Source organism: Neptunomonas sp. ABH4_499, from assembly GCF_056160565.1.
Map to the genome: position 1 here is coordinate 57,672 of NZ_JBSWXK010000007.1, position 169,212 is coordinate 226,883.

Genomic DNA, 169,212 nt, shown 5'->3' on the forward strand with positions numbered 1-169,212 from the left:
TTCTGGGAAGGTAGTTTTGTACAGGTTGATCATGGCGTCATCCAGCTGATCCACCTGTTTTTGCAGGGCGAGGTTTGATGTGATCAACAACCCAAAGCCCAACACCATCAGGGCCGCGGCGGCCCAGAGCGGTTTTTTGTAGGGCTGTAACCACTGCTGCCACAGCGTTTGATGTTCGTAAGGGCCGGTCAATAAGTTTAACGGCGGACGTTTGGGCGAGAGCGACTTCGCCAAGCGATTCAGCAGCGCCGTATCATCAAGAGCCTCGACCGTAAGCGTGTCCAACAAGGAGGCCTCTTGCTCCGGGTCGGCGGCGGTAAGCCTCGTTTTAATCAAGGGATAAAGCGACTGATGAACTCGTCCAGACCAGATGGGCGTACGCACGATGATATGATCACGGTGCTTAATGGCCGTACCCGTCTCGCTCTCATTCAGAAGTAAATAGTCGGCACTCACAAGGTTGATATTAATCGAGTGCTGATTGAAGGCATCAAGCAAGGTGGCAAGTTGTGTGTGCTCAATGGCAATGGCGGTATGCGTGCCGTTTTTAAAGTGCCCCGGCACCACGTGCATCTGCTCGATGGGGGTTGAGATCTGATCTTCAATTTGGAACGGTAAACTGGAAATCAACGCACGCTGTTTGCTGGGCATTGCAACGGAAAACCAGCGTACTTGCTCGCCCGGTAAAATAACGGCGGTAAAGGTGTCCTGAGCGCGTTTGGCAAGCTCCGCCATAGCATCGCTGTCGTGCAGCGACACTTGCCCTTGTTGTGCGGTTACGCCTTCACCAAGGTGGTGCCATAGCAGATCCCCTTGCTCTAACTGGGGGGCGTAAATTAACAGTGTTCCGTTCACGGGTTAACTCCTAAGCGTCGGCTCAAAACAGCGGTTTTTCCGTTGGAATCCACATGCAGTAAGGACTGGATTCGAAACGGTGCTTGGCCAACTAAAACCTGAGTATCGAGTGTAAAGTAATGTCGCTCCAGCGTGAATGCTGAACGAAACGCTTCACCGGCTTCAGCCAGTGCCGGCAAGCTGTAAAAATCATCGATGGCTTCATAACCGTCATCAGGACGCGATTCGATCACGCTGAGTGCGGATGACTCATCCAAAAGCCCCTCCGACAACACCACCAACAAAGGGGCGTCCTGTTTGGTCAGGTCGTTGGGGTTCACGCCAAGCTCGGTGTCATTAGGGCGCACGCATAAATAGGGCTTAATCGCTTGCCACTCCTCATCGTTAAGCGCATTGAGTTGCTTCGCTTCACCCAACGACACCATTGGTTGGTTGGTGGGTTGATAGGGCGGCGTTTGATCGGTGTAAAAGAGGGTTTCTGCCCCATAGGGGCTTTGCGGCTCGCTGTTGTCATCCATCCAGTCGCTGGCTCGCTGGATAAACATCGCCGCAGTGGTGTTATCCACACCGGCAAGTTGATCCAGCGCGTAGTTCCACACCGCCTTGATCGCTTTAGTGTTGGCATCGGTGGCGTTGTAATCAATCACCAGCGAGTTCACGTTTAAACAGGTGTGAGAAGGTGAGAGCTTATAGCTGACAAAGCCGGTTTGCCCATCGCCCGAAATCGGGAAATTCGCGGCGGTATCTTCGGTTTCCAGTAAAGCCTTGGTAACTAAGTCTTCCAAGGTGGTTTGCGCGTAGGTTTCTCCTGCGCGGGCGTACCAGCGTGCTTGATCCAAATCCCGAAGGGTCACCGCCTGATCCAAATGATGATCGACTTTCTCGGTCAATTGCGTGGCTAAGATGGCGATCACCGCCATCAAACCCAGCACCAGAATAAGCGCGACGCCTTGCTGGTGGCGATGCAAGCGGCCAGTCTTTTTAAGCGTCATGACTCGCCCCCATCAAAGTCCAGCAGGGTGATCAGTTCCACTGTGTCCCATTGGGTGGACTGGATCGAGATACGCATACCTTTGGGTGCGGTTTCAGAAGGGGGGTCGCTCCAGCGATTGTCCTGCCAATAGGCCAGCTCGATGGATTCGACCTGATCCAACAATAGGGTTTCTGACCAATGATCTTCATCCACGGTGGCTGGGACCGCGCTGCTGTAGCGAATCAGTCGGGTACCATCTAAAAGATAGCGCACGCGCTCTTGCTGGCTGATCTCCCCGCCGTTGATCGGTTGGGTGTCTAGGTGGCTAAACTCGAGGATCAGCCCCGGAATGCTGCTCTCTTGAGGATTCACCAAAGGTCGATTTGGGATGAGTGTCTCAAGGTCAGCGTTTATTAGTCGTAGCGCTCTGTCGAGTCGTGCGGAGTCCGTTTGGTGTTCGGTGATGAGCGTATCGTTGGTCAGCATACTGGTGAGTAGCTGTGCGCTGATCAAGCCCACCACCGCTGTGAGTGCGATGGCAATCACCAGCTCGATCATGGTCATGCCCGCTTGATGGCGCGTCGTCGAGCTCATGGTTCCATGAATCCCGTCAGGGTCGCCAAGGTGTACTCTTTGTTGGACGCTTCGGCCACGCTGATCACAATGCGCTCAAAGTCGGTGAGCTGTGCTGTGGAGCGAGCGGCCTTCCAGTGAAAGGTTTGGTGGGCAAAGGTGACCTCTCCGTCTAAATCGTCCTCGGCACCCAGCATTAACAGAGACAGCTGGTTATGCGCGACCCACTGTGCTTTTTGGCGAAGCTCCAGTTGCGAGGTCGTGTCGGTGGATTGGCTGACCACACGACTGAGTGCGGCCGCAGCGACCGCTAAAATAAACAAGGCGACCATCACTTCAAGCAATGTGAACCCGCGCATGCGAGGCCAGCAACGTACGCAATGGCTCATGAGGCATCCCCTTGGTGAGGATCAAACCAATACGGGTCCGTTAGGGTGCTCAGTGTGTCGCCATCATCGACTTCCAGTTCGAAGGCGTTGATTCGTCCGTCGGGGGCGATCAGGATCATAGGCTCAGCCGGAACCTCGTCCGGCAGGCTGGCTTCCACACCGTTTTGAACCAAACGATGCGTAAAGGCATTGGGTATGGTGAAGTCTTGCTCGGTGGCGATGCGCTGCCACTGGGATTCTTGATAAGCCCAGAGCTGATATGCCTCGTGGGTAAAGCTGATGCCCATCCAGCGCTGTGACGCGGTAGCGCGCTGGCTAAGCGCAATCATCTGCTCGCGAAGCTCTAAGGTGAGGTCGGTAGAGGTTATCGGGCGTTCGGTGGGGCGCAGGGTCAGCAGCACCGCTGTACTGACCAAACCAATGAGGGCGACGACCACCATCAGCTCGATCAGCGTAAAACCGCGGTGTTGACCGCGGTTTAGGTTAGGGTGCTGGGCCCAACGCATGGTGTTACCAGTTACCGATGTCAGCGGCTAAACCTTCGCCACCGTTATCGCCGTCAGCGCCCAGTGAATAAAGGTCAAAGGCGCCGTGTTCGCCCGGTTGTACAAACTGGTACGGGTTACCCCAAGGGTCCGTTGGTAGGCGCTTGATGTAACCGCCGCTGCGGTAGTTTTTAGGCTCTGGTGCGATCGATGGCCGCTCAACGAGGGCTTCCAATCCTTGGTCAGTGCTTGGGTAGGTAAAGTTATCCAGCTTGTACATATCCAAAGCTTGTTCAAGTGCCGAGATGTCTGCACGGGCTTTTTCGACCATGGCTTTATCTTGGTTTTCTAACACGTTTGGCGCAACGATCGCGACCAATAAACCGAGGATAACCACCACCACCATGATCTCAAGTAAGGTGAAGCCGCGTTGGCGTGAAAGACGGTGTTGCATGTTTGCTCTCCTTAGTGCGCACTCATCGCGCGCATAAACATCGTATATTCGTTAGTAAGCGGTTAGGTTATTGAGCTGTAAAATGGGCAGTAAAATCGCTAATACGATCCCCAATACCAAGACGCCAAAAACGATGATCAGCAAGGGCTCTAAAAGCTTGGTGGCAATGCCGATCATCCCTGTTAATAAGTTTTCCTGTTGCCTTGCCGCATGATCGAGCGCATGGCCAAGCTCGCCACTGTGTTCGCCGTTGGCGATCATATAGACCGAAATGGGCGGGAACACGCCGCTGTCGTGCAGAGTTTTACTCAGTAACTGGCCTTCACGAACTTTGTCGGTGCTCTCGCTGACCGCTTGGCGAATCACACGGTTATTGAGCGTGTCCTGGCTGATGCTAAGTGCATCCATCAAGGGGGAGCCGCTGTTGATCATGATGCTGAGCGTATTAAGAAGCCGGGCCGTTTCAAGCTGGGTGATCAATTTTCCTAGTGCAGGAAGTCGAAGTAAAAAGGCATGGAACCGGGTACGAAACGTAGGACGCTTGATCAGTTGCTTCCAAATGAGAGCGGCCACAACCGCGCCCACCACGACCATCCAGCCTTGATGCACAATGAAATCAGAAATGCTGATCATGATGCGGGTCAGCAAAGGCAGTGTTTGGCCGCGTCCATCAAACTGCTCGACCACCTTCGGCACCACATAGGCCATCAATAAGGTGATTACGCTGATCGCCACGACGGTCAGCACAATGGGGTAGATCGCCGCTTGGGACACCGTATTTTTAAGCTGTTGATTGCGCTCGGTGTAATCGGCAAGACGCATCAGTACTTTGCCAAGATCCCCCGAATGTTCACCGGCCGATACCAAGGCGCTGTATACCGGTGGAAAAACCTTGGGGTGCTCTTTTAAGCTGTCCGCTAACGAGTGGCCTTCCAAAATCTTGCTTCGCACTGCTTGCAAGGTGCGTTTCAGTGTTCGGTTATTGGTTTGCTGAACACACACCTGAATCGCCTCTTCAAGCGGCGTACCGGCTTGGATCAGCGCGGCAAACTGCTGAGTAAAAAGCGATAGGTCGCGGGTCGAGACACGACCACCCGTGCGCTTGGTGTGTGAGTGACGCGCGCTGGTTTGCTGCACCGCAATCGGCGCCAGAGATTGATCCCTTAGTAGCTGCCGAGCGTGACGCTCGGAGTCGGCATCCACAAACCCTTTGCGTTTTTTCCCCTGTGGGGTAACGGCTTGATACTCAAACGACGGCATACTCGGTGGTTTCCTTAACCATGCGCAACACCTCGGATGGGGAGGTGACGCCTGTGAGTACTAAATCCCGCCCTTGATCCAACATGGTCACCAGTCGGCTTTGGGCGTAATCCGCCATTTTATGTTCGCCCGCTTTATCGTGAATCAAACGCGACAGCGGCGTATCGATCACCAGCAGCTCGTAAATCCCTTTTCGGCCGGTATAGCCGGTATGGTGGCACGCAGTGCAGCCACGCGGCTCAAACACGGTACGCCCCGTGACGGCGGTATCGCCTAAGGCCAGCGCATCATCTTCGGTCAGGGTATACGGGCTTTTGCATTCAGGGCACAAGGTACGCACCAAACGCTGTGCCAGCACCCCTTTTAAAGAGGAGGCGATCAAATAAGGTTCGACCCCGATGTCCATCAAGCGGGTGATGGCACCAATGGAGTCGTTGGTGTGTAGAGTCGATAACACTAAGTGGCCGGTTAAACTGGCTTGAACCGCGATTTGTGCGGTTTCTGGGTCACGAATTTCACCCACCATCACAACATCTGGGTCTTGACGCAAAATAGCTCTTAAACCTTTGGCAAAGGTCATCCCTGTTTTGGTGTTGACCGGTGTTTGGCCAACCCCTTCCAGAGCGTATTCGACTGGGTCTTCCACCGTTAAGATGTTGCGGCTTCGGTCGTTGATCATGGTAAGACCGGCGTACAAGGTAGTGGTCTTACCCGAGCCTGTCGGGCCTGTTACCAACAAAATACCGTTGGGTTGTGCTAACAAATCGCTGAACGTTTTTAAGGTGTGCGCCGGCATCCCAAGGTGTGTGAGATCCATTCGCGAGGCTTGCTTATCCAGCAAACGCATAACGACCCGCTCTCCATGGATTGAGGGCATGGTCGACACACGGACATCCAACGCTTTACCCGCCATTTTCAGCGACACACGGCCATCTTGCGGGATACGTCGTTCGGCAATGTCGAGCTTGGCCATGACCTTAATGCGGGAGATCAAGAGTGGCGATAATGCACGACTCGGTTGCAGAACCTCTTTTAGCACACCGTCCACACGCAAACGCACCGACATGGTTTTCTCGAACGTTTCGATGTGGATATCGGAGGCTTTTTGGCGAAGTGCTTCGGCAAAAAGGGCGTTGATCAGTCGAATCACTGGCGCATCGTCTTGCGCTTCGAGTAAGTCCTCGGACTCCGGGATGCTGGAGGCCAGCGCATCTAAGTCGATGACCTCGTTAATATCGGAGATCGCCTCAAGAGAGTTGTCCGCCGCCTGGTACGCCAAGCTGATTGCATCGTGTAGGGCTGCGGCATCCATCGAGGACCAGGTGACACGTCCACCAAACAAACGCTCGGCTTCCAGTAAACCATCCAGTGATGAGTCGCTGGAGTAGCTAACCGAAACCTGGCTCTCATCTTCTTGCACCAGCACCTGATGCTTGCGAGCGAAGCCGTAGCTGAACGAAGGCGCCTTGGCCATTAAAGATCACCGTCTAAACGATTGAACAGATCTTCGGTGCGTTGCTCTTGGCGGCTGGCTTTGCTCGGTTGCACGGGCGCTTGCTCCTGCTCTGGAACCAATGGCGCATCGGTTTGGCTTGGTGGTGCGCTTTGCGACGCTTCCCACTTAGGCAGAACCGGTTTGGCATCGGAGGGGAACAACGGCGAAGACTGCTCTTTTAACAGCTGTCGTGCGTGAATGTAGTTGTACTTCTCGCGGCTAAGGCCTGTGGCAACGGTTTGATCGCGAATGATGGTTGGTCGGATAAACACCATTAAGGTACGCTTCTCGCGGGAGCTGCTGTCAGTACGAAACGCTCGACCAAGCACCGGTACATCGCCCAATACTGGGACTTTGTAGGCCGAATCCTGAACGTCTTCGTTGATCAATCCACCCAGCACCAGTGTTGCGCCGTCATCCACCAATACGGTTGTGGAGATCACGCGCTTGTTGGTAATGATGTCGGAAGCTTGAAGGCCGGACAGGGAGCTGACCTCTTGCTCTAGGGTGAGGCGAATTGCATCGCCTTCGTTGATTTGCGGAGTCACCTTGAGCATCACACCAATGTCTTTACGCTCAATGGTCTGAAACGGGTTGCTGTTATCTGAGCTTGCCGTCGAACCTGTGATGACCGGAACCTCTTGACCCACCTGAATATACGCCTCTTCGTTATCCATGGTCACAAGGCTTGGTGTGGATAACACATTGGAGTCGGTGTCTTGTTGAAGTGCGTTAATAAAAGCACCAAAACTGAAACCGCTGCTGGAAAACTTACCCAAGCCTAGTGATAAACCATTACCCACAAGTGAGCTGTCGACCTCATCCGATACGGCGGAGGAGAGCAAATTAACAATGCCGGTTGAGCTGTCGGTGGAGTAATTTACCCCGCCAATCGGGGTGGTTGAGTTCTCGCTTTTATCAAAGAACAACCACTGAACGCCCAGCTCTCGCGAGGCGTCTTCGGATACTTCGGCAATGACGGCTTCAACCAGGACTTGTGCACGGCGAATGTCGAGCTTTTCGATCACATCTTCCAGCGTTTTAATGATGTGCGGCGAGCCCGACATCACCACCGTGTTGGTTTGTTCGTGAGAGTCGATGTGCAGTGTGCTTTGGCTGGTGGCCGCACCACCGGCTTGTTGCTGGGTGGTTTCCTCTTTGATGATGGTGTCGCTGATGCCTTGTAGCACCGGAACCAGATCAGCGGCTTTCGCGTACTTGAGGTACACCACGCGGGTGTTGGAGTTGGTTTCGACTTCGCCATCCAGATCACGGACGATGCGGCGGATTTTACCGCGGGTTGTAGCATCTGCACGGACGATCAAGGTGTTGGTGCGCTTATCCGATGAGATCATCGGCGACGGCCCGCTCTTGTCTTTTTGCGTCTCGTTCAAAAGCGCCGATAAGATCCGCTCCATCTCGCTTGCGGAGGCGTTCACCAATGGGATCATCTCCAACGATTGAGAGTCGGATTGATCCACTTGGCCGATGATCTGAGCAATACGGCGCACGTTAGAAGCGCGATCGGTCACCAAGATCACGTTAGATGTATCGTACGCGGCAATGATGCCTAAGCGGTTATCAATCAGCGGTCGCAATGTGGCGGCTAACTGATTAGCGTTGACGTTTTTCACCTCGACCACGCGGGTGATGATCTCTTCGCTGGCGCGATTCGGGATCTCAGTAGACACTTCTGAGCCTTCAAGCTTCGCGCCTTGCGCTGGAATCACTTTCAGGATGTTGCTGCCGGCATCCACCACCGAGTAGCCGTTGATACCCAATTGTACCAAAAAGACTTCGTACAGCTCATCTTCGGTTAACGGTGTCGGGCTCTGGATGTCGATTTTGCCGCGCACCTTGTCATCGGTGATGATGGTTTTGTTGGTCATCTTCGAGATGGTGTGGATAAACTCACGAATATCGACACCGCGCATGTCCAACGTAAACTCTTCTGCGCGAAGCTCCAGTGGTGCCAATACCAAGCATAAGCTCAGTGATGAGGTCAGCAGGGCTTTGGTAATCAGGTTTTTCATTACAGGGTTATATCCATATTGATCGGCTGACCGTTGCGCTCAACCGTCAGTGAAAGAGAGTTGGCCGACTGCAGTATTTGATACAGCGAAGGCAGGTCGAGGCTGCTGATCGGAGTGTTATCCACATGGGTGATCAGATCGCCATTGCGAATCCCCGTGATGGCCATTAAGCGTTTATCCGGGCCAGGCGTAATCCGATAGCCTTTGAGGGCCCCTTGTTCATTCTGCGGACTGAGCATCATGTATTTGCTCAGCGACAGTGGGTTGTTCATCAGTGTGTTTTTAGGATCATTCCCAATGAGGCGGGTAATCCGGCTCGATGACAGGCTGATGTTAATGGCCTCTTCACTGGCAGAAGGCGAGCTTGCACGGGCAACGCTGCTGCGCTGCTCGGTCGCTTTGGGTAACAGCAGTTTTTCTGGGACGCCATTATTGTAAATGATGACGTGATCTTGCTCGACCGAAGCCAGCGACACATCGCGACCTCCCTCTTTACCGAGGGGCTCACCGATGCGATAAGCACCTTCTTTACCTTCAAAGCTGATAACCGCGACACTGGGCTCGCCATAAATGAGGCCAAGTAGTTGGATGTTTAAGCGAGTTTGTCGAATGTCCTGCTCATTGATCACAGGTTTGGCGACGGCCGTGCTTTGCACATTGGCTTTACCAAAGAGCGGATTCGCTTTTAAGGTGTTGATCGCTTGTTGAAGGGGGGCGTTTTCGGCGGAGGTAGCCGCGTGGGAAACCCCTGTCGTTTGTGTCGTCAGCGGTGCCGTTGGGGATGATAACTCAATGATCGCCCATGCCAGATGCGCGAACCCTACCGCAATTAGGGTCGACAACAGGAAAAACAACGCTGAACTAATCCGTTTGGCTGGCATGAAAGTACTGAAATCCGTTTATAAACATCCGGTATGATAAGGCAGACGGGCGATTCTTGCTAATTCTTATGACAAGTATGTGACAGCGGCGAATTTTCTCAGCTAACACCCTGAATGTAAAAGCCCCCGCACAGGGCGAGGGCTTGGCTGGTGGAACCTAACAGAGGGCTTAGCTTAGCTTTGCTTTTCTGGGCGAGGTGGACGCTCGTCACCTTTACTGTGGCGCTCTTTCTCGGTTTCCCACTTCTCAAGCTGTTCTGGCGTGAGTATAGCTGCCACTTTTTGACGCAGCTCGGCACCCTCATCAATGCGTTCTACCGCCAGTCGAGCGGCGGTTTTCTTCGCCTCTTCCAGTTGCTCCGCGAAGCCATCCGCTTTCGGGTCTAAGTGGCGAAGTGCTTCGTGCAGATCACGTGATTTCTCTTTAAGCGCATCGCGCTGCTTAGATTGCGTTTCGAAAACGGCTTTCAACGACGATTGTTGCTCTTCTGTCAGTTCAAGGCGCTTAGTCATGCGCTTTAATATGCGCTCGCCTGACTGGCCGTCACGCATGCCGTGTTCTTTTTTACCGTGTGATTGACGGTTGTGTTTGCCATCGCATGAATCACGGTGTTTACCACCATCGGCATACGCCATTGTGCCCAGAACCAGTGTTGGAATTGCAATCAGAGTCAGTAGTGTCTTTTTCATGACGATCTCCTTTGTAAGTGATGGAACCATTGTGGTCGAACACACTGCTAAGTTGGTAAATCAAGATGTAAAGTTTGGTTAATGCCTGTAAACCCAACACTTTTCCCTTTGTCTGTAGGTACAATGGCATCAACGAAGCGCACTGATGGCGCACAACTCTTTAAGGAGCCCTTGTTATGGAAGAGCACAACATTCTTTTTGTGGACGATGATCAAGAGCTGACCGAACTGCTGTCGGATTATTTAGAAGCCGAAGGGTTGCAGGTGTCGATCGCCAACAGCGCTGAAGACGCATTGACCTTTTTTAAATCGAAAACCCCTGTAGATTTGGCAGTGTTCGATATCATGATGCCGGGCATGTCCGGCCTAGAGTTATTACAACAGCTAAGGCCCTCCCTTGAGGTGCCGGTGATTATGCTGACCGGTAAAGGGGGTGATATTGATCGCATTCTTGGGTTGGAGATGGGCGCGGATGATTACCTATCCAAGCCTTGTAATCCGCGTGAACTGCTGGCTCGGATTCGAGCGGTATTGCGCCGCTCCCGTCAGGTCGAGAAAAACGTATCTCAAGAAACTCTAAAATACAGTGGTATTGAGTTAGACCCGGCTCGTCGATTAGTGACCTTTGGGGCGCAAACGCTTGAGCTGACCAGTGCCGAATTTAACGTGTTGCACCAGTTTTTGATGCACCCAGGCGAAATTTTAAGCCGTAATTATTTGACCGAACGCGTCTTGCATCGGGAGTTAACCCCTTACGACCGTGCGATTGATGTCCATGTTAGTCGTGTGCGCCAGAAAATAGGCAGTGTGCTCACCGACCAAGAGTTCATCAAAACCGTACGCGGAGAGGGCTATCTGCTGGTCAAGGAGGCTGCGTGATCCCATTTTTGCGATCCATTCGCTTCAATCGCCTCTTTTGGAAAATTTTCCTCGCGTTTTGGGTAACCAGCCTTGCGGTGATCATTCTTACCGCGATGATGATTGGGGAGTTGGCCGAACGGGATAACTCGCGCCGGTTTAATCAGTTTCGGGCAACCGAACAGGCGCAATCGATCATTGATCATTTAGAGGAAAGCCAAAGCTTTCGTGAGCGTGCCCCTGTAACAGCGGTACCAATTGAGTTGCTAAAGCGTTTGCCTGCGCCGCCGTCGTTTGATTCGCCAAACGATGGGAAAGAGCACAAACGCGATCGAGATCGGGATGAGCACTCCCGCGAGGGCAAAGGCCCCAGTGTGATCCCGCTATTGATCTACCGGAATGACAATGGGAATCTCTTATTCGGTCGAGAAAGCCGACGAGAGTTTGCGAATGGGGTTGAGTTTACGCTTACAGGGAAAAGCGGCGCAGAGTATCGGGTCATTACCCCGGCAGATCGCGTTAATGGTGCGTTAGTGCGTTTGCAGCGTTTTCTGTTTTCGTTTCAAGCCACGTTGATTTTGATCGGTTCTGTTCTGGTCAGCTTGTTACTGACTTGGATTGTGGTAAGGCCGGTGAATCGTCTAAAAGACTATGTGCATCAGCTGCACAAAGGGGAGCACTCTGTGCAGGTGGAGCCTCGGCTGTTAAAACGAGGGGATGAAATCGGCGAGCTAGCGCGCGAATTTAACATCATGGCGCGCTATGTAGAGCGAACCTTACACGGCCAACAGCGCCTGTTTGAAGATGTCTCTCACGAGTTACGTGCACCTTTGGCCCGCTTGCAGGCGGCCACTGGCCTCGCGGAGCAGAAACTCGGGGATGACAACAAGATCGCGGCCCGGATGAATCTGGAGTGCGAGCGTTTAAGCCGATTGATCGATGAGATGCTCTCTTTGGCACGACTGGATCACCTAGAGGCCAGCGAGGGTGACTATTCAGTGCTGGATACGGTTGATCAGGAGGTCGAGGATATGTCCTTTACCCAGCCAGCTCGCACCGTAACCCAACACGGCCGAGAGGAGGTCCGCTTACCGGGGGCGGGTAATCGTGAGTTGTTTGCCAGAGCGCTCAGCAATGTCTTTGGTAACATCTTAAAACACACCCCTGAAAACACACAGGTGGATGTGGTGTACTCGATGATCGGACAGGGCCGCTTGCGCATCGTTATTACCGATCATGGCACTGGTGTTGATGAGGCGGCGTTAACCTCTTTGTTTGAGCCGTTTTATCGACAGAACCAACAGGCGAAAGGCTACGGTTTGGGGCTCAGCATTGCCAAGCGCGCCTTAGAGCGCCTGGGTGGGCGTATTCGGGCGTTTAACTCGAAAGAAGCGGGCTTAAGTGTGGAGTTTGAATTACCACTTCGTGCACGAGCAAAAGGCCGCAGCTAGTCAGCCGGCCTTCGCTGCGTCGTCTTGTGCGAAAACCCCTTTGTTGTGCTTGAGGGCTTTCATAAGAGCGCTCAATGCCAAAGGCGGGGCGTACAGATAGCCTTGGCCCAGCAGGCAGCCGCGACTTAAATAGAATCGGCGCTGCTCTTCGGTTTCGATCCCCTCGGCGATGGGCGTCATGTTCAAGTGGCGCACCATCGAGATCATGGTCTCTGTGATGGCGTGCGAAGCTTCGTCCTTCATCAGATGTTGCGTAAACCCACGGCTGATTTTAATGCTGGATAACGGCTTACGTTTAAGGTGAATCAGCGAAGAAAACCCGATGCCAAAATCATCGATGCTAAGGCCAATGCCCAGTTGCTTTAAGGCGTTTAACAAGGTTTGAATCGGTTGGTCTTCTTCCAGAACCGAGGCTTCCGAAAGCTCCAGCGTGATCCACTCTGGACGGCACTGGGTGTCCATCAAAGCGCCTTGAATGTGTTCAAACAGCTGAGGGTGGTGCAGTTGTTTAGGGGAGATGTTAACGGAGACGTGAATGTCTAAACCCAGTGTTCGCAGCTGGCAGGCTGTGATACAGGCTTGCTGAATCACCCATTCCCCTAAAGGTACGATGATGCCTGTGGTTTCTGCATTATCAATGAATTCGGACGGAGGAATATGCCCCTCGGTTGGGTGGCGCCAACGGCACAAGGCCTCCACGCTTCGAATACGACCATTTTCCATATCCACAACCGGCTGATAGTACAGCTCTAATTGCTGGCGGCTGAGCGCATGGCGTAGATCTTGCTCCAGCGTCATGGCGCGTTTAATTGCCAAGTCCATCGTCGGCAAATAATGGGAAAAGGTGTTGCGTCCCATCCGTTTAGCGGCGTACATCGCAAGGTCGGCATGCTTTAAGATGGCGCTGGAGTCTTTACCGTCGCTGTTGATCATCGCATAGCCGATACTGACGGTGATGGTGATCTCGTGCTGATCGATGTGGATCGGTTGGGCAATGGTATCAATGATGGTTTGTGCAAGCGCTTCTACTGTGTCCTCAGAGGTGTCTTTCAGCAGGATGGTAAACTCATCACCTCCCAGCCGATAAACGCTCCCTGAGCTTGGCATGCAGCTTAATAGGCGTTTGGCGAAGCAGGTGAGTAGGTCATCCCCCACATCGTGCCCTAAGGTATCGTTTACTTGCTTGAAATGGTCCATGTCCAGCAGCAATACCGCACTGTTACAGCGGTCGCTTAGGTGAACCAAATTATCCAGCGTCTCTCGAAAGTGACGGCGATTGCCAAGGCCCGTTAAAGGGTCAAAGTACGCCAGTTGCAGCATGTGCTGCTCCTGCTCTTTAAACGAGCTGATGTCTTCGCTGACCATCACTATGCTGGCTAAGGAGCCTGTCTCATCCAAAATAGGGGAGAGCGATTGATAGCTCCAGTATTTGGTGTTGTCTTTACGGTGGATTTGCAGGGCGCCGCGCCATGTTTCCCCAGCCAACAGAGAACGCCAAAGCGCATCGCTCAGGTTTGGGTCATCCGCGTCTGGCATCAGTGTGCTTAAGTGCCGCCCCATCAAGTCATCTAACGCGTAGCCGCTGACTGAACAAAAATGTGGGTTGCAGTACTCGATGACACCGAGTGAATCGACGAGTAGCACGGCGCTGCCGCTATTTTTAACCGCCAAAGACAGCTTTTTAAGCTCGTTTTGCGGTGAGCTTGCCTCCGGCATTACTTCGGTCATGACGATCAAAGCTGCAATGTTGCGACCATGATGACTGACAGGGGAGACGGACAAAGTAGCGGTTAAGGTGGAGCCATCTAACCGATTTAGCTCGCGTTTAATGTGGTAACTTTTGATGTGGCCACGAAACAGAGAACGAATTCGTTGAATGGTGCCATCTAAATGTTCTTTTGCGCAGATGCCAGCTAACGAAGCCCCAATAACGGAGTTCAGATCACTTCGTAGAATTCGACAAAAATGGGCATTAGCAATCACACAATGGCCGCTCATATCCAAACACGCAACACCAATGTGGGCGTTTTCGAACGGCGCAAAAATGGTCTCGATGTGATCCCTCTCAAGATCAGACAGTACTGTCCCTAGCGTGTCATGGCTCATTGTTTTGCTTTTGTGTCTCTTGTTGATGACATCTTTTTAGGTGGGGCGAAAAAAAAGTACCCTTGGGTACTTTTTGATCAGTTCTATAGTTATAGAAAGCAAAACAAAGGGTGTCAATAAAACACCCTAAAAAAAGTGATTACAGAGCGTCGGTGCCGGTCTCGCCAGTACGGATACGGATCACTTGCTCAAGTGAGGTTACAAAAATCTTACCGTCACCAATTTTGCCAGTGTTGGCGGTCTTGGTGATCGCTTCGATGGCTTGGTCGACCATGTTGTCGTCCAGTGCAACCTCGATTTTGACTTTCGGTAGGAAGTCGACAACGTATTCGGCACCGCGGTAAAGCTCAGTGTGGCCTTTCTGACGACCAAAGCCTTTTACCTCAGTCACCGTCACACCCTGGATACCAATATCGGACAGTGCTTCACGGACATCATCCAGTTTGAACGGCTTAATAATGGCGCTGACCAGTTTCATAATCGTCTCCTTATTGCGTCGATGAAGCTAATCGACTGTCAACAAATGCAATGGGTTTTAAAATCAGTATACCTAGATTACGGCAAATGTCATAAACAGGTTTGTTTTTATAGGACTTATTCTTGCCTTGCACGAAAAAAGCGCCCGAAGGCGCTTCTCGTAAGATTCAGATCGCTTATTTAGCCGATTTGAATTCTGGGTACGCTTCCATGCCACACTCGGACAGGTCGACACCTTCGTACTCTTCTTCTTCAGAGACACGAACACCCATTACCGCTTTGATCACGAACCAAGCGACTAGGCTTGTTGCGAAGACCCATACGAAGATGGTCAGTGCGCCGATGATCTGGCCAGAGAAAGAAGAGCCGTCGTTGGTTACCGGTACCAGTAACAGACCCAGCAGACCTACAACACCGTGAACAGAGATCGCACCTACAGGATCGTCAATGCGCATTTTGTCCAGAGTCAGGATGCTGAAGACAACCAGAACGCCACCGATCGCACCGAAGATGGTCGCTTGCAGCGCTGTTGGCGTTGAAGGTTCAGCGGTGATTGCTACAAGACCTGCCAGTGCGCCGTTCAGGGCCATGGTCAGATCCGCTTTACCGAACAGTAGGCGAGCGACGATCAGGGCTGCAACTGCACCGCCTGCCGCTGCTGCATTTGTGTTCATGAACACAACCGCTACCGCATTAGAGTTTTCAACATCAGAGGTCGCCAGAACCGAACCACCGTTGAAGCCGAACCAGCCCAACCACAGGATGAACGTACCCAGTGTTGCCAGTGGCAGGTTTGAACCAGGGATCGCGTTGATAGAACCGTCTTTACCGTACTTGCCTTTACGTGGGCCAAGTACCAAGACACCTGCGATTGCAGCGGCAGCACCTGCCATGTGTACGATGCCGGAACCTGCGAAGTCAGAGAAGCCCAGATCGCCCAGTGTGTACATACCAAAGACCGCGTTGTCGCCCCAAGTCCATGAACCTTCCATTGGGTAGATGAAACCTGTCATTACCACAGCGAAAGCCAGGAATGCCCACAGCTTCATACGCTCTGCAACGGCGCCTGAGACGATCGACATAGCGGTCGCAACGAAGACAACTTGGAAGAAGAAATCAGCAGATGGCGCGTACGTCGCTGGCTCATCACCGCTGAAACCGTCACCTGTGATACCAGATAGGAAGTAGTCGCCGCCGTACATGATGGCGTAACCGCAGACCATGTACATGATGCACGCGATGGCGTACAGCGCGATGTTCTTAGTCAGAATTTCAGTGGTGTTTTTAGCACGTACAAGACCGGCTTCCAGCATGGCAAAGCCTGCTGCCATCCACATAACTAACGCACCGCATACTAAGAAGTAGAAAGTATCCAGTGCATACTTCAGCTGGGTTACATCACCCGCTGTGGTGTTTAAGAGTTCTTCCATCTCGTCCGCCCTCCGTCAGGCTCGATATCTATTCTTAAAATAATCGTTCTTTACAGTGCGTCGTTGCCGGTCTCGCCGGTACGGATTCGCACAACTTGTTCCAGAGGCATTACAAAGATCTTGCCGTCACCGATTTTTCCGGTTTGAGCGGCTTGGCTGATGGCATCAACCACTTGATCTGCAATGTCGTCTGCAACGGCTGCGTCGATGCGCACTTTTGGTAGGAAGTCCACAACGTACTCAGCGCCGCGGTACAGTTCAGTGTGACCTTTCTGACGACCGAAGCCTTTTACCTCAGTTACAGTGATACCTTGAACACCGATCTCTGAAAGCGCTTCACGCACATCATCCAATTTGAATGGCTTGATAATTGCCGAAATGAGTTTCATGGGGCTTCTCCCTTCTATAAACTGTTTTCAAACATCACCGTCCGTTTCTGTCCGGTGACTCGAAACGGTTGAACACTTCATTGCAAACGGCGTACCTAAAATGGAAAAAGCTTATTTTTCATATATTTATAAAGGTGTCGCTATTTGGGTGCATGTTTTTGGGTCGTTTTTCGGGGCTTTACAGTGCTCAATTGTGGGACGTGCACTGAAATTGGGCGTCGTTTTGGTGCGACATGAGTTATGCGTTAAAAACGGGCGTGATCGCCGCAAAACGGGTTGGCTAGGCGCTTCATTTAGTTAAAGAAAACAGAGGTACACATGAGCGATAAAATCTTTGAAGGCATTTCGGCACAGATTAATAATGTCATGAACACGTTCAATAATGGTGCAGACTTGCCTGGCCAAGCTCAGTTTCGTGCGGCGTTGCAATCCGTGCTTGGCAAAATGGATTTAGTCACACGTGAAGAGTTTGATGCGCAAGCCGCTGTCTTGGCTCGCACACGCGAAAAAGTTGAAGCTTTGGAAAAAGTGGTTCAGTCTCTGGTAGAGCAGGCCGATCAATCAAAAGAACACGAAGAAGAATCCCCAAAGGCATAAGGTACTCCCTGCCACCGATCGGTTAAGAGCAGGCGGTGCCTCTCGACGGAGAACCGGTAGTTTTATGGCACAGTACTTTGCTTGGCTCACACGCAGCGGACAGTACGTTCGTGTATCCCAAGAATACGCGGATCTGCTGAATCGATCCGTTGATCAGATAGAAGGCACCTATTTTGGTGCCTTGCACCCACATCAAGACGATGCCTTTCAAGCGGCAGTAGCCCGATTAGCCAAAGAGCCTTCATTACAGTGGATGCTAAAAGGCAGCTCGGATTGGCCATGTCACTTACTGGCGGTGCCGGATTCGGATCTGTGTCTGCTGACCTTAGATGACCTGCCATCCGTGCCTGATCTCTTGATGGCCGACTCGGACGAAGACCCGGTACCGCGGTTAAAATCGGTATTGAACCGGCGCCTTGCTAAAGCTAAATCCAAGCAGGAACACCTTGCTTTGATAAAGATTTCGTTGGATCGCTTTGATTGGCTCAGTGAAACCCTAGGTGAGCAGGCGGCTGAAGCCCTTGTGGCTGATGTTGGCGAGCGACTGACCTCAGCTTTGCGTCGTCACGATACCCTCTTTCGTATACGCGAAGATCGCTTCTTGATTTTGGTGGAGTCCATTGACCAAGAGGAAGAGGTGCTTAAGATCGCGCATCGCCTAAATGATCTCCTCAGTTTTGGGGTTCGAGTGGATCGCCGCGAGGTGCATCTAAACATCGCGATGGGGGTTGCACTTGCACCCAGCCAGGCGAACGATGCCGCTGAGTTGATCGGTGCTGCCAGTCAAGCATTGAAAGCCGCTCAGCGAAACACCTCGGATCGTGTGCGTTTATACGACCCTACCCGACAGCGAAAAGCCTTGAATCTAGAAGCACTCACCCATATTGTTGCGCCAGATTATAACGACTTAAGCCTCTCCTTCAGACCCATCTATGGGGTGACAAGCCACCGTATAGAGGCGGCGCATTTAGTCCCGGTATTTAAAGGTGTGGCCTGTGAAGCTGGTGATGAGCACACTCTGATCCATTTTTTTGATCACGAAGGCGGGTGGCAAATGTATCTGGGCTGGTTATTAAATGCACTAGAGCTGCCGCTTTCTAAGCTCAGTGAACAAAAATCGTTTCAAGGCTTGGTGATCCGCATTGATCCTCAAGTGCTGGAGCTGCCAGGGTTTATTGATTTTCTCTCTGACACTTGTCGTATCAAAGATGAGTACAAGCCTTACCTCATGTGGGAGGTGGATGCGATTGAAACCCGCGATCACGAAGGGGCGCTGTTTGATCTTGAAGCGCTTGGCTATCGCGTGGTTGTCAGTGGATTGGGCGAGTACAGCCCACCGCTACAGCAGTTAAAAGAGTTGGAGCCACATTGGTTAAAACTGGATCAGGCATGGGTGCAATCCGCATCGGCGGATTCTCAAAAGCGTCGAACGCTTGAGCAGCTGGCCGATATGGCGGCGGACTTAGAGATCCCTATGGTCGCGGATGGCGTTCGTACCGGCGGGATTCGTCTGCAACTATCGCAGCAGGGCGTAAAATACATGCAAGGCGATTATTTTGGAGGTCTGCTGAGCTTAGAGATGCTCAACGAGCAATTGATTCTTGAGAGCATTATCTAAACTTCAATGAGTTATCTGGTGTTCAGCCAAGCGGTTGTACACTAGCACTCCTCTTCAAATTCCATCAGATACCAAGGAAGGTTCTCTGAATGCTATCGGTGATCAATACCCGTGCTCAATTGGGCGTGGCAGCCCCATCTGTAACCGTCGAAATCCATCTGTCAGCGGGTTTACCTGCGCTTAACCTTGTCGGCCTTCCTGAGGCGGCGGTTCGCGAAAGCCGCGAGCGTGTCAGAAGCGCTATTTTAAATGCGGGCTATGAGTTTCCTCAGCGTCGAATCACCATCAATCTAGCTCCTGCAGATTTGCCCAAAGAGGGTGGGCGCTACGATTTAGCGATTGCTGTGGGTATCTTGGTGGCTTCGGGTCAACTGCCCGATGAGAACTTAAACAAGGTGGAATTGCTGGGTGAGTTGGCGCTTTCGGGGGAGCTTCGACCGATTACCGGTGTGCTGCCGGCGGCTTTGGCGTGCAAAAAATCCGGCCGAGCGCTGCTGATCCCTTCTGGTAACCGAGAAGAAGCAGGTCTCGTTCAAGGTTTGAAAGTCCGACTGGCTGGGCACCTACTTGATGTCTGTGCCGCGTTAAAAGGTGAGCAAAAGCTCGAAGCGATTGAAGCAGAGCCTTTGGAAGCCATCCCTGAGATGCTGGAGAAGGACTTAGCCGATGTGAAAGGCCAAGTGCAGGCCAAGCGCGCACTGGAGATTGCCGCTGCAGGCGGCCATAACCTGCTGATGAGCGGGGTGCCTGGTAGTGGTAAAAGTATGCTGGCTGCAAGATTACCTGGGTTGCTGCCGCCGCTTAATGATGAAGAACGTTTAGAAACAGCAGCGATCTATTCCGTTGCCGGATTAGCGGTTCAATCCATTTGCAAAGGGGTAAGGCCCTTTCGCGCGCCGCACCATACCGCATCGGCCGCCGCTTTGGTGGGTGGCGGAAGCCATCCTCGGCCTGGGGAGATCTCACTTGCCCATCAAGGCGTATTGTTTTTGGATGAGATGCCCGAGTTTTCACGCAAGGTGCTAGAGGTCATGCGTGAGCCGCTGGAAACGGGGCAAATACTGATCTCCCGAGCCTCTCGGCAGACGGATTACCCCGCACGATTCCAATTGATTGGTGCGATGAACCCATGCCCATGTGGCTACGCAGGTGACCCTTCTGGTAAATGCCGTTGCACACCCGATCAGATTCGGCGTTATCAAGACAAGCTGTCTGGCCCTTTGTTGGATCGGATCGATCTGTTTATACACGTGGCGGCGTTACCGGCTGAAACTTTGCTCAAACTGGATAACCACACGCCCGAGAGCAGTAAGACGGTCGCAGAGCGCGTCTCTAGGGCGCTTGTGAAACAGTATGAGCGTCAAGGGTGTCGAAACAGTGCGCTGGATGCAAAGCACTTGGATGATATTTGCGATATCGACGATCAAACACGGGGCTTGTTGGCCGGTGCGGCCAGTCGGTTTGGTTTATCGGCGCGTGCGTGTCACCGTGTGCTGAAAGTCGCGCGAACACTTGCCGATTTGAATGATCATCAGCGCGTGGAATCTCAAGATGTGATGGAAGCCCTTGGGTTTAGAGAAGGGCTGACACGGGCGAGTCAAGTAAACTGATAATGCGCGGCAAGCTCACCGGGGGGCTGTAGTAGAAGCCTTGGGCTTGATCGCAACCGTTTTCGATTAAGAAATCCCGTTGCTCTTGGGTTTCGACCCCTTCGGCAATCACCGCCATATTGAGGTTGTGCGCTAGGTGGATGACCGCTTTTACAATTTCACAAGCATCACTGTTACCCGGAAGGTCTGTAATGAAGGATCGGTCAATTTTAAGGGTGTTAACGGGGAGTTTTTTCAGCAGTGAAAACGAGGAGTAGCCGGTCCCAAAGTCGTCCAACGAGAACGCAATCCCTGTTTGACTCAGCGCATCGATGCTGTGTTTAACGTGCTCGTCGTTGCTGAACAGTGAGGATTCGGTCAGTTCGAACTCGATTTGCGCGGTATCGATCTGATCCCGAGTGAGAATACGCTGAATCGTTTTCGCTAAATAGTCGTTTTGAAATTGGCGAAACGAGAGGTTTACCCCCACTTTGCCAAGGCTCAACCCTTCAGCGTTCAGGGTATGAATGTCCCGGCCAACTTGCTGAAGCGCCCAGAATCCCATCGGGACGATTAAACCTGTGCGTTCTGAAAGAGGAATAAAATCATCCGGCATGATGAGGCCATGCTCTGGATGATTCCAGCGCATCAGAGCTTCAACACCGACGATGTCGCCCGTTTTTAGGCAAATTCGTGGTTGGTAGTGCAGCGCAAGCTGATCAAACTTCAATGCAGACCAGAGGTCGGATTCCTGAAGGTTATCCAGAATAGGGTTAGGACGAAGCGTAGGCGCATAAACAGAGTAGGTGCAACCGTGTTGGCCTTTGGCTTTTTGTCGTGCTTGATTAACTTGGTTTAATAGCTCGTCGGGGTTGCGGGTAAAGTGCGGAGCGACCGCAACGCCGATACTGGTGCTTAAGATATGGTCCTCGCCGTTCACATGAAACGGCGTATTGAGCGATCGCGTCATCCCTGTGATCAACTTGTGCAACTCCGTTTTCATTGACTCGGAGTTTGGCTGCACAACGATGATGGCAAATTCGTCGGCGTTGAGTCGATAAACAGGGTGATCCAACACATTCATCATGATTCGATGGCAGGTAAGGCGAATCACCTGATCCCCAAGGGTTGAACCTAATCGCTGATTGAAATGGCGAAAGTGATCGACATCCACGCTGACTAGGGCTAAAACGCCGCCACGGCGCTGGATATCGCCCAGCTTTTCATTGAGATCTCGCTGAAATGCAATGCGATTAAAGCAGCGGGTCAGAGGGTCGGCGTCGCGCAAGAACTGAATTTCTTGGTTCTTGTGCTGCATCTGAAGCAACATACGAAGGCAGCGAATAAACCCTTCTTGGTTGGCGCCTTCAAGCGAGAAAAAGTCAGAAAACCCTGCTTCTAACAGCGGCAAGCCTTGAAGTAATGCGATTTGATGCCACAGTAAGATGGTTGGGTAGGGTTGATCCAAAAAGACACGATAGGCATCGGTGTCAGGCATCAATGCGTGCTCTGGTGAGTCTAAAATCGCAAACAGATCGATGGATTCATCGCTCAGCTTGGTTAAAGCGTCGGTCTCGGAGTCGGCAAATTGAATCGACAAGTGAGGATGCTTGGCGTAAGCGCTTAACAAATATCGTGACTCGGCTGAAGCACAGTACACCAGTAGTTTTATCGGATACGATAAAGAGTAACGCATGAAAAAAAGAGGCCTTGTTTAACTGTCGGTTAGGACGCCGAAATGCCAAATCGTATATACTTGTCGGACTGCCAATCTAACCACTCTACTCACGAACAGTGGTGTCGTCAAACTTGTGTTTTAACTGCGTTTTTTCTGGTTTTAGTGAATGAGTCAACTTAATCCCCGTCAAAAAGAGGCGGTACAGTACATCAGCGGTCCTTTATTGGTCTTAGCGGGCGCAGGCTCGGGTAAAACCAGTGTGATCACGCGAAAGATCGCCTATCTGGTCAACACCTGTGGGATTGAAGCACGCCATATTGCGGCGGTGACCTTTACCAATAAAGCCGCGCGCGAGATGAAAGAGCGTGTCACCTCGCTGCTGAACGGTAAATCACAAGGGCTTACGGTCTCGACCTTCCATAACTTAGGGATGAACATCATCCGTCGTGAGCACAAAAAGCTGGGCTACAAGCCCGGTTTTTCAATCTTCGATGATCTCGATAGCAAAGCCGTCATCAAAGATTTGCTGATGCACCACGACGAGGATACCGAGCAGGTGGATTTTATCCGGTATCGAATCTCGCATTGGAAAAACGAGATGATCACGCCCAAACAGGCGGAGCAAACCGCCGAAGGGCCTGAAGATATCCTCGCCTCGCGCGCTTACAAAGCTTATAACGACCTCCTTAAGGCGTACAACGCAGTGGATTTTGATGATCTGATCTGGACGCCGGTGCGCTTATTTGAAGAGCACCCTGATGTGCTGGAGCGCTGGCAAAATCGGATTCGCTACCTGCTGGTGGATGAGTATCAAGATACCAACCTGAGTCAGTACAAGCTGGTGCGACAATTGGTCGGGCATCGCGGAGCGCTGACCGTCGTAGGTGACGATGATCAGTCCATTTACGCATGGCGAGGGGCGCGTCCGGAAAACCTGGAGCAGCTTCAGGTGGATTTTCCAAGCTTGAAGGTGGTTAAGCTTGAGCAAAACTACCGCTCCACGAGTCGCATCCTTAAGGCTGCGAACACCTTGATTGCGAACAACCCTCACGTGTTTGAAAAAACGCTGTGGAGTGAGATGGGCCTTGGCGATGAGCTGCGCGTGGTACACACCCGCAACGAAGACGCCGAGTGTGAGCGGATCGCGACTGAAATACTCGATCTTCACCTGCGTAATCGCATTCCGTTTAAGGACTTTGCCATTTTATACCGAGGCAATTTCCAGTCGAGGCTCTTGGAGGTCAAGCTTCAAGCGTATCAGGTGCCTTATAAACTCTCGGGCGGCACCTCTTTCTTCTCGCGGGCCGAGATCAAAGATTTGATGTGCTACCTGAAGGTTTTGGTTAACCGCGATGACGACAATGCCTTTTTGCGGATCATCAACTTGCCACGCCGCGAAATAGGGCCGACAACCCTTCAAGCACTTGGGGAATACGCGACCGAACGGAACGTCAGTTTGTTTGATGCCTGTAACGAGGTCGGTATAGAACAAGCGTTGAAGCCTGCCGCGGTGGAAAAGCTGAGACGCTTCACCCATTGGCTGCACCAAAAATACCGCCTGTGTTACGAAGGTGATCCGATCCAAGCGATCAAAGAATTGATCCAAGACATCGACTATGAAGGCTGGATCTATCAAAACAGCTCCAGCGAGGCGATGGGCGAAAAACGGATTCAAAACGTTTACTTCTTGATCGATTCTCTGCGAAGCACTCTGGAGCGCCTTCAAGAGGACGACCCTGATGCGGGCATTGAAGAGGCGATCGCACGTTTGATCTTGATCGATATGCTCGACCGTCAGGAAGAGGAAGATGACTCCAATCGCGTTCAGTTGATGACATTGCACGCTTCAAAAGGGTTGGAGTTCCCGCATGTGTACCTGATGGGCATGGAGGAGGAGCTTCTGCCGCACCGCAACAGCATAGAGAGCGGTGATATCGAAGAGGAGCGTCGTCTCGCCTATGTGGGCATCACGCGTGCGAAAAAAACTTTAACCATGACGCTGGCTCGTCAGCGTAAGCAGTTTGGTGAGTTGCTTGATTGTACACCGAGTCGCTTTTTGGATGAGCTTCCGCCCGAGGATTTATCGATTGAGGGCGGCGCCGAAAAAGACCCAGAACTGAACAAAGCCCGTGGTCGCGCGACACTGAACAGCTTAAGGAATATGTTCGACGATCTTTAATGAACAGGGCACCTTAAAGTGCCCCTTGTTAACGCATTATTGAGCGCTGTTGACCATAAACTCGATGGCCGCTTGAAGCTCATCGTCCGAGCAGTTCGCGCAAGTGCCGCGTGGTGGCATAGCGTTGATGCCCGAGATAGCGGTTGCAAGCAAACTATCCAGCCCTTTGGTGCCTCGTTCTGCCCACTCTTGTGTGCCAAATTTTGGCGCGCCGGCAACGCCTGTGCTGTGACACGCTGCACACGAGGCGTTATACACATCTTCACCTGAGCGAGCACCGCCTGCAGCAACGCTTGGCGCAGCGGCCGCACCGCAGGTCTCGTCCCCTTCAAGGCACACCTTTCCTGCCGGTTGAATGCGTTCAATGATACGTTCTTCCGCCGTCGATGCTGCACCAACATTCAACGCTGTACACAACCCTAAAACGCCCACAATGGATGCGATGGATGCAAATAGCTTCACAATAGACCTCACCACGGTTAATTCACGGTCCGCGCTTCTCGCACGGTTATTGTTAGATGCAGTCAGTATCGAGGAAGAAGCCCTACAAAAGAAGAGGGTTTGATGCTTGGGCTTTGATTAATCACAGGAACCTTGTCTTAGCGCAAAAAATCGTCAGTTATCAACGTAATGTCGGTAAAGAGGCTGGCTTTGCTTATGAGATGTGTTGGTGATTTCGACTTGGCAAACGAGGGTAAGCTACGTATGATTAGCGCCCTGAAAACGCTCGTTTAGCGCCTGTAGCTCAGCTGGATAGAGTAGCAGGTTCCGATCCTGTTGGTCGGGGGTTCGAATCCCTCCAGGCGCGCCACTCCTTTAAGTCTTTTATTTGTAATCCTTTTTTGCGATCTTCGTATAAGTGGACTAGCTTATAGTCAACAGACCGTGCGTGTTCGTTCGCTTGGTCTTGCGAACTTTGAATGATTGGGTCAGACGTTGTGTTCAGTTTGAGTTCACCTTTGTGTAAAATTCATACGTCTGGGCGATAGCGTGCGGCACTGATGATGCAGATCAGGTGGAAAATCGCGCCAATGATGGCTGGAACGATCAGTATGTAGAAGAAATAGCATACGCCAACGATCACAAAGTAGAAGATCGCCCTCAGAAAACGGCCCTGAATCAAATGGCCTAAACCAGGAAAGAAAACATTGCACAAAGCGGCGATAACATTGCCGGTGCTGCCTTGTTGAGTCATGGAATCTCCTTGTGAGTGACGCTTAAAAAAGACAGTAGTTGATGGTTGCGTGAATCCACTGTACCTCAGCTTAATCTTTTAATCATGCAGTCGATATCTACTGTGTACACTACAAAAGGGGATTCGTGTGAAAGCGTTATCTGACATTCTCAGTGACGAGAGCCCATTGGATGTGTTGATGGCTCGTCAGCCAATCTACTCCAAGAACCAGGACATCGTTGCCTTTGCTTTGCTGTTTCGTGGACAGAATTTGTCCAATATTACCGACGAAATGGCAACGCTGGATGTCGTTACGAACAGCTATGCCAGCCTTACTGTGGGCGCTGAAACACGTCGGTTACCGTGCTATCTAAAGGTGACTGATAAAATTCTGCTGACTGACCAGTTACCCCCTTTGCCCCCGAACCACTTTACTCTTGAGTTGCTGGGGCGATCGGTTATTAGTAATGAGTTGGTTGAAAAAGTATCTGAGCTGGTTCGTCGAGGCTATCGTATCGTGTTATCCGATTATGACCCGGATGACTCGCGATTTCGCCCGCTTCTGAACTTGGTGAATATCGTTAAACTGGATATCCAAGCGTTAGGTATGGATCGTTTGCCCTCGATCATTCAGGTGCTAAAGCCTTTCCAGTTGGACCTTCAAGCCGATAAAGTCGAAACCAAAGAGCAGTTCCGACAATGTTTGGAGCTCGGCTTTCAGTTCTATCAAGGTTACTTTTTAAGTCACCCAGAGCCTGTGAAAGGGCGAAAGGTACGCGGTAATAAGATTGTCTTGATGCAGCTTTTGACAGAGCTCAACCGTGAGGAGGCCACTGGGGCTTCTCTTGAACAAGTGGCGATCAACGACCCTGCGCTGACTTATAAAATCCTTAAGGTGGTGAATTCTGCAGCGATGGGGCCTGGGCGTAAGATCTCTTCGCTGTCCCATGCGATTACCCTGTTGGGGATCGATCAAATGCGTCGTTGGGTCATGCTGTTTTTGGTCACAGCCAACGATGGTAAACCTAACTCGATGACGCGCAGCCTATTGATTCGAGGGCGTATGTGCGAGTTGATGGCGTCCATTTTGGATTACCAAGACCCTATGAACTACTTTATTGTGGGCTTGCTGTCGCAAATAGATGCGTTGCTGGATCAGCCATTGGCCGAACTGCTCCAAGATATCTCGTTGGAAGATGAGATTAAAAACGCCTTGTTAACCCATGAAGGCAACATGGGACAAATCCTGAAAGATGTGATCGCGTACGAGCGTGGTCAGTTTGATGCGCTGTCAGGAATGTTACCTAAGTCACATTACGAAGTGGCTTATCGCCACAGTCTCAACTGGTCTGATAGCGTGTATGCGTCATTGCAGGGAGGCTGAAAAACGTTATGATCAGCATGATCAGATCCTGTTGTCACCGAATTATTAGGTTGTAGGACTCGCATGAAACGGGTAGTTCCCTCGCTTATTGTCACACTGTCGCTGTTGAGCGTTTTGTTTTTGGCGGCTATAGAGTGGCTATGGCTGCCAAACGCCGTGCAAAAGCAGATGAACGCGAACGAGAAGTCGATCACCTTGTTGATGCAAGATCTGGTCAAGTTTCTAGACGCTGAACAGGTCAAAAAGTTGATCGGTGAGGAGGTGTTGGTGGTGGATGATCCACAACATCAAACACAGATTCACGTCGAGTGGGCGCCTGTCTCAGGGTCTGAATTGGTTCACCGGCGTGAGTTGGATGATCGCTTAATTCTGTTCGAACCCATCCCCGAAACCCGCTTTCGATTACGAGCCACCTTATGGCTTGCGGATGTCCGCCAACAAGTGTTGCCATCGATTCGTGTGATGGAAGTGGCGGTGATTTTGGCCATGCTGTTTGTGGTCGCCGTGGTGTTGATTGGTGTAAAGCGGTGGGTGTTAAAGCCCATGTCGATGTCCTTTCGACAGCTATCGGATTCGCTTGGCTTTCAGCGTCAGCAGCTCGAAGAGCAAAACGAGCGCTACCGCCGGGTTGAGGAGCGTCTTGAAGAGTCGCATGAGATTGCCCGCTTAGGTTGCTGGGAGTGGCAAGCGGATAACGAGAGCTTTTGGTGCTCGCGCAGTCTAAAAAGCATTTTGGAGCCCCTAGGCGATGAACCACAGTCGGTCGAGGCGTTTTTCCATCGAGTATCCCCTGCGGATAAGCCGAACCTTGTTGCGCAATTTAAGCGTGTGCTGATCAGCAAACGTCCTTTGGATATTGATTTTCGTATCAGTTCGGATGATGGCACGCGCCATGTCCATCTGATGTGTTACCCCTATTTTGATGATCATGGCAAAGTCGTTCGGGTGACCGGAACCTGCCAAGACATTACTGAGCGCAAGTTGATTCAATCCTCCTTGCAGCAGTTATCGAGTGCCATTACCTACAGTGGTTCCAGCGTAATGATCATCAACTCGGTTGGGGCGATTGAGTATGTTAACCCTAAGTTTACCGACTCAACGGGCTACCGTTTGGATGAGGTGATCGGTAAACAGCCTGAGCTTTTAAGTCGAAAATTCTTGCCAGCCGAGCGTCACGAAGCGCTGTGGCGACGCATCCTAGATGGCCAGCACTGGCGTGGCGAGCTTCAAAGTGGCTGTAAAGAGGGGGATAGCTTCTGGTCCTTGGTGTCGATTTCGCCAATCCATAACGAATACGATGAGTTAACCCACTTTGTGATCGTATCGGAGGATGTCAGCGAGCTCAAAGATGCGCATGCTAAGATGGAGCGATTGGCGCTGTACGATGAGTTAACGGGTCTTCCGAATCGTCGATTCTTCTTTAGGCATTTGTCCGAGCTGATCGATATCGCGCGTCCTGATGACCCAGCGGTCGTGATGCTATTGGATTTGGATCACTTTAAAACGATTAACGATACCCAAGGCCACAACGTCGGTGATCAGCTATTGATTCAGGTGGCGCAGCGTCTAATGGATGTACTGCGTGACGATGATGTTGCGGCCCGGTTAGGCGGCGATGAGTTTGCGATCTTGATGCACCCCATCGAGAGTTTCGAGCGTGTTCAGGAGGTGGCCAATAACATCCTGCAGGCGATATCTCGACCGTACATGATTAAGGATCACGAGCTGCAAATCAGTACCAGTTTGGGGATGGCGTGTTTGCCAAAAGATGGGACCAGCTCCGAAATTCTTCTTAAACACGCGGACCTTGCGATGTACCAAGCGAAAGAGCTGGGTCGCAACCAATTCCATCAGTTTACCGAAAACCTGCACGAGCAATTACAAACCTATCTACGTTACTCGCGTGAGATGCCTAAAGCGCTCGATAGCCAGCAATTTAAAATGGTCTATCAGCCGCAGATTGATCTTAAAACCGGTGACATCATCAGTGTTGAAGCTTTGCTTCGTTGGGAGCACCCAGAACTGGGTACCATTGCACCGAGTCACTTTATCTCCGTTGCGGAAGAGACCGGCTTTATCATCACGCTGGGGCGTTGGGTCTTTGCCGAGGCCTGTTATGCGCTTCGGGCGCTGAATCACGAGATGGGGTATAACCTTCGTGTCGCCGTTAACCTCTCTTCGCGTCAGTTCCGTGACCCCGACCTTTTACATATGATACAAGGCTTTATTGAAGAGTATGATATTAAGTCAGGTTGGTTAGAGGTTGAGATTACCGAATCCTTATTGATGCAAGATATTTCTGCTGCCATCACGACGCTTAAGGAGCTCCAGTCGATGGGCGTCAGTATTGCGATTGATGACTTTGGTATCGGTTATTCCTCGTTTAACTACCTGAAAACACTGCCGATTAACGTACTCAAAGTCGATCGGGAATTCATTAAAGACATACCCGATCATTTGGATGATATGGAGATCACCGCGGCCATCATCTCGATGGCGCATCGTCTGAGCTTGAGTGTGGTTGCTGAAGGGATCGAGACCGAGGTTCAGCGCTCCTTCCTTGAAGAGCACCAGTGCGATGTGGGTCAGGGTTATCTGTTCAGCAAGCCAGTCGGTTTTGACCAGTTGATCGAGGTGATCAAGGAGGATTTCGCGCTTGAGCCTAAGTTTACTTCCATCGAGTCTGTCGAGTCTTGATGCTGCGTTTCTGATTCTGCTAAGTGGTTTTACGTCCATGCTCACCGCCGCGGTGGGCATTGGTGGTGGGCTTTTACTCTTAGCCTTTATGGCTCAGATTGTTCCGCTTTCGGCACTGATTCCGATACATGGTTTGGTGCAGCTGGGGTCCAACTTTAATCGCGCTTATATGACCCGCGAGCACATTCAGTGGTCTGTGGCACGTCGCTTTATGTTCGGTGCTGTAATAGGCGCTGTAGTGGCTGCCTTCTTTGTGGTGCAACTGCCGTTGGATCTTCTCAAGCTCACTGTCGGTGGGTTTATTCTCTTTCTTGTGTGGGGGCCCTCCCCGGGTGGTTTGAAACTCTCGGCGTTCGGTTTGAATGCCGCTGGCGCGATCACAACTTTTGTATCGGCTTTTGTTGGTGCGACGGGGCCGCTGGTGGCGTCGATCATTCGTCAACAAGGGCTTGAGAAAACCAATATTGTTGCGACATTCTCATCGTGCATGGTGCTGCAACATTTACTCAAAGTTGGCGTGTTTTTAGCGCTTGGCATCTCTTTTTGGGAATGGTGGTTCGTGGTCAGTGCGATGATTGTCAGTGGCGCGTTAGGCACTTGGCTTGGGTTGAAAGTGCTGAACCGCTTATCAAGCGAGCGCTTTGATCTTTTATTTAAAGCCGTACTGACGGTGCTTGCAATACGCTTGATCTCTCAAGTACTGACTCCCTAGTCCGGGTGCAAAAAAACGCGCTAAGGGTCACCTAGCGCGTTTTCTATGAGCATCAATGCGCTTTATGAGCACACCATGATCAATCGAGTTTGCTTAGGTCGCGAACCGCGCCTTTATCCGCCGAAGTGGCCAAAAGCGCATACGCTTTTAAGGCGGCGGACACTTTACGTGGACGATCTTCCACCGGCTTCCAAGCATCTTTGCCCTTGGCTTCCATCGTAGCGCGACGGTGCGCAAGCTCTTCATCTGTTATAAGCAGGTTGATGGTTCGGTTTGGGATGTCGATACGGATCTTATCGCCATTTTGAACCAAGCCAATCGCTCCGCCTGCAGCGGCCTCTGGCGAAACGTGACCGATCGACAAACCGGAAGTACCACCAGAGAAACGACCGTCAGTCAGCAGGGCGCAATCTTTACCTAGGCCTTTGGATTTGATGTAAGAGGTCGGGTAAAGCATCTCTTGCATACCAGGGCCGCCTTTCGGGCCTTCATAACGAACGATAACGATGTCACCGGCTTTGACTTTATCAGCCAAAATGTTTGCAACCGCTTCATCTTGGGATTCGGTTACGTGAGCGTTACCTTCAAAGACCAGAATGGAGTCATCCACGCCTGCGGTCTTAACCACACAGCCATCCAGTGCAATGTTGCCATACAGCACGGCCAGACCGCCTTCAAGCGAGAAAGCATGCTCAAGTGAGCGGATGCAGCCGTTTTCACGGTCGCCATCCAGTGTCGGCCAGCGAGTGGATTGGCTGAACGCGGTTTGCGTTGGGATGCCTGCAGGGCCTGCGCGATAAAACTCGGCGACCTCTTCAGCGTTGTTACGCATGATGTCCCACTTATCCAGCGCTTCTGCCATAGTGGCACTGTGGACAGTTGGCACGTCGGTGTGCAGTTTACCGGCGCGATCCAGCTCGCCCAAGATACCAAAGATACCACCGGCACGGTGCACATCTTCGATGTGGTATTTCGGTGAGTTTGGCGCCACTTTACACAGCTGAGGTGCCGTGTGCGATAAGCGGTCGATGTCCTTCATGGTGAAGTCCACTTCGGCTTCTCGGGCAATCGCCAGTAAGTGCAGAATGGTGTTGGTCGAACCACCCATTGAGATATCCAGAGTCATCGCGTTCTCAAACGCTTTAAAGCCACCAATGACGCGCGGCAGCATGTTCTGGTTGTCGTTCTCGTAGTAGTCCTTGGCCATTTCAACAATACGGCTACCCGCTTCTTCGAACAGACGACGGCGGTCGCTGTGCGTTGCTAAGGTTGTGCCGTTACCCGGTAAGGATAAGCCAAGGGCTTCGGTTAGGCAGTTCATGGAGTTTGCGGTGAACATACCAGAGCAAGAGCCGCAGGTTGGGCACGCAGAGCGTTCGTATTCTGCTACTTTCTCGTCGGAAGCGGTATCGTCGGCTGCGATTACCATCGCATCAACGAGGTCGAGCTTGTGCTCAGACAACTTGGTTTTACCCGCTTCCATAGGGCCGCCAGATACAAAGATAACAGGAATGTTCAGGCGCATTGCAGCCATCAGCATCCCCGGTGTGATTTTGTCACAGTTGGAGATGCACACTAACGCGTCCGCGCAGTGGGCGTTGACCATGTATTCAACAGAGTCAGCAATGATATCGCGGGATGGCAAGGAGTAGAGCATCCCGTCGTGGCCCATCGCGATGCCGTCATCGACCGCAATGGTATTAAATTCTTTCGCAACGCCGCCGGCTTTTTCAATTTCACGGGCGACCAGTTGTCCCATGTCCTTTAAATGAACATGGCCAGGCACGAACTGAGTGAAGGAGTTCGCAACTGCGATGATCGGTTTATGAAAGTCCTCATCTTTCATTCCAGTAGCACGCCAAAGCGCACGAGCCCCAGCCATATTACGGCCGGCTGTAGAGGTTTTAGAACGATAAACGGGCATCGACAGTGATCCTCGGTGCGTTAAAAGAGCCGAAAAGTATATCAGATCCTTAGGATAGGCATCTAATGCAAAGGGCTATTTCATGAGCAATCATTCCTGTATAACGTAGAACACTGCATTTCGTTTTTGAACGGCGCTTGCGTATAATGCATTACCTGTTTAGATCAAACATTGCGCGGCTTTGACCGCTAAACGGTTGATCTTTCTGTGATTTAAGGTATAAGTGAAAACCAGTATCTAGGTGCCTAAAACCTCGTAACAAACTGGCTTAATAATAGGAGCGAAAATGAAGCTGTTGGTCGTTGAGGATGATGCGGATTTGCGTCGTCAACTGGTCAGTGGACTGGAGTCACGAGGTTACACCGTAGAAGAAACCGCGGACGGCCAAGAGGCGCTCTACCTAGGGTCTGAATTTTCCTATGATGTGGCGATTGTCGATTTAGGGTTACCCTCGTTATCCGGTGTTGAGCTGATTCGTCGCTGGCGCTCGGAAGATCGCAACTTCCCGATTTTGATCCTGACGGCGCGAAGCGACTGGCAGGACAAGGTTGAAGGCCTAGAAGCCGGTGCTGATGATTATCTGGTTAAGCCTTTTCACATCGAAGAGATGTCTGCACGTCTTAACGCGCTGTTGCGTCGTGCGGCCGGTCATGCCAAGCCTGTACTGGAGTTTGGCCCACTGAGCTTAGACACCATTGGTCGTGTTGTGGCGTTCGATAATAAGCCGATCAAACTCACCAGCTATGAGTACCGTACACTTGAGTATCTGATGCTCAATGCCGGTAAAACCGTCTCTAAAGCCGAACTCACCGAGCACTTGTACCACCAAGACTTTGACCGCGATTCTAACGTACTGGAAGTCTTTATTCGTCGTCTGCGTCAGAAATTGGACCCAGAACAGACCTTAAACCCCATCACCACGGTACGTGGTTTGGGTTATCGCTTTGATATGCCTTCGTCGTAACGACGAAGGCCGCGGGGCAGCAGTAGATGAAAATAGCAGGACGCTATCGCCCACGATCCCTTAAATCCCGTTTATTAATCGCTTCGTTTTGTTTGTTGCCGGTCATTATTGGTATTGCTGGCTACGCGTTGCAAAACGCGTACGCCTACAGTTTGCGCACCTCGTTGGAAGATCGTATGCGCCTACAGGTGTACATCATGATTGGCGAAGTCCGCTACCGGGATAATAAGATTGATGTGCCACAATATTTGTCGATGCCAAGTGATGGCTACGGCTATGCGTTTATTCACACCCAATTAGGCCAACTCCAGTGGCAGTCACCCTCGGCAAAATATTTAAGTGATCATATACGCGATCAGCTTTTTGCGAAGGCGGTCAAAACCGGACAAACACGCTTTGAATACTTAGAAGAAGATAACTTCTACCTGTACCAATACCCGGTTCAATGGGAAACCGATGGTGTGGTGCGGCGTTATCTTTTCTCGCTCTTAGAGCCCAGCGGTACACTCAAAAATCAGCTGAATAACTACCGCACGCACCTGTGGGGCTGGTTATTTGCCGTGACGATTTTGGCATTGATCCTCCAGATGTTTGTGACCCGCTGGGGGCTTAAACCGTTGGGTCGCTTAGTCGAGGATTTGCACTCCATCGAGCAGGGCGAGGCCGCTCGGTTGGCTGGTCAGTACCCGGATGAGGTGCAAGGCGTCACCGACAGTCTGAATCATCTGCTGCACAGCGAGCGAAACCAGCGTGAGCGCTATCGCAACACCTTGGGGGATTTGGCCCACAGCCTTAAAACGCCTTTGGCTGTGATCCGTGGGGCGGGCAGTGAGCACCTTAGCTACGATGGCTATCGCGCCGTAGTGGATGAGCAGATCCGTCGGATGGATCAAATTGTGCAGTATCAGCTGGCACGCGCAGTGCGCAGTCAAACAGCCGCCATTGCCCATGCGAATCCGCTAGCGCCTATGATTCAACGCATCACCAGTGCCTTGTCCAAGGTATACCGAGAGAAAAACGTCGACTGCATCCTTCTGTTGGACGAAAGTGCCCTGTTTGGTGCCGATGAGCGGGACATGATGGAGATGCTGGGTAATCTGTTGGAAAATGCGTTTAAGTACTGTCACTCCAAAGTCCGCGTTTCTGTGGTCAAAGAGGAGGAGTGCGTCATCATGGATCTGGAAGACGATGGCCCTGGGGTTTCACCTGAGATGCGTCATGTGATTCTTCAGCGGGGCGCACGTGCTGATACCTCATCGGCGCCGGGGCAGGGTATTGGTCTGGCTGTGGCTGTGGATATCTTAAGTAGCTATGATGGACAGTTAGAAGTAAGCGAGTCCTCACTCGGTGGTGCCCGCTTTAAGATCAGCTTACCGCTGAATTGATCAGCGGTAAGCCTTGAATAGGCCATTAAAGCGGTTTGGCAAAGACTTTCGAGTTGCGTTGGAAGTTGTACAAGGCTTGTTTCTTACTCGGTAAGCGATCCACAGGGATTTCGCTAAAGCCGTGCTCAATGAACCAGTGCGCCGTACGCGTGGTTAAGACAAACAACGACTTAATCCCGATCTCTTTGGCTTGATCCTCAATCGCTTTCAACAGCATCTCGGCTCGATCACCCCCTTGGTAGGCTTTAGCAATCGCAACGCAGGCAAGCTCGGCCATGTTGCTCTCTTCGTAGGCGTAAAGCGCGGCACAACCAATGATGGCGCCATCGCGTTCAACCACAAAGAACTGCTCGATCTCTGCCTCCAAAAGCTCGCGGGAGCGACGCACAAGAATGCCTTTCTCTTCGAGGGGCTTGATCAGCTCAATGATACCGCCCACATCGGCGATGGAAGCCTGACGGACCTGCTCGTAGGACTCTTTTATCACCATGGTGCCAGAGCCATCGCGTGAATAGAGCTCGGCAAGCAGAGCGCCATCCTCTTTGTAGCTGATCAGATGACAGCGAGGCACGCCGCCGCTGCAGGCTAAGGTGGCCATGTACAGCAGTTTGGAGATCTCGGAATGCGCTTCCTCTGGGTCATCTTGATGCAGCATGTGTTGGTTTAAGAATCGTTCAGCGGTTTTGGCCAGAAGCTCAGAGCGCACTTCGCCACGGCTGTCCATGATCCCTTTCTCACCACCAAAAAGGATCAGTTTATCAGCGCCCAAAGCAATGGCCGTTTGTGAGGCAACCTCTTCGACCGATAGGTTAAAGACCTCTCCGGTGGGTGAAAAACCTAGGTTCGATAACAGAACGATATTGCCTTGATTGAGCTGTTGGCGAATGCCGGTGTGGTCGATGCGGCGCACTTCACCGGTGTGGCACAAATCCACTCCTTCATAGATGCCCACTGGGCGGCCTGTAATGTAGTTGCCCGAGATGACATGAATCTCGGCACCGTGCATCGGCGTGTTAATCAACCCCATGGAAAGCTTTGATTCAAACAGGGTGCGAATACTGCCGATTGATTCAATGACGCACTGCAAAGAGTCACTGTCGGTAATGCGCATATCATGGTGTAAGCGGGTTTCGAGGCCGCGTTCGGCCAAACGCTCTTCAATTTGAGGGCGTGCACCATGCACCAAGACCAAACGTATCCCTAAGCTGTTCATTAGGGCGATGTCATGAATGATGTTGACAAAATTAGGGTCGGCAATGGCCTCACCGCCTATCATCACTACAAAGGTCTTACCACGGTGGGCATTGATGTAAGGTGATGAGTGGCGAAACCAGTTTACATAATCAGTGGCCGAGTCGGTCACGGTGTTTCCTCTTGTCGTCTCAGTGATCAGGCCTTTGCGCGGACGCAGTAGCGCTCAATCAATTGAGATAATAATTCTACAGTGGGTTTAATCTGATCCAGCGCTAAATATTCATCCGGCTGGTGGGCTTGATCAATGCTGCCAGGGCCCATCACTAAGGTTTCAATACCCATGCCAGATAAAAACGGCGCTTCGGTAGCAAAGGCGACAGCTTGGGATGGATGGCCAGTGAGTCGCTCGGCGGTTTGAACAAGCTCGGCTTCCGCTGGGGTTTCAAAGGATGGGACGCCGGTAAAAATCGGCCCGCATTCAATATCAACGCCAAGCTCTAAAGCAATCGGTTTCATGCGCGCTTGGATATCTTCACGAAGGGCGTCCATATCCATGCCAGGCAGTGGGCGCAAATCGTATTCAAGCTCACATTGCCCGCAGATGCGGTTAGGGTTATCGCCTCCATGAATGCAGCCAAGGTTCAGGGTTGGGACGCTGACCGCAAACGATGCGTTTTGATAGCGGTTTTGCAGCTCACCACGGTATTGGATCAATTCACTTAACACACGATGCATCCCTTCCATGGCGTTAACACCAAGTGCTGGGTTGGAGGAGTGGCCTGCTTTGCCTGTGACTTTAATCCCCTCCATCATGATCCCTTTGTGCATGCGAATTGGCTTAAGGCCTGTCGGCTCACCAATCACGGCGTATCGCGCTTTGGGTTTGCCCGCGGCCGCTAAGGCTTGAGCGCCTGACATCGAGCTCTCTTCATCGGCGGTCGCCAATAAAATAAGCGGGGCTTTTAGCGGGGTTTGCAAATAGGCGCGTGAGGCTTCGATGGCGAGTGCAAAAAACGCCTTCATATCACAGGTGCCAAGGCCGTATAGCTTGTCGTTCCGTTCTGTGATTTTGAACGGGTCACTCTGCCATTTCTCGACATTATAGGGCACGGTATCGGTATGACCGGACAAGATTAGTCCGCCCGAGCCGCTACCGAGCGTTGCGATCAAGTTATATTTACCGGCGTAACCGGGTACCGGCAGCACTTCGACTTCAAAGCCGAGCTCGTTAAGCCAGTTGGCGAGTAAGTCGATGACCGGACGGTTGCTCATATCCCAGTCGTCCAGCGTACAGCTGACAGAGGGTGTTGCAACCAGTTGGTGGATCATCTCCAGTAAAGACGGCACTGTGTTTGACATACAAAAAAGCCCGCACAAAGTTTTCTCTATTGTGCAGGCTTTCGAATAGGCCGTCGAGCGCTGTTTGATTAAGAGAACATGCCTTTAAACATAAAGAAGAACATGATCGCTAATAAGGCACCTGCAGGCAGGGTAACAATCCAAGAAACAAAGATTGTACCCACAACACGAAGGTTAAGTGCTGCAAGGCCGCGGGCAATCCCCACACCTAATACCGCACCCACCAAGGTGTGAGTGGTGGAGATCGGTAAGCCTGTACCGGATGCAACCACAACAGTGCTGGCGGCAGCTAGTGTTGCTGCAAAACCACGGCTTGGCGTAAGTTCAGTGATGTTGTTACCGACGGTGGCGATGACTTTATGACCGTACATGATCAAGCCTGCTACGATACCGGCACCGCCTAAAAGCAGAATCCAAGAGGGCATGGCAGATTTCTGAACCACTTCACCGCCGGAAGCAACAACACCGACAATGGCCGCCAGAGGACCAACCGCGTTGGCTACGTCGTTAGAGCCGTGAGCAAAGGCCATGGCGCACGCTGTGAACATCATCAGGACGCCGAACACTTTCTCTACGCTGGCAAAGTGGTAATCCTTATCGGCTTCTTTATCCACCTTGATCTTACGCAGCATCAAGATGCCTAAGCTCATGATAATGGCACCAATCAATACAGAGATCATCGCGCTTTGGGCAAAGCTTAAGTGCAGGCCAATGTGTTTTAAGCCTTTAGTGAAGGTCACCATCGAGATGATGAAGCCCACCATAAAGATGTACACAGGCACGTACTTTTTGGAGTTTGCAAACGGATCTTGCGTATCCAATATGAGCTTTTGAACGCTTCGGAATATAAAGAAAGCGATTATGCCGGCCGTGACGGGCGATACGACCCAGCTGGCGACGATACTGGAGACTTTACCCCAGTTAACCGCGTCCGCTGAAATGCCTACCGCTGCAAAGCCAACAATCGCACCGACGATTGAGTGAGTCGTTGATACTGGCCAGCCAAAGTGCGTTGCCACCAGCAACCAAATACCCGCGGCCAATAATGAGGCCATCATGCCGAAGACGAGTAGGTCAGGTGAACCCGAAAGAATACCTGGGTCGATGATGCCTTTACGAATGGTAGAGGTCACCGCGCCACCGGCTAAATAAGCACCAGCGAATTCAAAAAGAATAGCGATGATGATCGCTTGTTTTAGGGTCAGCGCTTTTGAACCAACGGATGTTCCCATCGCGTTTGCTACATCGTTTGCGCCCACACCCCAGGCCATGAAGAAACCAAAAATACACGCAAGTATGACGATGATGTCGCCGTACTGGGCCACAATATCCATGATAATGCCTTTAGATCAGAGTTGATTAACGAGCCAGAAGCAGTTGTAGGCGGCTGCCTACCTGTTGAGCACGGTCGGCTAAGTCGCCGATCCCGCTGATGACTTGATATAAGAACATCGCATCGATCGGGTACATATCCCGTTCGATCGCAAACAGCGCAGCACGAATGGTGCGTTCGTATTCGTCGTTTTTGTGTTCCAAGCGATCCAGTTCGATCAGCATTTTTTCGACCACTTCAACTTCGCGGCCTCGGAATCCAGTACTGACCAACTCGTCGAGTTCTTGAAGCGCTTCGACCGCTTGGCGGGAGGTCGCCAGTGCCGATTCTACGAATTTCAGCATAATGCTCTGGACTTGTGCCGGGATTGGCATCTTACGGCCTAACATTACCCCCGCAATGTCTTTGGCGCGGTTGGCAATTTTGTCCTGCATGCGCAGCAGTTCGAGTAGATCTGTACGCGGAACAGGAAGAAAGATACTGTTAGGTAGGTTTTGGCGAACATCCTTTTTCAATCGATCGGCTTCACCTTCCAGCACAGCGATATCATGTTGGATGGTTTCGGCCTTTGCCCAATCATCCGCCATTACGGCATTGAAGAAAGGGGTCAGTTGCTCAGCGCATGCTTGTGCTTTCTCGATGTGTTCCTGCATCGGTTTAAAAGGAGAGCGTGCAAACATTTGCATGATCGGATTGTTGGTAATCATAACCTAAGCCCGTTTAGGATTGAGTTGCGCGCAAGTATAAAGAGCGTAGCCGCTCCTGAGTAGTCAAAATATCACCAAAATGTCATGTTTTTGCCAAAATTTTGAAACTTTTTTATTTAACATTTTTGTTGGAATGTATAAATGGCTTTGGAAACCGAACTTAAGCTTTTGATCAACGAACGCGATGCGGTCGCCCTAGCTACGCTTAACTGTTTGAAAGGCAGTGAGTTTGTGGGTAAGCAAACGCTTTTAAATGTGTACTTCGACACCCCTGATTTGCAGCTGACTCAGCACAAAGTCGCTTTACGCATCCGAAAGCAGGGAAACCGCTGGATTCAGACGGTCAAAACCCGAGGTAAAAGTGTCAATGGTTTGCATCAGCGCGGTGAGTGGGAGTGGGATTTACCCGAAAACGCACTGGATTTCTCAAAATTAAACGAAGCTCAGTGGCCAGAGGCGCTAAAACCCGAGGTACTGGCGGATGAGATTATGCCCATTTTTACCACTGATTTTGAACGTTCCACTTGGAATGTTGAAAAGGGTGATGCGCTGATCGAGTTGGTTTTGGATCAGGGAGAGGTCTCTTATGAGGATAAACATTCCATTGAAAATGTTTATAAAGACCCGATTCTTGAGTTGGAATTGGAGTTAAAAAAAGGATCTGTTGAGGCGCTTTTGGATTTGAAATCACAGTTGATGCAAGCGCTAAGCAGTCTTAGCCCGTCAGATGTCTCGAAAGCGGAGCGCGGTTATCGGCTATTTGATCAGGCGCAGGCGACGCGCGGTTAAGCGGTGCTACACTTGACGGTAAGTGTTTGTTTGCTTTGAGAGCATGTAAGGAGAATAAGGATGAGCCTTCAATTAACCCCCGTACCGAATACATTATCAGCGTTGGCTGAACGTGTTTGGGAGCGGATGGAGCCTATATGGCTCACCTTAGACGATGCTTCTATGCAATCGGCGCTTCTGTCTAAAGACGCGATCATCCAAGTAGGCCTTGGCAGTGACTTTGTGGTTGAACAGTGCGAGCGACATCCCGACTGGCTACAAACGATCGTTACTGAGCATGCATTTGAGGTCGACTGGCAAGAAGCGGATGTACATCAGTCGGTGGCTAAGGCGCTAGAAGGGATCAAAGAGGAAGCGCCTTTAATGACGGCACTCCGCACGCTGCGTAATCAGTGGATGATCCGCATTATATGGCGAGATCTTTTGCGTGTGGGCTCCATGGAACAAACCGTTCGGGAGCTTAGCTGGATGGCGGATGCGCTGATCGATGGCGCATTAAACAATCTTTACGACCAGCTGACCGAGCGCTTTGGGACCCCGATGGGAGAGGACCCCATTACCGGTGAGAAAACCGCTCAACGCATGGTGGTTATCGGTATGGGGAAATTGGGCGCCTACGAGTTGAACCTCTCATCCGACATTGATTTGATGTTTACCTTTCAAGAGAAAGGTAAAACAGAGGGCGCGCGCCGCTCTTTGGATAACCAAGAATTCTTTATTCGGCTTGGGCAGCGTTTGATTCATGCGCTGGATACACTCAACAGTGATGGCTTTGTCTTTAGGGTGGATATGCGATTGCGCCCGTTTGGCTCGGCCAGCCCGCTGGCGATCAGCTTTGCTGCGATGGAAATGTATTACCAAGATCAAGGCCGAGAATGGGAGCGCTATGCCATGATCAAAGCCCGAATTGTCGCGGGCGACAAAGAGGCCGGTCAGTCGCTGCTTCAAGAACTGCGCCCCTTTGTGTATCGAAAATACCTAGATTACAGCGCGTTTGAATCGCTGCGCGAAATGAAGGAGATGATCAATCGCGAGGTTCGACGCAAGGGCATGGAAGCGAACGTTAAGCTAGGTCCAGGTGGTATTCGTGAGGTTGAGTTCATCGCGCAAGCGTTTCAATTGATTCGAGGCGGACGTGACACACGTCTTCAACAGCGCAGCTTACAAACGATTTTGCCCCTTTTGCCTGATTGCTCCGATATGACCGAGGAGGACGTCGCCGAGTTAAACGATGCGTACGTCTTTTTGCGGAATGCGGAGCACGCCATTCAGGCCATTGCGGATAAACAAACCCAAATGTTGCCAAGCGATGAGCTGAATCAGGCGCGCATCGCTTTCAGTATGGGATTTGTGGATTGGAGTGGCTTTACCTCGGCTCTGACCCAACATCGGAATAATGTGCGAGCACAGTTTGAGCAAGTGATTGAGCCTGCTAAGCAGGAGACACAAGATCACTCCAACGATCAAGAGTGGCTTATGCTCTGGAGCGAGGCGCTGAGCGAAGAGGAAGCACACAACTGGCTTCATGAGTGCGGGTATGATGATCCTGAGCTTGCGTATCGCCAAATCCGCGATCTGCATCAATCCAGAACCGTTCAGATGATGCAGGCCAGCGGTTTAGATCGCCTTAAACGCTTGCTTCCAAGCTTACTTGAGGAGGTCGGTAAGGTCAGTAATGCGACCCAAACCTTGGAGCGTGTTTTTCAGCTCATCCAAGCAGTTCTTCGACGCTCTGCTTACTTGGTGCTGCTCAATGAAAACCCAGGTGCGCTTCAGCAGCTGGTGAAGCTGTGTTCAAGCAGTGCTTGGTTTGCTGAGCAGTTGGCAACTAAACCGGTTCTGTTGGATGAGCTGATTGACCCTCGTACTTTATACAGCCCACCGGACAAACAAGCCCTGCAAGATGATCTTCGTCAGCAACTCCTTCGCATCCCTGAAGAGGACATTGAGCAAATCATGGAGGCGCTACGGTATTTCAAAAGTGCTCACCTTTTGAAAGTGGCTGCGGCCGACATCACAGGCGTCTTACCTTTGATGAAGGTATCGGATTACCTAACATGGTTGGCCGAGGTGATTCTGGACAGCGTCTTGGATGTAGCATGGCGCATAATGGTGGAGAAAAACGGTTATCCACAGTACCAAGAAGGGGTGTTAGCGAACCCTAATTTTATCGTGGTCGGATACGGTAAGCTCGGTGGTATTGAGCTGTCTTACGGGTCTGATTTGGATCTGGTGTTCATCCACAATTGCGAACCCGATCGCGTGACGCAAGGCGAGAAATCGATACCGAATTCGGTCTTCTTTACCCGTTTAGGTCAGCGTATGATCCACATCCTGAATACCTTTACCTCCGGTGGGCAGCTTTACGAAGTTGACATGAGATTGCGTCCATCAGGGAACTCCGGTTTGCTGGTCAGCTCTTTGTCTGCGTTTAAAGAGTATCAACAAAAAGATGCCTGGACCTGGGAGCATCAAGCCTTGGTGCGTGCTCGTGTGGTCGCTGGGGATACTGAACTTACGCAAGCCTTTAATGAGTTGCGTGCTGATATTTTGATGACGCACCGTGATCATGACACCCTTCGTAAAGAGGTGATCGAGATGCGCGAAAAAATGCGCAATCATCTAGGCTCATCTTCAAAAGATGCCGAAGAAGGTGTCTTCGATATCAAGCAGGACGCAGGCGGCATCGTCGATATTGAGTTTATGGTGCAGTACATGGTGTTGGCTTACGCGCACGGGCATGAGTCCTTGGTCACCTACTCCGATAACATCCGGATTTTGGATGCGCTTGAGGCGGAGTGCATCATCGAACCCGGCATTGCAGATACGCTGCGCGAAACCTATAAGCATTACCGTGCGATGGGGCATCGCTCCAGCATGCAAGCGCAAACCACCTTACTGGCCGATGCCGAAGTGCAGGAGGTCCGAGCCGAGATTCAGCACATTTGGCAGGATTTGATGGCACTGAATACTGACGAGGATTAAGCACAAAAAAGCCAGCGATGATGCGCTGGCTTTTTTAATATCGAAGGCTGCGTTGTTAAACGTTGGTCAGCCAGCCGAAAGAGTCTTCTGTGCGACCCCACTGGATGTCGTTTAGCGCTTTACGAAGCTTCAGTGTGGTTTCACCAACACCGCCGTTACCGATGGCGATCTCTTTGCCTTGATAGATAAAGGTGCCCACCGGTGTCAGTACCGCTGCGGTACCGGACAGCGCCGCTTCGCAGTTGGGTTTAGCGGCCCGCTCAAGCAGTTCGTCCACAGTGATATCACGCTCAGATACGGTCATGCCCATGGATTTTGCCAGTGTAAGAATGGAGTCACGTGTGACACCGTGTAGGAAGCTCTCGTCCAAGCCTTTGGTGATGATCTCATCGCCATCGATCAGCAAGAAGTTAGCCGCGCCCGTTTCTTGTACATCACCGCCTGGGCAGAACAAGATTTGGTCGGCTTGGAACTCTGCACGTGCTTTCATGATGGGCAGCAAAGCGCTGGCGTAGTTACCGCCGCTTTTGATCATACCCATGTGCGGAGCACAACGTGCGCCATCGTCTTCGATCAATACGCGAAGCGCTGATACGCCGCCGGCAAAGTAATCACCCACCGGTGATACCAGAACGTACTGACAAGCCGTTTGAGACGGAGCCGCCGCTTTACCGATGGCAGGCTCTGTACCGAACAGGGTAGGACGAATGTATAAAGAGCCCGGCGCTTCTGGAACGTCTTTCTCAAAACGCTTAACCGTATCGATGATCATCTGGCGGGTTTGATCCTGATCGATGTCAGGCAGCGCCAGTAAGCGAGCACTTTGCGCCAAACGCGCTAAGTTTTTATCCATACGGAAGATTTTGACGCTGCCGTCTTCGTGACGAAACGCTTTTAAACCTTCAAAACAGGTGCTTGAGTAGTGTAAGACGTGCGCACCTGGGTGCAGAGTAATGCTGTCGCTTGGCACCATCTCAGCTGGACTCCAGCTTGAACCATCAAACCACGAAATTGCCATTTCAGGCATAAAAACTGTACCAAACGCAGCCATGCGAAAACCCTCTGACATTCAAAATGACGAATAAGATGAGCCGTTCAGTCGCGGACCCCAGACTCAAAGATAAAGACGGGTAAGAAACACAGGAAGGACTCAGACGCTTAAATTGTAATCAGCCTGACCGAAAATGTGAATTGCCCTTACGTGCTAGGTTGGAAAAATATCGTTTCTTTTTTTGACCCATACGTTTGGTGCTATGAGAAGATCACGTATTATCCATACCTTGATTGAACGACCTAGGGTTGCTGATATGCCACATCCTAATGCTCGAAAGCGCATCCTGATCATCAGTGACGGTAAGCCTGGGCATCAAAACCAAAGCTTGGGCTTGGTTGAAGCCCTGCAGCGATTGGACCCCAGTATTGAGTTTGATATCGAAGCCCCCTTAGCTTTTTCCGATGTGATGGCATTGCTGTGTAAACTGAAAAAGCCAAGCGAATCCGCGCTCACTTACGCGATAGTGATCGGTGCTGGGCACAGAACCCACCTAACGGTATGGCTTAGAGGTCGGCAACAAAGGGCCAAAACCCTGATCTGCATGAAGCCATCATTACCGATGGGGTTGTTCGATCTGTGTGTCGTTCCACAGCACGACCACCCGGTTGAAAAGTCAAATGTTATGGCAACGCAGGGCGTTATGAACCGCATTCAGCCAGGTCTTAAACAGCCTGATTTTGGACTGATTTTGATCGGTGGCCCTTCTAAGCACCATCAATGGGACGATATAAGCGTAGTGAATCAGTTGAAGCAGATGGTTCAGGATGACTCGATGAGCGATCAGCCGCATCACTGGGTTTTGACGACCTCGCGCCGAACGCCAGATACGTTTTTGACTACGCTCGCTCAAGCGAACCTAAACATCTCGGTGATTCCGCACACACAAACGGATGCTGGGTGGTTGCCCGAGCAGTTAGGGAAAGCTGATCAATGTTGGGTATCAGAGGACAGCGTTTCCATGATTTATGAAGCCTTGACGGCGGGCTGTCAGGTCGGGTTATTAGCGTTGGCGAACCAAGGTGGCGGGCGTGTGGTTGACGGTGTTCAACAGCTAAAAGCTGAGGGGCGGGTATTCACCCTAGCATCAAAAAACACTCAGGCGAACTCGCTGGGTGGGCTTGCCGAAGCAGACCGAGTGGCGGCCTATGTGCGTTCACTCGGTTGGGTGTAAGGCCAATCGATTGATCAGCGTGCAATGCGCTGATAAAAATCCACGTACTGTTCGGTGACGGTTTGTTTCGAGTAGTGGCTTTGATAAAGCGCAAAGGCCTGTTCGGTCAAATGGGCTTTCAAATCATCACTGGCTAATACGTCGTTAACCGCTTTTGCTAGCGCGCTGGCATCATCAATGGGTGTGATGATGCCGGTTTCACCGCTGGTGATCAGCTCTCCTGGCCCCTGAGAGTTGGTAGCAACGATCGGGCATTGGTGCGCCCACGATTCCATCACGATGGAGCCTAAGCCTTCGTGGCGTGAAGGGCAGACAAACAGATCTGCTGTGCGCATTAACGTGGTCACATCATCCCGCCATCCTAGAAAACGCACACGATGATCCAACCCCAATGTGTTACACAGTTTTTTCAGGTTTTGCTCTTCAGGACCTGAGCCTGCCAGCCACAGCGTTGCTTTAGGGATCTTCACCAAGGCGTGTAGTAAGGTATCGAAGGCTTTATTAACGTGCAAACGCCCTGCCGCCAGAATCAATGGCGCATCGGTTGGGGTGCCAAAGCTGTCACGTGGGAGTGGTTCGACCGGTGTTTCGTCAGCAAAATTGGGAATGTGCACAATGCGGTCTTTCGGAAAACCGCCATCGATCATGTGCTGGCAAATCCCTTTACTGATCCCCACCCAGTAGTCGGAGTGGTTGTAGTATTTGAGTTTGTAATAGTGACCAAGGCGATTGACCAAGATGTATTTTTTGGAGTTAGACGTGCTGCCACTGGCACGGCTCATCCATGTCATCACGATCTCTGGTTCGAAAGCCTTTAATGCGCGTCGGTATTGGTAAGCGCCTAATAAGTCGATAGGGCCGCCAAAGGTGAACCCTTGCGTTTCGACTCCATTGCCCCGCAGTGTATTGACCCGGTGCTCGTGGTTTCGGATAAAGGCTTTAACGGCCAACGCGTCTTGTTCGTTTAAACTAGAAACTAACCGAACAAAGAAGTTCTCAGCGCCGCCTTGAGCGGCTCCGGCCAAAATCTGAGCAACGCGAATCGGTGCGGTCATTATGTCTTGCCTTGTGTATCCAAACCGTCGTGTAACAACAGTCCATGGTAACCAGGAAAGGTATCGGAGCCTCGAAGGGCTAGAAGATCCTGAATACGAGTGTGTAAGTTATCGATGCGCTTTTGCGCCTTTTTTCGCTGTGTGGATTTAGGGAGCCACCAGTATGGGAAGAAATTAGGGCTGCCTAATCCATCTATAATAAATAAGCCGACAATCGCCCCTTGCTCATCCAACTGCACCACAATGTTGTGCAGCAGCAAATCCCGAGAGGGGAGGGCCAGCTCAACCCAGTGCTTGGCAAATTGACTGACGGCCTGTTGGCATTCATCGGTGTACCCGTGATCCCAAAGATACTGTTTTAACGTGTGGGACACATTGCCCTGTGCGTCACGTATCAGTTTAGAAACCAAACCTTTGCCAAGGTCGGTTTCAATAAACCCGAAGCATTCGCTCACCACTGAAAAGGCAGCTTCGCCTCGGTGGGTGTGAAACTCGCTTAACACACGATGCTCTTCAAGGTTGTCATCAAAGCTGCTTAACGGCTTTAAGGTCTTTGGAAAGCCTTTTTTCTTACGCAGTTGCTCCAGTGTAAAGTCGGGGCGGCGAACTTTGATGCAGCGGTCTGGGTATTCCGGATGAATAAAGCACAGCCGATTCCCACCACGCGCAAAAGGGGCTTCTTTGGACAGCGCTAGGCTCATTTTAAGCGGCCATCCAAGTGGATATCTTGGGCCCAAACATAGTCATGCGAGAACGCTGTTTGGGTTGACGCTTCGACGATGTACTGCGCGTACAGCTTAGAGTTCATCTCTTGATGGAAGAATTGGCGAGCCCTTTGCGCCCAGTAGCGACGTTTAGAATCATCACGGTGGAAATCTAAAATCTTGCTTTGAAGGTCCTCTTCATCCTTAAAATACACCACGCTTTCATCGGGTAATAAGGTATCAAAGCGAGGAGATTCGTGGGTGAATTGCAATATGCCGCTGCCCGCCAGCTGGGCCATACGGGCAGATGAGTACCAATACATACCCTCTTGGCGATTAAGATTTAACCCCATCTTTGTGCGCGCTAATGCGTTATCGTAATCGCGTCCCCATACAGGGGCTTCGCCAAAGCTGCCAAAGGTTTTGAAATTCACCTCGGGGGTGATCGCTTCTTTGATCCGGCCAACCATGGCTAAGCGCTCAGTAAAGTCATTGCTGTTGCTGCAGAACAGAAGGTCAATGTCCAAGTCGGTTTTGATGGAGTTGTCCAAGGTTTCGATGGATGGATCAACGGGGTTAGGCATGTGGTACAAACGGGCGCCTAAACCTTCAAAAATGGACAGCTCACGGCGACCTGTGGATACAAAAATAGCATCGCACACATCCGCTCGGTGCTTAATGCGCTCAACATTGGAGGGCACAAACAAAGGGTCATTATTGCAGTGGGCGATAACGAGGTTTGGGTTGCTGCGCTTGATCTGGGCCAGTGTTTCGTTGGTGATCATATCGCAGTGGCCTGCAATGATCAGGTCCGGATCAAAGGCTTCAACCGTATCGATCAGATGCTTATTGGCCGCTTTCTTGCCCAGATCTCGAATCTTGAGGAAGGCTTCGTTGGAGGCAACGTCACGATCACTGTAGTTCTTCACATAATGATCATTTTTGATCAGACCAAACGTCAGTTTTTCTGCCCAGCTAACACGGGTTTTTCCGTAACGTTTAAGCTGTTGGTACGCAACGTGAAGTACTCTCATAGATCATCCATTCATCAATGTGTGGTAGACCTCAAGGGTTTTGCTCACTTGATGGTCTATATAAAAAGCTTCGGGTAATTGTAATTCAGGTTGGTGGTCGAGTGTATCGCAAACCCGTTCGACAAAGGCATCCAGATTGTCGGATTCGACTAAACCTTGTGGATAACAATAATTCAGAGACTCGCTGGCACCGCCGCGATCAAAGGCGATCACAGGGCTTCCGCAGGCGATGGCTTCAGGGACGGTGCGACCAAAAGGTTCTTCTTTGTTGGACATATGGCAGGTGACATCAGCTAAGCCATAAAAGGCCTGAATATCATTGCGGTGACCCACAAAGGTTACTTTATCTTTGAGCCCTAATGTGTCTCTTTGTTCGATCAGCTCTTCAAAATAATGCGCTTTTTGAGGCTCAGCATCCCCAACGACTACGCCGTGTGCTTGTGGGCGTAGCTTAACGAGCATGGCCATCATCTTGAGAAATGCCTCTTGTCCTTTCCAGCGTGTAAGGCGTCCTGGCATGACAATGATCTGCTTATTCTCAAGTTCTGGGTAATCCACAAACAGCTGCTGTTTCCATTCATCTGTACAGGCGTTCAGGTTAAACGCGTGCGGGTCTAACCCCCGATAAATGCGGGTTATGCGCTGAGAGGGGACGCCGTAGTTCTTCTCAATGTAAGCCTGAACACAATCCGACACAGCAATGCAGTGCTCAGCTTTCGCCATAATGGCGCTGTAGCGATTGACCGAATACAAACCATGAAAGGTGCTGACGAGGTGCGGACGTCGTACTGCTGGGATTTTTCGAAGGGCGAGCCAAACCAGCCAAGCAGGCAATCGGGAGCGCACGTGCACAATATCGGGTTGAAGCGTTTCGATCGCACGCCGAACGGCTTTTACGTGTCGCAAAGAAAACAGTGACTTTTTGTGCACCGGCAGTTGAAGATGCTCAGAGCCTTCTCGAACTAAGCGCTCAACCAGTTGTCCCCCATTGGACATAACGGTAGAGCGATGACCTTGCTTAACCAACTCCCGTGCAAATTCAATGGTGCCCCGTTCTACCCCGCCAGAGTGAAGAGCCGGTAGTACCTGTAATACATTCAATTGTTGAGAGTTTTGCATAGATCCTGCTCGTTACCGTTAGGGCTCGGATTATTACAGGAGTCCCTCAAATTGTCTAAACAAGCCGAGCCAGTCATGGTACCTTTCCGGTGACATGAAACCCAACCCTTGGCGGTTGATAGCGAGATTTTCAATCAATCGGTGTTTGAACAACTGTCACCCAAAGCCGATGATATTTGGCTTAAAGCGATGAGCCTTAAAAAAGGCACTAAAGTAAAGGTAGTGCCTGACTCTCGTGATTGGGGGATGCGTTTTGTTACCATTGAAGGGTCACAGAGGTTTAAATTGAAAAGCGGGAATAAGTGCATCAATACGGGTAACGATGTGCAATTGCAAAAAGTGATGGATCATTACCAGTTAAGCCATCGCGCTTGATTAGGACAAAAAGATGAGCATGAAAGGTATAAAAAAATTCTTGTTACGACGGTTTGGGCAGTTGGTTACCGCTTTTTGCTTTAACAAAGAGAAGAAACAACGTGCACGTGATTATTTTGATGATCAGATCATTGATCTTTATCGGGATGAGATCCAAGGCTTTATTGATGCTTACCCTAAGGTCAATGATGAAGAGGTGACCATTGATAACATCATCCAAAATAAGCTAAGTATCAGTCGATTCGGTGACGGTGAGTTTAAGCTGATCGTTGGAGAGGTTCATAAGTCTTTCCAAGATGTAGATCAAGAGCTTAACTCGCGCATGCTTGAGGTGCTCAACAGCAAAGATCCTAGGGTATTGGTCGGAATCAATAATGTTCTGGATGCTCAAAAGATAGGCCGTGTTTGGAGTAAATTTATCATTCGAATCGGACCAGAAGTATTGGGGCTACTCGATCGTAGTCGAGTGTATGACTCTTCTGAAATTTTTCGAAAGTTTCCAGAGCACAGTGAAGAAGCTTTTCTTTCCCGAGTTAAGAAAATTAAGTCGATCTGGTTAGATCGAAAAATTGTTTTTGTGGTGGGTAAGAACAGTCGGTTTTTCCTAGAAGAAGAGCTTTTTGATAACGTTCAATCCATCGATTATGTGTATGCACCGGCGCGAAATGCTTTTCACGAATACGCCTCGATTCTTGCGCAAGCCAAAGAGTTCGACCCTAAAGAGTATTTGATCTTCGTTGTGCTAGGGCCTACCGCAACAGTGATGTCATATGACCTTGCTTTATCCGGTTATCAAGCGATCGATTTTGGGCAGATGCCAAGTGTCTATCGCCGTGCTAAACAGCGAGTATTTGGTCAACCGGACATTGATCTGACAGAGCGTTTAGGTTGATGGAAAAGACAGAGAAGTTTCGCGTAAATATCGGCATTTGCACCTATAAACGACAGGCGCTGCTAGAGCAATGTCTACTGAGTCTGTCGAAGGTGTTGATTCCCGAAACTTGTCAGGTTTTTTTGACGGTAATTGATAATGATGAGCACGCTTCGGCTAAGAAGTGTGTCGAAACCGTATGTGATCAACTGAGTTTCGAATACGCCTACCTCGTGGAGCCGAAGCAGGGGATACCTTGTGCGCGAAATAAAGCGGTGAATGTCAGTCTCGAACGTGGGTTTGATTATCTGATCTTTATTGATGATGATGAAACCATCGAACCTCGTTGGTTACTTGAGCTGTTGGCCTTTTCTCAGTCAACTAATCCAGATGCCGTCATACATGGTCAAGTCATCCCACAGTTGCCGCAAAACACGGATGAGAGTATCAAGTCACTTTTTAAGGTGGGTAAGCGTTACACGGGAGAGTCGCTAACGGCTTGTGCCACGGATAACGTGCTGATTCCTATGTATCTGTTTACTGATCTAGGGCTTAGGTTCGATGAGTCTCGTCCGCTGGCCGGTGGTACAGATACTATTTTCTTTACGCAGGCTTCTCAGCAGGGCGTCGCGATCATTCAATGCAATGAAGCCATTGTTTATGAAACGATCCCCCCCATTAGAACCACTCTCAAATGGTTGATGAAGCGAAAGTATCGAGCTGGCTTGACGGACGCTTGGCGTAAACACCAAAAAGGCAAATCTAAGGTCCGCATCGCTATTTCGGCTGCTGTGCAGATGTTGATGTCGTGTTTCGCTTTATCCCTTTTTGCTCTGGTGTTGAACAAAAAAAAACGGAACCGCTCGCTGCTAAAAATAGCGAAGGCTTATGGTGTGTTTAATGGCGTTTTTGGTGCTGAGGTTGATAGTTATTAATTTATGAATCTGCATGTTGGTAAGTTGAATAAATTTATACCCAGCTTTATGGGGTTTTATGAGCAGAGGTTGCCTGAGCTGTATCGAGATGATAGTTTTTTCTTTACAGGTGATCGAGAGAAATACACGGTCAATGATCTTAGCTTAAAGCATTTCCCTAAAGGGCTACTGAATTCGATCATCTTTTACGTTTTTTTTTCTATTAAAGCGTATCAAGCGGACAAAATTGTCTTGCATGGTCTGTTTGAGAAGAAAGTCTTGTATGCGCTTTTCTTGCAGCCGTGGCTGCTTAAAAAGTGCGCATGGATGATTTGGGGTAATGATCTCTATGTGTATAGAAAAAACCGAGGCAATAAGAAGAAACGTAAGTTAGAGCGTATCAGACGCTTTGTCATAAAGCGATTCGGCTATTTAGTCACCTATGTGAAAGGTGATGTTGCGTTAGCACGTGAATGGTATGGCGCTACTGGAAAGCACGTACACTGCATCTTATATACGTCGAATGTATTCGAGGAACGTGATCTGCAAAGAGAAGACTCACCGACCATCAACGTTCAAGTTGGTAACTCAGCCGATCCTAGCAATGCACATGAGCCCGTATTGGAAGGCTTAAGTCGAATCCATTCTGATGTTGATTTTCATGTTTACGCCCCTTTATCTTACGGGAATCAAAAGCATGCTGATTGCATAGAGCAGAAGGGAAAAGACCTGCTGGGCAAGCGATTTACCGCCATGCGTAATTTTATGCCGATCGATGAGTATTACTCTTTTTTAGCGAATATTGATGTCGCCATTTTTAATCACGATCGACAACAAGGTATGGGTAATATTATTAACTTACTTGGGCTGCGCAAAAAAGTTTTTATGCGTAGCGATGTTACGTCGTGGACTATTTTAAAAGAGCTTGGGCTGCATGTGTATGATGTTGCGTCGCTTGACCTTACAACGTTTAACTCAGCTGAGTTGAATGAAAATTACCGCATTATTACCAAAAATTTCTCCAAAGATGCGTTGGCTGAGCAGCTCAATGTGCTTCTTGGAACAAACAATAAGTGAGAAACGAGATGATCCCATTCAATAAGCCGCCTAAATTCGGTAATGAACTCGGCTACATCAGTGAGGCTCTTGAAAGTGGGAAAATTTCAGGTGATGGCCCTTTCTCCCTTAAGTGTCACCAGTGGTTTGAATCTAAGCTGAGCTGTGCAAAAGCACTACTGACACCCTCTTGTACACACGCGCTTGAGATGGCCGCTATTTTGATTGATATCCAGCCAGGTGATGAAGTGATTATGCCAAGCTTCACGTTTGTCAGTACGGCCAACGCGTTTGTGCTGCGCGGGGCCGTGATTAAATTTGTGGATATCCGACCTGATACGAAAAATATGAATGAGGTACTTATTGAGGCGGCGGTGACCGAGCGAACTAAAGCCATAGTACCGGTTCATTATGCAGGTGTGTCCTGCGAAATGGATAGCATCATGTCCATTGCTAATAAATACAGCCTCTATGTTATCGAGGATGCCGCTCAAGGCATGTGTTCAACATACCAAGGCAAAGCGTTGGGGACTCTTGGTCATATGGCGGCTTACAGCTTTCATGAAACCAAAAATTATACCAGCGCTGGTGAAGGTGGATTATTGATCATTAATGATCAGAAATTCGTTGAAAAAGCTGAAGTAATCCGCGAAAAAGGAACGAATCGCAGCCAGTTTTTCAGAGGTATGGTCGATAAGTACAGCTGGGTAGATGTCGGTAGTAGCTATCTTCCCTCCGATGTTCAGGCGGCGTACTTATGGGGTCAGTTAGAGAAAGCGGATGAGATTAATCAGGCGAGGCTGAAAGTTTGGAATCGTTATTACCAAGGTTTCTCAGGGCTTGTTGATAAAGTTTCACTGCCATCCATTCCTGATGATTGCACCCATAATGCCCATATGTTTTATATGGTATTGGAGTCGCAAGAGATAAGAGCGCAATTGATAGAGCATCTAAAAGCGGATTCCATAATGGCCGTATTCCATTACGTTCCTTTGCACACCTCTAGAGCTGGTCAACGATTTGGTGAGTTCGTTGGTTGTGATGCCGAAACCTTAAGAATCAGTGATTGCCTTTTAAGGTTACCCATCTGGTACGGCATGGCGGAATCCGATGTTGATCGTGTCATTGACTCCGTAAATCGCTTTTTTGATCACCATTCTAGCTAGGTAAACAACTGCATTGCGACACCGCTTTCCTCAAGCCCGCAGCGTTCATAGAAGCCGGTGTTGTGTGGTTTGCATTGAAGAGCAACTTTGTAACACTGTTGCTCTTTTGCAAATGCACATAAATGTTCAATCAACTGCTTTCCTAACCCTTGCCCTCTGTAGCTTGAATGGGTCACGATATCTTCGATGTGTCCCATCTTTCCGCCCCTAATCTTTGTCTCGATGATAATCGAGCCGTAACCAATGACGTGTTCATCATCAAGTAATACAAACGAGTGTACGTTGTTTTGGCTAGAGAATGATTCCCAAACCGAGTCCAAGCTATTTTCTTCAGGTTTGAAAGTAGAAATGTCTTGTAAAAGATCAATGACTGAATGAAGGTGGCTCTTGTTCAGAGGGGTGATTTTACCCATCACACTTTCCCCATCTTTCTATACAAATACCCCTTCCCTTCAGGGTGGCTCTTAAACCGTCGATGAACCCACATATACTGAGCGGGCGACTTCCGAATCATTCCCTCAACCACCTCGTTAACGCGGGTGGCATCAGCAACATCGTCGCCAGTTGGGAAGTCCTCAAGCGGTGGCTGCATCTCGATGATGTAGCGACCTTCATCTGATCGGCGCATGGATAATGGGATTACAGCACAGCCCGACATTTTGGCAATCCGTGCTGTCGCGGTGATGGTCGCAGCTTGAACGCCGAAAAAGGGGGCGTAAACCGATAGTTTCATACCTAGGTCTTGATCGGGGGCATACCAAACGGCTTTGCCCTCACGAAGGCGTTTGACTAGCTTTCGAATATCACGTTTTTCGATCAGCTCTTCGAAAAACTGCTCGCGGCCCTGTTTGGAGAGTTTCTCAATCACAGGGTTGTTGTTCTTACGGTACATACCGTCGTATTTCATGTGCTGCGCCAGTATGCCACCTGTGATATCGAGTGACGTGAAATGGGCACTCAAGAAAAGAATCCCTTTACCTTCCTGTTGGGCTTTTTGCACATGTTCAAAGCCAATCACCTCACCCAGGGGTATTAAACGTTCGGGTTGGGGCCACCACGCCATACCCGATTCGATAAGCGCGATGCCTTGCTCTTTAAAAATGGTCTTCACCAACGTCGCTTGCTCGGCGGCGCTGAGTTCTGGGAAGCACATTCTAATGTTGGTTTTTGCAACGTGACGACGATCCGGAGCTACGTAATAGAGCACTCGACCAAACAAGGTGCCGAGGGAGCGTTGGAGCGATAGCGGCAGTTTGTTGATCAACCAGACAAAAAACAGACCCAAATGGGTTGGCCAATAAACCGGATGCCAAAGTTGTGTGGGGCGTTGTTTCTTCATTAACGTGTGATCGTGGTGTATTTGCTGGCTAGTGTAACGCTTTTAAACCGAGATGAAACCCTCACCATTTTGAGGATAATCATAGGTTTGCTGTGGATATTGCCGCTGGCTGGTAACAGCCGATGGTGTACAATGCCCCTTTTTCCTAATGTGTCGAGAGTATGAAGGAAAGATCGGAACACCCTTCAGAAGAAGGTAACGGCCTGCGCTTGTATCTGCGCTTGCTGTCCTACGTGAAACGCCAATGGCCGCTTTTTTTGATCAGTGTAGCGGGCTTTGCCTTGTATGCCAGTACTCAAGCTGGGTTCGCAAAATGGATGGAAACCGTCGTTCAGGCCATCGAGCAAGGTGGGCTTGAGAATCGTGGTTGGCTGGCTCTCAGTGTATTGGGCCTGTTTGTTGTTCGCGGTACGGGCACCTTCTTAGGTAACTATTTTATTACTCGAATTGCTCGCACGTTAGTGCACGAGCTGCGTTTGGAGCTGTTTCAAAAACTGCAGCGTCTACCGAGTGCCTTTTACCATAAGCACAGCTCCGGCACTTTGCTGGCCAAGCTCACTTACAACGTAGAGCAGGTAACCGGTGCGGCGACCAATGCGGTCAAAGTTGTGATTCAAGAAGGCCTTACGGTGATAGGCCTCTTTATCTATATGGTTTACCTCAACTGGAAGCTGACCCTGATCTTCTTGGTGGTCGGGCCTTTGATTGGCCTTTTAGTCTCGTACGTATCCAAGCGGTTTCGTCGCTTAAGTAAGCAGCTACAAGACTCGATGGGCAGTGTGACCAATTCGGCCTCCGAGGCGATTAAGGGCTATCAAGTGGTGCGTACCTTTGGTGGTGAGTCGTTTGAGATCGACCGTTTTAATCGTGTCAGCCTTAAAAACCGTGATCAATTCATGAAACTGATGATCACGCAGGCGCTATCAACCCCGGTGGTTCAATTTTTGGTGGCGTGTGCGTTGGCGGCTTTGATGTATTTCGCCATGGAGCCCGAAATCATGGCGACCATGAACACCGGTGAGTTCATCGCATTTATTACGGCCGCGGGCATGCTGACCAAACCGCTTCGCCAACTAACCGATGTGAACAGCGTGATTCAAAAAGGGATCGCGGCGGCACAGAGCGTGTTTGAAACCATGGACGAACCTGCCGAGCAAGATACTGGGTCGCGTACCCTATCGCGTGCTAACGGGGCGCTTGAGTTAAACAACTTAACTTTCCGGTACCCTGGCACCGATCGAGATGTGTTAAAGCAGATCGAACTCACCATAGAGCCGGGCCAACATGTCGCGCTGGTAGGGCGCTCTGGCAGTGGTAAATCTACATTAGCGGGGCTTTTACCGCGCTTTTTTGATACGGAAAAGCCGGAGCAAATTTTACTCGATGGGCACCCGCTTCAAGAGTATAAGCTGAATGACCTTCGTGATCAGATTGCTTTGGTGAATCAGCAGGTGATTCTCTTTAACGGAACCATCGCCGAGAACATTGCCTACGGAGCCTTGGCTTCGCGTTCAAAAGCCGAAATCGAGGCGGCTGCCAAAGCGGCTCATGTCATGGAGTTTGTAGAGCAATACCCCAAAGGCTTGGATACCATGGTCGGGGAGAACGGCGTGCTTCTGTCCGGTGGTCAGCGTCAGCGCATTGCGATTGCTAGGGCGATCTTAAAAGATGCGCCGATCCTGATTATGGATGAGGCGACATCGGCCTTGGACACCGAGTCTGAACGCCACATCCAATCAGCCATGGAGCGCGTGATGGAAGGGCGAACCACCTTGGTGATCGCTCACAGGCTTTCGACCATTGAACATGCCGATCTGATTGTTGTGATGGATCAAGGTCGAATCGTCGAGCAAGGCTCGCATAAAGCCTTGATGGATAAAGGCGGCGCTTACGCCCAACTGCACAACTTGCAATTCGATGATGAGGCCTAACGATGTCCCGTTTGGTGCACGCTTTGTACACCTTGCTGTTTACCGTGTTGCTGCCGGTTATTGTTTTACGGCTTTGGTGGCGTGGGCGCAAAGCGCCAGGTTACCGAGAGGGGATTGCTGAACGCTTTGGGCGTGTGCAAACCTCTCATGCTAGGCCTTTGTGGGTACATGCGGTGTCGCTTGGGGAGTCGATTGCGATCTCCCCAATGATTGAGCGCTGGTTGGCGGATCACCCCGACATCCCCGTGTATGTCACCAACATGACGCCGACTGGGCGCGATCATATCCGCAAGCAGTTTGGCCAACGGGTGACCCAAAGCTACTGCCCTTATGATGTCCCAAGTTTTTTGAACGTTTTTTTAAATCGTTTAAACCCCATCGCATGCGTTGTGGTCGAAACCGAGCTTTGGCCAAATCTTGTCCGCGCCTGTTTTAAAAAGCAGGTGCCGCTGCTGGTGGCCAATGCGCGTTTGTCGGAGCGCTCAGCTAAAGGGTATCGCAAGTTTCACGTCTTAAGCGCCCCCATGCTTTCACGTATCACCCACATCGTAGCGCAAAGCCAAGCCGATGCCGATCGCTTTATTGGGCTCGGCGTCCCCAAAAGTGGCGTCACAGTCTCTGGCAGCATCAAATTTGATATTCATTTGGATGCGGATAAAACTGAGTTAGGTCAGTCATTAAGATCACAATGGTTGGGCGATAACCCCGAAGCGTTTGTGTTGATGCTGGCCAGCAGTCATGCCGATGAAGAAGCTCAGTTTTTAGCAGCGTTTCAGCCGTTGCTCGCGACCTATCCTAAGCTTCGGTTGTTGATCGTGCCACGCCATCCGGAGCGCTTTGCACCTGTGTGGCAGCTCATATCCGAATCAGGCAGCTCAGCCTCACGACGCAGTGATATCTCTGAAGGGGCTATTCTACTGGGGGACTCGCTGGGTGAGATGATGGCGTATTACTCGATGTCTGATGCGGTCATCATGGGCGGTAGCTTTGTGGATGTGGGTGGTCATAACCCCATTGAGCCTGCGATCTTATCGGTGCCTGTGGTGATGGGGCCGCACTTTCATAACTTTAAGGTCATTACCGAGGCGATGGTCGAGCGTGGTGCCATGTGGCAAGTTGCTTCGATGTCGCAGGCGAAATCGGTCGTGGTTGACGCGCTGGAAAAGCCTGTCCTATGTCGTTCAGTAGGGGAGGCGGCAAGCGTCTATGCTCGTGAGCAGCAGGGAGCACTGGGGCGCTTGTTGCAGCAGGTGGAGTCGATCGCGGGCATCGATCCGTAAGCATCCATGCCCTGAATGCGAGATTAGATCTCGAACGTCAGTGTTTCACCGGCTTGTTCTTGAAAGGCTTCGTTGAAGACATCGGCGATTTTGGCCTGGTCGGAATCACGAATCCACGTGTTTTGCTCTGCATCCCAATCAAAATGAAAGCCGCCACTGCGGGTGGCTAACCACAGCTGGCGAACGGGCGTCTGTCGGGTAAAGATCAGCTGAGAGCCATTCTCACATTTGATGGTCAAAACACCGCCGCTGATGAGGTAATCCAAATCCGTTTCGGCATCATCTAAGCGCTCTTCGACGGTATTCAGTGTGTCGTCTACCAGTGCGTAAAATTCTGTTTCAGTCATCATTATGCGGCTACCTTTTAAGGTGAGTAATACGGTTCGGGCCAAGTATATCAGTAATCCCTACCGGATCGCTTCATGTTGGTCGTGCTTCGTGGGTATAATGCCATCATTCATTTTCATTTTTAGATCAGGTAGAGAACGTGCGCTGGATCACCCTGTTAGTCTTGGCTGGAGTATTAGCTGGATGCGGCCAAAAAGGCCCTTTATTCCTTGAATCCAATAAAGCTGAGTCCTTAAAAACCGACCCGTCACAAACGCCGTCGCAAGACGCCTCCCAAGGGCGTGATCAAAACACCACCGCGCAATAATCATTGCCTAACCTGATGAGTTTAGTGAGTAGCCATGGACAACTTTGAATACCGTAACGGCCGCCTTTTTTGCGAAGAAGTGGCGTTAACTGAGATCGCCAATCAATTTGGTACCCCAACGTACGTTTACTCCCGTGACGCCCTAGAGCGCGCTTATCTTGAATACGCCAACGCGCTTGAAGGTCGTGATGCCTTGGTCTGCTTTGCCGTTAAAGCCAACAGCAACCTAGGTGTGCTGAATGTTTTGGCTCGTTTAGGTGCCGGGTTTGATATCGTGTCTTTGGGTGAACTTGAGCGTGTGCTTAAAGCGGGCGGTGACCCTGCTAAGATCGTATTCTCAGGCGTTGGCAAGCAGCCACACGAGATCGTTCGCGCGCTAGAGGTAGGTATTCACTGCTTTAACATCGAGTCCGAAGCGGAGCTTGAGCGCATCAGTGCCGTGGCCGGTGAGTGCGGCAAAGTGGCTGATATCTCTTTCCGTGTGAATCCCGATGTCGATGCAGGTACACACCCCTACATCTCGACAGGCCTTAAAGAGAATAAATTCGGTATCGCGATTGATGATGCGCTTCGCATCTATCAAAAAGCCGCGGCGCTGCCGAACCTGAACATCGTGGGTATGGATTGCCATATTGGTAGCCAACTGACCGAAATCGCGCCGTTTATGGATGCGATGGATCGATTGTTGGATCTGGTGGATCGTTTGGCCGAGCAAGACATCAAGATTCGTCACCTTGATATGGGTGGTGGATTAGGGGTGAACTACACCGATGAGACGCCACCAACGGCCACCGCTTACATCGAGTCGGTGTTGAACAAACTGGAAGGTCGCGATCTTGGATTGATCTTCGAGCCGGGTCGCTCCATTGCCGCCAACGCGGGTGTTTTGCTGACGCGTGTCGAGTTCTTGAAAGAAACCGAGCACAAAAACTTTGCCATCATAGATGCGGCGATGAATGACCTTATCCGCCCCTCTTTGTACAGCGCTTATCAAGAGATTATCCCGACAGAAGAGCGAGAAACCGGTGAAGCCAAAGAGTTTGATCTGGTAGGACCTGTCTGTGAAACCGGTGATTTCTTGGGTAAAAACCGTTTGCTGAACTTGGAAGCTGGCGACCTGTTGGCCGTTTGCTCGGCCGGCGCTTATGGCTTTGTGATGAGCTCAAACTACAACACCCGGACCCGCGCGGCCGAGGTGATGGTGGACGATAATCAAGTATTCGAAGTGCGTGCTCGCGAAACATTAGAGGACTTACTGCGCGGTGAGTCGGTAGTACCAGAGCGTCAGTAAGCTTACAGAGATCGGTTATGTTAGTTCGTTTTACAAAAATGCATGGGTTAGGCAACGACTTTATGGTCGTCGACTTGATCACACAGCGCGTCAAACTCAGTGAAGAGCGCGTTCGTGAATTGGCCAATCGTCACACAGGGATTGGCTTTGATCAGTTATTGATTGTAGAGCCGCCGACCGACCCCGACGCGGATTTTAAATACCGTATCTACAATGCCGATGGCTCTGAAGTGGAGCACTGTGGCAACGGTGCGCGCTGCTTTGCTCGGTTTGTTTTGGATAAGCGTTTAACCACGAAGCGTAAAATCGCCGTGCAAACCGCCAAAGGCCGTGCGCTGTTGAGTGTACGCGATGATGAGTTGGTGGAAGTTAACATGGGGCCGCCTGAGTTATCCCCAAGTGCGGTGCCTTTTGATGCGCCTGCAAAAGCGTCTGAGTACGAGGTCGACGCCAATGGCCAAACAGTACTGCTATCGGCGATTTCGATGGGGAATCCACACGGCGTGATGCTGGTGGATAACGTTAAAACCGCGCCGGTTGAAACCTTTGGCCCGGTACTTGAAGCGCACCCGCGTTTTCCCAATAAAGCCAACATAGGCTTTATGCAGGTGATTTCGGGCAACGAGATTAACCTTCGCGTGTACGAACGGGGCGCGGGCGAGACGCAAGCCTGTGGTACCGGTGCGTGTGCAGCGGTCGTCTCTGGCCGCCTGCGTGGTATTTTATCGAACACTGTGACGGTTCACTTACCTGGTGGGGATTTAGAGATCTCCTGGGCAGGCGGTGAAACGGACCCTGTCATCATGACTGGACCTGCAACGACTGTATTTGAAGGGCAGATCATCTTATGAGCCAAGAGCAAACGCCGACCCCGACAACGCCATTGGATTCCGATCTAGTGGCCGATTTTTTGGCGGAGAACAGCGATTTCTTCAATAACTACCCCGCGTTACTCGAAGTGATGAGCGTACCGCATAATGCTGGGAAGGCGGTGTCGCTGGTTGAGCGCCAAACCTCCTTGCTGCGTGAGCGTAACCGACAGTTAACGCTGCACATGAGTGATTTGATCGACATCGCGCGCCATAACGATTCTCAGTTTGAGAAGACCAAACGTATGGTGTTGGCGTTGCTGGATGCGGCCACCTTAGATGATGTCGCCGTTGCCCTTGAAGAGAGTCTGTGCCGTGATTTTTACGGCGATGCGACCTCCTTAGTCTTGTTTGCCGATCAGCCTTTGAACGTTAACAACCTGACCATGATTCCACGCGCCACCGCCGGGGTTGTGGAAAACTTGCTGCGCTCTAACCTTCCGGTGTGCGGACAGCTGAAAGCCGTGGAAAACCGCTTCCTATTTGGTGAAGATGGCACCTTGGTACAGTCGGCGGCGGTTGTGCCTTTGGTGAAAGGCGATACCATCGGTTTATTAGCCATTGGCAGTCACGACCCGTTCTACTTCCAAAGCAGCCAAGGGACCCTGTTCTTAAGCTATGTGGGTGAAGTGCTTAGCCGAGTGGTCAGCCGCATCCTCCATGAGGAGCCGGTGTAAACCGGATGATCCTGTGTCGATGCTGAACCAGTCGTACTACGACGCCCTGCATCCACACACCGAGGCGTTCCTACGCTTTTTAAAAGTGGAACGCCAATACTCCCCCCATACCTGCCTTAATTACCAGCGCGATCTGGATCAGTTCGTTGGGTTCATGGCCGATTGTCGAGTGGATGATTGGAATGCGGTGAGCGAAGCACAAGTGCGTGCCTTCATTGCTGAACGCCATCGCGAAGGCATCATTGCCAAATCCCTGCAACGACAGCTGTCGGCGATTCGAAGCTTTTATAAGTTTCTCGTCAGGGAGCGTCTGGCAACCCACAACCCTGCCGCTGGGGTTAAAGCGCCGAAAGCCAGTCGACATCTGCCTGAAACCTTGGATGTGGATCAGATCAACCATCTTTTATCCTTCCCCGTTGAGGATGCGCATTCGGCGCGGGATAAAGCGATGTTGGAGTTGGTGTATTCATCGGGGCTGCGTGTTTCTGAGTTAGTTTCACTAAACTTGTACGATCTTGATCTCTCCTCCGGTGAAGTGAGTGTCACGGGTAAAGGGCGAAAGATGCGGCGTTTGCCGGTGGGCTCGGTGGCAGTATCGGCCCTTAGGCATTGGCTTAAGTACCGCATCATGTGGGATCAGCACGGTGAGGATGCACTGTTTTTGTCACAGCACGGTCAGCGTTTAAGCGTACGTGCGGTTCAACAGCGTTTTGATCATTGGGCAAAAAAAATGCACACTCAGGGCAAGGTGTACCCGCACAGGCTGCGTCACAGTTTTGCCAGTCATGTGCTGGAATCCAGTCAAGATTTACGGGCCGTGCAGGAACTGCTAGGCCACGAAGACATCTCAACCACACAGATCTACACCCATTTAGACTTCCAGCATTTAATGGATGTCTATGAAAAAGCACATCCAAGAGCACGGAAGAAAGATGATTAAATGCATAACCTTTGACCTTGATGACACCCTTTGGGCAGTAGACCCCGTGGTATCGGCGGCCAACCAAACCTTGTACGATTGGTTAGCGCAGAATGCGCCCTTGTTTGTCAGTGCGTATCAGGTATCCGACTTTATGGGGCAGCTCAAGGAGCGCGTGCTTAAAGTACAACCTGAGATCGCCCACAGTGTGACCCAGATTCGCCTAGCAGTATTGGAAGAGGGCTTAACCTCGGTAGGCTACTCACAAGCCGATGCCAAAGCGCTTGCTGAAAGTGGTTTTCAGGTGTTTTTAGAAGCACGCCAGCAAGTGACGTTTTTTGAACATGCGTTGGCCATGCTTGATGAGCTAAAAGCCAAAGGGTATCAATTAGGGGCGATCAGTAACGGTAACGCTAAGATTGAGTTCACAGGCCTGTCCCATTGCATGGACTTTCAGTTAAACGCCGATGAGGCGGGTGTTGAAAAGCCGCATCCGGACATCTTCTATCAAGTGCTGGAGAGCCAAAAACTGCGTCCTGAACAAGTGATCCACATTGGTGATAACCCAGTAGCGGATGTTCAGGGTGCGAACGATGCAGGCCTTTGGAGCATCTGGGTGAATTTAAAAGGCGAGGAGTGGACTCACGGTCATAAGCCCTCTCAGGAAGTGCGCTGTTTAACTGAAATCCCATCTGCCATAGAGCTGATTGAGCAGCAAAAGCGCGCTCAGCTTTAAGTTACACATCCCACTCTAGAAACGCTTCCAGCACATCGTTTAGGAAGCGTTGACCTAAGGGCGTGGTTTGAAGGCGATCTTCAACCATCAGCCCTTTCGCGTGTAATTGATTGAGCAAAGGCTGGATCGTATTCATATCCAGTCCCGTCCGAGCGGTGTATAAATCGCGCTCAACACCGTCTATTAGCCGTAGCGCGTTCATCATAAACTCAAACGGACGATCCTCGTGCTCAATGTTGTTTTGACCGCCAATAGGGTCGATGGCATTGAGGTAGGCTTTTGGGGAGCGTTGTTTCCAGCGGCGTATAATTTGACCATCGTCCATGGTGATCTTCCCGTGCGCGCCTGCACCCACGCCGATGTAATCGCCAAAACGCCAATAGTTAATATTGTGCTTAGCCCGGCTTGCTGAGCGTTTCGCATAAGCCGAGACTTCGTATTGAGTAAAGCCCGCGATGTTTAAGCGATCATGTCCTGCTTGTTGAATGGCCCATAAAGACTCATCTTCCGGAATCACAGGTGGCTTTGCAAAGAACTCCGTATTGGGCTCGATGGTCAGTTGGTACCAAGAAAGATGATCGGGGCCTAGCGCCAGCGCAATCTCTAAATCGGATAACGCTTGTTCAGGTGTTTGGTTGGGTAAGCCATGCATCAAATCGATGTTTAATCGATCAAACCCTAACGCTTTAGCGCACTCAATGGCGGTTTGTGCTTCTTCTCCTGAGTGGATGCGCCCAAGCTTTTCCAAATGCGTTTTATCAAAGCTCTGTACGCCAACCGATAAGCGATTCACACCTGCCGCCCGAAAACCTGCAAATTTTGCTTGCTCAAACGTGCCGGGGTTGGCTTCCATTGTAATCTCGATATCATCCACGAAGGGGATCAATCGATTCGCACCCTCCAAAACTTCTCCAATGGCGTTTGGGGAAAATAAACTGGGAGTGCCGCCGCCAATAAAGATCGTCTCTAGAGGGCGGCCGTGTGCGGCCAATGCTTCACATTCAAGGTCACGAAGCACGGCTTTGACGTACGCCTCCTCCGGAATCTCATCGCGCACGGCGTGCGAGTTAAAGTCACAATAAGGGCACTTTTTAACACACCACGGAATGTGGACGTACAGCGAGAGCGGCGGAAGTGAGTTCATGGATGCGTTTTAACCAAGGTAGTTTTTGATCTGTTCCATGAACTGTTTTACCGCCTGTCCTCGGTGGCTAATAGCGTGCTTATCTTGAGGTGATAGCTCTGCGGCCGAACATGCCTTCTCTTCGATATAGAAAAGAGGGTCGTAGCCAAAGCCCTGTTCACCACGAGGTTCCGTAAGGATACGGCCTTCAAGTGTGCCTTGGCAGATCAGAGGCATCGGATCTTTTGCATGGCGCATGTAAACCAATACGCAGCGGTAACGTGCCGTGCGTTGTGCGTCTGGCACCGCTTTCAGGGCATCCAATAACTTTGCGTTATTGGCTTGATCCCCCTTGCCGCCAGAATAGCGCGCCGAATAGATACCGGGTGCGCCATCTAAAGCGTCCACTTCTAGTCCTGAATCATCAGACAGCGCTGGTAATCCGGTTACATCGCACGCATGGCGGGCTTTTAAAATAGCGTTCTCGACAAAGGTGAGACCCGTTTCCTCGGCATCGCTGACGTTGAGCTGCGCCTGTGGGATCACGCTGATCTGCATCGGCGCGAAGATCTCACTAAACTCTTTTAACTTACCAGCATTGCCGCTGGCTAATACAATTTTATCCGTCATGGTCATGCCTAGTCGGTGAAAAAGGTTTGCTTAAAACGAAGCGGAATCGCTGCTTTATTTGGATCGGGCTGCACCGTCAAATCAAACGAGAGCTCTTCCTCGTTAGCAAAAGTAAATTCGCTTAGGTAATACTGAGCGCTGCCCTCTTTAATCGAGGTAAAGCGCAGTGCCTGAACCTGACCTAGCCGGTTGCGCGCCTCGCCTTGAATCAAGGCAGTAGAGGGCGTTGTTGGCTTTCCGCTTTCGTTGTTAAACACAGCTATGTTCAAAAGCGCCGAGTATTTACTGCGCACAATGCCATTTTCCTGAGCCGATTGTGGGGCAATGGCGGTGCTATTAAAGGCATTGTAATGCACGGTGTAGTGTTCGGTTTCAATGGTTTGCTCGGCATACGCTGTGTTCGCCAATGCCCAAGCGTTTGCTGCCAACACCAAAAGTCCGCTTAAAAACGTCCGTCGATTCATTGCTCCATCCCTAGTGATTTAACGAGTAATCCGGTAAATAGCGATCTCGCCCAGCATGTTGGGCCAAAGGTGATTCCACCAACGGTCCCTGTGCTCGTTATCCACAACCGTACGATTCAAAATTCGGATGTTGCGCTCGTAGCACAGGTTTTCAAAATCCTTAAAGGTACAAAAGTGGATGTTCGGCGTGTTGTACCAGGTGTAGGGCAAAAACTTAGAGACCGGCATTTGACCACGAAACGCGAGATAAAAGCGCGCGCGCCAGTGACCAAAGTTAGGGAAGGTAACAATGCCCTCTTTACCGATGCGCAGCATCTCTTCAACGATCAGATCCGGATGGGTCATGATCTGGAGTGCTTGGGTCATCACCACCGAATCAAAGCTGTTGTCTTTGATGCTGGCCAAGCCTTCATCAATGTCTTTTTCAATCACGTTTACACCCCGACTAATGCACTGTGTGATGTTGTTGTGATCGATCTCAAGCCCATAGCCTTGTACCTGATTTTGATGAATCAGGTGCTCTAGTAATTCACCATCGCCACAGCCTAAGTCCAGCACGCGGGTATTGGGTTTAATCCACTCACGGATGATGTCCAGATCAGCTCGCATGGTGTGTCTCCTTGGAGGTCGGTGCCGGAATATCAAGTGCCACACGGCTCATATAGGCTTTGAAGATTTCCATATAACGAGGGATTGGCAATAAAAACGCATCGTGTCCTTGAGGCGCATCGACCTCGGCATAGCTGACCTCTTTACCGGCTTCGACCAAGGCGTCCAGAATCTCTCGTGAGCGCTCCGGCGAGAAACGCCAGTCGGTTGTAAACGACACCAGCAAAAAACGGGACTGAGCCTTCGATAAAGCTTTGGCCAAATCGTGTTGATGATCGGCTGCAGGGTCAAAGTAATCCAAAGCCTTGGTCATCAACAGATAGGTATTGGCATCAAAGGCGGTGGAAAAACGCTCGCCTTGGTACTGCAAGTAAGACTCCACCTCAAACTGGGGGTTAAAGTCGAACATCAGCTTACCGGTCTTCATTTCACGGCCAAACTTTTCACGCATGCCATCATCGGACAGATAGGTGATGTGGCCCACCATACGTGCCAGCATCAAGCCTGTGCGCGGCAGGTCATTGTGATCGGTATACCGGCCTTGATGAAACCCCGGGTCTTTAGAGATGGCTTGGCGCGCTACCTCGTTAAAGGCGATGTTTTGTGCAGAGAGCTTGGCCGCCGAAGCGATCACGATGCAGTGGCGTAAGCGCTCAGGGTAGGAGATCGACCATTGCAGCGCTTGCATGCCACCAAGGCTACCGCCAATGATGGCGGCCCATTGTTGAATCCCTAAACGATCCGCCAAGCGGGCTTGGCTTTCCACCCAATCGGGTACCGTCATTAACGGAAAATCAGGCCCAAACGGTTTGCCAGTGTTGGGGTCGATCTGATTGGGGCCGCTGGAACCATGACAGCCGCCAAGGTTATTTAGGGCAACAACAAAGAACCGATCTGTATCGATCGCTTTGCCAGGGCCGATGGCACTGTCCCACCAACCAGGCTTACTCTCACCTTCATGAAAGCCTGCCGCATGGTGATGGCCAGATAGGGCGTGGCAAATCAAAATCGCATTGGAGGCATCCGAATTTAAGGTGCCGTAGGTTTCGACCATCAAGCGGTATTGGTTCAACGTGCGGCCGCACGCAAGCTCTAATGGGTCGTCAAAATCAAAAGCCTGTGGCGTTACTAAGCCAACAGAATCGTCTGGGTAAGTGTGTGACATCTCACGCTCCTAAAAAGAAAAAAGAACAACGGAGTTAAACGTGAGCGTCACATCTCGTAGAACAGGAGTTCGCACCGATGCAAAAGTAGATCAAGCTGCAGTCGATTAAGTGCGTTCAAGGTTGAATGGCTCCGAAAACTAAGCGGTTTGTATCGTATTTATCCTGCGCTATTCAATCAAAGAAGCAGCGTTTGTGGAAGCACGTATACTTCAATTAACTGAATGCTCAAGAAAATAAAGATCGGCGACAGATCCAAACCGGCAATGGGCGGGATAATGCGCTGGAAAAGCCCAAATACGGGAGCGGTCAGTTGCTGAATCAACTGTGGCGCAGGGTGATAGCTGCCTGGGGCCACCCAGCTGATGATCACAGAACCAATCACGGCAAAAAAGTAGATCTGCAGAATGATCTTAACCAAAATGACGACGCTTTGGATCAAGATTAAGCCGATGGCTTGCTGCAAAGGGTATCCGCTGATCGCAATCAGAGCGGTGAGCAGTAGGGCGGTTAAAATCCAACCCAGCACCAAAGGGGATATATCCAAACGGCCGACTTTAGGCAGCATCTTTTGAAAGGGCGTTAACAGCGGCTGAGAGATTTTAACCACACTTTGCGAGATAGGGTTGTAGTAATCAGCACCGGACAGTTGCAGTAAAAAGCGCAGCACAACCACGCTGATGTACATAAGGCCAAGGGTACTGATAAGAAACAAAATAGGGTTCGCACTCATAGGAAATCAGCTCTTTGTGATGATTGAACGCAGTATAGAATCTTTAAAAACGCGAGTGAACCGACTTGCCTTACGGATAAGCCGGTTTCGCGGTGGCTTACTTGCCCAATAGCTCAGACAACTCAACGGAGCGATCGGCACACGCTTTCATCGCTTTTTCGACCAAACCTTCTAACTGATTGGCTTGGAAAGACAAGATCGCTTGTTCGGTGGTGCCTTTTGGCGAGGTCACACGACGGCGCAGCTCGTCCGGCTCGACATCACTTTGCATGGCCATCTCGGCGGCACCGCGCGCTGTTTGCAAGGTCAGCTGCTTCGCGACATCGGCCGGTAAGCCTTGCTCAATGCCCGCTTTGATCATCGATTCCATAAACAGGAAGTAGTAAGCAGGACCAGAGCCCGATACCGCTGTGATGGCGTGAAGTAACTCTTCCTCTTCAACCCACATCGCAAGGCCAACGGCCGCCAGTGCGGCTTCAGCGCTCTCTTTTTGCGCCGCCGATACGTTTGCGTTGGCGTACAGGCCGCTCGCACCCATGCCCACTAAAGCTGGCGTGTTAGGCATGCAGCGTACGATGGCCTGATCACCACCGGCCCACGTATCGATGCTTTCGGAGCTGATGCCCGCTGCGACTGAGACAATCAGCTTATCGCGATTGGTAAAGCTTGGGGCCAAAGGTTGTACTACGTCTTTCAGAATTTGAGGCTTAACCGCCAGAATGATCACATCACAGGCGTTGATCGCGGCTTCGTTGTTGTCGGTAACGTTCACCCCTTGGGCTTTTAGGTCATCTAAACGGCTGATTTCAGGTTCAGAGGCCCAAATATTGGAAGCGGGAACCCCTTTTTGCAGCAGGCCACCTAAAATAGCGCGGGCCATGTTACCGGCACCGATGAAGGCAATCTTGGTTGAACTCACGTTTACTCCTTATCAATCGACATCGCAATAGCGATCAAAAACAGTTATGGGGCATCCGGTTTCGGCGGTCGAGGGCCAAACAGTGCAGTACCAATGCGCACCATGGTAGCACCTTCTTGAATTGCGATCTCCATATCATCGGACATCCCCATCGATAGAGTGTCTATAGAAGGGTGCAGCGCTTTGCAGCGGGTAAACAGCTGAGCCATCTCATGAAGTGCGAGATGTTGTTCGGACGTATCCTGAGTGGCTTTGGGGATTGCCATTAAGCCGCGCAGCGTGATTTTGGGCAGCGTGGCGATCTGATTCAGCAGCTCTTCAGCTTCTTCGGGTAAACATCCTGACTTGGTTTCTTCGCGGCTGATGTTGACCTGCACACAGATGTTTAACGCCTCATGCTCATCTGGGCGTTGATCATTTAAGCGCTTAGCAATTTTGAAGCGATCGACACTGTGTACCCAGTCGAATTGCTCGGCAATAGGGCGGGTCTTATTGGATTGAATCGGGCCGATGAAGTGCCACCCAATGGCCAAATGTCCCAGCGCGTCCTGTTTATCGAGCGCCTCTTGAAGGTAGTTTTCGCCGAAGGCGCGCTGCCCTAGCTGGTAGAGGGTTTCGAGTTCATCGCTTTTGCGGGTTTTACTCACCGCCAATAAGTGAACTGATGATGGTGTGCGTCCGGCGGCTTTTTCAGCATTTTGGATCTGCTGGGTAATGCGTTGGTAGTTCTCTGCTATGCTTGTTGTCATATGCTCATGTAGTCACGGGAACTTTCTGGTTTAATAACCCATTCGCATGGGCCGCTCTTTATTGTGAAGTAACCCAAGAGAATTAGTAAGCCCCTATTTAGGTACAGTATGGATATCACGGAACTCCTTTCGTTTACGGTTCAGCAAGGCGCGTCGGATCTACACATCACAGCCGGTATGCCTCCTCTTATTCGAGTCGATGGTGATGTGCGTCGTATTAAGCTCCCTGAGCTTGAGCACAAGCAAGTTCAATCCTTGATTTACGACATCATGAACGATAAAACCCGCAAACAGTATGAAGATACGTTTGAGGCGGACTTCTCGTTCGAGGTGCCAGGGCTTGCCCGTTTTCGTGTGAACGCCTTTAACCAAAACCGCGGTGCGGCCGCTGTGTTTCGTACCATCCCAAGTAAAGTCCTAACCATGGATGACTTGGGCATGGGCAAGGTGTTTCAAGACCTGTCCATGCAAGCGCGTGGCTTAGTGCTGGTCACCGGCCCAACAGGTTCGGGTAAAAGTACCACGCTTGCCGCGATGATCGACTATGTGAACGATCAGCGCGCTGACCATATCCTCACCATCGAAGACCCGATCGAATTTGTTCACGAGAGCAAAAAGTCGCTGGTCAACCAGCGTGAAGTGCACCGTGATACGCAAAGCTTCTCGAACGCGCTGCGCTCGGCGCTGCGTGAAGACCCGGATGTGATATTGGTCGGTGAGATGCGTGACCTTGAAACCATCCGTTTGGCGCTGACCGCGGCCGAAACGGGTCACTTAGTGTTTGGTACCTTGCACACCACCTCGGCAGCCAAAACCATCGACCGTATCATCGACGTATTTCCTGCCGCGGAAAAAGATATGGTACGCTCCATGCTTTCCGAATCGTTACAAGGGGTTATCTCGCAAACCCTGCTTAAGAAAGCCAGCGGCGGCCGCGTAGCGGCACACGAAATCATGGTGGGTACACCGGCCATTCGTAACTTGATTCGTGAAGACAAAGTAGCGCAGATGTATTCATCCATTCAAACGGGCGCTGCATTTGGTATGAAAACCTTGGATCAGTCCCTGACGGAGCTGGTCCAGAAAGGGCTTATTTCGCGTGAGACCGCGCGTGAAAAAGCCAAGAACCCGCAAGCGTTTTAATTTTGCAGTCGGCGGCTCCAAGGGTGTGAGCCGCTTTTAAAGATCAATATCAGGAGTGTTTCAGAGTGGAGTTTACTCAGCTGTTGAAAGTGATGATTGAGCGTGGCGCGTCAGACTTGTTTGTCTCCGCCGGTGCTCGTCCCAGTATTAAGGTAGATGGTGCTGTTAAGCCACTGACCAAGGAACCACTGAAACCCTCTCAAGCGCGTTCGCTCGTGTATGCGACCATGAACGATAAGCAGATCTCAGAGTACGAGTCGACGCACGAATGTAACTTTGCGATCAGTGCACCGGGCCTTGGGCGCTTTCGTGTATCCGCGTTTGTGCAGCGTAATACCCCTGGCATGGTGTTACGTCGAATCAACACCTACATCCCAAGCTTCGAAGAGTTAAACTTGCCGTCGGTCATGAAAGATCTGTCCATGACCAAGCGCGGTTTGATTCTGTTTGTCGGTGGTACCTCGACCGGTAAATCGACCTCGTTGGCGTCGATGATTGACTACCGTAACCGCCACAGTCGTGGTCACATTATCACCATTGAAGACCCGATTGAGTACATCCACGAGCACAAAGAGAGCATCGTTACTCAGCGTGAAGTGGGGCTTGATACAGATTCGTTCGAGATCGCCTTGCGTAATACGCTTCGCCAAGCGCCGGATGTGATTTTGATGGGTGAGATTCGTACTCGCGAGTTGATGAAGTACGGTTTGTCATTCGCCGAAACCGGTCACTTGTGTATGGCGACGCTTCACGCCAACAACGCCAACCAAGCGTTGGACCGTATCATCAGCTTCTTCCCGCCAGAGCATCACGATCAGGTGTGGATGGAGTTGTCGCTGAACTTAAAAGCGATTGTGGCTCAGCAGCTGTTGCCAACCAAAGATGGCAAAGGCCGTCGTGCGGCGATCGAGGTGATGATTTGTACACCATTGATCCAAGACTTGATCCGTAAGGGTGAAGTACACGAGATCAAAGATGTGATGAAAAAATCCAATAACCTTGGGATGCAGACCTTCGACCAAGCTCTGTTCGAACTCTACAAAGAGGGCGCGATCAGCTACGACAACGCCTTGGCGCACGCGGATTCGGCCAACGACCTTCGCTTGATGATCAAGTTGAACGCCGATACCAACCCAGACTTGACCACATTGTCCGAGGCGGAAAACGATTCGTTATTCCTGCAAGAAGACGGCGATTATCTGAACCTGTCGGACGATTTTGAAAATCGTAAATTCTGATCAGGACGATACGCAATAAAAAAAGCGCACTGTTGAGTGCGCTTTTTTTTATGGGCCAAGAAAGCCCAAAGTGTTCAATCACACCGCTTGGTAAACCAGCTCACCCTTCACTAAGGTGTGGGTTACTTTGCCTTTAAGTGTCATGTTCATGAACGGAGTGTTTTTACCGGCGCTGACGCAATTTTCTTCGGTCAGCTCCCAAGTTTGTTTCGGATCAAACACGCAGACATCGGCAATCGCACCGACCTCTAGCGACCCACGGTTGATGTCCAAGATGGACGCCGGCGCGGCGGTCAGCTTCTCGATCAATTGGTTCAGGGAGAGTAACTCCTGATCCACAAGCATTAATCCAAGTGGCAGCAAGGTCTCAAGGCCCGAAATACCTGGCTCAGTCGAGGCAAACGGTGCTTGTTTTGCGGCCGGGTCGTGCGGCTGGTGGTCTGAACAGATTGCTTGAATACCATCAGTCACCAGTGCGTGACGAAGGCCAGCACGGTCCAGTTGGCTGCGAAGTGGTGGCATAACGTGGAACAAGCTGTTAAAGCCGTTCACGTTCTCATCTGTTAGGAAGAGATGATGGATCGCTACGTCGGCGGTCACGTTTAAGCCGCGCTTACGCGCCTCAATCACCATGCGAGCCGATTGCTCACACGAAAGCTGACCAAAGTGCGCTCGCACGCCGGTTTGCTCAACCAGCAGTAAGCAGCGGGACACTTCAATCGTTTCAGCGGTTTCGGGAATACCGTTTAAGCCAAGGCGAGTGCAGGTTGTGTCATCGTGCATACAGCCATTAGCGGTCAGAGCGCGATCCTGTGGATTAAAGACCACCAGGAAGTCATAGGTAGCGGCGTACTCTAAGCAGCGAAGCAGTACCAGAGAGTTATCCACTTGCTCGCGTGCATTACTGAACGCCACACAACCTGAGCGGTTCAGCGTGTGCATTGGCGAGAGCTGTTCACCGCGGAGTCCCTGTGTCAAAGCCCCAACCGGCAGAATATTCGCAAGTCCTGCTTTTTCAGCGCGGTCTATGATCAGCTCGGTCACGGCGGCCGAATCGATGACTGGGCTTGTGTTCGGTGGGCACACTAGGGTGGTGATGCCACTGGCCACTGCTGCAGCGGATTCTGAGGCGATAGTAGCTTTGTGGGTTTTGCCAGGCTCACGAAGGTGAGCGCTCATGTCGATCATACCCGGCATCACTACTTGGCCTTGCGCATTGATGGTGCGCTTGGCTTCAAAGCCTTCCGGGGCTGAGTCGATGCCGACCACGGTGCCTTGGTTGATGTACAGATCGCAGACTTGATCGATCTCGTTTTTTGGGTCAATCAGGCGGCCTTGAGAAATTACTAACATGATGAATTACGCCTCCTGCTGACGATTTTTTTCAGCGGTTTGACCGCTCATGGACATCGACATAACGGCCATACGGACCGCTAAACCATTGGTTACCTGATTCAGAATCAAGGAGCGCGGGCCATCGGCTACGACCGACTCAATCTCAACCCCGCGGTTGATCGGCCCCGGGTGCATCACAACCGCATCGGGTTTTGCGATGGCCAGCTTATCGGTGGTTAAGCCGTACAGACGGTAAAATTCCGACTCGCTCGGCAAAAGGGCGCTTTGCATACGCTCTTTTTGCAGACGCAGCATGATCACGACATCCACATCTTTTAGGCCTTGCTTCATATCGGTAAAGACACGTACGCCCAGCATCTCGATGTGTTTTGGTAACAGCGTTGTTGGGGCAATCACGCGCACTTCGGTGACCCCGAGTGTTTGCAACGCATGGATCTGGGAACGGGCCACACGTGAGTGCAAAATATCGCCAACGATAGCCACCGTTAAAGGCTCAAACGCGCCTTTTTGACGGCGAATGGTCAGCATGTCGAGCATCGCTTGCGTTGGGTGCGCGTGACGACCATCGCCTGCGTTAATCACGGCCACATTCGGTGTGACGTGCTCGGCGATAAAATGCGCTGCACCACTGTCGGAGTGACGCACAACAAACATATCCGCCTGCATCGCTTCGAGCGTTTGTAAGGTGTCTTTAAGGGTTTCACCTTTGGAGGTGGACGATGTGCTGATGTTTAGGTTCAACACATCCGCCGATAGGCGCTTAGCGGCCAGCTCGAACGTACTGAGCGTGCGAGTACTGGCTTCAAAGAACAGGTTAGCCACCGTTTTACCGCGCAGCAGTGGGACTTTCTTAACCTGTTGCTCGCTCATATCAACGAAGGAATCAGCCGTATCGAGAATCTCTGTGAGCAGGGCTTTGCTCATGCCTTCTACGGTGATGAAGTGTTTCAGTTGGCCCTCTTGGGTCAGCTGAACACTGTAGGAATCTTTTAACTCAAACATGGGGGAGATCCGCCTTAGCTCAACGGTTTTTGTCGGATTTCAAGTTCTAATGGCTCTGGGCCGGTCAGCTTAACCTGCTGGTTGGGGCCTAACGACAGCGTCCCACCACAAACGTCCGCTTGGATGGGTAACTCGCGACGTTGCAGATCCAACAAGTTGACCAAAATCACCGAGGATGGACGACCGTAGTCAAACAGCTCGTTTAATGCCGCGCGAATGGTTCGACCGCTCATGATCACATCATCGACCAAAATGATATCGCGTCCCTCTGTCGATACGGGCAGCTGAGAGGCCTGTACCGATGGGTTTAAACCGATTTGGGAGAAGTCATCGCGGTAAAAGGAGATATCCAATGTACCCATTTGCGCTTCGATGCCCAGCGCTGTTTTTAAGCGCTCTGCAATCCAGACGCCGCCGGTGCGGATACCGATGATATAAGGATCTTGAATTTCACGATGGGTCAGTAATGCGCTGAGCTCTTTGCTCATCTTTTCGAGAAGCGAATCAACGTTGAGGGTGCCCGAGATCATACAGATCCTCCAAACGGGTATGGCTGGGAATACGCTCTTCGCTGTGGATGAATCGATCAAAAATGATCTGGGCCGCTAAACCATCGACAGACTCTTTGCGGAAGTTGCTGCTGCCGCCTCGGTCAAAGTGAATCTCTTTGGCTTCGGAGGTGGATAAACGTTCATCCACCAGATAACAGGGTTTTTGAAAGCGGTCCTGCAAGCGGTTGGCAAACTTGCGGGCGCGCCGCGACATCTCACTGACGGTGCCGTCCATATTCAGAGGGACACCCACCACCAGAAGGTCGGGTTGCCATTCGGCAATCAGGGAATCAAAGAATGACCAATCCGGTTTGCCGTCTTTGGCGGGGATCGGCTCTAGGGCCGTCGAAGTTCCGATAAAGGTCTGGCCAATCGCAACCCCGATTCTACGGGTACCAAAGTCGATGGCCAACACAGATTGGCTGGTAGAGGTCATTCTGTTTCAATTTATGCATGGCCGCTGTGCGCGGTCAGCTGGTTAAGTTTGATGCCCAAAAGGCCTGCCGCTGCCTGCATGCGCTCATCCACAGGCATGTCGAACAGTATATCGGAATTTGCCGGGCAGCTTAACCAAACGTTATCACTAATTTCCTTTTCCAGTTGACCTGGGCCCCATCCAGCGTACCCCAGAGCAATCATGCCTTGGAAATCATCGTGATGGGTAATCGACTCTAGAATATCCAGAGAGGTGGTCAGTTGGATCTCTTCGGTGATTTTATAGGTTTGCACCCAAGGGTCGTTGCGGTAAGGGCGATGGAGAACAAAGCCTCGATCATCCTGCACAGGACCGCCTGCGAAGATAGAGGTATCTAATGCTTTCTGACCCGAATCCAGTTCCAGGTGGTTCAGCATCTGACCGAGCTTCATCCCGATCGGTTTATTAATCACCAATCCCATGGCGCCGTAATCGCTGTGATCACATAAATAGATGATGGTTTTTGCAAAATCATCACTATCCATGTGAGGCATCGAGATCAAAAAATGATCTCTCAAAAAGTGTTTGGATTGGCTCATAATTTTCTCTGTACAAACAAACAATTGACTTAAGTAGGTTTAGTACAGGCGTGTGTTTTTCTCAAACTTCCACGTGCGAATAATTTCTAAAACGTCTGTTTTACGGCGCATTTCTGGTGTGAAGGGTTGGAAGGGGGCAGCTAATCGAACGATCCGGATCGCAGCATCATCGAGCACTTTGTGCCCCGATGATTGCAAGATCTCGACACTTTGTAGTCGTCCGTCCGGTAAAATCATCACCGCTAAACGAAGTGTCCCAAAAACGCCACGCTTTCTGGCTTCCTCTGGGTAGTTCATATTACCGATCTGCTCGATGCGGTTTCGCCAGTTATTCAAGTACACCGCATCGTCGTAGGCCGTGGTCGAGGCCGATGTCAAAGTGCGAACTTTGGGGCGCTTTGCGACGGCTTGTTGCTCTAGGCGGATCTCGGCTTGTAAGTTGGCTAAATCCAACGAGCGCGCTAACAGTGAAGTCGACTGCCCCGAGGTGCTGGCGGCTTTTGGTTCCGGTTTTGGCGTCTGCTTTTGAGCGGTTTTTGTCTCATTTTTTGCGTTGGAGGCCACCATCGGCTTTTGCTCGATCGCTTTTTTCGTATTGTTAGCGGGCTTGTCAGAGGTTTGTTCGGTGCTCGGGGTTGGGTTTACCTCTGGCGTCACTTGAGGCGGTGCCGGCGTTTTAAGAGCCGACTGCTCGCGGATGCGATCGTCCTCGAACGTGGATTGCTGATTAGTAGACACCACATGGGCCTCATCAGCGCTGCCGCTGCCGGCTTGGTTCGCTTGAGCGAGAAAGTCCGCATCCGGGTTGGGCTTTGAAATCGGGTGTTGGGCGAGCGTGATCTCCATGGTGATGTCGGGCGAGCGCTTGGGCAGATCAACAAAGGTGATGCCTAAGATAATCGCCGCATGCAGCGCAGTGGCCAAAAACAGCACAAAGCTAAATCGATCTAACGTCGAAACGGCAGAGTTTTGGGACTCTTCGACAAACACGCTCACATCAATCTTCCTATGCGCTTTTCACTCGGGCGTAGGTTGCCTCGATGGCTTCCATCAATTGCATACCGATGTCCAGACCAAACTGGTTGTCGAGCTCGCGCACGCAGGTTGGGCTGGTAACGTTGATTTCGGTTAGGTAGTCACCAATGACATCCAACCCAACAAACAAGAGGCCCTTTTCGCGCAGAGTAGGGGCCACTTGCTCAACAATCCAACGATCACGGTCGGTTAATGGGCGGCCTTCACCGCGTCCGCCAGCGGCTAGGTTGCCGCGGGTTTCACCGCCGGTTGGAATGCGCGCTAAGGCATAATCCACAGGTGTACCGTCAATCACTAAAATGCGTTTGTCGCCATCGGTAATCTCGGGGATAAACTTCTGCACCATCACGGTTTCTTGGCCAAAGCGCGTTACCGTCTCGATGATCACCCCAAGGTTAAGGCCATCTTCTTTTACGCGAAAAATGGAGCTGCCGCCCATGCCATCCAAGGGTTTAATGATGATGTCGCCGTGTTCTTTATGGAATTCTCGGATGCGCGTCGCATCGCGCGTGACCAGCACCGGCGGACAACACTCTGGAAAATGCGTTGCAAAGAGTTTTTCGTTGCAGTCACGCAAGCTTTGCGGCTTGTTCACCACCAAAACACCGGCATCTTCGGCTTGTTGGAGTAGGTGCGTGGTGTAGATAAATTCGTTATCAAATGGCGGGTCTTTGCGCATCAAGATCACATCGAGATCCGTGATCGGGCAGACGGAATAATCACCGCGTTCAAACCACTTCTCTGGATTCATATCAACGCTAAGCGGTGCCATATTGGCGTGTACAACGCCGTCGCGACTGAAGAGGTCGGTTTGTTCCATGTACCAGAGCGACCAGCCTTTTCGCTGTGCGGCCCACAGCATGGCCAGGGAGCTGTCTTTTTTGAAGTTGATCTCATCAATTGGGTCCATGATGATGCCGACTTTAAGACTCATAATTGTTCCTCTTCGCTCTGGATGGCAAGGTCATATTGCCAGAATGGGTGCGCGGATTGCGCTGCAAAGTGTAATGGATTCAGACGTTTTGGCCTAGCAGCTTGGCTTAGGCAAAGTCACCCCACAGGTATTGAAGGATGGATAAGGCCGCAACTGGTGCGGTTTCGGTACGAAACACTCGAGGGCCGAACGCCACGGGTTGAAAACCCTGTTGCTGCGCCAGTTCAACTTCGGCCTCGGTCAGCCCGCCTTCTGGACCTATCAACAACGCCACGGACTTGGGTTGATCAAAATCCGCCAATGGCTTGGCACTGTGGTGGTGAAGCACCAGTTTAAGATCCGCCTCAACGCTTGTGATCCATTCCTCCAAGGAGGAGACCGGATGAATGACCGGAAGTTCGTTTCTGAGGGATTGCTCACACGCGCTGATGGCCACCTGTTGCCAATGGCGAAGACGCTTATCTTGACGATCTTCCTTTAAACGGACTTCGGAGCGCTCGGTGGTTAACGGCGTCATCTCGGACATACCCGTTTCGGTGGCTTTTTGCACCGCGTAATCCATACGCTCGCCGCGGGACAGCGCTTGGCCGATGTGCACCTGCAAAGGGCTTGCGCGGCTAATGTCGGTTTGTGACTTGACCGTTACCGTGGCACTGCGCTTTTCGACTTGGGTGAGCTCGCACTCAAACTCGCTACCGGAGCCGTTAAACAAAATCAAGGTATCGCCAACGCGCATCCGAAGCACTCGGGCAACGTGTTGAGTGACCTCATCGCTGAGACCCCATGATTGGTTGGGGATCAGTTCGGCTGATTCAAAAAAACGAGGAATGCGCATCCGTTAAAGCTCTGTGTCGCTGACTATAATCAGCGGACATTATGCCATTGGATGCTAAAGAGAGTAAGCAGTGGATGAGGACTCACCCACTGCAATCGAAAGCTGGGTATTAGATGCCCGCGTCCGCTTTGAGCGCTTCGATTTTATCGGTGCGCTCCCATGTGAAGGTCGTGAAGGTGTCATCACCCACGGTGATCTCTTCTGGGGTACGACCAAAGTGGCCGTAGGCTGCTGTACGACGGTACATTGGGTGCAGCAGGTCCAGCATGCGAGTGATCGCATTTGGACGCAGATCAAAGTGACGACGTACCAGCTCAACGATCTTCTCGTCGGAGATTTTGCCTGTACCGAACGTGTTGATCGACACCGAAGTCGGTTCCGCTACACCAATCGCGTAAGACACTTGGATCTCACAACGATCCGCAAGGCCCGCAGCAACGATGTTCTTCGCAACGTAACGACCAGCGTACGCAGCAGAACGGTCTACTTTGGATGGGTCTTTACCCGAGAAAGCACCGCCACCGTGACGAGCCATGCCGCCGTAAGTATCAACGATGATCTTACGACCGGTCAGACCGCAGTCACCCACAGGGCCACCGATCACGAAGTTGCCGGTTGGGTTGATGTGGAACTTGGTGTCTTTGGTCAGCCACTCCGCCGGGATCACTTGCTTGATGATCAACTCCATAACCGCTTCGCGAAGATCGACCTGAGTGACATCTGGGTTGTGCTGAGTCGACAGAACGATGGCATCAACACCAACAGGCTTGCCGTTTTCGTAACGGAACGTCACCTGGGATTTCGCGTCTGGGCGCAACCATGGCAGTAAGCCGTTTTTACGGACTTCGGCTTGGCGCTCAACCAAACGGTGCGAGTAAGTGATCGGTGCTGGCATCAGAACGTCTGTTTCGTTGGATGCGTAACCAAACATCAGGCCTTGGTCGCCTGCGCCTTGATCTTCAGGCTTAGAGCGATCAACGCCTTGAGCGATGTCGACAGACTGTTTACCGATGATGTTGATCACACCACAGGTTTCGCCGTCGTAACCCACTTCAGACGAGGTGTAACCGATGTCACAGATAACGTTACGAACCAGATCTTCCAGGTCAATCCATGCAGAGGTTGAGATCTCACCCGAAACAATCGCAACACCGGTTTTAACCAATGTTTCACACGCTACACGCGCGTATTTGTCTTCGCTGATGATCGCATCCAGTACGGCATCGGAAATCTGATCGGCGATTTTATCCGGATGGCCTTCAGATACGGACTCGGACGTGAAAATGCTGTATTCGCTCATCGACTGTGTGTTTCCTCATGTTACAAAAGGGGCAGAGGCTGGGCTCTGGCAACGAGATAAAGGCCGTATTTTAACCATCAACGAACAGTGATGCCTCTTTTTTACAGTCTTTTTTAATGAAAATTTCACGAAAGGCTATGAAATTCTCTCACTTTTTCGAGATTTCTGGTTTTTTCGTTGAAGCTCGCCGTCATCTGGGCGAAAATTACGCCCACTTTTTTGCTTCTCACTCGTCAAAAACCGGGACAATCCCAGGAGTTTATTGAATGTCTTCTCGCAGAGAACTGGCTAATGCAATTCGTGCACTGAGCATGGATGCCGTTCAAAAGGCTAAATCAGGTCACCCAGGCGCCCCAATGGGCATGGCGGACATCGCGGAAGTGCTATGGAATGATTTCATGAAGCACAACCCGACGAATCCGCAATGGTTCGACCGCGACCGTTTCATCTTGTCTAACGGCCACGGCTCAATGCTGATCTACTCTCTGCTGCATTTGACCGGTTACGATGTGTCCATCGACGATCTGAAAAGCTTCCGTCAGTTGCACGCAAAAACCGCAGGTCACCCTGAATACGGCTACTGCCCGGGTGTTGAAACCACCACGGGTCCTTTGGGTCAAGGTATCACCAACGCGGTTGGCTTTGCGGCGGCTGAAAAAGCCTTGGCGGCGCAGTTTAACCGCGATGGTCACGAGATCGTTGATCACCACACCTATGCGTTCATGGGCGATGGCTGCATGATGGAAGGCGTTTCTCACGAAGCGTGTTCACTGGCGGGTACATTGGGTCTTGGCAAGCTGATCGTATTCTGGGATGACAACGGCATCTCCATCGATGGCGAAGTGGAAGGCTGGTACACCGACGATAACGTGAAGCGTTTCGAGTCTTACAACTGGCAAGTGATCCCGGGTGTGGATGGTCACAACCCTGATCAAATTCGTGCAGCGATTGAACAAGCGCAAGCAAACACTGAGCAGCCGACGCTGATCTGCTGCAAAACCATCATCGGTTTTGGTTCTCCTAATAAAGAAGGTAAAGAAGACTGCCACGGCGCTCCTCTGGGCGATGACGAGATCGCACTGACGCGTGAGCGCTTAGGTTGGTCTCACCCTGCATTCGAAGTACCTGAAGACATTTACGCGGATTGGGATGCGAAAGAATCCGGCGTACGCGCTGAAAACGAGTGGAACGAGCGCTTTGCAGCGTACCGTGCCGCTTACCCAGAATTAGCAGATGAGTTGCTGCGTCGTATCTCTGGCGAGCTGCCAAGCGACTTCGAAGCGAAAGCGGATGCGTTTATCGCGGGCGTTGTTGAAAAAGAGGAAACCATCGCAACGCGTAAAGCGTCTCAAAATGCGCTGAACGGCTTTGGCCCGTTGCTGCCGGAATTGATGGGCGGTTCTGCCGACTTGGCAGGCTCCAACCTGACTTTGTGGTCGGGTGCTAAGGGCATCTCTAAAGATGACGCTTCTGGCAATTACATCTTCTACGGTGTGCGCGAGTTTGGTATGTCGGCGATCATGAACGGCATCGCTCTGCACGGCGGTTTCATCCCTTACGGTGCGACTTTCCTCGTCTTCATGGAATACGCACGCAATGCACTGCGCATGGCGGCTCTGATGAAGCAACGTGCGATTCATGTGTACACGCACGATTCGATTGGTCTGGGCGAAGATGGTCCAACTCACCAACCGATCGAGCAAGTGGCTAACCTGCGTACTACGCCAAACATGAGCTGCTGGCGTCCTGCCGATGCGGTTGAATCCGCTGTAGCGTGGAAACTGGCTCTGATGCGTAACGATGGCCCAACCTCGTTGATCTTCTCTCGTCAAAACTTGGCTCACCAAGCGCGTACTGCTGAGCAGATTGCGAACATTGAGCGCGGTGGTTACATTCTGCGTGATACCGATGGTCAGCCTGATGTGATCCTGATCGCGACTGGTTCCGAGTTAGACTTGGCGGTGAAATCCGCTGAAGCACTGGCGCAAGAGAACATCAAAGCGCGTGTCGTATCCATGCCAGAAACCAATCTGTTTATGGCGCAAGATGCGGATTACCGTGAATCGGTTCTGCCATCTTCTGTACGCGCTCGTGTGGCGGTTGAAGCCTTGCACGCTGACTACTGGTACAAGTTTGTTGGTCTAGACGGCGCGGTTGTGGGTATGACTACTTTTGGTGAGTCTGCACCCGCTCCGCAACTGTTTGAACACTTCGGTTTCACCGTTGAAAACGTTGTGAACACAGCGAAGTCAGTTCTGTAAGACGATGTCAGGCCTGGTTTCGGCTGGGCCTGAGTTTTACTCTCTTTAAGGCTTAGGCCTCTTTTCTGCTCAAGGTGCTTGTGCGTCAATGAGTTACAGAATTGCCATCAATGGCTATGGACGGATCGGTCAGTGCGTGTTGCGCGCTTTGTATCAAAGCGACAAGCGTTCTGAATTTCAGGTAGTGGCGATTAACGAGCTCTCTGATATTGATACCGTTACCTATCTTACCCGTTACGACACAACGCACGGGCGATTCCCGCTATCCGTAGAACACGATGCCGATCATCTGATCATCGATGGCGATCGAATCCGTGTGCTTAACGAACCGGACCCCGACAAGCTGCCTTGGCAGTCGTTGAACATAGATCTGGTGATTGAGTGCTCGGGCTCGTTCAGTGATCGTGCCACCGCCGAGCGGCACCTCAAGGCAGGCGCTAAGCGTTTACTGTTTTCCCAACCGGCTCAAGCAGATGTGGATGCAACCATTGTGTATGGATTGAACCACGAGCTGCTGCAAGCGGACATGACCGTCGTGTCGGCGGCATCGTGCACAACCAACTGCGTGATCCCGGTACTGCATCTCTTAAATGATACCTTTGGTATTACCCAAGGGGTGACAACGACGATTCACTCGGCGATGAACGATCAGCCGGTGATCGACAGTTATCATCAAACTGATCTTCGGTTAACCCGCAGTGCTATGCAGTCGATCATTCCAGTCGATACGGGTTTAAGTCGTGGCATCGATCGCTTGTTACCGACCTTATCCGGACGCTTTGAGTGTCTGCACTTACGAGTGCCGACCATCAACGTATCGGTGATGGATATGAGTATCAACACCGAAACCGATACCGATGCCAAAGCGGTGAATGACCTGCTAAAGACGGCCTCTCTGTCACGTTTCAAAGGACTATTGGGTTATACCGAAGAGCCCCACGCTTCGGTAGACTTCAACCATGACCCGCGCTCGGCCATTGTCGATGGCACGCAGACTCGCGTCAGTGGAGGACGCCTGATTAAGCTCTTGTGTTGGTTTGATAACGAGTGGGGATTTGCCAATCGAATGCTGGATGTAGCCAGCGATTGGCTTAAGAAAGAATAACAACGACAGACGCTGATATATCGGCGCTGAACCTTTTTTAAAACGTACAACGATTAACGAGATTAGGACACGCTCATGAGTGTATTGAAGATGACCGATCTGGATCTGCGCGGCAAACGCGTATTGATCCGTGAAGACCTAAACGTACCCGTCAAGGATGGCCAGGTCACGTCGGATGCTCGCATCCGTGCGTCTTTGCCAACGATTGAACACGCATTAAAAGCGGGCGCTAAAGTGATGGTAATGTCTCACTTAGGCCGCCCAACCGAAGGTGAATACGAGGAGCAATACTCCTTGGCACCGGTAGCTCAATACATCTCTAAACTGCTCGCGCGTGATGTTCCGCTGATTAAAGATTGGTTGGATGGCGGCTTTGATTTGAACGAAGGTGATCTGGTACTGCTGGAAAACGTTCGCTTCAACAAAGGCGAGAAAAAAGACGACGAAGCACTGTCACAAAAAATGGCAGCACTGTGCGATGTCTACGTAATGGATGCATTTGGTACGGCTCACCGTGCTCAAGCCTCTACCCATGGCGTTGCTAAGTTTGCTGAAGTGGCCTGCGCGGGCCCGCTGCTGGCAAACGAGTTGGATGCGCTGGGTAAAGCACTGGATAACCCAGCACGCCCAATGGCGGCAATTGTCGGTGGCTCCAAAGTATCGACAAAACTGGAAGTCCTGAACTCCCTGTCGAACAAAGTCGATCAGCTGATTGTGGGTGGCGGTATCGCCAATACCTTCCTCGCGGCGGCGGGTAAGCCTGTGGGTAAATCACTGTGCGAACACGATTTGATCCCGGTTGCGAAAGAGCTGATGACCAAAGTAAACATCCCACTACCTGTGGATGTGGTCGTAGCCAAAGAGTTCAGCGAAAGCGCAACGGCGACTGTGAAGTCCGCAGATGATGTCGCTGAAGACGATATGATTCTGGACATCGGCCCTGAGTCTGCCAAAGCCTTGGCGGCCTTGCTGAAAGATGCAGGCACCATCATTTGGAATGGCCCGGTTGGCGTATTCGAATTTGACCAATTTGGCGAAGGCACAAAAGCATTGTCGCTGGCGATTGCTGAAAGCAACGGCTTCTCGATTGCAGGCGGTGGCGATACGCTAGCGGCTGTGGATAAGTACGAGATTGCCGATAAAGTCTCTTACATCTCCACAGGTGGCGGCGCGTTCCTAGAGTTCGTGGAAGGCAAGCAACTGCCAGCGGTTGTCGCGTTAGAGGCGAAAAACGCGTAATTTGGATTGATCGATCCATGAAAAAGCCGGGCATTGCCCGGCTTTTTAGTATCAAACTGACGGTGCGCTTACGTCGCAGACGCCTGACAGATCGACTCGATGGTCGCATCGATCGTTTTTGTGAATTCCTCTTCACTTTGTTTTGCAGACAGACCTTCTGTCAGCGCACGTGAGAAGCTTGCGATCATGCCGTTGTTTTCGCTAAGGCGTTGGTTTGACTCATCACGGCTGTAGCCACCAGAGAGTGCAACCACTTTAATGACTTGTGGATGGGCAATCAGCTCCGCATAGAAGTTTGCTTCTTCGGGCAGTGTGAGTTTTAGCATAACGGATTGATCTGCTGGCAATGCGATTAGCGCCTCCAGCAGCTCGGCTTTCAACAAGGCTTCGGCTTTTGATTTTTCAGGGCAGTGGATGTCCACTTCTGGCTCGATGATCGGGACAAGACCTGCCGCCAAAATTTGTTGGCCTACTTCAAACTGCTGTGCCACAACGGCTTTGATCCCTTCTTGATTGGCTTGTTTAACCACAGAGCGCATCTTGGTACCGAACACATCTTGAGCGTTGGCTTTTGCCAGCAGGGCATCGAGTTCTGGCATTGGCTTCATCAGTTGTACGCCGTTTGCTTCCTCTTCTAAGCCTTTATCGACTTTCAAGAAAGGCACCACCTGCTTTTCTTGCCACAGGTAGTGAGCTGAGGTTTTACCTTTAATCTCACGGTCCAATGTGTTTTCAAAAAGAATCGCGCCCAATACACGCTCGCCAGTGAACGCTGGGTTGGTGATGATGCGGGTGCGCATCTCGTGGACTTTGGCAAACATCGCTTCGTCGCCGTCGTATTCGCTTTCTTCAACACCGTACAAACGGAGCGCTTTAGGGGTGCTGCCACCGCTTTGATCTAGGGCTGCGATAAAGCCGTTGTGGGATTTTACGCTCTCGAGCATTGCAAGTTGGGCTTGGGACGCCATGGTAATGTTCCTTTTAACCGTCTGTGAACTTAGGACTGAGAATCATTATCCTTTTCTATGCAGCATGTTTCCAGTATTTCGGGGCTGAATATCAAAGGCAGAGTGATATAATGCGCGAATCCTTTGTGCGAGCAAATTACAATCATAACTTATAGATATAGGTGAGAAGATGGCCTTGATTTCCATGCGTCAGTTGCTGGACCATGCAGCTGAATATGGCTACGGTATCCCGGCGTTTAACGTTAACAATCTTGAGCAGATGCGTGCAATCATGGAAGCGGCTTCAAAAACCGACTCTCCCGTGATCGTTCAGGCATCAGCAGGCGCCCGTAAATACGCAGGTTCTAACTTTCTGCGACATATGATTCTGGCGGCGATTGATGAGTTTCCAGATGTGCCAGTGTGTATGCACCAAGACCACGGTACGTCCCCTGCCATCTGTCAGCGCTCCATCGCGATGGGTTTCTCATCCGTGATGATGGACGGCTCCTTGATGGATGATGGTAAAACCCCATCCAGCTACGAATACAACATCGATGTTACCCGTCGCACTGTTGAGATGGCGCATGCGTGTGGTGTGTCTGTAGAGGGCGAACTGGGCTGTTTGGGCTCATTGGAAACCGGACAAGCGGGCGAAGAAGACGGCATCGGTGCGGATTGCACGCTGTCTCACGATCAAATGCTGACCGACCCTGATGAAGCGGCCGACTTTGTATCGAAAACCAACGTTGATGCCTTGGCTATCGCGTGCGGTACGTCCCACGGTGCTTACAAATTTACCCGTCCACCGACAGGCGATATTCTGGCGATCGATCGCATTAAAGCGATCCACGACCGTATCCCCGGCACTCACTTGGTGATGCACGGTTCTTCATCGGTGCCGCAAGAGTGGCTGAAAGTGATCAATGAGTTTGGCGGTGAGATCCCTGAAACGTACGGCGTTCCGGTTGAGCAGATCGTTGAAGGCATCAAGTACGGTGTGCGTAAAGTGAACATCGATACTGACCTTCGCTTGGCGTCTACCGGTGCGATTCGTCGCTTCTTGGCCGAAAACCCAGCGGAATTTGACCCACGTAAATACCTGAAAAAGTCGATCGAAGCGATGAGCGAGATCTGTATTGCACGTTATGAAGCGTTCGGTACGGCAGGTCACGCCTCTAAAATCAAAGCGATTGCACTGGAAGATATGGCAACTCGTTACGACAACGGCGAGCTGGATGCGAAGATCAACTGATCGATCTGAGTCAAAAAAACCACCGATAACGGTGGTTTTTTTTGGCCTGTAAGTGCCTGATGTGGCGAGAATTCATCAACTCGACTAGGATTATCGAGTCTTATGTCAGTCGGGGTGAACCCAGTAAGCGAAAGGGGAGTGATGTGAATATCGCTTCGAGCGATGGCAATCGACTTTGGGGTTATCACCATTGAGGGGCAAGGCGCTGAGCCTGTTCAGATCACGATGGAGCAGATTCAGGCCATGCCTTCGACCGAGTTTGAGAGCTATACGCCTTGGACAGAGAGAAAAACGCATTTCAAAGGGATTCGCTTACAAACCTTAATGGAGCATCTGGGGGTAACAGGGGATGTGATTCGCGTGAAGGCGCTGAATCAGTATCATGCCGACATTGCTTGGAAAGAGCTGGCCGAATACCCCGTCATCTTCGCGTATGAGATGGACGGCGAGCCGATGTCGATTCGTGAGAAAGGCCCCTATTGGTTAATGTTTCCGATGACCGATTATCCCGAACTGAATGTCCCCAAATACCATATCTTAATGGTTTGGCAGGTCGCTGCCATTGAGGTGCTGTAAATCATGACAAGGCGAGTATGGCGGTTTGTGATGATGATCGCGCTGGTGGTGTTTTTGGCCGCCAGCTTGTTCGTCAGTTTTAAGCGCCAAGCCGCAACGGCCAAAATACTCGCGGTGGATGTGAAAACCTCCTCTTGGGCGGCTGCCCAGCTGGAAGTCGATTTTTTGCAGCTTCAAAATGCACTTGAGGTGTACCAGAGTGCCCCTGTAACTTGAAATGCCTTGTGGCTTCGTTTTGAGTTGTTGTGGTCTCGATTGAACGTGCTTGAAGTGGGAAGCGAAACGGAAAAGTTTCGTGAACTTGAAGAGAGCCGTAAAGTGCTAAAGCGCTTAAAAGCGCTGCTGACCAATATGGACGCTGATTTTCAAGGTGCCGAGCAAGGTGGTCGGGCTCTTCTGATGTCCCGCATGTCTGATATTAAAACTCAGATGGCGGATCTGTACCCTGCGATCCGATCTTTGCACATGGCCAGTTACACCAACCAAACCCGTCTTGAGCACCTTGAGAACATCGGTCAGTTGGAGCGTTTAACGCTTTGGCTAACCGAATCTATTTTAACGTATGGCTTAAGCGCTTAGCCGAAACAGCCGAAGCCAATAACAACCAAGTGGCGTTACACGTCATTGATCTTAACGGCTTTAAAGCGATCAATGATGCGTACGGTCACGCCATTGGTGATGAGTTCTTGCTCGCGATGGCAGGCCGCTTAAAACACTTTGAGCATTACGATCAAAAAGTGGCTCGCTTGGGTGGTGATGAGTTTGCTGTCATTCAAGGGGCGGTCACCGACTTAACCAAGGTAGAAGGCTTAGCGATGGCGATCTACGAAACGCTCTCGCAACCACTCACGATCAAAGGGATTCGTTTTAACCCCAAAGCCAGTGTCGGGGTCTGTCTGTACCCGCGCGATGCCGAAACCACGCACTACAATGCACTGCGCAGTTTAGGTTGCGATTATGGCCAAGGGTATTTTTTCTCGCGGCCGGTTCGGGCCTCGGTATTTGATCAACTGTTAATTGCTTCAGAGCAAGGCGGCTTGATTCCTTCACTGGTCAAGACGCCATAAGCGTGTTTTGATAGTAATCTAACCTTGATTCATGGCTGATTCATTCGAAATCAGTATGGTCGCATTTCTTACACATGCTTACTGAGGAACGCATAATGGATCTGATCAAAACAGCCGCGGGCATCTTTCTGAACAAACTGGGCACATCCGCCGGTGGTTTGGACCCAGATATGGTCGCAAGTGCTTTATCATCTTTGCTGGGCAGTGGTGACGGAGAACTCAACCTAAGCGATCTGATCTCTAAGTTTTCGAACTCTGGCCTTGCGTCCGTTGCAATGTCTTGGTTGGGCGATGGTTCCAACGAAGGTATTGATGTCAGCCAGATCCTGTCTGTGTTGGGTGAGTCCAACGTTCAGTCATTTGCGTCACAGCTGGGTCTTCAAGAGCCAGATGCCGCCAATGCGCTGTCGGATATGATTCCTGAATTGATCGATCAAAACAGCTCGGCAGGTAGCCTGATGGAGTCGGTCGGCGGTGTGTCCGGCATTGCGGGTTTGGCGTCTAAATTCTTCAACTAAGCCCGTCTTAGTACATGGCAGCACAGGTTTAATGCACGTGTGCTGCCAATAGCCTTTTTTTGGGGCCATTTCTGCTTATCTTTACCAGATTTGAGTCGATAAAAAGAAGCATGGTTTTTGCTTAAGGTTAAGAGTAGCCTTAGCAGGCTTAGGCGATTGTGACGCTTCAAAAGAGCGGACCAGTCACGATTCAGAGGGTGTGCAGCCAAAAGCCGCGCATCACTAGGGTTGAGGCCTTACCATGTACACAACACACTGTTGGCTTTCCATCTTGGAAGGCTGTCTTCTGGTTGCGCTTGGCATCCATATACTGAACGCAAACGAATTGATGATCAGCGGCACCGCCGGTGCTGGTTTGATTGTTAAATACCTGACCGATCTCTCTTTTGGGGTGATCTTTTTCACATTGAACCTGCCGTTTTATTGGCTGGCCTTTCGCTATATGGGGTCCCAGTTTACTCTGCGTACCTTTTGTAGCATTACGCTCCTATCGGTCTTAACCGAACTGATGCAGCGCTATTTGAGCGTCACTGTGGAGCCGGTGTTTGCCGCTGTGCTGGGGGGATTATTGATCGGCTTTGGGCTGATTATTTTGTTTCGCCATCACGCCTCTTTGGGCGGCTTAAACATTTTAGCCATGTATCTTGAGCGACGTTTTAACATTCACCCAGGGCGTACGACCTTTATCGGGGATTTGATCATCGCAAGCGTGGGGTTTTGTGTGTTACCTGTGGATACCGTTGCGGTGTCGATGATTGCGTTTGTGGTGATGAGCTCTGTGGTGGGCCGCTATCACAAACCGCCACAGTGGACGCGAGAGCAAGGCTTAGGCTTGGTAAAAGCGCCTATGTAACGGGCACTTAGCGCTGAAAGGCTTGGATTAGAATATGGCAAGAGGGAAGTAGGGGCCGTATATGGACGTTTCATCATATACGGTCCCCCAAAATAAAAGCAGGCTCAATTGAGCCTGCTTTCTGGAATCATGCAGACTCGCTATTACAGCGGAGTTACTTGATCAGCCTGAGGGCCTTTTTGTCCTTGAACTTCGATGAAGCTCACAGACTGACCTTCGGTCAGGGTGCGACGACCTTGACCAATGATTGAACGGAAATGAACGAACAGATCCGAACCACCGTCACGCGCGATAAAGCCGTAACCCTTTTCATCGTTGAACCACTTAACGGTTCCAGTTTGTGTATCAGACACGATAAACGTACTCGTATAGAAATTAACATTAGCCACAGGATGATACATCCTTGTAACTCGGTCACTGTGTCTAGGGGGACAAGAAAGCGAGGCTGGAGCAGGTAGAGCGTTGACACTGGTCGCTACTTCAAACGCGGCATACTTGATCTCTAAGCACAGATCAGTCTTGAGTTTATAACCAAGAACTGGCGAAAACAAACCCCTTTTCGAGAAAAGATGAAAATTTTCTGCCTAAATTGATCTGAAACAGCGCTATTTTCAGTGAAAACGCGCCATAACAGGGGTTAAAACCGAAGAAATGTCTGAATTTAGCTTTAGTGTCGCTAAAGAATCAGCCCGTGTTATACCTTCGTTTAATAATGTAATGGGTTTACCGGCTTGATGGGCTTGTTTGCACAGTCGAAAACCTGAATAGACCATCAAGGATGATCCGATCACCCAAAGGGCGTCTGCGTTATCCACAGCCGCTTTGGCGGCCTCTACTCGGTCTTTGGGGATGTGATCTCCGTAAAACACGACATCCGGTTTCAGGATACCTTGGCAAAAAGGGCAGGGCGGTACATAAAAGGTCGAGAAGTCGATGCCCTCTAAGTCAGCATCGCCATCTGGCGCGGCGACTGCTTTAAAGTGAGTAAACAGGGGGTTAAGGCGGGCCATCCAGTCGTGGGTGTCATCCCGGGAGAGTGTATAACGGCAGAGCGTGCAGATGACACGGTCGGAGCGCCCATGAAGATCAATGGTACTCGGGTGCCCTGCTTTCTCGTGAAGCCCATCGACGTTTTGGGTCACCAGTGCACTGATTTTCCCGTGCTGTCCCAGTAAGGCCAGCGCACGATGCGAGGCATTGGGCTCTGCGTCACGCATGATGGGCCAGCCCACAAGGCTCCGTGCCCAAAAGCGTTGGCGCGTGGCGTGGCTGGCCATAAAGTCTGGATGCTGAACAGGCGCTTTGCGCTTCCAGTTGGCTTTTTTGTCTCGGTAATCGGGGATACCCGAGTCGGTCGAAATGCCAGCCCCTGTCATGACACAGATGCGCTGATGTTTCTCTAAAAATTGGGTCAGTTGCTCGCTTAATGTCATGGTATGTTATGGCTTGTCACAGGTTTTAGTAAGATCGATCCATGTCGTATTCGGCTTTATCACCGTCCATGCCTACGTTGGGCAACCGCTCTGGCGTGCATCTGTATTTGAATCACATGCCCGATCTCTCGTTAGGACGCTCTGTCCCCGAGATGATCCAAGCCAATGGAAATCATTGGCGCAAAATTTTCAGTCTTTATGCCAAAGTGCTGTGCAAAGAGGGGCGCTGGCAAACCTATCGGGATCAGCAATTATTACATGAGCATGCGTTGATTTTCGATGCATCGATTGTATCGGAACCGACTCAATTCATTTGGGTGCCGGGGCTCGAAAATGCGAAGCGTTTAGGGCTGAACCCGATGGAGGCTGAGACGATTTTGGATGATGCCAAATGGGCCGAGAATGTGCGGTGGAAAAACGGGGTGCTGATGACCCCGTATTTGGATTACCGACAATTCCCGAATCGGCTGGTGGATGCGTTGCGATGTTGGTTATCCGAGCAGGGATACCTTGATCGCAACGCACCTTGATTAGGCGGGTGTCGGAGCCGGTTCGTCCCCCGCTGGCGTGGCTGGTTTTTCGGTTTTTGGCCCAGAGGTGTCAACCGAGATCACTGTCCAGCCCGCTTTAATAGGTGGGGCTTCCTCAGGGGAGATCATACGCAACCAACCTTCTGGCGAGATCGCCATCAACAACGAGCGTGCCGATTGATGCTCGGTTCGCCAGTGCTCTAAGGTGAAGTCAGCACTCATGGTGGTTGCACGGATTTGTGCCCCTTGGCTGATCAAGCTAGAAAGCTTTTTAAAGGTGAAGGCATCCTCACCAAAGCAGTGTGGTTGGAAACGGCTTTTCACATCGTGACGTGCTGCGCTTTTGTTTTTCGGCGGTTCGGCTTTCACAGTAAACACAAAGCGGTCTTCAAACTCTTCACGAAAGTGCATGGCGCTCAGCATATTGATGTCCCGTTGTGGGGTCAGCGCCAACACTTGACCAAAGCCGCCAAGCTCAAGCTTTTTATCCACACTGCTGGAAAGTGGATTGCCGTGCAGCGTGGTCAGTCCCATCATGCGCGCTTCGCTGATGTTCTCCCAGCTGGGGTCGATCAAGATGCTGGGGACGTTCTGTTTTTTAAGCGCTTCGGCCACCGCACGCGCCAGCTTATTAGCCCCAATTAAGACTAACCCGCGAGATTCTGGCTCGGTAACGCCTAAGCGTTTCGCCACCCACTTGCTGGTGGCGCTTTGGAAGACCACCGTACCGATAATGACCGAGAAGGTCAGTGCAACCAGAACACTTGCGTTCTCGTAACCGGCTTCTTCAAGACGTAGGGCAAACAGCGCCGACACCGCCGCCGCAACGATGCCGCGCGGGCCAACCCAGGCAATCAATGAGCGTTCCTGCCAGGTTAAATCCGTACCAATGGCGCATAAAAACACCGAGATTGGGCGCACAATGAATTGGATGATGGCCAGAAGGATCAGGGCTGGGATGCCAAGTGAGATGAGTTGATCCAGATCCAGACGCGCTGCCAATAGGATGAACAAACCGGAGATCAAGAGTACGGTCAGTTCCTCTTTAAAGGCCAGTACATCCTCCATGTTCAAACCACGGATGTTCGCGAGCACCATCCCCATCACCGTGACGGCCAAAAGGCCGGATTCGTGTGCAAAGTGGTTGGATACGGTAAAGGTGACCACCACCAACGACAGGGTTGCGAAGGTATGGAGGTATTCGGGTAGCCAGTGGCGCTTCATAACAAACGCGAGCAGCGCTGCGGCTAAACCACCCAACAAGGTGCCTGCTAGGGTCACCTCGAAAAACAGAACCACGGTCTGCATGATCTGACCGTTAAACTGCTGGGAAGAGATCAGCCATTGATACACCAAAACGGCCAGCAACGCGCCAATGGGGTCGATCAAAATGCCTTCCCAGCGAAGCACATTGGTGATGCGGCTGGTGGCGCGCAGAGAGCGCAGCATCGGGACGATCACCGTGGGGCCTGTCACCACTACTAAGGCTCCGGCCAGTGCGGACAGCTCTGCATCCAGGCCTATCACCCAATGAACGGCTAGGGAGATCAACATCCAAGTGACTAAAGCGCCCCAGGTTACTAAGCGGTTCACCATGGAGCTGATCTCTTTTATCTGGCTAAGATGCAGCGTTAAGCTGCCCTCAAACAGGATGATCGCAACCGATAAGGACACAAACGGGAACAGCAGATCGCCAAACAAATCGTCCGGGTCAAGCGTGCCGCTTAATGGACCCAGTGCGATGCCGGTCATCAGCAAAAATAAGATCGCGGGAAGTCGAAAGCGCCAAGCAATCCATTGGCAGCCCAAACTTAAAAAAGAGATCAGCGCAAGAATCTCTGCGTCTGTCATTTCCATGTAGGTTCTCGTCGTTGTTTCAGTATATTTTTGCAGCTAAATCTATACACTTAGAGTGGCAGATCAGATTTGCGGCCATTATATAAAAGCTCAATTGAGTGTATCGGCAAATGCCAGAGGGTCAATATGCGGGATGATTTCGAACTAGCCGGTCAGCGAGTCAAAGCAGGTCAACGGCAGGTGGCTCACCTGCCTTTGCCGCACCTGAACAACCACTCCCAGATGGTGATGCCGGTACACATTGTTCATGGTCGAAGACCTGGGCCTGTGGTGTTTTTAACCGCCGCTGTGCATGGGGATGAATTAAACGGTATCGAGATCATTCGTCGTGTCCTGAAAAAACGGGGCTTATCACGCTTAGCGGGAACCTTAGTGGCGATTCCTGTGGTGAATACATACGGCTTGATTCAAACCAGTCGTTACTTGCCCGGATCGTCGCGATTTGAATCGATCCTTCCCTGGCTCTGAAAAAGGCTCGTTAGCCGGTCGGTTGGCTAAGTTGCTCAGCACCGAAGTGCTGGCCAAGTGCACCCACGGGATTGATCTTCACACCGGGGCCATTCATCGCAGTAATTTGCCGCAGATTCGGGCCGACCTAGATGACCCCGTTACCCTAGCCATGGCTGAAGCCTTTGGTGTACCGGTATTGCTCAATGCCTCCTTGCGAGATGGTTCGATGCGCGCCGAGTGCAAAGAGAAGGGTATTCCGGTGCTGTTATACGAAGCGGGCGAAGCGCTGCGTTATGATGAGATCGCGATTCGAGCCGGAGTGACCGGTGTGATGAACTTGCTGCGTCACCTCGATATGCTGCCTGAAAGCCGCCGCAAGCCCGTTGCCTACGAGCCTTACATTGCTCGCAAAAGTGTGTGGATGCGCGCCCCCGAGAGCGGCATGATGCGCTTAACCGCAAAACAGGGCGCGTATGTAAAAAAAGGGTCGGTGTTGGGCTTTATTGATGATCCGTATTCGGGGAACGAGATGGTCATTACCTCAAGCGTTGAAGGGGTTGTGATCGGACGGTTAGAGATGCCCACAGTGCACGCAGGTGATGCGATTGTTCATATCGCCTGCTTTGAAGAGAGCTTAAGCGATGTCGTCGAGGAGGTCGAAAGCTTCCAGAGCGATTACATCGATGACCTTGAGTAAAGCATAAAAAAGGCCACCGCATTGGGTGGCCTTCTTGTTATTGGGCGTTACCGATCAGGTTAGGCGCCAAAGGTGTCTTTCGCTTCGATGCGGCGACGGTGCAGAACCGGCTCCGTGTAGCCGTTTGGCTGCTTAGTGCCTTCAAACACCAGCTCACATGCGGCTGCAAACGCCACGCTGCCATCAAAATCAGCGGCCATCGCGCGATAGCTTGGGTCAGATGCGTTTTGCGCGTCCACCACTTTCGCCATGCGTTTTAGCGTTTCCATTACCTGAGCTTCTGAGCAGATACCATGGTGTAACCAGTTCGCAATGTGCTGGCTGGAAATACGCAACGTAGCACGGTCTTCCATTAGGCCAACGTTGTTGATGTCCGGCACTTTGGAGCAACCCACACCGCTGTCGACCCAGCGAACCACGTAACCGAGCAAACCTTGTGCGTTGTTGTCGAGTTCCTGTTGGATCTCTTCTGCGCTCCAGTTCGGGTTGCTGGCAACAGGGATGGTCAGGATATCGTCAAGGCTGGCACGCTCACGCTTAGCGATCGAATTTTGCAGCTCAAACACATCCACTTGGTGGTAGTGCAGGGCGTGCAAGGTCGCCGCGGTTGGTGACGGTACCCAAGCGGTGTTGGCACCGGATTTTGGGTGACCAATTTTAGCGCTCAACATGTTCGCCATCTGATCAGGAATGGCCCACATCCCTTTACCGATTTGCGCACGGCCGCTTAGGCCGCACATCAAGCCGGTATCAACGTTCCAGTCCTCGTACGCACTGATCCACTTAGCGCCTTTCATGTCGCCTTTGCGAATCATTGGGCCCGCTTCCATTGAGGTGTGAATCTCATCACCGGTGCGGTCTAAGAAGCCTGTGTTGATAAAGACCACACGCTCTTTCGCCATACGGATACACTCTTTGAGGTTCACCGTGGTGCGGCGCTCCTCATCCATGATCCCCATTTTCATGGTGTAGCGATCAAGGCCAAACGCATCTTCGATGCGGCCGAACAGCTCGTCGGCAAACGCTACTTCTTCTGGCCCGTGCATCTTCGGTTTTACGATGTACATGGAGCCTGTGGTGGTGTTGCGGAATTGACCGAGTTCTTTGACATCGTGCAGCGAGATCAAGGTGGTGCACAGACCATCTAAGATCCCCTCTGGTATTTCAAAGCCATCTTTGTCGATCACTGCGCTGTTGGTCATCAGGTGGCCAACGTTACGCACGAACATCAAGCTTCGGCCTTTCAATGCCAAGGTAGAACCATCCAGCGCGGTGTATTCGCGGTCTGGGTTCATGACACGGGTAAAGGTCTTGCCGCCTTTGGTCACCTCTTCGGAAAGATCACCCTTCATCAGGCCCAACCAGTTACGGTACACCACGGTTTTATCGTCAGCATCCACCGCGGCCACGGAATCTTCACAGTCCATGATGGTGGTCAGGGCGGATTCCATGATGATGTCTTTCACACCGGCCGCATCGCTTTTACCGATTTGGTGATCGCGATCGATCTGGATTTCAAAGTGCAGGCCGTTGTTCTTCAACAAGATGCCTGTTGGGTTGGAAGCATCCCCTGTGTAGGCGATCAGCTTCTCAGGCTCAGCCAAGGTGGTTTGTGTGCCATCGCGCAGTACAACCGACAGCTGACCTTTTTCGATGGAGTAACCCGCCGAATCCTTATGGGAGCCGTTTGCCAACGGCGCGGATTGATCTAAAAAGTCGCGGGCAAAGGCGATGGTTTTCGCACCGCGAACCGGGTTGTAGCTTTTACCGGCTTCGGCGCCATCGTCGTTGGAGATCGCATCGGTGCCGTAGAGCGCATCGTACAAGCTGCCCCAGCGCGCATTGGCTGCGTTCAGCGCGAAACGCGCATTCATCACAGGGACCACCAACTGAGGTCCGGCCATGGTGGCCATCTCTGGGTCGACATTAGTGGTTTGTGCTTGGAAGTCGTCCCCTTCTGGCAGGAGATAGCCGATCTCGGTCAAAAATGCCTTATAAGCATCAAGATCAAATGCCTGACCTTTACGGTCAAGGTGCCACTGATCGATTTGCGCCTGAATGTGGTCGCGTTTGGCCAGAAGCTCGCGGTTACGAGGGGCCAGATCGTGGACAATCGAATCCACCGCAGACCAGAACTGATCAGCCGATAGGCCGGTTCCGGGGATGGCTTCGTTGTTAATAAAGTTATACAGACATTCGGCAACCGATAGGTTTCCGATCGTTACCCTTTGGCTCATAGTGGTAATGCCTCAATTGTCGTTGTGTGTCCGGCTTGGAGCGAGGCAGCCAAAACCGGTCGTTGTGTGTAAAAGTGCACTTTTGTAGGCAGTCATTGTGCATTGCAAAATTAACCTAACTATGGGGCATCTGTCCCCCCTGTCAAGCCTAAAGTATGAAGTGATTTCGGCTAAAAGAGGGACGGTCGAGCACAGGTGCTAGGCTTTGTGATTGATCTGTTTAGACTTTCGTCGACAGCGCTGTGCTGTGTGCTGCGACAAAAGTTGAAGAGGGTATCTCGACACCAAGATACCCCTCTGATGACTCCTCTTTTACTCGCCTTTCTTCTTAGGCGAGCGGTGCAGATGCACATCCAATTGCGGGAAGGCGATCTCGATGCCGTTTTGCTTGAAGGATTCGTCGATCTGCTGGTTCAGCTCATGCGACACTTCTAAGCGGTCGGCCAAGCTGTTTACAAAGAAGCGCAGTTCGAAATCCAGGGTGCTTGCGCCAAAGACGGTGAAGAAACACTGAGGCGCAGGGTCTTCGAGTACACGTGGGTGATTTTTCGCCACATTCAGAAGAATTTCGTGCGCTTTTTTCGTGTCCGATCCGTACGCGACGCCAACGGTAATCACCACGCGGGTGATCGGGTCGGTCAACGACCAGTTGATGAGCTGATCGGTCACGAAAGTCTTGTTCGGGATGATCACCTCTTTACGGTCCCAATCGGTGATGGTCGTTGCCCGGATCTGAATCCGGCTAACGTTACCCGATACCCCGCCGATGGTGATCGTATCGCCAATCCGGATCGGTTTTTCAAACAGGATGATGATACCGGAGATAAAGTTGGCAACGATCTCTTGAAGACCAAAACCCAAACCCACACCCAGTGCGGCAATTAACCATTGCAGTTTTGACCACTCAAGCCCCAATTGGGAGGCCCCCACCAACACACTGACCACAATCAGGGCGTACTTGGTAACGCTGGTGATGGCGTAGGAGGTACCTGGTGCCAGTGTGATATGGCGCAGTACTAAAAGCTCTAAAAGGCCCGGTAAGTTATAGGCTGCCAGCACACACAAACTGATCAAAACCAAACTGAACAGCAGGTTTTTCAGTGTAATGGCTTGGGAGACGATGCTGCCCTCGGCATCGACACTGCCGCCCCAAAGCACGATCTGATCCAGCACATCCAGCGTCGGGAGTACGCTTTTCACGAGCATCCACAACAAGGAAGCAAAGGCGATGATGGTGACGGTTTTAAGAAGGACGCGTGCTTGATCCGAGAGAGTTTGAACATCAATGAAGTTCTCCTCAAGTGGAGGAATCTCTTCGTTTTTCTCGCGCGCTTCAAGAATCTCATTACGGCGCTGTTTAGCCCGCTCAAACGCCAGATGGCGCTCCTCGATCAAGAGCCAGCGGTTACCCAGTTTGAACAGGATAAAGGTGGAAGCCACGATACCGGCCATCACTAACAGGATCAGCATCACAATGGTGCCGGTAAACACATAGCCAACCAGCGCAATGCCGACGGCGACGATGTGAATCGCGACCAGTGCCCAGATCCAGAAACGCGCTTTTTGCCACCAATGTTGACCCGAGGTCATCTTATCGATCAGCGCCGAGGAACTCATCAAGGCCAACCAGAACAGGGTGACCAGCGAAGCTAAAATGATAAAGGTTAAACGGCCAATACCGGACTGCAACTCGCTGGAGCTGGATTGGTCGGTGATCAATAAGATAATGATCAGAGGCATACCCAACCAGAACAGCGGGTGGAGCAAACGACGGTTGCGCACACAGAGTTTTTCGGGCATGCCGAAGTGACCGTGCAGTACTGCGTTCGGGGTCTTCATCCACGCTTGGACCACCATGTAGATCCAGATCCCGACGGAGATCACCTTGGTCAGCAAGGTCAGCGCATCGGTCGGCCAAGCTTCGGCGTTCAGGATAAAGCGGCCGATCAAGATTACAAACGTGGGTGCGGGCAGGGTGTAGATCAGGGGCATCCACAAAAGGTTAAAGGTGTGGATAAATCGATCCTGCTTTACATGCCCGATCTGAGAGGCCCATAAAGGCGCTTTAACCCGATACGCACGGCGTACCAGAATCGCCGCAAGACAGACCAGTAACCAGAGCGCAAACGGCGGAATCCACTGTGAAACCGGCTTATGGATCGGGATGTTATCGTATGGTTTAACGTTATCGTACAAGGCGCCCATGCCGTTTAGGATCTGAACCGGCCAATTGGAGCTGACAGGTTGAATGCTGGGGATCCACAGCATGTGCTGGGAGATCAAATCACGGCCTAAACGGATCTGGGTGTTGATCTGCTCTTGGATGGTCAGTAACTGGGATAGCTCGTTGATCGCCTCGTTACTGGCATCACGAATCTGAGTCAGTAAGGTCTCTTTGGAACTCAGCAGTTGGCGCGCTTGCTCAGCCAGCCCTTGTGCTAAGTTGGGCAGTTGCTCACCACGCTCCATCTGGAACAGCTCGCGGCTGATCTCTAAGTTGGATAAACGAAGATCATTAATTGCGTCTTTGGTATCGCCCGTCGAGATAGGTTGGGATAAACGCTTCGTGAAGTTACGAAGCTCTACACCCAAAGGCTGGGAGCTCAGTTCCAGCTGCTGTTGGATGGTGTTATAGCTTTGCGTAACGATGGTTAATTCAGACTCCAAACGTTGGCGCTGATCCTGAGCGTTCAGCGTTTTGGATTGGATGGTTTCAAGTCGGTCGCTAAGCGCTTGTGTCTCATTAATCAGCTGCTTAAGGACGGGCGAGCGCTGGTTGGAGCCTGAGTTTTCGCTTAAGGCTTCAAGGGCGGCTTGGGCTTCCTGCTTACGTTTATCCAGCACCGTGTTTTGCATCACACCGATCTTTTGGTTGATGGCTTCCAGCTGTTGGCTCAGCTGTTCTAGGCGCAGGCGATCTTGATCGGTTTGCTCGGGTTGAAACAGAATCTCAAGTTCTATGGCCTGAGTGTGCGCGGTTTTCCGAGCAAACTCCGCTTGGGCCAAATCCGATGTGCTGTCTTGGGCGTTGATGCTGTTTTGCTTAAGGTTCGTCAGTTGATTTCGAAGATCGATCAAGCGCTGATCGCTTTGGGCGATCTGGTTTTGTAGGCGCTCACGGTTTTGAATCAGCTCCAGTTGATTGGCCTTGGTGAGGGTCAGCTGTTGTTCCAGTTGGCTGGCCGACAGGTTATCAAACGCGTTGGCGTGCACCTTAGTGCTTTTTTCGTTCAGTTGGCGACGCAGTTGATTTTCGACTTGGCCGCTTTTCTCGATCTGCTCACGAAGGTTCGCCGCTTGTGCATCGTAGGTTTTGGCTTCTTGGTAGGCCGCCACGATTTTTTGCAGCCGCTCCCGCTGTTGCTTGATGTCTGGCGAGGTGTCATCAGGGGAGAGTTGCTCCAAACGTTGTTGGAAACGATCAATGTTTGCTTGGTAATCAGCCGCAAAGACGTGGGTGGTTAACAGCAGGAAGGCCAACATCAGGCCGCGGGAGAACAGTCTCATACGATCCTTTTCAATAAGACGGATTTGTTAAAACGAGTATATCTGTACGATACTGACTAAGACACAGTTCAGAGTAAATAGTGCAGTCGACGATGAAGCAGCCGTTTTCAGTCCGTCAGTTACGTGCGCTCTTGCCAAGGTTCGATCCGTTCTGTGCATGGCACCCAGAAGGGGAGTGGGAGCGTTATCACGCGCTCTACGGCTTTGATGCCTTGGCATCGTGTCAGCATTACAGCGCGGGTGTGTTTCAAGCCGATGACACCGAACTGGCCGTGCACTTTTTCGCGCCCTCCAAAGCGCCGTTGCGCTCGCGTGGCACGGTGGTACTCCTGCACGGCTACATGGATCATGTCGGGTTATACACCCGTCTGATCGATTGGGTGTTGCAGCAAGATTTCTGTTTAGTCGCCTATGACTTACCTGGTCATGGTGTTTCTTCTGGGCCTGAACATGCTATTCAAACCTTCTCGGATTATGCGCTGCAGTTGGATGCTTTACTGGATGCTTATCCCGAAGTACCGGGGCCTCGGGTTTTAATGGGGCAAAGCACCGGCGGTGCCATCGCTTTGGAGCATCATCGACTCTGCGACCAACAGACCCCAAAAATTGCCAGTCGTATTTTGCTGGCCCCACTGATTCGACCCAGCCAGTACCGAAGCATTCAGCTTCGCTATTTGATTTGTCACTACTTTCTGGAGCGGGTGAAACGCTTTTACACCCCAAACTCGCACGACGAGCGTTTTGTCCACTTTGTTCGTGAGGAAGATCCGCTGCAAAAGCGCTGGGTATCGGTTGATTGGATCGGCGCCATGCTGAACTGGGTCACCGAAATCGAGGCATGGCGACCTAAGCACTCCGATGCCATGGTGATCCAAGGGGATTGTGATGAAACTGTGGATTGGGCTCACAACCTTGGGGTGCTAAAAGAGGTGTATCCTGACATCGAGGTGCACATCATCGAGTCGGCGTTGCATAACTTAGCCAACGAAGAGACCGCGTGGCGGGAGCCGGTGTTCGATTTGATTGCGAAGGGGCTGTTGCGCATCCATAAAAAGGGGACGTTGTAATGCAGTAGCGCCCCCTTGATCTATTCCTATAGAGCAACGCCTACTTTTAAAATTGCGGTAAAGCCATCGTTTACATTACCTGTCACAGTTGCAAGTTGATACTCAGTACCATCGGAGAAAATATTGTCCTCAGCAAAGCTACCTACAGAGCTGTTTTGTCCATGTGACGTATATAAGTCAGTGTTGTAGACAGCTTCAGTAATGGATTGAGGGAAGGCAATTTGTGAGGTGGCCTCCAACGTGTCTACACCGTTGTTAGTTACATAGACTCTAAAATGCATGTGTGTGATACGCCCCGAATACCAACCAGGGTATATTGTATTAAAAGTGACTTGGCCGTCATTATTGGTCAGGTAAACACCCCTCAGGAAGGTATCGTCTGCAAAGGATCCGTTTTGATTCGATGAATACCCAGAATAAGCTCCGTCCTTATCGCAATGCCATAAATACACATAAGCATTTTCTATGGGAGCGCAATCATTATTAATGTCTACCAAGTGAATCACAACATCCATAGGAATGCCGGTACGGTCTTCGGTGATATCTTGTCGGTAAATTTGGTTAAGTGCTTCGCCCAAAGAGCTATATAAGGGATAAGGCCCAGCCGTTTCCTCTGGGATAAGCGCGCAGCTGCCAGTGTTTGTTGTGGTACTTGTTGTTTGAGTGTTTGTCGAAGTGCTGGTCGTTGTAGTCGAAGTGCCAGACGTTGTTGAAGTGGTTGTTGATGAGCTAGAACTGTCGTCATTATTGGAAGAACCGCCACCGCAAGCGCTCAATAAGCTGCCTACCCCTAAGGCGCTTAATGAAACGAGGGTCTTGCGTCGGTGGACATTGACCTTAGGTAATGACGGAGACTTGTTGTGCTGGTCCATAAAACGATTTTCCTTGCTCGCAATCTTGATCTTTAATTGGTTTTTTAAAGAGTTCGGTTTGAACACTCCAAATGAAAGTGTTCGCTTCACGAAAAAAGACGCTGTGTTCTAAGTGAACACAGCGCATAAAAATGATGCACTGAGCATGGAGTACACAGTGCGATCCCTACTTGCTTCAACCAGAAAAGAATACGGTTGAGCCTCATTATAGGAACATAATTTAAAAGGCTTTTCCGTTAAGAAAGGTAAAGGTATGTAAATAGAGTAGAAATAAAAAAACAGCTCATTGAGCTGCTTTTTCGTTGGTGCGTGGCCTAGCTTAGAACAAGCGACGGCAGCGAATGGTGCCAGCAACTTCTTTTAGCTTTTCAAGCGCGACTTCAGAGCAGTCTACATCAACATCGATGACCACATAACCGACTTTCTCGTTGGTTTGCAGGTACTGACCCGAGATGTTGATATCGTTCTCGGAGATGATGTTGTTGATCTTTGATAGAACGCCAGGGATGTTCTCGTGAACGTGCAGCAGACGGTGAACATTTGGGTGCTCTGGAAGTGCCACTTCTGGGAAGTTAACAGAAGTGATGGACGAGCCATTGTCACTGTATTTCACCAGTTTTTCGGCCACTTCGTAACCGATGTTTTCTTGCGCTTCCATGGTGGATCCACCCACGTGAGGTGTCAGGATCACATTGTCGAATTCGCGAAGCGGAGAGACAAACTCTTCGTTGTTTGAGCGAGGCTCAACCGGGAATACGTCAACCGCTGCACCCAGAAGTTTGCCTGATGCCAGTGCTTCGCAAAGATCATCGATCACAACAACCGTACCGCGAGCCGCGTTGATGAAGATAGAACCGTCCTTCATCTGGTCAAACTGCGCTTTGCCCATCATATCTTTGGTGGATTTGGTTTCCGGAACGTGCAAAGAGATGATGTCACAGGTGCGTAACAAGTCATTCAGGTCAGCGGCTTGTTTCGCGTTACCCAGTGGTAGCTTGTTGATCACATCGTGGAAGTACACATCCATACCCAGTGCTTCAGCCAGGACGCTCAACTGGGAGCCGATGCTACCGTAACCCACGATACCCAGCTTTTTACCACGGATTTCGTAGGAGTTTTTCGCCGACTTTTGCCACTCGCCACGGTGGGCTTTGGCGTTTTTCTCGGCAACACCGCGCAGCAGGATAATGGCTTCAGCCAGAACCAGCTCAGCGACGGAGCGAGTGTTCGAGTAAGGAGCGTTGAAGACCGCAACGCCAGCGCGCGATGCAGCTTCCAGATCAACTTGGTTGGTACCGATGCAGAAACAGCCAACCGCAACCAGCTTTTCAGCGGCGTCGAAGACTTTTTCTGTTAATTGAGTACGCGAGCGGATACCAACGAAGTGGGCATCAGCGATGCGCTCTAGCAGTTCTTCTTCTGGTAAGGAGCCCGTGTGAAATTCCACGTTGGTGTAGCCGTTTGCATTCAGCGTATCGATGGCGGATTGGTGAACGCCTTCCAACAACAGAATTTTAATTTTGCTCTTATCCAGAGAGGTAGCTTTGCTCATGATCTGCAACTCTTTACTTGGTTCAGGAACAGGTTTTCAAGCGGCCAATCGGCCACGGAAGAGGCGCCTATAGTAGCACAGGCGAAAATGAAAAGGATTGATCAAAGGTTGGCTTTTGCTGGAAAAATATTCAACAGAAGTTGAACAATCTTGCATGAACCTGAAAAGAGTGATGCTATTATGCGGTTAAACACGGAGGATGGCGTGTTCTTTAAACGACGCATCTGTGCTTAGATGCGCCGCCTTTGGCCTAGCCCTGTGGGATTAGCCGTAGAAGCACAAGTAAGCCGTTGTTTGCTCGACTTTGACTTGGAACTTCTGGTTCGCTTCCACAGTAAATTCGGTTCCTGTTGGGAAGCTTTGGAAGCTGTCAGACCCTGGAAGCTTGATGATCAGCTCGCCTGATACGACTTTCATCAGCTCTTTTTCGCTGGTGCCGAACTCGTATTCACCTACGGCCATTACGCCCGAGGTCACTTTTCCTTCGCTGTTTTCCAGAGCGATGGATTTTACCTTGCCATCAAAATATTCGTTTACGTTTAACATAGTTTTCTCCGATTTAACGCTAGCCGCATCATAGAGGCTGTTCTGCGTTTTGGCTACTGCAATACTCCATCAGAAAATCAACAAAGACTTGATTGGCCTTTGAGAGGTACCGCTCTTTGGGCCAAGCAATCGCAAGATCCAGAAAAATCGGCTCCGCAAAAGGTAAAGCCACCAGCTCCGAATCATCAGCAACGGCCATGCCTAACAGGGTGGATACGCCATAGCCCTGCTTGATGATGGCCTTGATCAGGGGTACCAAATTCGTTTCAAAGCCGATGTTGGGAGTGGCACCAATCTGCGAGGCTAAACGGTCGATGACATTTCGGTGGAAATAGCCAGCTTTAAACATGACCAGCTCTTCTTTGAAGAACTCCTCGTAGGTGATCGCGCTTTTTTTCGCTAACGGGTGCTGATGGTTCAAGGTGACCAGCATTGGTTCGCGCAAAAAGATGGATCGCTGCAGATGTGGGCTGATAAACGCATCCACCACCACACCCATGTCCAACTCACCGGACTCGATCATCTGTTGAAGCTGCCACGTCCCGCCCTCGATCACCTCAAGGTTCAGTTTTGGGTAGCGCTTTTTGAACGCCATCAAAATGGGCGGAAAATAATAAGACCCCAACATGCTCGAGATCCCGATGCGCACCGTACCGCGCTCAAGGCCATGCAGCTCACGCATCTCAAGTTCGGCATCCGCAAAGCTTTGTAAGATGGTGTTGGCATGAATGAGCAATCTCTCGCCCTCGTCGGTGAGGCGAATGGTGCGATCAGCACGGTGAAAGAGCGTCAGGTTCAGGTGTTCCTCGAGCTTTTTGATCGACATGCTGATGGCCGGTTGAGCGATGTGCAGATGCTCAGCCGCTTTGGAGAAGCTGCGATGCAGAGCCACGGCTTGAAAGTAACGAAACTGTTTTAAATCCATATCAATATTTATTATAGATTTGATAATAACTATATATTTTACTGATTTTAGATCAGGGCGTATCGTTACACCATCCCACCGCACAGGTTGATTTGTGCATCGAGTATTAGCGTGATCCATCCGGAGATAACACCATTATGATTGAAGCGGGCTCATCGGCCTTCTGGCGCGCGACGTTTGCGCTGTGTCTAGGCTCATTTATGATTTTTGCCAACGTGTACGTGACGCAGCCGTTATTACCAACCATTGCCGCGCATTTCTCAATCTCTGAACTTGAAGCCAATTGGAGCTTTACGATCACTACGCTGATGCTGGGGTTATCGCTGTTGGTCTATGGCCCTTTGTCTGACGCGCTGGGGCGTAAAAACATCATGACCGTCACCATGGTGGCTGTGGTCATGACCACGTTTCTACTATCACAGGTCGAAAGTTACCAACATGTCCTGATACTGCGTGGCTTACAGGGCTTTTTCTTAGGCGGGCTCCCGGCGATTGCGGTAGCCTATATGGGTGATGAGTTTCGTCGCGACGCGATGGTGATGGCGGTCGGTTTTTACATCAGCGGCAACAGCCTAGGGGGCATCGGCGGGCGCTTGATCGGTGGATTTGTCGGCGAATGGCTTGGTTGGTCGGAAGCCTTCTTGGTGATGACGCTACTGAGTTTCATCTTGTTGGCTGCGTTCTTATTTCTGTTACCAAGTTCTAAGTACTTTGAGCCAAAGCCGGTCCACGTAAAATCCATGTTGACTGGCATGGGGGCGCATTTACGGACACCGGTGTTGATCACAGCCTATCTGATCGGTGGTTTAAATTTCTTTATATTCATCAACCAGTACAGCTTCATCACCTTTGTGCTGGCGTATGAGCCGTTTAACTTATCCCCATCATGGCTGGGCTTATTGTTCTTAACCTACTTAAGTGGCACGGTCGGGTCGGCGTTATCGGGGCGCGTTGCTCAGCGTATACCACAGCCTCTTTGCATGGCGATCGGTATTTTATTAATGGTGTGCGGCTCTCTGACCACGCTAATTCCATCGGTGATCACCATTATTCTTGGCTTCTTGATCAGTGCATTTGGTTTCTTCTTTTGCCACTCGACGGCCAGCAGTTGGGTAAGCCGCAATGCCACTGAAAACAAAGCCAGTGCTTCGTCGTTATACTTGCTGTTTTACTACATTGGGGCCAGTACCGGCGGGTTCTATCTACAACCCTATTGGCAGTGGATGGCATGGGATGGGGTCATCATCGGGTCGCTTGTGGTTTTAAGCGTAACCTTAGTATTGGCGATCGGTTTACAGCGTAAAACACACAGTGTGCCTTTGCGCATGGCGGTGTAAACGGGGTAGCGAGAAAGCAGGGGCGGGAGAAGACGGCGATGCACAGTGCATCGCCTGACATCGAATTAACGACGGCTAGTAACTTCCAGCAGGTGGTAGCCAAACTGAGTTTTGATTGGGCCTTGAACCACGTTTACGTCGCCGTTGAAAACCGCTTCGTCAAACTCTTTAACCATTTGGCCGCGACCAAACTCACCCAAGTCACCGCCGTTGCGGCCTGATGGGCAGCCAGAGTGCTTGCTGGCAAGTTCAGCAAAGTCTGTGCCGTTTTCGATCTGTTGTTTTAGGTCCTGACACTCAGCTTCAGTGTTGACCAAGATGTGGCGTGCAGTTGCTCGAGACATGATGATTCCTTACGTTTTGGCAATGAAAGTGCCCAAGAATACCCGGTTTGCCGAGGGATACAAGGCGTTTTGTCATCGCGGTAACACTCTGTTTTCATCACTTTGCTCAGTTTTGATTGCCATTATTTTGCGGGGCGTTTTACCATGATCATCAGTGCATAAGCCCACTGTGGGTAATCAACAATAAAACTAATAGGGAAGAATATGGCCTTTCAACCTCGTTTTACCGATCAAACTCCATGGGATAAACCACTGGGCAAAATCGTTTGTGTGGGCCGAAACTACGCCGATCACGCCAAAGAGTTAAACAACCCGATCCCCACCGAACCGCTGCTGTTTATGAAGCCTGCAACCTCGGCATCATACATGGCTGATGGCGTTGTCTTACCGGCGGACCTTGGCGATGTGCACTACGAAACAGAGATGGCGGTGCTGATTGGGCAGACGCTCACTAAAGCCTGCGTGGAAGAAGCTGCAAAGGCCATTGTGGGTGTAGGGGCGGCCTTGGATTTAACGCTGCGTGATCTGCAAAGTCGATTGAAAGAGAAAGGTCACCCTTGGGAGCGAGCGAAAGGTTTTGATGGCAGCTGTCCATTATCGGACTTTGTGCCGGCTCAAGCCGTAAGTGATCTTCAAAATGTGCAGATCAAACTCACCATCAACGGTGATGTTCGCCAAGATGGGAATACCGAGATGATGCTCTACAAGGTGGTGGATCTGCTCAGTCACATCAGCCAATGGTGCACGCTGGAAGCGGGCGATGTTGTCATCACAGGGACACCGGCGGGCGTTGGTAAACTCAACCAAGGCGATCAGTTGTCCGTTGAGCTAGGTGGTTTGATTCAGGTAACCACCGAGGTACGTTAATGCGAGTTGGGTGGCTGTCGCGATGGGCTGTAAGTGCACTGTGTTACGGTGTGCTGAGTGCTTCGGTTTGGGCTGCCCCTCATTGGCAGTCGCCGGCGTTTATTGAGGAAAGCTTCCTGAACGTGGCACTTGGCAGCGAGTTTACGAGTCAAAAAGGGGTGTTGCATAAGTGGGTAAAGCCAATTCGGATCTTTATCCAGCACGATGTGCCCGAACAAGACCTGCACGAGTCCTTGCTTGAGCAGCACCTAGCGCACCTTAGGCGCATTACTGGGCAGGATATTCGCATTACGCGCCAGTCCCGAAAAGCCAATGTTAAGTTCTTTTTCACGCGCGAATCTCATCTGATCCCTTTGCTTAAACAACACGCAGGCCCCAACACCGCTCAGCGTGAGCGCGGTGCGGTGTGCATTGCCTCTTATCGAATCGATGCAAAAGGTAACATTGCCGAAGGACGGGTGTTTATTCCGGTGGATCGGGCCCGAATGCACGGTAAATTGTTGGCCTGTATCGTCGAAGAGATCACTCAGCTGATGGGGCTGCCGCGCGATTCTGATGCGGTTTACCCCTCCATCTTTAATGATAAAACCCCCGATGTACTTTTAACCGGTTTAGACGATTTGCTACTGAGAATCTTATACAGCGGACAGTTGTGCTCTGGCATGACAGAAGCGCAATTACGCACGGTCTTGCCCAGAGTCATACAATCGCTGTCAGAAAAGGGTATGATCCGTAACGCTGATCATCGCGTACGCGAGCAAAGCGCGTTGTATCAGCTTTTCTAAGATAAGGAACCGAGTATGCTGTGGGTAAAAACGTTTCACATACTGGCAATGACCAGTTGGATGGCGGGCATCTTCTATCTGCCACGTATCTTTGTGCATTATTCCGAAGGCCGAGTTGCAGGTCAGGACGTCAGTCGCCTTAAGATCATGGCGCGAAAGCTCTATGGCTTTATGACGGTGATGGCGGTCTTTACGTTAGGCTTAGGCCTGTGGTTATGGCTTGGGTACGGCTTTACCGGTGGTTGGCTGCACGCCAAACTCACCTTTGTGCTTTTCTTAATCGGGTATCACATCTGGTGCCGACAAACGACGATTAAGATGCAAAGCGATGATCTGTCCAAAAGCGGTCGCTATTTTCGTGTGATGAACGAGCTGCCGTTGCTGATCTTTATCCCTATTCTGATCTTTGTCACGGTGAAACCGTTTTAATCAGGGGTAATAAAAACGCGCAAAGCTTAGGATTTTGCGCGTTTTAACTGATCCACACGCGCCATCAAGCGGTCGGTTCGCTGACGAAGTGTATCGACCTCATCCATAAAATGCGTCACTTCCGAACGGGACGGCAGTAACCCCGATTCTTCCACAAGGTATTCCATGGAGCTGGCTTTCATGCTGGCGTGGGCTTGTTTGGCAAAGCGATTCTTAAACCCCATCCACTGTGCGACTTGATGTGCGGGCAGATCCCCAACCACATTGGCCAAGAGGCCTTCCCAATCGATGTTTAAGTCAGCGAGCAAGGTTTGGATGGCTTGAGCCAGTCCCAGTTGACCTGTTACCTCAATGCCATTGCCAAAGAAGTGGGCTTTGGGGTCGTCACTGGTGATTAAGCTTATAAAAGTCGTGGACTTGCCACTGAGCTTAACATCCGGCTCGCCATCAAACAGGGTTTGTAGCTGAACGCCTGCCGTGGTGGGGATGAGGTAGATGCAGGTGTTGAGATCGAGCACCTCGAAGGCGGCCACTTGACCGGCCATCGAGGCGAGGCGCTCACGCGCAATGGGATCGGATAGGATCAAGGGGTTGATCACGCTTTCCGCTGAGACCAACGCGGCACTGACGATCATCTCAAAAGCCATGGCTGCCTCTGTTCGTGTTTAAGGTTTGATGCCTGTGTGCAAAGCGACAATACCGCCGGTCATGTTTTGGTATTTGCAGTTCACAAGCCCTGCGTTTTCCATCATGCCTTTGAGCGTTTCTTGATCGGGGTGCATACGGATCGATTCGGCTAGGTAACGATAACTTTCGCTGTCGTTGGCGATCACTTTGCCCATCATCGGCAGCAAGCTGAACGAGTACACGTCGTACATTTTGGTCAGTGCTGGGTTATTGGTTTTGGAAAACTCAAGCACCATCACTTTACCGCCAGGTTTCAGGACACGTGCCATGGAGGCCAGGGCCGCATCCTTGTCTGTGACATTACGAAGACCAAACGCGATGGTGATGATGTCAAAGGTGTTATCCGGGAAGGGCAGGCACTCGGCATTGGCTTGCACAAATTCCACGTTACCGGCGACACCGTTATCCATCAAACGGTCGCGGCCGACTTTCAACATGGAGTCGTTGATGTCCGCCAACACAACTTTACCGGTTGGGCCAACAATGCGAGAGAACTTCTTGGTTAAATCGCCTGTGCCGCCTGCGATGTCCAAGATAGTAAATCCGCGACGGGCGCCACTTTGATCGATGGTCAGTTTTTTCCAGATGCGGTGTACGCCTCCAGACATCAGGTCGTTCATCAGGTCATATTTGCTGGCGACCGAGTGGAACACATCGGCTACGTGTTTCACTTTTTCCTCGACCGGAACCTCTTTAAAGCCGAAGTCGGTGGTGGTTTTGTTCGGTTGTTCGCTCATAGTATCCTGCCTGCCGCTGCCAAAAATAACGAGGATGGTATCAACACGGTTCCATCATTCAATGAGGGGCATTGTACCCACGCATCTTACATTTGTCCCACAATTACGGCGGATTACCCGATACCGATCAATCCATTATCGCGAGATTGTCCTGCCGCTTGCAGTTGATCTAAATAGCTTTGCCAATAGGTGTCGTGGTTTTCGGCCAGATCACGAAGGTAAGCCCAAGTGAATAAGCCGCTGTCGTGCCCATCATCAAACGTGATTTTAAGAGCGTATCGCCCCGAGGGCTCAACGGATGAGATCCCAACAAACTTTTTGCCCGTTTGTAAAATGCCGTTGCCCACACCATGACCACGCACCTCGGCCGATGGCGAGTGCACCCGCAGGTATTCAGCGGTCAGTTCAAAGCTTTTTTCGCCGTAGGTTAGCTCCAGGGTTTTGGATTTCTTATGCAGTTTGATGCCGTTGGGCGGTGTGTTGGGGTAATTGGCTGAGAGTGTCATATGTGTTTGTCCTGCACAAAAAAGCCGGCGATGGCCGGCTTTAGTTGAGTCTGTGAGCGTATTACAGGATGTAGTGGCTCAGATCTTCGTTCTGGCTCAATTCATCCAGTTGGCTGTTCACATAAGCCGCATCGATTTTGATCAGTTTACCGGCTTCGTCCGCAGCGTTAAATGACAGATCTTCGAGTAAGCGCTCCATCATGGTGTGCAAACGGCGTGCGCCGATGTTTTCGGTGCTTTCGTTTACCTGGTACGCCAGTTCTGCGATGCGCTCGATGCCATCGTCCGTGAACTCGATGTCGACCCCTTCGGTTTTCAAAAGGGCAACGTATTGCTTGGTCAACGAGGCGGTCGGCTCGGTCAAAATACGACGGAAATCTTCAGGGGTTAAGGCGCTTAGCTCAACACGGATTGGCAAACGACCCTGTAGCTCAGGGATCAGATCCGATGGGCGAGCTAAATGGAATGCACCGGAGGCGATGAAGAGAATGTGGTCTGTTTTAACCATGCCGTATTTGGTGTTCACGGTGCAGCCTTCGATCAGGGGTAGCAAGTCACGTTGTACACCTTCACGTGATACATCGCCACCGCTGGAATCCGCACGTTTACAGACTTTATCGATCTCATCCAAGAAGACGATGCCGTTTTGCTCAACGCGCTCAACCGCCAGCTGTTTCAGATCTTCATCTTTAACCAGCTTTTGGGCTTCTTCGTCGGTTACCTGCTTCAGCGCTTCTTTCACGGTCATGCGACGGCTTTGTTTGCGCTCATTGTTCATGTTGGAGAACAAGTTTTGCAGCTGGCTGGTCATCTCTTCCATGCCAGGCGGCGTCATGATCTCGACACCCATGCTGGATGGGGTTACTTCGATGTCGATCTCTTTATCATCCAGTTGGCCTTCGCGCAGTTTTTTACGGAAGATTTGACGGGTCGCGCTGTCGGTTTTCTCGGCGGGCGCATCGCCAAAATCATTAGGACGAGCCGATGGCAGCAGGGCGTCCAGAATGCGCTCTTCGGCGGCGTCTTCGGCGCGGAAGCGAACTTTTTCGGTTTCTTGCTCGCGTACCAGCTTAACGGACATCTCAACCAGATCACGGATGATGGTTTCGACATCGCGGCCCACATAGCCGACTTCGGTAAATTTGGTGGCTTCTACTTTGATGAAAGGCGCGTTAGCCAGCTTTGCCAGACGACGAGCGATCTCGGTTTTACCCACACCGGTTGGGCCGATCATCAAAATGTTTTTCGGGGTCACTTCTGGACGCAGCTCATCATCGAGCTGCATACGACGCCAGCGGTTACGCAGAGCGTTAGCAACCGAACGCTTCGCGTCATGTTGGCCTACGATGTGGCGATCCAGTTCATGAACAATTTCGCGTGGGGTCATGTTAGACATAAATACTCCGGATCGGGTTTACGCAGACTTAGGCGCAGTGATGGATTCGATGGTGAGGTTGTGGTTGGTAAACACGCAGATATCGGCGGCAATGTTCAGGCTTTTTTCAACCACTTCTTTGGCGCTCATCTCGGTGTTTTCAACCAAGGCTTTGGCCGCTGCCAGTGCATAGTTACCACCCGAACCAATGGCAATGACGCCATCTTCCGGCTCGATCACATCACCAGAACCAGAGATCAGATAGGTCTTTTCTTCGTTGGCAACCAGCATTAAGGCCTCAAGACGGCGCAGTACGCGGTCGCTTCGCCATTCGCGGGCTAAATGGATAACGGCATTAACGATGTTGCCTTGGTGTTTATCCAGCTGTTGTTCAAATAAGTCGCGAAGCGTGATGGCATCGGCTGTGCTGCCTGCAAAACCTGTGATGACTTTGTGCTTAGGGAGGGTGTTAACTTTACGTGCAGTGCCCTTCATTACGGTGTTACCCAGGGAAACCTGCCCATCACCTCCAACGACGACTTCGTCGCCACGGCGCACAGATACAATCGTTGTCATGAGTCTAACCTTAATTGTCGGTTTGATAATTAAGGTCAGATATGGATGCCAAATTCAGGAATTCAAGGGGGCGCTTTAAATTAGACGGTTCGCGTTGGCGCAAACCGGCTTATTTAACCGGGATTTCCATCGGGCTGATGCGCATGCGCGTCAGCTTATCGTGCGCTTTGTTCATCACCGAACGATTCTCAAAAGGCCCAACTCGAACGCGGAACCACACACCGTTGCTGCCTTCGGATCGGCTGGTATGCACATTTGGAAGGCCTGCCAAAATTAGCTGGGCACGCAGTTTTTCTGCATCACTTTCGGTTTTGAAAGAGGCTGCTTGCAGCACGTATTTGGTGTCGAGCTTCTCGGTTTTAGGCGTCGATTTGTACGCGGCCACTTCCGGTACGGCCACTTCGGTATTGGGCAGCAAGTCATAAAACTCATAATGACTTTGCGCAGGTGTGGATTGCTCCTCAACCACAGGCTCGGCCTTTGGTGGCGTTGTCTGAACGGGTTTTGGTGCCGGTTCCGGTTTCTTCACCGCCACCGGTTCGGGTTTGGGCTGAACTGGTGCCGGTTTGGGTTTGATCGGTTCAGGTTTTGGCTTAGGTGCCGCTTCTTGAACCGTCTGGGTTTGCACTTCTGAAGGGTTCACGTTCAACAGCTGGTTGAGTAAATAAACCAAACCGGCCAAACCGACTAAACTCAACAGCGCAAGCTTCCAAGAGCGGCGCTTTGGTTCAGGCGGTGGCGGTGCGGATGCACGCGGTTTCGGTTTTGGGGCCGCTTTAGGCTTGTTGCGACTGGCGGACGAGCCGCTGCGCTTTTTTTGAACAAAGTCTTTACGTGAAGCCATGCACACCACTCCTTTTTGAATGCGACCCCAAACCTATTCTTACATCTGCTCTGGTGCGCTAACGCCCAGTAACTCAAGGCCGTTGGCCAGTACGTGTCGAATCGCAACCGCAAGCGTTAAGCGAGCATTACGGATGTCGGCATCGTCTACCAAGGTCTTTTCCGAGTTGTAGTAGGTATGGAACTCACTGGCCAAATCGTACAAATAGTTAGCGATCTGGTGTGGCTCACGTGATGTAGCGGCACGCTTAACCACCTCTGGGTATCGACCCAAGGCGATGGTCAGGTTCTTCTCGCTTTCCAGTGTCAGTGCATCCAGAGCCGCCAGGCCTGTTTCTACATCCCAAGAGAGTGTTTGCTCATCCAAACGGCGGAACAAAGAACACACGCGCGCATGCGCGTATTGGATGTAATACACAGGGTTATCGGCGGATTCGGAGCGCGCTAAATCGATATCAAACGTCAGATGGCTGTCGGATTTGCGTGCTGCCAAAAAGTAACGTGTTGCATCGCGACCCACTTCGTCGATCAAATCACGCAGTGTCACGTAGCTGCCGGCACGCTTAGAGATTTTCACCTCTTCACCACCGCGCATTACGGTTACCATCTGGTGCAGCACATAGTCAGGCCAGCCTTTTGGAATGCCGGTGTTTAGGGCTTGCAGGCCTGCACGAACACGCGTGATGGTGCTGTGGTGATCTGCACCTTGTTCGTTAATGACGGTGTTAAAGCCACGCTGCCATTTGTTCAAGTGGTAGGCGACATCCGGTACGAAGTAGGTGTAACCACCGTCTTTTTTGCGCATTACGCGGTCTTTGTCATCACCAAAGTCGGTGGTGCGGAGCCACAAAGCGCCTTCTTGCTCGTAGGTATAGCCGTTATCAATCAGCGTTTTTACTGTCTCTTCGACTTTACCCTCGGTGTACAGGGAGGATTCCAAGAAGAACACATCAAAATCGACACCAAAAGCTTTTAAGTCTAAATCTTGCTCATGACGCAGGTAAGCCACCGCAAAGTGGCGGATGGCGTCTAGGTCGTCTGCGTTTTGGGTGCCTGTAAAGCTCTGGTCTTCGGAGTGCACGGTATCGCTGCGCATGAAGCTGTCGGCCAACTCAACAATGTAGTCACCGCGGTAGCCATCTTCTGGCCAGCTTGGGTCTTCTGGGGTGAGCCCTTTACAGCGAGCTTGAACCGACAAGGCCAGATTGTTGATCTGTTGACCTGCATCGTTGTAATAAAACTCACGAGTGACATCCCAACCGTTGGCTTCCATCAAGCGGCATAGGCAGTCGCCGACCGCCGCACCACGTCCGTGACCAATGTGCAAAGGACCTGTTGGGTTGGCGGATACAAATTCAACCTGAACTTTCTTGCCTTCGCCGTCGTTGTTGCGGCCGTATTGATCGCCTTGGCTTAGAATGCCCTCGATCAAGGTGCGCGTTGACTCGTTACTGGCAAAGAAGTTAATGAAACCAGGGCCTGCGATTTCGGTTTTCTCAACTACCGTGTTGTCCGGCAGGGCATCGCAGATCAGTTGTGCTAACTCGCGTGGGTTACGTCGTGCCGGTTTAGCCAGAGTCAGAGCAATGTTACTGGCGAAGTCACCGTGAGATTTGTCACGGGTGTTTTCAACCATAATATTGGGAGTAAGGTCGCTGGCCAGAACGCCATCGGCCATCAGTCGCTCAAGTGCTGCGCTGATTAAATCTGCTATCTGCTGTTTCATGAACTGTAATTCACCGGTCGGTTCGTAGATATGATCTTTAAAGAACCGGCTATTATCCTAGGTTGGTTTCCATAAGTTAACCCCCTTAGGCGGTTATCTGTGCTTTTTTTGCTCGTTTGCTAAGGGTTTGTTGTTTGATCATAAAAAGCGATGCTCATCCCTCACACACCAGTGGTGTGAGGGATGAGGTGTAGGTGGGATTAAAGCTTAAAGCGCTGGATCAATCGGGTTTGATCTTCCGCGACTTTCAGAAGGTCAGAGCTTCGAGAGGCGGCCGCTTGCGCACCACGAGCGGTTTCTGTCGAAGCGTGGTTGATGTTTTCAAGGGTTTGGCTGACCTCTTGAACAGCCGCGTTTTGCTGATAGGAGGCCGTGGCGATCTGGGTGTTCATATCGCGAATCGCTTCGATGGCGCTTAGCATGTTGTTCAACGCATCGTTTGAGCCGGTCGCATAATCCACACATTGCGTCGCTTGTCTGTGGCTGTCTTCCATACTGTTAACCACGTTCTTGATCCGTTGCTGCATGCTGCTGACCATCGCTTGGATCTCTTCGGTGGAGTTCTGGGTGCGACTGGCGAGCTGGCGAACCTCATCGGCCACCACGGCAAAACCTCGACCATGATCCCCCGCACGTGCCGCCTCAATGGCTGCATTCAAAGCCAGTAGATTGGTTTGTTCGGCAATCTGGTTGATGGTCTCAAGGATGGTATCGATCTTTTTACTGTCTACAGCAAGCTCGGAGGAGGCCGTAACCGCCGATTCGATCACGCTTGACTGCGATAGGATGCTCTCTCGCGTTTGGCTCATGCGTTGGCGAGCATCAGTACCGAGTTGATCGCAGTTTTGTACGCTAACCAGCGTCTCTTGTGCGTGGTTGGCGACATCTTGTACCGAGTTTTCAAGCTCGGTAGCGGCAGCCGAAGTTTGTGCCAGTTGATTGCTTTGTTGCTCCATCGCGCTGTTCGCATTCAAACTGGTTTTTTGGTTTTCTAGAGCGACTTTACCCAGTTCAACGGAGTTACTCAGGATGCGTTTAAGGAGCTCCTGAAGGTTGGATGTTACTTGGTTGAGGTTACGGCTTAACAGACCAAACTCGTCGTTCCGTTGGTCGTTGAAGCGCACGGTCATATCGCCTTCGCTCAGCGACGATAACTGCTTTTGAATGTTTGTTAAAGGCACGCGAATCGCACGGAGTACTGCGTAGCCAACCGCAATGGCGATCAATAAACCCACAATGCTTAGCCCGATGATCAGCGAGCGGCTGGTGTTGATGGTGGTTTCAGCATCCGCTTCGGCTATGTGGGTGTGGTCGAGGCTCTGTTGTAAAACGCCTTGCAAGTGGCTTTCTGTTTGCTGTTGAAGTTCACCCGCCGCTGCAAGTTTCTCAGTCATTTGGGTGTGCAAGGCGTCTTGTTTAATGTAGGCACCCACGAGGCCTGTCTCTTCAGCCAATGAGGCTTGAAGTCCCTGAATCACCCCCTCAATACGAGCGGCTTTTTCATCGTATTTCACAAAGTCGTTGAACGCGTTTTGAATCTTAGGGCGAAGGTCGGCCATCGAATCTTTGAGCTGTTGCAGGAAATAGGTCTTCTCAAAAACACGTAGATTCAGCTTAGCGTTGTTAACCGCTTTGCTCAGGCTTTGGTATGCGCCAACGGCCGCAGGGGACGCGCTTGGCGAGGTAATGTAGCGTTGTCCCCAGCGGCTCAGAGAGTCTATTTGAGACTGCAAAAGCTGTGATTCGGTCGTGACGTTGGTGTTGATTAGGAGTATCTCGGCATGCAGGACGCGCAACTCTTCGGCTGCACTTTTATAAGCCATCGCCGAGGTTTCGGCCTGATTCACCATCTCGTGCATTGAGTCTTCAGGCTTTAAATGTTCGTTGAGGGTTTTTGCATGCAATTGAAACGCTTCGAAGCTTTGTTCAAAGGCATCAATGTGTTCTTGAAACTGGGCAGGCTCGCTGCTCAGAAACTTAAGTAGGGCCGCATTGGCACTTTGAAGTGCGATGATCTGTTGATAACTTGCGGAGAGCTCAGGAATGGTCTCGTGCGAGACAACACTCATCTGATCTTTTATGTTGCTAATTCCTTTGAGCCCACCAAAACCAATCACAATGATGGTTACTGCCAAGACACCGAATCCAAGAGAAATTTTTTTTGCTGTATTCATGTATCTGAACCGTTACTAAATTGTTGTTCTTTATCCAGAGTCAGTATCGGCTAAATGTCTTACATCCTTAGTAGGAATTACGACAGATCATAAGGGTCGACATCAACCGACCAGCGTACCTTGCGCTGACTTGGATGTTCTGATGTCATTAAGCATAGATGAAATAACGAATTTTGCAGGGCCGGTCTTGAATGGGCGCTCAAAATAAGTTGCGCCCGAAACACGCCGGCCTTCTTCTCCATGGGGGAAGGGAAGGGGCCGAGCCACTCGATGCCAGCAAACTGAGGCTCCAAAGTATCGCGTAATGACCGAAGAAAGCTCTCGGCGGTGCCTTTTCGATTGGTTTCGGCGCGGCACACCGCCATGTGTCTAAAGGGTGGTTGCTGATACGACTGACGTAGCGCCAGCTCTTGACGGGCGAAGGCCGCATAGCCTTCGGTGGTCAGTTGCATTAGCTGTGGGTGCTCGGCATGGTGAGTCTGAATGATCACCTCACCTGCATCTTCAGCACGCCCTGCACGTCCTGCCACTTGCGTGATCAACTGGGCGGTGCGCTCCATGCCTCGAAAATCAGTACTGAAAAGACCGGCATCAGCCTCCAAAATAACCACTAAGGTGACTTTGGGAAAGTGATGTCCCTTGGCCAACATTTGTGTACCCACCAAGATGCACGGTTTGCCGGTGTGGATCTGATCCATCATCGCATTCAGTGACCCCTTTCGCGCGGTGCTGTCGCGATCCACCCGCAGTACCTCAACATCAGGGAAGTACTCTTCCAACAGGAGCTGAGTGCGTTCGGTACCCGCCCCTTGAGGTTTGATCTGATCCGAGCCGCATTGGTCGCAACGCAAAGGGATCGGTCGTTGGCTGTCGCAGTGGTGGCAATGCAGGTGGGCTGGTTGATAGTGCAGGGTCATTTTTGCATCGCAACGACGGCACTCGGCAATCCATCCGCAATCATGGCAGCTAAGACTTGGGGCAAAGCCCCTGCGATTCAAAAACACCAGTACCTGAGTACCTTGATCAAGGTGGGCGCGAATCCGCTCAAAGGTGGCTTGGCTGATGCCGTTCTGCAGGTGAGCGCCCCGAATGTCCAATAAACGAATGCTGGGCGCTTTGGCATTGCCGGCGCGTTCGGTCAGTCGCAGGTGTTGGTAGCGGCCCTGTAAAGCATTATTGAGAGTTTCGAGCGATGGGGTGGCTGACCCTAAAATAACGGGGACCTCCTCGGCATGAGCACGAACGATGGCTAAATCACGTGCGCAGTAGCGAAACCCCTCTTGCTGTTTAAAGGAGGTATCGTGTTCTTCATCAATGATCAAGATGCCGGGGTGTTTAAGCGGAGTAAATATGGAGGAGCGCGTGCCAATGATGATGCCAGCGCGTCCTGATTTGGCATCCAGCCACGCCTCGTAACGCTGTTTATCCGTTAAATTCGAGTGCATGGCCACAACGGGGACTGAAAACCGGGCTTTAAAACGCGATACCGTTTGAGGCGTAAGGCCAATCTCTGGTACCAGTACCAGTGCTTGTTTACCCTGCTCTAGCACCTGCTGGATCGCCTGCAGATACACTTCGGTTTTGCCGGACCCTGTTATCCCTTCCAGCAGCATGGGGCTGAACCCTTGTGCTTGATGGATGCGCTTAAGCACCTCGGTTTGTTCTTGGTTGGTGGGCAGGGGAAGCTCGCGTGTGACGATCTTTGGCCAGTGTGCCTTCGCGATAACCTCTTCGATAAGATCTTTTTTGTACAGGGCGTTGAGTGCGTTGGTATCGCCACCTTCGATTTTATAGGCGTCTCGGCTTATGCCAAGCGGATGCTCGAGGATCAGCGATAACGCCGCACGTTGTTTATGCGCGTTAGCGGCGATGGCCTCCAGCGAAGTCGATTCTTTCGCTTTTAAGACAGTATGGTGGCTCTCAATTTGCTGAGCGCCTTTTCGTAAGTGGCCAGGGAGTGCTTGATACAGCGCATCGCCCACAGGGTGCTGATAGTAATCCGCGGCCCACAGGACTAAATCCAATAGGTAGTCGGGTAAGGGCGGTTCTTGATCTAAAATCTCGATCGCAGGTTTGAGTTTCGTCTCAGGTAAGTCGGTTTGCTCGGGGTGTTCTAGACAGATGCCGATTAGCTCTCGGCGGCCAAAAGGGACTTTTACGCGGCAGCCCCGCTTTGGGGGCATGTTATCAGTACTTTGATAATCAAATAAGCGACGCAGGGGCGAGGGGACAGCAATGCGCAAAAGAGCCATGATCTACCTAAGGTTTTTGGTTCAATCGCCCATGGTAATACAATGTCAGGCACACGAATACCGCGGGGTTGGTTGCTAAGGGGTAGGTGAATTAGTATAATCCGCGACCTACTCTAATTGGGCTGTTTGCGAATGGCTCTTAATTAATCTTTGTACGGTGCTCAGCAGGCTGGTCTTAGACCGCTTTTCTGACTGGGTGGCGGTGCAGAAAAAACCTCGAGGTTAATATGAAAGCGGATATCCATCCTAAGTACGACGACATCAAAATCTCTTGTTCTTGCGGTAACACCATGAACATCCGTTCTACCAACAGCGAAGACATGCACGTCGACGTATGCAGCCAATGCCACCCATTCTATACTGGTAAGCAGAAAGAAGCGTCTAGCGGTGGTCGTATCGATCGCTTCAACAAGCGTTTTGGTGGCATCGGTACTAAAAAGTAATCGAATACTCATTTTCGGTCATGCATTTTTGCTTGACGGTCAATGTGAAAAAGCACTCTTCGGAGTGCTTTTTTCGTTTCAAGGCCCCGTAACTTCCATGTGACCTTCGGTCTTAGTCTTAGGGCTAACCTTTACCGCCCTTTGTCTCTAATCCATTGATGGCTATCAAATAACGCCATTAGATATGACTTCTGGTTATCGCTTTCAGTTGTTCAAAAAGGGGCTTTTCTATATGATTGTCCGTCCGTCTTTTGTCTAATAAATTGGAATAGCGACCATGTCTGAAGATCTAAAAAAAGCGGCGCTGGATTACCACGAGTTTCCTCGTCCAGGTAAAATCAGTGTCGAGCTGACCACACCAGCTGCAACCTCCCGCGATCTTTCTTTGGCATACAGCCCGGGCGTAGCTGAGCCCGTGCGTGAAATTGCGAAGGATCCTGAAAATGCGTATCGCTACACAGCGAAAGGCAACCTGGTGGCGGTGATCTCAAACGGTTCTGCGATTCTGGGTCTGGGCGACTTAGGGCCTTTGGCTTCTAAGCCGGTAATGGAAGGTAAAGCGCTGCTGTTCAAAAAGTTCGCAGGTATCGACTCAATCGATATTGAAGTGGATGCAGAAAGCCCACAAGCGTTCATCGATACAGTCGCACGCATTGCTGAAACCTTCGGCGGTATCAACCTGGAAGATATCAAAGCACCTGAGTGTTTCGAAATCGAACGCGCCCTGATTGAACGTTGCAACATCCCTGTATTCCACGATGATCAGCACGGTACGGCAATCGTTACCGCAGCGGGTATGATCAATGCGTTGGAAATCGCAGGTAAGAAACTTGAAGACGCTACTATTGTTACCCTAGGTGCAGGTGCGGCAGCTGTTGCATGTATGAAGCTGTTGCTGAACATGGGAGCTAAAGTAGAGAACATCTACATGCTCGACCGTAAGGGTGTGATCCACTCTGGCCGTGAAGACCTGACCACTGAGAAAGCGATTTTTGCCACTGAAACAGACAAGCGTACGTTGGATGATGCCATCGACGGTGCGGATGTGTTTGTTGGATTGTCTGGCCCTAACCTGCTCTCACCTGAGCAGCTGAAGAAAATGGCTGACAGCCCTGTGGTATTTGCATGTGCGAACCCAGATCCTGAAATTCACCCTGACCTGGCGCGTGCTACGCGCAGCGATGTCATCATGGCAACTGGCCGTTCTGACTTCCCGAACCAGGTAAACAATGTGTTGGGCTTCCCATTCATCTTCCGTGGTGCGTTGGATGTTCGTGCTAAAGCGATCAACGAAGAGATGAAAGCAGCGGCAGTTCGTGCGCTGGCTGATCTGGCGAAAGAGCCTGTACCTCAAGCGGTTCTGGAAGCGTACGGTATGGACGCTCTGGAATTCGGTCGTGAGTACATTCTGCCTAAGCCAACGGATGAGCGTCTGTTGGGTGCATTGTCTCAAGCGGTTGCTCAAGCGGCGATCGATACCGGTGTAGCGGGCCTGCCAATGCCTGCAAACTACCCGTTGAACACAGTTGAAGACACTAAATAAGTGACTTAGCGGTTCCAATAAAAAACCGGCACTTGCCGGTTTTTTTGTGCCTGTCTTTTAGCTTTTAATGTTGCTGCTTCTTACAGAGGCTCTTACAGAGGTGCTTACAAGAGTCCTTAACTGGTCTTGTTGGCATAAAAAAAACCAGCCGAGTGGCTGGTTTTTAATGGACCGTCAGAGAAGATCAGAAGATCTCCTCAGTGGATTGGCCGCCTTTGTAGCCTGCGCTGGTACCGTAGCCTGGAAGGTGGTCAGAGCTGAAATACTCCATGATGCCGCCGCCAGACCGATTGCCTGTGGTCGGGTCAACACGCATCCGCACAATGCCTTTTGGCATAGGTACAGGGGCAAGTTCAGTGTCTTTTAGGGCATCGCCCATAAAGCTGATCCAGATCGGCAGGGCTGCAGTACCACCAAACTCTCGACGACCAAGGCTGGTGGGCTGGTCGTAACCCACCCATGCCGTTGTTACTAACTGGCTGTTGTAGCCAGTAAACCAAGCGTCTTTTTGATCGTTGGTTGTACCCGTTTTGCCTGCAATGTCAGAGCGCTTAAGCACCAGCGCGGCGGTACCGGTACCACGACGGATGACGTCTTGAAGGATGGTGTATAGCAAGAAGTTAACACGGCTGTCCATGATCCGCTTAGCGGCGAACTCTTGGCAGGCATCTTCGTTGCACACTTGTTTGGGGGTCGCTTCAAAGACGGTTTCACCATACGGATCTACGATTTTCTCGATGTAGAACGGCTCAACTTTATAGCCGCCGTTGGCAAAACCTGCGTAGCCTGTCACCAGTTCAAGTGGAGTCACGTCCGCACTGCCGAGCGATAACGAGAGGTTATGCGGCAGTGTTTTTGGATCAAACCCAAAGCGCGATAAGTATTCAACCGCTTTCTCGATACCAAGGTCCCTTAAAAGACGAATCGAGACCAAGTTACGTGAGCGGTACAAGCCGACGCGCAGACGCGTCGGGCCATTGAAGTTGCCACCTGAGTTGTTCGGACGCCAGCTGTCATCCATGTTGCGACTGTTCATAACAATCGGCGCATCGTTGATGATGGTGGCTGGGGTGTAGCCATTTTCCATCGCCGCTGCATAGACGAATGGCTTGAAGTTAGAACCTGGCTGGCGATACGCCTGAGTCGCTCGGTTGAAGTTGTTCAGTGCAAAACTGAAACCGCCTACCAAGGCTTCAATGGCGCCGTTTTGTGGCGTCATCGCTACCATAGCGCCTTGTACTTTCGGTACTTGGCTCAACTCCCATTTGTCATCTAAATAGATCACACGGATCAAGTCACCCACGCTTGCAACATCAGCGGCTTTTTTAGGTGCTGGTCCAAAGGAGTTTACAGACAAAAAGGGTTTGGCCCATTTAATCCTATCCCACTCCAGTGTGACGCGCTCACCGTTTTTACGAACAGCCACCATGCTTTGGTTGGCAATGTCGATAACCACAGCAGGTTCTAGGTCGGTGTACATGAACTCATCTTTGATCAGCTCAGCAACGGCTTTGTCATCTAAGCCTGAAACCTCAAGTTGCTTCTCAGGACCACGGTAGCCGTGACGTTTAACGTAACTTAATAACCCGTCGCGTACTGCTTTGTTGGCCGAAAGTTGTTTCTCGCTTTCGATGGTGGTGTAAACGGTAAGGCCTTCGGTGTAGAGATCCTCGCCGTATTGCTCGTATAGATCCTGACGAACCATCTCGGCCATGTAGGGGGCGTACAGTTCAATCTCGGTCGTGTGGTATTTCGCCGTTACCTGTTGATTGACCGCTTCGGTGTATTCCGGCGCCGAGATAAACCCAAGTTCTTTCATCCGTCCCAAGATCCAATTGCGACGTTCAATCGCGCGGGATGGGTTGGTGATGGGGTTAAATGCAGAAGGCGCTTTCGGTAATCCGGCAATCATCGCTAACTGAGCTAAGCTTAGTTCGGAGATATCCTTACCGTAGTACACGTAAGCGGCAGCTTGAATACCGTACGAGCGGTGGCCAAGGTAAATTTTATTAACGTAAAGTTCTAAAATTTCCTCTTTGCTAAGGGAACGTTCAATTTTGAGTGCTAATAATATCTCATTGAATTTACGCTCGAATGTTCGTTCGCGTGACAAGAAAAAGTTCTTGGCGACCTGCATAGTGATGGTAGAACCACCACTTTGAATTTGGCCGGTTGAGACTAATTGAACCGCTGCGCGACTTAAGCCTTTTAAGTCGATGCCGCTATGTTCAAAGAAGCGAGTGTCTTCGGCCGCTTGTAATGCTCTGACGAAATGCTCAGGGATGTGATCAAACTGGACAGGTATCCGGCGTTTTTCGCCAAACTCTGCGATCAGTTTTCCATCCTTGGACATAACTTTTAGAGGCGTTTGGAATTTAACATCGCGCAATTGCTCCACATCGGGCAATTGAGGGACAAAGTGTTGGTACAACGTGAAGGCTACGATTCCGCCGACCACAGTACCTAAAAGGACTAACACGATGGTAATACGGAAAAACCAAGTTAAAAAACGCATACTGACCTTGAGGGTTTAAAAGTTCGGTTGGGCATTATATCGGTGCAAATATAGCCTCTCCAGATGAATTGGAGTTTAATTTTGTGTGATTTATAGCTAAAGTCTGCATACAGAGCGTAAATCTATATGATTAAAGGAAAAATCTGTGGTCAGTTTGTTTCGCAAAAAGGCAGCTAGTTGGGTGGGAGTCGACATCGGCTCATCGTCTGTAAAGCTGGTTGCGCTTTCGCGTCATGGCAGTTCAATCGGCTTGGATGCTTACGCTATTGTAGCGCTGCCTCCCACTGCGGTTGTAGACGGAAACGTACAAGAACTGAACGTGGTTTCAGAAGCCATCGAACGCGGGGTTAAAATTTGTGGTATCCGCCAAGCCAGCACCATTGCTGCGGTACCTTCATCATCCGTCATTATAAAGAAGATTGAATTGAGTCAGTCTTTTACTGAGCTCGAACTAGAAGAGCAGGTAAAAGTAGAGGCTGATCAGTTCATTCCTTACCCGCTTGACGAGGTGGCACTGGACTTTGAGATTGTCGGTCCAGCGGCTTCCAATCCCGATCTTAACGAGATCCTGCTTGTGGCGTGTCGTCGCGAGGATGTGGATCAGCGTGAAGATGCGATCAACGCAGCGGGCCTGAAATGCGAAATCATGGATGTCGATACATACGCGGTTGAACGCGTATTTCCGATGCTCATCAACGAGAATCTAAAACCGGAAGATATGGTGGCGATTGTCGATGTGGGTGCGGCGACACTGACTTTGAACGTCGTGAAGGAAGGGAAAATCATTTATAACCGCGAGCAGTCGTTCGGCGGTAATGATTTGACCACCAGTATCCACCATCAATACGGAATGGCGGTCGACGAAGTTGAACAGGCATTGCGTTTGGGCGAGATCAGCGATGAGGTAAAAGAGGTGATGGTTTACCCATTCCGCTACACCATCGCACAGCAAATATCCCGTGCGCTCCAATTCTTCTACTCCTCCGGTGTGCAGTACCAGCTGCAAAAAATCTATCTGTGTGGTGGCGCCGCTTCCATCGATGGCATCACCGAGATCCTATCCGAAGAGTTAAGCTTGCCGGTTGCCATCGGTCGCCCATTTGAACAAATGGACATCGGCCCAAAAATTAACCGTGATCGTTTGCAGAAAGACACCCCGGCGTTGTTAAAAGCCTGCGGTTTGGCCCTGCGTTCATTTGACCAATAGAGGACGAGAAGTATGGCTAAGATTAACCTTCGTCCTTGGCGAGAAGAGCGCGCCGCGGCAAGGCAGAAACAGTTTGCGACCAGCGTGGTCGCGGCCGGTATTTTTGGTGCATTAGTTGTGTTTGCATCGGGCATGTACTACGACTTGCAAGCGGATCGTCAAAACGACCGTAACAGCTTCTTAACCCAAAAGATCAAAGATTTAGACTCGAAGCTCAAAGAGATCGAGGAGCTTAAATCGCAGCGTGAGCGTCTTTTGGAGCGCTTGAACGCCATTCAAGAGTTGCAAGGTAACCGACCATTGATCGTACGAAACTTCGATGAGTTGGTTCAGGTGCTTCCGGATTCCATCCACTACACCTTGGTTGAGCGCTCAGAAGAGGGCTTTAAAGACTCAGGTGTGGCAAAAGACAGCATCAATGTAAAAGGCATCGTGGCACAAAACAAAGACGTATCAACCTTGATGCGGAATATGGATAACTCGATCTGGTTTGATGAGCCAGAACTCGACATGGTCGGTGAGGGCGCAAACCGTAATGCGACTGTGCGTGAGTTTGACCTGATTGTGCCGCTCAGTAAGCCTAAAGCAGAGGAGGCGAAATAATGCAGTCGTTGAAATCCGCCTTCCAAGGCTTTGATCCAAACAACTTAGACTTTTCGACCGCAGGCAGCTGGCCGATCGGCGTTAAGGTAATTGTGTATTTGATCGCATTCGGTGTAGTGCTGTTTGCGGGCAATCACTTTTACATCAGCGATAAAGCCAGTCAGCTGGATCGTAATATCGCTCAAGAACGCACGCTGAAAACGGAATTCCAAAACAAGTCTTTCCAAGTGGCGAACTTGGTTACATTGCGCCAGCAAATGGCCGATGTGGAGGAGGAGTTTGCCGAGCTGCTGCGTCAGTTGCCAACTCAGAAAGAGGTGCCAGGCCTGCTTGAAGATATCTCAGACATTGGCCGTGCGGCTGGTTTGGATATCCGTTTAATTGAGCTTGCACCTGAAAAGAAAGATCAGTTTTACATCGAGCTGCCGATCAATATAGAAGTGCGAGGAACGTATCACCAAATGGGACAGTTTGTGAGTGGTATAGCCGCGATCAAACGTATCGTTACCTTGCATGACTTTACCATCAAGCCTGCGGATGCAAACGCAAGACAAGGCAATGGCGGATTAACACCAACTAATGATGGCCCGCTCGAAATGGCTATTCTAGCGAAGACGTACCGTTATGATGATACAGAAAAGTAAGCCTTATCTTTGTATGGCGCTGGCCTTGTCGCTTACGGGCTGCGTCTGGGTAGAAGATACATCTGATCTTCAAACCTTTATCGCTGATGTGGAATCAAAGCCGCGTGGTAAAATTGAGCCACTGCCGACCTTTGAGCCGTATCACAGTTTTGTGTATGAAGGGGCAAGCTTGCGAGACCCGTTCGTACCTTTGGTCAAAATTGAAACCTCCTTTGAACCCATTGTTGTCGATAATGATAATGGCATTGAGCCTGATCAGGATCGCCCGCGTGAGTACTTGGAGCAGTTTTCGATTGATAACTTAAAGATGGTAGGTACCATCGCAAAGTCCGAAGCGGATCGCTTGTGGGCTTTGGTCTTGGATAATAACGGTGAGATCCACCGTGTATCCAAAGGGGATCATCTGGGGCTGGATTTCGGCCAAGTCGTTGCAATTAATGAGCAGCGTTTAGATGTCGTGGAAATCATATCAAACGGACGTGGCGGCTGGATGCAACGACCGCGCATACTGGAATTGGTTGAGCAGGAATAACCGAAGGAAAGTTGAATGAAACAGAATCAGAAAACCATTAAGTCGTTGATCAGGGGTGGTGCAGTAACAGCTCTTGTTGGCTTTTTCAGCTTGTTCCTGTCGGTTATTGCACATGGCGCCGTCCTCTTGAAGGATTCGTCGTTTGTGACATTGCCAGGCGGTAAGCTGGAAGTGAAGCTGGATTTTGACCAGGCACCTCCAACACCCAAAGCGTACACCACGGACAACCCGCCAAGATTGATCTTGGATTTATGGGGTGTCGAGAATGACCTAGGCCGTAAAGCGCTGGATATTCGTACCGGTGATGTTGAAGCCATGAGCTTTGCCCAAGGCGGTGATCGTCTTCGCATTGTGACCGCTCTTTATGCATCTACAGGGTATGAGACCTTCTCCGAAGGAAATAGTTTATTTTTAGTGTTCGGACAAACAGGTTCCGTCACAAAACAGGCGGATAACAAGCCTGCGTCCTTGATGAAGCCTAAAAATCAGCTGCAAGCGTACGATGATAAAACCCGTGTAAACGGCATCGATTTCCAGCGAGTGGATGGTGGTATTGGTCGAATCGTGATCACCATGACCGACGATCAAGCGGGCTTGAACGTGGATGAAGAGGGCAACAATGTTGTTGTTTCTTTGTCGGGCGCGTCGCTGAACAACTCATTGCAACAGCGCATCGATGTTCAGGATTTTGCAACGCCGGTGATGTTTGTGGATGCCATGGCGGCAGGTCGCAACACGAAAATCTTGGTTAAACCGGGTAGCGCGCCTTACGACTACATGGCGTACCAAACGGGCAATAAACTGGTGCTGGACTTTAAACCGCTGACGCGTGCCGAAGAGGAAGACCGCAAAGCCAATCAATTCCCATACTCGGGTGAGAAGATTGACCTTAACTTCCAAAACGTGAGCGTGCGTTCCGTTCTGCAAATCTTAGCTGAGGTGGCTCAACTGAACTTGGTTGTAGATGATGCGGTTGATGGTGAAATTACCCTGCGTCTTAAGCATGTTCCTTGGGATCAAGCGCTGGATATCGTCCTGAAGACTCGTGGCCTGGATAAGCGTCAGATTGGTAATGTTCTGTTGGTTGCTCCTGCTGAGCAGATCGCAGAGCGTGAGCGAATCGAGCTTGAAAGCCAAAAGCAGGTTGAAGAGTTATCCCCGCTGGTTACAGACTTCATCCAAGTGGATTTCCGTAAAGCATCCGAAATGCGTCAGCGTATTTACGATGCAAAACTGGTAACGGAACGTGGCTTTATTGTTGCGGACGATCAAACCAACCGTTTGATGGTGCGTGAAACGGCTAAACAGCTGGATGAAATCCGTCGTACTCTGCGCCAATTCGATACCGAAGTGTCTCAGATTATGATTGAGGCGCGTTTGGTTACGGCGCGTGCTGATTACAGCCGCGAACTGGGTATCCGTTGGGGCTTTGGTCTGCAAGACAGTAACTTTGTTGCCGGTGGTAGCGGTGATACATCTGCCTATTATGTTGAAGACTTCCCGGTATCCGGTGCTGACCTGCCTCTGAACGTCGATTTGGGCGCATCAGGCACAACATCATCTTTGGTATTGGGTTATGCAACCAATAGCTTTGCGTTGGCGACCGAACTGTCTGCAATGCAGAGTGAAGGCAAAATCGAGATCGTATCTCAGCCAAAAGTCATCACCACGAACGGTAAAGCGGCTTACATCAAGTCCGGTAGTGAAGTGCCTTATCAGACGGTTGAAGATGGTGAAGTCAGCATCGAATTTAAAGATGTGGTGCTAAGCTTGGATGTGACACCTCAGATCAACCCCGGTGATCGCATTGCGTTGGAGCTGAAAATTAACAATGACTCCATCGGTCAAACTCTGGATAACGGTGAGATCAGCATCGACACCAATGAGCTTGAAACCTCAGTGGTTGTAAAAGACGGTGAAACCGTAGTTCTGGGGGGTGTTTACCAAAACAACCGCTCTGACTATGTTTACAAAACACCGCTTTTAGGGGATATTCCCGTCGTTGGAAATCTCTTCAAGAAAACAGTTGCTGAAAACAACAAAGAAGAGCTGTTGATCTTCATTACTCCAAAACTTGTTCGCGAGTCGCTGAGTAATGCCCGTTAATATATGAGTGTGGTTAGTTGAACATTTTCTTAGTCGGCCCTATGGGATCGGGGAAAAGTACCATAGGGCGTCTATTGGCTCAGGAATTGAATCTCGAATTCATCGATGTGGATAAAGTCATCGAAGACCGAGCCGGAGCCAACATACCTTGGATATTTGATGTCGAAGGTGAAAGCGGCTTTAGAGACCGCGAAGAAAATGTGATGGACGAACTGACTCAGCTCGACAACATTGTTTTAGCAACCGGAGGCGGTGCTATCCTAAGGGACAGTAACCGCCGCCATCTGCGTGCCCGTGGGCACGTTGTCTACCTTAAAACGTCCGTTGATCATCAACTGGAACGTACCGCAAAAGATAAAAATCGCCCGCTGCTGCAAGCCGAAAACCCAAGAGCTATTTTGGAACGCTTGCTGGAAATCCGTGAACCTCTTTACCTTGAGTGTTGTGATGTACTGGTAAAAACCGATCGCCGCCACCCAAAAGGCGTCGTGTCGGATATCGTACGACAGGTTAATGAGCGAATCAGTGTTGGCAGCGAGGCTAACTAACTGGAGTCATTCGTGGAATCATTAACTGTTGATCTTGGTGATCGATCTTACCCCATTCTGATTGGTGAAGCGCTGTTTCAAAAAGAGCACTTAGCGCCGTACATCAAAGGTCGCCAAGTGATGGTTGTCACGAACGAAACCATTGCTCCTCTTTATTTGGATGCGCTAAAAGCCTGCTTAACGGACTTTCAGGTGGATGCGGTGATTCTTCCCGATGGCGAAGCGTATAAAAACTGCGATTATTTAATGCGCATTTACGATGCTCTGCTTGATAAACGACACAACCGCACGACCACCTTGATCGCGTTAGGCGGTGGGGTCGTGGGCGATATGACAGGCTATGCGGCAGCTTCATATCAGCGTGGTGTTGCTTTTATCCAGTGTCCGACCACTTTGTTGTCGCAAGTGGACTCATCGGTGGGTGGCAAAACAGGGGTGAACCATCCGCTGGGTAAAAACATGATTGGCGCTTTTTACCAGCCGCAGTTGGTGCTCGCTAACATGAGTACATTTTCAACCCTACCTGATCGTGAGCTTTCCGCAGGCCTTGCTGAGGTCATCAAGTATGGCTTGATCTATGATCTTGCGTTTTTGGATTGGCTTGAAGCCAATATGGACGCTTTAATGGCTAAAGATGCTGCAGCGCTGTCTTATGCGGTTAAGCGCTCTTGCGAGATCAAAGCGGAGATTGTAGCTCAAGATGAGCAAGAGACCGGTATTCGCGCCATCTTAAACTTGGGTCACACCTTTGGTCATGCCATCGAAACGCATCAAGGTTATGGCGTATGGTTGCATGGTGAAGCGGTTGCCGCCGGAACTGTGATGGCTGTTGAGCTGTCTCATCGTTTAGGTTGGATTGATGCTAGAGCGCTAGAGCGCACTAAAACGGTTTTGCAAAAAGCGGCATTACCGATTGCGCCACCAGAGCAAATGAGCGCTGATGATTTTATGTCTTTAATGGCGGTTGATAAAAAAGTCCTTGATGGTCGATTGCGTTTGGTTCTGCTGAATGCGGTGGGTGAGGCTACCGTCACATCCGATTTTGATACTCAGGTATTGATTGATTATCTCAACGGCCTGTAATCTGGCGTAAACGACTTACCGTTTGAAAGAAGGGATACTGTAATGACAGAGGCCGTTTATTTCGAGCCGCCAAGCCGAATTCAACTTGTGGATAAGTTGTCGCACTTAGTGCGCTATTCGGATTTTCTAATTGTCATTACAGGCCCCGATCAAATCGGTAAAACCATGCTGGCGGATCAGCTGGCGATTTCGGCCGAGGGCACAACCGCCCATCCACTGTTTATCCCCTTAGATGATACCTGCACACCGAAAGGCTTGATTCAGCACTTAGCACACGCCTTATCCCTTGAAGCAACTCAAGCGCGAGAGGCGCTACTTGAATTTACCGAGCATGTGCGTGGCCTAAATGAGGTCGGTCAGCAGTTACTGATCATCATTGATAACGCCGAATGGCTATCCGATGAAGCCGTCGAGCTTCTGACCAACATGGTTATGTTGGGTAAAGGTCGCCCGCAATTGGTATTAAGCGGAACAGATGCACTGGTCAATCGCTTAGTTTCGCTGGAAGTCCCAGAAACATTGGATGGCCGATTGCACGTCGAGACGCTGCATCCTCTGGATGATGAGGAGAGCGAGACGTTCCTAGAGCACCTTCACTTAACCGAAACCATGCCTTCGGGCAAAGCGCTTAAACAGATTTTAGCTCAGTCCGAAGGGGTACCGGGGCAGTTGATTGCCTCGTTAACGGCCTTTGTGTCGGATAACGCTGAAGCGGTGGACAGTAATGAACACACTGGCGGGGCTCGTAAGCGCGCTCTACCTCTACCCATGCCGCACTTGCTGGGGATTGGTGGTGTACTGACTTTAATACTGGGTATTTCGCTTTGGCAGATGTTCCCAGGTGAAGATGAGCCAAGTGTAGCTTCTGTGAGTGGCCGAATCAGTGAACCTTTGGCGCTTAATTTGGGTGATGATCAAGCCCCTGAAAACGCCCCATTAAACTTGCCGGATGAGCGCAGCGAGCTATCTAAGCGTTTGGCAGAGCAAGAGGCACGCTTAGATGAGCAGCCAGCCCCTGCGTCTGTTGAAGAGGTCGCCGCGGCGGCGGTTGAGTCCAGCGAGCCCTTGCCTGTAGACCCAGAGCCGGTTTCTAGCCCGGAAGTACCCCCTGTTTCACCGCCTACAGCCGAGCAAAACAGTGTTGCTAATAACGACACGCAAGTGGCTGAAACATTCGCTCAAGTTGCGCCAAAGCCTTCGGAGCCAAAGGTCGCACCAACAGCGCCTAAGCCTCAACAAACCGCGTCGAAACCGGCTGAAACACCCGTAAAAACGCCTGATATTAAAGCAACACCCGAGCCTAAGGTTGAAAAGCCTAAGCCCGCTGCGACCGCTACGAAGGGGCCTGCCGAGCGTTGGTTGAAGGAAGATCAACTTATGCAGTGGCCGACTTCTGGCTTCACCTTGCAGGTGCTAGCTGCTCGCGAGGAAGCCAGTGTTGCGCGATTTATGGCGGGATTAAAGAACCCAAATCGTCTATATTATTTCCGTACGGTGTATAAAGGGCAGCCATGGCACGTTGTGGTCTATGGTCAGTATGCAAGTAAATCAGCGGCCAATCGAGCGGTCAGTTCGCTTCCAGAAGAGCTAAAATCGCTTAAACCTTGGTCCCGAAGCATTAAAGGTGTCCAGCAAGACATCCAGAAAAAATAACTTTTTTCTTTCGCCATAGAGGCGAAAAATACCACCAAAGCGACATTTTGCCCGCTTTTTTTATCTTTTGGGACTTGGCCGATTGCTTAAAATTTGTCCCAAGAGGCCTCTCTGTGTAAAATAGCCGTCCCTTTTTGCCTGCCATAATAATAATCAGTCGAAGAGTTACATAATTAAATCTTTGTTTTACAAGAACTATTAGTGAGAGTACGTATGAGCACAGGTCTGTATCGCCCCGGTGAGTTTAAGGATAACTGTGGCTTTGGTTTGATGGCGCACCTTAAAGGTGAAGCCAGTCACGATCTGCTGACAAAAGCAATCGAGGCACTCGCTTGTATGACACACCGTGGCGGTATTGCTGCCGACGGTAAGACAGGTGATGGCTGTGGATTGCTGATGCAAAAGCCTGATGGTTTCCTACGCACCGTTCTCAGCGAAGAGCAAAACATTACGCTGGGTGAACAATATGCAGTAGGTATGGTGTTCCTATCGCAGGATGCAACATTAGCGGAAGAAGCACGCTCTACGCTGAATAACGAGCTGGATGCTCAAGGACTGAAGGTAGCCGCGTGGCGCGAAGTGCCAACGGATGAGAGCTGCCTAGGCCCAATTGCCAAAGACACCTTGCCTCGCATCGAGCAAGTTTTTGTAGAACCGGGTGAAGACTCCGAGCGCGCGTTTGCGATTCGTTTGTTCGTTGCCCGTCGTAAAGCCGAGATCATTTTGGGTGTTGATCCGGACTTTTACATCTGCAGCTTGTCCGAAAGCGTTATTTCCTACAAAGGCTTAATGATGCCTGTAGATCTGCCTGCGTTTTACACAGACTTGGCAGACGAGCGTCTAGAAACGGCGGTGTGTACTTACCACCAGCGTTTCTCTACCAACACAGCACCTCGTTGGCCGCTGGCTCAGCCGTTCCGCTTCTTAGCGCACAACGGTGAGATCAACACCATCGACGGTAACCGCAACTGGGCACGTGCGCGTGCACGCAAGTTTGCGACCCCTCTATTACCTGAGTTGGCGCAATTGCAGCCAATCGTTAACACAACAGGGTCTGACTCATCGAGCATGGATAACATGCTGGAGTTCTTGATGACCGGTGGTGTGGATATCTACCGCGCTGTTCGTATGATCGTTCCGCCTGCGTGGCAGAACGTTGACACGATGGATTCCGATCTTCGTGCGTTTTACGAATACAACTCTATGCACATGGAACCTTGGGATGGTCCAGCGGGCATGGTAATGACCGACGGTCGTTTTGCGGTATGTATGCTAGACCGTAATGGCCTGCGTCCATCGCGTTGGGTGATGACAAAGCAAGATTACATCTGCACAGCTTCTGAAATTGGTGTGTTTAGTTACAACCCTGAAGACATCGTCGCGCAAGGTCGTGTAGGGCCAGGACAAATCTTGGCCATCGACACACAAACCGGTGAGATTCTGCACACCTCGGATGTCGACAATAAACTAAAAACGGCACAGCCTTACAAAAAGTGGCTTAAAGAGAATGCTCTGCGTTTAGAGCAAACTATGAGCTACAAAGAGGAGTCGGTTGCCTTCCCTGAAATGTCTTCGGATACCTTAAAATCCTACATGAAGATGTTCCAGGTGACCTTTGAAGAGCGCGATCAAATTTTGCGCCCACTGGGTGAGTCCGGTATGGAAGGGGTAGGCTCCATGGGCGATGACAAGCCGATGGCGGTGCTGTCTAACCGTGTACGCTCGGTGTATGACTACTTCCGTCAGCAGTTTGCGCAGGTGACTAACCCACCTATCGACCCGTTGCGTGAAGCGATCGTTATGTCGCTTGAGACCTGCATCGGTCGTGAACAAAACATCTTTGAAGAAACACCAGAACATGCTCGTCGTGTGATTTTGACCACGCCAGTATTGTCTGCGTCCAAGTTCAACCGTATTCGTGACAATAAAGAGTCCGGATTCGAAGTGGCGTTTATCGAACTCCAGTACGATCCAGCGACGACCTCTTTGAAAGAAGCGGTTGCGAGCGTTACCGACCAAGCCGAAGAAGCGGTTCGTAGCGGTAAATCACAGCTGATCTTAACCGATGCAAACATCGAAAAAGGCAAGCTGCCGATCCATGCGGCGATGGCGACCGGTGCGGTTCATCACCGTCTGGTTGATACTGGCCTTCGTTGCGATGCGAACATCATTGTTGAAACCGGTACTGCGCGTGACCCTCATCACTTTGCTGTGCTGTTCGGCTTTGGTGCTACAGCGGTCTTCCCATACTTGGCTTACCGAGTCCTGACCGATTTGTGCATGGGCAATGAGATTCCATTGTCACCGATGGACAGCCATGAGAACTACCGCAAAGGCATCAAAAAAGGCTTGATGAAGATCCTATCGAAGATGGGGATCTCTACCATTGCCTCTTACCGCGGTGCTCAGTTGTTTGAAGCGATCGGTCTTAGCTCAGAGATCGTGGATCTATGTTTTAAAGGCGTGACCAGCCGCATCGAAGGCGCGCGCTTTGAGGACTTCCAATTCGAGCAGTCTTTGTTGGCTAAAGAGGCTTGGGTTGCTCGCAAACCGATCCAACAAGGTGGTTTGTTAAAGTACAAGTTCGATGATGAGTATCATGCGGTTAACCCGGATGTGGTGCGCACCATCCACGAGGCGGTTAAATCAGGTAACCCTGCGCGTTACCAAGAGTACGCTGACCTTGTGAATAAGCGCGGCGTTGCGACGATCCGTGACTTGTTGAAACTGAAAACCGATGTGACGCCGATTGCGTTGGATCAGGTTGAGCCGGTTGAAAACATCTTGGCCCGTTTCGACTCTGCGGCGATGTCTTTGGGTGCTCTGTCACCAGAGGCGCACGAAGCGTTGGCGGTTGCCATGAACGAGCTGGGTGGTCGATCCAACTCCGGTGAGGGTGGTGAAGACCCTGTGCGTCACGGCACGATGAAGCGCTCTAAAATCAAACAGGTCGCTTCTGGCCGCTTTGGTGTAACGCCGGGCTATCTGGCCAGCGCCGAAGTGATGCAGATCAAAGTGGCACAGGGCGCGAAGCCTGGTGAAGGTGGGCAGTTACCGGGCGGTAAAGTAAACGAGCTGATCGCTCGTCTGCGTTACTCGGTTCCTGGGGTGACGTTGATCTCTCCACCACCGCACCACGATATCTACTCAATCGAGGATTTGGCTCAGCTGATCTTCGACCTGAAGCAAGTTAACCCAGAGGCGTTGGTGTCGGTCAAACTGGTATCGCGTCCAGGCGTTGGCACCATTGCGTGTGGTGTTGCCAAAGCGTATGCGGATTTGATTACCATCTCTGGTTACGACGGCGGTACGGCTGCATCACCTCTGACATCGATCCACTATGCGGGCTCTCCGTGGGAGTTGGGTCTGTCGGATGCGCACCAGTCGCTGCGTGCTAACCACTTGCGTGGCAATGTTCGCTTGCAGACAGACGGCGGCTTGAAGACCGGTCTGGATGTGGTTAAAGGCGCAATCTTGGGTGCGGAAAGCTTTGGCTTCGGTACCATGCCGATGGTGGCGTTGGGCTGTAAATACCTGCGTATCTGTCACTTGAACAACTGTGCAACGGGTGTTGCGTCGCAAAACGAAGAGCTGCGTCGTGATCACTTCCGTGGCACGGTTGAGATGGCGAAAAACTTCTTCCGCTTCGTGGCTGAAGAGACACGTCAATGGATGGCTGCCTTGGGTGTCAGCAAGCTGGATGATCTAGTAGGTCGTGTTGATCTTCTGGAATTGGCCGAAGGTTTAACGTCTAAGCAGCGTAACCTGAACCTAGGCCCTATCATCAGTGATGCGGGTGTCCCAGCGGATTATCCACAAACGGTTCAAAAGCCGCGTAACGAGCCATACGATCAGGCGTCACTGAACACGCACATGATTGAGTTGGCGCTTGAAAGCATCCAGCAAAAAGCGGGCGGTGAATGGGAATTAACCATCACTAACTGTGACCGTTCGGTGGGTGCACGTACCTCCGGTGCGATTGCGAAAGCCCACGGTGACCTTGGCATGAACGATGCGCCGGTTACCTTCCGCTTTAAAGGTCACGCAGGTCAGTCCTTTGGTGTTTGGAACGCCGGTGGTCAAAACCTGTACTTGGAAGGTGATGCAAACGACTACGTTGGTAAAGGCATGGCCGGTGGTAAAGTGGTGATTCGTCCATTTACCAACGCCAACATCCAGTCGAAGGACAGTGCCATCATCGGTAACACCTGCTTGTACGGTGCGACAGGCGGTAAGTTGTTTGCTTCCGGCTGTGCTGGCGAGCGCTTTGCGGTGCGTAACTCTGGCTGCCATGCGGTAATCGAAGGGGCTGGTGACCACTGTTGTGAATACATGACAGGCGGTTTAGTGACGGTTCTGGGGTCAACTGGCTACAACTTCGGTGCCGGTATGACAGGCGGTTTCGCTTACGTGTTGGATATGGATAAGAGCTTTGTGGATAAGTACAACCACGAGCTGGTTGAGATCCATCGTATCCATATCGAGCAGATGGAGGTTTACAAAAACCACCTTCGCTCGGTGATCATTGAGTTTGTCCAAGAAACAGGCAGTGCTTGGGGACAAGAGATTCTGGATAACTATGAAGATTATCTGGGTCGATTCTGGTTGGTAAAACCAAAAGCCGCCAGCATCAATGATCTGCTGAACAGTGTACGTAAGCGTCCTGAGTAACAGGTAAACGCCCAAGCTACCTTGCGAGGTGGCTTTGCCAACAGGTTTAACTTGCGCCTGCATCCAGGCGCCTTTAGTGCGAGGTAACATTATGACTGAGCGTCTGCATAACGATTTTCAGTTCCTCGATGTGGGTCGTGAAGGCCCGAAAAAAGTCAAAGCATCGGTTCGTAAAAAGCAATTTGCTGAAATTTATGAGCCTTTTGCAACGGATTCCGCGACCGAGCAAGCACATCGCTGCTTAGAGTGCGGTAACCCATACTGTTCTTGGAAATGCCCAGTACACAACCACATCCCTAACTGGTTGAAACTGGTTTCTGAAGGCAACATTCTTAAAGCGGCTGACTTAAGCCACCAAACCAACTCTTTACCGGAAGTCTGTGGCCGAGTGTGCCCGCAAGACCGTCTGTGTGAAGGGGCGTGTACGCTGAATGAAGGTTTTGGTGCTGTCACCATCGGTTCGGTTGAGAAATACATCACCGATACCGCGTTTGCGATGGGGTGGAAGCCTGACATGTCGCACGTGGTTAAAACCGATAAAAAAGTAGCGATCATTGGTGCTGGCCCTGCTGGCCTTGGCGCTGCTGATATTTTGGTGCGTAACGGCGTTACTCCCGTCGTATTTGACCGTAACCCAGAGATTGGTGGTCTCCTAACCTTCGGTATCCCAGAGTTCAAACTGGAAAAAGATGTGATGTCGCGTCGCCGTGAAGTGTTCCAAGAGATGGGCGTTGAGTTCCGTCTGAGCACCGACGTGGGCAAAGACATCACCATGCAAGAGCTGATCGATCAGTACGATGCGGTCTTCCTGGGTATGGGTACTTACACCTACATGAAAGGTGGCTTCCCGGGTGAAGAGCTGGAAGGCGTGCACGATGCGCTGCCATTCTTGATCTCTAACGTGAACCGTTGCTTAGGCTTTGAGAAAGATGAGTCTGAGTATATTGGTGTTAAAGGTAAGCGCGTTGTGGTTCTGGGCGGTGGTGACACGGCGATGGACTGTAACCGTACCTCGATCCGTCAGGGCGCTAAGTCCGTTACGTGTGCGTACCGTCGTGATGAAGCTAACATGCCAGGTTCTAAGCGTGAAGTGGTGAATGCTCGTGAAGAGGGCGTCAAGTTCATGTTTAACCGCCAGCCTGTTGAAATCGTTGGTGAAAACGGTGTAGTGACGGGTGTTAAAGTGGTCACGACTCAGATGGGGGCGCCAGATGAAAACGGTCGTCAGCGTGCTGAAGTGGTAGCAGGTTCTGAAGAAGTCCTACCTGCCGATGCAGTTTTGGTGGCGTTTGGTTTCCGTCCAAGCCCAGCACCGTGGTTTGCTGATTTTGGTATCGATCTGCACACCGACGGTCGTGTAAAAGCGGATGAAAAACCAGCTCAAGGCCGTTTCCCGTTCCAGACCAGCAACGATAAAGTGTTTGCGGGTGGTGATATGGTTCGTGGTTCGGACCTTGTTGTTACTGCGATCTTTGAAGGTCGTAAAGCGGCCGAAGGTATTCTGGATTACCTCGAAGTGTAAAAATCTGACTTCGATACAAAAACCGCCTTCGGGCGGTTTTTTGTGCCTGCTGAATCGATTAGAGTCTTCCATCCAATCCAATCCAATCCAATCCAATCCAATCCAATCCAATCCAATCCAATCCAATCCAATCTTAGGTACAAAAAAACCGGGCAAGTGCCCGGCTTTTTATGACTTGGTTTCGCTGTTACAGCTCGCCCAAGTAACGTTCGTGTTGCTCGGCAACTTCTTTACGAGGGCCGCCAGTAGCCGCACTTACCGCAACGATAGCGATGGTGGCCAGAATGAAGCCTGGAACGATCTCGTACAGATCGAAAATACCGCCTTCCAGCTGCTTCCAGATAACCACGGTCGCACCACCAACGATAATACCGGCTAGGGCACCGTTACGGTTCATACCTTTCCAGTACAGGCTCAGGATGATCGCAGGTCCAAACGCCGCACCGAAACCAGCCCATGCGTAAGATACCAAGCTCAATACAGAGCTATCTGGGTCCCAAGCTAGGATCAGAGCGATGATGGACAGACCCAGAACCGCCGCACGGCCAATGAATACCACTTGTTGTGGTGTCGCGTCTTTGTTGAACACTTGCTTGTAGAAGTCTTCCGCCAAGGCTGAAGACGATACCAGCAACTGGGAATCCGCTGTACTCATCACCGCGGCCAGAATGGCTGCCAACAAGATACCGGCTACAACAGGATGGAACATAGCATTGACCAGAACCATGAAGATGGTTTCGGAGTCCGCCATTTCAACGTTGTTGCTGTCGAGGTAAACCATACCTGCAAAGCCAACAAGGATCGCGCCCGCCATAGAGATAAAGCTCCAGCCCACGGCGATGCGGCGTGCTGTCGGGATCTCATCGTTGCTACGAATAGCGGCAAAACGAGCCAAGATGTGTGGTTGGCCGAAGTAACCCAAGCCCCAAGCGGCCAGAGATACGATTGCGATCCACGTCAGCGGTTCACCCGTTGCGCTGTTCCACAAGGTCAGCAGTTCTGGGTTTTTCGCTTCAACAGCTGCCATCATCTGACCGTAGCCACCTTCGGATTGCATCGCAATCACAGGCACAGCAACCAGAGCCGCCGCCATCAGTAGGCCTTGTACTAAGTCAGTCCAAGAAACCGCCAAGAAACCACCAAACAGGGTGTAGGAGACCACACAGATCGTACCAACGATCAGGGCTGTGGTGTATTCCAGACCGAATACGGTTTCAAACAGTTTGCCGCCCGCTACCAAACCAGAGCTTGTGTAGAACAAGAAGAACAGCAAGATGAAGAACGCACCAATACCTTGCAGTAAAGGCGTGTTGTCTTGGAAGCGTTTTGCGAAGTACTCAGGCAGAGTGATCGCATCTTCGGCAACGATACTGTAAGTACGCAGACGCTTAGCCACCAACAACCAGTTTAACCATGTGCCCAGAAGCAGACCGCCGCCCAGCCATAAAGACTCAAGACCAGAAGACAGAGCGTAACCAGGAAGGCCTAACAGCAACCAGCCACTCATATCGGAAGCACCCGCCGACAACGCAGCAGGCCATGGACCTAAGGAACGACCACCCAAAAAGTAGTCACTGGAACTGGACGTCCACTTATACGCATAGACTCCGATGGCAAGCATCAGAGCCAGGTAGACGATGAATGTGGCAATGATTGCACCACTATTTTCAATCATTCAGGTTACCTCTTCTCTCTTTTATGTTTCTTTATTGTCTGCAAAACGCAGTCCGATAGATATGCAAACGCCAGCATAATACTGGCGTTGCATTCCGATTAATGATCGCTGCGGCCACCCAACTCCAGCAGCGTAGCATTACCACCCACAGCCGTCGTGTTGACGGTGAGGGTGCTTTCGGTCACAAAACGCCAAGGATAGTCCAAAGCGCACTGTGATGAAAACTGATCGAAGTCCGTTTCTGAGATCAGTTGAGCCAATGCTCCCCCGCGCACCGAAAGGGCACGGTTGAGACTGGATTCGTTTTCTTTTGTACCGCTGAACGCGTAGGCAGCAAAGATATCCACTTTTGCCAGCTCTTCGCTTTTTGCATCAATCAGTTGAACCACGCCGTTTGGTAGCGCCGAGATCAAATCATTCACGACCGGCTTAATGCTGCTCAGCGAGGACTGAACTACCAAAGTGTTACCCGTTGCTAAAACGGCAAACACATGTCCCAACAAGGATTGTGCTTGAGCGGTGTCGTCGCCCACCAGCGCGGTAACGCCACGACCTTCCCAGCGAAGCGTGTTGGCTTCACCGGTTGGCCCTGGTAATGCCATTTCTTCTGGCATTTGTGTTGCGATGCGTTCTAAAACCCAAGAGGCCAACGGGGTTTGATCAGCAAAGCGTTGTAATAGGGCAACGCGCTTAGCGACACCCAAAGCGTTCCACTGCTCTTGTGCAAACAGAGCGGTATTTGCCTGGTTAGATAGAGTAATAATGGACATGTTAGACCTCCTTAAACCAGAACTTCACGAGTGAAACGATTAATGTAGTGCGGGCCACCTGCTTTAGGGCCTGTACCTGACAAGCCTTGGCCTCCAAACGGTTGAACACCCACTACAGCACCTACTTGGTCACGGTTCACATAGATGTTGCCCGCTTTCACACGCTGCGCAATGTGGCGAGAGGTTGTCTCGTTACGGGTATGGATACCCAGTGTTAAACCAAAGCCCGTTGCGTTGATTTGATCGATGATCTGGTCACGCTCGCTCGCTTTGTAGCGAACCACATGCAGGATTGGGCCAAATTGTTCGTTGGTCAGTTGATCAATCGAGCGGACCTCGAACGCCGTTGGTGCCACAAACGTACCTTTGTCTGCCCATTCTGGCAGTGGAGATTCTGCGATCAATGTGGCTTCGCGTTTCATTCGCTCGATGTGCTTCAATAGGCCCGCTTGTGCTTCGGCGTCAATCACAGGGCCGATGTCAGTCGAGTGCAGTTCTGGCAAGCCAACGACACGCTCCATCATCGCACCTTTAATCATCGGAATGATACGGTCTGCGATGTCTTCTTGAACAAACAGGACACGCAAAGCGGAACAGCGCTGACCTGCAGAAGCAAATGCAGAGCGCACAACATCGCGTACTACTTGCTCTGGCAGTGAAGTGGAGTCGATGATCATCGCGTTTTGACCACCGGTTTCAGCGATGAACGGCGCAGGCTCGGCATCACGAGCAGCCAGTGCTTTGTTGATCAAACGCGCTGTCTCGGTGGAGCCGGTGAAGGCAACGCCCGCGACTCGGCTGTCGGAGGTCAGCGGAGCACCGACGGTCGCGCCATCACCTGGCATAAACTGAATAGCACCCGCTGGAACACCCGCTTCAAGCATCAGCTCAATCGCGCGGTAGGCGATAAGGCCTGTTTGCTCCGCCGGTTTCGCGATCACTGTGTTACCTGCGGCCAAAGCCGCTGTTACTTGACCTAAGAAGATCGCCAGTGGGAAGTTCCAAGGAGAGATACACACGAACACACCGCGACCTTCTCGACGAACCGATACGGTTTTTTGATCAAAACGCGTAAAGGTTTTTGGTTCGGTTAGGGTGTTGCGCGCTTGAATGGCGTAGTAGCGACAGAAATCCACCGCTTCACGCACTTCATCGATGCTGTCCTGGATGGTTTTGCCCGCTTCTCGGTGGCACAGTGCCATAAACTCGCCGTAGTTTTCTTCGAGCAATACCGCCAGTTTCTCTAACGCCAGTGCACGTTGCTCCACAGGCGTATCGCGCCACTCAGGGTAGGCGTTGCTGGCTGCATCCAAAGCAGAGTCAACCAAGGCGGTGTTGCCCCAGCCCATTTTGCCAACCACTTTGCTGTTGTCGTACGGTGCGATGACATCGTGCTGCTCGCAACCATCTTGGATACGCGCGCCATTGATGATTGGGCCAGCACTCCAGGTGTGTTCCATGAAAGGTTCGATGCGCTTAGCAAACTCACCCCACTCATGCTCGATATCGATGTTGATGCCGTGTGAGTTTTTACGCTCTTCACCGTAAAGTGCAGGCGGCAGAGGAATGTGTGGGTTACCCAATGATTGACGGGACGCCAATACATCCGCTGGGTGATGAACCAGTTCGCTGATTGGGCAGCGCGCATCTACTAAGCGGTGAACGAACGAGCTATTAGCACCGTTTTCAAGCAGACGACGAACCAAGTATGGCAGCAGATCTTTATGGCTACCCACAGGCGCGTAAATGCGCACGCTGACATTGTTTTGGCTGATCACGGTGTTGTACAGCGCATCGCCCATGCCGTGTAAGCGTTGGAATTCGAACTCATCGTGCGTCGCCATAGAAGCGATCGCCGATACTGTGTGCGCGTTATGGCTGGCAAACTGCGGGAAGATGTTACCGCGTACCTCTTCGCTTAACAGGAAGCGAGCACACGCCAAATAAGAGCAGTCAGTCGCTTCTTTACGCGTGTAAACCGGATAGCCACTTAAACCGCGCTGTTGGCAGTTTTTGATTTCGCTGTCCCAGTACGCGCCTTTTACTAAGCGCAGCGGGATGCGATCGCCTTGTTGCTTCGCAAGCGCGGCCAACCATGCCAATACCGGCAGGGCACGCTTAGAGTAGGCTTGAACCACCAGACCAAACTGGCCCCAACCGCGTGTGATCTCATCTTCATACAGTGAGCGGAACAGCTTTAATGACAGCTCCAGACGGTCTGCTTCTTCGGCATCGATGGTGATGCCCACGTTTAAAGAGCGCGCATGACGGATCAAGGTTAACAGTTGCTCGCGCATCTCACCCGTAACGCGGGCTTCTTGAGCCACTTCATAACGTGGGTGCAGCGCAGAAAGCTTAATAGAGATGGTCGGGCGAGGGGATGTGCCTTGATAGCTGTCTTTACCCACGGCCGTGATGGCTTGCATGTAGTCATCAAAGTACTTGTTCGCATCGCCTTGGGTCAGTGCCGCTTCGCCAAGCATATCGAACGAGTAGGTGTAGCCTTGATCGCGGTATTTGTGGCCGCGTTTCAGTGCTTCGCCCATATCACGACCCAGTACAAACTGGTGGCCCATGATTTTCATGGCTTGGTTCATCGCTTTACGGATAACCGGCTCAGATGCCTTGTTGACCAAGCGGTTGATGACGTTGGCCGGAGAACCATCGGCTTTTTTGTCCATCTTAACCACTTTACCGGTCAGTAATAGACCCCAAGTGGAAGCGTTAACCAGTAACGTATCGGAGTTACCTAAGTGCTTTTTCCAGTCAGCAACCGAGAGTTTGTCTTCGATCAATGCATCCGCGGTTTCCGCATCTGGGATACGCATCAAGGCTTCAGCCAAGCACATCAACAGAATACCCTCTTGGGTATCTAAGCTGTATTCCAGTAGTAGGGAGTCGATCATGTGGATCGCGCCATCATCTGCACGAACCTGTTCAATTAACCGTGTTGCTCGGTCAGTAACGGCTTTACGCTCTTCATCAGAAGGAGTGGCCAGTGGTAGAAGCTCGCTAAGCCAAGCGGATTCATCCACTGCATACAGTGGAGAAATATGCGACCACAAGGTATCAAGTGGTTGATCCAGGTGACCTGGCTGTAACACATCGGTTGGTTTGAACATGAGATGCTCTCCTAAAACTGATCGGGCATAATTCGGACAGGAATTAGCCCCCTAAAACAGGATTGTTTCACTTTAGGGACATCGCCTCGTTTCCGTCTTGCGAAATACTACGGAGGTTTTGTAAAAAACTTTGGTTTTTGTATTTTAGACGGGTTTGGACAGAACTTTTTTCGGTTGATGTCGTTTAAACGATCTAAAATGCGACTTTTTGCAGATCAAAACGGCGGAATTTGCTATCATCCGCGTCTTTCGCGAACCGGGTGGCCTAAAAAAGGGCTAAAATACCGGTTACGTATCATCTAGATCTTTGTTTATAACCGGGTTTTCACATTATGCAGCCGAAAGTCGCCATCATCATGGGTTCCAAAAGCGATTGGGACACAATGAAGAATGCATCGGATATCCTTGATCAACTTCAAGTGCCTTATCACGTTGAAGTGGTATCCGCACACCGTACACCGGATAAATTGTTCAGTTTTTCAGCGTCGGCTGTCGAAAACGGCTATGAAGTGATCATTGCGGGTGCCGGCGGTGCTGCGCACTTACCGGGCATGGTCGCATCTAAAACCCGCTTGCCGGTTTTAGGTGTGCCAGTGCAAAGTAAAGCACTCAATGGCATGGACAGCCTCTTGTCGATCGTGCAAATGCCAAAAGGCATTGCGGTCGGTACGTTGGCTATCGGTACGGCTGGCGCGTTTAACGCAGGCCTTTTGGCGGCGCAAATCTTGGCTAACCAAGATGCGGCGCTTGCAGGGCGTTTGGATGCGTTCCGCACTGATCAAACCGAAACGATTTTAGATAACCCAGATCCACGAGACGCATAAGCTGTATGAGTAAAAAAGTGTGGGTGCTTGGCGCAGGTCAGCTAGGCGCAATGATGAAACATGCGGGCATTCCGTTGTGTGTTGATGTTGAACCTGTGGCGTTTGATGCGCCGATGGTTGATCTTCAAGATGACGATGCGGTTACCGCAGAAATTGAACTCTGGCCGCAATCCGATGTGACGGATCAGCTTTCAGCGCATCCGCACTTTTTGAACAAAACGGTCTTTCCTCGTATTGCAGACCGTTTAACGCAAAAACAACTCTTGGATGATCTGTCCATTGATAGCGCGCCCTGGCGTAATGTCGAAACGACAACCCAGGCGGCCGAGTTGTACACAGCGTTGGGCGACACTGTTTTGCTCAAACGCCGCACCGGTGGGTACGATGGTCGTGGTCAATACTGGCTTAAGTCGGCCGAGGGCACGGAAGTGCCGAGCGATTTCGCCGGTCAATGCATCGCTGAGCAGAAGATTCCGTTTGATGAAGAGGTTTCCATTGTCGGTGTTCGTGACAAAGAGGGAAATCTGTTCTTCTATCCGTTGACGTTGAATCTGCACGTTAATGGTATTTTGATGGCGTCTGTGTCGCCGCTGTCTCGTTTATCTCATCTGCAAGCCAAAGCCGAATCCATGCTGGGTAAGCTGTTAACCTCGCTCGATTACGTGGGGGTGATGGCGATGGAATGTTTCCGTGTGGGTGATGACTTGATGGTAAATGAGTTAGCGCCACGGGTACACAACAGCGGGCATTGGACGCAGTCTGGCGCTTCCATCAGTCAGTTTGAATATCACGTGCGTGCTGTGGCTGGCTTACCGCTGGCACCGGCTGTGATTAAAGCGCAATCGGTAATGATCAACCTGATCGGCACAGTGCGTAACGACGACTGGTTGTCGGTACCGGGTGCTCAGTTGTACTGGTACGGCAAGGAAGTACGAGAAGGTCGTAAGTTAGGCCACATTAACTTCTCGAATAACGATGCGGCTGCTTTGGTGGATTCGCTGAATACTCTGAAAGTGCAACTGCCGGAACCTTACCCTGATGTTATCGAGTGGGTAAACTCACATCTATAAGTGGTAACGCGAGTCTGGAAGCCCATCTTAGGATGGGCTTTTTTGTGCGCGCCTATCCTGCTTTTAGAAAGAGTTTTCCGGAATGATCACTGTTGAGTGGGTGTTAAGATACGTCGGCTGTGTTGATGGCGGCCGAGCGGCACTTTGCCGGTGTGATGCCAAAGAAATCACGAAACGCATGGGTGAAGGCGCTTTGACTGCTAAAACCGGTATGGTCGGCGGCCCGCATCACGGTCCAACCTTCTTGAAGCTTACGTTTGGCGCACTCTAGGCGTTTTTGCAGCACGTACTGATGCGGCGTAATGCCAAAGATCTCTTTAAAGCGGGTGTGGAAATGACTCGGGCTTAAGTACACAAGGCCAGCCAGTTCTGCGATTGAGATCTTACGGTGCATGTTCAATGCAATGTATTGATCCAGCACGCGCGCATCGATCACGGCTTGTGATTGACGGGGTTTGGGTTCACTTAAAAAGTTATTCACCGACAACAGAAGTGCTTGTCCACAGGCGTGCAACAAAGGCGAATCTTTCGGGGTGACCAGCATTTCACGGCTGATGGACTGAAGCAATACTTGGCGCTGAGGGTCGAGCGTAAAATAAGAGGGGTGATCAAACATCTTACCAATCGCCGATGACACTTGAAGGTCCAAGTTATCGCTTGGGATGTTGATCACAACAATGCGATTGTCCCCCAAGCCACAAAACGCATGGTCGGTGGTGGATGGCACCAAGCAGCCGTGACCGAGCTTGACCTGTTGGCCTCGGCCTTGAATATCGAACTCAGTATCACCCTCTAGGCCAAACACCAGCTGGTGGTATTCGTGGTCGTGGTGATGGGCTGTGTCCGGCAGGGTTAACAGCTTGGTATCTGCAATCGGCATAGTTGGGCGTTAATCGTCAGGATTGATCATAAAATAGACAATTTCTATGGTAGTACGATCTGATAAACTGTTGCAACTCAAGTTTACTACGTTTAAACGACGCAATTTTACTTGGTTATCGGTAGAATAGCTCGCCAGTTTTGAGCAAAGATGAGAAAACGTGAGTCATGTCTGAATTAAAAAACGATCGTTTCCTACGTGCGCTGCTGCGCGAACCTGTTGATGTAACGCCAGTATGGATGATGCGACAGGCTGGGCGCTATCTGCCTGAATACCGTGCAACGCGTGCTCAAGCTGGGGATTTCCTAAGCTTGTGCAAAAATCGAGAGTTGGCCTGTGAAGTAACCTTGCAGCCACTGGAGCGTTTTGATCTGGACGCCGCGATCCTTTTCTCAGATATCTTAACCATCCCGGATGCGATGGACTTAGGTTTGTATTTTGAGCAGGGCGAAGGTCCGCGCTTTAAAAAGATCATCCGTACTGAAGCCGATGTGGCTGCATTAAAAGTACCCGATGCCGCGACCGACCTTGATTACGTGATGAATGCGGTCAAAGAGATCCGTACCGGTTTATCGGGTCGTGTGCCTTTGATCGGTTTTTCGGGGAGCCCTTGGACGCTGGCCACCTATATGGTGGAAGGCGGTTCTTCTAAGGATTTCCGTCACATCAAGGCGATGATGTACGCCGAGCCTGATGTGCTGCACGCCTTGTTGGATAAGCTGGCTCAGTCGGTGACCACCTACCTAAACGAGCAGATCAAAAGCGGCACGCAAGCGGTGCAGATTTTTGATACGTGGGGCGGGGTATTGAGCGGCCCAATGTACAAGGCGTTCTCGTTGGATTACATGAATAAGATCGTTCAAGGTCTGATTCGTGAGCACGAAGGGCGAAAAGTCCCGGTGATTCTGTTCACCAAAAACGGTGGTCAGTGGCTGGAATCGATGGCCGCGATCGGCGCTGATGCTTTAGGCCTAGATTGGACAACCGACATCGGCGAAGCGCGTCAACGTGTGGGAAATCAAGTCGCCCTGCAAGGTAACATGGACCCAAGCGTGCTGTACGCATCGCCAGAGCGTATCCGCCAAGAGGTTGGAACCATCCTCGAAGCGTTTGGCACAGGTGAAGGGCATGTCTTTAACCTAGGCCACGGTATTCACCAGTTTGCCGACCCTGATCATGCGAAAACCTTTGTCGACGCGGTTCATGAGCTAAGTGGCCAATATCACGTGTGATTCAGTTTAATCCTTTATAAAAGAGAGCCTTGTGCTCTCTTTTTTGTTTCAACGCCGAGATCGATTACACTGGGCGCTTTGATCGATACAAGCCTTAGGAGGCGTTTTGGCCAAGACAAAAACAGCATACGTGTGCACAGAGTGTGGTGCGGATTACACCAAATGGCAAGGGCAGTGTACGGCTTGTAAAGCGTGGAACTCACTGACCGAGATGCGTTTGGGTGCGGCCAATACCGGCCCTGCCGCAAAGCCGCGCTTTGATGGGTATGCTGGGCGCACCACTGACCGGGTGATGAGTTTAAGTGATGTCGATTTGGCCGAAATGCCGCGTGTCTCAACCGGCACCAACGAGTTGGATCGGGTGTTAGGGGGCGGTTTAGTACCCGGGTCTGCGATTTTGATCGGTGGTCACCCAGGTGCGGGTAAAAGTACGCTCCTATTGCAGATCATGTGTCACTTGGCCGAATCAATGCCAGCGCTCTACATCACAGGTGAAGAATCCCTTCAGCAAGTCGCGATGCGTGCGCACCGGTTGGGTTTAAAAGCCGATCAATTAAAAATGCTGTCGGAAACCAGTGTCGAATCCATCACTCAGGTGGCGGGCGAGGTTAAACCAAAGGTGATGGTCATCGACTCGATTCAGGTGATGCACATGGCTGAAATTCAGTCAGCACCAGGCTCGGTGGCGCAAGTGCGTGAGTCGGCTGCCGACCTTACCCGATATGCCAAACAAACCGGTACCGTGCTCTTTTTGGTGGGTCACGTTACGAAAGATGGCTCACTGGCCGGCCCCAAGGTGTTGGAGCACATGATCGACTGCTCTTTGCAGTTGGAGGGCTCCTCTGACAGTCGTTTTCGCACTCTGCGCTCGCATAAAAACCGTTTTGGTGCGGTGAACGAGCTGGGTGTGTTTGCGATGCTGGAAAACGGCCTGAAAGAGGTGAAAAACCCCAGCTCAATCTTCCTTAATCGAGGCGAAAAGCCCAGTCCTGGGAGTGTGGTAATGGTGGTCTGGGAAGGGACGCGTCCCTTGCTGGTCGAGATCCAAGCCTTGGTTGATCTATCCCATATGAACAACCCGCGCCGTGTAGCGGTGGGGCTGGAGTCCAACCGTTTGGCCATGTTACTGGCAGTGCTGCACCGACACGGTGGTCTTCACACAGGCGATCAAGATGTATTTGTGAACGTCGTGGGCGGTGTGAAGGTGTTGGAAACCAGTGCGGATTTGGCGTTGCTGATCGCGGTGGTCTCAAGCTATCGAGATCGTGCGCTTCCGCAGGATTTGATGGTGTTTGGCGAGGTGGGTTTATCAGGCGAGATTCGTCCAGTGCCGAATGGGCAAGAGCGTATACGCGAAGCCGCTAAGCATGGCTTTAAACGGGCGATTGTACCGAAAGGAAATGTGCCCAAGGAGTCGATCCCTGGGCTGGATATCGTTGGTGTATCACGCCTTGAAGAAGCGCTGGACGCTCTGTAAAGGTTAGGTGTTACTGATTGCGGGTTGCGAGGTTTTCAAGCTCCCGCTCCAACAGCTCTGGGTCGCCTAGGTTAAGCTCAACCAAGCGGCGAAGGTGCGCCACCGAATCCAACTCCATCGTACCGGCTTTAAACGCCACGCAATCGCCTAAGTGATGACTCACGGTTACGGGCATTTCGATCACGGTATTGCCTTCCAGATCAATCGTTACCACGCCGCAGGTACCGGCCAAGATATTGGCGTGTTCCTTCGTTTTGGCTAACAAACCTTTAAGGCTGATGTCTTCTACTGTCATCGGGATTTGACCGGATTCCGTGTAGAAAGCGCAGTTGCCATCATACTGAATGCGAGCAAATCGACGGCGGTCTGTTTCCGGATAGGTCACTGTAGGTACTCCCGTGGTCGGTTGTGAAAATGCATCTTGTTCTTATCACTGAGCATAGAAACACTTGACCGCATAGGCAAGTTTGCGGGCAGAAAAAAGCCCTGACGAGCAGGGCTTTTTTAACCGCGAAAGGGTTAGTTCATGCGCTTGTACTTGATGCGCTCTGGCTGGTGGTCTTTGCCGAAGCGTTTCTTGTAATCTTCAGCGTATTCGCTGTAGTTACCATCAAAGAAGGTTACTTGTGACTCACCTTCGTATGCGATGATGTGGGTACAAATACGGTCAAGGAACCAACGGTCGTGCGATATCACCACCGCACAGCCTGGGAAGGCCAGTAAGGCTTCTTCCAGTGCACGCAAGGTTTCTACGTCCAAGTCGTTGGTTGGTTCGTCCAATAACAGAACGTTGCCGCCCTCTTTAAGCAGCTTCGCTAGGTGCAAGCGGTTACGCTCACCACCGGATAACTCCTTCACCAGTTTTTGCTGGTCCGAGCCTTTAAAGTTAAAGCGGCCGCAGTACGCACGTGATGGGGTTTGGTAGTTACCCACAGTGATGATGTCTTGTCCGTCGGAGATCTCTTCCCATACGGTTTTGTCATCGTTCAGTCCGCGTGCTTGATCCACGTAAGCCAGTTTAACGGTGGAGCCGATGTCCACTTCACCAGAATCCGGTTGTTCTTGACCTGCAATCATCTTAAACAGGGTCGATTTACCGGCGCCGTTAGGGCCGATCACGCCGACAATGGCACCGGGTGGAATCGTGATGTTCAAGTCTTCGAACAAGAGTTTGTCATCAAAGTGCTTAGTGACGTTATGCAGTTCAATGACTTTGTCACCCAAGCGAGGCCCTGGTGGAATGTAGATCTCTTGGGTTTCGTTACGCTCTTGGAACTCGCGCGAGTTCATCTCTTCGAATTGGCGAAGACGTGCTTTGGATTTGGCTTGACGACCTTTAGCGCCTTGGCGAACCCACTCAAGCTCGCTCTTCACGGCTTTTTGGTGAGCCGCTTCTTGTTTCGCTTCTTGGGCTAGACGCTTCTCTTTTTGCTCCAGCCAAGAGGAGTAGTTGCCCTCGTACGGGATGCCGTGACCACGGTCGAGCTCCAAAATCCAACCAGCGGCATTATCAAGGAAGTAACGGTCGTGGGTAATCGCAACCACGGTGCCTGGGTACTCTTGAAGGAAGCGCTCGATCCATGCGATCGATTCCGCGTCCAAGTGGTTAGTTGGCTCATCGAGCAGCAGCATGTCAGGCTTATCCAGAAGCAAGCGACACAGTGCAACGCGGCGACGCTCACCACCGGATAGGTGTTCAACTTTGGCATCCCAAGGTGGCAGGCGCATCGCATCGGCAGCGCGCTCCAGTGCTTGATCCAAGTTGTGGCCGTCTTTTGCGGTGATCAGGTTTTCAAGCTCAGCTTGTTTTTTAGCCAGCTCATCAAAGTCAGCATCAGGGTCCGCATAGGCAGCGTACACTTGATCGAGCTCGGCTAGAGCGTTTTTAACATCGCTTACGGATTCTTCCACCACTTCACGTACGGTTTTGGAATCATCCAGCTGTGGCTCCTGCGGCAGGTAACCCACGTTGATGTTCGGCATCGGGCGCGCTTCACCGACAAACTCGGTATCCACACCCGCCATGATTTTTAACAGCGTCGATTTACCCGAACCGTTAAGGCCCAGTACACCGATTTTTGCGCCTGGGAAAAACGACAACGAGATGTCTTTCAAGATTTGACGCTTAGGCGGAACAATCTTGCCCAAGCGGTTCATTGTATAAACGTATTGTGCCATGAGTAATTTAACCGTTATCTCATTGTGAATATGGTACCAATTCTAACGAGCAACACTTAGGAATGCTAACCAGAGCGCAGGATTAGTGTCCGGCCCCGAAACGTTGCTCTAGATACTGAATAATATCGGAGGATTCATACATCCAGCTGACCGTGCCGTCATCTTCGGTGATGCGAAGGCAAGGGACTTTAATGCGTCCGCCTTGCTCGGCTAATTCGGTGCGGTACATCTCGTTCTGCTTAGCGTCGCGCAGTTCAATATTCAGATTGAGGCGTTTCATCGCGCGGCGTACCTTGATACAAAACGGACATAAATGAAATTGATACAGCGCTAATTGACGCGTGGCTTGATCGACCGCCGCCTGCGCTTGCTCTGTGCGCTTAAGGCGCTTTGGGGAGGTAATAAAGTCGATGAACAAAATCAGGTTGCCAAGAACAATTCGAAGTATGCGCATGGTGTTGTCCTAAATAAGCATAAAAAAGGTGTCAACTATCTGGGCTAAGATGCCAATCGGCCGGGCGCGAGTGTATCACTGATTGGATTGATGAATGAACTTCGTGATCGATTGATCCAGTTTCAAGTGTGTTTTCTTCCACTTTGGGCGTATAATTAACGACCTTTTTTCGTAAGACCCGTCCATGTCACCGGGTTCGGCCTAAACTCTTAGGGGATAGCTATGTTTAGCAAAGATATGTCCATTGCTGATTATGATGCTGATTTGTGGTCAGCAATGCAGTCTGAAGCGACTCGCCAGGAAGAACACATCGAGTTGATCGCATCTGAAAACTACACAAGCCCACGTGTAATGGAAGCGCAAGGTTCAGCTCTGACCAACAAATACGCAGAAGGTTATCCTAACAAGCGTTACTACGGTGGTTGTGAATACGTTGATGTTGTAGAGCAACTGGCCATTGATCGCGCTTGCGAACTGTTTGGCGCAACCTACGCGAACGTTCAACCTCATTCAGGTTCTCAAGCAAACGCAGCGGTTTACATGGCGCTGTGTAAAGCAGGCGATACCGTATTGGGTATGAGCCTGGCACACGGTGGTCACTTGACGCACGGTGCTTCGGTTTCTTTCTCTGGTCGTATTTACAACGCTGTTCAATACGGTCTGAACCCAGAAACGGGCGAAATCGATTACGCTGAAGTTGAGCGTCTGGCGCTTGAGCACAAGCCAAAAATGATTTTGGCCGGTTTCTCTGCTTACTCACGCATCGTTGATTGGGCGAAATTCCGCGAAATCGCTGACAAAGTAGGCGCGTACCTGTTTGTCGATATGGCACACATTGCCGGTTTGGTTGCCGCAGGCGTTTACCCATCACCGATGGATTACGCAGACGTTGTAACAACAACGACGCACAAAACCTTGGGTGGCCCACGTGGTGGTCTGATCCTGTCTAAGCGTGCCGATGAAGAGCTGCAGAAGAAGCTTAACTTTGCGGTCTTCCCAGAATCGCAAGGTGGCCCATTGATGCACGTGATCGCTGCTAAAGCGGTGTGCTTCAAAGAAGCGATGGAACCTGAGTGGAAAGCGTACCAAGCCCAAGTGGTTAAAAACGCTCAAGCGATGGCTGAGACTTTCAAATCACGTGGCATCAACATCGTATCGAACGGTACGGATGATCACTTGTTCTTGGTTGATCTGATCGACAAAGAGTTCTCGGGTAAAGATGCAGATGCGGCCTTGGGTCGTGCGAACATCACCGTGAACAAGAACTCAGTGCCGAATGATCCTCGCTCTCCGTTTGTGACTTCTGGTATCCGTATTGGTACACCAGCGGTAACACGTCGCGGTTTCAAAGAGGAAGAAGTAACGCAACTGACCAACTGGATCTGCGACATCCTGGACGACATCAACAATGAGTCCGTGATTGAACGCGTGAAAGGTCAGGTTATCGACATTTGTGCACGCTTCCCGGTTTATAAATAAACCGCGTATCGTATACAATACGAAGGGCGGCTCTTGAGTCGCCCTTTTTTATCGGGCTCTGTTTGCCCATCGCTCTTTATTTTGGGTTGCGCGTTAGCAATCTACGCTCTTTTTTGACAGGAAACTCGTTATGCATTGTCCGTTCTGCGGTACCAATGAAACTAAAGTTGTCGATTCTCGCCTTGTGGCCGAGGGTCAGCAGGTGCGGCGACGTCGGGAGTGCATCGCCTGTCACGAACGTTTTACCACGTTCGAAATCGCCGAACTTCTGATGCCAAAGCTGATTAAAGCCGATGGCAGTCGACAGCCTTTCGATGAAGAAAAACTCCGCGGGGGTATCCAGCGTGCGCTGGAAAAACGCCCTGTCAGCGTCGAGGACATCGAAGCCTGCATCAACCGAATCAAACACCGTCTACGTGCAACGGGTGAGCGCGAAGTGCCTTCACGCCTGTTGGGCGAAGAGGTCATGAACGAGCTGCGCAAACTCGACCAAGTGGCGTATGTCCGTTTTGCTTCTGTGTATCGCAGCTTTCAAGACATCAACGAATTTCGTGAAGAGATTGAGCGCCTTTCTGGCGATGCTCAAGGCTTGGATACTGTGGCTGCGTTGGCCGATGAGTCTGAGGCTAAGTAATGCAGTCCAATCTTTCAGCCTCTTCAAGCTTTGCAAGTTTCGACTACAGTCAGGTCGATCGCGAATACATGGCGTTGGCGATTCGCTTAGCAAAGAAAGGCTTGGTGTCGACCGACCCAAACCCCCGTGTAGGCTGCGTCATTGTTAATGAAGGACAGATCGTTGGGTCTGGTTTTCATGTGCGCTCAGGGGAAGGTCACGCCGAGGTTAACGCCTTAAAAGAGGCCGGTGATCGTGCCAAAGGCGCCACCGCTTATGTGACTTTAGAGCCGTGCAGTCATTATGGCCGCACACCGCCTTGCGCCGAAGCCTTGATCAAAGCCGGTTTAGCCCGAGTTGTCAGTGCCATGCAAGACCCTAATCCGCAGGTGTCAGGACGCGGTCTTACCATGATGAGCGAGGCGGGTATTCAAACGCAATCCGGTCTTTTGGAAGATCAAGCCAAAGCGCTCAATCCTGGTTTTATTAAGCGTATGACCCAAGGTTTGCCGTTTGTGCGTGTAAAACTTGCCATGAGTTTGGATGGTCGCACCGCGATGCAAAGCGGCGAATCACAATGGATTACAGGGCCTGCTGCGCGTGCCGATGTGCAACGTTTACGTGCACGAAGCTCGGCCATCGTGACGGGGATCGGCTCCATTGAGTTGGATGACTCGAAATTAACCGTGCGTGATCAGGCCTGTGCCGATATTGATGGTCGGATTCGCCAACCGCTGCGTGTGGTGCTGGATGCCAAAGCCAAGCTCAGCACAAAGGCGGCCATTGTCTCACAGCCTGGGCGTACACTTTGGTGCACGCAAAAGGGCACTGCCTTAGAGGGCGTCGAGTCGATTCGTGCCACCCTTAACGATCATGGCCGAGTAGACCCACTTTGGTTGATGCGCTACCTTGCAAGCGAAGAACAGTGCAACGAAGTGCTGATTGAAGCCGGTGCTAGCGTCAGTGGTGCCATGATCAAGGCGGGAGTGGTCGATGAGCTGGTGGTCTATATGGCACCCACGTTGATGGGCTCTTCGGCTAGGCCGCTTTTGGATCTCCCAATGTCGTCGATGGCTGAGCAGCAGCGCCTTGAGATGGTGGATCTTAGACAGATCGGCGACGATCTTCGCCTGACCTATCGTGTTAGAGGAAATGACTGATCATGTTTACCGGAATCATCGAAGCCGTCGGTACACTGGACCATAACCAAGAGGTAGGTGGCGATCGACGCTTAACCATCAACACGGGTCAGTTGGATCTTGCTGATGTGAAACTCGGTGACAGCATCGCTACCAACGGGGTGTGTTTAACCGTGGTTGAGCTACCAGGCGATGGCTTTGTGGCGGATGTCTCCCAAGAGTCATTGGCCCACACGCGCATCGCCGAGCTTAAGCCGGGCGAGCGTTTAAACCTTGAGAAAGCGATGCGCCCAATGGATCGATTGGGTGGCCATATTGTGACCGGCCATGTGGATGGTTTGGGCGTGGTGCGCAAAAAAGAGCAGGTCGCGCGCTCCATTGTGTATGTGATCGAAGCGCCAAAACACCTGTCACATTACTTGGCCGCCAAAGGCTCGATCACAGTGGATGGCGTGAGTCTGACCGTTAATAAAAGTGATGGCGCGCAGTTCTGGCTCAATATCGTGCCGCACACGGCCGAGCAAACCTTGATCCACCAATACAAAGTAGGTGATCAAGTGCACTTAGAAGTGGATATTTTGGCGCGTTACATCGAACGAATGATGCAAACACAGAGCGCGCCTGACGAAGATCAGGGCGTGACCCGATCAAAACTGGCTGAATACGGCTTTCTGACTCGCCGATAGATGGGCTTAACACAGTAATCATCGGCATGGATAACAACAGAGGCATTATGAAACTGAATACCCCACAGGAACTGATCGAAGATATTCGCCAAGGTAAAATGGTCATCCTGATGGATGATGAGGATCGTGAAAACGAAGGGGATATCGTGATGGCCGCGGATCAAGTGCGTGCTGAAGATATCAACTTTATGGCGACTCATGCCCGTGGATTGATCTGCCTTACGCTAACGCGTGAGCGCTGCGAGCAGTTAAAACTGCCCCTGATGGTGCAAAGTAATGGCTCGGTGTACTCGACCAACTTCACCTTATCGATTGAAGCGGCCGAAGGCGTTACCACAGGGATTTCAGCGGCGGACCGTGCGCATACGGTTCGTACAGCCGTCAAACACGATGCTAAACCAAGCGACATTGTGCAGCCTGGGCATATTTTCCCCTTGATGGCGCAGCCTGGTGGCGTATTAAGTCGTGCAGGTCATACCGAAGCCGGTTGTGACTTGGCGCGTTTAGCAGGGCTTACGCCTGCATCCGTGATTGTTGAGGTGATGAACGAAGATGGCTCGATGGCTCGCCGTCCGGACCTTGAAGTGTTTGCCGAAAAACACGGTTTGAAGATCGGCACCATTGCGGATCTGATCCACTATCGCACCACCCACGAGTGTACCGTAACCCGCGATGCGGAATACGATTTGCCGACCGAGTTTGGCAACTTTAAAGCGGTAACCTTTAAGGATTCCATCCAAGAGGTAACACATCTAGCGCTGATCATGGGGGATATCTCCCCAGAAGATCCAGCAATGGTGCGTGTGCATATCCGTGATGATGTGATGCGGGATTTGGTCGGCGTTACCTTAGATGGTGAGCCGAAATGGACACTGCATCGCGCTTTGAAAGCGGTTGCGGAAGAAGGGCAGGGCGTTGTTATCCTGCTGGATAACGGTCAGCGCGAAGATTTAGGCGATGCACTGTCACGTTTATTGGGTGATTCTGTTAAACGTAAGCAAGCCAATTACAGTGCGTCTGGGGCTTACCTGATGGTGGGCACCGGATCACAGATTTTACGAGATTTAGGCGTAGGCAAAATGCGTCTTTTGAGTTCACCGATCAAATTCAATGCCTTGTCAGGGTTTGATCTGGAAATTGTCGAATACATCGCCAGTGACGATGTGTCGGTTTAACCAATAGGAATAGATATGTCATTTACGACGGTTGAAGGTGATTTTGTGGCGGTCGATGGGCATTACACCATCGTTGTTGGCCGCTTTAATGCGTTCGTTGTGGAAAGCTTACTTGAAGGTGCGCTGGACGCCCTAAAGCGTCACGGCGTAGAGATGGACAACGTACGTGTTGTTCGTGTACCGGGGGCGTTTGAGATCCCGCTGGCGGTGAAGAAAATCGCCCAGCAAAAGCGTGATGATGCGATCATTGCACTGGGTGCCGTTATCCGTGGCGGCACACCGCATTTTGAATATGTATCTGCAGAAAGCTCGAAAGGCGTTTCGCAGGTGTCACTGGAGTTTGATATTCCGGTGGCAAACGGCATTTTGACCGTGAACAGCATCGAGCAAGCGATCGAGCGTTCGGGTACAAAAGCCGGCAACAAAGGCGCGGAAGCCGCTTTATCCGCCATGGAAATGGTCAGTCTACTGCGTAACCTTGAGGCCTAAGAATGAGCGAAGAATCGCAACCGCGTCGTAAGAAAAAAGCATCGTTAACCGACCAGCGTCGTGCTGCCCGTAGCTATGCATTGCAAGCTTTGTATCAGTGGCAGATGGCCGCACAACCGGTGATCGAGATCGAAGCACAGTTTCGTGTGGATAATGATTTCTCACAGACTGACACGGCATTGTTCCACGAACTGCTGCACGGCGTGTACGGCAACAAAGCAGACTTGGATAAAGCGTTTGAACCGTTCTTGGATCGCGCTGTTAACGACCTTGACCCTGTTGAGTTGGCGACACTGCGCATTGGCTGTTACGAGCTGGTTCACCGCTTGGAAGTCCCTTACAAGGTTGCTATCAACGAAAGCGTTGATCTGGCGAAAACCTTTGGTGCGACCGACAGTCACCGTTATGTGAACGGTATTCTTGATAAGGTTGCACAGCGCGTGCGCATGGCCGAAATTCAAGCGAAGCGTCGTTCATCGTAACGAGTTAACCTGTGGACGAGTTTGATCTGATCCGCTCCCATTTTACGCACACCTACGACGCCAAGCTGTTACAGCAAAAAGGCGTTGTTTTAGGTGTGGGGGACGATTGCGCCATTACGCAGCTTTCGGCACAAGATCAGCTCGTCTTTTCGATGGACACTCTGGTGGCGGGCACACACTTTTTGCCCGACATCGACCCTGAAGATCTTGCTTGGCGATTGGTGGCGTGTACGGTCAGTGATCTGGCCGCGATGGGCGCAGAGCCACTCTGGATCACCCTAGCGCTCACGCTGCCTAAAATCGACCCTACTTGGATCTCTCCTTTTGCGACGGGCTTAAAGTGTGCGTGTGATCAATACGGTTTACTGCTGATTGGTGGTGATACCACCAAGGGCCCGCTAACACTGACCGCGCAAGTGCATGGTAAAACCCCAAAAGGACAGGCGATCACTCGAGCCGGAGCCCGTGTTGGGGATGATCTCTACGTTACGGGCACATTAGGGGATAGCCGCTTAGGGCTTGAGCTATTGTTAAAGCCTGCTCAACACGGTTTAGCGCTCTCCAAAGCACAAACTGAGTTTGCTTTAGCGCGCTTTCTAAGACCCACAGCACGTATTGAGGCGGGCCAAGCACTTCGCCCATTTGCATCCAGTGCGATGGATATCTCAGATGGGGTCGCGGGCGATGCGAAGCACATTACTAAAGCATCCGGTGTGAAGCTTGTGGTGGATGCTGCACGTTTGCCGAAATCAAACGCGTTAAAGCCAGTTGATGAGGTCTTAGCACGGTCTTGGATGCTGGGCGGCGGCGAAGATTTCGAGTTGCTGTTTACGGCGAACCCTGTTCATCGCGATGCGATACAAGCACTCTCGGCTACGCTTGATCTACCTATCACGCGCGTCGGTTCGGTTGACGTTGGACAAGGCGTTCAGATATTGGGTATCGGTGAGCTTGAGATCGCAGGGTATCAACATTTTTCCACACACGAACCCTCTTTGGATCAGTTATGAAGCCTACGGCACATTCCGTATTTTCACATCCCGCCCAGTTTTTTGCCTTTGGGCTTGGCAGTGGTTTATCCCCAAAAGCCCCCGGTACGGTGGGCACTGTTGCCGCAATCCCTTTCTACTGCTTGATGGCCTTTTTGCCGCTTGGTAGTTACAGCGCGCTGGTGCTGGTTGCGGCATTGATTGGTATCTATCTGTGTGGCGAAGCCGCACGTGAGTTAGGGGTACACGACCATCCAGGGATTGTCTGGGATGAGTTTGTCGGTTTTTGGATAACCATGTGGGCCGTGCCCTTTACTGGCCTAAACGTCCTGCTGGGGTTTGCGCTGTTTCGGTTATTCGATATCTGGAAGCCTTGGCCAATCCGTTGGTGCGACCGACACGTACACGGTGGGCTTGGCATCATGTTAGATGATGTTTTAGCAGGGGTTATGGCCTGTGCCGTGTTGCACCTGTGTGTTGCGTGGATTGGGTAAAGTTTTTCCCCCGTTTTTAGGGGAATGCAGTATGATTACCGACCGTTTCACAGCGAAGCTGTGTGAAGGTGTAAGAGGATAGAGTTAAGTGAGTATCGAATACGTAGCAGATTCTAAATTGCCGATGCCCTGGGGCACGTTCACCATGGTTGGCTTTGAAGATACCGAAACCGGCAAAGAGCACGTGGCGCTGGTGTATGGTGAGGTCAGTGGCGATGAGCCCGTCTTGGCGCGTATTCACTCAGAATGCTTAACGGGCGATGCTTTGTTCAGCTTGCGCTGTGATTGCGGTTTTCAACTACAAGAAGCACTTAAGCGCATCGCCGAAGAGGGCAAAGGTGTACTCCTCTACCTGCGTCAAGAAGGTCGCGGTATCGGCCTTTTGAACAAGATCAAAGCCTACCATTTACAAGATCAAGGCGCCGACACCGTAGAAGCGAATGAGCGCTTAGGCTTTGGGGCGGATATGCGTGATTACACCATGTGCGACCCGATGCTTAAACATCTGGGTGTACATGCGGTTCGCTTGATGACCAATAACCCGCGTAAGGTGGCTGCGTTACAAAAGTACGGCGTTAACGTGACCGAGCGCGTCCCTTTGCAAGTGGGTAAAAACAGTCACAATGAACACTACTTATCCACAAAAATGGATAAGTTAGGTCACATGATGACCGAACAGCATTTTAAGTCGTAAGTTGAGACGAAAAACGCAGCCTTGGCTGCGTTTTTTGTTTAGAGCGTGTATTAACTAAAAGTGCTTAGCGTGGAAGCGAAGGTGATCTTCAATGAAGGATGCAATGAAGTAGTAGCTGTGATCATAACCATCCTGACGACGCAGCGTCAGCGGGTAGTCACTGCTGGCTGCAGCTTTCTCCAGCGCTTCTGGTTTGAGCTGCTTCTCAAGGAAGGAATCCGCCTCGCCTTGATCAACCAACGCCGGTGTAACGTCCGTCGCTTTGGCCATCAATAAGGCCGAATCGTACTGCTCCCAAGTATTTCTATCACTGCCTAAGTACGCACTGAACGCCTTTTCACCCCATGGACAGTTGGTCGGGTGAGTGATCGGGCTAAACGCGGAGACTGACGAGTATCGACCCGGGTTTTTCAGGGCGATCATCAAGGCGCCGTGTCCCCCCATCGAGTGACCAGCAATGGCCCTCTGATCACTGACTGGGAACAAGGATTCCACCAAGCGAGGCAGCTCATTGACCACATAATCGTACATGCGGTAATGATCGCTCCAAGGCGCTTGTGTCGCATTGACATAGAAGCCTGCTCCTTGACCGAGGTCGTAACCCTCATCATTGGCCACATCCCCGCCGCGCGGGCTGGTATCCGGAGCGACGATAGCGATGCCAAGCTCCGCCGCTAAGCGATGCGCGCCGGCCTTTTGCATGAAGTTTTCATCGGTACAGGTCAATCCCGACAGCCAATACAGCACCGGCACTTTCTGACCGCTTGCGGTTTGCGGTGGTAGATAGACCGCAAAGCGCATAGGGCACTTCAGCACTTCGGAGTCGTGCGAGTACTGTTTGTGCCAGCCGCCAAAACTCTTATTACTGCTTACGTTTTCAACGCCCATAGCGCCTCCTGTTATTGATCGAAGTGGATCACGCTGCGAATGCTTTTGCCTTCGTGCATCAGATCAAACGCTTCGTTGATGTCTTCCAGTGGCATGGTGTGGGTAATGAAGTCGTTTAGGGCAAATTTACCCGCTAGATAATCGTCCACAATACCCGGCAGTTCAGAGCGGCCTTTCACGCCACCAAAGGCTGAACCGCGCCATACACGACCGGTAACCAACTGGAATGGACGCGTCGAGATCTCTTGGCCTGCACCTGCAACACCAATGATCACAGACTCACCCCAACCTTTATGGCAACACTCCAGAGCAGAGCGCATGACATTCACGTTGCCGATACACTCAAACGAGTAATCCACACCACCGTCGGTCAGTTCGACGATTACTTCTTGAATCGGCTTGTCGTAATCGTTCGGGTTGATCAGGTCGGTCGCGCCCAGCTTTTTTGCTAGTTCAAACTTAGAATCGTTGATGTCGACACCGATAATGCGGCCCGCTTTAGCCATGGTCGCACCGATGATGGCCGATAAACCAATGCCACCTAAACCGAAGATCGCAACGGTTGCGCCTTCTTCGACCTTCGCGGTTTTCAAAACGGCACCCATGCCGGTCGTTACACCGCAGCCCAGCAAGCAGACTTCTTCAAGTGGTGCTTTTGGGTTGACCTTCGCCAGTGAGATTTCAGGCAATACGGTGTATTCCGAGAAGGTCGATGTGCCCATGTAGTGGTAGATGTCTTGGCCTTTGCAACGGAAGCGCGACGTGCCGTCTGGCATCAAGCCTTTACCTTGGGTTGCACGCACCGCTTGGCACAAGTTGGTTTTACCGGATGTACAGAACTTACACTCGCCACACTCGGCGGTGTACAGCGGGATAACATGATCGCCGACAGAAACGCTGGTAACGCCTTCGCCGATGGACTCAACAATACCGCCACCTTCATGACCTAAGATGGATGGGAAAACGCCTTCTGGATCCTCACCCGAGAGTGTGAACGCGTCCGTGTGGCATACGCCGGTTGCGATGATCTTAACGCGCACTTCGCCAGGGCCAGGTGGTAGAACTTCAACCTCTTCAATGGACAGTGGTTTGCCCGCTTCCCAAGCGATGGCGGCTTTACAGGTGATGATATCGGTCATTGTGATCCCCTCGACTCGATTAAACAGTGGCCTCGATTATAGAAGTGGCGCTATTTAAGATAATCAGGTAAAAGTAAAAAACATTTTTACCAGTGAGTAATAATTAATGGCATCGCCACAATGGGATGGGATCAACGAGTTTGTCAGTGTGGCCGAATGCGGCAGCTTTACCAAAGCGGCTGAGCAACTTGGGATCTCCACCGCGCAAGTAAGTCGGCAGATCAGCGCGATGGAAAAGCGCTTATCCACCAAGCTTATGTATCGCACAACTCGTAAGGTCACCTTAACCGAAGCGGGGTCCGACTATTACCAACAGTGTCGAGCCATACTGGATGCACTCGAAGCGGCTCAGCAACAGGTGCTGGATCAGCAGCACACCACCAAAGGCTTGATTAAACTGACGGCCCCCGTCACCTTCGGCGAGCAGGCGATTGCCCCGATTGTGAATGATTTTGTGTTGGATCACCCCGATGTCACCATCCAGATGAACCTAACCAACACTATGGTGGACTTGGTGGCCGATGGGTATGACTTAGCGATCCGTTTAGGTGAACTGGAAAACTCCAGCATGATGGCCAAGCGACTGACAACGCGAGCGCTGTTTGTGTGCGCATCGCCTGAGTACCTCAGCCGAAACGGTGCGCCCTATACCTTGTCGGAGTTGGATCAACACAACTGCCTACAGGGCAATCACGATTACTGGCGCTTCATCGAAGATGGGCATGCAAAACACCTAAAGGTCAGGGGCTCCATTAAAAGCAACAGTGGCCTTGCGCTGGTGGATGCGGCGCTAAAAGGGATCGGTTTGATCCAGCTTCCGGATTATTACGTGCGACCGTATTTAACGAGCGGGCAACTAATTCCGTTGCTGAAAGGCTATCAAGAGGCACACGATGGTGTATGGGCCGTGTATCCGAATACTAAGCACTTAACCCTTCGAGTACGCCGTTTGATCGACTTTATTGCAGAGCGATTAAGCAATTCATAACCGATCGCCGATACCGCGCTCCCTTCGTGTCCAGCCGATCTTAATGATGCGCCCGCCTTTGTATTGCACCAACCAATATTTGCCATCGCGTTGCCATACGGCACGTTTCTTGGAGCATACTTTTTTAACATCTATTCGATGACAGACAGTGTCGGTGGTCAGTTTAAAGGAGGGCTTACCCCAGAGCTTTTCCAGTGATTTTAGCGGACTCCCTTCACGGATTAACTGACCACTGGCATCACGAATATTATTGGCAGAAAGAGAAGTGCAAAATAGAACACAGAGGGTAGCAGTTAAAAGTTTCATTCAGTTCCTTTGAGTGAGCTTTTACGTAAATGAGGTGTGCAAGCTACATGAGGGTGTGTGTCCAGAGGCTGAATAATCCAGCCATCCTTCCAAAAACCTTCCTAATCGACCGCGTTACTGAGAGGGCGGTATCGAAAACTCTCGAGCGATCTCAATGAAGGCCTGAATGTAGGGTGTTTCTGCATCGCCTTCTCGCACACCAAGATAGATCTTTTTCAATATGCCCTTTTTACCTAGGCGCACAACATTGATCGGCAGCTTTTGGCAGTACTCTTGTGCAAGCCAGCGAGGCAGAGCTGCAACCCCACGTCCGCTTGCGACCATTTGCAACATGATGTCTGTGGTTTCGATGGTTTTATGTCGCTTTGGGCTGACCCCAGCAGGGGTTAAGAAAAGCGAATAGATATCCAAACGCTCTGGTTCTACCGGGTAGGTTAGCAAGACTTCGTGGCGAAGTTGCTCTGGGGATATGCTCAGCTCATTCGCTAACGCGTGCTCCTTCGGAACGACTAAAACTTGCTCATAATCAAATACAGGCTCAAATTCTAAACCTGACTTATAAAACGGGTCAGGTGTGACCAAAAGATCAATTTCGTAGGCCAATAACGCACCGACCCCGCCAAACTGAAACTTCTGTTTAACATCCACATCGACATCTGGCCAGTTGCTTAAAAAAGGCGATACGACTTTAAGTAACCATTGATAGCAAGGATGGCACTCCATCCCAATACGCAATGTGCCCCGCTCGCCCTGAGTCATCTGCTGTAAGCGATCTTCCGCATGTTCAAGCATGGGTAAAACCCGATTCGCGATCGACAGCAAAAAGTGGCCAGCTTGGGTCAGTTTCAGTCGCCGTCCCTCACGTAACCACACAGGAGTGCCTAAGTTGTCTTCCAGTTTTTTGATGGTATGGCTTAGCGCCGATTGAGTGACGCACAGGTGCTTTGCCGCCGATGTGAGGGAGCCGTGCTGCTCAACGGATTTGAGAATGGCAAGGTGGGAGCGTTCTAACATGGAATGTGTGATCAAAATTAATGGAAGATCTAATTTAAGTTAATTTTGCTCACTTTAGAAGTCTTTTTGATGCTTACGGCTTTGACGAGCGTGTGGGAACTTAGGAAAAACAATCGATAAGTTTTGCTCATATACCTGTGAGATAAAACCATTTTTATTCATGGTTTTATCTCGGTATAAATTCCCAATACTGATTAAGCTTTGGGGGATGCCCGATGAAAAGTAACTTTGTATTTAGCATCAAGAGTGTTCGATTTGATGAGCATTATGAGCCTGCCAGCAGCACGCGGCTTACCACTAACTTTGCAAACTTGGCGCGCGGTACCAGTCGTCAGCAGAATCTGCGCAACACTTTGAAGATGATTGATAACCGATTTAACACGCTGGCTCATTGGGATAATCCCACCGGTGATCGTTACTCGGTTGAGCTTGAGATCATCTCGGCAGACATCGATGTTGAGGGCACAGGGGAAACATTCCCGAGCATTGAGATCTTGAAAACCAATATTCTGGATCACAAAGCGAATCAGCGGATAGAGGGAGTTGTCGGGAATAACTTCTCATCCTACGTGCGTGATTACGATTTCAGTGTGCTGCTGTTAGATTACAACAAGGGGCAATCCTCGTTTACAGTCCCACCCAATTTTGGTGATCTGCACGGTAAGCTGTTCAAGTGCTTTGTCGAATCCCCCGTTTTTAAAGAGCACTTTGCCAAACCTCCGGTGATCTGCCTGAGTGTGTCGGACAATAAAGTGTATACCCGCATTGAGAACGAGCATCCTATTTTAGGGTTTGAATACGAGCCAAACGAGCCCTCGCTCACAGAGCAATACTTTAAGAAGATGGGCTTGCAGGTTCGATACTTTATGCCTTCGAACACCAGTGCTCCGCTCGCGTTCTATTTCTTTGGTGACTTGCTAAACGACTACACCAACCTAGAGCTGATCAGCACCATCAGCACGATGGAGTCGTTCCAGAAGATCTACCGACCAGAAATCTACAATGCCAACGCGATTGCAGGCCATACGTTTAAGCCAAGTTTAAATAACCCGGATCACTCATCGACCCAGATTATCTACGATCGAGAAGAGCGAAGCCGTTTAGCGCTTGAGCAAGGCCGATATACCCAGGAGCATTTCATCAAGCCTTTTCAGACTGTGCTTGAGCAGTGGTCATCGCAATACGTTTGATAATCCAACCCAGAGAATAGCAAAGATGAAAACATTACTACCCACATCGGCGGCCGGTAGCTTGCCTAAACCCTCTTGGTTGGCAGAGCCAGAGAAACTTTGGTCACCTTGGAAGCTTGAGGGGCATGAGCTGTTAACCGGTAAGCAGGATGCCCTGTGTTTATCCTTGTTTGATCAGGTTCAAGCGGGCATCGATATTGTCAGTGATGGCGAGCAGACTCGTCAGCACTTTGTAACGACCTTTATTGAGCAGCTAAGCGGCGTGGATTTTAAGCAGCGCAAAACAATGCGGATCCGAAACCGATACGATGCAGAGGTACCCGTTGTTGTGGATCAGGTTGCCCGCAAGCAGCCTGTCTTTGTCGAGGATGCTAAGTTTTTACGGCAGCAGACCGACCGGCCTATCAAGTGGGCATTGCCTGGGCCTATGACGATGATCGACACCTTATACAATGATCATTATAAAAGCCGCGAAAAATTGGCTTGGGAGTTTGCCACTGCACTGAATCAAGAGGCGAAAGAGTTAGAAGCCGCAGGTGTGGATATTATTCAATTTGATGAGCCTGCGTTTAATGTCTTTTTTGATGAAGTCAATGATTGGGGCATTGCCGCACTTGAGAAAGCCATCGAGGGGCTTAAATGCGAGACAGCTGTGCACATCTGTTATGGTTATGGAATCAAAGCCAATACGGATTGGAAAAAAACGTTAGGTTCTGAATGGCGACAATACGAGCAGGTGTTTCCGAAACTACAGTCATCCAAGCTCGATTTGATCTCTCTGGAGTGTCAAAACTCTCATGTCCCTATGGAGCTTATTGAGCTTATCCGAGGTAAAAAGGTGATGGTCGGTGCCATAGATGTTGCAACAAACATCATCGAAACACCGGAAGAAGTAGCCGATACGTTGCGTAAAGTGCTGCAGTACGTGGGTGCCGACAAGCTGTACCCTTGCACAAACTGTGGAATGGCACCCTTATCCCGCCACGTGGCCAGAGGTAAGCTTAAGGCGCTTAGCGCCGGGGCTGAGATCGTCCGTAACGAGCTTAAATAAATCGATTCCCCCACGGGTTTTAATGGGTTAGCACGGCGACGATACCAGCGTATCTGGCCGACTTGTTCGGGACGCTTCACGTTGGCGGCATTCATGGCCGTTTATTGACCGCGTGGGCTACCGCTGGCGTACTTGGCCCGTTTGCCATTACGTACCTGCGTAACTTATCTGTAAACAACGCCATCGCGGATTTAACCGCGAAAATCGACCCGGCAGCCTTCATGGAGAAGTTTGGCTCCCCAATCGCTCAGTTAGATGAGCTAGTAGCCGCAAAAACGGTAACGGTGGCCCGCTTAATGGAGATCGCACCGGCAGGCACTGTCGACCCAACCTCGACGCTGTACAACACCACCATGTATGCGATGGCATCGCTTTTGATCATCGCGTTTTTCGCAAACTTGATGGTAAGGCCCGTTAAGTCGAAGCATCATGTTCAACATACGCATCCGGATGATGACTATGTAGCGTAAGTTTGAATGCGATTGGATAAGGAGGCCGCCTGTTTAGGGCGCCTCCTTTTTTGTGTTCAAGTGTATGGTTTAGCAGCTGACAACTTTAGTGTCAGCGACCAAATCATGACCACAACGTTTTCTTTGCTAAAGATAAAAACGGTATTGATTTTTGTTATATGGCTATAGTTCAGGTTGTATTAAGGTCTGATGTGGGGTGCTTGGTATTCTTGCGTGGTTTTTGGACCTGATATACTATTCGTAAAATTTTGCTGTTAAATAAGGATATATGCAAAGTGCAATAGAAGTCGCGAAATACATTTCTACAGAAATGATTAAAAATGCAAAATCCCCAGCTGCCGAAAGGGTTTCTAATAACTTAGATTCTATCAGTACAACACACAAAGCATTTTTAGAATTTAAAAGTCTTGTTGGCTACGGAAGACCTTGGGATCATAAGCTTTATATAAGTGAAACCTATGGTAAATATTCGCTGGATCCTGTCAGTAATGAGCAAATACCATGGGACGTTTGGTCTAATATTCATTACGGATATATTGGGAAGATAATAGGGTTCTCTAAGTGGACGCTATTATCTGCTGCTGGAATAGCTCAGTTTAAAGATAGTGTTGTTCCGGATGGATACTTATTACGTAGGAGCCAAGAGTGGTTCGACTTTGATGTTTTTTCAGCTTTAGATGATCCGCGAGATCAAGTGGCAATAAAAATTGGCATATCTCTGTGGGATAAAAATAAGTTAAAGGTTAATCATGCTCTAGTTATGGAGTATTAGAGTGAATATTCAGGGTTTGGTTTGATGAAATATATTATTTTTTGTCTTTTTTTTGTTTTGGGTGGATGTTCTCAGGATTATGAAGCGCTTGAAAACAGTGTTGAGGCTGTCGGATAAGTCTTTCAGCCCTCGACCTGCGGTCGAATCCTCAGTTACACTGCTTGAAACAAACTTTACCCCGCATGGTGCA

At 51.0% G+C, this 169,212-nt stretch carries 158 protein-coding genes and 1 tRNA gene (1 of these 159 cut by a window edge); 79 read left to right on the plus strand and 80 right to left on the minus strand.

What is annotated here, in order from left to right; all coding sequences use genetic code 11:
- From gspL to ACXAF9_RS08960, 11 genes are all read right to left on the minus strand, one after another.
- Positions 1-855: the 5' portion of a type II secretion system protein GspL gene (gene gspL, locus ACXAF9_RS08910; RefSeq protein ID WP_475073065.1), read on the minus strand. The gene continues 315 nt to the left of window position 1, outside the view; 855 of the gene's 1,170 nt are visible here — the first part of the coding sequence; the start codon lies at positions 853-855; its stop codon lies off the left edge, out of view.
- A complete protein-coding gene (gene gspK, locus ACXAF9_RS08915; protein WP_475073067.1) occupies positions 852-1,847 on the minus strand; it encodes a type II secretion system minor pseudopilin GspK in 996 nt (331 codons plus the stop codon). The genes gspL and gspK overlap by 4 nt, the downstream gene beginning before the upstream one ends.
- A complete protein-coding gene (locus tag ACXAF9_RS08920; protein WP_475073069.1) occupies positions 1,844-2,422 on the minus strand; it encodes a type II secretion system protein GspJ in 579 nt (192 codons plus the stop codon). The genes gspK and ACXAF9_RS08920 overlap by 4 nt, the downstream gene beginning before the upstream one ends.
- Positions 2,419-2,790, minus strand: coding sequence for a type II secretion system minor pseudopilin GspI (gene gspI / locus ACXAF9_RS08925; protein WP_475073071.1), 372 nt, complete (start codon positions 2,788-2,790; stop codon positions 2,419-2,421). Before gspI ends, ACXAF9_RS08920 begins: the two co-directional genes overlap by 4 nt.
- Positions 2,787-3,296 carry a prepilin-type N-terminal cleavage/methylation domain-containing protein gene (locus ACXAF9_RS08930; RefSeq protein WP_475073074.1) on the minus strand — a complete coding sequence of 170 codons (510 nt, stop codon included), beginning with the start codon at positions 3,294-3,296 and terminating at the stop codon, positions 2,787-2,789. The genes gspI and ACXAF9_RS08930 overlap by 4 nt, the downstream gene beginning before the upstream one ends.
- 4 nt (positions 3,297-3,300) lie before the next feature.
- Positions 3,301-3,729, minus strand: a complete 429-nt coding sequence (gene gspG / locus ACXAF9_RS08935) for a type II secretion system major pseudopilin GspG (protein ID WP_475073076.1) — start codon at positions 3,727-3,729, stop codon at positions 3,301-3,303.
- 51 nt (positions 3,730-3,780) lie between these two features.
- Positions 3,781-4,989 carry a type II secretion system inner membrane protein GspF gene (gene gspF / locus ACXAF9_RS08940; RefSeq protein WP_475073079.1) on the minus strand — a complete coding sequence of 403 codons (1,209 nt, stop codon included), beginning with the start codon at positions 4,987-4,989 and terminating at the stop codon, positions 3,781-3,783.
- A complete protein-coding gene (gspE, locus tag ACXAF9_RS08945) occupies positions 4,976-6,463 on the minus strand; it encodes a type II secretion system ATPase GspE (RefSeq protein ID WP_475073082.1) in 1,488 nt (495 codons plus the stop codon). Before gspE ends, gspF begins: the two co-directional genes overlap by 14 nt.
- The gene (gspD, locus tag ACXAF9_RS08950; protein ID WP_475073084.1) at positions 6,463-8,517 is read right to left on the minus strand and encodes a type II secretion system secretin GspD; all 2,055 of its coding nucleotides are present in this window, start codon (positions 8,515-8,517) and stop codon (positions 6,463-6,465) included. Before gspD ends, gspE begins: the two co-directional genes overlap by 1 nt.
- Positions 8,517-9,398, minus strand: coding sequence for a type II secretion system protein GspC (gspC, locus tag ACXAF9_RS08955; RefSeq protein ID WP_475073086.1), 882 nt, complete (start codon positions 9,396-9,398; stop codon positions 8,517-8,519). The genes gspD and gspC overlap by 1 nt, the downstream gene beginning before the upstream one ends.
- Before the next feature lie 174 nt (positions 9,399-9,572).
- Positions 9,573-10,088, minus strand: coding sequence for a Spy/CpxP family protein refolding chaperone (locus ACXAF9_RS08960; RefSeq protein WP_475073088.1), 516 nt, complete (start codon positions 10,086-10,088; stop codon positions 9,573-9,575).
- Between the two features lie 176 nt (positions 10,089-10,264).
- On the opposite strand from ACXAF9_RS08960, the gene ACXAF9_RS08965 reads away from it, so the two are divergent.
- On the plus strand, positions 10,265-10,966 hold the full coding sequence (locus ACXAF9_RS08965; RefSeq protein ID WP_475073090.1) for a response regulator: 702 nt from the start codon (positions 10,265-10,267) through the stop codon (positions 10,964-10,966).
- Complete coding sequence (locus ACXAF9_RS08970; protein ID WP_475073092.1) at positions 10,963-12,396, plus strand: ATP-binding protein; 1,434 nt, start codon at positions 10,963-10,965, stop codon at positions 12,394-12,396. The genes ACXAF9_RS08965 and ACXAF9_RS08970 overlap by 4 nt, the downstream gene beginning before the upstream one ends.
- On the opposite strand, the gene ACXAF9_RS08975 is transcribed toward ACXAF9_RS08970, so the two are convergent.
- From ACXAF9_RS08975 to glnK (ACXAF9_RS08990), 4 genes are all read right to left on the minus strand, one after another.
- Positions 12,397-14,502 carry a putative bifunctional diguanylate cyclase/phosphodiesterase gene (locus tag ACXAF9_RS08975; RefSeq protein ID WP_475073095.1) on the minus strand — a complete coding sequence of 702 codons (2,106 nt, stop codon included), beginning with the start codon at positions 14,500-14,502 and terminating at the stop codon, positions 12,397-12,399.
- Positions 14,503-14,641: 139 nt separating this feature from the next.
- Positions 14,642-14,980 (minus strand): P-II family nitrogen regulator, encoded by a 339-nt coding sequence (gene glnK / locus ACXAF9_RS08980; protein ID WP_475073098.1) that lies wholly within the window; start codon positions 14,978-14,980, stop codon positions 14,642-14,644.
- Positions 14,981-15,155: 175 nt separating this feature from the next.
- Complete coding sequence (locus ACXAF9_RS08985) at positions 15,156-16,409, minus strand: ammonium transporter (protein ID WP_475073101.1); 1,254 nt, start codon at positions 16,407-16,409, stop codon at positions 15,156-15,158.
- Between the two features lie 50 nt (positions 16,410-16,459).
- A complete protein-coding gene (glnK, locus tag ACXAF9_RS08990; protein WP_475073103.1) occupies positions 16,460-16,798 on the minus strand; it encodes a P-II family nitrogen regulator in 339 nt (112 codons plus the stop codon).
- Positions 16,799-17,116: 318 nt separating this feature from the next.
- On the opposite strand from glnK (ACXAF9_RS08990), the gene ACXAF9_RS08995 reads away from it, so the two are divergent.
- From ACXAF9_RS08995 to ACXAF9_RS09005, 3 genes are all read left to right on the plus strand, one after another.
- Positions 17,117-17,395, plus strand: coding sequence for an accessory factor UbiK family protein (locus ACXAF9_RS08995; protein WP_475073105.1), 279 nt, complete (start codon positions 17,117-17,119; stop codon positions 17,393-17,395).
- A gap of 64 nt (positions 17,396-17,459) precedes the next feature.
- Positions 17,460-19,013: a diguanylate cyclase domain-containing protein gene (locus ACXAF9_RS09000; RefSeq protein WP_475073108.1), complete on the plus strand. Its 1,554-nt coding sequence runs from the start codon at positions 17,460-17,462 to the stop codon at positions 19,011-19,013.
- Between the two features lie 89 nt (positions 19,014-19,102).
- Entirely contained in the window at positions 19,103-20,623 is a 1,521-nt protein-coding gene (locus tag ACXAF9_RS09005) for a YifB family Mg chelatase-like AAA ATPase (protein ID WP_475073111.1), read from the plus strand.
- Here the strand turns inward: ACXAF9_RS09005 and ACXAF9_RS09010 are convergent.
- Positions 20,586-22,202 carry a putative bifunctional diguanylate cyclase/phosphodiesterase gene (locus tag ACXAF9_RS09010; RefSeq protein WP_475073112.1) on the minus strand — a complete coding sequence of 539 codons (1,617 nt, stop codon included), beginning with the start codon at positions 22,200-22,202 and terminating at the stop codon, positions 20,586-20,588. The genes ACXAF9_RS09005 and ACXAF9_RS09010 overlap by 38 nt on opposite strands.
- Before the next feature lie 244 nt (positions 22,203-22,446).
- Between ACXAF9_RS09010 and rep the strand changes: the two genes are divergently transcribed.
- A complete protein-coding gene (gene rep / locus ACXAF9_RS09015) occupies positions 22,447-24,459 on the plus strand; it encodes a DNA helicase Rep (RefSeq protein WP_475073114.1) in 2,013 nt (670 codons plus the stop codon).
- Between the two features lie 36 nt (positions 24,460-24,495).
- Here rep and ACXAF9_RS09020 read toward each other — a convergent pair whose 3' ends face one another.
- Entirely contained in the window at positions 24,496-24,921 is a 426-nt protein-coding gene (locus ACXAF9_RS09020; RefSeq protein ID WP_475073116.1) for a c-type cytochrome, read from the minus strand.
- A gap of 272 nt (positions 24,922-25,193) precedes the next feature.
- Here ACXAF9_RS09020 and ACXAF9_RS09025 point away from each other — a divergent pair.
- A tRNA-Arg gene (locus tag ACXAF9_RS09025) sits at positions 25,194-25,270 on the plus strand.
- A 159-nt stretch (positions 25,271-25,429) separates the two neighbouring features.
- On the opposite strand, the gene ACXAF9_RS09030 is transcribed toward ACXAF9_RS09025, so the two are convergent.
- Positions 25,430-25,654, minus strand: coding sequence for a hypothetical protein (locus ACXAF9_RS09030; RefSeq protein ID WP_475073118.1), 225 nt, complete (start codon positions 25,652-25,654; stop codon positions 25,430-25,432).
- A gap of 127 nt (positions 25,655-25,781) precedes the next feature.
- Between ACXAF9_RS09030 and ACXAF9_RS09035 the strand changes: the two genes are divergently transcribed.
- The 3 genes from ACXAF9_RS09035 to ACXAF9_RS09045 all read left to right on the plus strand — a co-directional run bounded on the left by ACXAF9_RS09035 (position 25,782) and on the right by ACXAF9_RS09045 (position 30,426).
- On the plus strand, positions 25,782-27,017 hold the full coding sequence (locus ACXAF9_RS09035) for an EAL and HDOD domain-containing protein (protein ID WP_475073120.1): 1,236 nt from the start codon (positions 25,782-25,784) through the stop codon (positions 27,015-27,017).
- Between the two features lie 63 nt (positions 27,018-27,080).
- Positions 27,081-29,714, plus strand: a complete 2,634-nt coding sequence (locus tag ACXAF9_RS09040; RefSeq protein WP_475073122.1) for a putative bifunctional diguanylate cyclase/phosphodiesterase — start codon at positions 27,081-27,083, stop codon at positions 29,712-29,714.
- The gene (locus tag ACXAF9_RS09045; protein WP_475073124.1) at positions 29,674-30,426 is read left to right on the plus strand and encodes a sulfite exporter TauE/SafE family protein; all 753 of its coding nucleotides are present in this window, start codon (positions 29,674-29,676) and stop codon (positions 30,424-30,426) included. The genes ACXAF9_RS09040 and ACXAF9_RS09045 overlap by 41 nt, the downstream gene beginning before the upstream one ends.
- Before the next feature lie 79 nt (positions 30,427-30,505).
- On the opposite strand, the gene ilvD is transcribed toward ACXAF9_RS09045, so the two are convergent.
- A complete protein-coding gene (ilvD, locus tag ACXAF9_RS09050) occupies positions 30,506-32,350 on the minus strand; it encodes a dihydroxy-acid dehydratase (protein ID WP_475073127.1) in 1,845 nt (614 codons plus the stop codon).
- A 286-nt stretch (positions 32,351-32,636) separates the two neighbouring features.
- On the opposite strand from ilvD, the gene ACXAF9_RS09055 reads away from it, so the two are divergent.
- Together ACXAF9_RS09055 and ACXAF9_RS09060 are read left to right on the plus strand one after the other, a co-directional pair.
- A complete protein-coding gene (locus tag ACXAF9_RS09055; protein ID WP_475073129.1) occupies positions 32,637-33,314 on the plus strand; it encodes a response regulator in 678 nt (225 codons plus the stop codon).
- A 26-nt stretch (positions 33,315-33,340) separates the two neighbouring features.
- Complete coding sequence (locus ACXAF9_RS09060; RefSeq protein ID WP_475073131.1) at positions 33,341-34,699, plus strand: ATP-binding protein; 1,359 nt, start codon at positions 33,341-33,343, stop codon at positions 34,697-34,699.
- 25 nt (positions 34,700-34,724) lie between these two features.
- On the opposite strand, the gene argA is transcribed toward ACXAF9_RS09060, so the two are convergent.
- From argA to ACXAF9_RS09080, 4 genes are all read right to left on the minus strand, one after another.
- Positions 34,725-36,062, minus strand: coding sequence for an amino-acid N-acetyltransferase (gene argA / locus ACXAF9_RS09065; RefSeq protein WP_475073133.1), 1,338 nt, complete (start codon positions 36,060-36,062; stop codon positions 34,725-34,727).
- A gap of 26 nt (positions 36,063-36,088) precedes the next feature.
- The gene (argE, locus tag ACXAF9_RS09070; RefSeq protein ID WP_475073136.1) at positions 36,089-37,252 is read right to left on the minus strand and encodes an acetylornithine deacetylase; all 1,164 of its coding nucleotides are present in this window, start codon (positions 37,250-37,252) and stop codon (positions 36,089-36,091) included.
- A gap of 68 nt (positions 37,253-37,320) precedes the next feature.
- Positions 37,321-38,586: an inorganic phosphate transporter gene (locus tag ACXAF9_RS09075; protein WP_475073137.1), complete on the minus strand. Its 1,266-nt coding sequence runs from the start codon at positions 38,584-38,586 to the stop codon at positions 37,321-37,323.
- Positions 38,587-38,611: 25 nt separating this feature from the next.
- Positions 38,612-39,292, minus strand: a complete 681-nt coding sequence (locus ACXAF9_RS09080; protein WP_475073139.1) for a TIGR00153 family protein — start codon at positions 39,290-39,292, stop codon at positions 38,612-38,614.
- Positions 39,293-39,433: 141 nt separating this feature from the next.
- Here ACXAF9_RS09080 and ACXAF9_RS09085 point away from each other — a divergent pair, with 141 nt between their 5' ends.
- Together ACXAF9_RS09085 and glnE are read left to right on the plus strand one after the other, a co-directional pair.
- The gene (locus ACXAF9_RS09085) at positions 39,434-40,081 is read left to right on the plus strand and encodes a CYTH domain-containing protein (RefSeq protein WP_475073141.1); all 648 of its coding nucleotides are present in this window, start codon (positions 39,434-39,436) and stop codon (positions 40,079-40,081) included.
- Between the two features lie 60 nt (positions 40,082-40,141).
- Positions 40,142-43,066 carry a bifunctional [glutamate--ammonia ligase]-adenylyl-L-tyrosine phosphorylase/[glutamate--ammonia-ligase] adenylyltransferase gene (gene glnE, locus ACXAF9_RS09090; RefSeq protein WP_475073143.1) on the plus strand — a complete coding sequence of 975 codons (2,925 nt, stop codon included), beginning with the start codon at positions 40,142-40,144 and terminating at the stop codon, positions 43,064-43,066.
- A 55-nt stretch (positions 43,067-43,121) separates the two neighbouring features.
- Here glnE and ACXAF9_RS09095 read toward each other — a convergent pair whose 3' ends face one another.
- Complete coding sequence (locus ACXAF9_RS09095) at positions 43,122-44,117, minus strand: branched-chain amino acid aminotransferase (RefSeq protein WP_475073145.1); 996 nt, start codon at positions 44,115-44,117, stop codon at positions 43,122-43,124.
- A 256-nt stretch (positions 44,118-44,373) separates the two neighbouring features.
- Here ACXAF9_RS09095 and ACXAF9_RS09100 point away from each other — a divergent pair, with 256 nt between their 5' ends.
- A complete protein-coding gene (locus tag ACXAF9_RS09100) occupies positions 44,374-45,291 on the plus strand; it encodes a mitochondrial fission ELM1 family protein (protein ID WP_475073147.1) in 918 nt (305 codons plus the stop codon).
- 14 nt (positions 45,292-45,305) lie between these two features.
- Here the strand turns inward: ACXAF9_RS09100 and ACXAF9_RS09105 are convergent, their stop codons facing one another.
- The 4 genes from ACXAF9_RS09105 to ACXAF9_RS09120 are packed head-to-tail and all read right to left on the minus strand — an operon-like array spanning position 45,306 to position 49,203.
- Positions 45,306-46,346 (minus strand): glycosyltransferase, encoded by a 1,041-nt coding sequence (locus tag ACXAF9_RS09105; RefSeq protein ID WP_475073150.1) that lies wholly within the window; start codon positions 46,344-46,346, stop codon positions 45,306-45,308.
- Positions 46,346-47,047 (minus strand): YrbL family protein, encoded by a 702-nt coding sequence (locus tag ACXAF9_RS09110; protein WP_475073152.1) that lies wholly within the window; start codon positions 47,045-47,047, stop codon positions 46,346-46,348. Before ACXAF9_RS09110 ends, ACXAF9_RS09105 begins: the two co-directional genes overlap by 1 nt.
- Positions 47,044-48,084: a glycosyltransferase family protein gene (locus tag ACXAF9_RS09115; protein WP_475073155.1), complete on the minus strand. Its 1,041-nt coding sequence runs from the start codon at positions 48,082-48,084 to the stop codon at positions 47,044-47,046. The genes ACXAF9_RS09110 and ACXAF9_RS09115 overlap by 4 nt, the downstream gene beginning before the upstream one ends.
- Before the next feature lie 3 nt (positions 48,085-48,087).
- Positions 48,088-49,203, minus strand: coding sequence for a glycosyltransferase (locus tag ACXAF9_RS09120; RefSeq protein WP_475073157.1), 1,116 nt, complete (start codon positions 49,201-49,203; stop codon positions 48,088-48,090).
- 108 nt (positions 49,204-49,311) lie between these two features.
- Between ACXAF9_RS09120 and ACXAF9_RS09125 the strand changes: the two genes are divergently transcribed.
- The 5 genes from ACXAF9_RS09125 to rffA are packed head-to-tail and all read left to right on the plus strand — an operon-like array spanning position 49,312 to position 53,585.
- The gene (locus ACXAF9_RS09125) at positions 49,312-49,578 is read left to right on the plus strand and encodes a hypothetical protein (RefSeq protein WP_475073160.1); all 267 of its coding nucleotides are present in this window, start codon (positions 49,312-49,314) and stop codon (positions 49,576-49,578) included.
- 19 nt (positions 49,579-49,597) lie between these two features.
- On the plus strand, positions 49,598-50,470 hold the full coding sequence (locus tag ACXAF9_RS09130; protein ID WP_475073162.1) for a GT-D fold domain-containing glycosyltransferase: 873 nt from the start codon (positions 49,598-49,600) through the stop codon (positions 50,468-50,470).
- Entirely contained in the window at positions 50,470-51,384 is a 915-nt protein-coding gene (locus tag ACXAF9_RS09135; RefSeq protein ID WP_475073164.1) for a glycosyltransferase family 2 protein, read from the plus strand. The genes ACXAF9_RS09130 and ACXAF9_RS09135 overlap by 1 nt, the downstream gene beginning before the upstream one ends.
- A gap of 3 nt (positions 51,385-51,387) precedes the next feature.
- Positions 51,388-52,440, plus strand: a complete 1,053-nt coding sequence (locus ACXAF9_RS09140) for a TDP-N-acetylfucosamine:lipid II N-acetylfucosaminyltransferase family protein (protein WP_475073166.1) — start codon at positions 51,388-51,390, stop codon at positions 52,438-52,440.
- 8 nt (positions 52,441-52,448) lie between these two features.
- Entirely contained in the window at positions 52,449-53,585 is a 1,137-nt protein-coding gene (gene rffA, locus ACXAF9_RS09145) for a dTDP-4-amino-4,6-dideoxygalactose transaminase (RefSeq protein WP_475073168.1), read from the plus strand.
- On the opposite strand, the gene ACXAF9_RS09150 is transcribed toward rffA, so the two are convergent.
- Positions 53,582-53,998 carry a GNAT family N-acetyltransferase gene (locus ACXAF9_RS09150; protein WP_475073171.1) on the minus strand — a complete coding sequence of 139 codons (417 nt, stop codon included), beginning with the start codon at positions 53,996-53,998 and terminating at the stop codon, positions 53,582-53,584. The two genes, rffA and ACXAF9_RS09150, sit on opposite strands and share 4 nt — an antisense overlap.
- A complete protein-coding gene (gene lpxL, locus ACXAF9_RS09155; protein WP_475073173.1) occupies positions 53,998-54,924 on the minus strand; it encodes an LpxL/LpxP family Kdo(2)-lipid IV(A) lauroyl/palmitoleoyl acyltransferase in 927 nt (308 codons plus the stop codon). Before lpxL ends, ACXAF9_RS09150 begins: the two co-directional genes overlap by 1 nt.
- 161 nt (positions 54,925-55,085) lie before the next feature.
- Here lpxL and msbA point away from each other — a divergent pair, with 161 nt between their 5' ends.
- Both msbA and waaA read left to right on the plus strand, forming a co-directional pair.
- Positions 55,086-56,855, plus strand: a complete 1,770-nt coding sequence (msbA, locus tag ACXAF9_RS09160; protein ID WP_475073175.1) for a lipid A export permease/ATP-binding protein MsbA — start codon at positions 55,086-55,088, stop codon at positions 56,853-56,855.
- 2 nt (positions 56,856-56,857) lie between these two features.
- On the plus strand, positions 56,858-58,135 hold the full coding sequence (gene waaA, locus ACXAF9_RS09165; RefSeq protein ID WP_475073177.1) for a lipid IV(A) 3-deoxy-D-manno-octulosonic acid transferase: 1,278 nt from the start codon (positions 56,858-56,860) through the stop codon (positions 58,133-58,135).
- A gap of 23 nt (positions 58,136-58,158) precedes the next feature.
- Here the strand turns inward: waaA and cyaY are convergent, their stop codons facing one another.
- Entirely contained in the window at positions 58,159-58,485 is a 327-nt protein-coding gene (gene cyaY / locus ACXAF9_RS09170; protein ID WP_475073179.1) for an iron donor protein CyaY, read from the minus strand.
- 137 nt (positions 58,486-58,622) lie between these two features.
- Between cyaY and lptM the strand changes: the two genes are divergently transcribed.
- Genes lptM through ACXAF9_RS09200 form a run of 6 tightly spaced genes read left to right on the plus strand, consistent with a single transcriptional unit; the run spans position 58,623 to position 63,282 of the window.
- A complete protein-coding gene (gene lptM, locus ACXAF9_RS09175; protein WP_475073181.1) occupies positions 58,623-58,790 on the plus strand; it encodes an LPS translocon maturation chaperone LptM in 168 nt (55 codons plus the stop codon).
- Between the two features lie 34 nt (positions 58,791-58,824).
- Positions 58,825-60,081: a diaminopimelate decarboxylase gene (gene lysA, locus ACXAF9_RS09180; RefSeq protein WP_475073183.1), complete on the plus strand. Its 1,257-nt coding sequence runs from the start codon at positions 58,825-58,827 to the stop codon at positions 60,079-60,081.
- A 17-nt stretch (positions 60,082-60,098) separates the two neighbouring features.
- Positions 60,099-60,932, plus strand: coding sequence for a diaminopimelate epimerase (dapF, locus tag ACXAF9_RS09185; RefSeq protein WP_475073185.1), 834 nt, complete (start codon positions 60,099-60,101; stop codon positions 60,930-60,932).
- Positions 60,929-61,627 (plus strand): DUF484 family protein, encoded by a 699-nt coding sequence (locus ACXAF9_RS09190; RefSeq protein WP_475073187.1) that lies wholly within the window; start codon positions 60,929-60,931, stop codon positions 61,625-61,627. The genes dapF and ACXAF9_RS09190 overlap by 4 nt, the downstream gene beginning before the upstream one ends.
- Positions 61,628-61,646: 19 nt before the next feature.
- Positions 61,647-62,567 carry a tyrosine recombinase XerC gene (xerC, locus tag ACXAF9_RS09195; RefSeq protein WP_475073415.1) on the plus strand — a complete coding sequence of 307 codons (921 nt, stop codon included), beginning with the start codon at positions 61,647-61,649 and terminating at the stop codon, positions 62,565-62,567.
- The gene (locus tag ACXAF9_RS09200) at positions 62,560-63,282 is read left to right on the plus strand and encodes an HAD family hydrolase (protein WP_475073189.1); all 723 of its coding nucleotides are present in this window, start codon (positions 62,560-62,562) and stop codon (positions 63,280-63,282) included. Before xerC ends, ACXAF9_RS09200 begins: the two co-directional genes overlap by 8 nt.
- A 1-nt stretch (position 63,283) precedes the next feature.
- Here the strand turns inward: ACXAF9_RS09200 and hemW are convergent, their stop codons facing one another.
- From hemW to ACXAF9_RS09240, 8 genes are all read right to left on the minus strand, one after another.
- Positions 63,284-64,426 (minus strand): radical SAM family heme chaperone HemW, encoded by a 1,143-nt coding sequence (gene hemW / locus ACXAF9_RS09205; protein WP_475073191.1) that lies wholly within the window; start codon positions 64,424-64,426, stop codon positions 63,284-63,286.
- 9 nt (positions 64,427-64,435) lie between these two features.
- Positions 64,436-65,035, minus strand: a complete 600-nt coding sequence (gene rdgB / locus ACXAF9_RS09210) for an RdgB/HAM1 family non-canonical purine NTP pyrophosphatase (RefSeq protein WP_475073193.1) — start codon at positions 65,033-65,035, stop codon at positions 64,436-64,438.
- Positions 65,036-65,043: 8 nt separating this feature from the next.
- Positions 65,044-65,499 (minus strand): DUF4426 domain-containing protein, encoded by a 456-nt coding sequence (locus tag ACXAF9_RS09215; RefSeq protein WP_475073196.1) that lies wholly within the window; start codon positions 65,497-65,499, stop codon positions 65,044-65,046.
- An 18-nt stretch (positions 65,500-65,517) separates the two neighbouring features.
- Positions 65,518-66,108, minus strand: a complete 591-nt coding sequence (metW, locus tag ACXAF9_RS09220) for a methionine biosynthesis protein MetW (protein WP_475073200.1) — start codon at positions 66,106-66,108, stop codon at positions 65,518-65,520.
- Positions 66,098-67,273, minus strand: a complete 1,176-nt coding sequence (metX, locus tag ACXAF9_RS09225) for a homoserine O-succinyltransferase MetX (protein ID WP_475073202.1) — start codon at positions 67,271-67,273, stop codon at positions 66,098-66,100. The genes metW and metX overlap by 11 nt, the downstream gene beginning before the upstream one ends.
- A 176-nt stretch (positions 67,274-67,449) precedes the next feature.
- Positions 67,450-68,004: a YggT family protein gene (locus tag ACXAF9_RS09230; protein ID WP_475073203.1), complete on the minus strand. Its 555-nt coding sequence runs from the start codon at positions 68,002-68,004 to the stop codon at positions 67,450-67,452.
- Between the two features lie 97 nt (positions 68,005-68,101).
- Positions 68,102-68,923: a pyrroline-5-carboxylate reductase gene (gene proC / locus ACXAF9_RS09235; protein ID WP_475073206.1), complete on the minus strand. Its 822-nt coding sequence runs from the start codon at positions 68,921-68,923 to the stop codon at positions 68,102-68,104.
- 44 nt (positions 68,924-68,967) lie between these two features.
- Entirely contained in the window at positions 68,968-69,672 is a 705-nt protein-coding gene (locus tag ACXAF9_RS09240) for a YggS family pyridoxal phosphate-dependent enzyme (RefSeq protein WP_475073209.1), read from the minus strand.
- Positions 69,673-69,780: 108 nt separating this feature from the next.
- Here ACXAF9_RS09240 and ACXAF9_RS09245 point away from each other — a divergent pair, with 108 nt between their 5' ends.
- Positions 69,781-70,815, plus strand: coding sequence for a type IV pilus twitching motility protein PilT (locus ACXAF9_RS09245; RefSeq protein ID WP_475073213.1), 1,035 nt, complete (start codon positions 69,781-69,783; stop codon positions 70,813-70,815).
- 65 nt (positions 70,816-70,880) lie between these two features.
- The gene (locus ACXAF9_RS09250) at positions 70,881-72,053 is read left to right on the plus strand and encodes a PilT/PilU family type 4a pilus ATPase (RefSeq protein ID WP_475073214.1); all 1,173 of its coding nucleotides are present in this window, start codon (positions 70,881-70,883) and stop codon (positions 72,051-72,053) included.
- Between the two features lie 78 nt (positions 72,054-72,131).
- Here the strand turns inward: ACXAF9_RS09250 and ACXAF9_RS09255 are convergent, their stop codons facing one another.
- The 9 genes from ACXAF9_RS09255 to metK form a co-directional block, all read right to left on the minus strand.
- Complete coding sequence (locus tag ACXAF9_RS09255) at positions 72,132-73,406, minus strand: dihydroorotase (protein ID WP_475073216.1); 1,275 nt, start codon at positions 73,404-73,406, stop codon at positions 72,132-72,134.
- A 6-nt stretch (positions 73,407-73,412) separates the two neighbouring features.
- Positions 73,413-74,411 carry an aspartate carbamoyltransferase catalytic subunit gene (locus tag ACXAF9_RS09260; RefSeq protein WP_475073218.1) on the minus strand — a complete coding sequence of 333 codons (999 nt, stop codon included), beginning with the start codon at positions 74,409-74,411 and terminating at the stop codon, positions 73,413-73,415.
- A 14-nt stretch (positions 74,412-74,425) separates the two neighbouring features.
- On the minus strand, positions 74,426-74,941 hold the full coding sequence (gene pyrR / locus ACXAF9_RS09265) for a bifunctional pyr operon transcriptional regulator/uracil phosphoribosyltransferase PyrR (protein WP_475073220.1): 516 nt from the start codon (positions 74,939-74,941) through the stop codon (positions 74,426-74,428).
- Positions 74,916-75,398, minus strand: coding sequence for a Holliday junction resolvase RuvX (ruvX, locus tag ACXAF9_RS09270; protein ID WP_475073222.1), 483 nt, complete (start codon positions 75,396-75,398; stop codon positions 74,916-74,918). Before ruvX ends, pyrR begins: the two co-directional genes overlap by 26 nt.
- An 11-nt stretch (positions 75,399-75,409) precedes the next feature.
- Positions 75,410-75,976, minus strand: a complete 567-nt coding sequence (locus ACXAF9_RS09275) for a YqgE/AlgH family protein (RefSeq protein WP_475073224.1) — start codon at positions 75,974-75,976, stop codon at positions 75,410-75,412.
- A 39-nt stretch (positions 75,977-76,015) separates the two neighbouring features.
- A complete protein-coding gene (locus tag ACXAF9_RS09280; RefSeq protein ID WP_475073226.1) occupies positions 76,016-76,972 on the minus strand; it encodes an energy transducer TonB in 957 nt (318 codons plus the stop codon).
- 10 nt (positions 76,973-76,982) lie between these two features.
- Positions 76,983-77,945, minus strand: a complete 963-nt coding sequence (gene gshB / locus ACXAF9_RS09285; RefSeq protein WP_475073227.1) for a glutathione synthase — start codon at positions 77,943-77,945, stop codon at positions 76,983-76,985.
- Between the two features lie 106 nt (positions 77,946-78,051).
- Positions 78,052-78,780, minus strand: coding sequence for a 16S rRNA (uracil(1498)-N(3))-methyltransferase (locus ACXAF9_RS09290; protein ID WP_475073229.1), 729 nt, complete (start codon positions 78,778-78,780; stop codon positions 78,052-78,054).
- A 109-nt stretch (positions 78,781-78,889) separates the two neighbouring features.
- Complete coding sequence (gene metK, locus ACXAF9_RS09295; RefSeq protein WP_475073231.1) at positions 78,890-80,080, minus strand: methionine adenosyltransferase; 1,191 nt, start codon at positions 80,078-80,080, stop codon at positions 78,890-78,892.
- 266 nt (positions 80,081-80,346) lie between these two features.
- Between metK and tkt the strand changes: the two genes are divergently transcribed.
- From tkt to ACXAF9_RS09310, 3 genes are all read left to right on the plus strand, one after another.
- The gene (gene tkt, locus ACXAF9_RS09300) at positions 80,347-82,341 is read left to right on the plus strand and encodes a transketolase (RefSeq protein WP_475073233.1); all 1,995 of its coding nucleotides are present in this window, start codon (positions 80,347-80,349) and stop codon (positions 82,339-82,341) included.
- 88 nt (positions 82,342-82,429) lie between these two features.
- The gene (locus tag ACXAF9_RS09305) at positions 82,430-83,446 is read left to right on the plus strand and encodes a type I glyceraldehyde-3-phosphate dehydrogenase (protein WP_475073236.1); all 1,017 of its coding nucleotides are present in this window, start codon (positions 82,430-82,432) and stop codon (positions 83,444-83,446) included.
- A 75-nt stretch (positions 83,447-83,521) separates the two neighbouring features.
- Positions 83,522-84,685, plus strand: coding sequence for a phosphoglycerate kinase (locus ACXAF9_RS09310; RefSeq protein ID WP_475073237.1), 1,164 nt, complete (start codon positions 83,522-83,524; stop codon positions 84,683-84,685).
- A gap of 68 nt (positions 84,686-84,753) precedes the next feature.
- Here the strand turns inward: ACXAF9_RS09310 and ACXAF9_RS09315 are convergent, their stop codons facing one another.
- Positions 84,754-85,653, minus strand: a complete 900-nt coding sequence (locus ACXAF9_RS09315) for a fructose bisphosphate aldolase (protein WP_475073239.1) — start codon at positions 85,651-85,653, stop codon at positions 84,754-84,756.
- Between the two features lie 169 nt (positions 85,654-85,822).
- Here ACXAF9_RS09315 and fba point away from each other — a divergent pair, with 169 nt between their 5' ends.
- The 7 genes from fba to ACXAF9_RS09350 all read left to right on the plus strand — a co-directional run bounded on the left by fba (position 85,823) and on the right by ACXAF9_RS09350 (position 89,901).
- Positions 85,823-86,887: a class II fructose-bisphosphate aldolase gene (gene fba, locus ACXAF9_RS09320; RefSeq protein ID WP_475073242.1), complete on the plus strand. Its 1,065-nt coding sequence runs from the start codon at positions 85,823-85,825 to the stop codon at positions 86,885-86,887.
- A 162-nt stretch (positions 86,888-87,049) separates the two neighbouring features.
- Positions 87,050-87,463: a putative pterin-binding protein gene (locus tag ACXAF9_RS09325; protein WP_475073245.1), complete on the plus strand. Its 414-nt coding sequence runs from the start codon at positions 87,050-87,052 to the stop codon at positions 87,461-87,463.
- 3 nt (positions 87,464-87,466) lie between these two features.
- On the plus strand, positions 87,467-87,679 hold the full coding sequence (locus tag ACXAF9_RS09330) for a hypothetical protein (protein WP_475073247.1): 213 nt from the start codon (positions 87,467-87,469) through the stop codon (positions 87,677-87,679).
- Positions 87,680-87,685: 6 nt separating this feature from the next.
- Entirely contained in the window at positions 87,686-88,042 is a 357-nt protein-coding gene (locus ACXAF9_RS09335; RefSeq protein ID WP_475073250.1) for a hypothetical protein, read from the plus strand.
- Positions 88,000-88,530 carry a diguanylate cyclase domain-containing protein gene (locus tag ACXAF9_RS09340; protein ID WP_475073253.1) on the plus strand — a complete coding sequence of 177 codons (531 nt, stop codon included), beginning with the start codon at positions 88,000-88,002 and terminating at the stop codon, positions 88,528-88,530. Before ACXAF9_RS09335 ends, ACXAF9_RS09340 begins: the two co-directional genes overlap by 43 nt.
- A 95-nt stretch (positions 88,531-88,625) precedes the next feature.
- Positions 88,626-89,048: a YidB family protein gene (locus ACXAF9_RS09345; RefSeq protein WP_475073256.1), complete on the plus strand. Its 423-nt coding sequence runs from the start codon at positions 88,626-88,628 to the stop codon at positions 89,046-89,048.
- Between the two features lie 241 nt (positions 89,049-89,289).
- On the plus strand, positions 89,290-89,901 hold the full coding sequence (locus tag ACXAF9_RS09350) for a YitT family protein (RefSeq protein WP_475073257.1): 612 nt from the start codon (positions 89,290-89,292) through the stop codon (positions 89,899-89,901).
- A gap of 143 nt (positions 89,902-90,044) precedes the next feature.
- On the opposite strand, the gene ACXAF9_RS09355 is transcribed toward ACXAF9_RS09350, so the two are convergent.
- Together ACXAF9_RS09355 and ACXAF9_RS09360 are read right to left on the minus strand one after the other, a co-directional pair.
- Positions 90,045-90,254: a cold-shock protein gene (locus tag ACXAF9_RS09355; protein WP_475073260.1), complete on the minus strand. Its 210-nt coding sequence runs from the start codon at positions 90,252-90,254 to the stop codon at positions 90,045-90,047.
- A 258-nt stretch (positions 90,255-90,512) separates the two neighbouring features.
- Complete coding sequence (locus ACXAF9_RS09360) at positions 90,513-91,334, minus strand: NAD-dependent protein deacetylase (RefSeq protein WP_475073261.1); 822 nt, start codon at positions 91,332-91,334, stop codon at positions 90,513-90,515.
- A gap of 41 nt (positions 91,335-91,375) precedes the next feature.
- Here ACXAF9_RS09360 and ACXAF9_RS09365 point away from each other — a divergent pair, with 41 nt between their 5' ends.
- Entirely contained in the window at positions 91,376-91,864 is a 489-nt protein-coding gene (locus ACXAF9_RS09365) for a DUF6942 family protein (RefSeq protein ID WP_475073264.1), read from the plus strand.
- Here the strand turns inward: ACXAF9_RS09365 and ACXAF9_RS09370 are convergent, their stop codons facing one another.
- Complete coding sequence (locus ACXAF9_RS09370; protein WP_475073266.1) at positions 91,865-93,721, minus strand: cation:proton antiporter; 1,857 nt, start codon at positions 93,719-93,721, stop codon at positions 91,865-91,867.
- Positions 93,722-93,847: 126 nt separating this feature from the next.
- Between ACXAF9_RS09370 and ACXAF9_RS09375 the strand changes: the two genes are divergently transcribed.
- Both ACXAF9_RS09375 and ACXAF9_RS09380 read left to right on the plus strand, forming a co-directional pair.
- Complete coding sequence (locus ACXAF9_RS09375; protein ID WP_475073267.1) at positions 93,848-94,189, plus strand: M14 family metallopeptidase; 342 nt, start codon at positions 93,848-93,850, stop codon at positions 94,187-94,189.
- The gene (locus ACXAF9_RS09380; protein WP_475073270.1) at positions 94,164-94,868 is read left to right on the plus strand and encodes a succinylglutamate desuccinylase/aspartoacylase family protein; all 705 of its coding nucleotides are present in this window, start codon (positions 94,164-94,166) and stop codon (positions 94,866-94,868) included. Before ACXAF9_RS09375 ends, ACXAF9_RS09380 begins: the two co-directional genes overlap by 26 nt.
- 59 nt (positions 94,869-94,927) lie before the next feature.
- On the opposite strand, the gene ACXAF9_RS09385 is transcribed toward ACXAF9_RS09380, so the two are convergent.
- Both ACXAF9_RS09385 and ACXAF9_RS09390 read right to left on the minus strand, forming a co-directional pair.
- On the minus strand, positions 94,928-97,105 hold the full coding sequence (locus ACXAF9_RS09385) for a malate synthase G (RefSeq protein WP_475073272.1): 2,178 nt from the start codon (positions 97,103-97,105) through the stop codon (positions 94,928-94,930).
- A gap of 312 nt (positions 97,106-97,417) precedes the next feature.
- Positions 97,418-100,612, minus strand: a complete 3,195-nt coding sequence (locus ACXAF9_RS09390) for a mechanosensitive ion channel domain-containing protein (RefSeq protein WP_475073274.1) — start codon at positions 100,610-100,612, stop codon at positions 97,418-97,420.
- A gap of 92 nt (positions 100,613-100,704) precedes the next feature.
- Between ACXAF9_RS09390 and ACXAF9_RS09395 the strand changes: the two genes are divergently transcribed.
- A complete protein-coding gene (locus ACXAF9_RS09395; protein ID WP_475073275.1) occupies positions 100,705-101,679 on the plus strand; it encodes an alpha/beta hydrolase in 975 nt (324 codons plus the stop codon).
- A gap of 26 nt (positions 101,680-101,705) precedes the next feature.
- On the opposite strand, the gene ACXAF9_RS09400 is transcribed toward ACXAF9_RS09395, so the two are convergent.
- The 4 genes from ACXAF9_RS09400 to ACXAF9_RS09415 form a co-directional block, all read right to left on the minus strand.
- Entirely contained in the window at positions 101,706-102,551 is an 846-nt protein-coding gene (locus ACXAF9_RS09400) for an intradiol ring-cleavage dioxygenase (RefSeq protein WP_475073277.1), read from the minus strand.
- 319 nt (positions 102,552-102,870) lie between these two features.
- Positions 102,871-104,103, minus strand: coding sequence for a phosphoglycerate dehydrogenase (serA, locus tag ACXAF9_RS09405; protein WP_475073279.1), 1,233 nt, complete (start codon positions 104,101-104,103; stop codon positions 102,871-102,873).
- A 264-nt stretch (positions 104,104-104,367) separates the two neighbouring features.
- On the minus strand, positions 104,368-104,649 hold the full coding sequence (ppnP, locus tag ACXAF9_RS09410) for a pyrimidine/purine nucleoside phosphorylase (RefSeq protein ID WP_475073281.1): 282 nt from the start codon (positions 104,647-104,649) through the stop codon (positions 104,368-104,370).
- Between the two features lie 28 nt (positions 104,650-104,677).
- The gene (locus ACXAF9_RS09415) at positions 104,678-105,574 is read right to left on the minus strand and encodes a LysR family transcriptional regulator (RefSeq protein WP_475073283.1); all 897 of its coding nucleotides are present in this window, start codon (positions 105,572-105,574) and stop codon (positions 104,678-104,680) included.
- Positions 105,575-105,711: 137 nt separating this feature from the next.
- Here ACXAF9_RS09415 and ACXAF9_RS09420 point away from each other — a divergent pair, with 137 nt between their 5' ends.
- Entirely contained in the window at positions 105,712-106,911 is a 1,200-nt protein-coding gene (locus ACXAF9_RS09420; protein ID WP_475073285.1) for an MFS transporter, read from the plus strand.
- 65 nt (positions 106,912-106,976) lie between these two features.
- Here the strand turns inward: ACXAF9_RS09420 and ACXAF9_RS09425 are convergent, their stop codons facing one another.
- A complete protein-coding gene (locus ACXAF9_RS09425) occupies positions 106,977-107,255 on the minus strand; it encodes a peptidylprolyl isomerase (protein WP_475073287.1) in 279 nt (92 codons plus the stop codon).
- A gap of 204 nt (positions 107,256-107,459) precedes the next feature.
- On the opposite strand from ACXAF9_RS09425, the gene ACXAF9_RS09430 reads away from it, so the two are divergent.
- From ACXAF9_RS09430 to ACXAF9_RS09440, 3 genes are read left to right on the plus strand one after another with little or no spacing between them, the layout of a single operon-like run.
- Positions 107,460-108,122 carry a fumarylacetoacetate hydrolase family protein gene (locus tag ACXAF9_RS09430; protein ID WP_475073288.1) on the plus strand — a complete coding sequence of 221 codons (663 nt, stop codon included), beginning with the start codon at positions 107,460-107,462 and terminating at the stop codon, positions 108,120-108,122.
- Positions 108,122-108,907, plus strand: a complete 786-nt coding sequence (locus ACXAF9_RS09435) for a DUF2927 domain-containing protein (protein ID WP_475073290.1) — start codon at positions 108,122-108,124, stop codon at positions 108,905-108,907. The genes ACXAF9_RS09430 and ACXAF9_RS09435 overlap by 1 nt, the downstream gene beginning before the upstream one ends.
- A 15-nt stretch (positions 108,908-108,922) precedes the next feature.
- Positions 108,923-109,336: a CopD family protein gene (locus ACXAF9_RS09440; RefSeq protein ID WP_475073292.1), complete on the plus strand. Its 414-nt coding sequence runs from the start codon at positions 108,923-108,925 to the stop codon at positions 109,334-109,336.
- Between the two features lie 26 nt (positions 109,337-109,362).
- Here the strand turns inward: ACXAF9_RS09440 and ACXAF9_RS09445 are convergent, their stop codons facing one another.
- From ACXAF9_RS09445 to ACXAF9_RS09485, 9 genes are all read right to left on the minus strand, one after another.
- Positions 109,363-109,983 (minus strand): ubiquinone biosynthesis accessory factor UbiJ, encoded by a 621-nt coding sequence (locus ACXAF9_RS09445; RefSeq protein WP_475073294.1) that lies wholly within the window; start codon positions 109,981-109,983, stop codon positions 109,363-109,365.
- 18 nt (positions 109,984-110,001) lie between these two features.
- Complete coding sequence (gene ubiE, locus ACXAF9_RS09450) at positions 110,002-110,760, minus strand: bifunctional demethylmenaquinone methyltransferase/2-methoxy-6-polyprenyl-1,4-benzoquinol methylase UbiE (protein WP_475073297.1); 759 nt, start codon at positions 110,758-110,760, stop codon at positions 110,002-110,004.
- A gap of 113 nt (positions 110,761-110,873) precedes the next feature.
- Entirely contained in the window at positions 110,874-111,266 is a 393-nt protein-coding gene (locus ACXAF9_RS09455; protein ID WP_475073299.1) for a gamma-butyrobetaine hydroxylase family protein, read from the minus strand.
- Between the two features lie 61 nt (positions 111,267-111,327).
- Positions 111,328-112,662: an HslU--HslV peptidase ATPase subunit gene (gene hslU, locus ACXAF9_RS09460; protein WP_475073302.1), complete on the minus strand. Its 1,335-nt coding sequence runs from the start codon at positions 112,660-112,662 to the stop codon at positions 111,328-111,330.
- A gap of 18 nt (positions 112,663-112,680) precedes the next feature.
- Positions 112,681-113,217 (minus strand): ATP-dependent protease subunit HslV, encoded by a 537-nt coding sequence (gene hslV / locus ACXAF9_RS09465; RefSeq protein ID WP_475073305.1) that lies wholly within the window; start codon positions 113,215-113,217, stop codon positions 112,681-112,683.
- A 109-nt stretch (positions 113,218-113,326) separates the two neighbouring features.
- Entirely contained in the window at positions 113,327-114,061 is a 735-nt protein-coding gene (locus ACXAF9_RS09470; protein WP_475073307.1) for an SPOR domain-containing protein, read from the minus strand.
- Positions 114,062-114,100: 39 nt separating this feature from the next.
- Entirely contained in the window at positions 114,101-115,786 is a 1,686-nt protein-coding gene (argS, locus tag ACXAF9_RS09475; RefSeq protein WP_475073309.1) for an arginine--tRNA ligase, read from the minus strand.
- Positions 115,787-115,986: 200 nt separating this feature from the next.
- Positions 115,987-117,960 (minus strand): methyl-accepting chemotaxis protein, encoded by a 1,974-nt coding sequence (locus ACXAF9_RS09480; RefSeq protein ID WP_475073311.1) that lies wholly within the window; start codon positions 117,958-117,960, stop codon positions 115,987-115,989.
- Positions 117,961-118,037: 77 nt separating this feature from the next.
- Positions 118,038-120,212, minus strand: a complete 2,175-nt coding sequence (locus ACXAF9_RS09485) for a primosomal protein N' (RefSeq protein ID WP_475073314.1) — start codon at positions 120,210-120,212, stop codon at positions 118,038-118,040.
- Positions 120,213-120,439: 227 nt separating this feature from the next.
- On the opposite strand from ACXAF9_RS09485, the gene rpmE reads away from it, so the two are divergent.
- Positions 120,440-120,655 (plus strand): 50S ribosomal protein L31, encoded by a 216-nt coding sequence (gene rpmE, locus ACXAF9_RS09490; protein WP_475073316.1) that lies wholly within the window; start codon positions 120,440-120,442, stop codon positions 120,653-120,655.
- 277 nt (positions 120,656-120,932) lie between these two features.
- Complete coding sequence (locus ACXAF9_RS09495) at positions 120,933-122,198, plus strand: malic enzyme-like NAD(P)-binding protein (RefSeq protein ID WP_475073319.1); 1,266 nt, start codon at positions 120,933-120,935, stop codon at positions 122,196-122,198.
- Positions 122,199-122,382: 184 nt separating this feature from the next.
- Here the strand turns inward: ACXAF9_RS09495 and ACXAF9_RS09500 are convergent, their stop codons facing one another.
- A complete protein-coding gene (locus ACXAF9_RS09500) occupies positions 122,383-124,713 on the minus strand; it encodes a penicillin-binding protein 1A (RefSeq protein WP_475073321.1) in 2,331 nt (776 codons plus the stop codon).
- Between the two features lie 145 nt (positions 124,714-124,858).
- On the opposite strand from ACXAF9_RS09500, the gene pilM reads away from it, so the two are divergent.
- The 10 genes from pilM (at position 124,859) to ACXAF9_RS09550 (ending at position 139,282) form a co-directional block, all read left to right on the plus strand.
- Positions 124,859-125,920 (plus strand): type IV pilus assembly protein PilM, encoded by a 1,062-nt coding sequence (pilM, locus tag ACXAF9_RS09505; RefSeq protein WP_475073323.1) that lies wholly within the window; start codon positions 124,859-124,861, stop codon positions 125,918-125,920.
- A 12-nt stretch (positions 125,921-125,932) separates the two neighbouring features.
- Positions 125,933-126,523, plus strand: coding sequence for a PilN domain-containing protein (locus tag ACXAF9_RS09510; RefSeq protein ID WP_475073325.1), 591 nt, complete (start codon positions 125,933-125,935; stop codon positions 126,521-126,523).
- The gene (locus ACXAF9_RS09515) at positions 126,523-127,167 is read left to right on the plus strand and encodes a type IV pilus inner membrane component PilO (RefSeq protein WP_475073327.1); all 645 of its coding nucleotides are present in this window, start codon (positions 126,523-126,525) and stop codon (positions 127,165-127,167) included. Before ACXAF9_RS09510 ends, ACXAF9_RS09515 begins: the two co-directional genes overlap by 1 nt.
- The gene (locus ACXAF9_RS09520; protein WP_475073329.1) at positions 127,148-127,699 is read left to right on the plus strand and encodes a pilus assembly protein PilP; all 552 of its coding nucleotides are present in this window, start codon (positions 127,148-127,150) and stop codon (positions 127,697-127,699) included. Before ACXAF9_RS09515 ends, ACXAF9_RS09520 begins: the two co-directional genes overlap by 20 nt.
- A gap of 15 nt (positions 127,700-127,714) precedes the next feature.
- Positions 127,715-129,805, plus strand: coding sequence for a type IV pilus secretin PilQ (locus tag ACXAF9_RS09525; protein ID WP_475073330.1), 2,091 nt, complete (start codon positions 127,715-127,717; stop codon positions 129,803-129,805).
- Positions 129,806-129,822: 17 nt separating this feature from the next.
- Positions 129,823-130,353: a shikimate kinase AroK gene (aroK, locus tag ACXAF9_RS09530; protein ID WP_475073333.1), complete on the plus strand. Its 531-nt coding sequence runs from the start codon at positions 129,823-129,825 to the stop codon at positions 130,351-130,353.
- A gap of 12 nt (positions 130,354-130,365) precedes the next feature.
- Entirely contained in the window at positions 130,366-131,436 is a 1,071-nt protein-coding gene (aroB, locus tag ACXAF9_RS09535; RefSeq protein ID WP_475073335.1) for a 3-dehydroquinate synthase, read from the plus strand.
- Positions 131,437-131,478: 42 nt separating this feature from the next.
- The gene (locus tag ACXAF9_RS09540; protein ID WP_475073337.1) at positions 131,479-133,089 is read left to right on the plus strand and encodes an AAA family ATPase; all 1,611 of its coding nucleotides are present in this window, start codon (positions 131,479-131,481) and stop codon (positions 133,087-133,089) included.
- A 213-nt stretch (positions 133,090-133,302) separates the two neighbouring features.
- Positions 133,303-137,760: a glutamate synthase large subunit gene (gene gltB / locus ACXAF9_RS09545; protein ID WP_475073339.1), complete on the plus strand. Its 4,458-nt coding sequence runs from the start codon at positions 133,303-133,305 to the stop codon at positions 137,758-137,760.
- 91 nt (positions 137,761-137,851) lie between these two features.
- Entirely contained in the window at positions 137,852-139,282 is a 1,431-nt protein-coding gene (locus ACXAF9_RS09550) for an FAD-dependent oxidoreductase (protein WP_475073341.1), read from the plus strand.
- A 187-nt stretch (positions 139,283-139,469) separates the two neighbouring features.
- Here ACXAF9_RS09550 and putP read toward each other — a convergent pair whose 3' ends face one another.
- The 3 genes from putP to putA all read right to left on the minus strand — a co-directional run bounded on the left by putP (position 139,470) and on the right by putA (position 144,849).
- The gene (gene putP, locus ACXAF9_RS09555) at positions 139,470-140,957 is read right to left on the minus strand and encodes a sodium/proline symporter PutP (protein ID WP_475073343.1); all 1,488 of its coding nucleotides are present in this window, start codon (positions 140,955-140,957) and stop codon (positions 139,470-139,472) included.
- Between the two features lie 98 nt (positions 140,958-141,055).
- Positions 141,056-141,727, minus strand: coding sequence for a hypothetical protein (locus tag ACXAF9_RS09560; protein ID WP_475073347.1), 672 nt, complete (start codon positions 141,725-141,727; stop codon positions 141,056-141,058).
- An 11-nt stretch (positions 141,728-141,738) separates the two neighbouring features.
- Positions 141,739-144,849 (minus strand): bifunctional proline dehydrogenase/L-glutamate gamma-semialdehyde dehydrogenase PutA, encoded by a 3,111-nt coding sequence (putA, locus tag ACXAF9_RS09565; RefSeq protein WP_475073350.1) that lies wholly within the window; start codon positions 144,847-144,849, stop codon positions 141,739-141,741.
- A gap of 332 nt (positions 144,850-145,181) precedes the next feature.
- Between putA and purE the strand changes: the two genes are divergently transcribed.
- Entirely contained in the window at positions 145,182-145,673 is a 492-nt protein-coding gene (gene purE, locus ACXAF9_RS09570) for a 5-(carboxyamino)imidazole ribonucleotide mutase (RefSeq protein ID WP_475073352.1), read from the plus strand.
- A gap of 5 nt (positions 145,674-145,678) precedes the next feature.
- A complete protein-coding gene (purK, locus tag ACXAF9_RS09575; protein ID WP_475073354.1) occupies positions 145,679-146,743 on the plus strand; it encodes a 5-(carboxyamino)imidazole ribonucleotide synthase in 1,065 nt (354 codons plus the stop codon).
- 103 nt (positions 146,744-146,846) lie between these two features.
- Here purK and ACXAF9_RS09580 read toward each other — a convergent pair whose 3' ends face one another.
- Positions 146,847-147,623, minus strand: a complete 777-nt coding sequence (locus ACXAF9_RS09580) for a helix-turn-helix transcriptional regulator (RefSeq protein ID WP_475073356.1) — start codon at positions 147,621-147,623, stop codon at positions 146,847-146,849.
- Positions 147,624-147,790: 167 nt separating this feature from the next.
- Here ACXAF9_RS09580 and hemE point away from each other — a divergent pair, with 167 nt between their 5' ends.
- The gene (gene hemE / locus ACXAF9_RS09585) at positions 147,791-148,855 is read left to right on the plus strand and encodes a uroporphyrinogen decarboxylase (RefSeq protein ID WP_475073358.1); all 1,065 of its coding nucleotides are present in this window, start codon (positions 147,791-147,793) and stop codon (positions 148,853-148,855) included.
- Positions 148,856-148,961: 106 nt separating this feature from the next.
- Positions 148,962-150,332, plus strand: coding sequence for a DNA repair protein RadA (gene radA / locus ACXAF9_RS09590; protein WP_475073360.1), 1,371 nt, complete (start codon positions 148,962-148,964; stop codon positions 150,330-150,332).
- A gap of 10 nt (positions 150,333-150,342) precedes the next feature.
- Here radA and ACXAF9_RS09595 read toward each other — a convergent pair whose 3' ends face one another.
- The 3 genes from ACXAF9_RS09595 to ACXAF9_RS09605 form a co-directional block, all read right to left on the minus strand.
- Complete coding sequence (locus ACXAF9_RS09595) at positions 150,343-150,717, minus strand: PilZ domain-containing protein (RefSeq protein ID WP_475073362.1); 375 nt, start codon at positions 150,715-150,717, stop codon at positions 150,343-150,345.
- 134 nt (positions 150,718-150,851) lie between these two features.
- Entirely contained in the window at positions 150,852-152,510 is a 1,659-nt protein-coding gene (gene ettA / locus ACXAF9_RS09600) for an energy-dependent translational throttle protein EttA (protein WP_475073364.1), read from the minus strand.
- A gap of 82 nt (positions 152,511-152,592) precedes the next feature.
- A complete protein-coding gene (locus ACXAF9_RS09605; protein WP_475073366.1) occupies positions 152,593-152,964 on the minus strand; it encodes a glutathione S-transferase N-terminal domain-containing protein in 372 nt (123 codons plus the stop codon).
- Between the two features lie 222 nt (positions 152,965-153,186).
- On the opposite strand from ACXAF9_RS09605, the gene glyA reads away from it, so the two are divergent.
- The 10 genes from glyA to ribA all read left to right on the plus strand — a co-directional run bounded on the left by glyA (position 153,187) and on the right by ribA (position 161,204).
- Positions 153,187-154,443, plus strand: coding sequence for a serine hydroxymethyltransferase (glyA, locus tag ACXAF9_RS09610; RefSeq protein WP_475073368.1), 1,257 nt, complete (start codon positions 153,187-153,189; stop codon positions 154,441-154,443).
- A 130-nt stretch (positions 154,444-154,573) separates the two neighbouring features.
- Positions 154,574-155,077 (plus strand): transcriptional regulator NrdR, encoded by a 504-nt coding sequence (nrdR, locus tag ACXAF9_RS09615; protein ID WP_475073370.1) that lies wholly within the window; start codon positions 154,574-154,576, stop codon positions 155,075-155,077.
- Entirely contained in the window at positions 155,077-156,216 is a 1,140-nt protein-coding gene (gene ribD / locus ACXAF9_RS09620) for a bifunctional diaminohydroxyphosphoribosylaminopyrimidine deaminase/5-amino-6-(5-phosphoribosylamino)uracil reductase RibD (RefSeq protein ID WP_475073373.1), read from the plus strand. The genes nrdR and ribD overlap by 1 nt, the downstream gene beginning before the upstream one ends.
- A gap of 2 nt (positions 156,217-156,218) precedes the next feature.
- Positions 156,219-156,881, plus strand: coding sequence for a riboflavin synthase (locus ACXAF9_RS09625; protein ID WP_475073376.1), 663 nt, complete (start codon positions 156,219-156,221; stop codon positions 156,879-156,881).
- A 47-nt stretch (positions 156,882-156,928) separates the two neighbouring features.
- On the plus strand, positions 156,929-158,056 hold the full coding sequence (ribBA, locus tag ACXAF9_RS09630; RefSeq protein WP_475073378.1) for a bifunctional 3,4-dihydroxy-2-butanone-4-phosphate synthase/GTP cyclohydrolase II: 1,128 nt from the start codon (positions 156,929-156,931) through the stop codon (positions 158,054-158,056).
- A 15-nt stretch (positions 158,057-158,071) separates the two neighbouring features.
- Positions 158,072-158,545, plus strand: a complete 474-nt coding sequence (gene ribH, locus ACXAF9_RS09635) for a 6,7-dimethyl-8-ribityllumazine synthase (RefSeq protein ID WP_475073381.1) — start codon at positions 158,072-158,074, stop codon at positions 158,543-158,545.
- 2 nt (positions 158,546-158,547) lie between these two features.
- Positions 158,548-159,027, plus strand: coding sequence for a transcription antitermination factor NusB (gene nusB / locus ACXAF9_RS09640; RefSeq protein WP_475073383.1), 480 nt, complete (start codon positions 158,548-158,550; stop codon positions 159,025-159,027).
- A gap of 11 nt (positions 159,028-159,038) precedes the next feature.
- Entirely contained in the window at positions 159,039-160,037 is a 999-nt protein-coding gene (thiL, locus tag ACXAF9_RS09645) for a thiamine-phosphate kinase (protein WP_475073385.1), read from the plus strand.
- The gene (locus ACXAF9_RS09650) at positions 160,034-160,510 is read left to right on the plus strand and encodes a phosphatidylglycerophosphatase A family protein (protein WP_475073389.1); all 477 of its coding nucleotides are present in this window, start codon (positions 160,034-160,036) and stop codon (positions 160,508-160,510) included. The genes thiL and ACXAF9_RS09650 overlap by 4 nt, the downstream gene beginning before the upstream one ends.
- An 88-nt stretch (positions 160,511-160,598) precedes the next feature.
- Positions 160,599-161,204, plus strand: a complete 606-nt coding sequence (ribA, locus tag ACXAF9_RS09655; protein WP_475073391.1) for a GTP cyclohydrolase II — start codon at positions 160,599-160,601, stop codon at positions 161,202-161,204.
- A 54-nt stretch (positions 161,205-161,258) separates the two neighbouring features.
- Here the strand turns inward: ribA and fghA are convergent, their stop codons facing one another.
- Both fghA and ACXAF9_RS09665 read right to left on the minus strand, forming a co-directional pair.
- A complete protein-coding gene (gene fghA, locus ACXAF9_RS09660; RefSeq protein WP_475073394.1) occupies positions 161,259-162,092 on the minus strand; it encodes an S-formylglutathione hydrolase in 834 nt (277 codons plus the stop codon).
- 11 nt (positions 162,093-162,103) lie between these two features.
- Positions 162,104-163,231, minus strand: coding sequence for an S-(hydroxymethyl)glutathione dehydrogenase/class III alcohol dehydrogenase (locus ACXAF9_RS09665; protein ID WP_475073396.1), 1,128 nt, complete (start codon positions 163,229-163,231; stop codon positions 162,104-162,106).
- A gap of 106 nt (positions 163,232-163,337) precedes the next feature.
- On the opposite strand from ACXAF9_RS09665, the gene ACXAF9_RS09670 reads away from it, so the two are divergent.
- The gene (locus ACXAF9_RS09670) at positions 163,338-164,219 is read left to right on the plus strand and encodes a LysR substrate-binding domain-containing protein (protein ID WP_475073398.1); all 882 of its coding nucleotides are present in this window, start codon (positions 163,338-163,340) and stop codon (positions 164,217-164,219) included.
- Here ACXAF9_RS09670 and ACXAF9_RS09675 read toward each other — a convergent pair.
- Both ACXAF9_RS09675 and ACXAF9_RS09680 read right to left on the minus strand, forming a co-directional pair.
- The gene (locus ACXAF9_RS09675; protein WP_475073400.1) at positions 164,214-164,525 is read right to left on the minus strand and encodes a hypothetical protein; all 312 of its coding nucleotides are present in this window, start codon (positions 164,523-164,525) and stop codon (positions 164,214-164,216) included. The genes ACXAF9_RS09670 and ACXAF9_RS09675 overlap by 6 nt on opposite strands.
- Positions 164,526-164,639: 114 nt before the next feature.
- Positions 164,640-165,539 (minus strand): LysR family transcriptional regulator, encoded by a 900-nt coding sequence (locus tag ACXAF9_RS09680; RefSeq protein WP_475073402.1) that lies wholly within the window; start codon positions 165,537-165,539, stop codon positions 164,640-164,642.
- A gap of 215 nt (positions 165,540-165,754) precedes the next feature.
- Here ACXAF9_RS09680 and ACXAF9_RS09685 point away from each other — a divergent pair, with 215 nt between their 5' ends.
- From ACXAF9_RS09685 to ACXAF9_RS09700, 4 genes are all read left to right on the plus strand, one after another.
- Positions 165,755-166,729, plus strand: coding sequence for a DUF1852 domain-containing protein (locus tag ACXAF9_RS09685; protein WP_475073404.1), 975 nt, complete (start codon positions 165,755-165,757; stop codon positions 166,727-166,729).
- A 25-nt stretch (positions 166,730-166,754) separates the two neighbouring features.
- Positions 166,755-167,780 carry a methionine synthase gene (locus ACXAF9_RS09690; protein WP_475073406.1) on the plus strand — a complete coding sequence of 342 codons (1,026 nt, stop codon included), beginning with the start codon at positions 166,755-166,757 and terminating at the stop codon, positions 167,778-167,780.
- Between the two features lie 62 nt (positions 167,781-167,842).
- Positions 167,843-168,250 carry a hypothetical protein gene (locus ACXAF9_RS09695; protein ID WP_475073409.1) on the plus strand — a complete coding sequence of 136 codons (408 nt, stop codon included), beginning with the start codon at positions 167,843-167,845 and terminating at the stop codon, positions 168,248-168,250.
- 268 nt (positions 168,251-168,518) lie between these two features.
- Positions 168,519-169,022, plus strand: a complete 504-nt coding sequence (locus ACXAF9_RS09700) for a polymorphic toxin type 44 domain-containing protein (protein ID WP_475073411.1) — start codon at positions 168,519-168,521, stop codon at positions 169,020-169,022.
- The last annotated feature ends 190 nt before the right edge of the window (positions 169,023-169,212 follow it).

Bases quoted from the DNA above. Each gene is read 5' to 3' on its own strand.
- hemE (WP_475073358.1), top strand. From the start codon at position 147,791: ATGTCTGAATTAAAAAACGATCGTTTCCTACGTGCGCTGCTGCGCGAA.
- purK (WP_475073354.1), top strand. From the start codon at position 145,679: ATGAGTAAAAAAGTGTGGGTGCTTGGCGCAGGTCAGCTAGGCGCAATG.
- gltB (WP_475073339.1), top strand. From the start codon at position 133,303: ATGAGCACAGGTCTGTATCGCCCCGGTGAGTTTAAGGATAACTGTGGC.
- tkt (WP_475073233.1), top strand. From the start codon at position 80,347: ATGTCTTCTCGCAGAGAACTGGCTAATGCAATTCGTGCACTGAGCATG.
- ACXAF9_RS09500 (WP_475073321.1), bottom strand. From the start codon at position 124,713: ATGCGTTTTTTAACTTGGTTTTTCCGTATTACCATCGTGTTAGTCCTT.
- metX (WP_475073202.1), bottom strand. From the start codon at position 67,273: ATGTCACACACTTACCCAGACGATTCTGTTGGCTTAGTAACGCCACAG.
- ACXAF9_RS09495 (WP_475073319.1), top strand. From the start codon at position 120,933: ATGTCTGAAGATCTAAAAAAAGCGGCGCTGGATTACCACGAGTTTCCT.
- gspD (WP_475073084.1), bottom strand. From the start codon at position 8,517: ATGAAAAACCTGATTACCAAAGCCCTGCTGACCTCATCACTGAGCTTA.
- ACXAF9_RS08960 (WP_475073088.1), bottom strand. From the start codon at position 10,088: ATGAAAAAGACACTACTGACTCTGATTGCAATTCCAACACTGGTTCTG.
- waaA (WP_475073177.1), top strand. From the start codon at position 56,858: ATGTCCCGTTTGGTGCACGCTTTGTACACCTTGCTGTTTACCGTGTTG.
- ACXAF9_RS09245 (WP_475073213.1), top strand. From the start codon at position 69,781: ATGGATATCACGGAACTCCTTTCGTTTACGGTTCAGCAAGGCGCGTCG.
- dapF (WP_475073185.1), top strand. From the start codon at position 60,099: ATGTTAGTTCGTTTTACAAAAATGCATGGGTTAGGCAACGACTTTATG.
- serA (WP_475073279.1), bottom strand. From the start codon at position 104,103: ATGAGCAAAGCTACCTCTCTGGATAAGAGCAAAATTAAAATTCTGTTG.
- ACXAF9_RS09385 (WP_475073272.1), bottom strand. From the start codon at position 97,105: ATGAGCCAAAGGGTAACGATCGGAAACCTATCGGTTGCCGAATGTCTG.
- metW (WP_475073200.1), bottom strand. From the start codon at position 66,108: ATGCGAGCTGATCTGGACATCATCCGTGAGTGGATTAAACCCAATACC.
- ACXAF9_RS09115 (WP_475073155.1), bottom strand. From the start codon at position 48,084: ATGAGAGTACTTCACGTTGCGTACCAACAGCTTAAACGTTACGGAAAA.
- gspE (WP_475073082.1), bottom strand. From the start codon at position 6,463: ATGGCCAAGGCGCCTTCGTTCAGCTACGGCTTCGCTCGCAAGCATCAG.
- ACXAF9_RS09215 (WP_475073196.1), bottom strand. From the start codon at position 65,499: ATGAATCGACGGACGTTTTTAAGCGGACTTTTGGTGTTGGCAGCAAAC.
- gspK (WP_475073067.1), bottom strand. From the start codon at position 1,847: ATGACGCTTAAAAAGACTGGCCGCTTGCATCGCCACCAGCAAGGCGTC.
- lysA (WP_475073183.1), top strand. From the start codon at position 58,825: ATGGACAACTTTGAATACCGTAACGGCCGCCTTTTTTGCGAAGAAGTG.
- ACXAF9_RS09080 (WP_475073139.1), bottom strand. From the start codon at position 39,292: ATGATTACCAACAATCCGATCATGCAAATGTTTGCACGCTCTCCTTTT.
- ACXAF9_RS09305 (WP_475073236.1), top strand. From the start codon at position 82,430: ATGAGTTACAGAATTGCCATCAATGGCTATGGACGGATCGGTCAGTGC.
- gspG (WP_475073076.1), bottom strand. From the start codon at position 3,729: ATGCAACACCGTCTTTCACGCCAACGCGGCTTCACCTTACTTGAGATC.
- xerC (WP_475073415.1), top strand. From the start codon at position 61,647: ATGCTGAACCAGTCGTACTACGACGCCCTGCATCCACACACCGAGGCG.
- ACXAF9_RS09110 (WP_475073152.1), bottom strand. From the start codon at position 47,047: ATGAGCCTAGCGCTGTCCAAAGAAGCCCCTTTTGCGCGTGGTGGGAAT.
- glnK (WP_475073103.1), bottom strand. From the start codon at position 16,798: ATGAAACTCATTTCGGCAATTATCAAGCCATTCAAATTGGATGATGTG.
- ACXAF9_RS09120 (WP_475073157.1), bottom strand. From the start codon at position 49,203: ATGCAAAACTCTCAACAATTGAATGTATTACAGGTACTACCGGCTCTT.
- ACXAF9_RS09290 (WP_475073229.1), bottom strand. From the start codon at position 78,780: ATGCGCATTCCTCGTTTTTTTGAATCAGCCGAACTGATCCCCAACCAA.
- glyA (WP_475073368.1), top strand. From the start codon at position 153,187: ATGTTTAGCAAAGATATGTCCATTGCTGATTATGATGCTGATTTGTGG.
- ACXAF9_RS09580 (WP_475073356.1), bottom strand. From the start codon at position 147,623: ATGCCGATTGCAGATACCAAGCTGTTAACCCTGCCGGACACAGCCCAT.
- ACXAF9_RS09540 (WP_475073337.1), top strand. From the start codon at position 131,479: ATGACAGAGGCCGTTTATTTCGAGCCGCCAAGCCGAATTCAACTTGTG.
- ACXAF9_RS09325 (WP_475073245.1), top strand. From the start codon at position 87,050: ATGGCAATCGACTTTGGGGTTATCACCATTGAGGGGCAAGGCGCTGAG.
- ACXAF9_RS09520 (WP_475073329.1), top strand. From the start codon at position 127,148: ATGATGATACAGAAAAGTAAGCCTTATCTTTGTATGGCGCTGGCCTTG.
- fba (WP_475073242.1), top strand. From the start codon at position 85,823: ATGGCCTTGATTTCCATGCGTCAGTTGCTGGACCATGCAGCTGAATAT.
- cyaY (WP_475073179.1), bottom strand. From the start codon at position 58,485: ATGATGACTGAAACAGAATTTTACGCACTGGTAGACGACACACTGAAT.
- ACXAF9_RS09005 (WP_475073111.1), top strand. From the start codon at position 19,103: ATGCTATCGGTGATCAATACCCGTGCTCAATTGGGCGTGGCAGCCCCA.
- hslV (WP_475073305.1), bottom strand. From the start codon at position 113,217: ATGACAACGATTGTATCTGTGCGCCGTGGCGACGAAGTCGTCGTTGGA.
- ACXAF9_RS09150 (WP_475073171.1), bottom strand. From the start codon at position 53,998: ATGGGTAAAATCACCCCTCTGAACAAGAGCCACCTTCATTCAGTCATT.
- hslU (WP_475073302.1), bottom strand. From the start codon at position 112,662: ATGTCTAACATGACCCCACGCGAAATTGTTCATGAACTGGATCGCCAC.
- ACXAF9_RS08975 (WP_475073095.1), bottom strand. From the start codon at position 14,502: ATGAGCCATGACACGCTAGGGACAGTACTGTCTGATCTTGAGAGGGAT.
- gshB (WP_475073227.1), bottom strand. From the start codon at position 77,945: ATGAGTCTTAAAGTCGGCATCATCATGGACCCAATTGATGAGATCAAC.
- ACXAF9_RS09140 (WP_475073166.1), top strand. From the start codon at position 51,388: ATGAATCTGCATGTTGGTAAGTTGAATAAATTTATACCCAGCTTTATG.
- glnE (WP_475073143.1), top strand. From the start codon at position 40,142: ATGAGCCTTCAATTAACCCCCGTACCGAATACATTATCAGCGTTGGCT.
- ACXAF9_RS09430 (WP_475073288.1), top strand. From the start codon at position 107,460: ATGGCCTTTCAACCTCGTTTTACCGATCAAACTCCATGGGATAAACCA.
- ACXAF9_RS09455 (WP_475073299.1), bottom strand. From the start codon at position 111,266: ATGACACTCTCAGCCAATTACCCCAACACACCGCCCAACGGCATCAAA.
- ACXAF9_RS09440 (WP_475073292.1), top strand. From the start codon at position 108,923: ATGCTGTGGGTAAAAACGTTTCACATACTGGCAATGACCAGTTGGATG.
- metK (WP_475073231.1), bottom strand. From the start codon at position 80,080: ATGAGCGAATACAGCATTTTCACGTCCGAGTCCGTATCTGAAGGCCAT.
- hemW (WP_475073191.1), bottom strand. From the start codon at position 64,426: ATGAACTCACTTCCGCCGCTCTCGCTGTACGTCCACATTCCGTGGTGT.
- rep (WP_475073114.1), top strand. From the start codon at position 22,447: ATGAGTCAACTTAATCCCCGTCAAAAAGAGGCGGTACAGTACATCAGC.
- ACXAF9_RS09275 (WP_475073224.1), bottom strand. From the start codon at position 75,976: ATGAGCCAATCCAAACACTTTTTGAGAGATCATTTTTTGATCTCGATG.
- ACXAF9_RS09260 (WP_475073218.1), bottom strand. From the start codon at position 74,411: ATGTTTGAGTTAAAAGATTCCTACAGTGTTCAGCTGACCCAAGAGGGC.
- ACXAF9_RS09370 (WP_475073266.1), bottom strand. From the start codon at position 93,721: ATGGAAATGACAGACGCAGAGATTCTTGCGCTGATCTCTTTTTTAAGT.
- nrdR (WP_475073370.1), top strand. From the start codon at position 154,574: ATGCATTGTCCGTTCTGCGGTACCAATGAAACTAAAGTTGTCGATTCT.
- ACXAF9_RS09365 (WP_475073264.1), top strand. From the start codon at position 91,376: ATGTCGTATTCGGCTTTATCACCGTCCATGCCTACGTTGGGCAACCGC.
- ACXAF9_RS09550 (WP_475073341.1), top strand. From the start codon at position 137,852: ATGACTGAGCGTCTGCATAACGATTTTCAGTTCCTCGATGTGGGTCGT.
- gspC (WP_475073086.1), bottom strand. From the start codon at position 9,398: ATGCCAGCCAAACGGATTAGTTCAGCGTTGTTTTTCCTGTTGTCGACC.
- ACXAF9_RS09330 (WP_475073247.1), top strand. From the start codon at position 87,467: ATGACAAGGCGAGTATGGCGGTTTGTGATGATGATCGCGCTGGTGGTG.
- ACXAF9_RS09670 (WP_475073398.1), top strand. From the start codon at position 163,338: ATGGCATCGCCACAATGGGATGGGATCAACGAGTTTGTCAGTGTGGCC.
- ACXAF9_RS09420 (WP_475073285.1), top strand. From the start codon at position 105,712: ATGATTGAAGCGGGCTCATCGGCCTTCTGGCGCGCGACGTTTGCGCTG.
- ACXAF9_RS09200 (WP_475073189.1), top strand. From the start codon at position 62,560: ATGATTAAATGCATAACCTTTGACCTTGATGACACCCTTTGGGCAGTA.
- ACXAF9_RS09690 (WP_475073406.1), top strand. From the start codon at position 166,755: ATGAAAACATTACTACCCACATCGGCGGCCGGTAGCTTGCCTAAACCC.
- ACXAF9_RS09040 (WP_475073122.1), top strand. From the start codon at position 27,081: ATGAAACGGGTAGTTCCCTCGCTTATTGTCACACTGTCGCTGTTGAGC.
- argS (WP_475073309.1), bottom strand. From the start codon at position 115,786: ATGAAACAGCAGATAGCAGATTTAATCAGCGCAGCACTTGAGCGACTG.
- ACXAF9_RS09055 (WP_475073129.1), top strand. From the start codon at position 32,637: ATGAAGCTGTTGGTCGTTGAGGATGATGCGGATTTGCGTCGTCAACTG.
- nusB (WP_475073383.1), top strand. From the start codon at position 158,548: ATGAGCGAAGAATCGCAACCGCGTCGTAAGAAAAAAGCATCGTTAACC.
- ACXAF9_RS09130 (WP_475073162.1), top strand. From the start codon at position 49,598: ATGAAAGGTATAAAAAAATTCTTGTTACGACGGTTTGGGCAGTTGGTT.
- ACXAF9_RS08930 (WP_475073074.1), bottom strand. From the start codon at position 3,296: ATGCGTTGGGCCCAGCACCCTAACCTAAACCGCGGTCAACACCGCGGT.
- ACXAF9_RS09230 (WP_475073203.1), bottom strand. From the start codon at position 68,004: ATGAGTGCGAACCCTATTTTGTTTCTTATCAGTACCCTTGGCCTTATG.
- ACXAF9_RS09625 (WP_475073376.1), top strand. From the start codon at position 156,219: ATGTTTACCGGAATCATCGAAGCCGTCGGTACACTGGACCATAACCAA.
- putA (WP_475073350.1), bottom strand. From the start codon at position 144,849: ATGTTCAAACCAACCGATGTGTTACAGCCAGGTCACCTGGATCAACCA.
- ACXAF9_RS09375 (WP_475073267.1), top strand. From the start codon at position 93,848: ATGCGGGATGATTTCGAACTAGCCGGTCAGCGAGTCAAAGCAGGTCAA.
- ilvD (WP_475073127.1), bottom strand. From the start codon at position 32,350: ATGCCCGTTTATCGTTCTAAAACCTCTACAGCCGGCCGTAATATGGCT.
- ACXAF9_RS09435 (WP_475073290.1), top strand. From the start codon at position 108,122: ATGCGAGTTGGGTGGCTGTCGCGATGGGCTGTAAGTGCACTGTGTTAC.
- ACXAF9_RS09675 (WP_475073400.1), bottom strand. From the start codon at position 164,525: ATGAAACTTTTAACTGCTACCCTCTGTGTTCTATTTTGCACTTCTCTT.
- ACXAF9_RS09605 (WP_475073366.1), bottom strand. From the start codon at position 152,964: ATGCGCATACTTCGAATTGTTCTTGGCAACCTGATTTTGTTCATCGAC.
- ACXAF9_RS09650 (WP_475073389.1), top strand. From the start codon at position 160,034: ATGAAGCCTACGGCACATTCCGTATTTTCACATCCCGCCCAGTTTTTT.
- putP (WP_475073343.1), bottom strand. From the start codon at position 140,957: ATGATTGAAAATAGTGGTGCAATCATTGCCACATTCATCGTCTACCTG.
- ruvX (WP_475073222.1), bottom strand. From the start codon at position 75,398: ATGACCTCTACCAGCCAATCTGTGTTGGCCATCGACTTTGGTACCCGT.
- purE (WP_475073352.1), top strand. From the start codon at position 145,182: ATGCAGCCGAAAGTCGCCATCATCATGGGTTCCAAAAGCGATTGGGAC.
- fghA (WP_475073394.1), bottom strand. From the start codon at position 162,092: ATGGGCGTTGAAAACGTAAGCAGTAATAAGAGTTTTGGCGGCTGGCAC.
- rpmE (WP_475073316.1), top strand. From the start codon at position 120,440: ATGAAAGCGGATATCCATCCTAAGTACGACGACATCAAAATCTCTTGT.
- ACXAF9_RS09510 (WP_475073325.1), top strand. From the start codon at position 125,933: ATGGCTAAGATTAACCTTCGTCCTTGGCGAGAAGAGCGCGCCGCGGCA.
- ACXAF9_RS09425 (WP_475073287.1), bottom strand. From the start codon at position 107,255: ATGTCTCGAGCAACTGCACGCCACATCTTGGTCAACACTGAAGCTGAG.
- ACXAF9_RS09525 (WP_475073330.1), top strand. From the start codon at position 127,715: ATGAAACAGAATCAGAAAACCATTAAGTCGTTGATCAGGGGTGGTGCA.
- ACXAF9_RS09400 (WP_475073277.1), bottom strand. From the start codon at position 102,551: ATGGACCAGCACAACAAGTCTCCGTCATTACCTAAGGTCAATGTCCAC.
- ACXAF9_RS09085 (WP_475073141.1), top strand. From the start codon at position 39,434: ATGGCTTTGGAAACCGAACTTAAGCTTTTGATCAACGAACGCGATGCG.
- ACXAF9_RS09485 (WP_475073314.1), bottom strand. From the start codon at position 120,212: ATGGCTCTTTTGCGCATTGCTGTCCCCTCGCCCCTGCGTCGCTTATTT.
- lpxL (WP_475073173.1), bottom strand. From the start codon at position 54,924: ATGAAGAAACAACGCCCCACACAACTTTGGCATCCGGTTTATTGGCCA.
- ACXAF9_RS09515 (WP_475073327.1), top strand. From the start codon at position 126,523: ATGCAGTCGTTGAAATCCGCCTTCCAAGGCTTTGATCCAAACAACTTA.
- pyrR (WP_475073220.1), bottom strand. From the start codon at position 74,941: ATGATCTCGGGCACCCTCAACGTTGATTCGCTTCTCGAAAAGATGAGC.
- ACXAF9_RS09480 (WP_475073311.1), bottom strand. From the start codon at position 117,960: ATGAATACAGCAAAAAAAATTTCTCTTGGATTCGGTGTCTTGGCAGTA.
- ACXAF9_RS09030 (WP_475073118.1), bottom strand. From the start codon at position 25,654: ATGACTCAACAAGGCAGCACCGGCAATGTTATCGCCGCTTTGTGCAAT.
- ACXAF9_RS09135 (WP_475073164.1), top strand. From the start codon at position 50,470: ATGGAAAAGACAGAGAAGTTTCGCGTAAATATCGGCATTTGCACCTAT.
- ACXAF9_RS09310 (WP_475073237.1), top strand. From the start codon at position 83,522: ATGAGTGTATTGAAGATGACCGATCTGGATCTGCGCGGCAAACGCGTA.
- ACXAF9_RS09315 (WP_475073239.1), bottom strand. From the start codon at position 85,653: ATGGCGTCCCAAGCCCAACTTGCAATGCTCGAGAGCGTAAAATCCCAC.
- ACXAF9_RS08965 (WP_475073090.1), top strand. From the start codon at position 10,265: ATGGAAGAGCACAACATTCTTTTTGTGGACGATGATCAAGAGCTGACC.
- ACXAF9_RS08985 (WP_475073101.1), bottom strand. From the start codon at position 16,409: ATGGAAGAACTCTTAAACACCACAGCGGGTGATGTAACCCAGCTGAAG.
- ACXAF9_RS09075 (WP_475073137.1), bottom strand. From the start codon at position 38,586: ATGGATATTGTGGCCCAGTACGGCGACATCATCGTCATACTTGCGTGT.
- ACXAF9_RS09105 (WP_475073150.1), bottom strand. From the start codon at position 46,346: ATGACCGCACCGATTCGCGTTGCTCAGATTTTGGCCGGAGCCGCTCAA.
- ACXAF9_RS09360 (WP_475073261.1), bottom strand. From the start codon at position 91,334: ATGACATTAAGCGAGCAACTGACCCAATTTTTAGAGAAACATCAGCGC.
- ACXAF9_RS09190 (WP_475073187.1), top strand. From the start codon at position 60,929: ATGAGCCAAGAGCAAACGCCGACCCCGACAACGCCATTGGATTCCGAT.
- ACXAF9_RS09685 (WP_475073404.1), top strand. From the start codon at position 165,755: ATGAAAAGTAACTTTGTATTTAGCATCAAGAGTGTTCGATTTGATGAG.
- ettA (WP_475073364.1), bottom strand. From the start codon at position 152,510: ATGGCACAATACGTTTATACAATGAACCGCTTGGGCAAGATTGTTCCG.
- ACXAF9_RS09560 (WP_475073347.1), bottom strand. From the start codon at position 141,727: ATGTCCATTATTACTCTATCTAACCAGGCAAATACCGCTCTGTTTGCA.
- ACXAF9_RS09445 (WP_475073294.1), bottom strand. From the start codon at position 109,983: ATGGCTTTTGAGATGATCGTCAGTGCCGCGTTGGTCTCAGCGGAAAGC.
- gspI (WP_475073071.1), bottom strand. From the start codon at position 2,790: ATGAGCCATTGCGTACGTTGCTGGCCTCGCATGCGCGGGTTCACATTG.
- ACXAF9_RS09350 (WP_475073257.1), top strand. From the start codon at position 89,290: ATGTACACAACACACTGTTGGCTTTCCATCTTGGAAGGCTGTCTTCTG.
- rffA (WP_475073168.1), top strand. From the start codon at position 52,449: ATGATCCCATTCAATAAGCCGCCTAAATTCGGTAATGAACTCGGCTAC.
- ACXAF9_RS09095 (WP_475073145.1), bottom strand. From the start codon at position 44,117: ATGGCTGCGTTTGGTACAGTTTTTATGCCTGAAATGGCAATTTCGTGG.
- gspF (WP_475073079.1), bottom strand. From the start codon at position 4,989: ATGCCGTCGTTTGAGTATCAAGCCGTTACCCCACAGGGGAAAAAACGC.
- ACXAF9_RS09700 (WP_475073411.1), top strand. From the start codon at position 168,519: ATGCAAAGTGCAATAGAAGTCGCGAAATACATTTCTACAGAAATGATT.
- ACXAF9_RS09470 (WP_475073307.1), bottom strand. From the start codon at position 114,061: ATGGCTTCACGTAAAGACTTTGTTCAAAAAAAGCGCAGCGGCTCGTCC.
- ACXAF9_RS08995 (WP_475073105.1), top strand. From the start codon at position 17,117: ATGAGCGATAAAATCTTTGAAGGCATTTCGGCACAGATTAATAATGTC.
- ACXAF9_RS09240 (WP_475073209.1), bottom strand. From the start codon at position 69,672: ATGACAACAAGCATAGCAGAGAACTACCAACGCATTACCCAGCAGATC.
- ACXAF9_RS09665 (WP_475073396.1), bottom strand. From the start codon at position 163,231: ATGACCGATATCATCACCTGTAAAGCCGCCATCGCTTGGGAAGCGGGC.
- msbA (WP_475073175.1), top strand. From the start codon at position 55,086: ATGAAGGAAAGATCGGAACACCCTTCAGAAGAAGGTAACGGCCTGCGC.
- ACXAF9_RS09000 (WP_475073108.1), top strand. From the start codon at position 17,460: ATGGCACAGTACTTTGCTTGGCTCACACGCAGCGGACAGTACGTTCGT.
- ACXAF9_RS09100 (WP_475073147.1), top strand. From the start codon at position 44,374: ATGCCACATCCTAATGCTCGAAAGCGCATCCTGATCATCAGTGACGGT.
- ACXAF9_RS09680 (WP_475073402.1), bottom strand. From the start codon at position 165,539: ATGTTAGAACGCTCCCACCTTGCCATTCTCAAATCCGTTGAGCAGCAC.
- ribBA (WP_475073378.1), top strand. From the start codon at position 156,929: ATGAAACTGAATACCCCACAGGAACTGATCGAAGATATTCGCCAAGGT.
- ACXAF9_RS08920 (WP_475073069.1), bottom strand. From the start codon at position 2,422: ATGAGCTCGACGACGCGCCATCAAGCGGGCATGACCATGATCGAGCTG.
- ribH (WP_475073381.1), top strand. From the start codon at position 158,072: ATGTCATTTACGACGGTTGAAGGTGATTTTGTGGCGGTCGATGGGCAT.
- ACXAF9_RS09060 (WP_475073131.1), top strand. From the start codon at position 33,341: ATGAAAATAGCAGGACGCTATCGCCCACGATCCCTTAAATCCCGTTTA.
- ACXAF9_RS09395 (WP_475073275.1), top strand. From the start codon at position 100,705: ATGAAGCAGCCGTTTTCAGTCCGTCAGTTACGTGCGCTCTTGCCAAGG.
- ppnP (WP_475073281.1), bottom strand. From the start codon at position 104,649: ATGTTAAACGTAAACGAATATTTTGATGGCAAGGTAAAATCCATCGCT.
- argE (WP_475073136.1), bottom strand. From the start codon at position 37,252: ATGTCAAACACAGTGCCGTCTTTACTGGAGATGATCCACCAACTGGTT.
- ACXAF9_RS09390 (WP_475073274.1), bottom strand. From the start codon at position 100,612: ATGAGACTGTTCTCCCGCGGCCTGATGTTGGCCTTCCTGCTGTTAACC.
- rdgB (WP_475073193.1), bottom strand. From the start codon at position 65,035: ATGACGGATAAAATTGTATTAGCCAGCGGCAATGCTGGTAAGTTAAAA.
- glnK (WP_475073098.1), bottom strand. From the start codon at position 14,980: ATGAAACTGGTCAGCGCCATTATTAAGCCGTTCAAACTGGATGATGTC.
- ribD (WP_475073373.1), top strand. From the start codon at position 155,077: ATGCAGTCCAATCTTTCAGCCTCTTCAAGCTTTGCAAGTTTCGACTAC.
- ubiE (WP_475073297.1), bottom strand. From the start codon at position 110,760: ATGAGCGAACAACCGAACAAAACCACCACCGACTTCGGCTTTAAAGAG.
- ACXAF9_RS09255 (WP_475073216.1), bottom strand. From the start codon at position 73,406: ATGTTAGTAATTTCTCAAGGCCGCCTGATTGACCCAAAAAACGAGATC.
- ACXAF9_RS09415 (WP_475073283.1), bottom strand. From the start codon at position 105,574: ATGGATTTAAAACAGTTTCGTTACTTTCAAGCCGTGGCTCTGCATCGC.
- ACXAF9_RS09345 (WP_475073256.1), top strand. From the start codon at position 88,626: ATGGATCTGATCAAAACAGCCGCGGGCATCTTTCTGAACAAACTGGGC.